Raw genomic sequence first — 223455 nt, 5'->3', positions numbered from 1 at the left:
GGCACGATTCCGACCGCGCCGCCGCTCGGCGGCAAGCTCGCCATGGTCCAGATCCCGGCGGGCGAGAAGCTGCCCGATGCGATCGGTGGTCCGGCGCTGCGCAGCGCCGCGATCAAGGGCGATGCGGCCGCGGCCTATGAAGTCGGCGTCCGCTTTGCCGAGGGCAAGGGCGTGACCACCAATGTCGACGAAGCCGCCAAATGGTATGCCCGCGCAGCGCAGGCCGGCGTGGTGCCCGCGATGTTCCGGCTCGGCACCTTCTACGAGAAGGGCCTCAGCGTGAAGCGCGACTTCGATGTGGCACGACGCTACTACGTGCAGGCCGCCGAGCGCGGCAACGCCAAGGCGATGCACAATCTCGCCGTGCTCGACGCCGATGGCGGCGGCAAGGGCGCCGACTACAAGAGCGCCGCGCAATGGTTCCGCAAGGCGGCCGATCGCGGCGTTGCCGACAGCCAGGTCAATCTCGGCATCCTCTATGCCCGCGGCATCGGTGTCGAACAGAACCTCGCCGAGTCCTTCAAGTGGTTCAGCCTCGCGGCCGCGCAGGGCGACGCCGACGCCGGCCACAAGCGCGACGATATTGCCAAGCGGCTCGACCCGCAGTCGCTGGCCGCAGCGAAGCTGGCGATCCAGACCTTCACCGCCGAGCCGCAGCCGAGCGATGCGGTCAACGTGCCGGCGCCCGCCGGCGGCTGGGACGGCGCGGCCGCGCAGCCCGCCGCGGCGAAGCCGGTCAAGCAGCCCTCGAAGCGGACCGCGGCGCTCGCCGCTCCAGCTCACTAGGTTCGAGACGGCTGCGGCGCCCTGACGGCGCCGCTGTCCTATACCTCAGGCCTTCGGCCGTGTAGACAGGCGCGCAGTTCCGCGCCGTCGGGGCGCGCGTTCCGGAGGGTCAGGCTTGTCTGTCGACGATCGCCAGGATGATGGAACGGGCCACCGTTCGTCGCCGACCGGTCCCCGCGTTGCGCCGCCGCGGCAGGCGCCGTCTCCATTCGCTCCGCGCCCTTCGGCCTCGCCTCCGCCGACGCCGCAAGGGAACGTGGCATCGCCGCCCCGCGCGTTCCGGTTCTCGCTCTGGTCCATCATCATCTTCGTGCTGCTGCTGTCGAGCGTCGCCATCCAGGCTTACCGGGACCTGTCGACGCCGGGCGCCTGGGATTTCTGGCGCGAGACCTACATCGCGGCCAGCATGACGTCCGCGGTGATTCCCGACGTCGACATCGACGGATCGGGCCGCGGCCGGCGGGCGCTTGCGATCAGCGGCAAGATCGGCTCGGCCAGCGCGAGCTGGTTCCGCGACCGGCTCAGCGAGGCGCGTCTCGCACCGGGCGACGTCGTGCTGCTGTCGTCGCCGGGCGGCGCGCTGAACCAGGCCGCGATCATGGGCGAGGTCATCCGCACGCGCGGGCTCGTCACCGCGGTCGCCACATCAGATGCCTCGGGCAAGCTACGCCCCGCGTCCTGCGCCAGCGCTTGCGTCCTGGTCTATGCCGGCGGCCAGACCCGCTATGGCATCGCGGGCTCGCGGCTCGGCGTGCATCGCTTCACGACGAGCACGCCCGTCAGCGATCCCCTCGCCGAGGCCCAACGCATCCAGGGCATGGTGCTGGGCTACGTGACCAAGATGGGCGTCTCTTCCGGGATCGTCGAGGCGATGTCGCAAACCTCCGATATCCGCTGGCTGAACCCGAAAGAAGCGCTCGCGCTGAACCTGATCACCAAGCCGGTCGATCGACCGTGAGGCGACACCGGCGTCATTAATCTGAATTATCAACCACGTCCGCAGACGGCGGCCAGGTGCGGCGAAAAATGCCCCCGGGAGCGGATTCTTTAGTCCCTCCCCCCGCCGATTTCAGTTATGCAAGAACGCGGCAATCGACCCGCGTTCGCCTGCGTCCTGCGCGCCGACCGGATTCGTTCAGCCGGAGAATGCCCGACCAGAACGACATCACGCCGTGATGCGGCCTTGTGCCGAGTTCGCGGCGAACCGACAAGAAGCGACGCGCGTGCAGCTCTATCTCCCGATCGCCGACATTCCGGTCAATGTCTTCCTCATCCTGGCGATGGGTGCGGCGGTTGGATTCGTCTCCGGCATGTTCGGCATAGGCGGCGGCTTCCTGATGACGCCGCTGCTGATCTTCGTCGGCATCGCGCCCGCGGTCGCGGTTGCCTCCGTCGCCAGCCACATCGCGGCCTCCTCGTTCTCCGGTGCCATTTCCTATTGGCGCAGACGCGCGATCGATCCGCTGCTGGCGGCGGTGCTCCTGGTCGGAGGCACTCTCGGCACCACGTTCGGGGTGTGGACCTTCACCTTCCTGCGCTCGCTCGGCCAGCTCGACCTGATGATTGCGCTGTCCTACGTCATCCTGCTGACGACGGTCGGCGGGCTGATGTTCTGGGAAGGTTTGCGCGCGATGCTGCGCGTCCGCCGCGGCGGTCCGATCGCGCTGCGCAAGCCCGGCAGCCATGGCTGGATCCACGGCCTGCCCCTGAAGCTGCGCTTCAAGCGCTCCAAGATCTATCTCTCCGTCATCCCGGTCGTCGTGGTCGGACTCGCGATCGGCTTCATCGGCGCGGTGATGGGAATCGGCGGCGGCTTCATCCTGGTGCCGCTGATGATCTATGTGCTGCGGGTGCCGACCTCGACCGTGATCGGCACCTCGATGGTGCTCACCCTCGTCACCATGGTGTTCGCAACCATGCTGCACGCGGTGACCAACCATCTGGTCGACGCCGTGCTGGCGCTGATCCTGATGGTCGGCGGCGTCACCGGCGCGCAGTTCGGCGCCCGCGCCGGCCAGAAGATCCGCGGCGAGCATCTGCGCCTGCTGCTCGGCCTGCTGGTGCTCGCGGTCGGCATCCGCTTTGCGGTGGAGCTGGTGATCCGGCCGCAGGACCTCTACAGCATCCGCGAAACCGGCGGAGCCCCGCCATGAGGCTGCGCGCGGCGCTCGCGATCATCGGTCTCGCCGCCGCCAGCCTGGCGGCCGCGCCCGCTCATGCCGAGCGGCTGATCGTGTCGGTCTCCAACCACCGCGTCACAGTGACGCCGAACTATTCCGGCGGCGAGCTCGTGCTGTTCGGCTCGGTCGAGAAGGACGACAAGACGCCGGCCAATCGCAACAATTACGATCTCGTCGTCACGGTGTCCGGCCCGCGCGCCGACATGGTGACGCGGCGCAAGGAGCGCAAATTCGGCATCTGGATCAACACCGACTCGCGCCAATTCCTGCAGGTGCCGGGCTATCTCGCGCTGTTCTCGAATCGCCCGTTCGACCAGATCGCCTCGCCCGAGGTGCAGCGGCGGCAGCAGCTCGGGCTCAACAACGTGCTGCTGATGCAGCGGGTCGGGCCCGACTATGCCGACGTGGTGCCAAACGACCCGTTCCGCAGCGCCTTCGTGCGGCTGCGCTCCGAGCACGGGCTGTACCGTGAGGCGACCTCGGCGGTGACCTTCCTGACCCCGACCCTGTTCCGCACCGGCATTCCGCTGCCGGCGGAGGTGCCGATCGGCACCTATAATGTCGAGATCAAGCTGTTTTCCGACGGCGCGCTGGTGACCAAGGCCGAGACCGCGTTCGAGATCGTCAAGGTCGGCTTCGAGCAATTCGTCGCCACCACCGCGCGGCATAACGGCCTTGTCTACGGCCTGATCACCGCGTTCATGGCGCTGATGACCGGCTGGATGGCCTCGATCATGTTCCGCAAGGATTGATCTAGCCAGCCCTGCTTTGCAATGCGCTTTCGAACGCGTCGCTGAGGATCGAGAGGCCAAGATCGATCTCGTCGTCGCTGATCGTCAGCGGCGGTGCAATGCGGAATACGCTGCCCATGCCGGGCAACTGAACGATGTTGGTGCTCAGTCCAAGCTGCATGCAGCGCTGAGAGACACGCGTTCCGAGCGCTTCGTCAGGCTCCTTGCTGTAACGGTCGCGCACGATCTCGATGCCCTGCATCAGCCCCCTGCCGCGCACGTCACCGATGCATTCGAACCGGTTCTGAAGTGCGAGGAGCCCGTCCCTCAGCCGCGCGCCCGCTATCCTGGCGCGCTCGACCAATCTGTCGCGAAGGATGATCTCGATGACCTTCAGCCCGACCGCGGCCGGCATCGGGTCCGACACATGCGTCGTGTAGAACAGGAAACCGCGTTCGTGACACCGCTCTTCGATCTCGCCGGTGGTGATGACCGCAGCCAGAGGCAGCCCGGCACCGAGCGTCTTCGACAAGGTCAGGATATCAGGCACGACGCCGTCGCGCTCGAAAGCGAACATGGCGCCGGTTCTGCCGAGGCCGGTCTGCGCCTCGTCGATGATCAGCAGCATGCCGCGTGCCCGGCACAGCTCCTTCAACTCAGCAAGGTAGCCTTCAGGCAGATCGATCAGCCCGCCGGAGCTGAGGATCGGCTCGGCGATCATGCAGGCAAGCGAGCCGGTCGATTGGCGATCGATCAGATCGAAGGCGTAGGCCAGCTCGGCCCGCCAGTCGGCCGCGTTGCCGAAGCGCGGGCGATAGGGGTTCGGCGTCGGGATCGCGAGCGAGCCGACCGGCGCCGGACCATAGCCTTTGCGGCCGGCCGAATAGGTCGTTCCGGCCGCGCCAGACGTCATTCCGTGCCAGGACTGTGCGAACGCGACGGTCTCGAAGCCGCCGGTGGCGAGCTTGGCCATCTTGATCGCAGCTTCATTCGACTCGCCGCCGGTGCTCAGCAGCATGACGCGATCAAGCCCCGGCGGCAGCAGGCCCGCGAGCTGCTCGGCCAGCGCGACGACCGGGCGCGTCAGCATGCCGCTGAAGAGATGGTCGAGCCGTTCGGCATGCTCGCTGATGGTCTGGACGATCTCCGGGTGACCGTGACCGAGCACGGCGCTCATCTGCCCGGACGTGAAATCCAGGATGGCCCGGCCGTCGGCGTCATAGACGAAGGACCCGGAGGCGCGCTCGATGATGACGGGAGCGAACGTCCCGCCATAGCGAATGAGGTGCCGCCGCGCGCGATCCCAAAAGGATTTGTCGTCATTTCCGGCCATGCCCGCTCCTTGCTGCTCGGTTGCAGCGATCAAAGAACCCTCGCACCACATCTTATGCGCGCGCGAGGGCAATGACATTGCGATTTGAGATGCATTTCAGCCCTTCTTCTGCAAACAATTGCGCAAAAGATGGAGAATGCGAAAGAAATGGGAACCGCGATCGTGATTGACGAGATCGACCGAAAAATCCTCGACGTGCTGCAGGTCGAGGGGCGCATCACGAATCTCGAGCTGGCCGAGCGGATCGGCCTCTCGTCCGCCCCCTGCCTGCGACGCGTCCGCACGCTCGAAGAGGCCGGCGTCATCAATTCCTATGTGGCGCTGGTGGACCCGACGCGGGTTAGACTCGGATTCGACGTGATCGTCGAGGTCCGTCTCAAGCAACAGAACAGGGAATCCTTCACGCGCTTCGAGCGGAAGGTAATCGACCTTCCGGAGGTCGTCGAATGTTGCATGATTGCCGGCGATTGGGATTACTCGCTACGGATCGTGTCCTCGGACCTCGCGCGCTATCAATCCTTCATCCTCGACCGCCTTATGCATCCGGATAGCGACGTCGCGAGCTACCGCACGACGATCATCCTGCGAAAGGTCAAATCGACGACCAAGATCGATAGCTCGCTGTTCGGCGAGGGTTGAGGAGTTCGAACAAGCTACAGCAGGAAGCCGATCCCCATCGCGATCACGCTGAGCGCCATCGCGCCGGTCGAGAGCCAGCCGAGCCAGTACAGCCATCCGCGGACCACAAAGCGGTCCATGACGTCCCGGCGGCGGGCCATGAACATCAGCAGCACCATCACGGGCACCGCGAGCACGCCGTTGACGACCGCACTCCAGTACAACGCCGCGATCGGATCGATCGGCGTGAAGTTGAGCGCGATGCCGATGCCGCCCGACAGCGCCAGCACCGAATAGAACGCGATCGCCTCCTTCGGCCTGCGCGTCAGCCCGACCCGCCATCGCCGGCCCTCGCCGACCGCATAAGCCGTCGCACCCGCGAGCACCGGAATCGCCAGAAGGCCGGTGCCGACGATGCCGAGCGCGAAGATCACCTCGGCAAACGGCCCGGCGATCGGGCGCAGCGCCTCGGCGGCCTGCGCCGAGGTCTGGATGTCGGTCTTGCCGGTGGCGTGCAGCGATGCGGCGGCGGTGACGATGATCGACAATGCGATCAGGTTCGAAAACGCCATGCCGGTGATGGTATCGGCGCGGATGCGCGAGAATTCGTGCTGGGCGCCGTAATGCCGTTCGATCAGCGGATGCTTGGTGGCGTCGACCCGCTGCTCCTCCGCCTCCTGCGAGGCCTGCCAGAAGAACAGATAGGGCGAGATCGTGGTGCCGAGGATCGCAACGATGGTCGTGAAATAGTCGGCGCTCCAGCTGATGCGCGGCAGCAGCACGCCGGCCAGGGCCTCCATCCACGACACCTTGGCAAAGGCGAGCGCCGCGACATAGGCGAACAGGCTGAGCGTCAGCCATTTCAGGATCGTGACGTAGCGCCGGTAGTTCATGAAGATCTGCGCGGCCACCGAGGTCACGCCGAACAGCACCACATAGAGAATGGCCGGACCGCCGATCAGAAGCTTTGTGGCATCGGCCATGGCCGAGAGGTCGGCCGCGATATTGATGGTGTTGGCCATCGACAGCAGCGTCACCACGACGGCGAGCAGCCAGCCTGGATAATGCCGGCATACATTGCCCGCGATGCCATGCCCGGTGACGCGGCCGACCCGCGCCGAGATCTCCTGGATCGCGCTCATCAGCGGAAACGTCAGCAGCATGGTCCAGCCAATGCCGTAGCCGAGTTGCGCGCCGGCCTGGCTGTAGGTGCCGATCCCCGAAGGGTCGTCGTCGGAAGCGCCGGTGATCAGCCCGGGTCCGAGCGTCTTCAGGACACGGCTGAAACTGAACGGCTGGCGCCGAGGCTTCGCCGCCGGCGCATCGTCATGTTTGTCGTGTGGTGGGATCGTCCCTTGCCGCGTCATGTCCGGTTCCAGCCGTCTGACAACGAGCCGGATACCGGCAAGGTTCCTGAGGCGAACCTACGGCTCGATGACCGTGGCGACGCCGGGCTCGAGGATGCGTAGACGGCGGCCGAAGCCGAGCGTATCGAAGCTCGCGCGCAGGTCGTTCGCGCTTTGCCGGAAATGCGCCCAGCCGTCGGTATGAACCGGCACGATCACCGCGTCCGCAAAGGCGTGCGCGGTTTCGATCGCGTCATTGGTGTCCATGGTGAGATGGAAGGGGCCGCGGGTTTGCGCCGCGCCTGCGAACGGCAGCACCACGCCGCAGTCGAAGCGCCGCGCGACCTCGGCGACGCCGTCGAACCAGGTGGTGTCGCCGCTGACATAGACCGGACGGCCGGGCTTCGCCGGCTCGACCACGAAACCGATGACGTCGCCGGACAATGGCTCGATCCCCGCCGGCCCGTGCCGCGCCGGCGTCGCAGTGATGGTGAGCGTCCTACCGCCTTTCGTCAGTGTGGTCCTTGCCCAGGGCGCAAAGCCCTCGGCGTTGCCGCCGAGCCGCCCGGCGCCGGCCTCCGTCGTCAGCACACGCTTCGCGCCTTTAAGAAAATCCCGGCCGGAATGATCGAGATTGTCGGAATGCTGGTCGTGGCTCAGCAGCACCGCATCGATCGCGCCGACATCGCGCGCGCCGAGCGCGGGACCCGTCAGCTTCTCCAGTTTCACATGCGGCAATTGATACTCGCCGGGCGCATCAAAGGTCGGATCGGTGAGCAGGCGGAACCCGTCGATCTCGATCAGGGCGGTAGGACCTCCGATCAGCGTGATGGTGATGCTCACGTCATACTCCTGTTGGCCGCGGCGGCTGCGGGGCGGGTCACCAGGTAAATGCCGAGCGCCACCGGAACGATCCCGAGCAGGTCGCGAAATTCGACATGCTCGCCGAGCACGAAATAGGCGAACAGCATGCCGAGCGGCGGCATCAGGAAGTGATAGGCGCTTGCGGCGGTCGCACCACACACTTTCAGGAGATGAAACCAGAGCAGATAGGCAAGGATCGAGCCGCCGAGTACGAGGAAGGCGAAGGCGCCGGCAAGCCGCATGCTGGGCACGATGTCGCTGACGCTGGAGAGCGTGAAGGCAAACGGCATCACCGCAAGGCCGCCGGCGATGTTCTGGATGCCGTTGCCGATCCACAGGCTGCCCTTCGGCGCCAGCAGCTTGAACAGCACGGTGCCGGCGACGATCGAGGCGAGCGAGGCCAGCGTGAACAGGATGCCATGCGGGCTGTCCGATCCGACCGACATGCGATGCCAGACGATGAAGGCGACGCCGACGATGCCGAGCACGAGACCAATCACCTTGCGCAAGGTCATGCTCTCGCCGAGGAACAGCGCTGCCAGCATGGCGGTGAACACCGGATTGGCCGAGACGATCAGCGCGCCAAGTCCGGCGGAGACCGTCTTCAGGCCGGTATAGCCGAGGCCGAGATAGAGCGCGTTGTTGGCGACGCCGAGCACGGCGAACACCGCCGCATCGCGCCAGGCGAGATCCCATTGGTCGCGGCGCAGCCAGGAGATGGCGAGGATCAAGACCCCGGCGAGCGAAAACCGCGCGGCGAGCAGGATCAGCGGCGGGCAGTCGGTGACGCCGATCTTGCCGGCCACGAACGCGTAGCTCCAGAGCAGGCAGAACAGGGCGATCAGCAGCGGCAGGGTGTTGAAGCGGGCGCGCGGGGCGGCCATCGAGGTTGCGGCGGACATGGGCGAATTCTCCTTCGGCCATGATCTAGGCCCGCGCCTTGATATTTGGAAATTAAATGATAAACTGGCATGCAGTGGATTTATAAATGGAGGCTGCGATGCTCGACCTGGAGCTGTTGCGCAGTTTCGTCTCGGTGGTCGATGCCGGCGGCTTCACCCGCGCCGGAGAGCGCGTCCACCGCACGCAGTCGACGGTGAGCCAGCAGATCAAGCGCCTGGAGGAGGATGTCGGCCAGCCGCTGTTGATCCGCAGCGGCAAGGACGTCACCCCGACGGAAGCCGGCGAGCGGCTGTTGACCTATGCGCGGCGGCTATTGTCGCTCGCCGAAGAGGCCCGTGACGTGCTCTCGCGCCCCGGCAGCGAAGGCGCGATCCGGATCGGCATCACCGAGGATTTTGCCGCCTACCGGCTGACAAAGCTGCTCGCCACCTTCGCGCGCAGCCATCCGAATCTGCGGCTCGATGTGCGCTCCGGGCAGAGCCTGTTCCTGTACCGCGATCTCGAACGCGGCGATCTCGATCTGGCGCTGATCAAGCGCGCCGCCAATGAGAAGGGCGGCATCGCGGTCTGGCCTGAACGGGTGCACTGGGTCACCAGCAAGGGCCACCCGCGCGATACGACGGCCGGCTCGGTTCCGCTGATCGGTTTCGCCTCGGGCTGTCTCTACCGCGCCCGCGCCATCCATGCGCTGGAGAGCGCCGGCCGCAACTGGCACATGGCCTACACCTCCTCCAGCCTCGCCGGCATCCAGGCCGCGGTCGCCGCGGGCCTCGGGCTCAGCATTTTGTCTGAGATGTCGATCCAGCCCGAGCATCGCGTGCTGACCGCAAAGGACGGCTTTGCGCCGATCGACCGCACCGAGGTCGCCCTCGTCGCCGCCCCCGAGGCCAGCCCGGCGACATTGCGGCTGGCGGATCGGCTCGCGGAGTATTGCGAGAGCGTGCAGGCGAAGGCGGCTTAGGCGAGGTCGCGCAACAATCTCTGCTGTCGTCCCTGCGAAATCAGGGACCCATAACCACAGGGCTGTGTTGCTGAAGCAAGCTGTGGCCCAATCGTCGCACAACAACGACGATCGGTGGTTATGGGTCCCGGGTCGCGCTTCGCTTGCCCGGGACGACACCGAGAATGATGGCAGCTTGGAATAAGCTGGTCGGCGATCGCTAATAACACCGCGACGCCACGAACGCGTGGACGCGGTTGTCGCCGAGCACATGGGCCATGAAGCCGGGCGATCCGAAAATCCGTGTGAACGCGGCGTCGCGGATGCTCAAGCCGCCGGTGTAGGCGCCGAACGCCGGCATCACCGCGCGCTCGCCGTCACAGGCGAAGCAGCGGCGCTCGATCGAGCGGCCGCGGGTCGGCACCCGCGCCTTGGGGTGCAGGTGTCCGGCGATCTCGCCGGCGGCGCCGGTCGGCTCATGGCGGAACACGATCGGACCGATCGCGACTTCGGTCGCGACCACGCCGCCGAGATCGGACGGCAGCGCCGGATCGTGATTGCCCGAGATCCAGATCCAGTTGCGCCGCAGCTGCAACGCCGCGAGCGCCTCGCGGTCCGGATTCGACAGGCGTTCATGCGCATCGCGATCGTGAAAGCTGTCGCCGAGCGCGATCACCTGCCGCGGATCGTGCCGCGCGATGACAGCAGCGAGCCGGCTCAGTGTCGCGACCGTGTCGTAGGGCGGCAGCAGCACGCCGCGGCTGGCGAAGCTCGAGCCTTTTTCCAGATGCAGGTCGGAGACCACGAGCAGGCGCTGCGCTTCCCAGAACAGCGCGCCGGAGAAATCCGCCACGAAGCCGACATCCGCCACCGTGACCCTCGAAACGCGCATGTCGTCACCGTCTCGCAAAGCTAGCGCGCTTGCCGTCACGTCCTGTTCCCCAGAGTAGCAGCGTTACGTCGTCGCCTCCCGCACGAGTTCCTCGGCCGCCTCGGCCAGGAGCTCGTCGGATGCTTCGCCATAAACTGACTCGCGGCCGATTTCCAGCAGCGCGGGGACGGCAAGCGGAGAAACGTGGTCGAGGTCCTTGTGGGTGATTCGGCCGTGGATGCGCGAAAGCATGTCGCTGAGACGGCGAAGATCGAGCAATCCCGTGGCGGCATCGCCGCGCGCGGCGCGCAGCAGCACATGATCGGCCTGGTGCTTGCGCAGCACGTCGTAGATCAGGTCGGTCGAGAACAGCACCTGGCGGCGCGACTTCTCCTCGTCGGTGAAGCGTCGCGCAATCAGGCCGGAGATGATGGCGCAGTTGCGAAAGGTGCGCTTCATCAGCGCCGATTCCGCAAGCCACGCCTCGAGGTCATCGCCGAGCATGTCGGGATCGAACAGCGCGTTGAGATCGAGCTTGCCGTGCCGGATCATGAAGGAGAGATCGCCGACGCCCCAGACCGCGAGCGCGTATTCATTGGCGACGAAGCCGAGCGGACGGGCGCGGGCGCGCTCCAGCCGGCGGGTCAGCAGCATGCCGAGCGTCTGATGCGCGAGCCGGCCCTCGAAGGGATAGCAGACCAGATAATGGCTGCCGCCGCGCGGAAAGGTCTCGACCAATAGCTCGCGCACCGCCGGCACACGCGAGAATTTCCGCTGCAGCGACAGCCAGTCGTGCACCTGGTCCGGCAACGCGTTCCAGGCGCGGCTGTTGTCCAACAGCTTGCGGACGCGTTCGGCAAGATAGGTCGACAGCGGAAACTTGCCGCCCATATAGGACGGCACTTTTGCATCTTTATCATTGGTGCGGGAGACATAGACCTGGTCTTCAACCAAGGCCTCGTAGCGCACCACCTCGCCGCCAAAGACAAAAGTGTCGCCGGGCACCAGGCCCTCGATGAAGACCTCCTCGATCTCGCCGAGCATCCGGCCGCCGCGCGCGATCGCGCCGGTCGATCCGCTACCGCCGGCGCGCGAGCGCACCAGCCGCACCTTCAGCATGGTCTCCTCGACGATGGTGCCGACGTTGAGGCGATAGCTCTGCCGCACCTTGGGATTGGTGACGCGCCAGCGGCCCTGCTTGTCCTGCTTGATGCGCGCGAAACGCTCATAGGTCTTCAGTGCGTAGCCGCCGGTGGCGACGAAATCGACGACATCGTCGAAATCGGTGCGTGCGAGCGATGCATAGGGCGCTGCGGTCCGGACCTCATCATAGAGTTCATCGGACAGAAACGGCTTGCCGCAGGCGCAGCCGAGCACGTGCTGGGCCAGCACGTCGAGTGCGCCCGAGCGCAGCGGCGGCGTGTCCTGCGCATTCTCGGCGATCGCGTCGATCGCGACACGGCATTCCAGCACCTCGAAGCGGTTGGCCGGCACCAGCACGGCACGCGAGGCCTCGTCGAAGCGATGGTTGGCGCGGCCGATCCGCTGCATCAACCGCGACGAACCTTTCGGCGCGCCGATATTGATCACGAGGTCGACATCGCCCCAATCGACGCCGAGATCGAGCGAGGAGGTGCAGACCACGCCGCGCAGCTTTCCGGCGGCCATCGCGTCCTCGACCTTGCGGCGCTGCGCGACGTCGAGCGAGCCGTGATGCAGCGCGATCGCCAGCCCATCGTCATTCATGCGCCAGAGATCCTGGAACAGCATCTCGGCCTGGCTGCGGGTGTTGACGAACACCAGCGTGGTCTTGTTGCGCTTGATCAGCTCGTAGACCTCGGGCAGCGCGTGGCGCGCGCTGTGGCCGGACCACGGCAACCGTTCTCTGGTGTCGAGCATCTCGACCACCGGCGGTGCGGCGCCGCTGGCGGTGACGACGTCGGCGGATGCATTCTGGCCACCGGGCTGCGGCACCAGGAAGCGCGCGAGCTGCTCCGGCTCGGCGACCGTCGCCGAGAGGCCAATAGCGCGTGTCTGCGGCGCGATGGTCCAGAGCCGCGCAAGTCCGAGCGACAGCAGATCGCCGCGCTTGGAGGTGACGAGCGCATGCAGTTCGTCGAGCACGATGCGCTTCAGCGAAGAGAACAGGAACGGCGCGTCGTCGGACGCCAGCAGCAGCGCCAGCTGCTCCGGCGTGGTGAGCAGGATGTCCGGCGGATAGCGCCGCTGCCGCTGCCGCCGCGACACCGGCGTGTCGCCGGTGCGGGTCTCGATCCTGATCGGCAGCCCCATCTCGGCGACCGGCGTCTCCAGATTGCGCGCGATATCGACCGCGAGCGCTTTCAGCGGCGAGATGTAAAGCGTGTGCAGCCCGCCGCTGCGGCGAACGCTGCGGCCGGTGGAGACGAAGGCTGGGCGAACGTTCTCCGATCCAGCGTCATCGTCGCTTGCGCGCTCGTCGGACTCCCTCCCCCTGAAAAGGGGAGGGTTGGGGTGGGGGTCAGCCGCTTGCTCCGTGCCCGCGGCTGACCCCCACCCGTCCCGCTCGGTTGCGCTAGTGCGCCCCCGAGCGTGCCGACCTCCCCCTTTCAGGGGGAGGTAAGAGTTCTTGCCCTGCCCCTCTCCACTCAACTCCACCAGTGTCGGCAAGAACCCCGCCAGCGTCTTGCCCGCTCCCGTGGGCGCGATCAGCAGCGCCGAGCGCTGCTCGCGCGCTTTCGCCAGCAGCGCGAGCTGATGCTCGCGCGGCGACCAGCCGCGTGAGGCAAACCAGTCGCGAAACCGGCGCGGCAGGAGATCGGCCGTTTCCGACGGCGGAACGGAGAAGAGATCGAGCGTCGACACGCCCAAGAGGTAGGTTGTTCAGGCGGCTTCGTCGAGGGCGGAGCGGAAATGGCGGCAGGTGGCAGGACTACCAGCGCGCTCCGTGCGCTGCGAAGCGCTTGGATGTCACCTCGCCCCGCATGCGGGGAGAGGCATAGGCCGCCCTTGGCGGCCGTTCAAAGAAACGCCGAAGCGAAGCTTCGGCTATGTCGCATCGCCAGATGCGATCCGGGTGAGGGGGTACAGGTCTTACAACTCGCACCGCCTCGCGGAGGGAAGCCCCTCACCCCGCCCTCTCCCCGCAAGAGCGGGGCGAGGGGGACGAGAGAGCGAGGCTTACCCAACTACTCCGTCATCGGCTGGCCGGAGAGGTCCCAATCCTTGCCGTTGAAGATCGAGACATAGAGCGTCTTCATCGGCGTGTAGTCGTCGGGCGTGTAGCTGTAATTGATGCCGTCGAGGAAATAGGGCGAGTGGAAACCGGCGAGGGTGGTGGCGTGCTTCAGCACGTTGGCGCGGGTCAGATCGTCGCCGCAGCGGCGCAGGATTTCGCCCATCGTTGCCGCCTGGCCGTAGCCGGCGAAGGCGATGGTGTTGTCGGGGTCGATGTTCGGCAGGTACTTCTTGCGCAGCTCCTCGAACGCGATCACGTCCGGATCCTTCTCGTAGCGAGGTACGCCGACTTCCTTGTTGTAGCGAATCGCGACGATGTCCTTGGCGTTCTCGAGGCCCGCAGCGCTCAGGATCGAGCGACCGGTCGAGCCCGCCGACAGCAATTGCAGCGGCTTCCAGCCGAGTTCGGTCACCTTGCGGATCGACTGCGACGTCGCCTTGCCGGTGGTGATGTTGTAGAAGACGTCGGCGCCCGACTTCGAGAGATTGATGAGCTGCGAATCGACCGTCGGATCGGTGAGATCATAGGTCTGCTCCATGATCACCTGTGCCTTGCCGCCGGCATCGGCCAGCACCTTCTTGAACGGCCCGAGGAAGTCGCGGCCGAAATCATCGTTCTGGTAGAGGATGCCGACCTTGGCGTTCGGCTTCACGCTGACGACGTGCTTGGCGAGAACGCGTGCCTCGGTCGGATAGAGCGGCAGGCCCGCCATGGTCCATTTGAAATTCTTCGGGTCGTTCCACTTCGAGGCGCCGGTGTTCAACAGCAGTTGGGGAACGCCCTTGGAATTGAGGTATTTATGCACGGAGGTCTGCGGCGCGGTGCCGAGCGAGCCATACAGCGCCAGCACCTCCTCCTGCTCGACCAGGCGGCGCGTCGCCTCGACGCATTTCGGCGCGCTGTAGGCGTCGTCCATGGTGAGGAATTTCACCTTGCGGCCGTTGATGCCGCCCTTGTCGTTCAGCATCTGGAAATAGGCTTCGCCGACGCGGCCGAGCACACCATAGAGCGAGCCGGGGCCGGAATGCGGCACGGTCTGGCCGAGCTTGATCTCGGTGTCGCTCGCACCCGGATCGTACTTCTTGTCGGCGGCCCGGACGAAAGGCGCGGGCAGCACGGACGCGGCGATCACAGACAATGCGGTGGCGCCGAACTCGCGCCGTGTATGCTTTTTCATTATTTCTCTCCCTGAGGCGAAAAGCTCTCGCATTCCGCCCTGCGCCGGGCAAGCGCGAAGTCATGACTTTGCAGCGCAATGCCGCGTCACGGCAAATGCGTAGCGTGTAGACTCAAGTTTGAGTGTGAGGCGGTGCTCTCTTCCCTTCTCCCCTTGTGGGAGAAGGTGGCTCGCATCGAAGATGCGAGCCGGATGAGGGATCTCTATCCCCGGAGAGAGACCCCTCACCCCGCTTCGCTGCGCGAAGCGACCCTCTCCCACAGGGGGAGAGGGTGAAAAGCGTCACGGCTTCACGGCCACGGCGACGAGTCCGGGTGCCGGGATATTGTCTTCATTGCGCGCCGAGAGATCGTCGAGCTGGGCCAGCGTCAGCCCCGCGGCAGCGACGGAGTCGCGCACGTAAGCTGCACTGTGGGCGTAGCGCAGTCCCTCGCCGATGATGACGCCTTCGCCGTCATGGGTCTCGGCCGTGAAGGCGAGCACGCCGCCTGCCACCAGCACACGGCTGGCCTCGGCGAGCACCGGCGCGAGATCGGCGACATAGACCATTGCATCCGCGGCCAGGATCAATTCGGCGCTGGCCTCGCGCCTGGCCGAAATGGCCTTCAACATGTCGTCGACCTCGAGCTCGGCATAAAGGCCGGTGGCGCGCGCCTTGTCGATCATGCGTGGCGACAGGTCGATGCCGATGAAGCGATCGACATGCCGGGCGAATGCACCGGCCGCCAGCCCGGTGCCGCAGCCGAGATCGATCGCGCGCTTGAAGAAGGCCGGCTTCTTTGCGCCCGCACGCACCGACAGCACCGCCTTGAACAGCAGTGCCGGGCCGCGATAGCCGAGATCGCCGACCAGCGCGGCCTCGAAGCGCGGCGCATATTGATCGAACAGCGTCTGGACATAGCCCGGCGGCATCGCGCTGACGGCCTCGACGCCGAGCTGCATCAGGCGAAGGCCGGCGCCATGCCGGTCTTCGGGATCGGCGTCGCGCGCGCCGCGGAACGCTGCGATCGCGGCCTCGCGCTGACCGAGCTCCAGGCGGATCTTGCCCAGCGTGTACCAGGCCGACGGGAATTTCGGCACAAGCTCGATTGCCTGTTCGAGCAGCTCGGCGGCAGCCGGCAGATCGCCCTTCAATTGCAGGTCGCGCGCGAACTCGTAGCGGCGGTCGGCGACGAGATCGCCGGAGGACAGAAACAGGCGGGGGGCCATTCGCTTTAAGGAACCAATCTCGGCCGGGTCCGGCCATCCATCAAAGCACGGACTTTTTCCGGAGATGGATGCACGGGTCAAGCCCGCGGATCCGGCTAAACATCGCGGATCGAGCGCCTATATAGGGGCGATGCGCCCGCAAGACATCCTGATGCCCGTCCCGGCCGGGCTTTGCTGCAAGCCCGGCGGCTTCCACATCGATCCTGTCAGGCCGGTCGAGCGGGCACTGATCACCCATGGCCATTCCGACCATGCGCGGGCGGGCCACGGCGCTGTGCTCGCGACCCGGGAAACGCTCGACATGATGCGGCTGCGCTACGGCGAGAACTTCGCCGGCTCTGTGCAGGCGATCGCCTATGGCGAGGAGATCAGGCTCGGCGACGTCACGGTGACGTTTCATCCCGCTGGCCACGTGCTGGGCTCCGCCCAGATATCGGTGACCTGCAAGGACACCCGAATCGTCGCCTCCGGCGACTACAAGGATGCGCGCGATCCGACCTGCGCGCCGTTCGAGCTGGTGCCCTGCGACGTCTTCATATCGGAGGCGACGTTTGGATTGCCGGTGTTCCGCCATGGCGATGCCGCCGGCGAAGTAAACAAGCTGCTGGCCTCGGTCAAACTGTTCCCGGAGCGCGCGCATCTGGTCGGCGCCTATTCGCTCGGCAAGGCACAGCGCGTGATCGCGCTGCTGCGCGAGGCCGGTTACGACGCGCCGATCTATCTGCACGGCGCGATGGAGAAGATCACCTATTACTATCAGGAGCGCGGCATTGCGCTCGGCGAGCTCCGGCCCGCGCGCGGCATGAAGAAGGCTGAGCTTGCTGGCACCATCACGCTGGCACCGCCAAGCGCGACATCCGATGTCTGGACGCGCCGCTTTCCCGATCCAGTCACCGCATTCGCCTCGGGCTGGATGCGCGTGCGCGCCCGGGCCAGGCAAGGCGGCGTCGAGCTGCCGCTGGTGATCTCGGATCATGCCGATTGGGACGGGCTGACGGCGACGATCGCCGCCACTGGTGCAGGCGAGATCTGGGTCACCCACGGCCAGGAAGATGCGCTGGTGCATTGGTGCAAGACCAGGGGCCTTGCCGCGCGGCCGCTCGATCTGGTCGGCTATGGCGACGAGGATGAAGGCGAGACGGCCGCACTGACCGGCGAGGCCCAGCCCGCCGGCGAGGCGGAAACATGAACCGTTTTGCCGAGCTGCTCGACCGCCTCGCCTACGAGCCCGGCCGCAACAACAAGATCAAGCTGCTGGTCGCCTATTTCCGCGAGACCGAGGACCCCGACCGCGGCTACGCGCTGGCGGCGCTGACCGGCGCGCTGTCGTTCAAGCACGCCAAGCCGGGCCTGATCCGCGACCTGATCACCGAACGCGCCGATCCGGTGCTGTTCGGCTACTCCTATGATTACGTCGGCGACCTCTCGGAGACGGTCGCGCTAATGTGGCCGAAGGCGGAGCTGCCGGGCCACAACAACCCGCCTCCCCCGACGCTGACTGATGTCGTCATCACGCTGCGCACGCTCGGCAAGGCCGAGCTGCCGGCGCAGCTGGCGCGCTGGCTGGACGAGCTCGACGAGACCGGGCGCTGGGCGCTCTTGAAACTCGTCACCGGCGCGATGCGGATCGGGATCTCGGCGCGGCTGGCGAAGACCGCGGCGGCGGCGCTCGGCGACAAAGACCCGCACGAGATCGAGCTGCTGTGGCCGGGCCTGTCGCCGCCCTATCTCGACCTGTTCGCCTGGCTCGAGGGCCGCGGAGACAAACCGGTCAACCGCGACCCTGCGCCGTTCCGCCCGGTGATGCTGGCGCACGCGATCGAGAATAGCGATTTCGCCAATCTCGACGCCGCCGATTTCAGCGCGGAATGGAAATGGGACGGCATCCGGGTGCAGGCGGTGTCCGGCCGCGATGCGCGCGGCCACGTCCAGGCGCGGCTCTATTCGCGCACCGGCGAGGATATCACCGGCAGCTTTCCGGATCTGGTGCCGTCGCTGCATCTGCCCGGCGCGATCGACGGCGAGTTGCTTGTGCTGCGCGACCGCCGCGTGCAGACCTTCAACGTCCTGCAGCAGCGGCTGAACCGGAAGGTCGTTTCGCCGAAGCTGATCAAGGAATTTCCGATCCACCTGCGCGCCTACGACCTGCTCGGCGACGACGAGAACGATCTGCGCGAGCTGCCCTTCACCGAACGCCGCGCGCATCTCGAAGCCTTCGTGGCCAAGCTGAACGATCCGCGCATCGATCTGTCGCCAACCGTCCCGTTCGCGAGCTGGGAAGAGCTGGCCGCGGCGCGCGCCGATCCCAAGAGTGCGGGCGCCGGCGACGATGCCGGCGCGGTCGAAGGCGTGATGCTGAAGCGGCGCGACGCGCCCTATCTGCCCGGACGGCCGAAAGGTCCGTGGTGGAAGTGGAAGCGCGATCCGCACATCATCGACGCCGTGCTGATGTATGCCCAGCGCGGCCACGGCAAGCGCTCCTCCTATTACTCCGACTATACGTTCGGGGTCTGGACCCATGGCGAGGCCGGCGACGAGCTGGTGCCGGTCGGCAAGGCCTATTTCGGCTTCACCGACGAGGAGCTGTTGCAGATCGACCGCTTCGTCCGCCGCAACACCACCGAGAAGTTCGGCCCGGTGCGGCATGTCGTGCACGAGCCGGATCAGGGGCTGGTGCTGGAGGTCGCCTTCGAGGGCTTGCAGCGCTCGCCGCGTCACAAGTCCGGCGTCGCAATGCGCTTCCCCCGGATCAGCCGCCTCCGCTGGGACAAGCCGCCGCGCGAAGCCGACCGGCTGGAGACGCTTGAACGGATGTTAATCTCCATGACAGGAAGTTAAATCCCAAGCGCGCATGACAGCCATTGATCGCGGTGCGCGGGTTTCCCATGTGCACCGCCGTGACCTATAATGCGGGCGATTCCGTTAGACCTCGGTTCTGATGGGATCAGAATCGAGGTCTAGGTTTTGTTTTGACGCGTTTTCTTCACGCGAACCGGTGCCCACTTCGCGCGAAAACGCTATTGGAGACAGCAATGCCAAACGACATCCGGGACTTGCCGGCCGGCCGGAGTGACGGCCTGTACCGCTTTCTCGGCGGATCGCCGCTCTCTGTGGCGTTCCGGTTGATTTTGCTGTCGATTCTGGTCGGTGTCGTGCTCGCCGCGATCGGCCTCGATCCATGGAACATCCTCAACAGCATCCGCAGGCTGTTCCAGAGCATCTGGGATTTCGGCTTCGATGCGATCAACTGGGCCTGGCGCTACTTCCTGCTCGGCGCCGTCATCGTGATTCCGATCTGGCTGTTGTCGCGGCTGTTCGGCGCGCCGCGCGGCCGCTGATCTCAGGGAGTTCGCAGCCGATGCAATTGCGATTTGTCGGCTGCGGCGATGCATTCGGCTCCGGCGGCCGCTTCAACACCTGTTTCCACGTCAGCGGTGCGCGCAGCAATTTCCTGATCGATTGCGGTGCCTCATCGCTGCCGGCGATGAAGCGGCTCGAGATCGACCGCGACGCGATCGACCTGATCCTGATCACGCATTTCCATGGCGACCATTTTGCCGGCCTCCCGTTCTTCCTGCTCGACGCGCAGTTCTCCCGCCGCACCCGGCCGCTGGTGATCGCAGGGCCCGAAGGCATCGAAACGAAACTGCCTGCGGTGATGGAGGTGATGTTCGAGCATTCCTCCAAAACCAAACAACGCTTCGATCTGTCCGTCGTTACGCTGGCGCCGCGCGAAACGCGCAGCTTCGGCGAGGTGACCGTGACGCCCTACCCTGTCGTGCATGGCGAGTCCGGCGGGCCGTTCCTCGCGTACCGCGTCGAGGCGGAAGGCCGCATCATCAGCTACAGCGCCGACACCGAATGGACCGACGCACTGATCCCGGCGGCGCAGGACGCCGACCTCTTCATCGCCGAAGCCTACATGTACGACAAAATGGTCAAGAACCATCTCAGCCTGAAGACGCTGGAAGCGCATTTGCCCGCCATCAACGCCAGGCGCGTGGTGCTGACCCATATGAGCGACGACATGCTCGGCCGCATCGACCACCTGCCCTACACGGCGGCGAGCGACGGCATGGTCGTGGCGCTCTGACCAAGCAATGCCTTGCCCGCCGATCTTCCGCCATCGCATTGCTCTGAGAACAATTCCGGCATGGTCGCGCGACGGATGTCGCGATAGAAACGGATATTCCTTGCAATTGTAGCCATGCACGCACCCATCCACCCGAAGATCACGACGCGTCAGGTGTTCGCCATCGCCGGCCCCGCGATGGTCGCCAACCTGACCACGCCGCTGATCGGCATCGTCTCGACCACCGCGATCGGCCGCCTCGACGACGCCGCGCTGCTCGGCGGCGTGGCGATGGCCTCGGTGATCTTCGACTGCCTGTTCTGGCTGTTCGCCTTCCTGCGCATGAGCACGCTGGCCTTCACCGCACAGGCGCAGGGCGCCGGCGAGATCAAGGAATATGCCGCCATCCTGGTGCGCGGCTTCATCGTCGCCGGCCTGATCGGCGCGGCGCTGATCGCGCTGCAGGTGCCGCTCGCCGCGGTCACGTTCCAGCTGATGGGCGGCAGCGAAGGCGTCACGCGCGCGGCCAAAGCCTATTTCATGATCCGGATCTGGTCGGCGCCGCTGGCGCTCGCCAATTACGTCATCCTCGGCTGGCTGGTCGGCCAGGCCCGCGCCAATCTGGCGCTGGCGCTGCAGATCGTGATCAATTTGATCAACATGGCCGCGACCGTGCTGCTGGTGCAGGTCTACGGCGCCGGCATTGCCGGTGCCGCGATCGCCGCCGTGCTCGCCGAGACCGCCGGTTTCGCCGCCGGCATCGTGGTGGCGTGGCAGATCTCGCAAGGCGGCTTCGCCGTTCCCGCGGCGACGCTGTTCGACCGCGCCAAGCTGATGCGCATGCTGACGGTCAATCGCGACATCATGGTCCGCACCGCGGCGCTGATCGTCGTGTTCCTGTTCTTCACCGCCAAGGGCGCGCGCGAAGGCGACGTGACGCTGGCGGCGAATTCGGTGCTGAACAATTTCCTGCTGGTCAGCGCCTTCTTCCTCGACGGCCTCGCCAATGCCGCCCAGCAGCTGTGCGGCCGCGCCTTCGGCGCACGCGATGTACGCGGCTTTTCCGATTCGACCCGGCTGGTGCTGCTGTGGGGCATCGGCTTTGCGCTGGTCGTATCGGTGCTGTTCGCGCTGTTCGGACCGGCGCTGATCAATTTGATGACGACCAGCGACGACGTGCGCCGCTATGCGCGCGCGTTCCTGCCGTTCGTGATCCTGGCACCCCTGCCTGGCGTGTTCGCGTTCGGCTTCGACGGCATCTATGTCGGCGCGACCTGGGCGCGCGAGATGCGTAATCTGATGCTGGCCTCGCTCGCGATCTTCCTCGCCACCTGGTGGGCGCTCAGCTCGTTCGGCAACACCGGCCTGTGGATCGCGCTGCTCGGCTTCTACGTCGCGCGCGGCGGCCTGCAGGGCCTGCGCTATCCGGCGCTGCTGCGGAAGACGTTCAAGACGGCGTAAGTCCGTAGCCCGGATGGAGCGAAGCGCAATCCGGGCTACGAAGTTCTCTTCCCCTTCCCCCTGAAAGGGGGAAGGTCGGGATGGGGGTCAGCCACAGGCGACGCAGCTCATGGAGAGAGCTGATCCCCACCCGCTTTGCTCTGGCGAGCAAAGCGACCTCCCCTTTTCAAGGGGAGGTTAGGGCGCGGCCGGATTTCGCTTCATCCGGGCTACCCGCACACTACCTCACCGGCCACTCCTCGGCTGTAATCGTCGCCGCATCGGCGCCGACGATTTCCGACAGCGAGTCGCGGCCGGTGCGCAGCAGGGTCGAGGACAGATCGCGCTTGATGTCGTCGACGAGGCCAAGGCCCTTGTAGACCAGCGAGGAATAGAGCTGGATCAGGCTGGCCCCGGCACGGATCTTGGTCAGTGCGGCGCCGCCGCTATCGATGCCGCCGACGCCGATCAGCGGAAACGCGCCTTCGACACGGACATAGGTCTCGGCCACCATCCGCGTCGACAGCCGGAACAGCGGACGGCCCGACAGGCCGCCCTGCTCCTTGGCGCGATTCTCCTCGCGCAAGGTCGAGGGCCGCGCCAGCGTGGTGTTGGCGACGATCATGCCGTCGACGCGGCGCGAGCGGGCGATGTGCACGACGTCGTCGAGCTCGGCGAGGCTGAGGTCGGGCGCGATCTTGAGCAGGACCGGCGAATCGCCGGCGTTCTTGCGCACGCGCTCGCGGGTATCGATGACCCGCGCCAGCAGATCGTCGAGCGCCGCCGATTGCTGCAGATTGCGCAGGCCGGGCGTGTTCGGCGAGGAGACATTGACGGTGAAATAGCTCGCGACCGGCGCAAACGTCTCGATCAGCTTCACATAATCGGCTGCGCGGTCGGGCGAATCCTTGTTGGCCCCGACATTGACCCCGACAATGCCGCCGGCGCTGGCGCGCGCGGCGAGCCGCCGCAGCACGGCCTCCGCACCGTCATTGTTGAAGCCCATGCGGTTGATGACGGCCTCGTCGCGCTCCAGGCGAAACAGCCGCGGCCGCGGGTTGCCGCCTTGCGGCTTCGGCGTCACCGAGCCGATCTCGACAAAGCCGAAGCCGAGCCGCAGCAGCGCGTCGGGCGCCTCCGCACTCTTGTCGAAACCCGCCGCCATGCCGATCGGGTTTGGAAAGTTGAGTCCGAAGGCGCGCACCGCGAGCTTGGGGTCATCCGGCCGCTGCCGGATCGGCGGCAGCAGCTTCAGGCCCTGGATCGCCATGCGATGGGCATCCTCGGGATCGAACCAACGCAGCAGCGGCAGCGAGAAGGCGTCGAAGGCACGGATCACGGCTTGAGCTCCGGAACGTCGTGGCCACCGTCGGAGCGCGCGCGCAGGTCGAGGATCTCGGTGACGGCGCCTAGGTCGAGCTCGCCATAGAGATGCGGGAACAGCTCGTCATTGCGCGACCGCTCCCAGCGCAGGGCATCGCCCAGCGCATCGGCATCGACGGCGACCAGGAACAGGCCGGTTTGCCCGTGGTAGTGCTTGCGCGCGGTCTCGGCCACCTGGGAGGCGGTGGAAAAATGGATGAAGCCGTCGCGTTTGTCGTCGGCACTGCCCCGGTACACGCCCTGCCGTTCGGCCTCGCGCCAGGCCGAAGCGGGGGTGATTTTGTAGATCATCGGCACGGGCCGGCCTTCCCTTTTGTCCTTGAGTCCCTTGGGGTTTTATCCGGATTTGAGGGGAAATGCCCCAGACGCCATCTGGCGAGCGAGGGACCGTATCGGCGGCGGCGGCGCAACTCAAGCGGTGCCGGGACACATCGGCCGACAGATTTGCGAAAACGCCAAGTTTCAGGCAATAATTCCTACCATCCGGGATACCCTCGATGGCCAAACAGCCCAAAGCCACCCGACCGCTGACCCACGCGCAGGTCTGGGCCGCGCTCGACCGGCTCGCCGAACGCGCCGGGCTGTCGCCGTCCGGCCTTGCCAAGCAGTCCGGACTCGACCCCACCACCTTCAACAAATCCAAGCGCGTGACCGGCGACGGGCGCGAGCGCTGGCCCTCGACCGAATCGCTCTCCAAGGCGCTGGCCGCGAGCAATGCCAGCATGGAGACCTTCGTGCAGTTGCTCGGCGATGGCGCGCGCGGCGGACAGTCGGTGCCGCTGATCGGCTTCGCGCAGGCCGGCGCCGGCGGCTATTTCGACGACAGCGGCTTTCCCGCCCGGCAAGGGCTGGGACGAAGTGGCGCTACCGGCGACATCAGACGAACACGCCTATGCGCTGGAGATCGAGGGCGACTCGATGAAACCGGCCTATCGCGAAGGTGACATCATCGTGGTGTCACCCGCGACCGCGATCCGCCGCGGCGACCGCGTGGTGGTGCGCACGACCGGCGGCGAGGTGATGGTGAAGGAATTGAGACGCCGCACCGCCAAGATGCTGGAACTCGCATCGCTCAATCCGGAGCACCCCGACCGCATGCTCGACGTCGAGGAAGTCGCGTGGATCGCACGCGTGGTGTGGGCGAGCCAGTGATTGGGCAGGTAAACGCCGGCGTCGTCCCGGGCAAGCGAAGCGCGAGCCGGGACCCATAACCACCACTCATTGTGCTTGAGCGATCTGGGGCCACAGCTGGCTTCGACAACATGACCCTGTGGTTATGGGTCCCGGCTTTCGCCGGGACGACGGCGGAGGTTGCGGCGCGCTCCCTGCCAGCCTTACGCCGCGTAGTCCGGCTCCTTGCGATCCAGCATCCGCTTCAGCGCATCGAAATGCCGCTGCGCCGGGGACGGGCCGTTGTAGAGATGGTCGTCGCGGAAATCGCGTTTGGTCTTCTCCACCACATGCTGCGGCAATTGCTTGAGCGGCTGCTGGGTCCACATCGCGTAGATCTGCACCTGTGCGGCGCGCTCGATGTAATAGAGCCGGTCATAGGCATCGGCGACCGTCTCGCCGACGGTCGAGATGCCGTGATTGGCCATGAACAGGATGGTCTTGTTGCCGATCACCTTGGCGAGCCGCGCGCCTTCCTCGGGATCGAGCGCGGGGCCGGTGTAGAGGTCGTCATAGGCAATCGCCTCCGACAGCCCGACCTCGGTCTGGCCGATCTCCTTGATCCGCGGATCCTCGAGCCGCGTCAGCGCGCTCGCATAGGGCATGTGGGTGTGGAACACGGCCTTGGCCTGCGGCAGCGCCTTGTGGATCGGCGCATGGATGCAAAAGCAGGAGCGCTCGACCTCACCCTCGCCGCGCTTCACCTCGGCATCGTCGATGCCGACCTCCATGAAGGAGGATGCTGTCACTTCCGACCAGTGCATGCCGAACGGGATCTGGTAGTAGCGGTCGGTGCGGCCGGGCACCACCAAGGTGAGATGGTTGAAAATACCTTCCGAAAAGCCGTGGATGTAGGCGAGCCGATGCGCCGCCGCGAGATCGACCCGCGCTTGCCATTCCTCGGCGCTCGAACTGTCCTGCAGCGATGTCGGCGAAACCCTGAACTGCATGCGCATGCTCCCGTCTGTGCCGGCCTCTCGGCGGAGGCCCTGCTGATTTTATGGATGCGAGTGTAGCGCAATCCGGCGCCAGGCTCCGGTGAAATTGCCGATGGCCTGCTATCCGAATTTTGCGGGCTTGGCGTCATTATGTGATGATGCGCTGCGAAGACGGCGGATCGGCGGCTTCGTTGGCTGCGGCGGAAAGCCACATGAGCGGCCTGACTTTCCAACCCAACGCAACCCACTCCGCAAAGCCCGGAGTTACGCAATGACAGGACCATCCGACCGCAAGACCATCGCCATCGTCGGTCTCGGCAGCATCGGCGGCATCATCGCCGGCCTGCTGCGCGCGGTCGACAAGCATGACGTGATCGCCTGTGTCCGGCGGCCGCTCGATCGGCTCACGGTCGAGCGGGCGGAAGGCACGGTGGAAGTGCCGCTGCGCGCCCTCACCGATCCGGCAGCGGCTACGCCGGTCGACTGGGTGTTGTTGTCGACCAAGGCGCAGGACACGGAATCGAGCGCGCCCTGGCTGCAAAGGCTGTGCGGGCCGCGGACGCGCGTCGCGGTGCTGCAGAATGGCATCGGCCACGCGGAGCGGCTGGCGTCATTGGTCGGCGCCGCCACGGTCGTTCCGACCATCGTCTATTACAACGGCGAGCGGCTGGCGCCGGATCGCGTCCGTTTCCGCCGCGCCGGCGAGCATGAATTCGCGGTTGCCGATGACACAGACGGACGCGCGTTCGAAGCGCTGCTGGATGGCACGGCGATGCGCGTGCGGCGCTCCGCCGATTTCACCACGCTGGCGTGGCGCAAGCTTCTGCTCAATGCGGTCGCCAATCCGATCACCGCGCTCACCTTGCAGCGGCAGGCGGTGTTCCGCCGCGCGGACGTCAAGGCGCTGTGCCGCGCCATCCTCGAGGAGGCCGCGAATGTCGGCCGCGCCGACGGCGCCCAGCTCGCGCCCGACGAGGCCGAGCTGATGCTGGCGACGTTGTTGACCTATCCGCCGGACGCCGGCACCTCGATGTATTTCGATCGTGTCGCGGGACGCCCGTTCGAAGCCGACGCTCTCACCGGCGCGATCGTCGCGGCCGGCGAACGGCACGGCGTGCCGACGCCGCTCAACGGCCTGCTGCTGACGCTGTTGCGCGCCACCAGCGACGGCCTGCGCGACGCGGCGCAGGCCGAGCGGCGATGAGCGGCGCGATCCCTACGACGACCGCGCCAGCGCGCCGTCGATCATGTTGACCGCGTTCTGCACGCCGTAGACCGCGACGAAGGAGCCGAAGCGCGGGCCCTTCTCCTGGCCGAGCAGCACCTGGTAGAGCATGTTGAACCAGTCGAGCGAGACGCCGGGACGGCCGTCCTTGCCCTTCTTGACCATGTCGAGGAACGGCTCGCGGCGGCCGATCTCATAGACCACGTTCTGGATGTCTTCCGCGCTCGCGTTCGCCGGCATGTTGGCGAGCGCATCGCGCAGATCCTGCAGCGCGGCGCGCTCTCCGTCGGTCGGCTCGCGGAACTGCTTGGTCGGCGCCACGAAGTCGCGATAGTAGTTGATGGCGTAGCCGACCATCGCATCTAACTTCGGATGGGTCTGCGGCGTCACGCCCGGACGATAACGGCCGATGAAACCCCACAGCGTCTCGGCATTCTCCGCGTTCGACGACGACACCAGCGTCAGCAGCAGCTGGAAGGTGACCGGCATGTCGGCCTGCGGCGGCTTGCCGGAATGGATGTGCCAGACCGGATTCTGCAGCTGCTGCCGCGCTTCCTGCCGCGTGAAGCCGTCGAGGAATTGCTGGTAATCGTCGACATTGCGCGGGATGACGTCGAAATAGAGCCGCTTCGCCGCCTTGGGCTCGCGATACATGAACAGCGACAGCGATTCCGGCGAGGCATAGCGCAGCCACTCGTCGATCGTCAGGCCGTTGCCCTTCGACTTCGAGATCTTCTGGCCCTTCTCGTCGAGGAACAGTTCGTAGTTGAAACCTTCCGGCGGCGTGCCGCCGAGCGCCGAGCAGATCTTGCCCGACAGCTTCACCGAGTCGATCAGGTCCTTGCCGGCCATTTCATAGTCGACACCGAGCGCGTACCAGCGCATCGCCCAGTCCGGCTTCCATTGCAGCTTGCAGCGGCCGCCGGTGACAGGAACCGTGACGCTCTCCTTGGTATCGGGATCCTCGTAGGAGATCGTGCCGGCTTTGGCGTCGTGCGCCGTCACCGGCACGTAGAGCACGAGGCCGGTGCGCGGGCAGATCGGCAGGAACGGCGAGTAGCTCGCCGCGCGCTCCTCGCGCAGCGACGGCAGCATGATCGCCATCACCTTCTCGATCCGCTCCAGCATGCGTAGCAGCGCGGCGTCGAAGCGGCCGGAGGTGTAGTACTCGGTCGAACTCGCGAACTCGTAGTCGAAGCCGAACTGGTCGAGAAAGGCGCGCAGCCGCGCATTGTTGTGCTGGCCAAAGCTCGGATGGGTGCCGAACGGATCGGGCACCTTGGTCAGCGGCTTGCCTAGATGCTGCTCCAGCAGCTCCTTGTTCGGCACGTTGTCCGGCACCTTGCGCAGGCCGTCCATGTCGTCGGAGAAGGCGAGCAGGCGCGTCTTGATCTTGTCCTCGGTGAGCACGCGGAAGGCGTGGCGCACCATCGTGGTGCGCGCGACCTCGCCGAACGTGCCGATATGCGGCAGGCCCGACGGGCCGTAGCCGGTCTCGAACAGCACCTCGTCCTTGGGATTTTTCTTCAGCCGCGCCACAATCGCTTTCGCCTGCTCGAACGGCCAGGCGTTGGATTGTTCGGCGAGCGCCCGCAGGTCGCTCGGGCTGGCAGAAGGATCAATCACGGACATTCCTCAGGTTCTCTCCAAAAAGGCCGCGAAAACTAACGCTTTCGCGGCAAAATGCAAAACGACGGGACGTTTGTCGTCATTCCGGGGCGATGCGCAGCATCGGACCCGGAATCTCGAGATTCCCCGGGGTGCAATTGCACCCCTGAGGTCTGGTCCTACGGACCATCCCGGAATGACGAACTCAGAACGGGCTGACCGAGAAATAGCGCAGCCACAGATCGGTGAAGCGGCCTTTTTCCCAGATCCGGAACAGTGCCCAGTTCAGCGACTGCCGGAGCAGGTCGTTGCCCTTGCGGACGGCGATGCCGACGCCCTCGCCGAAATAGCGGCTCTCGACAAAGGGGCCGCCGGCAAAGGCGCAGCATTCGGCGGAATCGGTGCCGTTGATCCAGAACGCGAGCGAGATCGCATCGCCGAAGATGAAGTCGACCTCGCCGCGGCGCAGCGCCGCGCGCAGCGCGTCGTTATCCGGATAGGAATGGATCTCGGCGTCGGTGAACATCGCCTTGAGGTAGGCCTCGTGCGAGGTCCCGGCGATGACGCCGACCTTCTTGCTCTCGAGATATTCCGGGCGGATTTCCGGCATCGCGTTGTCACGGCGCGACACGAAGCGGGCCGGCGCGCGGTAATAGGGATCGGTGAAATCGACCTTGGCGCGCAGCTGCGGCGTCACGGCCATCGACGCGATGATGGCGTCGCCCCGGTTGGTCGCCAGGGCATCGATCAGGGTCTCGAAGCGGCGCATCTGGATGGTGCAGGTGACCTTGATCTCGTCGCAGAGCGCGCGCGCCAGGTCGACGTTGAAACCGGCCGGATTGCCGTCGGGACCGGTGAAATTGAACGGCGGATAGTCGGTCTCGGTCAGAAAGCGGATCACGGTGAGGCGCGACAGGTCCGGGCGGTCCGGCCGGCGCCGCGGGTCCCAGAAACCCGGCACCGCCTGCGGCGCGGCCTCGGCGGCGGCCTTGGGCGGCAGGGTCGGGGCCGCCTGGGTTGCCGCGGGGGCCGCAGGCGCTGCCTGCGGTGCAGCCGGCGCCGAAGGTGTCGCTTGTGCGGGGGCCGCCTTGGTGGGCGGAGCCGGAGCAGGAGCCGTCTTGGCTGCCGGCGCCTGTGCGGGGGGTGTCTGTGCAATTGCAGGGTACGCCAAGGCCAGCAAGGCAGCCGCGATCATGCCCGCGGCCAGGCGAAGCTGGTGCGAACGGACGGCAAAGGGCTGGACAGGCGGATTTGGCATAACCGGCAATTTCAGGAAATTGAACGGCTTATAGCCGAATCGGCGCCTGAAGCGAGCGCCGATTGGGTTAATTCTGAACCGGAAATGGCGATCAGAGGTACCGTTTGAGATCGGCCGCCGCTTCTTCCGGCGTCCGTTTCAGATTGAACGGCGCGACGAAATGACCGTCGCGGTCCATCAGATAGATCAGCGCGGTGTGGTCCATCGTGTAGTCGCCATCCTTCAGCGGCACTTTCTTGGCGTAGACACGATAGCTCGACAGGACCTTGGCGATCGCGGCGGGATCGCCGGTCAGGCCCTTGAGGTGCGGATCGAAGCTCGACAGGTAATCCTTCATTGCGGTGGCGGTGTCGCGTTCCGGATCGACCGAGACGAAATAGGCATTCACGCGATCGGCGTCCTTGCCCATCGCCTTCAGGACCTCCGAGATCTCGAACAGCGAGGTCGGGCAGATATCCGGGCAATGGGTGAATCCGAAGAAAATCAGGGTCGGCTTGCCCTGGAGGTTCTTGTCGGTAACGGTCTGGCCGGACTGGTCGGTGAGCTGGAACGCCCCGCCGATCGCGGCCGGCGCGGCAACGGTGCGCAAGCCGCCGATCGCCCACAGCATGAGGAACAGGCCGACCGCCAGACTGCCCGCGAAGGCAGCGAAGATCACCAATGGGCGCGTGGTCCGGGGCATGATGCGAGGGCGTCCTTGTCAGAAGCAGGCGGAGATGCCGGCCGTGATCATTTCGAAAAACACCGCGGTCCCGTAGTGGAACCAGAGCGCGGCAGCGGCAAGCAGGGCCAATCCGCCGATGCCGGCCGCACCCCACAGGATCGCAGACGCCACCCGGGTCTGTGGAGCCGTTACGAGCTCGGATCGGGTGGAGATCGGCTGAACCATGAGGCTGAGATAAGCCGGGTTCCGGCAGGCAGCAAGCGCAATGGCGGTCGCAGGCCGTCAAATGATGGCGAGCTAATCCGGTGCCGGCGCGTTCATGCCCCGGCGTCTGCCGAGGCCAATGGCCGACGAGGGTCAAACAGAGAAGCAGCCGGAGCTTAGTGCGCGGGCTTCGGCGCCGAGGCCTGGGCGTTGAGATAGCACGGCTTGTACAGCGCCTGCAGTTGCTTGCCGCGCAGGAAGATCATGCGCCGGGTCAGGCCACCACGCCCCGAAATCCATCTGCGTACCGCCGGCGGATACATCAGGTACAGCATATGGGTGGCTTCGGGATTGGGGACCGGACGGCCGTTATCGCCGTAATCCCAGGCTGCGTGGAAGCCGAGGCTGGCGTGCGAGGTCACACAGATCCGGTCGTGAGGAACCTTGCCGAGCACGATGGTGCAGGCCGAGGCACACAGCCCGTCGATGATGACCGTCTCGCCCGAAGTCCGCAGGTCCTGATACCTGTCGACATAGACGCCGATCTTGCCGCCGCGATCGTCGGCGATCCTGACTACAGCTTGAGACACCCCCATTCCCGCCAGCAGGAGAACCGCAGCGAGCAACCCCGTCATCAACTTCATTTTGGCCAGCCCCAGTCGAAACCGAATCTGTTTGGTCTGTGATGCAAGACAATCGTGAGCGTGTTGCGCGCGCGGATTTTTGTCCAGACGAGCGAAGCCGGTCAAAACAAATTCAAATTGGGTGTTGCGCGCACGCTGCAGTGGGACTGGGGAAAGGTCCCAAACTGGAACAACGCGGCGCACGCGGTTGGTGCTCCGCCGCCACAGGCAAGGTCCATTCGGCGTTGACCGCACGCAATGAGGCGGTCTTGAATCTCGGCGGGACGGGGGACCTGAACATGGCTGACGATGCAGATGTGATCGTGATTGGCGCGGGGCTTGCCGGTCTCGTGGCCGCAACCGAGATCGCCGACGCAGGCAAGCGCGTCATTGTGCTCGACCAGGAAGGGGAACAGAGCATCGGCGGCCAGGCCTTCTGGTCGTTTGGCGGCCTGTTCCTGGTCGATTCGCCGGAGCAGCGCCGGCTCGGCATCAAGGATTCGGTCGAGCTCGCATTACAGGACTGGATGGGCACCGCCGGTTTCGATCGCGAAGAGGATTACTGGCCGCGCAAATGGGCCGAGGCCTATGTCGCATTCGCGGCCGGCGAGAAACGCGACTGGCTGCGCGCGATGGGCCATCGCATCTTCCCTGTGGTCGGCTGGGCCGAGCGCGGCGGTTACGACGCGATGGGCCATGGCAATTCGGTGCCGCGCTTCCACGTCACCTGGGGCACCGGCCCCGGCATCGTCGAGCCGTTCGAGCGCCGCGCGCGCGAGGCCGCGAAAAGCGGACGGCTGGTGTTCAAGTTCCGCCACCGCGTCGATGCGCTCAGCGTCACCAACGGTGTGGTCAACGGCGTCAGCGGCGCGATCCTGGAACCGACCTCAGTCCAGCGCGGCAAGAGTTCCTCGCGCAACGCCGTCGGCGATTTTTCCTTCCGCGCGCCTGCGGTAATCGTCGCGTCCGGCGGCATCGGCGGCAATCATGATCTGGTGCGGCAGAACTGGCCGAAGCGGCTCGGCGAGCCGCCCAAATTCATGATCTCCGGCGTGCCCGAACATGTCGACGGCCGCATGATCGGCATCACCGAGGCGGCGGGCGGCCGGCTGATCAACCGCGACCGCATGTGGCACTATGTCGAGGGCATCCGGAACTGGAACCCGATCTGGCCGCGTCACGGCATCCGGATCCTGCCGGGTCCGTCGTCGCTGTGGTTCGACGCGACGGGCAAGCGGCTGCCGGCACCGCTGTTCCCGGGCTCCGACACGCTCGGGCAACTGCACTACATCATGGGCACCGGCTACGATTATTCGTGGTTCATCCTGACCCAGAGCATCATCAAGAAGGAGTTCGCGCTGTCGGGCTCGGAGCAGAACCCGGACCTTACCGGCAAGAGCTGGCGCATGACGATCAAGCGCGCCACCAACAAGGGCGCGCCGGGGCCGGTGGAGGCGTTCAAGCAGCACGGCGCCGACTTCATCGTGCGCGACAATCTCGCCGAGCTCGTCGGCGCCATGAACAAGCTCGCCGGCAACGACCTGTTGCAGCTCGACGCCATCAAAACCCAGATCGAGGCGCGCGATCGCGAGATCACCAACCCCTACGTCAAGGATGCGCAGGTCATGAACCTGCACAATGCGCGGCGCTATATCGGCGACAAATTGATCCGCACCGCGAAGCCGCACCGGATCCTCGATCCCGAGCACGGCCCGCTGATCGCGGTGAAGCTCAACATCCTCACCCGCAAGACGCTCGGCGGGTTCGAGACCGATCTCGATTCGCGCGTATTCGGCAACGATCACCAGATCATCCGCGGGCTCTACGCGGCCGGCGAAGCCGCCGGCTTCGGCGGCGGCGGCGTGCACGGCTATCGCTCGCTGGAAGGCACGTTCCTCGGCGGTTGCCTGTTCTCGGGCCGCAACGCGGGACATGCGGCGGCGAAGGCGGTGAACTGAGGCGTGCTACTCCGAGATCCAGTCGTTGGCCCGCCGGCGTGAACCGGCGGGCTTTTCAGCGGAAGTTCCCCGAGCCGTGTTGCGATCAGGCCGTCTTGGTGAAAAGCGTCAGGATGCCGTTGGTGAGATTGACCGCGACAACTTGTGCCGAGCTGAGGCCCTTCGCCTTCAGCGCGGATACCGCTTCTTCAGACGCGTCGATGGAACCGCGAAGGTTCCGCAGGTCGTCTTCGCTTGCCTTTGCCACGACAGCCTCGACCTTCGACCGGGCGTCGGGCTTGAGTTCCTTGATGTCCACGACCTGTATGCTCCGGATGGCATTGGGCTGGTCAGATTGAGCCTGCGGCATCGCCTTCGGTTGCGTTCCCTGCACCTGCGCCCAGGCAGGTGTTCCAAGCGAGAGCGCCGCAACGATGACGGATGCCGTAGAGATACGGATGTGCATGAGCATTCCTTGTGTTGATTGCCCCCAACATCCCGCGAGAACGCACTCTCCTCGCTTAAGGTTCCGGCCGGAAATCCGTTCGTCGCAGGGGCGCTGCCAAAATATCGAAAACAACCCCATGCAAAGTAGCCGGCGGTGGCCGGCGTTCGACCAGACAACTTGACACGTCGGGCAACTCAGGGGTATTATTCTAATATTCCGAAATTGCGCATTCCTGCTCTAGTCCGCCTCCGCGCTGAGGAAGCGGACGCCGAACGTATCGGCGTTGGCTTCGCCCCAATCGTAGAGTGCCTGCAGCATCGGCTTCAGCATCTCGCCGCGCTTGGTCAGGCAATAGCGCGAGGAGCCGCCGCCGCGCTCCTGCCTGACGAAGCCTGAATTGCAGAGATCGCGCAGGCGCTCGGTCAACACCTTGTCGCTGAGCTGCGGGATGTCGTGGCGCAATTCGCCGTAGCGCATCGGCCGGACCTTGAGCCGGCTCAGGATCACGGTCTTCCATTTGCCGCTGAGCTGATCGATCGAGAACTCGACCGGGCAACCATATTTGCGCTTGGTCTTGCGGATCATTGCAACTCTCCCGCGGCACTTTCCATCTGGTTCGTTGAGAGCCGCCATCGATCCATCTAAGCACGCATTGCACGGGTTGGGCGAGTTCAGGGATCATTGCAAGGCATGACGGACGACAATTCCGCCCAAGGTCCAAGCGACAAGCAACAGCCGCGCAAACGCATCGTCGTCAGACGCAACGGGCCCTACGAACCGGAGCCCGGCATTCCGATCGTCGATCATCTCGGCGTGCCCATCGCAGCCGAGGCGCCAATGCGGCTGTGCCGCTGCGGACAATCGCAGACCAGGCCGTTCTGCGACGACAGCCACGTCGCGCGCGGCTTCACCGACGCGAGGGATCCGCGGCGCGCGCCGGACAGGCTCGAGGTCTATGCCGGGCAGCAGGCGTTCGTGTTCGACAATCGCGGCACCTGTGCGCATTCCGGCTTCTGCACCGACCGTCTCACCTCCGTGTTTCGTCTCGGCGAGCAGCCTTTCATCGCACCCAGCGGGGCGCGCCTCGACGACCTCCTCAACGCGGTGCGCAGATGCCCCTCGGGCGCGCTTGGCATCGGTATCGGCCCCAAGCGTGACGCCAGCCTGTCCGACGTCAGCCGGCCGCCGCAGATCGAAGTGTCGAAGGACGGCCCTTATCGCGTCACCGGCGATGTCGAACTGGTCGATGAGGATGGCGCGCCGATCACACAGAACGCGGGCGCGTCGCAAGAGCATGCCAGCCTGTGCCGCTGCGGCGCGTCGCTGAACAAGCCGTTTTGCAGCGGCATGCACTGGAGCGTCGCATTTCGCGATCCCGTTCCCGATCCGATGCGCGAGCCGACGCTGTTCGAATGGGCCGGCGGCTATCCGGCGCTGCTCGACATGACGCGCATCTTCTACAGTCGTTACGTGCCGGAAGATCCGCTGCTCGGGCCGCTGTTCGCCGAGATGTCGCCGGACCATCCGGAGCGGGTGGCGGCGTGGCTCAGCGAGGTGTTCGGCGGTCCGCTCTTCTACACCGAGCGCTATGGCGGCTATCGGCGGATGGTGTCGCAGCACATCGGCAAGGAGATCCGGCCGGAGCAGCGCGCATTGTGGGCGACCTACATGGTGCAGAGTGCCGACGATGCCGGCCTGCCGAGCGATCCGGAATTCCGCGCCGCCTTCGTCGCCTATATCGAATGGGGCTCGCGCATCGCGGTGGAGAATTCCGGCGCCGGCGCGACACCGCCGCCGAACATGCCGGTGCCGCGATGGTGGTGGGTCTGCAACGCAACGCCCGCTGCGCGGCCGTCCGCAACGGCGAGCGATGCGCAGGCCGCGAACGAGATCAGCGTGGCACTCCCCGGTCCCGACGAGGCCGTGCAGTTCGAGCAGCACATCCGGCCGTTGTTCCGGCCGATGGACCGCAGTTCGATGCTGTTCGCCTTCGATCTCTGGAACGAGGCGGATGTCGCCAGGCACTGCCAACAAATCCTGGCACGGCTCAAGGCCGGGACCATGCCCTGCGATGGCGCCTGGCCGGCCGAGCGAGTGGCACTGTTCGCGCGCTGGGCGAATGGGCAGAATCCGCCGACCTGATTGCGCCGAGCCGATCTCGGAGCAATTTCGAGCGATTTCTGTGAACGGCGCTGCAAATTGTGCAGTGGCGGCGCTCGCTCCGGCAGGTTAGACAGTGCCCGCCATTCAGTGGAGACCCAAATGAGCATTCAGCGTTTCGAAACCGGCCCGCGCATGAGCCAGGCCGTCGTGCACGGCAACACCGTCTATCTCGCCGGCGTCGTCGCCGGCAAGGCCGCGGGCGGCAGCGTCACCGACCAGACCAAGGACATCCTGGCGATCATCGACGGCCACCTCGCCAAGGCCGGCACCGACAAGTCGAAGCTGCTCAGCGCGACGATCTACATCACCGACATGAAGACGTTCCCGGAAATGAACGCGGTGTGGGACGGCTGGGTCTCGCAGGGCAACACCCCGGCCCGCGCCACCGTCGAGGCCAAGCTGGCGGCGCCGCAGTACAATGTCGAGATCATGGTTGTCGCGGCGAAATAGACGCGACGCACGTCATCCAAAGGATACCGGATGCCCCGGATTGCAAAGCGCAATTCGGGGCATTTTCATCTAGCACTCACGCGCTGATCCGCGCTCGCTCGCCCGCAGCCTCACCGAGATCGGACTGAAGCCAGCGGGCAATCCGGCGCCATGAACCGGCGAGAGCCTTGCAGCCCATGAACAGTCCGAGGTGACCACACGGCTCGGTATGGCATTGCAGCCACGCGGGCGGCGTGGCCAAGAGCCGCGCTGTCGCAAATGCCTGGTCGGGCGGAACAACGATGTCGTTCTCTGCGGCGAGCAGGAAGACGGGCTGCTTCACGGCAGCGAGATCGACCTTGCAGCCAAGCGCAACGAAGTCTCCAGCCGCGATCCGGTTCTGGCGAAAGATCCAGTCGGTCACTTCGAGGTAGTAGGTGCCCGGCAGATCGAGCGTCTCGTCATTCCAGCGCGTGAAGCGATCGAGCAACGCCCGCGCATCCTCCGAATTGCGGTCGAGCCGCCTCTGCAGCGCCGCTTCCGCGTCACGCATGGTGAACGGGATGCTCCAGGCCTGCAGCATGTGCTTGCCGCTGATGATCCCATCCCCCTGACGGACCAGCGCCTCGAAGCCTTGCGATGGAAGCGAGGCGACCATCCGGGAAAGCTCCGACGGTACCGAGACGTCGACCGGGCTGCCGGCAAGCACAAGCCGCCGTACCTTGCCGGGAAAGCGCGCCGCATAGAGCAACGACAGCCAGCCGCCCTGACAGAGACCTGCAAGGTCGACCGGCGGCCCGATCGTGTCGACGGCCACGTTGAGATCGGACAGAAAGGTGTCGATCGAGAAATATCGCATCTCCGGTGCCGCCGAGCGCCAATCCGTGAGATAGAGACGCGCAACGCCGGCCTTCTGCAACGCCTCCATCAGGCTGTGGCCGGGGGCAAGATCCGCAATCTGCGCGCGATGCAGCGCATAGGGCGCGCAGACCAGCAGCGGCCGGCCTTCGGCCGCTCTCGAGAAATCCAGCAGGCACATCGACGGCAGCTGAAGCGCGACCGAATGGGCTGTCGTCCAGGGCAGCGCCGCCGCTTCGCCCGGCGAATCCGTGGGCTCGGGCGGACGGTTAGGGTACCACTGCGAGTATATGTCCAGCGCCAATCGCGCGGCTTCAAACGGCCATAGCCAGGCGTCCTGCGCCCAGCTGGTGCTCGCACTTCGATCCGATCGATCCGTCTTTTCGGGCAAGCTCATTCACCGATTGATCGCTACCGGGATGGTCTGGCCAACGCGGGTCACCTTCACGCCGACAAATTCAGGTCGGATCAGTTTACGCCAAACCGGCTGGCGCGGCAGCCACGCCGGGATGTCACGATCTCGCGACCCCGGCGCCGCTTGCTGCCAAGCAGCAAAAGTCCGTCGTTTCAGCGGACCAAAGCGCGATGAGATTGGGTTGAATCATCATCGCGCTTTAGCTCCTTGTTTGAGCATGATCTTTTCGGAAAACCGCTCCACACTTTTCCGGATCATGCTCTAGGCGGCGCGCGCCGTGCCCTTCTCCGCCTCGAGCTTGCGCGCGAACAGCCAGCGGAAATAGGTCAGCGGCGCATCAGCGCCGATCGCGAGCAGCTGATAGTCCGGATCGGCGTCGAACACGCGCTGCTGCGCCTCGATGATATCCTTGTCCTCGTTGAACCCTTCCTCGAGGCTGTGCCGCAGCGACAGCGCGATGTTCGGATTGTCGATGTCGAAATCGTGCAGATAGTTCCAGAAGAAGTGCGTGGTCGAGCGCGTCTCCGGCGTCATGAACTGCGCGTTGCGGTACGACCGCGTGCCCGGAACCTGGACGCCCTTCTCGACGCCCTGCCCCGCCGGCGCAAACGTCGTGTCGAGCGTGAAGATGCCGGGCACGATCATGCGGCCGATATTGCGGCGGTCGATCTTGTCGGTTTTGTTCGGGATCACCTTCTTGTGGTAGGGCGGCGGCTCGGCGCCCATGTGCCAGCGCTCGACACGGAAACCGTCGTCCAGCTTCTCGATCGCGACCGGCTTGGTCTTGTAGGCGTATTCCTCGGAGCCGCCGAGCGTGTTGGTGTGCACGAAGGCGAGATGCGCGAAGTCGCTGAGGTTGTCGACAATCAGGAGCCAATTGGCCTTGTAGTGCATGTAACCCGGCAGGCCGCGCCATCTGGGATCCTCGAGCGGCGGATAGTCGAGGATCAGTTTCGGATCGGCCTTCTCGGGATCGCCGGTCCAGATGAAGATCAGATTGTAGCGCTCGACCACGGGATAGCTGCGCACGCCGAGCTTGGCGGGGATCGTGTCCTGGCCGGGAATCTGGATGCATTTGCCGTCGGCAGCGAACTTCATGCCGTGGTACATGCACCTGATGTCGTCGCCCTCGATGCGTCCCATCGAAAGCGGCGCGGCGCGATGACAGCAGCGGTCGTCCAGCGCGACGACTTTGCCGCTCGACCCGCGATAGAGCACGATCGGCCGTTCCAGGATGGTGCGCGCGACCATCTTGCCGTCGATCAGTTCGTGATTCCACGCCGCCACGTACCAGGTGTTGCGCAGGAAAATTCCGTCGTCAGCCATCTCACCCTCCCGATGCAAGATTTGGTTGCGACGAGGCTAGGTGATTGCGGTCACCGGGATAATCCGATTTGGCTGGACACACTGTACCGGTGGATGGACAATCGGCCATGGAGTGGCGCGACTGGGAGCTGTTTTGCGAGGTTGTTGAGCATGGCGGCTTCACCGCGGCCGCGCGCGTGCTCGGCCATCCCAAATCGAGTCTCAGTGCTGCGGTGCAGCGTCTCGAAGCCAATCTCGGGCTGCGGCTGATCGAGCGCACCACCCGGCACCTGCGGCTGACCGATTCCGGCGAGACCATCTATCGCAAGGTGCGCCCGCTGTTCACCGCGCTGCACGACACCCACAGCGAGGCGTTGGCGATGTCGAGCGCGGTTGCGGGCACGCTGCGCATCAAGGCGCCTTATGAATTCGGCGCGCATCATGCGGGACCGGTCGCCTGCGCGGTGATGGGCCGCTATCCGGAACTCGCGATCAGGATCGATGTCGAGCATGACATCGTTAGTCCGATCGCCGAGAACTACGACATCGTATTTGCGATGCTGGAGGCACCGCTGCCGTCGGCCGGCATCGTGATCCGCCGCGTCTTCACGCTCGAGCGCGGCCTGTTCGCGGCACCCGCGCTGCTGGAGAAATTCGGCGAGCCGCGCACGCTGGATGATCTACGAAAGCTGCCGCTGCTGACCGGCCCCAGCGATCCGCCATGGGCGATCACCGCTCCCGGCGGCGCGGTCGAGCATCTCGCGGTCGATCGCGCACGCCTGACCAGCTCGAATGCCCATGTCCGGCTGCAGGCGGCGCTCGCGGGCCATGGCGTGCTGCGGGTCACCGCCAGCTACACCCGCGCCGCCGTCGCGGCCGGCCAGTTGCGGCGGCTGCTGCCCGATCATGTTTGCGAGCCGCTCAACGTACATGCGCTGTTGCCGGCGCGGCAATTTGTCCCGGCGAAGGTGCGCTGCTTCCTCGATGCGATGGAGGCGCATGCGCGCGGGGATCCGGAGGCCTATATCAGGCCGTAGCGGTCTTTTTTGGCCGATTACCATTTTCCCGGGAACCTGCACGGCCGGTCGGCATCCAATGATATTATTCCGCCAACAGTGAGGGCGACCCGCCATGCGCCAGGCCCATGTAACGTCCCTGCCGCCGACCAGCTCGGGCGATGCCGAGCTGGTGCAACGCGCGCTCGCCCGCGACGAGGCCGCAATCCGCGCCATCATGCAGGCGAATAATCGCCGGCTGTTCCGGCTGGCGCGCGGCATCCTGCGCAACGACCACGAGGCCGAGGACGTGGTTCAGGACGCCTATGTGCGCGCCTTTACCCATCTCGACCAGTTCCGCGGCGACTCCAGCCTCTCGACCTGGCTGTCGCGGATCGCGATGAACGAGGCGCTCGGCCGCCTGCGCCGCAGGCACAGCAGCGTCGAATGGTCCGATCTGCCGAAAGGTGCTCCTGAAGCCCAGATCATCCAGTTCCCCCTGTCGTCAACGGACGATCCGGAAAAATCCATGGCCCAGCGTGAGATCCAGCGCGTCGTCGAGCACGCGATCGACGAGCTGCCCGAGGCGTTCCGCCTCGTCTTCATCACCCGCGTGATCGAGGGCATGAATGTCGAGGAGACCGCTGAGATCCTCGGCCTCAAGCCGGAAACCGTGAAGACCCGCCTGCACCGCGCCCGCACCATGCTGCGCGACAATGTCGAGCGGAAGATCGGCCCCGTCGTCATGGAGGCCTTTCCCTTCGCGGGCAAGCGCTGCGAGCGATTGACCGAGGCGGTTCTGAAACGGCTGCGCGCCACGGCCTGAATTTTTCGGGAACCTCTGCTCGTCCGCACCATCCAACTCCTGTGCAAGCAACGACGCGCCGCGCGCTACGCCCGGCTCAACAGGAGTGTCAAACCATGTTCGTTCGATTGGGTATCGCGGTCGCCGCGCTCAGCCTCCTCAACTGCGCTGCGCTGGCGCAGGGCGCAAAGCCGACCGATCCGCAGATCGCGCACATCGCCTATACGGCCGGCGTGATCGACATCAATGCCGCCAAGCAGGCGGAAGAGAAGGCCTCCAACAAGGAGGTCAAGGCGTTCGCCAAGGACATGGCGCGCGACCACGAGGCGGTGAACAAGCAGGCGCTCGACCTCGTCAAGAAATTGAAGGTGACGCCGGAGGACAACGACACCAGCAAGGCGCTGTCGAAACAGGCGGCCGACAAGCTCGCCGAACTCGGCAAGCTGAAGGGCGCCGCCTATGACAAGGCCTATATCGACAACGAGGTCGCCTACCACAAGGCCGTCAACACCGCGCTGGAGACGCAGCTGATCCCCTCGGCCAGCAATCCCGAGCTGAAGGGCCTGCTGCAGACCGGCCTGAAGATCTTCCAGGGCCACCAGCAGCATGCCGAACACGTCGCGGCCGGCCTGAAGTAAGGAGGCGCGCGATGTTGCCAGGACGCTGTCTCGCAACGCTGGCTTTGCTCGCGCTCGGCGCGATGGCCGTCCCGGCGCATGCGGCCACCATCCAGATCGTGATGGAGAATCTGGTGATCTCCCCGGCCGAGGTGTCGGCCAGGGTCGGCGACACCATCGAATGGGTCAACAAGGACGTGCTGGCGCACACCGCCACCGCAAAGAACGGCGACTTCGACGTGACGATCGCGCCGAAGAAGACGGTCAAGTCGGTCCTGACCAAGGCCGGCACGGTCGACTATTACTGCCGCTACCATCCCAACATGAAGGCGGTGCTGACCATCGCACCATAGCCCGCGCGATGACCTCAGAGGTAATCGATCGGCGCACGCGAACCTTCGATAGTCCGGACCGCCGCACAGTCCGGCACTATCGAAGGAGAGCACCATGACCGACCATGCCACCATCGCCCGCCGCTATATCGATCTCTGGAACGAGCGGACGCCGAGCCGGCGTCGCGAGATGCTGAGCGAGAACTGGACCGCCGATGCGCGCTATATCGATCCGCTGATGAACGGCGACGGCCATGAGGGCGTCGACGCGCTGATCGCCGGCGTGCAGCAGAAGTTTCCGGACTTCCGCTTCAAGCTGATCGGGGAGCCGAACGGCTTCGGCGACCATGTCCGGTTCTCCTGGGGCCTTGGCCCTGACGGCGTCGACAGCCCGATCAAGGGCACCGACTTCGCCATGTTGAAGGACGGCCGGATCAGGAGCATCACCGGCTTCCTCGACCAGGTGCCGGGCGCCTGAGGCGCCGCTTCCACGCCGGCGACGTCGCTGCCAGAGCGTTTTCGAGCGAAGTGGATCCCGGTTCGCGTCAAGAAAAACGCGTCAAAACAAAGAATAGAGAGCCCCGTTCCGATTCCATCGGAACGGAAAAGGCTCTAGTCTTCCCGAAACACAGGGAGGACGCCATGAAGGCAGATTACGCCTTCGAGACTTCTGTCGTCAGCGACATCACGCCGGCGCTGCTGGCGATCGGCCGCGACATCTTTCCGCAGGCCCTGATCGGCGCGCTGCGCCGCGTCGCCGGGGTCGGCCATTGCATGGTGTTCTCGTTCACCGGTCCGCGGACCGCCGCGTGCCTGCTCGATGTCGGCAACATCCCGACCGGGCGCGACCTCGGGATCGCCTATTCCGAGCATTTCCATCAGGCCGACCCGAACCGCGATGCGGTGTTCGAGGGACGGGCGCAGCCCGCACCGATCGTGCTGCCGACCTTCGCCCGCCGCATGTACAGCGACGGCTACCGCAAGATCTTCTTCGACGACTCCGACATCGTCGACAAGTTCGCGTCCGCGATCTGGACCGGCGACACCTGCTTCTATGTCAACTTCTACCAGATCACCGCGCAAGGCCGCTTCAGCCGCGAGCAGATCGCGCGCCTGGCCGCGGTCGCGCCGGCGTTGACGGCGGCCGTGGCGCGGCATTTCCAGCGCGACCCGGCAGCGGATGTTGATCCGATCGAGCGGTTGAAGACCCTGTTTGCGACCGCCGAACCGCTCGCCAGGCTGACCGGGCGTGAGCAGGAGGTCTGCCTGCGCATCCTCTCCGGCCTCAGCTCGGAAGCGATCGCCGCCGAGCTCGGCATCGGGCTGCACTCCGCCCTCACCTATCGCAAGCGCGCCTATGACAAGCTCGGCATCTCCTCGCAGAACGAGCTGTTCGCGATCGCGCTGCGCCTGATGGCCTCGGCGCGCCAGTTGAACTGAGCGTGCTCCAGGCGATGGTCTCCCGCTGTCCCCAGCGGTGGGGACAGACGGGCCGCGCCGCCCGGCCTATGCTCGGTCCGAAAACCCGAGGCCAAACCGAGATCACGTCGTGAGCACCGCGCCCCATTTCAATATCGACGTCCCCGCCTTCTGGCAGGATCCCTACCCGGCGCTGGCGCGTATGCGCAAGGAGGCGCCGATCGCCTTCGTGCCGCAACTCGGCAGCACGCTGCTGTGCAGCCGCGACGACATCTTCATCTCCGAGAAGCAGATCGACGTGTTCTCGTCGCACCAGCCCGAGGGGCTGATGAACAAGCTGATGGGCCACAACATGATGCGCAAGGACGGCGATGCGCACATGAACGAGCGCAAGGCGATCTTTCCGGCGATCTCGCCCAAAACGGTCAGATCGCACTGGACGGCGCAGTTCGAAGCCCACGCGACGCGCATCCTCGACGAACTGAAGCCGGATGGCGTGGTCGATTTCGTGCAGGCGTTCGCGCTGCCGTTCTCGGCCGAATGCCTGAAGTCGATCACCGGCCTCACCAACATGCGCTTCCAGGACATGAACGCGTGGTCGCAGGGTATGATCGACGGCATCGCCAATTATGTCGGCGATCCCGCGATCGAGGCGCGCTGCCATGCGGCGACCTCCGGGATCGATGCCGCGATCGACGACATGGTCCCCAGGCTGCGCAAGACGCCCGACCTCAGCCTGCTCGGCGTGATGCTGCAGACCGACATGCCGATGGAGAGCGTGCGCGCCAATATCAAGCTTGCGATCTCGGGCGGCCAGAACGAGCCGCGCGATGCGATCGCCGGCACGGTATGGGCGCTGCTGACCCATCCCGACCAGCTTGCGCTGGCGACCAGCGGCACGATCCCGTGGCTGCAGGTGTTCGAGGAATATGCGCGCTGGATCTCGCCGATCGGGATGTCGCCGCGGCGGATCGCAAAGCCCTGGACGATCAGGGACGTCGCCTTCGAGACCAATGAGCGCGTGTTCCTGATGTTCGGCTCGGCGAACCGCGACGAGAAACACTTCGACAAGCCCGACGCGTTCGACGTGCGCCGCGACGCCAGCAAGAGCATCGCGTTCGGTGCCGGTCCACATTTCTGCGCCGGCGCCTGGGCCTCGCGCGCCATGGTCGCCGACGTCGCGCTGCCCGCGATCTTCAAGCGGCTGAAGAATCTGCGCCTGATCGAGCACCAGCCGGCGCGGATCGGCGGCTGGGCGTTCCGCGGCCTGCTGGATTTGCCGGTGACGTGGGACGCATAGCCCCCGTTACCGTCCCCAGCGCAGCACGACCGGATCGAGTGTCCGCGCGATCTCGATCAGCCCCGCGCGCGTCGCCGGATGCAGCGGTTGCAGCGGGTGGCGCACTGCATCGGACTTGATGACGCCGCCCTCGCGCATCAGCACCTTGCAGGCCTGCAGCCCGCATTGCCGGTTCTCGTAATTGATCAGCGGCAGCCAGCGCGCATAGGCCTGCACCGCCTCGTCGCGCCGGCCGGCGAAGAACGGATCCATGATCTGGCGGATGCCGTCGGGATAGCCGCCGCCGGTCATCGCGCCGGCGGCGCCGGCATCGAGATCGGCCATCAGCGTGATCGCCTCCTCGCCGTCCCACGGCCCCTCGATCTCGGCGCCGCCCTTCTCGATCAGGCCGCGCAGCTTGTTCGCCGCCATCGGCACCTCGATCTTGAAGTACCTGATATTGGCGAGCTCCTTCGCCATCCGCGCCAGGAAATCGACCGAGAGCGGCGTGCCCGCGACCGGCGCGTCCTGGATCATGATCGGGATGTTGATGGCATCCGACACGATCCGATAAAACTCATAGATGGCTGGCTCGCCGACGCGGAAGGTCGCGCCGTGATAGGGCGGCATGATCATCACCATCGCAGCCCCGGCGGCTTCCGCCTCGCGGCTGCGCGCGGCGCAGACCGCCGAGGAGAAATGCGTGGTGGTGACGATGACGGGAATGCGGCCGGCGACATGCTCGAGCACCGTATGCATCACGGTCTCGCGCTCGGCGTCGGTCAGCACGAACTGCTCGGAGAAATTGGCGAGGATGCAGATGCCGTGGGAGCCGGCGTCGATCATGAAGTCGACGCAGCGCCGCTGGCCATCGAGGTCGAGATTGCCGTTGGCGTCGAAGATGGTCGGCGCCACGGGGAAGACGCCGCGATAGGGGCGCTTTGCGACTGATGTCATGATAACGACCTCCCAGGTTGTTGTCGGATTTTCTTGTCAGCTCTGGCGGAACGGCAGCGGCGGGCCATCGAGCCGGCGCAGGCCCGGCTCGCGGCGCTCCAGCCACCAACCATACTGCTTCGGCCAGGACGCAAACACCTCGCCGCCTGCACCGCCGAGCGCGAGCTCGGCGTGCAGCGGCCAGTTCGGATCGAACAGCGCCTCGCGGCCGATCGCGACCAGGTCGGCCTGGCCGTTGGCCAGGACATCTTCTGCCTGCTGCGGATGCAGGATGAGGCCGACCGCGATGGTCGCAATGTCGGCGGCGCGGCGGATCTCATCGGCATAGGGCACCTGAAAGCCGTAGCCGCGCGGAATCCGCGCCGCGGTCGCCGAGCCGAGCAGGCCGCCCGACGAGCAATCGATCAAATCGACACCGCGCGCCCTGGCTTCGCGGGCGAACGCGACCTGGTCCTCGAGCGTCAGGCCGCCGTCGATACCGTCGACCGAGGAAATCCGCACCGACAGCGGCCGCTCCGCCGGCCAGGCCGCGCGCACGGTCTCGATGATCTCGAGCGGATAGCGCATCCGCCCGGCGCGATCGCCGCCATAGGCATCGGTGCGGCGGTTCGACAATGGCGAGAGGAATTCATGCAGCAGATAGCCATGCGCGCAATGCACCTCGACGAATTCGAAGCCGGCCTCCACCGCGCGCAAGGTGGCGCGCCGCCATTGCTCACGCAGCGCGGCGAGTTCGGCCGCGTCGAGCGCGTGCGGCATCAGCCAGCCGTCTTCCATCGGGATCGCGCTCGGCGCCACCGTCCGCCACGGCAGATCGCCGCGGCCGCGGTCGGCCTCATCGAGGGCGGCATTGCCGTACCAGGGACGCTGCATGCTGGCCTTGCGGCCGGCATGCGCGAGCTGGATCGAGGGCACTGCGCCATTGTCCTTGAGGAAGGCGGCGATCCGTTCGAGCGGCGCGATCTGCTCGTCGTTCCAGATGCCGACGTCGCCATGGGTGATGCGGCCCTCCGCGGTCACCGCCGCAGCCTCGACCGTCACGAGCCCGGCGCCGCCCTGGGCAAATTTACCAAGATGGACAAGGTGCCAGTCATTGGCCAAGCCGTCGGTTGCCGAATACTGGCACATCGGCGAGATCAGGATGCGGTTTCGGGAGGTCACGCCGCGAAGCGTGATCGGCTGAAACAGAAGCGGCTGCGACATCGGGACCTGCGGGACGGTGTTGGCGGGAGAAATCGTGGCGGAAAGCTAGGCGGCGCGCCCCGGGATCGCAAGTCATGCCGCGGCGCAGGCGGCAAGACCTGCACGCATGCAGCACTTGCGGAGCGGCGCGATCTGCAAAACCGGCAACATCTGCCGCAGAAAATTTCCCGGCGGGTAGACACTTTCGGTCATCCCCGGGTCACGTCACGGATCGCAATTCGTCGCGGACATCCCTACATTGTCGGCATGAAGAAAATCGGATTCCTTTCGTTCGGGCACTGGACGCCCTCGCCGCAGTCGCAGGCCCGCTCGGCCGCGGATGTGCTGCTGCAATCCATCGACCTTGCGGTCGCGGCCGAAGAGCTCGGCGCGGACGGTGCGTATTTTCGCGTCCATCACTTCGCCCGCCAACTGGCCTCGCCGTTCCCGCTGCTGGCGGCCGTCGGCGCCAGGACCAGCCGGATCGAAATCGGCACCGCCGTGATCGACATGCGCTACGAAAATCCGCTCTACATGATCGAGGACGCCGGCGCGGCCGACCTGATCGCGAGGGGACGCCTGCAACTCGGCATCAGCCGCGGCTCACCCGAGCAGGTGATCGATGGCTGGCGCTATTTCGGCTATCAGCCGGGCGAGGGCGAAACCGATGCCGACATGGGCCGGCGTCATGCCGAGATCTTCCTCGACATGCTGCGCGGCCAGGGATTTGCGCAGCCCAATCCACGGCCGATGTTTCCCAATCCTCCCGGCCTGCTGCGGCTCGAACCACTCTCGGAAGGCCTGCGCGAGCGCATCTGGTGGGGCGCCGGCTCGAACGCCACCGCGGTGTGGGCGGCGAAGCTCGGGATGAACCTGCAAAGCTCGACGCTGAAGAACGACGAGACCGGAGAGGCTTTCCACGTCCAGCAGGCCGCCCAGATCCGGGCCTATCGTGCCGCCTGGAAGGAAGCCGGGCACACGCGCGAGCCGCGGGTCTCGGTGAGCCGCAGCATCTTCGCGCTGGTCGACGATCGCGACCGCGCCTATTTCGGCAACGGCCAGGAGGAAGACCAGATCGGCTTCATCGACGAGAGGACGCGCGCAATCTTCGGCCGCGGCTACGCCGCCGAGCCGGACAGGCTGATCGAGCAGCTCAAGACGGATGAGGCGATCGCAGAGGCCGATACCTTGCTTCTGACCGTCCCCAATCAGCTCGGCGTCGATTACAACGCGCATGTGATCGAGACGATCTTGACCCAGATCGCGCCCGCTTTGGGCTGGCGCTGAATCCATCGCGAACGTCAGCGATACTCGCCCGGCGCGCAGCCTCGTCACATCGAGCAGGACCGGGATAAGGACCCGCGCCGGCCGTCTTCTAGGGGGCTGTTGAGAGGGAACGGCCAGGCGCGGGCTTGAACCGACCGTTCTCGCCGGAGGTCGGTCGGCTCTACTCGACCAATGCCGGAACCCGCGACATCGTTCCGGCGGAACTTCGTTCTCAAACGCGGAGAACTACGGAAACATAACTGCGCGTTGTGAGAAGAACAGGTCGAGTACGGTGCGTTAGGCGCGCACGTTGCGTGAACAGATCGCCGTAATATCCCGGGATAATAACGAAAGGCCGTCTGCGGATCCACTGGGTCAGGAATCCCTGTCGCGATTGCGCCGGGTGAGGTCGAGCCGATCGACGCGCTCATCGATCCGCCGGTTCAGCTCCTCGTCTTCTCGCGTATTGCTGCCGCGACGGGCGCGAACCACCAATGCACAACATCCGAGCAGAACGATCGCGAAGAACGCGTAGTACCACCATGCCATGCACTGATCTCAAATGAACGCTCGCGATACCGCCGGAAAAGTCATCGTTCAAGCCGATGAGGACGCGCCGACCTTGGCGCATAATAAGGGTTCACCAGACAGGTCGCCGGCATGCCCACAGCGCTGGCCTGGCACTGATCTATCGACGTGAAGATGCAGTCCATGCGCTCGCCGACCAACTCACCGTAAACATGCATGCAGACGGGATAGCGCGGATCATACATTTGCGCGGATGCCGGCCTCGTCATCCAAAGCGCGCCCAGCGCAAGCAGCAGCGCTCCAAGCAACCTCACGTCACGTCTCCTGCTGTCGCCAAATACATTGCCATGCCGACAAACTGTCCCGCGACATTTGCCTGAAGGCTGGAGCGGGCGAAGGGAATCGAACCCTCGTATGCAGCTTGGGAAGCTGCCGTTCTACCATTGAACTACGCCCGCGATCTCAATGCTTGAGGTCGCACCTCACGGGTGCGACCCGGCCGGACCATAGCCCGGGCGGAGGCAGCGGATCAAGCGCGCATTGGAGCCGATCGCCGCACCGCCCCCGCTAGTGGCCCATCCTCACGAGCACGTCATTGATGACAAAAGCCGCGGCGGCGGATGCGTCGCAGGTGCCGCTTCGTGCATAGATGCAGGCATCGGCGATGCCGACGCGGGCACAGCTTTGCCTTGAATAATCCGCCGGCAGATCACCGGCGGCCGCGGGCCGCGCGAGGATGCGATTGAAGGCCGGCTTGGTCGCCTGCAACAGCGGCGGCAGGATCAGCTCGGCGAGCGGATCGGCGGGCTCCAGCGCATAGAGCGGTACTGGGCCGACCAATCGTTCCCGCCCCGGCAACAGCTGGAAACGGACATTGTAAAGTGCGAGGCCGCACAGCTGCGGATCGCTGCGCAGTTCGGCGGCGAGCCGCGCTGCGCCGACACCGCGCGTCCAGTAGTCGCGCATCCCTTCGCTGGCGCCGGCGAGCGTCACCGAGAGCAAGGCCCAGCCGCCGGTGACGATCGGCAATGCCCAGCGGCGCCACCCGGGTTTTGCGCGCAGCCATTGCACCCAATCGGCCGATCCGAGCGCCGCGACGATGATGAACAGCGCCACCGACAGGAAGACGAAGCGGTATTCCTTGTGCGCGATCAGGCTGTGGAAGACGAGGTTGACCAGCGCCACGGCCAGCAACAGCGGCGCATGCCGCGCGCCGCGCCAGATCGCGGCGAGCGGCAACACGATCGCCGCCGACCACACGATCAGGAAGTTGGCGAGATAGGCCGAAGGGGGCGTCACGCCGAACTCGGTCGCGCGATCGTGCAGCAGGTTTTCCTTGATGTTGCCGATCAGCCAGGCGAACGGCACGGCGCCATGCGCAAGGTCGATCGCGGCGGTGAGCACCAGCGCGGCGAGACCGCCCGCGATCAGGGGAATCAGGTTTCGCCAACGCATCCAGCAGGCGCCGAGCGCAAGCACGGCGATGGCCGGCGCGTACTGAAAGCGGCAGACAAAGGCAAAAGCGAGCAACGCGCCGCCGATCGCCAGATGCCGCTGCGACGGACGGCCGGTCACCAGCAGCGCCGCCGGCACGACCAGCGCCGTCGCCAACGGCTCGCCCAATGTGTGCGGCGAGAGCAGGATCAACTCGAACCAGACTGCCGCCGCGAACGCCGCGACGATGGCATGGGTTCGCGAAATCCGTGCACCAAAGAACCAGGCGCTGACCACGATCGACAGTGACGCAGATGCGGCGACCAGGCGCGGCACCAGGAAAGCGCCCTCGCCCCCCGGCGCAATCAAGCCGCCCACCGCGACCGGCCCGGCCAGCAATGTCGGCAGGAACCAGCCGCGAATGCGTTCGCGCCACTCCCACGTCAAAATGCCGTCATGGCCGAGCATCCGCCACGCCGGCTCGAGATACTGAAAGATCTCGTCCGGATACATCACGTTGGGCCAGAGCGCGGCCGCAAGGCGCAGGACCAATGCCAGCAACAGCAATGCGAACAGCGGATGAAGACGCCCGGTCGATGTCCCGGCCACGGCTGTGCTGCCGCGCGCCCCATCCGCGCCGGTGCTGGTCATCGTTCCGCCGATCGTACCGTGGAGCAGCATGCTGACGACCAGATAGCGGGCAAAGCCTTTAAGATGCGTGACTGATAAATTGGCGGGGTCACACAGAAGGGGCCGCGACATGGTTAGCTAAACGTCAAGATTCCGGATGCGCGCGCCGGCGACAATGTTAGGATCGCGCGCTGCGAGCGCCTTGCGCGCGTCCGGCGCGGTCTATTCGGTGGCACAGGCGCTCGGCCGCAATCCCTTCATGGTCATGGTGCCCTGCCACCGCGTGCTCGAGGCGGGCAATTATGCCGACCGGATCTCGCCGAACGGCGGCAGCATCTCGAAACGGCGGCTGCTCTCGATCGAGGGCGCCCAGCCGACCACCAGCAAGACCCTTTTTGATGTGCTGCTGCCCGTTGCACGACTCCGGCCGCAAGCTTAAATCCGGGGTATGGTCCGAACCACGCTCCTGCAGCGCGATCGCATCACGGTGAACGAGTTCCGCTGCACGGCGGAACCCGGCGACAAGCCGTTCGCCGAGCAGTTCGCCTCCCACTCGGTGTCCTATGTGCGCAGCGGCAGCTTCGGCTGCCATTGCCGCGGCCGTTTCCATGAGCTGGTGGCAGGCTCGATCCTGGTCGGCCATCCCGGCGACGAATACACCTGCACGCACGACCACGTGGTCGGCGACGAATGCCTGTCGTTCTTCCTCGACCCGGTGCTGGTCGAGACCATCGGCGACCGCGCGGCGGTCTGGCAGGTCGGGTCGGTGCCGCCGCTGCCGGAACTGATGGTGATCGGCGAGCTCGCGCAAACGGCGGCAGCTGGCAACAGCGACGTCGGTCTCGACGAGATCGGCCACCTCCTCACCAGCCGCCTTGTCGAGCTGGTGTCCGACCGCAAGACAAAGCCGCTCACCGCAGGCTTGCGCGATCGCCGCCGCGCCGTCGAGGCCGCGCTGTGGATCGACGCCAATTCACACCATCAGATCGACCTCGACGAGGCCGCCGAACAGGCCGGCTTGAGCACCTTCCATTTCCTGCGGCTGTTTTCCGCCGTGCTCGGCGTCACCCCGCATCAATATCTCGTGCGCTCGCGGCTGCGCCATGCGGCGCGGCGGCTCGCGGATGACGACAGCCCGGTCACCGACATCGCCTATGACGTCGGTTTCGGCGATCTGTCCAATTTCGTGCGCAGCTTCCACCGCGCCGCCGGTGCCTCGCCGCTCAAGTTCCGCCAGGCCTCGCGCGGCGACCGCAAGATTTTCCAAGAACGTCTCGCGCTGCAATAGCTAGGCTGCTCCCGTCCGCGCGTCTTTCGATGCGCTTAGCGACTGGAGATTCCTCATGTACGACCATATCGGATTGCGCGTTGCCGACCTCGACGCCAGCGTGCGCTTCTACACCGCAGTGCTGGCGCCACTCGGCTTCGTGCTCTGCTCGCGCGACGACAGCGGCGCCGGTTTCGGCCCGAAGGGCGAGCCCGCGCTCTGGCTGCATTTGCACAAGGGCAAGGCCCAAGGCGGCGCGCACGTTGCGTTCCGTGCCCCGAGCCATGACGCGATCAAGACATTCCATACCGAAGGCCTGAAGGCCGGCGGCAAGGACAACGGCGCGGCGGGCCATCGCAAGGATTACAGCCCGACCTATTACGCGGCGTTCCTGCTCGACCCCGACGGCAACAATGTCGAGGCGGTGTCGACCTAGCACACCACAGCTCCGCCGTCATTGCGAGCGGAGCGAAGCAATCCATCTTTCCGCCTGCTGCGGTGTGGATTGCTTCGTCGCTTCGCTCCTCGCAATGACGACACATCTGAAACCAACGAGGATTGAACAATGGCTTCCATTCACAAGGATATCCCGATCGACGCGCCGGCAGATCATGTCTGGGACGCGTTGCGCGATTTCGGCGCACTGCATACGCGGCTAGTGCCGGGCTTCGTGACTGACACGCAACTGGACGGCGACGTCCGCACCGTCAGCTTCTCCAACGGCACCGTGGCGCGCGAGACGCTGGTCGATTGCGACGACCAGCGAAAGCGGCTGGTCTATGCGATCAGCAGCGAGCGGTTGAAGCAGCATTCCGCCTCGGTGCAGGTGTTCGCCGAGGGCGACACGCGCTGCCGCGTGGTGTGGATCGCCGACGTGCTGCCGCACGAGGTCGCGCCATACATGGACGCGCAGATGGATCTCGGCGCGGCGGCGATGCAAGCCGCGATGGCCAAATCGGCCAGGGAGAAGAGCGCGGCGTGATCCGCTAGGTCATGCGACTGGCCGCGCATTTCGAACTATGACCGTCACCCTGAGGAGGTCGCGAAGCGACCGTCTCGAAGGGCGACAGTCCCGCTGTTTCTACGAGCGCACGCCGAAACACCTGGGCCGTCGATCCTTCGAGACGCCGCTTCGCGGCTCCTCAGGATGACGGATTTAATATCTACGACAGCGCCGGCTGCACTTCTGCGACCGGTGCCGACTTGCCCCAGCGCGTCAGGATCACGCTGAGGCAGGACAGCACGCCGAGCACGCCCATCGAGGCGGCGGCGAGTGCGAAGAAGTTCTGCGCGCTCGCCTCATGCGTCGACAGCCACCAGCCGCCGGTGCCGATGAAGATCAGCCGCGCTGTCTGCGCCAGCACCGGACCCAGCACCTTCGCGGCACCCTGCGAGGAGAAATACATCGACATCGCAAGGCCGATGAACGCGTACATCGGCGCGGCGGTCGAGAGATATTGATGGCTGGTCGCCCGCACGTGCGGATCATTGGTGAACAGATTGACCCAGAGGTCGGGGAAGACGGCGATGAAGCTGCCGACCACGCCGACCGCAAGGAACGACACCGTGCCCGCGGTCCAGGCGATGCGCCGGGCGCGCGCGACGCGCTCGGCGCCGACCGCCATGCCGATCATCGGCACCGAGGCGATGCCGACCGCGAAGGCGACGGAGGTCAGCATGAATTCGAGCCGCGCGCCGATGCCGTAGCCGGCGAGCACCGCGGTGCCGAACTGCGCCAGCATGTGGGTGAAGATCGAGATCGTCAGAACCGACTGCAACGGCGAGAAGCAGGACACCGCGCCGACCTTGAGGATGTCGATGAACATCGCCCATTGCACGCGCAGCCCCTTGAGTTTCGGCTTCACGCGGGCACGGCCCGAGAACAGATACCAGCCCATCACGCTGATGCTGATCGAATAGGCGATCAGCGACCCCGCGGCGACGCCGCGCATGCCGAATTGCGGCACCGGACCGAGACCGAGCCCGAGCGTGCCGCCGAGAATGATCTGCCACACCGCCGAGGACAGGATCATGGTCGACGGCAGCTTCATGTTGCCGGTGCCGCGCAGGATGCCGGCCATGGTGTTCATCAGCCAGGGCAGGATCGCGCCGCCGAAGAACACCTGCGAATAGGCGATCGCCTGCGCCAGCACATTGCCCCGGCCGCCGAGCAGTTCGAGCAGGCGCGGGCCGAAGATCAGCATGCCCAGCATGAACGTCAAACCAAAGGTCAGGCCGATCAGCAGCGCATGCATCGCCAGCGTCGAGGCGCGCTCGATCTCGCCGGCACCGAGCGCACGCGCGATCGCGGATGCGACGCCGCCGCCCATCGCGCCGCCGGACATCGTCATGGTCAGGATCACGCAGGGAAACACCAGCGCCATCGCCGCGAGCGACTCGACGCCGAGCCGGCCGATATACGAAGTCTCCGCGATCACGACGCAGGTGCCGGCGGAGAGCGCGATCACGTTCGGCCACGCCAGCCATAGCAGCGTGCGCAGGATCGGCCCGTCGAGCAGCGCATTGCGCGCCGGCTTGGTCACCGGCGGCGGCAGCGGCCGCTCTTGTTCGTCGACAGGAATTTCGGCGAGGCCGAGATCGGACATTTCTACTCCCACGCGCGATCTGGGGAGCCGCGCCATGGTGTTTCCCTACCATGGCGGCGGCGGAATCCACGTGCGCGGGGCGCAAGGGGGGCCTGCGCGATTGCAGGTGAACCCGGATGAACCTTGGGGCTAGCCGATCGACCAGACGAACGGCGCGCCGGCGGCGCTGTTCGGCTTCAGATGCACCGGAATATGCCGCCCGCAGCCGGCGGCCAGCCCTTCGAACAGGCCGGTCAATACGCTGGCGCAGGCCGGATGATAGTCGGCCACGTCGGCCATCAGCTTCCAGCCCTGCTGGCGGATTTCGAACTGGCCCTCGGATTCGGTGATGTCAGCAATATCGTCCTGCGACTCGAAGAGAGTGCGCAGGAATGCGGCAAATTCCGTGGCACGGCCACGGCGGCCGCCGAGCGCCTGCGCGACCTCGTCGTAATACTGCATGCCGATCAGTCTGCCGGTGAGATGCAGCAGATAGCTCGCATCCTCCGGGCCGAACACCTGCACGATGACCGGCGCGGCCGTCTTCACATATTCCATCGCGTAGTTGCGATAGGCCTTTTCCAGCCGCAGCTTCGGCCAGCTGTCGACCGGCAGCGCCGGCGCGGAGTTCGGATCGAACAGCGGCGCCTCGATATGGCGCGCGAACACCAGGCGCTGGTCGAGCTCGAGCGGATGATCGTACTCGCAGTAATAGCCTTCGAGGCCGTCCTGGCCGTCGACACTCTGCTTGGTGCAGACGAAGCCGAGCCGCAAGTCCCCGAGCGCGACACCGTTGTTGGCGTGCCAGCCGCGCAGCATCGCGCGCGAGACCTCACCGGGCACGCCGCAGATCGCCGTGCCCTTCCAGATCCAGCGCGGCGGCGGATAGCGGATCCAGGCCTTGCGGTCGGTCTCGTACATGTATTCGACATGCACGCCGCCGATCCAGTTGGAAAGATAATGATACTGCGCGGCCGCGACCGCCGGCGGCAGGCTGTCGAGGCCGAGCTTCTTCAAGCCGGGCAGGAAGCGCTCCTGCTGCTGGCGACGAAACACGCGGAAGACGAACTCGGCGGCATCAGCCGTGCCGCGCCGCGTGACGACGGTGAGGATCAGCCCGGTGAAGAAGGCGTGATAGAGATCGGCGACGCTGCGCCACTTCCGCCATTGCGTTTCGCGCGCGTCCTGCTCTCCGGTCATGTCTGCTCCCGCTGTTCTTGTTGGCGAGATAAAGCCTCGCGCGCGCAATCGTAGCCCGGATGCAGCGAAGCGCAATCCGGGGCGGCTCAATGCGCGTATGCAGCGCCCCGGATTTCGCTAGCGCTTCATCCGGGCTACGGAATTACACGCGCGCGAAACGGAATTACACGCGAAAATGCTTGGAGAGCTTCAGGCCCTGCGCCTGATAGTTCGAGCCGATGCGCTGGCCGTACAGCGCGTCGGGGCGCTCGAGCATCCGCTCATAGACGAGGCGGCCGACGATCTGGCCATGCTCGAGGATGAACGGCACCTCGCGCGAGCGCACCTCCAGCACGGCGCGCGCCCCCTTTCCGCCGGCGCCGGCATAGCCGAAGCCGGGATCGAAGAAGCCGGCATAATGGACGCGGAATTCGCCGACCAGCGGATCGAACGGCACCATCTCCGCGGCGTAGTCCGGCGGCACCTGCACCGCCTCTTTCGACGCCAGGATGTAGAACTCGCCGGGATCGAGGATGAGACTGCCGTCGGGCCGGGCCTTGATCGGCTCCCAGAAGTCGTCGACAGCATAGCCGCCGCGGCGATCGACATCGACCACGCCGGTATGGCGCTTGGCGCGATAGCCGACGAAGCCGCCCGAGCTCTCGCCGGAGAGATCGACCGAGAGCGCGACGCCATGGGTGAGATCGGCATTGGCGGCGTCGACCAGCCGCTCGGCGGCATGCAGCGCATCGAGCTCGTCGGCGGTCAGCGTCGCCTCGCCGATCCGGAAGCGGACCTGGCTGAGCCGCGAACCCTCGCGCAGCAGCACGGGAAACGTCTTCGGGCTGATCTCGGCATAGAGCGGGCCGTGATAGCCGGCGCCGATCATGTCGAAGCGGCGGGTGCCGTCGGCGATCACGCGGGTGAAGACGTCGAGCCGTCCGGTCGAGCTCTTCGGGTTGGCCGCGGCCACGATCTCCGGCGGCAGCGCCAGGCTCTCCAACAGCGGCACGATGTAGACGCAGTTGGTCTCCAGCACCGCGCCGTCGGACAGATCGATCTCGTGCAGCTTCAGCTCGTCGATCCGCTCGGCGACGGTGGCATCGGGCCCCGGCAGGAAGCTGGCGCGGACGCGGTAGGCGATGTCGCCGAGGCGGAGATCGAGGCTGGCCGGCTGGATCTGGCTCTCGACGAAGTCATAGGCGGGCAGAATGAGGCCGGCCTCCGCCATCTCCGCGATCATGCGGTCGGGCAGGATTCCGTTGGATTCATCTTCCAGCGTGAACGACACGATGCGGTCCCTCGGCGATCCCTCGAGATGGCCCAAAAATCATACTCCAGGCGGCCATCAAGCCCCAAAATATGGGCTTTTACGGGTTATCCGATGACCGTCTTGACGGAAAGGGCGCGAGGGAATATCAGCTGCACTTATCCCGTGGTGATTTGAGCCGGCCGGCTTGCAGCCACGTTAAATAAGTCGCTAAACAGGCCGGGGACAGTGTGATCCCGGCTTGTGGAGGTTGCTCCAGGCCGGTTTTTTTGTGGCCATTCTCCAGGGGAAATGGCCACCTCGGAGGTCACATGTCTGAATCTGAAACCACGGCCCGCTTTCGTCCCGAAACCCGTCTCGTCCATGGCGGTACGCTGCGCTCGCAATTCGGGGAGACGTCGGAAGGGCTGTTTCTCACCCAGGGCTACGTCTACGACACCGCCGAGCAATGCGAGGCGCGCTTCAAGGGCCAGGACCCCGGCTTCATCTATTCGCGCTATTCCAACCCGACCATTGCGATGTTCGAGCGCCGCATGATCGAGCTCGAGGGCGCGGAAGCCGCGCGCTCGACCGCGACCGGCATGGCCGCGGTGACCACCGCGATCCTCGCCCCGCTGAAGGCCGGCGATCATGTGGTGGCCTCGAAGGCCCTGTTCGGCTCCTGCCTCTACGTGGTGCAGGACCTGTTGCCGCGCTACGGCATCGAGACGACGCTGGTCGACGGCCTCGACCTCGACCAGTGGCAGCGCGCGTTGCGGCCGCACACCAAGACCTTCTTCCTGGAGAGCCCGACCAATCCGACGCTCGACGTGCTCGACATCGGCGCGATCGCAGAGATCGCGCATAGCGGCGGCGCCCGGCTGATCGTCGACAACGTGTTTGCGACGCCGATCTGGCAGAGCCCGCTGTCGCTCGGCGCCGACGTCGTGGTCTATTCCGCAACCAAGCATATCGACGGCCAGGGCCGCTGCCTCGGCGGCGTCATCCTGTCGTCGGAGGCCTTCATCGCCGAGCACATCCACAATTTCATGCGCCAGACCGGGCCGTCGCTGTCGCCGTTCAACGCCTGGGTGCTGCTGAAGGGGCTGGAGACGCTCGGCGTGCGCGTCCGCGCCCAGACCGAGAACGCGGCGAAGATCGCCGAGGCGCTGGCCAAGCATCCGAAGATCACGCGGCTGGTCTATCCGGGCCGCCCCGACCATCCGCAGGCCGAGACGGTGAAGAAGCAGATGGGCGCCGGCTCGACACTGGTCGGCTTCGAGGTGAAGGACGGCAAGGCTGGCGCCTTCCGCTGCCTCAACGCGCTGAAGATCTCGCGCATCTCCAACAATCTCGGCGACGCCAAGAGCCTCGTCACGCATCCCGCGACCACGACGCATCAGCGCCTGGCGCCGGAGGCCCGCGCCGAACTTGGTATCAGCGAAGGTTTCATTCGCTTCTCGGCCGGGCTCGAGCATCCCGACGACCTGATCGAGGATTTTGAGCGCGCGCTGGAGCAGGTTTGAAGCAACGCGTCATGGCCGGGCTTGCCCGGCCATGACGGCTTCTCTTGAAGATTAAGTCGCAGCCGTCGTGACGCCGCCGTCGACCACGATGGTCTGGCCGGTCATGAACGTCGAGGCATCGGAGGCGAGATAGGCCACGGCGCCGGCGATCTCGTCGGGCTCGCCGATGCGGCGGAGCGGCGTCGATGCGGTGCGGCGCTTCAGATTGTCCGGGTCCTCCCATAGCGCGCGGGCGAAATCGGTCTTCACCAGGCCCGGCGCCACGCAATTGACGCGCACGCCCTTCGGGCCCCACTCGCCGGCAAGGCTGCGGCACAGCGCGAAGTCGGCGGCCTTGGAGATGCCGTAGGCGCCGATCACCGTAGAACCCCGAAGTCCGCCGATCGAGGAGATGATCACGACCGAACCCTTGCCGCGTTCGGCCATCTGCGGGATCGCCAGCGCGGACAGCCAGATGTTGCTCTTGACGTTGGAGCCCATGATCTTGTCGAAGGCCTCGTCGGTGATGTCGAGCAGCGGGCCGTAATAGGGATTGACCGCGGCGTTGCAGACCAGGATGTCGATCTTGCCGTAATGCTTGATCGTCCCCGAGACCAGCGCCTCGACCTCGCTGCGGCGCGCGATGTTGCAGGGGATGACGAGCGCATCGCCGCCCGCCTTCTTGATGCCGTCGGCGACTTCCTGGCAAGCATCCGCCTTGCGCGAGGAGATCACGACCTTGGCGCCGAGTTTTGCCAAAAGCTCCGCCGATGCGCGGCCGATGCCGCGGCTCGAGCCGGTGATGACCGCGACCTGGCCGGTGAGATCGAACGGGGTGTTTTTCATTGTTGTTGTTTCCCTGTTAGTTGCACGTCATTCCGGGGCGCGACGCAGTCGCGAACCCGGAATCCAGAGGTTACGGCGCGAGATTCCGGGTTCTCGCTTCGCGAGCCCCGGAATGACGCCTGTGTGGTTACGCCAGCAGCCCGCCGCCCTCGCTGACGCGACGGAGGTGATAGTCGGTGTCGCCGAGCGTGTTTTCGATCATGGTCAGCCGCTTGAAGTAGTGACCGATCTTGGCTTCCATGGTCATGCCGATGCCGCCGTGAAGCTGGATCGACTGCTGGCCGACGAACTTCAGGGACTTGCCGACCTGCACCTTGGCGGCGGCAACCGCCGACGCACGCTCCTTGGCATCGTCGAAGTCCGACGCCATGGTGGCGAACATCGACATGCTGCGGGCCTGCTCCAGCGCCACGAACATATCGGCGGCACGGTGCTGCAGGCTCTGGAACGAGCCGATCGCAACGCCGAACTGCTTGCGGGTCTTGATGTACTCGACCGTCTCCTTCAGCGACTCGTCCATCGCGCCGACCGCTTCCGCGCACAGCGCAATGCGGGCTTCGTCGGCGACGCGCTCGATCAGGGGCAGGCCGTTCTCGGGATCGCCGATCGCAGCGTCAGCACCGACCTCGACATTGGTGAAGGTGATGTCGGCGGCGTGCAGGCCGTCCTGGGTCGGATAGCCCTTCCTGGTGACGCCCTTGGCATCCGCCGGAACCAGGAACACGCCGATGCCGGTCTTGTCGCGCTGGCCGCCCTTGGTGCGCGCGGTCACGATCAAGGTCTGGGCGTTCTCGCCGTTGAGCACGACGAACTTCTCGCCGTCGATCACCCAGCCGTCGCCTTTCTTCTTCGCCGTGGTCACGACATCAAACAGGTCGTAGCGCGAGTTCTTCTCGAGCTGGGCAAAGCCGAAGGTCTTGCTGCCGTCGATGATGCCGGGAATGTGCTTGGCCTTCTGCTCGGCCGAGCCGCCATGGCGCAGGAAGCCGCCGGCGACCACGACGGTGGCGAGATAAGGCTCGACCACCAGCGCCTTGCCGAGCGCTTCCATCACGATCATGGTCTCGACCGCGCCGGCGCCGAAGCCGCCATCGGTCTCCGCAAAGGGCAGACCGAGCAGGCCCTGCTCGGCGAGCTTGCCCCAGAGCGCTTTGCTCCAGCCGCCCTTCTCCTTCATGTACTTCTTGCGCGCATCGAAGTCGTAGGCATCCGCCAGCAACCCGTCGACGCTTTCCTTGAGAAGCCGCTGCTCCTCGGACAGATCAAAATCCATGTTCGTTCCCTTAACTAACTGATCGTTGTTCAAGCCGGGGCCTCTTCACCTCGCCCCGCTTGCGGGGAGAGGTCGGATCGCGAAGCGATCCGGGTGAGGGGGTACAGGTCTCTCGGCAGTCGTTGCTCGGAGAGATGCCCCTCACCCCAACCCTCTCCCCGCGAAGAGCGGGGAGAGGGAGAGGATCAAAGCCCCAGCACCGCCTTGCTGATGATGTTGCGCTGGATCTCGTTGGAGCCGCCGTAGATCGAAACCTTGCGGTTGTTGAAGTAGCTCGGCGCGATCTGCGCGGTCCAATCCATGCTCTCGTTCGAGCCGGCATCGCCGTGCTCGTCATAGGGCGCGGCGAACGGACCGATGATCTCCATCAGCAGCTCGGTGGTGGTCTGCTGGATCTCCGAGCCCTTGATCTTGAGCACCGAGGAGGCCGGATTGGGTTTGCCCTTGCCGTGCTTGCCCTCGTCGGCGACGACGCGGAGCTGGGTGAGTTCGAGCGCCTTCAGCTCGATCTCGCAGGCCGTGAGCTTCTCGCGGAACGCCGGATCCTCGATCACCGGACGGCCGCCGGACTCGACCTTGGAGGCCAGCGCGCGGATGCGGCGCAGCCGCTCCTTCGACACGCCGACCCGGGCGATGCCGGTGCGCTCATTGCCGAGCAGGAATTTTGCGTAATCCCAGCCCTTGTTCTCCTCGCCGATCAGGTTCTCGTAGGGCACCTCGACGTCGTCGAAGAACACCTCGTTGACCTCGTGTCCGCCGTCGATGGTCTGGATCGGACGCACGGTGACGCCCTTCGACTTCATGCTGAACACGATGAAGGAGATGCCCATCTGCTTCTTCGCGGCCGGATCGGTGCGGCAGAGGCAGAAGATCATGTCGGCGTGCTGGGCGAGCGTGGTCCAGGTCTTCTGGCCGTTGATGATCCACTTGTCGCCACGGCGCTCGGCCTTGGTCTTCAGCGACGCGAGGTCCGAACCCGAGCCCGGCTCCGAGAAGCCCTGGCACCACCAGTCGTCGACATTGGCGATGCGCGGCAGATATTCCTTCTTCTGCTTCTCGTTGCCGAAGGTGTAGATCACCGGGCCGACCATGCTGACGCCGAAGGCGAGCGGCTGCGGCGCCGGATAGGACTGCAGCTCCTCGTTGAAGATGTAGTGCTGCACGGTGCTCCAGCCGGTGCCGCCATATTCCTTCGGCCAGTGGGTGACGCCCCAGCCCTTCTTGTTGAGGATGCGCCACCAGGTGACCATCTCGTCCTTCGACAGATGGCGGCCTTCCTGCAGCTTGCGCCGGGTCTCCGGCGGCACGTTGTTCTTGAAGAACTCCCGCACCTCCTCGCGAAACGCTATCTCTTCCTTGGTGAAAGCGAGATCCATCAGATCCTCCTTTTGAAATTCAACTGCTTCTTTCCTGGTCGTCCCGGCGAAGGCCGGGACCCATAACCACCGGCTTTCGTGTTTGACAACGCCGGCTGCCGCATGTGCCCAAAGAGAAGCCGCGGCGTATGGGTCCCGGCCTTCGCCGGGACGACAATCCTACTGCAGCACCTCGAACAGGCCGGCCGCGCCCATGCCGCCACCGACGCACATGGTGACGACGGCGTACTTGGCCTTGCGGCGGCGGCCCTCGATCAGCGCGTGGCCGGTGAGCCGCGCACCCGACATGCCGTAGGGATGGCCGACCGAAATCGCGCCGCCATTGACGTTGATCTTCTCCGGATCGATGCCGAGCTTGTCGCGGCAATAGAGCACCTGCACCGCGAAGGCCTCGTTGAGCTCCCAGAGATCGATGTCGTCGACCTTGAGGCCGTGGCGCTTCAGCAGCCGCGGCACCGCGAACACCGGGCCGATGCCCATCTCGTCCGGCTCGCAGCCGGCGGAGACGAAGCCGCGGAAGATCCCGAGCGGCTTCAGCCCGCGCTTGGCGGCTTCCTTGTCGCTCATGATCACGGAGGCGCTGGCGCCGTCCGAGAGCTGGCTGGCATTGCCGGCGGTGATGGTGAAACCGTCGCCGCGCACCGGCTTGAGGCTGGCAAGCCCTTCGGCCGTGGTCTCCGGCCGCGGACCTTCGTCCTGCGACAGCGTCACCTCTTTCATCGTGACGGCACCGGTCGCCTTGTCGGTGACCGCCATCATGGTGGTGATCGGCGCGAGCTCTTCCTTGAACTTGCCGCCCTGCTGCGCGGCCGCGGTGCGGCGCTGGCTTTCGAGCCCATACTCGTCCTGCTTCTCGCGCGAGATGTTGTAGCGCTTGGCGACGATCTCGGCGGTGTCGATCATGGGCATGTAGACCTCGCCCTTGATCTTGAGCAGCGCCGGATCCTGGGCATGGAAGGAATTCATCTTGTCGTTCTGCACCAGCGAGATCGACTCGCCGCCGCCGCCGACCGCGATCTCGACGCCGTCGAAGATCACCGAGCGTGCGGCGAGCGCAATCGCCTGCAGGCCGGAGGCGCATTGGCGGTCGATCGTGGTGCCGGCAACGGTCACCGGCAACCCGGCGCGGAGCAGTGCCTTGCGCGCGATGTTGCCGCCGGTCGCGCCCTGCTGCATCGCCGCGCCCATCACCACGTCCTCGATCTCCTTCGGATCGACCTTGGCGCGCGCCACCGCTTCGCCGATCGCGTGCCCGAGCAAGGTCGCGCCCTCGGTGACGTTGAGCGCGCCGCGATAGGCCTTGCCGATCGGCGTGCGGGCGGTGGAGACGATAACGGCGTCGGTCATGAGCGAGATCCTGATGCAGTCTGTTGTTGCGTGGATTGAGATGTCTCGGTTTGAGCAGTCTTGGGCTGCTGCTGGCGCAATTCGTGACGCGACAGCTTGCCGACCGGGGTGCGCGGCAATTCGTCGACGAACTCGACGGCCGCCGGCAGTTCGTGCTTACCGACCTTGCCGGTGAGGAATGCACGCAGCTCGTCGATCGAGAAGGTCTTCTCGCCGTCGCGCAGCTTGATGAAGGCCTTTGCCGCCTCACCGCGGTAATCGTCGGGAATGCCGATCACGATCACCTCCTGCACGGCAGGATGGGTGTAGATCGCCTGCTCGATCATCTGCGGATAGACGTTGAAGCCGCCGGAGATGATCATGTCCTTCTTGCGGTCGACCAGATAGAAATAGCCGTCGGCGTCCATGTAGCCGATGTCGCCGGTGAGGAAGCGGTCGCCGACGAAAGCCTCCGCGGTCTCCGCCGGCCTGTTCCAGTAGCCCTTGGTGACGTTCGGGCCGCGGATGCGGATCTCGCCGACCTCGCCGACCGGCATCACCCTGGTGGAATCCTCCAGCGACACGACGTCCATCTCGATGCCGGGCAGCATCAGCCCGATCGAGCCTGGTTTCTCCGGTCCCTCCTTGGGATGGCCGGTGCCGGGCGAGCAGGTCTCGGTCATGCCCCAGCCGCTCTTCAGCTTCATGCCGACGCGGCGCTCGAAGATCTTGGCGACCTCCACCGGCAGCGGCGCGCCGCCGGAGCCGGCGACCACCAGCGAAGAGAGATCGCGCTTGTCGAGATCGGGCAGCGAGGCGATCGCGATCCACATCGTCGGCACGCCGGGAAACACCGTTGCGCGCTTGACCTCGATGTCGCGCATCACGGCCTCGACGTCGAAGCGCTGGTGCAGCGAGATCAAATGGCCGCGCCGGATCGCCGACAGCAGCACGACGGTCAGTGCGTAGATGTGAAACAGCGGCAGCACGCAGATCACGCGCTCGATCGCATTGCGTTCGAGCCGCCCGGGCTTGCCCCAGACGTCGTAGATCGACACCGCCGCGGTGAGATTGCCGTGGCTGAGCATTGCGCCCTTGGGCAGGCCCGTGGTGCCGCCGGTGTATTGCAGCAGCGCGACGTCCTCGACGTCGACCGCCGGCCATTGCGACGGCCTGGTCGCGCCGTCGATGAACTCGCGGTGGGTGATGATCGCGGGATTGTCGGGCAGCGCGGTTTGCGGCGTGCCGACCTTGCCCCAATTGTCGTCCTCGCAGACGATCAGACGGTCGAGCAGACCCTTGGCGAGGAATTTCAGCGCGGTCGGTAACAGCGCCGACAAATTGCTGGTGACCAGCACCCGCGCGCCTGAATCGGACAGCTTGTGCGACAGCGCGATCTCGCCGTCGAGCGGCGACAGATGCACGACGCGGGCGCCGGCCTTCAGCGCACCGAAGAAATTGATCGGATGGTCAGGCGAATTGCCGAGGAACAGCGCGACCGACGTTCCCTTGCCGTAGCCGGCCCGCATGAAGGAAGCGGCGGCGGTCTCGACCAGGGCCTCCAGCTCGGCGTAGCTGATCGGCCGGTCGCGGAATTCGAGCACCGGGCGCGCGCCGAACTCGGCGGCGGCGCTCGACAGCAGGTCCGGCAGCGTGCCGCGCGTGATCTCGTCGCTCCACTGCACGCCCTTGGGATAATATTGTTCGCCGGGATAGGTCATGAAAACCAGACTCTGGAAACTGTCATTCCGTGGCACGCGCAGCGTGAACCTAAGATGCGCAATTTGCGCATCGGGGAATCTCGAGATTCCGGGTCTGCGCCTTACGGCGCATCCCGGAATGACACGTGGTTACAGTCGGCCAATCACGCCGCCTTCGACGGCGCGGCGAGCGAGGCGAAGGTCTTGCCCTCGTCGGCGAGCTTCTTGAGCAGCGGCGCCGGCTCGAGCGAGGGATCGTTGGTCTCCTTGGCGTAGAAGGCCAGGCGATCGGCGATGTGCTTGAGGCCGACGGTGTCGGCCCAGAACATCGGACCGCCGCGATAGATCGGCCAGCCATAGCCATAGAGCCAGACCACGTCGATATCCGACGGACGCGCCGCGATGCCCTCGGCGAGGATCTTCGCGCCTTCGTTGATCATCGGGTACATCATGCGCTCGAGGATCTCGTCGTCACTGACGACGCGCTTCTTGCGGCCGAGGCGCGCCAGCGTCTCGTCGATCAGCTTCTCGACCTCCGGATCGGGCAGCGCCGCGCGCGAGCCCTGCTCGTACTTGTAGTAGCCCTTGCCGGTCTTCTGGCCGAAGCGGCCGGCTTCGCACAGCGCGTCGGCGATCTCCGACTTGATGCCGCGGTCCTTGCGCGAGCGCCAGCCGATATCGAGACCGGCGAGATCGCCCATCGCGAACGGGCCCATCGGCATGCCGAACTTGGTCACCACGGCGTCGACCTGCTGCGGCAGGGCGCCTTCGAACAACAGCTTCTCGGACTGCTTGCCGCGCTGCGCCAGCATGCGGTTGCCGACGAAGCCGTCGCAGACGCCGACCACTGCCGGCACCTTGGCGATCTTGCGGGCGATCGAGACGGCCGTGACCAGCGCGTCCGGCGCGGTCTTGTCGGCGCGCACGATCTCGCACAGCTTCATGACGTTGGCCGGCGAGAAGAAGTGCATGCCGAGCACGTCCTGCGGACGCTTGGTCGACTTCGCGATCTCGTCGATGTTGAGATAGGAGGTGTTGGAGGCCAGCACCGCGCCCGGCTTGGCGTACTGGTCGAGCTTGCCGAACACTTCCTTCTTGACCGCCATGGTCTCGAACACCGCCTCGATCACGAGATCGGCGTCGCCGACGTTCTCGATGCCGACGACGCCGTTGATCAGCGCCATCCGCTTGGCGGGCGCGTCCGCCGGGATGCCGCCGCGGGCGGCGGTTGCCTCGTAGTTCTTCTGCATGATGCCCATGCCGCGCTTGAGCTGCTCCTCGCCGGTCTCGATCAGGGTGACCGGGATGCCGGCATTGGCGAACGACATCGCGATGCCGCCGCCCATGGTGCCGGCGCCGAGGATGGCGACGCGCGCCACGTTGCGGCCCTTGGTGCCGTCGGGGACACCGGAGATCTTGGCGGCCTCGCGCTCGGCGAAGAAGGCGTAGCGCTGTGCCTTGGACTGGTCGCCGTTCATCAGCTTGAGGAAGCCCTCGCGCTCCTTCTTCAGGCCCTCGTCGAACGGCAGGTCGATCGCGGCGCCGACGGCGTCGGCAGCGGCGAACGGCGCCTCGAGGCCGCGCGACTTCTTGGTCAGCGCAGCGACCGCATTGGTGAAGATCGAACGATCGGCCTTGGCCGCGGCGAGCTTGCTGTCGTCGTCGCGCAGCTTGCGCAGCGGACGCTTCTCGGCGACCACCTTGCGCGCAAATGCCTCACCGCCCGAAGCCGGTCCCTCGACGATCTCCTCGATCAGGCCGGCCTTCAGCGCCGCGTCCGCGCCGATCGGATCGCCGCCGACGATCATCTTGACCGCGAGCTCGGGACCGACCGCGCGCGGCAGGCGCTGGGTGCCGCCGGCGCCGGGCAGCAGGCCGAGCTTCACCTCGGGCAGACCGAGCTTGGCGTCCTTGGTGGCGACACGGTAGTGGCAGGCCAGCGCGACCTCGAGGCCGCCGCCGAGCGCGGTGCCGTGGATGGCGGCAACGATCGGCTTCGGCGAACTCTCCATCAGGCTCAGCACTTCGGCGAGCCCGGGCGGCTTCGGCGGCTTGCCGAATTCGGTGATGTCGGCGCCGGCGATGAAGGTGCGGCCGGCGCAGGTCAGCACGATGCCCTGGACCTGCGCATCATCGATCGCGCTCTTGATGCACTCGAAGATGCCGCCGCGCACCGCGGCGCTCAGCGCATTCACAGGCGGACTGTTAACCGTGACGACGGCAATATTGTCATGACGTTCGAGCTTGACGACTTCACTCACCGGGACTCTCCCTGGATGCTTGTTCTTGGACTTGTGTTGAGTAGCTGCACGACTTGCGTTGAGCCGCTACGATTAGACCAATTTCGCACTGCGAAATTTAATTCCACATCTTGACATGGAGGGTTATTTTGAAGCACGTGCCTTGTCAACGAGCATGACAAGGGCAGGGCAAGGATAGGGATGAAGCGCGCTAGCAAGAAAGCCGCGACCGATCGCAATTTCGTCGTCGCCCTTTCCCGCGGACTGGACGTCCTGCGCGCATTCCAACCCAATGACGGGCTGCTCGGCAATCAGGAGATTGCGGCCCGCACCAAGTTACCGAAGCCAACCATTTCCCGGCTGACCTACACGCTGACTAAGCTGGGATACCTTACACCTGTACCGAAGTTCGAGAAGTACCAACTCGCGCCGTCGGCGATGGCACTCGGCTACGCCGCGCTCGCCAATCTCGGCGTTCGGCATTTGTCCGAGCCCTATCGAGAAGAAGTGATGCGCGCGACCGGCGGAGCGGTCGCCGTCGGCGGCCGCGACCGCCACAGCATGATTTATTTCGGCCAGAGCCGGAACGGCCTGGCGCTCGGCGTACAACTCGACGTCGGCTCGCGGGTGCCGATCGCAACCACCGCGATGGGGCGTGCTTATATTTGGGCATTGCCGCCCGACGAGCGCGCGGCTTTACTGCGTGAGCTGCGGGATCACTACGGCAGCCGCTGGGCCAAGATGCGCGACGGCATCGAGCGCTCCGGCGAGACGGTCGCGAAGCACGGCTTCACGATGTCCGCAGGCGACTGGCAGAACGACGTCGCCGCAGTCGGCGTTGCATTGAGATTGAACGACGGAACCGGTCCTTACGCCTTCAATTGCGGCGCGCCGGCATTCCGCTTCACGGAAGACAGATTGCTCAACGACATTGGACCTCGTCTTGTCGCGATGGTAAGGAACATCGAGCAGGCGCTCGGTGGAATGGCGCCGCAATCCAAAAAAGAAGAACGCAAAAAGACCAGAGTAGGAGGGAAAGTTGCACGTTTGGCCGAGGGGATCAGATAGCCTCCATCACGTCCAGCGAAACGCATCGCAGGGCCGCTCGCACCGCTCGAAGACGGCGGGCGAGACGAGATGACGCAGGCACAGCTCGCGCAGGGGAATGATCCCCTGCTCGCGGTTCGCGACGTCAGCGTCGTGTTCGGCGGCATCATCGCACTGAACGGCGTGTCGTTCGACATGCGCCATGGACAGATCCTCGGGCTGATCGGGCCGAACGGCGCCGGCAAGACGACGCTGTTCAATTGCCTGTCGCGGCTCTATCAGCCGTCGTCGGGCGACATCCTGATGGAAGGCAAGAGCATCCTGTCGCGCCCGCCGCACCGGATCGCCGAGATCGGCATCGGCCGCACCTTCCAGAACGTCGCGCTGTTCCCCAACCTGTCCGTGATCGACAATGTGCGCGTCGGCGCGCATGCGCGCACCTCGAGCGACATCGTCAGCGACTCGCTGCGCCTCGCCTGGGTCCGCCGCGGCGAGACCGACATGAACAAGAAGGTGCACGACATCCTAGGCTATCTCGATCTCGAGGACGTCGCCCACACCGTGGTCTCGGGACTTCCGTTCGGCACCCAGAAGCGCGTCGAACTGGCGCGCGCCCTGGCCGCGGATCCGAAGATCCTGCTGCTCGACGAGCCGGCCGGCGGCCTCAATCACGAAGAAGTCTATGTGCTCGGCGACCTGATCCGCAAAATCCGCGACGACCGCAAGATCACCGTGCTGCTGGTCGAGCATCACATGGGTCTCGTGATGTCGATCGCCGACCACGTCGTCGCGCTCAATTTCGGCCGCAAGCTTGCCGAAGGCACGCCGGCCCAGGTCCAGGCCGACCCTGATGTCATCAAGGCCTATCTGGGGAGCAAGGACCAATGACCACGATGCTCAACGTCAAGGACCTGCGCGCCTATTACGGCCAGGTCCAGGCCCTGCACGGCCTCTCCTTTTCGCTCAACGAGGGTTCGCTGACCACGCTGCTCGGCGCCAACGGCGCCGGCAAGACCACCACACTGCGGGCGATCTGCAACATGGTGCGCTCCACCGGCGCGATCGAGTTCGAGGGCAAGCCGATCGGCACGCGCTCGACCGAAAACGTGGTCCGCCTCGGCATCGCCCACGTGCCGCAGGGCCGCGGCACCTTCACCAACATGACGGTGGAGGAAAACCTGCAGCTCGGCGCCATCAGCCGCCCGGACAAGAAGGCGATCGGCGCCGACATCGAACGGATGTACGAGCATTTCCCGGTGCTGAAGCAGCGCTACACCCAGCAGGCCGGCACGCTGTCCGGCGGCGAGCAGCAGATGCTCGCGGTGGCGCGCGCGCTGATGCTGCGGCCGCGCCTGATGCTGCTCGACGAGCCGTCGTTCGGCCTCGCGCCGCTGATCGTGCGCGACCTGTTCCGCATCCTCGGAAAGATCAATCGCGAGGAAAAGGTGACCATCCTGGTGGTCGAGCAGAATGCGCAGCTCGCGCTCGAGCTCGCCGACCAGGCCTACGTGATCGAAACCGGACGGATCGTGATGTCGGGCAATGCCAAGGACATCGCGAACAACGAAGACGTCCGCAAATCCTATCTCGGCTACTGAGGGAGCTGGCACAATGGAGCTTTTTGCCAACCAGGTCCTGGCCGGCATCGCCACCGGCGCGATCTATGCCTGCATGGCGCTCGCGGTGGTCATGATCTACCAGGCCATCGACCATCTGAATTTCGCCCAGGGCGAAATGGCGATGTTCTCGACCTTCGTGTCCTGGCAGCTGATGCAATGGGGCGTGCCATATTGGGGCGCCTTCGTGCTCACCGTCGCCTTTTCGTTCGCCGCCGGCATCGTCATCGAGCGGTTGCTGTTCAAGCCGCTGGCGAAGGCGCCGATCCTGACCAACGTCGCCGGCTTCATCGCGCTCTACGCGATCATCAACTCGGTCGCCGGCCTGATCTGGGACTTCACCATCAAGCAGTATCCGACGCCGTTCGGTTCCTCACCGTTCCTCGGCAGCCAGCTGATCTCGACCCACCAGGCCGGCATGATCGGCATCACGCTGTTGATGCTGCTCCTGCTGTTCTTCTTCTTCCGCTTCACCCGGGTCGGTCTTGCGATGCGCGCCGCCGCATCGCTGCCAGAATCGGCCCGGCTGGTCGGCATCAACACCTCGTGGATGATCGCGCTGGGCTGGGGCATGGCCGCCTCGATCGGCTCGATCGCCGGCATGATGATCGCACCTGTGGTGTTCCTCGAGCCGAACATGATGCTCGGCGTGCTGATCTATGGATTTGCCGCAGCCGTGCTCGGCGGCCTGTCGAGCCCGTTCGGCGCCGTCATGGGCGGCTTCCTGGTCGGCGTCTTCGAGAACCTCGTCGGCACCTACATCCCCGGCGTCGGCAATGAACTGAAACTTCCGATCGCGCTTGCGCTGATCATCGTCGTCCTGGTCGTGAAACCGGCAGGCCTGTTCGGCCGCGCCATCGTGAAGCGAGTTTGATCATGAGCGCCGCTGAAGAAGTCGAAGTCGTCACCGAAGGCCAGGCCGTCGAGGCCGTTCCCAAGCGCGCCATGACGCTGGGCTACGGCACCTCGCTCGTCGTGCTCGCCGCGCTGATCCTGATCCCGCTGTTCGTCAAGAACTTCATCATCTTCCAGATGACGATGCTTCTGATCTACGGCCTCGCGGTGCTGGCGCTCAACATCCTGACCGGCGGAAGCGGCCAGTTCTCGCTCGGCCAGAGCGCGTTCTATGCCGTCGGCGCCTATACCTCGGCGATCCTGATGGAGCATGTGGGCATGAACTATGCCCTCACGCTGCCGATCGCCGGCATCGTCTGCTTCGCCTTCGGCTTCCTGTTCGGCCAGCCGGCGCTGCGGCTATCCGGCGTCTATCTGGCGCTCGCGACCTTTGCGCTAGCCACCGCGATGCCTCAGCTTCTGAAGCTGGGCTATTTCGAGCACTGGACCGGCGGCGTGCAGGGTCTCGTGGTCACCAAGCCGGATGCGCCGTTCGGCCTGCCGATGGGGCAGGACATGTGGCTGTATTACTTCACGCTGGTGGTCACGATCGCGATCTATATCGCTTCGGTGAACCTGCTGCGCTCGCGCTCCGGCCGCGCCTTCATGGCGATCCGCGACAACGAGATCGCGGCTTCCGCGATGGGCGTCGACGTCGCGCTGTACAAGACGCTGGCGTTCGGCGTCTCGGCCGGCATCACCGGCGTTGCCGGCGGTCTCGGCGCCATCGCGGTGCAGTTCGTGGCGCCCGACGGCTACACCATCCAGCTCGCGATCTCGCTGTTCCTCGGCATGGTGGTCGGCGGCGTCGGCTGGTTGCCCGGCTCGATCGTCGGCTCCGCCTTCATCATCTTCGTGCCCAACATCGCCGAAGGTATTTCGAAGGGCCTTTCGGGCGCGGTGTTCGGCGTGCTGCTGTTCCTCGTCATCTTCCTCGTGCCGCACGGCGCCAGGCAGGTTGCGATCGTTGCCCAGCAACTGGCCGCAAAGTTCAAGAAAAACTGACAGCCTATAGAAGCAAACCAGGAGATATTATGCTTTCTACCGTTCGGATCGCCGCGATTTCCGCGGCGATCGTCGCTGTTGCCGCGACGTCCACTGCCGCATTCGCCCAAAAGAAATACGACACCGGCGCAAGCGATACCGAGATCAAGGTCGGCAACATCATCCCCTATTCGGGACCAGCCTCCGCCTACGGCGTGATCGGCAAGACCGAAGAAGCCTACTTCAAGATGATCAACGATCGCGGCGGCATCAACGGCCGCAAGGTCAATTTCGTCAGCTATGACGACGCCTACTCGCCGCCGAAGGCGGTCGAGCAGGTGCGCAAGCTGGTCGAGAGCGACGAGGTATTGCTCGTCTTCAACCCGCTCGGCACCCCGTCCAACACCGCGATCCAGAAATACCTGAATTCCAAGAAGATCCCGCAGCTGTTCGTCGCGACAGGCGCCACCAAGTGGAACGACCCGAAGAACTTCCCGTGGACCATGGGCTGGCAGCCGAGCTACCAGAGCGAAGCGCAGATCTACGCCAAGTGGCTGATGAAGGAGAAGCCCGACGCCAAGATCGCGATCCTCTATCAGAACGACGATTTCGGCAAAGACTACCTCAAGGGCACCAAGGACGGCTTTGGCGCCAAGGCGGCCTCCAGCATCATCATGGAGGAGAGCTATGAGATTTCGGAGCCGTCGATCGACGGCCACATCGTCAAGATCAAGGCCGCCAATCCCGACGTGCTGCTGATCTACACCACGCCGAAGTTCGGCGCGCAGACCATCAAGAAGACCGCCGAGCTCGGCTGGAAGCCGCTGCAGATCATCACCAACGTGTCGGCCTCGGTCGGCAGCGTGATGCAGCCGGCGGGCTTCGACAACGCGCAGGGCGTGCTGTCGGCGGCCTACGCCAAGGACGGCGCCGACACACAGTGGAACAACGACCCCGGCATGAAGAAGTGGGCCGAGTTTCTCGACAAGTACATGCCGGGCGCCGACAAGACCGACGGCGGCTATGTGTACGGCTATGGCGCCGCACAGACGCTCGCCAAGGTGCTCGAAATGTGCGGCGACGATCTCACCCGCGCCAACGTCATGAAGCAGGCGGCGAGCCTGAAGGACTTTACGCCCGACACCCTGCTGCCCGGCGTCAAGATCAACACCTCGGCCACCGACTTCGCCCCGATCGCCCAGCTGCAGATGCAGCGTTTCAAGGGGCAGAAGTGGGAGCTGTTCGGTGACATCATTTCCGGCGACGTCCCCTCCGAGTGACGTTGCACTGCGGGAATAAAACAACAGCCTCCGCGATATCCGTCGCGGGGGCTTTTTGTTGACGCCCCGCGCCGATGGTATTGAATACTCCAAACAAAGAACCCGAGGTGGGGAAACCATGACTGCCGCACGTCCGTCCCTGACGGCGCTGTTGTCCGCATTCGCTCTGATCCTGACGAGCTGCAATGTCGCGCTGGCGCAGAAGAAATACGACACCGGGGCCAGCGACACCGAGATCAAGATCGGCAACACCATGCCCTACAGCGGCCCCGCCTCGGCCTATGGCACGATCGGCAAGACCGAGGCCGCCTACTTCAGGATGATCAACGATGCCGGCGGCATCCACGGCCGCAAGATCAAGTTCATCTCCTACGATGACGGCTACTCGCCGCCCAAGACGGTGGAGCAGGCGCGCAAGCTGGTCGAGAACGACGAAGTGCTGCTGCTGTTCGGCTCGGTCGGGACCGCGACCAATGCGGCGATCCGGAAATACATGAACGAGAAGCAGGTGCCGCAGCTGTTCATCGCCTCCGGCGCCTCGAAGTGGAACGACCCGAAAGATTATCCGTGGACCATGGGCTGGCAGCCGTCCTACCAGGACGAGGCGCGGGTCTACGCAAAATACATCATGAAGCACAAGCCCGACGCCAAGGTCGCCGTGCTCTACCAGAACGACGATTTCGGCAAGGACTACCTCAAGGGCTTGAAGGACGCCTTCGGCGACAAGGCATCGATGATCGTCGCCGAGGAGGCCTACGAGACATCCGAGCCCACGATCGACAGCCACATCGTCAAGCTGAAGGCCACCGGTGCCGACACCTTCGTCAGCATCACGACGCCGAAATTCGCGGCACAGGCGATCAAGAAGGCTGCCGAGATCGCGTGGACGCCGTTGCAGATCGTCGCCAATGTCTCGGCGTCGGTCGGCGGCGTGATGCAGCCGGCGGGCTTCGAGAATTCGCAGGGTATCCTATCGGCATCCTATCTCAAGGACGGCGCCGATCCGCAGTGGGACAAGGATCCCGGCATGGAGAAATTCCTCGCCTTCCTCAAGAAGAATTATCCCGACGCCAACAAGCTCGACGGCGCCACCTCGTTCGGCTACGCCGCCGCACAGACCATGGTGAAGGTGCTGGAGATGTGCGGTGACGACCTCACCCGCGCCAATGTCATGAAGCAGGCCGCAAGCCTGAAGGATTTCGTCCCCGGCACGCTGCTGCCGGGCATCAGCATCAACACCTCGGCCACCGATTTCGCACCGATCAAGCAACTGCGCTTGATGCGGTTCAAGGGCGAAAGGTGGGAGCTGTTCGGGGACATCATTTCGAGCAATCTGAGCAACTGATCGCCACGTCGGTCTGTTCGATCCGCTCGCTCAACTCAACGGCGTCGCTTTACTCGTCCGCAATCTCTGCGGTTGACTCCACGCACACGCGAACGCGTTGGCGGATTTTTGAGCAGCGGCCCGCCTTGAGGGTGGTCGACCAAAGACGCAGCCCCTGCGGCAACGCCGCAGGGGCTTTTCATTGAGACACCCCAGGTAAGATGATAGGTTTTTACGACCAATAATGAGCCCTCGAAACAGGGGGCCGCGGCACATCATCGGCAATCAGGGAGAGAAACGGCATGTCTGCAATACGACAATTGACGGCATTTGCTGCTGCGCTTGCGCTCGTCGCCGCATCTGGCAGCGCTGCGCTTGCCCAGAAGAAATACGACACCGGCGCCTCCGACACCGAGATCAAGATCGGCAACATCATGCCCTATAGCGGAGCGGCCTCAGCCTATGGCGTGATCGGCAAGACCGAGGAGGCCTATTTCCGCAAGATCAACGCCGAGGGCGGCATCAACGGCCGCAAGATCACCTTCATCAGCTACGACGACGCTTACACTCCGCCGAAGACGGTCGAGCAGGCGCGCAAGCTGGTCGAGAGCGACGAGGTACTGCTGATCTTCAATTCGCTCGGCACGCCACCGAACTCGGCGATCCAAAAATACATGAACCAGAAGAAGGTGCCGCAACTGTTCGTCGCCACCGGCGCCACCAAGTGGAACGACCCGCAGAATTTCCCCTGGACGATGGGCTGGCAGCCCAACTACCAGAGCGAGTCCATCATCTATGCGAAGTACATCCTGAAGAACAAGCCGGACGCCAAAATCGCGGTGCTCTACCAGAACGACGACTACGGCAAGGACTATCTGAAGGGATTCAAGGACGGGCTCGGCGCCAAGGCCGCGTCGATGATCGTCGCCGAGGACAGCTATGAGGTGACGGAGCCGACCATCGACTCCCACATCGTCAGGCTCAAGGCCTCCGGCGCCGACGTATTCTTCAACATCACGACGCCGAAGTTCGCCGCGCAGGCGATCAAGAAGAATGCCGAGCTCGGCTGGAAGCCGCTGCACTTCCTCAACAACGTCTCCGGATCGATCGGCAGCGTGATCAAGCCCGCGGGCTTCGAGAACGCCCAGGACATCGTCTCGTCGCAATATTTCAAGGATCCGACCGACGCGCAGTGGAAGACCGACAAGGCGATGATTGCCTGGAACGAATTCCTCGATAAGTACTATCCGGAAGCGAACCGGGCCGATGCCTCCGTGATGTACGCCTATATCGTCTCGCAGGGCCTGGTCCACGTGCTCAAGGCCTGCGGTGACAATCTGACCCGCGAGAACATCATGAAGCAGGCGGCCAGCATTCGCGATTACGAGCCCGGCGGCCTGCTGCCCGGCGTCAAGGTCAACACCTCGGCGACCGATTTCGCGCCGCTTTCGCAACTGCAATTGATCCGCTTCAAGGGCGAGACCTGGGAGCGCTTTGGCGAAGTCTTGAGCGCCGACGTCGGCGGTTAGGCCGGGAAGGTCGACCAAAGATACCGCCCCTGCGGCGTTTGCCGCAGGGGCTTCTCATTGAGACGAACCGCCTAAAATGATAATCACTGCAGCCAAACAAAGAGCTCTCCAAGCAAGAGGGCCGAGACACATGACAAACAGGGAGAGAGACATAGATGTCCGCTACCAAAAAACTTGCGGTCCTCGGGGCCGCGCTCGCGCTCCTCGCGACATCCGGCAGCGCTGCGCTTGCCCAGAAGAAATACGACACCGGCGCCAGCGATACCGAGATCAAGATCGGCAACATCATGCCCTACAGCGGCCCGGCGTCCGCCTATGGCGTCATCGGCCGCACCGAGGCCGCCTATTTCAAGAAGGTCAACGACGCCGGCGGCATCAATGGCCGCAAGATCAACTTCATCTCCTACGATGACGCCTACTCGCCGCCGAAGGCCGTGGAACAGGCCCGCAAGCTGGTCGAGAGCGACGAGGTGCTGCTGATCTTCAACTCGCTCGGCACGCCGTCGAACTCGGCGATCCAGAAATACATGAACTCCAAGAAGGTGCCGCAGCTGTTCGTCGCCACCGGCGCCACCAAGTGGAACGACCCGAAGGACTTTCCCTGGACGATGGGCTGGCAGCCCAACTACCAGAGCGAGACCCAGATCTACGCAAAATACATCCTGAAGAACATGCCGAACGCCAAGATCGCGGTGCTCTACCAGAATGACGATTACGGCAAGGATTATCTGAAGGGCCTGAAGGACGGGCTCGGCCAGAAGGCCGCCAGCATGATCGTCGCGGAAGAAAGCTTCGAGACCTCCCAGCCGACCATCGACAGCAACATCGTCAAGCTGAAGGCGAGCAACGCCGACGTCTTCATCGACATCGCGACGCCGAAATTCGCGGCCCAGGCGATCAAGAAGGTCGCCGAGATCGGCTGGAAGCCGACCCACTTCCTCAACAACGTGTCGGCATCGGTCGGCAGCGTGATCAAACCGGCCGGCTTCGAGAACGCACAGGATATCATCTCCGCCGCCTACCTGAAGGACGCTTCCGACAAGCAATGGGACAATGACCCGGGCATGAAGGAGTTCTACGCCTTCATGGCCAAGGACTTCCCCGAAGGCGACAAGCTCGACGGCGGCACCGTGGTCGGCTTCGGCGTGGCGCAGACGCTGGTCCAGGTGCTGAAGCAGTGCGGCGACAACCTCACCCGCGAGAACATCATGAAGCAGGCCGCAAGCCTGAAGGACTTCCGCACCGAGGTGCTGCTGCCTGGCGTCAAGATCAACACCGCGGCGAACGATTTCGCGCCGATCAGCCAGCTGCAGCTGATGAAGTTCAAGGGCGAGAAATGGGAACTGTTCGGCGAGGTCATCAGCGCCGACGTCGGCGGCTGATTTCCCGCCGCCTCCCGACCGGGAATGGCCCCCTGCGATACCGTCGCAGGGGGCTTTTTGTTGGCGCGTTTTCGAACGAAGCGGGTACCGGTTCGCGCGAAGAGAACGCGTCGGAAACCGGAATTTAAGGCCATGGCCCTGCTCGCAGGCCGGCCCGGGCAATGCCTGCTTACACTTTACCCGGCAATACGCTAGGTAAACCGGCAAGACCCCCGACAAGAAACCGGCGCCCTTGCGCGGCGGCAACAACAAGGAGATCTCGGGAAATGCCGATGCCGATCCGACACCGTGTCGCAACCGCCCTGCTCGGCCTCGCCGTCGCCGCCGCGACCGGCAATGCCGCATGGGCGCAGAAGAAATACGACACCGGTGCGAGCGACACCGAGATCAAGATCGGCAACATCGTGCCCTATAGCGGCCCGGCGTCGGCCTATGGCGTGGTCGGCAAGGCGATGGCCGCGGTGTTCAAGAAGGTCAACGACGACGGCGGCATCAACGGGCGCAAGATCACTTTCGTCTCCTATGACGACGCCTACTCGCCGCCGAAGGCCGTCGAGCAGGCCCGCAAGCTGGTCGAGAGCGACGAGGTGCTGTTCCTGTTCGGCACGCTCGGCACCGCCTCCAACACCGCGATCCAGAAATATCTCAACGCCAAGAAGGTACCGCAGCTGTTCGTCGCCACCGGCGCGACCAAGTGGAACGATCCGAAGGCCTTCCCTTGGACCATGGGCTGGCTGCCCAGCTACCAGAGCGAGTCGCGGATCTACGCGAAATATCTGCTCAAGGAAAAGCCCGCCACCAAGGTCGCGGTGCTCTACCAGAACGACGACATGGGCAAGGACTACCTCAAGGGCCTGGAAGACGGCTTCGCCAGCGATCCCGCGCGCGTCGTCGCCAAGGAGAGCTATGAAGTCGCCGAGCCGACGATCGATTCCCATGTGGTGCGGCTGAAATCCTCCAATCCCGACGTCATCGTCTTCTTCACCACGCCGAAATTCGGCGCCCAGGCGATCAAGAAGCTCGGCGAGATGAACTGGAAGCCGGTGACCATCGTCTCCAACGTCTCGGCCTCCACCGCGACCGTGATGCGTCCGGCCGGCCTCGACAATGCGCAGGGCGTGATCTCGGCCGCCTACGCCAAGGACGCCAGCGATCCGCAATGGAAGGACGACGCCGGCATGAAGGCGTTCGACGAACTGCTCGCCAAATACATGCCCGACACCAACCGCGTCGATGCCTCGGCGATGACCGGCTACAACATGGCGACCACGATGGTCGAGGTGCTGCGCCGCTGCGGTGACGACCTCACCCGCGCCAATGTGATGAAGCAGGCGGCGAGCCTGAAGCAATTCGCGCAGGGCGGCCTGCTGCCCGGCGTGACGCTGTCGACCGGGCCTGCCGACTTCCAGCCGATCGAACAGCTCCAGCTGATGCAGTTCAAGGGCGAGCGCTGGCAATTGTTCGGCGACGTCATCAGCGGCGAAGTCGGCGGACACTGACCGCGTTACATAAGGCACAACCATGACCGACCGTCGTCCTTTCCTGCGTTCGATCTTCGATGCCGCTGTGGCGGCTGCGCATCCCGACGTCGTGCTGGCGTCGCGGCTGCGGCCGGTGCCGAAGGGACGGGTGATCTGTCTCTGCGCAGGCAAGGGCGCCGCGGCGATGGCCGCGGCGGCCGAGCGGCATTATCTCGACGCGCTCGAGCTCGATCCGTCGCGGCTGGTCGGCATCGCCACCACCCGCCACGGCCATGGCGTGCCGACCCGCCGCATCAAGGTGGTCGAGGCCGGCCACCCGGTGCCCGACGAGGCCGGGCTCAAGGCGGCGGACGACACGCTGCGGCTCGCCGCGACCGCGACCCCGGACGATCTCCTGCTGGTGCTGCTGACCGGCGGCGGTTCGGCGAACTGGATCGCGCCGGTCGACGGCGTGAGCTTTACCCAGAAGCAGCAGGTCAACCGCGCACTGCTGCGCTCCGGCGCGCCGATCGGCGAGATGAACACCGTGCGCAAGCATCTCTCGCGCATCAAGGGCGGACGGCTGGCGCGCGCCGGCCAGCACGCGGCCGAGATCGTCACGCTGGCGATATCGGACGTGCCGCATGACGATCCCTCCGCGATCGCCTCCGGGCCGACGGTGCCGGATCCGACCACGCTGGCGGACGCCCGCGCACTGGTCGCCAAATACAATCTCTCCATCGACGACGCGGTCCGCCGCGCGCTCGACGATCCCGCGAACGAAAGCTGCAAGCCCGGCGATGCCGCCTTCGCGCGGGCGACATTCGAACTGCTGGCAAAGCCGAAGGCCTCGATCGACGCCGCGGTGAAGGTCGCGCGGGACGCCGGCTACGAGACCATCGCGCTCGGCGCCGATCTCGAAGGCGAGGCCCGCGAGATCGCGGCCGAGCATGCGCGGCTGGCGCTGAAGGCGCGCAGCGAAGGCAAGCGCGTTGCGATCATCTCCGGCGGCGAGCTGACGGTGACGGTGCGCGGCGATGGCCGCGGCGGCCCCAACCAGGAATACGCGCTGGCGCTGGCCGGCCTGCTGAAGGATACACCCGACGTCTCGGCACTGGCCGCCGATACCGACGGCGCCGACGGCGGCGCTGGCAGCGCGACCGACCCGGCCGGCGCCGTGATCGACCAGGCGACATTCGCGAAGATGAAATCGATCGGCCTCGATCCGAAGGCCTATCTCGAGAACAACGATGCGACGGGGTTCTTCGCCCAGACCGGGGATTTGCTCCTGACCGGCCCGACGCTGACCAACGTCAATGACGTGCGGGTGATTTTGGTGGATTAGGCCGTATCCTCGACGGACCCAAGGCCAGTCTCGGGCTGCGCCCAAAGCTCCTGATAGTTACGAAACTTCGCAAGCGTCTCGTCATATCGCATCGGCTCGAGCACCGGCAAAATGCGCTTCAACACTGAGTTGATCGGCGCGGAGGTGTGCCGAACGTATAAGTCGATCGGATCAAGCAAGTGCCTCAGGTGCAGCTTTGGATCATAGTTCAGCCCGCTGCTGCGAAACCATTTGTACCCGTTGGCGATTGCCCAGCTCACCATGTCGCGAAACACATAATGATAGAGGTGCAGGTCTAAGGCGACATCGTAGTCAAGATCTATGTACTCCGCATAGATCGCGTCACCATGTACCATGCATGCGGCAAACGCGACGATCCGCTCGTTCTGACGCCAGAGGAAGAAGCGGACCTTGTCCCCCATCCGCCGCCCCAAGTCGCAGAAGTATTGTTCCGTCAGCTTCTCGAAGTGCAGTTTCGAACGCTGATAGACTTGGAAATACAATGGATAGATCTGCGCGATCACCGGCGTCGCGTCGTTGACGACGTTCATCTCGACGGATGGAGAGGCCCGCGCTGTCGCCTCAAACTTCTTGCGAAGTTTCTTGCGGGTTGCGCTGTTGAGCGCATGATTCATATAGTCATCGAAATTGGCGTAATCGATGCAAAGCCTGGTCATGGGCAGGCTAGGGATGCGGGTGAAGCCGTGAGCGATCAAGCAGTCGAGGATTGGTCGGTATCGCGCCGGAAACTCCTTGAGCACGATCAGCCGCGCCCCGAGCCTGCGAGCATGTATTGCAATCGTAGAGGCCAGCAGTTCCGCGCAGCCTCGATGGCAGGCCTCGTCCCCGTCAAGATGACCTTCCCCTGCGACGCACCCGACCATGAGCGCACGGGCGCGCATCAAACCTGGCCACATCCGGCGAATGGCGTCGATGAGTACGCCAAACCGCGGCCTCGCACCGGCCAGCAAATCCAGGTCCATTAGGAAGAATGGCTGTACAGCACAAACCTGATCAACCGCATCTTGATGAGGAAATACCGGTAATCGAACTCGGGATGAAGGGTATCCTCGACCAACTCATAGTATCGATGACCCTTGCGCTCGCTCGCGAAGGCGAACTGCCAGCGCGGACAACGCTCCAAATCGTTCCGCACGATGACTTGGAGACGCGGCGGACATTGCATCGGCACGCGTCTCGTGAGGTCGCCGATTTGGCTCGTCAAGTGCGCTGTTGCAGCTTCCGGCACGATCTCACGCTCGCCACGGATCCCGGCCCTAGGCAGCATTTATCACGGCGCCAAAACAAAGCAGCTAACATATCCGTCAGAAACTAACTCGTTAGTCATTTGCGATTTGGCGTTGGAGCAGAACACTCCTGATACGACCCGCATGCGCGGACACTCGCCGTCCAGCGCGGCATCCGGGGAGCGGACTCATGGCAGCGGTGATTGGAGTCACGGGACTTGCATTTGAGGCGCGGATCGCTGCAGACCTGCATACGCAGGCGATCTGCAGTGGCGATGGCAGCACGCTCGCGGAGTCTCTCGCGTCGGCAATTGCTGAGGATTGCTACGGTCTTATCAGCTTTGGCGTCGCGGGCGGCCTTTCGGCCGACCTCCCGGCAGGCGCATGCGTCGTAGCATCGACGATCGTTTCGGAAACGATTCAGCTCTTCACTGATCGGGACTGGTCGCAAGCCTTGCTTCGACTCATCCCCGGTTCGATTTATGGCCCTATTGCTGGTGTGACCACGGTCGCCATGCATCCAGAAGCGAAGCGCTCGCTGCATATGAGTACAGGCGCGCTGGCGGTCGATAACGAATCCCATGTGGCGGCGAGTGTCGCTGCAGCGCGCGGCCTCCCTATGACTGCCGTCCGCGTGATCATGGATCCGGCCGGTCGGCAGCTTCCTGCCGCCGCCCTGTCCGCAGTGCGTGCAAACGGGACGATCGATCTCGCCGCGCTGGTCCGTGCGACAATGAAACAGCCGAGCGAGTTACCGATGCTGCTTCGGACCAGTCTCGACGCACTGTCCGGATTTGCGGCACTGCTTCGCTGCCGTCAATTGCTTGGCCCTGGATTAGGGTTGCCTTCCTTGCAAGCAGAAGAGTCGGAGCCAAGTTCAAGTATCGTAGCGGACGATCGTATGATCGCCCTCTAGTCGCTTTTTTAGCCGAACGGGCCGCTATACCTGCCGACTACGTGCGTGACCTCAACGCGCACTGAAAGTGAGGCCGGCGCGCTCCTTTAGACGCTTGCGCAAGGCCGGCCCCATCAGCGCGCCCGGCGTCCAGATGCCGCCCTCACCCTGCACGTCACGCACGACGCAGAGAGCGCTTTCGGTGATCATCTTGCTTGTCGAGCCATAGCCCGGATCGCGGTCGCCGGTGACAACGGCTTCGACCCGTCCGCCATCCGGCACCTCGCCCAGAAAGAAGATGTCGTAGAAGCCCCTCTCGCGCGCTTCCCGGGTCGGGCCTGCGCCGCGTTTGAGACCGCCGGTCCCGAACAAGGACGCCACCGTGGCGAACGTCTCCGTCGTCACGCTCGCGATGTCCCCAAGTCCCGGCGCCACCATCATCTCGTCATAAACGAAGTCCCTGCCGTAGGGATGGCCCAACAGGAAGTTCGTGCGGTGCACGTTCTTGGTGTTGATCGGCGCCATCGGGAACGGCACGAGCCACGCGTGCATGCTTGTGTCATATTCGGGGACGAGGCCCGACGGCTGAGACGGCCCAGTGAAGCCCGGCGTCAACGCGAAGGGATCGGTCAGCAGCCGGATCAGGGCCGGGTCGCGCGCCGCGGCGGCCAGCGTCGCCTGAGCGCTCGCCGCGGTGCCGCCAGACATGCCACCCCTCACCTTGCGCAGACGGGCCTTCACCCGCCGCGCCGGGCGTCCGAATTTCTCGCGCGCCTTCTCCTGCAACGTGAGCACACCGAGATCGAACGGGATGGAATCGAAGCCACAGGAGAAGACGATGCGCGCGCCGGTCCGTTTTGCCTCTTCGTGATAGGCGTCGATCATAGCCCGCATCCAGCCCGGTTCGCCGCAAAGATCAACATAGGCCGTGCCGGTGGCCGCGCATGCCGCCACTAGCTCGGGACCGTGAAGCTGATAGGGCCCGACCGTGGTGACGACCACGGTCGCGCGCTCGCACATCGAACGCAGGCTGGCCGGCTCGGCGGCATCCGCCTTCACCAACGGCAAATCGTCCGGTGCGCCGATGTCGGCACGCACTTTCTGGAGTTTGTCGGTTGAGCGTCCCGCAATTGCCCAGGACGGAGCATCGTCGCCGCGATAGGATGTCGCCAGATATTCGGCGATGAGACCCCCGGTGTAACCCGTCGCGCCATAGACGATGAGGTCGAAGTCCCGCTTCACGGCGTTGATCCTCCTCGAGCCCCCGGAAGCGCTCCCTTCAGATCCGTTAGCAACGCTCGGTACGCTTCGCGGCCATTTGCGAGGGGCCGGGCAACATACGGGCCATCGCGCTTGACGGAGGATACCACAATTGCCGCCCTTCGGCGCGCAACCTCCCGGCGATTTCCGGTCCCCCTTGAGAGCCGTCGTGAGTACGGACGCTGGTCGGCGTGAGCCGAAGCAACAGCCGGCACATTTGAGCGCCTGTGGCCGCTTGCAAACGCCCTCCGACGGCCTACCATGGATTGGGGAGTTCGCGTGCAGGAGCGAAGCCATGGAACTCACCGTGGTGCCCATCGTCAAGCCGGATGAGACCAACTTCATCTTCGGCCAGTCGCATTTCATCAAGACCGTGGAAGACCTTCACGAAGCGCTGGTGGGCACGGTTCCGCGCATCCGCTTCGGGTTGGCTTTCTGCGAGGCCTCCGGCAAGCGGTTGGTGCGCTGCTCCGGTAACGACGACGCCTCGCTCGCCCTGGCACGCGACAACGCATTGGCGATCGGCGCCGGTCACACCTTCCTGATTTTCCTCGGCGACGGGTTCTTTCCCGTCAATGTGCTCCCGGCGGTGCGCGCAGTGCCGGAGGTCTGCCGCATCTATTGCTCGACGGCCAATCCAACACAGGTGATCGTCGCGCAGACGGAGCTCGGGCGCGGCGTGCTCGGCGTGGTGGATGGCGCCTCGCCGCTGGGTGTCGAAACCGACGCCGACATTGCGTGGCGGAAGGATTTGCTGCGGAACATCGGCTACAAGCTTTAGACCGCGATGGTTCGCCGCCTGGCGGCGCCCGCATGCTGGATATGTATCAACCCAACGCGTCATTGCGAGCGGACGGGCCGTCGCGCTCTCTCAAAACTCCTGCGCGAGCTTCGCCAGCATCTCCAGCAGCGCGGCGTGGTTGGCCGGACCGAGCACCTCGATCAGCCGCGCCTCGTGTTTGTTGGCGACCAGCTTCTTGGCGCGCGCCAGCACGGCGCGGCCCTTGTCGGTCAGGACGAGGATGTGGGAACGGCGGTCGTTGGTGGAGCGCATCCGCGCGCAAAGGTCGCGGCTCTCCAGCGCGTCGAGCATCGCGACGAAATTCGGCCTGAGGATCCCGAGCGTGTTGGCGATCTCGGTCTGGTTGCGGCCCGGATTCTTGTCGAGCAGAAGCAGCACCGAGAACTGCGCCGGCGTCAGCTGCAGCGGCGCGACGCAGCGCAGGAAGTCCTCGAATACCCTGAGCTGCGCGCGCTTCAACGAATAGCCGAGCAATCCGGACAGTTCGCCCAGTTGCAGCATGCTGTCGTCCCCGGCAGAATCGGCCGGTTCCCTGCGCAGGGCCCGCGACGAACGGAGGGCATCGGTGGCGGTCTTGGAAACAGTCATCGCTCCAGGCTCGCAATCCCGCTACAAGAATCCCGCACGACACTCGGGGACCTTGAGATTATATCTAATAATTGTTATGGACTATATCAAATGTCGGCAGCTTTCAACAGCCGATATCGGCCGACCTGACCGGCACGACCGGTTGAGGCGGTCCGACGCTTGAGGGGGAGCGCTCGGCCTTGAACACAACGATCATGCTGTTCCTGCTGCAGGACGGCATCACCAATGGCGCGATCTACGCACTGCTGGGGCTGGCCCTGGTGCTGGTGTTCGCGGTCACGCGGGTGATCCTGATCCCGCAGGGCGAATTCGTCACCTACGGCGCGCTGAGCTACGCCATGCTGGCGACCGGCCAGGTGCCCGGCACAGCGCGGCTTGCGGTCGCGATGGGCCTCGTCGCCTTCGCCCTCGACCTGTTCTTCGCCCGTAACGCGCTGCATGCGCGGCTGGTGATCCGCTCGGTCGCGCTCAACATCGCCTTTCCCGTCGCGCTGCTCGGTCTGATTTACGCGCTGGTCGGTCCCGGCACGCCGATCGCCGTCAACATCGCGCTCGCGCTCCTGATCGTGGCGGCGATCGGTTTGTTCCTCTACCGCATCGCGTTCCAGCCGATCGCGCACACTTCTGTGCTGGTGCTGCTGATCGCCTCGGTCGGCTGCCATCTGGCGCTACAGGGCCTCGGCCTGGTGTTCTTCGGCGCCGAAGGCCTGCGCGCGCCTGCGCTGTCGAATGCCGCAGTGACCGCCGGCCCGCTGCGCTTCACCGGGCAGAGTCTTGCGGTCTACGGCCTGACGATCGGCTTCATCGTCGCCCTGTGGCTGTTCTTCGGCTACACCAAGACCGGCAAGGCGCTGCGCGCCACCGCGGTCAACCGCCTCGGCGCCCGCCTGGTCGGCATCCGCACCACGCTGTCCGGCCAGATCGCGTTCCTGCTCGCCTCCGTCATCGGCGCGATCTCCGGCATCCTGATCGTGCCGATCACGACGCTCTATTACGACACCGGTTTCCTGATCGGCCTGAAGGGCTTCATCGCCGCCATCATCGGCGGCCTGGTCAGCTATCCCCTGACCGCGGTCGCCGCCATCGTGGTCGGCATCGTCGAAGCCTTCTCGTCGTTCTACGCCAGCAATTTCAAGGAAGTCATCGTGTTCACGCTGATCCTCCCCGTGCTCGTGTTGCGCTCGCTCGCGGCGCCCGAGGTCGAAGAAGAGAAGGATTGAGCGCGATGACGCAGCGCCTTCCCCTCATCATCTTCGCGCTCGTGATGGCGGTGATTCCGCTTGTCCCGGGCATCCCGCCGTTCTGGATCGTGCTGCTCGACAATATCGGCCTCGCCGCGCTGGTCGCGATGGGCCTCGTGCTGCTCACCGGCGTCGGCGGCCTGACCTCGTTCGGCCAGGCCGCGTTCTGCGGCTTCGGCGCCTACACCACGGCGGTGCTGACCACTGCCTACGGCGTCTCGCCCTGGCTGACGCTGCCGGCTTCGCTCTTGGTCAGCGGCATCGCCGCCGTGCTGCTCGGCATCGTCACGGTGCGGCTATCCGGCCATTATCTGCCGCTCGGCACCATCGCCTGGGGCATCGGGCTGTTCTATCTGTTCAGCAAGCTCGAATTCCTCGGCCGCAACGACGGCATCTCCGGCATTCCGCCGCTGTCGATCGGCTCGTTCAAGATGCTGAGCCCGGATGCGATCTACTACGCGATCTGGGTCGCGGTGCTGCTGTCCGCGCTGCTGACCATGAACCTCTTGGACTCCCGCACCGGGCGCGCGATCCGCGCCTTGCGGCGCGGCCATGTTGCGGCGGAAGCGTTCGGCGTGCAGACGCCCCGCGCCAAGCTGTTGGTGTTCATCTATGCCGCGGTGCTGGCCGGCCTGTCCGGCTGGCTGTATGCGCATTTCCAGCGCGCCGCCAACCCAACGCCGTTCGGCGCGCAGGCCGGCATCGAGTATCTGTTCATCGCCGTGGTCGGCGGCGCGGGCTACGTCTGGGGCGGCGTGCTCGGCGCCGGCATCGTCGTGATCCTCAAGGAGGTGCTGCAGAGCTACCTGCCCTACATCTTCGGCGGCCAGAGCCAGCTCGAGACCATCGTGTTCGGCATCATGCTGGTGCTGCTGCTGCAGCTCGCGCCTCAGGGCGTCTGGCCCTGGCTGATGTCGCGGCTGCCGTTCAAGCCCGCCCGCAAGACCCCGGACACGTCCGTGAAACTGGAGCACCGCGAACGAGCGCCAGGAACGTCTCCGATCCTTCTGCACATCGACAAGGCGCGCAAGCAGTTCGGCGGCGTGCTCGCGGTCAACGACGTCTCGTTCGACGTCAACGCCCGCGAGATCGTCGCGCTGATCGGCCCGAACGGCGCCGGCAAGAGCACGACCTTCAATTTGATCACCGGCGTCCTGACCGCAACCAGCGGCAAGATCTCAGTGCTCGGCAACGAGGTCGCGAATGCTCCGCCGCAGGAGGTGGTCAAGCTCGGCGTTTCCAGGACTTTTCAGCACGTCAAGCTGGTGCCCGACATGACCGTGCTGGAGAATGTCGCGATCGGCGCGCATCTGCGCGGCAATTCCGGCGCGATCTCCAGCATGCTGCGGCTCGACCGCGCTGATGAGGCGAGGCTGCTGGCGGAAGCCGCGCGGCAGATCGCGCGCGTCGGCCTGTCGGACCAGATCGACCAGCTCGCGGGCTCGCTGTCGCTCGGACAGCAGCGCATTGTCGAGATCGCCCGCGCGCTGTGCGTCGATCCGATGCTGCTGCTGCTCGATGAGCCGGCCGCCGGCCTGCGCCACATGGAGAAGCAGCGGCTGGCCGCGCTGCTCCGGCAATTGCGCGACGGCGGCATGTCGGTGCTGCTGGTCGAGCACGACATGGGGTTCGTGATGGATCTCGCCGACCGCATCGTGGTGCTGGATTTCGGCACCAAGATCGCCGAGGGCACGCCGGCCGCGATCAAGCGCAATCCCGCCGTGATCAAGGCCTATCTCGGAGCCGCCGCATGAGTGCGCTGCTATCGGTGACCGACGTTCACATCTCCTACGGCAAGGTCGAGGCGGTGCGCGGCGTTTCGCTCGACGTCGCCCAGAACGAGATCGTCACCATCATCGGTGCCAACGGCGCCGGCAAGACCACCTTGCTCAACGCCATCATGGGCGTGCTGCCGCTGAAGGGGCGCACCAGCTTCGCCGGCGTCGACATGGCGCCGCTCGATATCGAGGACCGCGTCGCCACCGGCCTCAGCCTGGTGCCCGAGCATCGCGAATTGTTCGGCACCATGAATGTCGAGGACAATCTCGAGCTCGGCGCCTTCCGGATTGCGAAGGCCGTCGCGGCCGCCTCGCTGGAGCGGGTCTACACGCTGTTTCCGCGGCTCAAGGAGCGGCGCAAGCAGCTTGCCGGCACGCTGTCCGGCGGCGAGCAGCAGATGCTGGCGATGGGCCGCGCGCTGATGGGCGCGCCGAAGCTCTTGATGCTGGACGAGCCGAGCCTCGGCCTCGCTCCGATCATCGTCGCCGACATCTTCCGCATCGTCGGCGAGCTCCGCGCAGCCGGCGTCTCGGTGCTCCTGGTCGAGCAGAATGCCCAGGCCGCATTGCAGATCGCCGACCGCGCCTATGTCATGGAGCTCGGCGAATTCGTGCTGTCAGGCCCCGCGACGGAAATCGCCGCCAACAAGGGCGTCGCCGCGAGCTATCTCGGCTTCCAGCACGAAGGCGAGAGTGCGATTTAGGACGCGCAACTCCATCGCGGAGAGACCGTCACCCCACCTCGCCGCGCATTACATGCGCGGCGATCCTCCCCCTCCAGGGAAGGATGAAGGCAGGTGCGCCTTCCGGGAAATGATTTCTGACCGCGCTTGCATTCGCGCAAGGATTGCGCTCCACTTCACCCTCCCCTGGAGGGGGAGGGTCGATTGCGCGCGCGAAGCGCAGCATCGCGGGTGCGATCGGGGTGGGGTGAAGCCACACAAATGGTCTCAACATCAATCCGCAGAGCTGCGCGCCAACACGACGCCGCATGAACGAATCCTGTGGCGCGCGCTGAGAGAGCTGCCAACGGACGGAACGCATTTTCGAAGGCAGGCACCGATTGGCCCTTACGTCGTCGATTTCTTCTGCCCGGCCAAGCGACTCATCGTCGAGTCGGACGGTGGACACCACAACGACGATGAAGTGGCGAAGCGCGATCGTGCGCGACAAGAGTGGCTGGAGCGGGAAGGATATCGCGTCGTCAGGTTCTGGAATTCGGAGGTCAGTGAGGATTTGAATGCCGTGCTCGAACGGATCTATGTCGAGCTCTATGGCGCTCGCGAAGCGGAAGCTGTGCCGCTGAAGCACTACCGACGGCGATAGACCACCACCCCACCCCGCTTCACATCGCTACTTGCGATGCGAAGCGACCCTCCCCCTCCAGGGGAGGGTAAGAAAAAGCCGGCCCCATCGGGACCGGCTTCTTCGTTTCAGAGATTGCGTCCAGCTCACATCGCCGGGACGTATTTGCCGTCCTTGACCGTCAGCAGGATGCGCGAACGGTCGTCGAGGCCGTAGCGATCCTTTTCGGTCCAGTTGTAGACGCCCTGGGTCGCGACGATCTCCTTCTCGGAGATGAAGGCCTTGCGGATCGCCTCGCGGAATTCCGGCGTGCCGGGCTTGGCGGTCTTCAGCGCCACCGGGATGATGCGCTTCATCACCTCGAAGGCATCGTACGAGTGGCCGGCGAACTGGCTGCGGCTGTTGGCGCCGTACTTGGCTTCATAGGCCGTGTTCAGCGCGAGGCCGGGCTTCTTGGTCAGCGCGCTGTCGGGCTGGGTTTCCGGCGACATGATCGGGCCGGCCGACATGATGACGCCTTCCGCGGCCGCACCGGCGATGCGGATGAAGTCCATGCTGGCGGCGCCGTGGGTCTGGTAGATCAGACCCTTGTAGCCGCGCTCGCGCAGCGCGGTCTGCGGCAGCGCCGCAGCGGTGCCGGAAGCACCGACCAAGATGGCGTCGGGATTGGCGGCGACGAGCTTCAGCACCTGGCCGGCGACCGAGGTATCCGGACGCGCGAAGCGCTCCTCGTCGGTCATGGTCAGGCCCATCGGCACGGCCTGCGCCTTGAAGTCGTTGACCCAGAGATCGCCGTAGGAATCCGAATAGCCGATATAGCCGACGGTCTTGATGTTGTGCGCCTTCATGTGCTCGTAGAGCACCTTGCCCATGATCGGAATCGACTGCGGCAGGTCGACCGACCACTTCATGCGCGCCTCGTTGATCGGGAACGGCGCGAGGCCGAAATGCGGGATGCCGGCCTCGTTGGCGACCGTCGACACCGCGATCGACGGCGGCGTGGTGCAGGAGCCCATGATGATGTCGGCCTTGGACTCGGTGACGAAGCGCCGCGCGTTGGTGGTCGCGGCCGTCGGATCGCCACCGTCGTCGAGCACGATCAGCTTCAGCGGTACGCCGCCGATCTCCTTCGGCACGAAATCGAGCGCATTGCGCTCGGGAATGCCGAGCGCCGCGGCGGGCCCCGTGGTCGAGATCGAGATGCCGATGGTGATTTCATTGGTCTGCGCCAGTGCGGGCGCGCCCGGCAGCGCGATGGCTGCTGCGAGCGCCGCGGCGAGAGTGGCCTTCCTCATTCATTCCTCCCTGCAGTTAAGTTTTTTGGGTTTAAACCGGTTTTGCGGGCCAATTCAGCCCCTTCTTTAGAGCATGATCCGGAAAAGTGGAAACCGGTTTTCCGAGAGGATCATGCTCCGAAAGTCGAGTCATGAGGGGGTGCGAGTCAGCACTTCATGAAGCGGTCAATGATCTCCTGCGGAAACGGCGCCGATTTCAGCTTGGCGGGATCGTCCGGGTGGCGGCCGACCAGCACCCTGGTCTCGAACGCCTCGATCGCCAACGCCTCGTCCTTGAACACGCGGTGCACCACCTCGAAGCTCGAGCGCTTGATGCTCTCGATCCGGCTCTCGATGGTAATCCAGTCGCCATGGGTCGACGGGATGTGAAATTTCGCCCGCGTGTCGACCATGGGAATGCCGACCAGGCCGTATTTGTGGACGAGGTCCTGCTTCGAGCAACCGGCGGCCTCGAACATGATCGAGGTCGAGTCGTCGAACATCGCGAAGTAGCGCGGGTAATAGACGATGTTGGCGGGGTCGCAATCGCCCCACTGGATCTGCACGTCGCGCCGATTGACGAACATGGTTTATCCTCGATCGAGCATGAGCGATCCGGAAGGGCGTTCGTGCTCTTCCGGATCATGCTTCAGCGCGGCGCCATCCGGAGCGCGGCATCGAGCCGCACCACTTCGCCGTTCAGATAGGGGTTGTCGATCATGTGCAGCGCCAGCGAGGCGAACTCGTCGGCCTGGCCGAGCCGGCGCGGGAACGGGATCGCGGCGGCGAGCGAATCCTGCGCTTCCTGCGGCAGGCCGGCCAGCAGGGGCGTCATGAACAGGCCGGGCGCGATGGTCAGAACGCGGATGCCGAATTGCGCGAGCTCGCGCGCGATCGGCAGCGTCATCGCGACGATGCCGCCCTTCGATGCCGAATAGGCCGCCTGCCCGATCTGGCCGTCATAGGCCGCGACCGAGGCCGTTGAGATCACGACGCCGCGCTCGCCGGTTGCGAGCGGCTCGAGCTTGGCCATGTCAGCGGTCGCAAGCCGCAGCATGTTGAACGAGCCGATCAGATTGACCTTGATCACCTTGTCGAAGTCGCCGAGCGCCATCGGCCCCTCGCGACCGATCACGCGTTTTGCCACCCCAATGCCGGCACAGTTCACCAGCACGCGCGCGGGGCCGTGCGCCTTGGCGGCGGCGGCCACCGCGGCCTCGGCCGCCGCAGCATCGGCGACGTCGCAGACGACGGGAATGCCGCCGATCTCCGCCGCGACGCTCTCGGCGAGCTTGGCGTTGAGGTCGCAGACCGCGACCTTGGCGCCCTGCGCGGCGAGACCGCGCGCGGTCGCAGCGCCCAATCCCGATGCGCCGCCGGTGACGATGGCGGCCTGGTCCTTCAACTGCATGGCTTTCTCCTGTTCGAGAACTAGACTGACGTGATCACCGATGCCGGCGGCACCGGCGCATAGAGCGCTTCGATGATGTCCGTGCGATGCTCCAGCACCGCGCGCTGGTTGATCGAGCCCTTGTCGGTGACCTCGCCGCGATCGATCGACAGCGGCGTATCGAGCAGGATCGCGCGCGCGATCCGGTTCGACGAGCCGGTGGCGCCGGCCAGCACGCGCGCGAAGCGCTCGCTGAAGGCCGCCCGCACCAGCGGATCATTGGCCGCGGCCGCGATATCGCCAGAGGCGAGCTGCGGATTGATCAGGCGGCAGCCATCGAGATCGAGGATCACGATCGCGGCGAGCTCGTCGCGGTTGAGCCCCGCGATCACGACGTCGCGCACCAGCGGCGCGCAGTTGCCGACGAAGCGCGCCCGCAACGGGCCGACGCTGACCCAGGTGCCGCTCGCCAGCTTGAAATCCTCTGCGATGCGGCCGTCGAAATCGAACCCGGCATCGAGATCACCAGCGTCGGCGGGCTTCAGCGCGTCGCCAAATTTGTAAAAGCCTTCCTCGTCGAACGCCTTGGCGGTCAGCTCGGGCTGCCGCCAATAGCCCGGGGTCACGTTCGGGCCCTTGGCGCGGACCTCGAGCTTGCCGTTGTTCGGAACGAGCTTCGCGTCATTGCCCGACACCGGAAGCCCGACATGGCCGGAGCGGCTGGTATCCGGGCGCACCGACATGAAGAACGGCGAAGTCTCGGTGGCGCCGAGGCCGGTCAGCATGGGCACGCGATAGCCCTTCTCCTGCACGGCGAGCGCATCGAGGCTGTTCCAGATGAACGGCGACAGCGCGGCGCCCGAGAAGAACATCGCATGCAGTCGGGCGAAGAATTTTGCCCGCAGACCGGCGTCATCGCGCAGATAGGGCAGCAGCGATTCATAGCCCTTGGGCACGTTGAAATAGACCGTCGGCGAGATCTCGCGCAGGTTTCGCACCGTCTCCTCGATGCCGCCGGGCATCGGCTTGCCCTCATCGAGATACATCGAGCCGCCGTTATAGAGCGTCAGCCCGACATTGTGGTTGCCGCCAAAGGTGTGATTCCACGGCAACCAGTCGACGATCACAGGCGGCTCATCCTTGAGGAACGCCAGCGTCTCGCGCAGCATCACCTGGTTGGCACAGATCATGCGCTGGGTATTGATGACGGCCTTGGGATTGCCGGTCGACCCCGACGTCAGCAGAAATTTCGCGATCGTGTTCGGACCGATTGCCGCATGGGTCGCATCGAGGCGCGGGTCTTCCGGCGTCGCCAGGAGACCGGCAAGGCGCGTCACCTCACGGCCGGGCACGGTGCCGCGGCTCGCGGCGATCTCGACATCGGGTCCGATATTGGCACGCAGTGCGTCGGCGAACTTGTCGGCATCGTCGACAAAGATGAGGCCCGGCGTCAGGAGCTTGATGACGAAGCTGAGCTTGCCATAGTCGCGCGACACCAGCGAATAGGCCGGCGACACCGGGCAGAACGGAACGCCGGCATAGAGCGCGCCGAGCCCCATCAGGGCATGATCGATCGAATTGCCCGACAGGATCACGATCGGCCGCTCGGCCGACAATCCGCGCGCGATCAATGCGGAGGCGATGCGCCTGATAGCCTCGAGCAGTTGCGCGTAGGTGATTTGCCGCCAGCCGCCACCGGCGGCGCGCTCGGCCATGAACACGCGGTTCGGCCCGGCCTTTACCCAGTGGTGCAGGCGATCGGTGAGGCGAACCGGAAAATCGGCGAGGCTAAGCTTCGGTCGGAGATAGATGGTGCCGTCGTCGCGGCGCTCGACGGTAACGTCGGGATTACCGAACGAGATCGGGCGCAGCGGATGCGCGCTCGCAGTGTTCGCAGACGGCGCGGCGCTCATGTCGGCTTTACCTTGGCGGTCTTGCGATCAAGAAACGCGCGGATGCGCTTCTTGGCTTCCTTGTCGCTCTGCGCCACCGTCGCCATCAGCGATTCCATCAACAGGCCGGTCTGCGGATTGGCCTCGGCGATCATCGGCAGCGCCTGCAACACGGCGAAGTTGGTCAGCGGCGCATTGGCGGCGACGCGCTCGGCAAGCTCCAGCGCTTTCGGCAGCGCGCCGTCGGCCTCGGTGAGGTATTGCGAGAAGCCGTAGGCGGCGCCCTCGGTCGCCGAATAGACCCGCCCGGTCAGCATCATGTCCGCCATCCTGGGCACGCCGATCAGGCGCGGCAGCCGCACCGATCCGCCGCCGCCGACGAAGATGCCGCGCTGGCCCTCGGGCAGCGCGAAATAGGCCGACGGCTCGGCGACGCGGATATGCGCGGCGCAAGCCAGCTCCAGTCCGCCGCCGATCACCGCGCCCTTCAGTGCGGCGATGACAGGCACGCGGCAATACTGGATGCGGTCGAACACGCGGTGCCACATCTGGGAATGCACCAGGCCCTCGGTGGCGTCGCGCTCGGTCAGTTCGGAGAGGTCGAGGCCGGACGAGAAGTGATCGCCGATGCCATGGATGACGACGGCGCCGACCGCATCCGGTATCGCGGAGAAGCAATCCCGCAGCGCCAGGATGATGCCGTCGTTCAGCGCATTGCGCTTGGCGGGACGGTTCAGCCCGACCGTCAGCACCGTCCCTCGCGTCTCGATCCTGAGCAGCGAAGCGTCTCCCTCGCCGGCAGCGTTTCCCATGGCGTTATTGTTTCCCGTTCAGAATAGTTATGCTTTATAACAATTAGCGGGAGAGTCAATATGGGCGCGGACGGCTGGTGGCCATCGCCCCTTCGAGACGGCCGCTGCGCGGCCTCCTCAGGGTGACGGTGATGGAGTTGATACGCGCGGCTCCCTCCACCCGTCGTCCCTGCGAAAAGCGGGGACCCATAACCACAAACGGTTATTGCTGCGCGACGGCGGAACGACGAGTCCCGTTCACGGCACAGACCGCGGAGTATGGGTCCTGCTTCGCAGGGACGACACCGAATGTGTGGCGGATCCCGGCGGGTGAGACGGCAAGTGTGCGAAGCTACAGCACCTGATGCACGTCGATCACGACGCGGTCGGCGTGGCGGGCGGCGGAGCCGACGAAGATGTGCTGCATCAGCCAGCGGTAGTTTTCGGCGCCGGTTTCGAATTTCGGCACGGTGCGGAAATAGATCAGCTTCGGGTCGACCGGCTCGCCGCGCTTCAGCTTCTGCAACAGCTCGACCGGCCCGAAGCGGATGCCCTTGTTCTCGACATAGACGACGGCGCCGTCGTCGGTCTCGAACGCATATTTCGCCTCCAGCTCGATCAGCTCATTGGGCCGGATGATCTGGAAGTCCGCACCGAACGCCAGCACCTTGCCGTTGACCTTCTCGCCCTTCACCTCGCCGCCGATGATCGGAATGATGCGGCGGACGCCGGTGCCGATGTCGCCGGCGGACGTCACCTCCGCGATCCGGGCGGTGATGGTGAAGACGTATCTGGTCTCAAGCTCGGGATTCATAGGCCTAACCAATCATGCGCTGCGGCAGCCAGGTCGCAAGCAGCGGGAACAGGATCAGGATCACCAGCCGGATCAGGTCGGTGATGACGAACGGCAGCACCCCGACAAAGATCGTCGACATGTTGACGTCCTTGATGACGCTCTTGATCACGAACACGTTCATACCGACCGGCGGATGGATCAGGCCGAGCTCGACCGTCATGACGATGATGATGCCGAACCAGATCGGATCGAAGCCGAGCGCGGTCACCACCGGAAACACGATCGGGACGGTGAGGATCACCATCGCCATCGCGTCCATCAGGCAGCCGAGCACCAGATACATCAGGAGGATCAGCGCCAGCACGCCATAGGGGCCGATGCCAAGCCCGGTGAGGAATTCGGTGACGTGCTGCGGCGTCTGGGTGATGGTGAGGAAATAGCCGAAGCAGAGCGCGCCGATCAGCACCGTGAACACGGCGGCCGCGGTGCGCGTCGCCTGCAGCAGCGATTGCAGGATGCCGTCCCTGGTCAGCTTGCCGCGGAGGATACCGATGATGAAGGCGCCCACCGCGCCGACCGCGCCGGCTTCGGTCGGGACAAAGAAGCCGCCATAGAGCCCGCCGATCACGAACAGGAACAGCAGCAGCGGCGACCAGACGTCGCGCAGCGCAACGAAGCGCTCGTGCCACGACGCCTTCTTTCCCGCCGGCAGGAAAGCGGGCCGCGTCACGCCGATGATGCCGATCGTGATCATATGCATCAGGATCGCGAGCAGGCCCGGCACCACGCCCGCGATGAACAGCTTGCCGATGTCCTGCTGGGTGATGATGCCGTAGACCGCGAGCACGGTGGACGGCGGCAGCATCGCTCCGAGCGTGCCGCCGACCGCGATCACGCCGGCGGCGAAGGATTGCGGATAGCCGAAGCGACGCATCTCGGGATAGGCGACGGCCGAGAAGGTCGCGGCGGTCGCGACCGACGAGCCGGAGATCGCGGCAAAGCCGCCGCAGGCGGCGATCGTCGCAATGCCGAGCCCGCCCTTCCAATGGCCGACGAAGGTGTTGGCGGCGCGGAACAGCTCGCGGCTGATGCCCGAGACGGACACGAAGGCGCCCATCAACAGGAACATCGGGATCACGCCGAAGGAATAATCCGTCACCGTACGCATCGTGGTCTGGCCGACCAGCTTGAGCGCCGGCGCGAAGCCGGTGAGATAGCCAAAGCCGGTGATGCCGACGAGGCCCATCGCCATGCCGACGGGGACACGGAGCAGCATCAGCACGAACAGGCTGACAAAGCCGATGACGGCGACGGTCTCGGGACTGAGGTCGAGACTCATGGCCGTCTACTCCGCGGTCTTGATCTTGGCATCATGGATATCTTCCGGATGGAAGATCAGGCGGTAGGTGCGGATCGCGATCAGCAGCACCGCGGAGACGTCGCCGATCCACGACACCAGGAAGAACGGCCAGACCGGCACGCCGAGATCCATGGTGACGATATGGCTGTTCCTGGTGTCGATCACCTTGTCGACCAGCGTGTAGGTCTGCACGCTCACCACGAACAGCAGCACCAGCGTCGCGAAGATGTCGATCCAGCGCTGGTAGCGCGGCGAGGCATTGGCCCAGACCAGATCCACGGTAATGTGGGTACCGCGATAGCTCGTCGCCGCAATTCCCCAGAAGATCAGGATGCCGAGCAGGAACTGGCCGAAATTGTAGTAGTCGGGGATCGTCACCGCGAAGAATTTGCGCATGAACACCGCGGTGAAGGTGTTGAGCGCGACGACGCCAACGAAGAAGGCCGCGACCCATTCGATCGAATCGATGAAGCGATCCATGAAATTCTTGCGCGCCGGCTCGGGTGGGCCGGTGATCGCGCCGTCTTGGGAAACTTCGGCAGATTGCGTCATGCGTTGCTTCGATGAGCTCCCTCTCCCCCGCTCTTGCGGGGAGAGGGTTGGGGTGAGGGGCTGCTTCCACGAGTCGTGAATGCGGTGAGACCTGTACCCCCTCACCCGGATCGCATCTGGCGATGCGATCCGACCTCTCCCCGCAATCGGGGAGAGGTGAAGGGGAGCGGGATCAGATCCCCGCCTCGAACTTCTTCAGCGTGGCCTGCAGATCGGCATCGATCTTTGCCGCATCGCCGCCGGCCTTTTTCACCGCCTCGGCCCAGCTGTCGCGCAGCGGCTTGACTGCCTTCTTCCACTCGGCGAGCTGATCCGAAGTCAGCGGATAGACCTCGTGGCCTTCCAGCGCCTTCATCTTGGTGCGACCATTGGCTTCGAAATCGGTCCAGGGGTCGGTGACCTTGGAGGCCCATTCCGGCGTGCAGTGATCGTCGATCACCTTCTTCTGGGCAGCCGACATCGAATTATATTTGGCGAGGTTCATGTTGTAGGTGAACACCGTCGAATAGAGCGGCACGTCCATGTGGTACTTCACCACCTTGTCGATGCCGAACAGGAAGATCGAGCCCCAGGGGAAGGTGATCTCGTCGGCCACGCCGCGCTCGATCGCGTCGCGCGATTCCGGCGCGGAGGCCTGCACATTGGTGCCGCCGAACATCTTCACCATCTCGCCGATGGTGCTCTGCGCGGGACGCACCTTGACGCCGGAGAGGTCGCTCGGCAGCACGATCTTCTTCTTGCCGTGCAGCGCGCCCGGATCGTGGATGAAGGCGAAGCACAGCTTGGTGTCCTTCATCTCGGTCGGCGCATATTTGTGATACCACTCGTTCAGCGCCAGCGTGCCCTTCTTGCCGTCGGAGAAGGTGAACGGAAGCTGGCCTGCGGCCGCGATCGGGAAACGGCCGGGCTGATAGCCAGGATTGACATAGGTGACGTCGGCGATGCCGTCGCGCGCCATGTCGTAATGGTCGAACGCCTTGCCGAGTTGCTCGGACGGAAACACGGTGACCTTGATGGTGCCGCCCGATGCCTTCTCGATGTCGGCGGCCCAGGCCTGGGTCGCGGGCACCAGCGGATGCGCCGGCGGCACCCATAGCGACACCTTGAGATTGACGGTCTTGTCCTGCGCGACGGCAGGTCCCGCGGCCGGCACGATGGCGGCGGCCATCAACACCGCCAACATTGTCTTCCTCATCACGTCTCCTCCTCTCCAGGACGGGCTTCGTGCCCGGCTCATTACTTAACATGTTATCTAATTCGCGCGGATATTCAAGATGAAATCCGGCGGGCGGACGCCTCGTCGCACCCTCCGCCCGGTCCCGCGCCACCGCATCTTGCGCTGCGGCGAACGCGCGGGTCCCGCGCAAATCCGCCTTGCCAAAATCGTTATATGATATAGTTGCCTTGGCAAGTTGCCGGCGCGGGCACCGGCTAAAAGCCTATCCGATCGGGAGGACAAGGTATTGCGGACAAAAGTAGCAATCATTGGTGCAGGTCCGGCCGGACTGTTGCTTGGGCAACTACTTCATACTTTCGGCGTAGACAACATCATTCTTGAGCGGCAGACCCCGGACTATGTGCTGGGGCGGATTCGCGCCGGGCTGCTCGAGGAAGGCACCGTGTCGCTGCTCGAGAGCGTCGGCGCCGCTGCCCGGCTGCACCAGGAGGGCCTCGTCCATCACGGTCTCGAACTGGCGTTCGGCGGCGCACGGCACCGCATCGACCTGCATGGTTCGACCGGCAAGACCGTGACCATCTACGGCCAGACCGAGGTCACGCTCGACCTGATGAATGCCCGCAAGGCGGCCGGCCTGACCTCGATCTACTCGGCGGCCGACGTCAAGCCGCTTGATTTCGATACCGATCATCCGCGCGTCAGCTACGTCAAGGACGGCGTCACCCACGAGATCGCCTGCGACTTCATCGCCGGCTGCGACGGCTTCCACGGCATCAGCCGCGCCAGCATGCCGGCGTCGGCGATCACCAGCTACGAACGGGTGTATCCGTTCGGCTGGCTCGGCATCCTCTCGGAGACGCCGCCGGTCTCGCCGGAGCTGATCTACAACAACCACGAGCGCGGCTTTGCGCTGTGCACGATGCGCTCGTCCCACCGCAGCCGCTATTACGTGCAGTGCCCGCTCGACGATCATGTCGACCAATGGTCGGACGAGCGGTTCTGGGATGAATTGAAGCGGCGCCTCGACCAGAAGGCCGCCGACGAGATCGTCACCGGCCCCTCGATCGAAAAGAGCATCGCGCCGCTGCGCAGCTTCGTCGCCGAGCCGATGCGGTTCGGCCGCATGTTTCTGGCGGGCGACGCCTCGCACATCGTGCCGCCGACCGGTGCCAAGGGCCTCAACCTTGCCGCCAGCGACGTGCATTATCTGTCGCAGGCGCTGCGCGAATACTACGACGAGAAATCCTCCGCCGGCATCGATGCCTATTCGGGACGCGCGCTGGCGCGGGTCTGGAAGGCGGTGCGCTTCTCCTGGTGGATGACCTCGATGCTGCACAAATTCCCCGACGAGGGCGAATTCGCCGCGCGCATCCAGATCGCCGAGCTCGACTACCTCGTCAGCTCGAAGGCGGCCTCGACCTCGCTGGCGGAGAATTATGTGGGGCTGCCGTTCTAGATAAGTCGCGGATGCTTTTGTCGAGCAGCATCCTCTTCGCAATCTCCGTCGTCATACCCCGCGCATGCGGGGTATCCAGTACGCCGCGGCTTCTCGATTCATGCGGTGCGGTCTCTGGAATACTGGATCACCCGCTTTCGCGGGTGATGACGAGCCGGGCCGCTTCAAACAGCCGTGCAAATCCCGTTTAAAACTTTGTAGGCGGTGAAACCGTCATCGACATCGCGTTCAATGGCGTCAACCCAACGTCATATGCGAGCTTCAGATGACCACCGATACGCAAGTCGTGCCCGACAATCCCCAAGACGTCCCTCAAGGCTTCGAGCCGCTGTTCCGCAAGAGCCCGCTCACCGAGCCCTGGGAGCCGCTTTACCAGAAGAAGACCGAGCGTGCCGTCATCATCGGCCTGCGGCTGGCGAGGCCGCATACCAACGGCCGCGGCCTGATCCATGGCGGCCTGATCGCAGCCCTTGCCGACAACGCGATGGGCTATAGCTGCGGCCAGGCGACCGGCTGGACCACCTCGTTCGTGACGATCTCGCTCGCGGTCGATTTCGTAGGCTCCGCCAATGTCGGGCAATGGCTCGCGATCGAGAGCGACGTGATCAAGACCGGCAGCACGATCTGCTTCGCGCAGAGCCTGATCAAGGCCGACGGGGTGACCATCGCGCGCGCCAACGGCACCTTCCGCGTGGTGCCGAAGAAGCCGCCGGTGAGCTAGTCGAAATACCAGTCGGTGACCTCGGTCACGAGATCGATGAAGGTCCGCACCTTGGCCGACAACAGCCGCGTCGTCGGATAGACGACGTGGATCGGCACAGCCGGCTGCTCGAACTCGGCGAGCACGATCTGGAGCCGCCGCGCCTTCAGCGATTCGGCCGCCTGGTAGGCCATCACCCGGGTCAGTCCGCCGTCCTGCTCGGCGTACTGGATGGCGGCGTCCGAGCTGTTGCTGGTGAAGCGCGGCGTAGGGGTGATGCGGACTTCGCGGCCATCCTCCATGAAGCGCCAATCCGGCGTCGCGGTCATGGCGCCGAACTGGATCGTGTCGTGGGCGGTGAGGTCCGCCGGCCGGTTCGGCCTGCCGCGAAGCTTGAGATAGCCGGCCGACGCCACCACGATGCGGCGCATCCGGCCGACATGCCGCGCCACCAGCGTCGAATCCGGCAGGTGCCCGAGCCTGACCGCGAGGTCGACGCCGTCCTCGACCAGATTGATCCTGCGGTCCGACAGCCGCAGGTCAACGCCGACGCCGGGATAGCGCTTCAGATAGGTGCTCACCACCGGGCTGACATGGAGCCGCCCGAAGCCGAACGGTGCCGAGATCACCAGCCGCCCCCCGGGGCGGGTGCGCTCGTTCTCCACCGCGTCCTCGGCCTCCTCGACATCGGCGAGGATCCGGCGCGCCCGCTCCAGATAGCGCGAGCCGGCGTCCGTCAGCGTCACCTGCCGCGTGGTCCGCTGCAGCAGCCGCGCGCCGAGCCGCTCCTCCAGCGCCGCGATCAGCCGCGTGATGGCGGACGGCGACAGGCCGAGCTTGCGGGCGGCGGGGGCGAACCCCTCGAGGTCCGCCACCGCGACGAAGGCCTGCATGGCGTCGATCCGGTCCATGGCACTATTGCATAATCGGCAACAGTGAAGTGTCAATGCACAAGATTGCTTACGATCTTGGAATGTCCATCTTTAAGCGGCGAGGACAACCACTCAGGCGCCCGTCACGGGAGGCTCCGATGTCAGATGGTCACAGCTATGCGAGCGACGTCGCATTCAGTCCGGCGGTGAAGGCGATCCAGACCCGCAAGGGCTCACGCGCCACCTACGCCGAAGTCGAGGCACATGGCGGCTGGCGCAGCGAGATCGACGAGAACCTCGCCGGCTTCCTCGGCGAGGTGAACAGCTTCTATCTCGCGACCGCCTCGGCCGACGGCCAGCCCTACATCCAGCATCGCGGCGGACCGAAGGGTTTTATCAAGGTGCTCGACAAGCACACCATCGCGTTCGCCGACTACAGCGGCAATCGCCAGTTCATCACCCAGGGCAATCTCTCGGAGAATGCCAAGGCCTATATCTTCGTCATGGATTACGCGCACCGCCGCCGCGTCAAGCTGTGGGGCGAGGCGAAGGTGGTGGAGGACGATCCGGCGCTGACCCGCACGCTGATGCCGCAGGGCTACCGGGCGCGGCCCGAGCAGGTGATCCTGTTCAAGGTCACGGCGTGGGACACCAACTGCCCGCAGCACATTCCGCAAAAGTTCGACGCGGCCGATGTGGCGGCAGCGCTGGCCTCGCGCGACCAGCGCATCGCCGAGCTCGAGGCGGAGCTGGCCGCATTGAAGGGCCAGCCCGCTCCTGCCGCGCCGGCTTAGGCATGATCCGGAAAAGTGCGAAGCGGTTTTCCGAAAGGATCATGCCCCGAACTAAACCTAAAGCGCGATCGCGCTTTAGGCCGCCTGCTGCTGCAGCGGCGCCCAGGCGAATTCCGGATAGTATTGCCGCATCATCCGGCCGACATAGGCGGTGAGATTGTCGAACTTCTCGGTGCGCTCGCGCAGCGGCGAATCGAAGAACGGGGTGAGGATTCCCGCCAGCGCGCCGAACGCGGTGGCATCGGTGCCGCACGGCGCATCGCCCATCAGATACGGCTTGTCGCCGAGTTGCACAGACAGCGCGAACAGCGAGCGGATCGCGAGATCGACGTCTTCGTCCGGTCCGTGACGGCCAAGCCCGCTCAGCAGATAGTTCTCGGCAACGCGGAACTGGGCGTCCTCGCGCATCTTGTCGCGCATATGGTCGGGCGCGCCGTCGAAGAAATGCGCGGGCCCCTTGGCGAAATTGGTGTCGTCGACCCAGCGCGCGCCGACCAGCGCCCAGTAGACGTGATGCTCGATCATGCGCTCGAAGGCCCAGGCCTGGGCGCGCGCCTGCAGGCTGAGCGGCGCGTCGAAATCGAAGCCGTATTTGCCCTCGATATGGGCGCGGATGAAGGTCGAATCGGCGATCGTCTCGCCGTCGTCGACGATGAACGGCAGCTGGCCCTTGGGAGAGGCCGGCGGCATCGCCTTCTCCTTGCGATAGTCGAGCCCGGCCATCTTGAGCTGGACCTCGGTTTTGGTCACGAAGGGGCTGATTTCCGGCAAGCCGAAGCCCGTGCCAAAGCCAAAAAGCGTAATCATGTGAAGCTCCCGATCGCCTGTGGTCGTGAATTGAAGCTAGCCGTCCCCTGCTGCCAGCATGGTGTCAGCAGTAGTGGCATTCACTGTCGAACGGGCCGGCGGGTGCGAGGCGGCGAACCGCCCCGCGAACGCGCTTGACCAGCCGTGCCCGCCCGTAGGACCAGACCGTGCTGATCGACTGTGCGATCAGCGCGACCAGGGCCCAGCGCAGGTCGCCGGAGGTGGAGTAGACCGTGACCAGCTGTTCCAGCGCAAAGCCTTGCGCCTGCCGGAAACCGAGTTCGTCAAGATTCGTCATGGACAAATTCCCTTCACTTGAGGTGTTGTCCTGATATAGCCCCCACCTGCTGCCAACATGCTGTCAGCAGCAGCCGGACGGGACCCAGAAAAGCCTGCGCACCGAGAGACGACGAGACCCGTCAAGACACTCGTCAAGACGGCTGCCAAAACCGCTACCGAGACACTCGACAAGACACGTGCCAAGAGAGCGATCGAGAGAGTTGCCATGAGACGCGCCGACCGGCTGTTTCAGATCATCCAGGTGCTCCGACGCACCCGTAAGCCTTTGACTGCCGATGCAATCGCCGCCGAGCTCGAGACATCGAAGCGGACGATCTATCGCGACATCGCCAGCCTGATCGAGCAGCGGGTGCCGATCCGCGGCGAGGCCGGCATGGGCTACATCCTGGAGAAGGGATTCGACCTGCCGCCCTTGATGCTGACACCCGACGAGATCGAGGCCTGCGTGCTCGGCGCGCAATGGGTGGTCGGCCACGCCGATCCCGCGCTGGCGCGCGCGGCCGAGGACCTGATGGCCAAGATCGCCGAGACCGTGCCCGACCGGCTGCGGCCGTTCGTGCTGGAGCCGGCGAGCCGGGCCCGCTCGGCCTGGAACCGGGAGCCCGACCGCATCGACATGGTCAGGACCCGCAGCCAGATCCATGAGGGCAAGAAGATCACGCTGAACTATCGCGACGAGCATGGCCGCGATAGCGAGCGCACGATCTGGCCGATCGCGGTCGGCTATCACGAGGCGGTGCGGCTGCTCGCCGCCTGGTGCGAGCTGCGCAAGGATTTCCGCAGCTTCCGCACCGACCGCGTGGTCACGGCGGTCTATCACGACGAGAAGTATCCGGAGCGGCGCGACCTGCTCAGGGCGCGCTGGCGGCGCAGCCTGGTCTGGGAAGCGCCGAGGGACACCTGATGGCCGACAACGCGACCGACACAAGCCCCTGCCAGTCCTGCGGCGCCTGCTGCAGCTATTCGGAGAACTGGCCGCGCTTCACCATCGAGGACGACGCGCAGCTCGATCTGATCCCACCGCAATTCGTCAATGCGCGACAATCAGGCATGCGCTGCGAGGGCGATCGCTGCTCGGCGCTAGCGGGCCGGGTCGGAGAAGCAACGCGCTGCGAGGTCTATCCGGTGCGGCCGGAAGTATGCCGGACCTGCCAGCCGGGCGACGCGGAATGCGCGATGGCGCGGCGCCGGCACGGGCTGCCGCTCATCGCGAGCGCGCAGCCGATCTAGCCAGACGTTACGCCGTGACCCTGTCGCTGACGTCCTCGTCGTCGAGTTCGTCATCGACGATCGGCGCGAAGGTCGTCAGCGGCTTGGTCGACAGCGTGATCGGCTTGCGGCCACCATGCGAAACGGTGGCGGCGCGGGCCGGCTCGCGCGACAGCGCGTAGAGCGTCGAGCCGACACGGCCGCCTGAATTCGCCAGCTCCCACTCGCTGCAGCTCGACGCGATCGCGACCGCGAGCGCGTGCAGATGGCTGCGGCGATAGCAGAACAGCGCGAGCCTCGCCCTGACATCGGGCGCGACATTGGCAACCAGCAACGAGAGCCCGTTCGGATTGGCGCGATACATCTGGCCGAGCAGATCGTCGGCCACCGGGCAGGCATCGTTCTCGAAGGCGTCGCGGCTTGAAAACATTTGCAAATCCCCCTCGATCGGGAAGATGCCGCGTAATCCTCTAACGAAAGGTTAACCACGGCCTCCGGTCGCTTCCGGAGGGTCTTGCCCGTTGCGCGCGAATCACATCCGCCCGCCGCAACCCGGCTGGATTCGTGGTTCAGGACGGGAGGAAAGGTGCGCGCGAGCCGCTCAGTTCGCGGCCATGTAGATCGACAGCGCGAAGCCGGTGAGGTGGTGCAGCGCCTGGTCGACCCCGATCAGGGTCCAGAACCAGGGGTGGCCGGATTCCAGCGTCACGCCGAAATGCGAGGCGCAGATGCCCTTGGCCCGATCGACGATGATGTGGATCACGAAGTCGATGAAGGCGACATACCAGAACCGCGGCGCCACCACCAGGATCAGCGCCAGCGCGACCGCGAGATGGACCAGGCAGTGCGCCAGCAGCGGCAGCGCCCAGCCGGTCTTCTGGTCCTTTCCGATCGCCATCCAGGCGTTCTGCAGCATGAAGTCGGCGATGATGTGCTTTGCGGTGAGAAGCGACATCCATCCCACCAGGGCACCAACCGACACCGACGATGACATGGAGGGAAACAACAAGCTGACGCCCTTTTACTTCGATGAATGTGATTGCAAGAAATCCGGGTCAGGCCGTCAGCACAATTCCGCAAACCGAAGCGTGTCTCATTTATGACATCTCCGGCGCCGGAATGCACCTGCGCCTCCTCGAAAATCACATCTCGCTCCGACCGTCGATAGTGGCAATGGTCATGTGGCATCGCGGCGCAGGCCGGCCGAGATTAAGGTTACGGCCGGCGGCCGGTTTGCATTCCCCCCGGGGAGGTATATCGTCGGCAACATAGGAAATTTTCTTTCTTTTATAGCCATTTACGGATTCACCGGGCAGCGCCGCGCCGATCGGGTCGCGGCAACGGGCCGTCCCGGACGGGTGATGAGCCAGGTAATCAGCCATGAGTGCCGAAGCCCCCTCGCCTGCGCCGCTGCCGCCGCCGAGCCCTCCGGTCGCCAAACCGGTCGTCAAGACCAACCGCGCGCAGATCATCGTCTTCACCCTGCTGACGCTGCTCCTGAGCGCGGTCACCGTGATCGGCGGCCGGCTCTGGCTGCGCAATTCCGAATTGCTGGTGTTCGCGGTCGGCGATGCCAAGGGCCCGGAGGCGAAATTCGCCGCCAAGCTCGCCACCGTGCTGAAGAACAATTCGTCGCGGCTGCGGCTGAAGATCGCGCCGAACCCCGACAACGCCAGGGCGCTGGCGCAATTCGATCGCCGCGACGCCTCGCTTGCCATCCTGCGTACCGACGCAAGGGTGCCGCCGCGTGCCCGCGCCATCGCGATCCTCGAGCATGACGTGGTGCTGGTGCTCAGCCCCGGCGGCAAGAAGATCAAATCGCTGAGCGAGCTCAAGAAGAAGCGGATCGCGGTCGTCGGCGACGGCGAGAACAGCGTCAATTTCGTCCGCAGCGCGCTTGAGATTGCGGACAGCCCCGACGCGGCGCAGCGGGTACAGCAGGCGCCGCCGAACACACCTTTCGACAAGCTGTTCGCCTCCGGCTTTGCCGCCGTGATCGCGATCGAGCATGCTTCGAAGATCGTGAAGGACAAGACCTACGAGCAATATGCCAAGCGCCCCGGCGGCTTCACGCTGAATGCGATCGACGCGGCCAAGGCGCTGGCGCGCAAATACCCGGCGATTTCGGAGGAGACGGTCTCGACCGGCATGCTGTCGTCCTCGCCGGCGATCCCCGATGACGAGGTCGACACCATCGGGCTGGAATGGCTGCTGGTCGCGCAATCCTCGATGTCCACGACGACAGCCGCCGAGCTCGCGCGCATCATCTATGAGAACAAGTCGGAGCTCGCGCTCGACGACGGCTTTGCCTCCAAGATCGAGCCGGCGGCGACCGACAAGGACGCCTTCATCGTCGCCCATCAGGGCGCCGCCGAATACATCAACGACGATACCAAGTCGTTCATGGATCGCTACAGCGACGTGATGTATCTCGGCGCCGCCGCCCTCAGCATCATCGGCTCGATCTTCGCCGCGATCTACACCAAGATCACCCGCGTCGCACCGGAGAAGGCCAGCGAGCTGGCGGGCAGGATCCTCGACATCGGCGAGCGCGTCGAGCACGCCACTTGCGCCGAGCATCTCGACGAATTGCAGGATGAGCTCGAGGCGATCCTGCGCGGCGCGGTGACCGGCCTGCGCGACGGCACCGTTTCCGGCGACGGAATGGACACGTTCAAGCTCGGCTACGAATTGGTCCGCGACGAGATCGCACTGCGCCGCGATCACCTCAAGCGCCACCCGGCGACGCCGGACGAGAACCTCGTGGTGGTGAAGGCGGCCAATGGGTGAACCAAGCCGTTGGTCACGCCACAGATACAACTGTCGTCCCTGCGATCGCGCCGCATGCACCACTGTCGTCCTGGCGAAAGCCAGGACCCATTACCACCGCTTTCGCTGATGAACGGGATCGCGGCCCCAGCATCGCGCAACAATTGAGACTTGGGGTAATGGGTCCTGGCTTTCCCCAGGACGACACCGCGTATGTTGAACGGCCGGTGAACCATACATCGGCACGCTCTCGACATGCACCGGAGCGCAGCGCTTACTACCCGACCGCCGCGTCCGTCGGCGTCGCAGCGGCGTCGAGCTGCCGTCCCTCGTGATCCATATGCAGGTAGTTCGGGTTGAACAGGCCGGCGTGCATCAGCCGCTCGAGATTGGGGACGACCAGGGTCTTTCCCTTGAGTACGATCAGGCCGCCGGCGCGCAATTCCTGCAGCGTTCGGTTGACGTGAACCTTGGAGAGCCCGGTGGCATCGGCGAGATCGCCCTGGGTCAGCGGGAAATCGCAGCTGTCGCCCTGGGTCAGGCCTGCGGCCCGCAGCCGGAGCCAGATCTCGCACAGCAGATGGGCCATCCGCTCCAGCGCCGTTCGCTGGCCGAGGCTCATGGTCCATTCGCGCTGGATCGCCGCGTTGACCAGGGTTTCCCACCAGAACGCGGTCACGATGCGCGGATGTCCGGCTGCGACCTTGTCGAAGAATTCGCGGGAGAGGTCGGCGATCGACACTGCGGTGACGGTACCGATCGAATGATCCATCTCGCGCAGGATGAAGACGTTCACATCGCAAATGTCGCCGGGCAAGAAGAAGGCCACGATCTGACGCCGGCCGTCCTCGAGCTGCTTGTAGCGATAGGCCCAGCCGGACAGGATCAGATGGACGTCCTTCGGCTTCTCGCCCTCGCGGACGATGTCGACCCGCGGACCAAAATGGCGGACGCGCTCGGTAGACGCGCGATTGAGAAGAACCTGGTCTACCGGCGAAAGCCGTGCAAACTGCTCCAATTTCCGGACTAGCGACGCCAACGATTGGTCTCCCGCATGTTTAATCGGGCAACTGCAGGACCGACTTCAATTACGTATGTTACCTTGCACAGTTATTGAGGTATGTTCACTAGTGTACAGACGTCCCAAGGATGCGACGGTTACATCCCCGAGCATCACGCACACCTCGACGCCCGGTGGTACCACCGGTGAAATACGGGTCCCCCGGCTCAGGGGGACGTCTAAGGGACGTTCAGACGAACGGCACGCCGTAGTAGTCGTTCACCGCGCGCGTGGTGCCGATATCGGACCAATTCCACTCGCGCTCGCTGCCGTATTTCGGCGCGCCGCGCAGCTGGCTCTCGGTGACGCCGGTGATATAGCCGCCCAGCCTCGTGTCGTATTTGAGCGACTGCCAGGGCAGCGGATAATGGTCGTTGCCGAGACCGAGAATGCCGCCGAAACCGAGCACGGCGTAAGACACCCGCCCGCTCTTCTTGTCGATCATCACCCGTTCGATCGAGCCGATCTTGCGCTCGTCGGAGCCATAGACCGCGGTGCCCTCGACCTTGTCGCTGCCGATCAGGTTTCCGACCTCCTTCTCGTCCATCGCCATGTCGATTCTCCATTGATCCCTCGACGCCAACGGTCAACCCGGGTCATCGTTCCTGCCGCATTGCCGCGATTGCTGCAAAAGCGGAACGCCGTTCAGCCCGTTGGAGGATCGCCGCGGTCGTCTGATGTCATGCCGGATCCCGGTGTCTTGTCGGCATCGTTCAATTTCGGATCACGCGTCGCTTCGCGCGCATTCGACTTTCGCGGGTCGGTCTTGTGCGCGGCCTGCGCGCGCTGCTTGTCGGCCGGCTGCTCCTGCCCCTTGTCGTCTTTGACGATACCCTGATTGGAATGTGCCACTGCTTATGTCCTTCTTGTTGCCTTGGCTGCCTTGCTTGAAGACATGCGGGCCCCGGCGATCAAATTCGCCGAGGCCCGTCACCGGAGTGGTCCACCGCCTTTCGGGGAGCAAAGCAGCGAACGCACGGGTGTTACGCAGAGCGCCGAAGATCGTTCCTGCGATCTTCGCGATCCCGGGTCGCGATCTCAGGTCCCGATTTTGGGTCGCAATTTCCGGCGCGCGTTTTTTCAATTCGACCGATGTCATGGGTTAACGACGGCATCCGGGGAACAAGCCTAGTATTGCTGGTTCCAGCTCGGAGACGGCATGATCAAGAAGAAGCGCAACAGGTCGCGGCCTCCCGGATCGTTCGAAAACCGCTTGCAAAAATTCGCCGAAGATTCGCGCATTGCGGCACGCAAGCTGCCGCCGGGACGGGAACGCGAAATGCTGATGAAGAAGGCCAGACAGACCGAGACTGTGATGGAAGTCAGCGAATGGCTGACGTTCCGCAAGTAGCCGCGAGTCTCAAAGGAGAGCTGCGATGATCGAGGAACGGTTTGACTCACGCACGCTCTTCGCCATGAACGTTGCGCTCGATCGCGTTTGCGCAGACGCACCTCACGGCGAGGAACATGACACCCGCCGCCGCGTTGCCCGATACATCATCAAATGCGCCAAGAGCGGCAGGACGACGCTTTCCGAGCTGACCGAAGCCGGACGGCAGGCGTTGGCCAAGGCCACCGCCGCGGCGTGAAAACCGGCGTAAGTGCCTGTTGCCCTCGGCCCTCAGCAGAGGCAGCTACGCATGCGCATTGCAATCAGTATCGGCCTGCTGGCCTTTTTGGCCGCCGTCGGCGCCTACGCCTATGAAGGCCTGACCGTGGATGCTCCGGTGCCGACCTACGGCATCGTGGTGTTTACGATCGGCATTGCGCTTCTGGCCGCGGTCTGCATCGGCCTGATGGGCCTGTTGTTTTATTCCAGCCGTCGCGGCTACGACGAGCCGCCGCACATCAAGCAGTAGATGGCTTCGGCAGATTCCCGCTGCATTGCGAGCGAAGCGAAGCAATCCACAGCGCCGCAAGCGGGGAACTGGATTGCTTCGTCGCTTCGCTCCTCGCAATGACGGCGAAGGTTCTTACGACACCGCCGGCGCCCGAGCGCGGATCTCCGCGATCTTGCGCTTCAGCGCTGCCTGCCGCGGATCGGGCATGGTGGCAGCGCGCGCTTCCGCAATGGCGCCGGCAAGGTCGGGGAGCACGAGCACGCCGTCGAAGGTCGGCTTGGCGAGCCCGTCGATGATCACGTGCCAGTCCGCGATGCCCTGGCGGTAGGGATCGCCGTAACCCTGGATCATGGTCGCGGTCTGCACGACCGCCGGGGCGGCGCTCGGCTGCTTGGTCAGGCTGCGGTCGATCATGTGCAGCCAGCGCTCGACCCAGACGCGCTCCCTGGCATAGCGTCCCGAGAACAGCCGCCAGCGCTTCAGGCCCGCTTCGATCCTGAGCCGGCGAACGCTGAAGCGGTTGTTCGCGCTGAAGCGGATCGAGACCCGGCGACGCCGCCAGCCGAACTGATCCAGCACGCCGAGCACCGGATCGGCGACCACCGCCGGCAGGGCGTCGATCAACTCGTCAAGGCGAAACTTCTTGACGTCGTCGGCCGAGCGCGCCGCAAGGCCGCCCACCGCACTGACTTCGCCAAGCTTGAGCTGCGCGATGCGGATCGCGTCCTCATAGGCCATGCGCTCCGCCATCAGGCGGGCGATCTCGGCAAGCAGGGCGTCGTCAACGCCGCGGCGGCCGACGAAGCGCTTGAGCCGGTCGATATAGAGCTGGGCGTAGCTCGTGCTCTGATAGGCGATCAACAGATCGATGGCCTTGGTGACGGCCGGCCCGAGATGGTCCGGGCAGGCGTCGGGCAGCACCGGCGGCCCCTCGTCCTCATCGCCGATGATATCGGCAAAGAGGTAACGGAGCGAAGCCAGGAGACCGTCGTCATCCGCCACTGCGGCGCCTCCAGAACTCGTCACGGGGCTCATGCAGGTTTGGGCTCCGCGACCTGTGGGGTGGCGTGCTGCGCGAGCTGCTGCTCGAGCGTCGAGATATTCTGGAACAGGCGGGCGCTGGCGAGGCGCAGGAAGTAGAAGCCGAACGCCGGGTTCTGGACGTAGAGCTGCTCGACCTGGTCATAGGTCACCGACAGCACCATGCCGGTCTCGACGCACTCCAGCGTCTGGGTTCGCGTGTTCGACGGCGACAGCATGCCGAACTCGCCGACGAGGGCGCCGACCGGCAGCTCGATGCCGGATTCGACCAGGCGGAAGCGGCCACTGACAATGTAGAACATGCTGTCGGCCTTCTCGTCCTTGTAGAACAGGACTTCGCCCGCGGTGCATTTGCGTTCCGTCGTGAACGGCTTCAGCCATTCCATCGACAGATCGCTGTTGACCGATTTCTTCACGTTGCGGACCAGTTGCAGCATCTGGTGCAGCCGATAGGTGTTCACCGGCAGCAGCACGGCATGCAGGATCAGCGTCGCGTAATTGTGGGTCGGGACGGCGGTCGCGATCAGGATGATGTTGGTCAGGATGGCGAAGACGCGCAACGGGATCATGGTCCGCATCGACAGCGTGGCAACCACGAAGATCGATGCGAAGAAACTGCCGGCGGCGCCGGCGTGCTCCGCGAGATGTGAGGTATCCATCGGAAACCAACCAATTTCTCAAGAAGTGAATAAGATCGCCTTATTAGTCGCTTCATTCCGGCCAAGGTCGCATCGGCGACCAGCATCCCTGATATACGGGGAAAAAGCGACGTTTTGTCCGATTTCTCACATTCGCGGGCGCAAAATCGGGCCAACATGGTTAGGCCTTTCGTCCAACTGATGGGTCTTCCGCCGCGAGCATCCCGCCATGGCCTGCGCGTTGACGGCCTCAACCGGGAGAGGCACGTTGTGACATCGGCTCTGCCGTTCGCAGGGCCTCAATTCCAGCAATTCATCGACAGGCAAGCTCCGTTCCGATGTCCAAGCGGCTCGTCCTTCCGGCCTTGACGCGCTTCGTTTCCGCCACCGCCGGCCGCAACATGACCACGGCGGCCTATGTCGCCGTCGCGGCCGGTGTCGCCATGATGACGCTGCTGACGGTCGCGCCGGCCCATGACGCGGCGCCGCGCTGGGTGGATGCGCTGCTGTGGGCCTGCCTTGCCTATTTCGTATTCGAATGGCTGGTGCGGCTGCGCCACATGGGCCGGCAGGGCAAATTCTGGTTCTACGCGCTGTCCAGCGCCGGCGTGGTCGACGCGATCGGCGCGCTGGCCGTGCCGGTGGCCTTGCTGTCCGGAGTCGAGCCGAAAACCGCCTGGCTGCTCGGCGTGCTCTGGGTGCTCAAGGTGGTGCCGGGCATTCCCGGCCTGCGCCAGCTCCGGCGCGTGCTGGTGGTGGAATCCGGGCCGCTGCTCAGCGTGCTCGTGATCTTCCTGATGGTGGTGTTCCTGGCCTCCGTTGCGGAATATTTCCTGGAGCGGGACGTCCAGCCGCAAACCTTCGGCAGCGTGCCGGCGGCGCTGTGGTGGGCGGTGGTGACGCTGACCACGACCGGCTACGGCGACGTGGTGCCGATCACCCCGCTCGGCCGCGTGGTCGCCGCCATGGTGATGATCTCGGGCCTCGGCGTGTTCGGGCTGTGGACCGGTATCCTGGCGACCGGTTTTGCCGCCGAAACCCGCCGCGACAATTTCTTGAGAACCTGGGAGACCGTCAGCAAGGTGCCGTTCTTCGCGCATCTCGGCCCGGCCGCGATCGCCGACGTCACCCAAATGCTGCGGACCATGGACCTGCCGCCGCGCACCATGATCATCCGCAAGGACACCAATGGCGACTGCATGTATTTCGTCGCCGCCGGCGAGGTCGAGGTCGACCTGCCCGGGCGCAAGGTGAAGCTTGGCGAAGGCGAGTTCTTCGGCGAGATGGCGTTGCTAGGCAACACCAAGCGCGGCGCCAGCGTCTCGACCAGCAAGGTGACCAGGCTGTTGGTGCTTGACCTGGTCGATTTCCGCCTGTTGATGGCAAGGCATCCCGATCTCGCCGAGACCATCGACGCCGAGGCCAAGCGGCGCGAACGTGAGAATCAATAATGATGGAGACCAAGATGGCTGACGCGGCCGACACCGCCAGCGGACCCGTGCTCGAAATCGCGGGCGCACGCGCAACGATCCGCCTCAACCGGCCGAAGCATCTCAACCGCCTGCAGGCCGAGGACCTCGGCGAGCTGCTGACATTGTTCGACCGGATCGAGGCCGATCCCGCGATCCGCGTGCTGGTGCTGACCGGAACCGGCCGCGCATTCTCCGCCGGCTACGACCTCAACTCCGTCGCCGAGCGCGCGGTGAGCGCCAGCGAACAACAGAGCGCGGGTTCGGCGTTCGAGGTCGTGGTCAACCGCCTCGAGGATCTCAGCGTGCCGACGATCTGCCGGCTCAATGGCGGGGTCTATGGCGGCTCGACCGACCTCGCGCTCGCCTGCGACTTCCGCATCGGCGTCGATACCGCCGAGATGTTCATGCCGGCGGCGCGGCTCGGGCTGCACTATTACAAGAGCGGCATCCAGCGCTACGTCACGCGGCTCGGCGTCGACAACGCCAGGATGCTGTTCCTGACCGCGCAGAAAATATCGGCGCCGGAGATGCTGCGGATCGGCTATCTCACCGCGATGGTATCGCTCGATCTGCTCGACGAGGAAGTCGACAAGCTCGCGACGATTTTGGCGGGCAACGCGCCCAAGGCGATGGCCGGCATGAAGCGCGCAATCAACGAATTCGCCCGCGGCGCACTGGATGAAGCCGCCGCCGACGCCCGCCACCGCGACAGCATGCGCGGCGACGAGATCAAGGAAGGCATCAAGGCCTTCGCCGAGAAGCGGGCGCCGCGGTTTTAGCGATTGGTCGCACGGCACACTCCCTTCACCCTCCCCTGGAGGGGGAGGGTCGGGTCACATGGAGCGCAGCGGAATGTGAGACGGGGTGGGGTGATCTCTCAGCACGAACGGTGCCCGAGTGGAGAGATCACCCCACCTCGGTTCGCATTGCATGCGAACCGATGCTCCCCCTCCAGGGGAGGATGAGAGCAGTGCCTCTTCACGCCCGCTTCGACCGCATCGCGCGGACCTGCGCGATGTCAGGATCCGCGGCGAGTGCCTGGTAGCGCTTGCTGTCGACGGCGTAGAGCGCGATGCGGCCCTCGGCGTCGGCATGGACACCCCAGCCGAAACGCTTGCCGAGCGGCGAGGCGCGCATGCAGGCCTGGCCGCGCGAGAAGAACGTCTCGCGGGCGAGGCTGCGCGCCTTCTTCGCTGCTTTCGCATCGAGCACGCGGCCGGCCGCCGACGTCGCGAACACCACATCGTCGGAGGTGTACTTGTAGGGCGCGCCCGCGATCATCCGGTATTGCAGCACGGCAACCGTCGGCTGGCCGCCGCGCAACTGCGGCTCCTCGCCGCGCTGCGCCGGGCAGTCCTCCGCGACGCGGATCAGGGTGTTGAAACAGTTGGTGCTGTGCAGGACTTTCGCCATCGGCCCGATCCGTATCACACCCCGGCGGCCGCGGCATGCTGCGCCGCCATCTTGTCGTCGGCCTTCGATATCCGCTGGAAGGCCGGGCGCGCGGCGATGCGCTCGGCATGGCGGACGAACACGTCCCTTTTCGGCACGATGCCGAACATCATGGTCCAAGAGAGCGCGATGCCCCAGAGGATGTCGGCCGCCGTGATCTCTTCGCCGAGCAGATAGGGCCCCTTTGCCAGCTGCGATTCCAGCGCGCCCAGCATGGTGTCGTAATCGGCATAGGGCGACTGCGTGATCGGCGCGGGCTCGCGCTTCATGAAATGGTCGATCACGGCCGGCTCGAACGATGCGCCGTAATAGGCGATCCAGCGCAGATACGGGCCGCGGCGCGGATCGTTCAGCGCCGGCGTCAGGCCGGCCTGCGGAAACAGATCGGCGAGATAGATGAAGATCGCGACCTGCTCGGTGACCAGCGCGTCACCATGGCGGATCGCCGGCACCTTGCCGAGCGGATTGATGGCGAGATAGGCGTCCTTGCGCTGCTCGCCGGCCTTCATGTTCAGGACGTGCAGGTTATACGGCGCGCCGAGTTCCTCCAGCAGCACGCGGGTGCCGGTGGCGCGGCTTTGCGGCGAATAATACAGCGTGACGCGGTCGGTAGTGGTGGTCATGGCGGGTCTCCTTGCGCCGTCGGGGGCATGGCCTCCTTATGTCCGCCTATACCTGACATCTTGTGTCAGGTATGATCCAGCCATGCGCGCGAGCCGGCTGTTTTCCATCCTCACCACCCTGCAGGCGCGGGGGCAGGTCACCGCGCCTGAGCTTGCGGAGGCCTGCGAGGTTTCGGTGCGCACGATCTACCGCGACATCGACGCGCTCGCCGCCGCCGGCGTTCCCGTCTATGCCGACCGCGGTGCCGAGGGCGGCTATCGCCTGCTCGACGGCTATCGCGTCCGGCTCAACGGCCTGTCGCAGGGCGAGGCCGAGGCGCTGTTCATGGCCGGTCTCCCGGGGCCCGCCGCCGCGCTCGGCCTCGATGCCGCGATGGTGGCGGCGCAGACCAAGCTGATGGCGGCGCTGCCGGAGAACCTGCGGCCCAACGCGCGAGGGATGCAGCAGCGCTTCCATCTCGACGCGCCCGGCTGGTTCGGCGAGACCGAGGAGCCGGAGCATCTGCGCGCCATCGCCGGCGCCGTGCTGCGCGAGACCATGCTCGAGATCCGCTACCAGAGCTGGAAAGCCGAGAAGCGGCGGCGCGTGGCGCCGCTCGGCCTCGTGCTAAAGGGCGGCAGCTGGTATCTCGCCGGCCTCGTCGACGGCAATGTGCGCACCTACCGCGTCGCGCGCGTGCTGGATTGCACCGTGCTGGAGACGCCGTTCGCGCGGCCGGCGGAGTTCGACCTCGCCGCCTATTGGGGCGCCTCGATCGAGCGGCTGGAGGCCGAGCTGCATCCGAACGAGGCCACGGTGCGGCTGTCGCCGCTCGGGCTGAAACTGTTCGATGCGCTTGCGCATCCTTACGTGAAGGCGCGGATGCGGCTCACTGATGGCACCGACGCCGACGGCTGGCGGCTCGCCACCATGCCGGTCGGCAAGACGGTGTGGCATGCGGCGACCGAGCTGCTGCGGCTCGGCGCCGAGGCCGAAGTGGTCGCGCCGTTAGAGTTGCGCGAGAAGATGGCCGAGCTGACGGACGCGATGGCCGCGCGCTATGCCGACGCGCCAGCCCGCCGCGCGGTGGCGGGACGCTGAAGCGTAATGAGATTGGGTTGAATGGAGCCGCAGGAGCAGTGCGCTCCCTCGCCCCGTTCTTACGGGGAGAGGGTTGGGGTGAGGGGCTGTCTCCGCGCATACGGTGATAGCTGCGCTTGCTGAGCCCCCTCACCCGGAACGCATCTAACGATGCGTTCCGACCTCTCCCCGCGCGCGGGGCGAGGTGGAGCAGAGTCTGCGGTTCGCTGCTTGCTAGTAGCGGCTGTCGGAGCTGATCACGAAGCGGTCGAAAAAATTGACCGGCAGGATCTCGAACCGCTCCAGCGTCAGCGTAATCCCGGTCACGAAGTCGACGCCCTTGATCGTGCCCTCAAGATCGATCCGCCGGCCGCGACGCAGGCCGCGGGTTTCCGGATGTTGCTCGATGTCGATATAGGCATAGATCGGATTGTCGAGCCGCGAATGGCGATGCCAGCCGCGTTGCAGGAAGCTGAATTGCAGCACCGAGCCCGCGCCCCAGTCGATCGCGTCGAAGAAGCGGGTCTTCCAGGCAACGCCCTGTCCCAGGTAATGCGCGGCGATGAACGCGTCGCGATCGAGTGCAGGCAGACGGTGCAGCTGCCAGCTGATCTCAGCCGGCGTCAGGGAGGCGTTATTCGCCATTTTTGTTCTTGTCGTTTCTTTGTAGCTTTTCTTGTCCTCGGCGGGGAGTGAACCGACCTTCCCGCCTTGAGGAAATTATACATCGACGAATGTGACGGTGTCTTCCACGGTCGCGCGCGACGTGCGGTAGCTGTTCACCTTTTGCGCGTGATCCGCATAGCCGAACGAGATACCGCAGACAACCCGGCGATCGTCGGCCAGGTTGAAATGACGACGGATCAGCCCGGAATGGCGCGCGATCGCCGCCTGCGGGATGGAGCCGAGCCCGAGCGCCTGCGCCGCTAGCATGAAGTTCGAGACATAGCCGCCGCAGTCGATCGCACCATAGATGCCGAGCGGCTCATTGGTGTGGATCACGGCAATGTGCGGCGCGCCGAAGAAATTGTAGTTCTCCAGCGCCTGTTTTGCATAGGCCGGCTTGTCGCCGCGCGCGATGCCGAGCGTGTTGTAGAGCTGGAAACCGCTTTCGCGGCGGCGCTCCAAATAGACCCCGACATATTCGCGCGGCGGCGTGAAGTCGTAATCCTCGCCGAGGCCGCGCGACGCCTCGGCATAGATCGCCTTGCGAAACCGCTCCTTGGCCTCGCCGGAGACGATCAGCACCTGCCAAGGCTGGCTGTTGCACCAGGATGCGGTGCGCTGCGCGGTCGACACAATGTGCTCGATGACCTCGCGCGGCACCTCGCGCGGCTGGAACGCGCGCACCGAGTAGCGCTCGTTGAGCAATTCCTCGAGCGCGCCGATACGGTCCTCGGTCGCGTAGCGCGGGTTCGGTGTCTTCGCGTCCATGATATATATCCTCTTTTTTCGTCATTCCGGGGCATGCGAAGCGTGAACCCGGAATCTCGAGATTCCGGGTTCGATGCTTCGCATCGCCCCGGAATGACGACTAACCACCCCGCCCCTTGGTCGGGATCTTGTTGTAGGGCACATCCTTGTCGACGCGAATGTCGCCGGGCAGGCCCAGCACGCGCTCGGCGATGATGTTGCGCAGGATCTCGTCGGTGCCGCCGGCGATGCGCATCGAGGGCGACGACAGCAGCATCTGCTGGAACTGGCCGTTGGCCTGCTCCTCATCGGTGCCTGTGAGGCTGCCCGCCGCGCCTTCAAGGTCCATCGCATAGGTCGCGATATCCTGCAGCATCAGGCCGGAGACGAGCTTGCCGATGGAGTTTTCCGGGCCCGGTCGCTCGCCCTTCGACAGCGCCGAGATGGCGCGGTAGCTGGTGTATTTCAGCCCGCTCGCCTTCACCGCCCAGCTCGCAAGTCTGGAGCGCACCGCCGGATCGTCGATCGCAAGACCGTCCTCCAGCATCAAATTGGAGCAGAACTCGAACATCTCGGGCACGCCGGTGGCGAGCCGCGCGCCGATCGACATGCGCTCGTTCATCAGCGTGGTCAGCGACACGCTCCAGCCCTCGCCGACCGCCCCTAACCGCTGGCTGTCCGGGATTACGACGTCGGTGAAATAGACCTCGTTGAACTCCTGCATGCCGTTGGCCTGCTTGATCGGCCGCACCTCGACGCCGGGGCTCTTCATGTCGAGGAAGAACATCGTGAGGCCCTTGTGCTTCGGGACATTCGGATCGGTGCGCGCGATCAGGAGGCCGTAGTCGGAGTAATGCGCGCCTGACGTCCAGATCTTCTGGCCGTTGACGACCCAATTGTCGCCTTTCTTCTCGGCGCGGGTGCGCAGCCCCGCGACGTCGGAGCCGGCCGACGGCTCGGAGAACAGCTGGCACCAGATCTCCTCGCCGGAGGCCAGCTTCGGCAGATAGCGGCGCTTGGCATCCTCGCTGCCCCAGGCCATCACGGTCGGGCCGCACATGCCCTCGCCAATCTGGAACGGCTGGGTCAATTTGCCGTAGACGCCCTCTTCCTGCTGCCAGATCACGCGCTCGATCGGGGTGGCGCCGCGGCCGCCATATTCCTTCGGCCAGTGCAAGCAGGCCCAGCCGCCCTCGGCCTTCTTCTTCTGCCAAGCCTTGCCGACCTCGACCATGTCGTGCCTGGCGAGCCTGATACGGCCGAGCGACGACTTCGAGAGCTCCTCTTCGAACTCCTTCGGCGCATTGGCCGCGATCCAGTTGCGGGCGATGGCGCGGAACTCGGCTTCCTGCGGCGTGTCATCGAAATTCATGGCGGCTCCTTTTCTTTGTCATTCCGGGGCGCGCGCAGCGCGAACCTCAGATGCGCGGTTGCGCATCGGGGAATCTAGAAGTTATGTCGCTCGAGTTCCGGGTTCGCCGCTTCGCGCCGCCCCGGAACGACGGTTAAGCTCTTCCCTTGGTCGGGATCTTGTTGAAGGGGACGTCCTTGTCGACCCTGATGTCGCCGGGCAGGCCCAGCACGCGTTCGGCGATGATGTTGCGCATGATCTCGTCGGTGCCACCCTCGACGCGGGTGCCCGGCGCGCGCAGCAGCATCGCCTGGAATTTGCCGGCGACCTCGGCATCCTCAATCCCGTTCAGCGCGCCGGCCGCGCCCTGCAGATCGAGCGCATAGGTCGCGACGTCCTGAATCATCGAGCCGGCGACCAGCTTGCCGATCGAATTCTCCGGTCCCGGACGCTCGCCCTTCGACAGCGCCGAGATCGCGCGCATGCTGGTGTATTTCAGCCCGCTCGCCTTCACGGCCCAGTTGGCGAGCTTGGAGCGCACCGCGCGGTTCTCGATCGCGGGGCCGTCCTCCAGCATCAGGCTGTTGCAGAAGTCGAACAGCTCGGGAAAGCCGGTGGCGACACCGGCGCCGATCGACATCCGCTCGTTCATCAGCGTGGTCAGCGACACGTTCCAGCCGTCATTGACATTGCCGAGCCGCTGCGAGTCCGGAATGCGCACGTCGGTGAAATAGACCTCGTTGAAGTCGGAGGCGCCGCTCGCCTGCTTGATCGGCCTGACCTCGACGCCCGGGCTCTTCATGTCCAGGAAGAACATGGTGAGGCCCTTGTGCTTGGGCACGGTCGGGTCGGTGCGGGTGAGCAAGATGCCGTAGTCGGAATAATGCGCGCCCGAGGTCCAGATCTTCTGGCCGTTGATCACCCACTCGTCGCCATGCTTCTCGGCGCGGGTGCGCAGGCCGGCGACGTCGGAGCCGCCGGCCGGCTCGGAGAACAGTTGGCACCAGATCTTCTCGCCGGAGGCAAGCGGCGGCAGATATTTGCGCTTCTGCTCCTCGCCGGCGAACGCCATCATGGTCGGGCCGCACATGCCGTGGCCGATGATGAACATCGAGCTAAGGCGGCCGAACGGGCCCTCCTCCTGCTGCCAGATCACGCGCTCGATCGGCGACGAGCCGCGGCCGCCATACTCCTTCGGCCAGTGCAGGCAGGCCCAGCCGGCATCGGCCTTCTTCTTCTGCCAGGCCTTCGCGACCTCGAGAATGTTGGCGCCCTTGAGCGCAACACGGCCGAGCGAGGCCTTGCGCAGCTCGTCCTCATGTTGCTTCGGTGCATTGGCCGCGATCCAGGCTTTCGCCTCGGCGCGGAATGCGGCCTCCTGCGGGGTGTCATCGAAATTCATGGTGGCTTTCTTTCCGTCATTCCGGGGCGATGCGCAGCATCGAACCCGGAATCTCGATTCCCAACCTCTGGATTCCGGGTTCGCGCTACGCGCGCCCCGGAATGACGAATCGTATCGTTACGCCGCGTTCTTCTTGCGCATGCGGTCGATCAGCGCGTCTTCCCAATAGGACAGGCTGCCGAGACCGAGCGCCACCGCATTGGCGCGGCGGTAGTACATGTGGCAGTCGAACTCCCAGGTGAAGCCCATGCCGCCATGAACCTGGATGTTGTTTTTGGCGCAGTGCTGGAACGCCTGCGTCGCGCTGATGCGCGCGGCGGCGGCGGCTTCCGGCAATTCGCCGGCATTGGTCGAGAGCGCCCAAGCGCCGTAGTAGCAATTTGAGCGCGCCAGCGTCGCCGACACATACATGTCGGCCAGCATGTGCTTGACCGCCTGGAACGAGCCGATCGGACGGCCAAAGGCAATACGATCAAGCGCATAGTCGCGGCCCATCTCCAGCGCGCGGTCGGCGCCGCCGACCTGCTCGAATGCCGTCAACACGGCCGCGCGATCCAGCACCTGGGAGATGACGCTCCAGCCCTCGCCGGTAGCGCCGAGCGGCTCGGCCTTCGCATCCTTGAAGGTGAATTCGGCCTGGCCGCGGGTCAGGTCGATGTTGGTGAGCGACTTGACCTCGACGCCGCCGGCCTTGAGATCGACGATGAACAGGGAAATATCGGACTCGCGTCCGCTCGAGCCGGTGCGCGCGGCGACAACGGCGAAATCGGCGATCGCGCCATCCGGCACCGGCTTCTTGACGCCGTTGAGCACGCCGCCATTGGCCGTGAGCTTGATCGCTTTCGGCGACGGGTTGCCCTTGCCTTCGAACAGCGCCAGCGTGCCGATGGCTTCGCCCGCGGCGATCTTCGGCAGCCACTTCTGCTTCTGCGCGTCGCTGCCTGCGATCAGGATCGCTTCGGCGGCGAGATAGACGGTGGAGGAAAACGGCACCGGCGCCAGCGCGCGGCCCATTTCCTCCGCGATCACGCAGAGCTCGAGATGGCCGGCGCCCGCACCGCCGAACTGTTCCGGGATCGCAACGCCAAGGAAGCCCATCTCGGCGAGGCCCTTCCACAGCGCCTTGTCGTAAGGCGCCTTGCCGTCGAGCACCTCGCGCACGGCTTTCGGCGGGCACTGTTCGCTGAGGAATTTCCGCGCCTCGTCGCGCATCTGCTTCTGTTCGTCGGAGAAATCGAAATTCATGGCGCTTACCTTTTCTTGCTGTCATTCCGGGGCGATGCGCAGCATCGAACCCGGAATCTCGACGTAAGGAACCTCTGGATTCCGGGTTCACGCTTCGCGCGCCCCGAAATGACGCGTTTGCTTTCGTAGGATCAGTTCAAGATGATCACGTCGTCGCCGGGATTGCCGGCATACAGCTTCTCGACCAGTGCGGCGCGGCGTTCGAGGCCGGCGCGTTGGTTGATGTAGCCCTTGTCGGTGAGCTCGTTGCCGTCGATCGACGGCGGCTCGACCATCAGCATCGCACGCGCGATACGCATGCTGCTGCCGGTGGTGGACGCATTGTGCGCCTGCAAACCCTTCTTCAGGCAGGCAAGCACTTCGGGATGCCGGATCACGTCCTCGTAGCTGGCATCGGCATTGCCGACGAGCTGGCGGCAGGCGTGCAGGTTCGGCCAGCACAGCAGGCCGATGAACTCACGGTCCTGCCCCGCAACCAGCGCGTCATGCACGACCGGCGTCGCGGCTGATATCGCATCGGTGCGCAACGAGCCGACATGCACGAACGTGCCGGTGGTCAGCTTGAAATCCTCGACCACCCGGCCGGCAAAGATGATGCCCTGCAGCGGGTCTTCGGGGTTCACGAACACGCCGGCGTCGCCGATGCAGTAGAAGCCCTCCTCGTCGAACATCTTGGCCGTGAGGTCCGGCTGGCCGAAATAGCCTGGCGTGACGTTGACGCCGCGCAGCCGCAATTCATATTTCGAGCCGCACGGCACCATCTTCAGCTCGACGCCAGGGAACGGCAGGCCGATCAGGCCGACGCGCTCGGTGTCCCAATAGGTGCCGGTCGAGGTCGGCGCGGTCTCGGTCGAGCCCCAACCGGTGTAGAACACGATGCGCTCGCCCGTGGTCTTCACCGCCAGCGCCTGCATGCGGTCATAGAGATCGTCGGGCAGCCGGGCGCCGCCATAGGCCATGATCGAGAGGTTCTTGAAGAAGCTCGCGCACAGCGCCTCGTCCTTCTCCATCGCGGCGGCGAGCGCCGCATAGCCGGCCGGCACGTTGGCGTAATAGGTCGGCGACACCTCGCGCAGGTTCCTGATGGTCTCCTCGAGCTGGCCCGGCATCGGCCGGCCGTCGTCGATATAGAGCGTGCCGCCATCGACCAGCACCGGATTGAACGCGGCGTTGCCGCCCATGGTGTGATTCCACGGCATCCAGTCGAGCACCGTCGCGATCGGTCCCTCCGTTTCACGCGGGCGCACCTGCATCATCATCGCCGCGTTGGCACACATCATCTCCTGGGTGTTGATGACGGCCTTGGGCATGCCGGTCGAGCCCGAGGTGAACAGCAGCTTGCCGACGGTCCTGGGCGTGATCTTCGCGATGGACTCGCCGACCGCAGCCGTCACCGGCGTTGCCGCGAGGTCGGCAAAGGCCGCGCTCCTGATGCCCTCGCAGGGACGCAGGACGTGGACGACCGTGATGCCGGTGAGATCGATCGCCTTCAGCGCCTTCTCGAAGGTCGGGCCGTCCTGCACCATCACGACGGCCGGCTTGATCAGGTTGAACAGGTATTTAAGCTTGAGATGATCCTGGCTCATCAGCGAATAGGCCGGCGACACCGGCGCGGCCGGCAGCCGCGCCTGCATCGCGGCCTGCGTCATCAGCGCGTGCTCGATCGAATTGCCTGACAGGATCGCGACGGGCCGGCCGTCGCCGACGCCGAGATCGAGCAGGCCTTGCGTCAGCGCATCGACGGTGCGCTTGGCTTCGCCATAGGAGACCTTGCGCCATTGGCGGTCGGGACCACCGCGTTGCGCGAGCCAGATCCGCTCCGGCGCCTGCGCCGCCCATTTGGCGAGATAGGCCGGAATATGCGTCTCGTAGGCCTGGAGCGGAATCCGCGACTTCAGGACGACGGTGCCGTCACCGCGCCGCTCGACCGCGATGTCACGTGCGAGCCAATCCACCTTGCGAAAGGCAGGTTTCGTCAGCATCGCCGCGTCTCCATCCATTTTGCGTCTCCCGGAATTCTTGTCCTTTTGAGGATCTGTTCTCAGCGCCTGATATAGACAGGCTTTCGTTTCTCGAGAAAGGCCCTGATGCCTTCCTGGAAATCTTCCGAGCGGCTGCACAGCACCTGGTTGCGATCTTCCATCGCGATCACGGCCTCGATCGAGCCGGCATCGACGCTCATGTTGATGCATTCCTTCGAGAGGCGGAGACCGACCGGCGAGGCCGTCATCATTGCCTCGACATAAGGATTGGCCGCCGCATCAAGATCGGTGGCCTCGACCACCTCGGACACCAGGCCGACCGCAAGCGCGCGGTCGGCATGGATGAAGCGCCCGGTGAGGATCAATTCGGAAGCAACCGACACGCCGACGAGGCGCGGCAGGAAATAGCTGGTGCCGATATCGCAGCCGCCGAGACCGAGCTTGATGAAGGCGCAATTCATCCGCGCGTTCTTCGCCGCGATGCGGATGTCGGCGGCAAGCGCCAGCGCGAAGCCGCCGCCGGCGGCCGCGCCCTGCACCAGCGCGATGATCGGCTGCGGAGCGCGCCGCATCAGCATCACGATGTCGGCGATGCGCCGCTGCGAGTCCAGCGACTCCGTGACGCCGGGCGGCTCGGTCTGTCCACCACGGCGCGCCATCGCGTGCTTGAGATCGAGCCCGGCGCAGAAATTCGCACCGGCGCCCTTCAGCACCACGACGCGGGTGTCGCGATTGCGCTGCAGGCCCTGGAAATAGACGTTGAGCGCGTCGATCAGCGAAGGGTCGAGTGCGTTGAGGCTCTCGGGACGATTGAGCGTGACCCAATCGACCCCGTCGTGATGTTCGATCAGCAGCGGCTGAGACACGCGCATGGTCCTCCCGACCGTCGTCCCGGCCAAGCGAAGCGCGAGCCGGGACCCATAACCACAGGCTTTTGTTGTTTTGCGCGGTGTCTGCCAGCTTGCCTGTTACAGACGCCGCGGAGTATGGGTCCCGGCTCCAGCGCGCAATTGCGCGCAAGGCCGGGACGACAGCGGAATTCGCCGTTAGCGCGGCGCCATGCGGATGGCGCCGTCGAGGCGGATGGTTTCGCCGTTGAGCATCGGGTTCTCGACGATGTGGACCGCGAGATTGCCGTATTCCGAGGCATCGCCGAGGCGGGCCGGATGCGGCACCTGGGCGCCGAGGCTCTTGCGCGCTTCCTCATTGAGACCCATCAGCAGCGGCGTCAGGAACAGGCCGGGCGCGATGGTGTTGACGCGGATCTTCAGGCTGGCGAGGTCGCGCGCGGCCGGCAGCGTGAGGCCGACGACGCCGCCCTTCGAGGCGGAATAGGCGATCTGGCCGATCTGGCCTTCATAGGCCGCGACCGATGCGGTGTTGATCGCGACGCCGCGCTCCTCGCCGATCGGGGCTTCGGTCGCCAGCCGCTCGGCGAACAGGCGCAGCACGTTGAAGGTGCCGATCAAATTGACGTTGATGATGCGGACGAACTTCGCCAGCGGATAGACGCCGTCCTTGCCGACGATGCGCTGCGAGCCGCCGATGCCGGCGCAGTTCATCAGCACGCGCGCGATGCCGTGCGCGGCCTCGGCCTTGGCGATCGCAGCCTTGATCGCGTCCTCGTCGGTGACGTCGGCATGCAGCGCGACGCCCTTCACCTCGGCGGCGACTTTCTCAGCGTTTTCCTTGTTCTGGTCGATCACGCCGATCTTGGCGCCCTTGGCGGCCATGGCGCGCGCGGTTGCGGCACCAAGGCCGGAGCCACCGCCGGTGATGAGAACGGCAACGTCTTTCAACTGCATGGATACAACCTTTCCTTGGGCGTTTCTTCTCTAGACTCGAACCTTGTTATCCGGCGGCGACTGCTGCCGTTTCCTTATCGGGATTGAGCACGCCGCCGAAGATCAAGGCTTCCATGTGCTTGATGTAATCGCGGCAGACCTCGTCGGTGACCGGACCGACGCCGACCGCGCGCGACATCGCGTGGCGGCCGAAGAACAGATGATCGCAGGCGCCGATCAGGCTGGTGTAGAACAGCACCGGATCGATCTTGCGGAATTCACCGGCCTTGATGCCTTCTGCGAGCAGCCGGCGGTGAAAATCCAAAAGCGGCGCGACGAAGAATTTCGACACCTCGTTCGCAGCGGCAGGCGAGCTCTCGTGCAGGAGATAATGGATCAGCCGGTTCATATAGGGGAACTGGTGATAGGCGCGGATGATGCCGCCGATATGCAGCCGCAATTTTGCGGACGGCGTGATCGGTTGGCTGATGAGATATTCGAGTTGCGATATCTCGGTGGCGGCGTCGCGCGCCAGCAGCGCCAGCAACAACCCGTCCTTGTTGCCGAAATGATATTTCACCAGCGCGGCGTTGACGCCCGACTTCTGCGCGATGTCGGACAACGACACCTCGATCGAGGCGCGCTCGATCATCAGCTCACTGGCCGCAACCAAAAGCTTGTCGGCGGTGGCATTTTTGCCGGCCGGAAGTTTCGTCGGTACGCTGGTATTCAACTGCGCTCTGGTCCCGCTCTGTGTCAGGGGTCGACGGTAAATCGAGGCCGCACATAAGCCCATGGCGGGGCCGCACTCAAGAGTTAATTGATTGATTGACTAAATGCTGAGCCACCCCTTAAATCCGGCCCAACTTTCAGACCGCCCAATCCGGAAACATCAGGGAGATCAGACATGGCCGAGGCATATATCGTCGCCGCCGCTCGCACCGCGGGCGGCCGCAAGGGAGGACGCCTCGCCGGCTGGCATCCGGCCGATCTGGCCGCGACCGTGCTCGATGCGCTGGTCGAGCGCACCGGCGCCGACCCCGCGCAGGTCGAGGACGTGATCATGGGCTGCGTGATGCAGACCGGCGAGCAGTCCACCAACATCGCGCGCAACGCTGTCATGGCCTCGAAGCTGCCGGAGAGCGTGCCGGCGACCTCGATCGACCGCCAGTGCGGTTCCTCGCAGCAGGCGCTGCACTTCGCGGCGCAGGCGGTGATGTCTGGCACGATGGACTGCGTGATCGCCGCCGGCGTGGAATCGATGACCCGCGTGCCGATGGGCCTCGCCTCCTCGCTGCCCGCCAAGAACGGCTTCGGCCACTACAAGAGCCCGGGCATCGAGGCGAAGTATCCCAACATCGTGTTCAGCCAGTTCACCGGCGCGGAGATGATGGCCGAGAAGTACGGCCTGTCGAAGGACGAGCTCGACGAATACTCCTATAACAGCCATCAGCGCGCGATCGCGGCCACGCAAGCCGGCCACTTCAAGGACGAGATCGTGCCGGTCAAGATCACCCGCGCCGACGGCTCGACCGACACCCATCACATCGACGAAGGCATCCGCTTCGACGCCAGCCTCGACGGCATCAAGGGCGTCAAGCTGATCGCCGAGAACGGCAAGCTCACCGCGGCGAGCGCCAGCCAGATCTGCGACGGCGCCTCCGGCGTCATGGTCGTCAACGAGAAGGGCCTGAAGGCGCTCGGCGTCAAGCCGATGGCGCGCATCCATCACCTCACCATGATGGGCGGCGACCCCGTGATCATGCTGGAAGCGCCGCTGCCGGCAACCCAGCGCGCGCTGCAGAAGGCCGGCATGAAGATTGACGACATTGATCTCTTCGAGGTCAACGAGGCCTTCGCCTCGGTGCCGACCGCTTGGCTGAAGACCACCGGCGCCGATCCGGCCCGGCTCAACGTCAACGGCGGCGCGATCGCGCTCGGCCATCCGCTCGGCGGCAGCGGCACCAAGCTGATGACGACGCTGCTGCATGCCCTCAAGCAGCGCAACAAGCGCTACGGCCTGCAGACCATGTGCGAAGGCGGCGGCATGGCCAATGTGACGATTGTCGAGCGGCTGTAAGAAAAGTCCGCATCAGCGGCCACAACAATGATGTCGTCCCGGCGTAGGCCGGGACCCATAACCACAGCCGTTTGTGGTTAGGCGCGGCTGGGGCCACAACTCAGTCCAACAAGAAAAATTGGTGGTTATGGGTCCCCGCGTTCGCGGGGACGACCACTATTGATGCTCCGAGGAAACACAATGACCCATCCGTCGATCCACGCGCGCACCCATCCGAACAAGATCGCCTATCAGATGGCGGCGTCCGGCAAGGCCATCACCTATCGCGAGCTCGACGAGCTTTCGAACCAGGGCGCGCATCTGTTCCGCTCGCTCGGCCTGAAGGCCGGTGACCACATCGCGCTGCTGATGGAAAACCGGCTCGCATTCATGGAGATCTGCTGGGCAGCGCAGCGCTCGGGTCTCTATTACACGGCGATCAGCCGCTATCTGACGGAAGAAGAGATCGCCTACATCATCAAGGACTGCGGCGCGAAGGTGTTCATCACCACCCCGCAGTGCGCCGACAAGGTGAAGGGCCTGATCAAGGGCGAAGCGGGCGAGCCGCTGTTCTACATGATGGACGAGCCCTCGCCGGGCTTCCGCTCCTACGACAAGGAAGCCGGCGCGCAGCCGACCACGCCGGTTGCCGACGAGGTCGCCGGCTACGACATGCTGTATTCCTCCGGCACCACCGGCCGACCCAAGGGCATCAAGAAGCAGTTCGAGGGCAACCGGATCGACGTGCCGAACCCGTTCCTGCGCATTCTCACCGCCGACATGTGCGGCATGAATGCCGACAGCATCTATCTGTCGCCGGCGCCGCTCTATCACGCGGCCCCGCTGCGCTTCAACATGATGGCCACCGTGCTCGGAGGCACCTCCGTCATCATGGAGCATTTCGACGCCGAGGAATTTCTGAAGCAGGTCGAGAAGCACAAGGTGACGCAGTCGCAGCTGGTGCCGACCATGTTCGTGCGCATGCTGAAGCTGCCCGACGAAGTGCGCACACGCTACAAGGTCTCGTCGCTGAAAGGCGCGATCCATGCCGCGGCGCCCTGCCCGGTCGACGTCAAGGCCAAGATGATCGAATGGTGGGGACCGATCCTGATCGAGTATTACGCCGGCTCCGAAGGCAATGGCGTCACGGTCTCGACCTCGCAGCAATGGCTGACCCACCGCGGCACGGTCGGCCGCGCGGTGGTCGGCAAGGTCAAGATCCTCGACGAGAACGACGAGGAAGCGCCGACCGGCCAGATCGGTCAGGTCTTTTTCGCCGACGCGCCGGCGTTCTCCTATCACAACGATCCGGAGAAGACGAAGAAGGCCTACAACACCAAGGGCTGGTCGACGCTCGGCGATGTCGGCTACCTCGACGAAGAGGGCTTCCTCTATCTGACCGACCGCAAGAGCTACATGATCATCTCCGGCGGCGTGAACATCTATCCGCAGGAGACCGAGGACGTCCTGATCACGCATCCGGCGGTGTCCGACGTCGCGGTGTTCGGCGTGCCGAACGAGGAGATGGGCGAAGAGGTCAAGGCCGTGGTGCAGCCGCACGACATCACCAGGGCCGGCAAGGAGCTCGAGGCCGAGCTGATCGCGTTCTGCCGGCAGCACTTGTCGCCGATCAAATGCCCCAAGAGCATCGACTTCGAGCAAGAGCTGCCGCGCACGCCGACCGGCAAACTGGTGAAGCGCCATCTGCGCGACCGCTATTGGCCGAAGGTGCCTGCCAGGCCGTGACCGCGGTTCGCCGCTCCCCGGAGGGGCCGTCGTCGCGCCGCGGCCAAAATATCGAAAACAACCCCATGCAAAGGAGCTGGCGGCTGCCCGCGTTCGACAAGGCAGCTTGACACGTCGGGCAACTCAGAGATAGATTTCCAATATTCCGAAATAGTGCAAACGGTCCGGGGGAGGATGAAGAGCGCACGCGGGACGCCGCTTGCGCGCACCCCGCCGACCTACAACTCCGCCGCCGGTTCGCACGCGGCAGACGCCGCGGCGCGCAGATGCAGTTGGCCGTGCTTGCCATTTGCCGTGGTGGTCCACTGCGCATCGATCTGCTGAAAATCCTCCGACAGCTTGCCGCGGTGGCTGCCCTCGGTCTCGAACGATCCACTGTCGTCGGGCGACCGCTCAAACAGCTCGACCTCGAGATCGGACAGCCGGATGAACATCTGCACGCCGATCTTGGTTACGTGACCGCCGACCTCGTATGACCCGCAGCCGCGCGCTTCCGCGTTCTGCTCGTTCAGCGCTTGCACCTTGTCGAAGGTGATGACGAGGTGCTGCACCGTCGTGTCACCGTCCCACAGGAATTCGCCGATATAGGCGTGCGGCAGTCTTTCGGTCAGTTGCTTGATGTCGGCGGCACGCACGGCCGATGCCAGCATCAAGCTTGCGGCCACGACCGTCAGACCGAGGCGCGACATCGAGCCGGTCAGCTCTGCAATCCCGGCGTGGCGCATGCGGTATGCATCCCCTGGGCAAAGTTGCTATCGTGAAACAATGGCCGCCAGCATACAGCGAAATGCGCTGGTTGTGCGGCGATGCCAAACAGGTGATCTCCGATGCCAGCCCTCCCCGACATCCCGCTGCCCTCCACCATCCGCTCGCGTTATGTCGACGGGATCAACGGCCTGCGCATGCATGTGCTGGAAGCGGGCTTCGAAACATCCGGCCGGCCCTGCCTGTTGCTGCTGCACGGCTTTCCGGAGCTGGCGTTCTCCTGGCGCAAGGTGATGCCGAAGCTCGCCGCCGCCGGCTATCATGTGATCGCGCCGGACCAGCGCGGCTATGGCCGCACATCAGGGTGGAGTGCGGAGTATGACGGCGATCTTGCGTCATTCCGCCTGCCCAATCTGGTGCGCGATGCGCTCGGGCTGGTCGCTGCGTTCGGCTACAAGCACGTCGATGCGGTGATCGGGCACGATTTCGGCTCGTCGGTTGCGGCGTGGTGCGCACTGATCCGGCCCGACGTGTTCCGCGCGGTGGTGATGATGAGCGCGCCGTTTTCGGGGCCGCCGTCGCTGCCGTTCAACACCGCGAGCGCGCCGACAAAGCCAGCGACCGACGACCCCGTGCATCGCGAGCTCGCCGCGCTGCCGCGGCCGCGCAAGCACTACCAATGGTACTATTCGACGCGCCCGGCCAGTGACGACATGCATCGCGCGCCGCAGGGCGTGCACGACTTCCTGCGTGCCTATTACCACCACAAAAGCGCGGACTGGAAAGACAACAAGCCGTATCCGCTGCAATCCTGGTCGGCAGGCGAACTGGCAAAACTGCCGACCTATTACGTGATGGATTTCGCCAAGGACATGGCCGCCACCGTCGCCGAGGAGATGCCGTCGCGCGAGGCGATCGCCGCCAACACGTGGCTGCCGGATAGCGAGCTCGCATATTACAGCGCCGAATATCAGCGGACCGGATTCCAGGGCGGGCTGCAATGGTATCGCTGCGGCACCTCGGGGGCGTTCGTCCCGGAGCTACAGACCTGGAGCGGCCGCACGATCGACCAGCCGTCGGCCTTCATTTCGGGCAAACAGGATTGGGGCACCTATCAGCGGCCTGGCGTGTTCGAGGCGATGCAGACGAAAGCCTGCACCAACATGATCGGCTGTCATCTGGTCGACGGTGCCGGCCACTGGGTGCAGCAGGAGCAGCCCGATGAGGTGAGCCGGCTGCTGCTCACATTCCTGCGAGACGCCGGCGCACAGCGCTAGATTCCCGTTCGGCCGTCGCGTCGCATCCCGTTGATCTCAGGCGTTTTCTTCGCTCAACCCGCGCGGCTTGCCGGTGCTGCAACAGCGAATCCGGGCCGATCCGGATTTGACCCGGCACCGGTGCAACCCTATAGTTTAGAACTATTCTAATTTTAAACTCTGTGAACAAGGCGTTGCCGTGAAGAACTTTGCCGATCTGACCGAGCGCGAGGTGCTGGCGGTCGCGATCGCCTCCGAGGAGGAGGACAGCCGCATCTACATGACGTTCGCGGAGGATCTCGCCGGGCGCTATCCCGATACCGCCAAGATTTTCGAGGAGATGGCCGAGGAGGAGCGCGGCCATCGCCACCGACTGCTGGAAACCTACGAGCAGCGCTTCGGGGCGCATCTGCCGCCGATCCGGCGCGAGGACGTCAAAGGCTTCCTGCGCCGCCGCCCGATCTGGCTCACCAAGAACCTGCCGCTCGACACCATCCGCAAGGAAGTCGAGACCATGGAGTTGGAAGCCGAGCGCTTCTATGCCAAAGCCGCCGAGAAGGCCGAGGATGTCGGCGTGCGGCGGCTGCTCGGCGATCTCGCCGAGGAGGAGAAGGGCCACGAGAAGCTCGCGGTGAAGCTGACCGGCGAGATCCTCAAGCCGGACGTGCGCGCCGAGGAAGACCGCACGCGGCGGCGGATGTTCGTGCTGCAATATGTGCAGCCGGGTCTCGCCGGATTGATGGACGGCTCGGTCTCGACCCTGGCGCCGCTGTTCGCCGCCGCCTTCGCAACGCATCACAACTGGCAAACCTTCCTGGTCGGGCTTGCCGCCTCGATCGGCGCCGGCATCAGCATGGGCTTTGCCGAGGCGCTGTCCGACGACGGCTCGCTGACCGGCCGCGGCTCGCCCTGGCTGCGCGGCCTGACCTGCGGCTTGATGACGACGCTCGGCGGGCTCGGCCACACCATTCCCTATCTGGTGCCCGATGCCTGGCCGAACGCATTCTGGATCGCGACCGCGATCGCCGGGATCGTGGTGTTCTTCGAATTGTGGGCGATCGCCTTCATCCGCGCGCGCTACATGGACACGCCGTTCCTGCAGGCGGTATTCCAGATCGTGCTCGGCGGCGCGATCGTGCTCGCGGTCGGCATCCTGATCGGCGCGGCGTAGCAACGGTTCGATTCTCCCTCTCCCCGTTCTTACGGGGAGGGTTGGGGTGAGGGGCCATATCCACACGTGACGCAAGTCGACGTACCTGTACCCCCTCACCCGCCGCGCAAGCGCGCGGCGACCTCTCCCCGCAAGCGGGGCGAGGTAGAGCAGAGCAATTCCGATCAAACACGGCGACAACGTCACGGCTACAGCGCTTGCGGGCGGCAGCCAAACTGCCCATCATCGCGCCAACAACAAACCGGGAGCACGCCGTGGCCAAATCGCAATACAGCTTCAAGACCGCCGTCGAATTGTCGAAGGCGCTGCGCAACAAGCAGGTCTCGGCAGTTGAGCTCGCACAGGACGCGATCGGCCGCATCGAGCGCCACGACGGCAAGGTCAACGCGGTCTGCGTGCGCGACTTCGAGCGCGGCCTCGCCGCTGCGCGCGCTGCGGATGCCGCGATCGCGCGCGGCGAGCACAGGCCGCTGCTCGGCATCCCCATGACGGTGAAGGAATCCTTCAACGTCGCCGGCTTGCCGACGACCTGGGGCTTCCTGCCGCAAAAGGATTTTGTCCCGACCGAGGACGCGCTGTCGATTCAGCGCGTGAAGGACGCCGGCGGCGTCATCCTCGGCAAGACCAACGTGCCGGTCGGGCTCGCCGACTGGCAGAGCTACAACGAGATCTACGGCACCACCAACAATCCCTACGACCTCGGCCGCACGCCGGGCGGCTCCTCCGGCGGATCGTCGGCGGCGCTCGCCGCGGGCTATGGCGCGCTGTCGCTCGGCTCGGACATCGGCGGCTCGCTGCGCGTGCCGGCGTTTCATTGCGGCGTCTATGCGCACAAGCCGACCTTCGCGCTGCTGCCGTCGCGCGGCCACACCGCGCCGCCGGCACCGCCCATCATCTATGAGCGCGACCTTGCGGTAACCGGCCCGATGGCGCGCGGCGCGGCCGACCTGTCGCTGCTGCTCGACGTGATGGCCGCTCCCGATCCGCTCGATGCCGGCAAGGCCTATCGCCTCGACCTGCCGGCGGCGCGCCACGCCAGCCTGAAGGATTTCCGGATCCTCGTGATCGACACCGATTCGGTGTTGCCGACCGACAAGGCGGTTCGCGGCAGCATCGACAAGCTCGCGAGCCACCTCGACAAGGCCGGCGCCAAGATATCGCGGTCGAGCCCGCTGCTGCCGGATTTCGCGGCGTCCTCGCGGCTCTATATGCGGATGTTGCTGTCGTTCCTCGCCGCGACCTTCCCGCCGGAGGTCTATGCCGGCGCCTGCGCGGCAGCGGCCGCGCTGCCCGCCGGCGACAACAGCCTGCAGGCCGAACGGCTGCGCGGCATCGCGCTCAGCCACCGCGACTGGGTACAGGCGACAGTCGCCCGCTCGCGGCTGCGCGCGCAATGGCGCGAGCTGTTCAAATCGTTCGACGCGGTGATCTGCCCGATCATGCCGACGCCGGCCTATCCGCACGATCATGAGCCCGACCAGGAGCAGCGGCGGATATTGATCGACGGCGAGCCCTACATCTACACCGACCAGCTCGCCTGGCCCGGCATCGCGACCCTGCCCGGCCTGCCTTCGACTGCGATCCCGACCGGCTTTGCGCCCGACGGATTGCCGGTCGGCGTGCAGATCGTCGGCCCATGGCTCGAGGACCGCACGCCGCTCAAGCTCGCCGAGCTGATCGAGCACGAATTCGGCGGCTTCGTGCCGCCGAAGATGTTCGATGATTAGGTGCTGGAAAAAACCGTCATTGCGAGGAGCGAAGCGACGAAGCAATCCATATCTCAACGAGCGGCGAGATGGATTGCTTCGCTGCGCTCGCAATGACGGACAACAAAACCAGGGAGAAGGCCAATGAGCAACGATCTCGAGGAGCTGACAAAGCTCAACAAGGACTACGTTGACTCCGTTCAGAACTGCGACGTCAAGCGCTTCGACGAAATTCTGGCGCAGGACTTCTACTGCACCAATCCCGACAAGAGCCTGGTCGACCGCGCTGCCTTCCTGAAGCAGACCGCGATCCCGGTGAAGATCAAGGGCCTGAAGGCCGAGGACGTCAAAATCCGCATCCTCGGCGATTTCGCCATCATCCACGCCCAGACCAGCTACACCAACGCGGACGGTGAGCCGGCGCACGGCCGCTATACCGATTGCTGGGCGCGGCAGAACGGAAAATGGCGCGCGGTATCCGCGCATGTCGCGCGGTGAGCGATTCAGGTGTCGTCCCGGCGCAGGCCGGGACCCATAACCACCGCAGCTTGTGGTGAGTAAAGAAAGTCGTCCACCCACGTGCCCAAAGCGAGGCCGCGGCGTATGGGTCCCTGGCCTACGCCGGGACGACACACGCTCAGCTATCAAACATGATCACGCTGCGCAGCGTCTTGCCGGCTTTCATGTTGGCAAAGCCCTCGTTGATCTCGGAGAGCTTCAGCTTGGCCGAGATCCAGTCTTCCAGATGCAGCTTGCCGCGCATGTAGAAGTCGACGAGGCGCGGCATGTCGACGCGGAAGTGGTTGGAGCCCATCGACGAGCCCTGGATGCGGCGCTCGCGCAGGAAGTCGAAGCCGTGCAGCTCGATCTTCTGGCCGAACGGGATCATGCCGACGATGGTCGCGGTGCCGCCCGCCGCCAGCATGGCGAAGGCCTGCTCGGCGGTGTCCTTGCGGCCGAGCACCTCGAAGGAGTGCTGCACGCCGCCGCCGGTGAGCTCGCGCACCTGCTGGACCACGTCGCCGCGGGCCGGATCGACGATATCGGTGGCGCCGAGCTTGGTCGCAAGCTGCAACTTGGCCGGATTGGTATCGATCGCGATGATGCGGCCGGCGCCGGCGATCTGCGCACCGTTGATCGCGGCCATGCCGACGCCGCCGCAACCGATCACAGCCACCGTCTCGCCGGCGGTCACCTTCGCGGTGTTCACCACCGCGCCATAACCGGTGATGACGCCGCAGCCGATCAGCGCGGCGAGATCGAGCGGCATCTCCTTCTTGATCTTCACGATGGCGTTCTCGTGCACCAGCATCTGCTCGGCGAACGACGACAGATTGAGGAACTGGTTGAGCTTCTCCTTCCTGCCCCATGACAGGCGGTTGGAGGCGCCGGGCAGCATCTTCACCGTGGTGTCGGTGCACAGCACGGTGCGGCCGGTGGTGCAGTTGTCGCAGGTGCCGCAGAACACCGACAGGCAGGTGACGACGTGATCGCCGGGCTTCACGTAATTGACGTCGGAGCCGACCTTCTCGACCACGCCGGCCGATTCATGGCCGAGCACCGCCGGCAGCGGATGCGGATAGAGGCCTTCCATGAAGTGCAGATCGGAATGGCAGAGGCCCGCGACCGCGGTGCGGATCAGGACCTCGCGCGGCCCCGGATTGGGCACGCTGACGTCCTCGATCACCAGCGGCTGATTGACTTCATGCAGGACGGCGGCCTTCATCGGGGTCTCCCTTGACGTTTTTGATTGTTTGAAAAGTTCGCTCGCGCAGCAGCCTACGCTGCGTCAAGCAATTCGCCAACCTCGGCCATGCCGACCGCGCGATCGCCGAGCAGGTGCTCGGTCATCCTGCGCTGAACGGTATTTTCCGTTAGCCGGAACGGATCGCCCGGCAGCACGCGGTGGTCGATCACCATCCGCGACAGCAACAGCCGACGCGCATCGCCGCGCATCTGGTGGATGCGCCCGCCCTCCCACGCCAGCGCGACCGCGCTTGCGACATGATAGAGCAGGCTGGTGGCGCGGCGCGCATCGCCCTCATTGTCGATGCGGTTCGCCACCTCGCGCGCAAACGCGACCGCACGGTCGCTAAGATCGCGCAGCCGGTTGCGCCAGGCTTGCGGAACATTCGCGCTATCATCGAGCCGCGCATGCAGATCGGCGGCGAGCGCATTGTCGGCGCCATGGCGGCCGACCGCACGCTTCAGCGCATCGATCGCGACGATATTGCCGGTGCCCTCCCAGATCGAGCCGAGATGCGCGTCGCGCAGCAGCCGCGGCGTGACGAATTCCTCGATGTAGCCGATGCCGCCGCGCATCTCCATCGCATCGCCGCAGACCTTTCGGGCGTCGCGAGTGGCGCGGAATTTCAGCGTCGGCGTCAGGATGCGAAGCAGCGCCGCGGCGTCCTGACTGCCTGCCTCGGCGCGGTCGAGCGCGTCAGCGGTCAAAAAGCTCATCGACAGCGCCTGCTCGGTCGGCAGCATGATCTTCATCAGCTGCCGCCGCGCCAGCGGCAGGTCGATGATGCGCTGGCCGAACACCACGCGGCCCTTCGCCACGGTGATCGCGTCGTGCCAGGCGCGGCGCATCAGCGCGGTCGACTTCACGCCGTTGGAGAGCCGCGACGAGTTCACCATCTCGGCCATCTGCACGAAGCCGCGGTCGAGCTTGCCGACGGCGTAGGCGATCGCGCCGTCGAACTTGATCTCGCCCGAGGCCATCGAGCGGGTGCCGAGCTTGTCCTTCAACCGCACGATCCGGTAATGGTTCTGCGAACCGTCGTCGAGGAAACGCGGCATCAGGAACAGGCCGACGCCGCGGGTGCCCGGCCCGGCGCCTTCCGGCCGCGCCAGCAGCATCACCACCTTGGCATCGGCGTTGGAGCAGAACCACTTCTCGCCATAGAGCCGCCAGTGGTCGCCCTCCTGCACGGCGCGCGTGGTCAGCGTGCCGACATCGGAGCCGCCCTCCTTCTCGGTCATGAACTGGCCGCCCTGCGTCAGCTTGCTCATGTCGGTCTGGGTCAGGCCGTCGAGATATTTCGCCTTCAATGCCTCGCTGCCGAAATTTGCCAGCAGCTTGGCGCACCCGTCGGTGACGTTGATCGGGCAGCCCATGCCGAATTCGGTCTGGTTGAACAGGAAGGTGAAGGCGTGCTTGGCGACGACAGGATACTTGTCGGGCCAGCCCATGATGCCCTTGCGGAGCGACAGCGCGTGAATGCCGAACTCGCCGAACGCGGCCTTCTCGATCTCGCGATAGGCCGGATGATATTCGATGTGCTGCACGTCGCGGCCGAACTTGTCGCGCTGGTGCAACACCGGCGTATGCCGGTCGGCAAGCCGCGCGCATTCGTCGAGATAGCCTCCGGCCAATCCACCGAGGCGGTCGAGATGCGACTCGATATGGCGGAACAATGCATCGGGCAAATGCAGCTTCAGAAGGTCGGTCAGCGCCGGATCGGCCCGGTAGAAATTCATTCCCGTCGTGTCGGGCGCCAGCAGGCCCGGCTGGCTGGCGGCTGACGTTTTCGGATCCTGCTTGTGCGGCTGCATTGAATTCCCGGCTTCGGTGCTCATTTGTTTGGGCACGACTATCCTCCTCCGGCCGAGCAAAGGAAAGCCCAATGGATATTCCAAAATACAAGATCGCCCTGATCGTCGGCGCCGGCGAGGGCCTCAGCGCCTCGCTGACGCGGCTATTTTCGCGGGAGGGAATTCGTGTGGCACTCGGCGCCCGCAGCATCGAGAAGCTCGGCGCGCTCTGCACCGAAACAGGCGCGCGGGCCTATGCCTGCGACGCCACCAAGGCCGAGGATGTCGAACGTCTTTTTGGTCTGGTCGAGCGCGAGATCGGAACGCCTGATCTCGTGGTCTACAACGCCTCCGGCCGCTCGCGCGGGCCCTTCGTCGAACTGGTCCCTTCAGAGGTCGAACAGGCGATCGCGGTCTCGGCGTTCGGCGGATTCCTGGTGGCGCAGGAGGCGGCGAAGCGCATGCTGCCCAACAAGAAGGGCGCAATCCTGTTCACCGGCGCCTCCGCCAGCGTGAAGGGCTATGCGCAATCGGCGCCGTTCGCGATGGGCAAGTTCGCCTTGCGCGGCCTCGCGCAGAGCATGGCGCGCGAACTGTCGCCGCAGGGTATTCACGTCGCGCATTTCGTGATCGACGGTGGCATCCGCAGCGCTGCCCGCGCCGAGCCCGCCGACCGGCCGGACTCGATGCTCGATCCCGACGCGATTGCATTGAGCTACTGGAACGTGCTGCAGCAGCCGCGCAGCGCCTGGACCTGGGAGCTGGAATTGCGGCCCTGGGTTGAGAAGTTTTGAGATGACGGAGATCATGCAAGCGGCGTAGGCTGAACGCAAACGCCAACGTGATCAAGATCGCGAGCAAGCTGTGAGGCGGTGCGCACGAGGCTTGGCGCCTTTTGCTTACCGCGTGAAGTAACTTTCACCGTCATTCCGGGATGGTGCGCTAGCACCAGACCCGGAATCTCGAGATTCCGGGCTCGATGCTTCGCATCGCCCCGGAATGACGAAACAAACAGACATGGGGAGCGACGACATGACCGCTGAAATCAAGATCGAGACCGGCACCGACGAACTGCTCTGCGTAATCCGCGATCGCGTCGCCGTCATCACGCTGAACCGCCCGGATGCCCGCAACTCGCTGTCGGACACGCTGACGCCGGCGCTGCGCACGATGATCAGGACCTGCGGCGAGAACCCCGAGGTCGGCGTGCTGCTCGTCACCGGCGCCGGCAAGGCGTTCTGCGCCGGCGGCAACGTCAAGGGCATGGGCGCGCATCGCGACAAGAAGAAGCTCGAAATGTCCTATGAGGACAAGGTCGCGGATTTGCAGGAGCGCCAGCGCCTGCTCACCGGCTCGCTGGCCTCGGTGCGCAAGCCGACCATTGCTGCCCTTCCCGGTCCCGCGGTCGGCGCCGGCCTTGCGATCGCGATGGCCTGCGACATCCGGATCGCGGCGCAATCCGCCTTCATCTCGACCGGTTACTTGCGCGTGGCGCTGAGCGGCGATTACGGCATGGCATGGCTGTTGACGCGGCTGGTCGGCACCTCGCGCGCCCGCGAGCTGATGTTCACCTCGGAGAAGGTCGACGCCGCGAGATGCGAGCAGATCGGTCTCGTCAATCGCGTGGTGCCGGACGAAACGCTGCAGGACGAGGCCTTTGCGCTGGCGAAGTCGATGGCCGAAGGCCCGACCCTCGCGCTGCGCTACATGAAGGACAATCTCGACGAGGCGCTGCAGTTCGACTTCGCCACCGCGCGCGACCACGAGGCCGAGCGGCTGATCCGGCTCACCACGACGGCCGATCACAAGGAGGCGGTGCAGGCCTTCATCGAGAAGCGCAAGCCGGTGTTTCGGGGGAGTTGATCCTAGTTCGATGTCCGTCATTGCCGGGCTTGACCCGGCAATGCATCGAAAGAAACGCTTTCGCTCAATGGATGCGCGGGTCAAGCCCGCGCATGACGAGTAGCAGTCGCGGCACCGGTTGGGAAAAGAAAAGGGCCCGGTTCTGGAGGGGCCAGAACCGGGCCTAGTCAGTCAAACCGCAAGCGAGGACATCGCGGCCAAGCGGGAAGTGGCGGCAAGCCGCCAGCTGGCACAGGGAATGTCTTGCGGTTCGACGTGGATCTCTTTCACGAAGCGCACCAGCTTCCAGTCGCCGGGGCTCTGGGTGAAGGCGTAGCCCGACTTGCGGGCGAGGCCGATCATCGTCGCATTGGAACGCAGCGTGTCGCCGAAGATGCGTTCGGCTCCGAAGGACGCCGCACGGCATTCGAGATTCCTGAGCAGCGCCTTGCCAATGCCGTGGCCCTGCCACCGGTCATCGATCGACAGGCCGAACTCGACGCTCGACGTATCGGCATGGAAGGCGTAGCGGGCTTCGCCGACGATGGTCTCAAAGCCATCGACCAGCATCGTCGCGACCACCGTGAACCGGTCAGCCTCGCCGACATGGATGAAACGTTCGAGCTCCGTCTTCGGCAGCTCGCTCAACGCGCCCAGGAAGCGGTTGTAACGGGACCCCGCGGAGAGCGAGCGGATGTAGCTCTGCAGCTCTTCGCGGTCGCGCGGCTCGACGAAGCGCACCTTGACCTCGCTGCCGTTCTTGGCGCGCAGCACGTCAGAGTATTGCTTGAGATCGTCGAGATGCAGCGCAACCATGACACGCTCCTCGGGTGAAGAAATTAGCCGGCGTCCCTCGATCGAGGCGACGCCAGCGGTGGCGTCCTTCTCAGGCCCGCCAGAACGGCTTCTCGGTCTCGAACACGATGTCGCTGCGGGACATGCCGATGTCGTGCAGGTCGCGCTCGGTCCACTGCGACAGCTCGCGGCGGCGCTCGTAGCGCTCCCACCAGACATGCAGCGTCTCGCCGACCTGGTTCAGCAATCCGGGGGTATGATGATTTGTCATCGGTTCATGGGTGAAAATGGACATCTGCGGCTCCTGTCGGTAACCTGTTGGCGGTAATATCGGGGCTATTCGGCCCGCTCACAAACGACACTTTGTACCGTTTCGCATGAATCAAAGTCATGTATTTGGAGACGCCCCAGAGATGACCAGCCGCCTGCCTTCGCTGAATGGCCTGAGGGCGTTCGAGGCCGCCGCGCGGCATATGAGCTTCACGCTGGCGGCGTCCGAACTGAACGTGACGCAGACCGCGATCAGCCATCAGATCCGGCGGCTTGAGGAGGAGCTCGGCGCCCGCCTGTTCGTCCGCCAAAACCGCTCGCTGAGCCTGACGCCGGAGGCTGCCGAATACCTTCCCGGCGTCCGGGCCGCCTTCAACGACCTCAGGCTCGCCACCGATCGCCTGTTGCGCCGGGACGACGATCACGTGCTGACGGTCTCGACGCTGGCATCGCTTGCCGCCAAATGGCTACTGCCGCGGCTGTCGGCCTTCCAAGAGGCGCATTCCGGCATCGACGTTCGCATCACCACCTCGACCAGCCTGGTCGACTTCCAGCGCGACAAGGTCGACGCGGCGATCCGCTATGGCCGCGGCCAATGGGCGGGCCTGCGTGCCGATTGGTTGATGGCGGATGAGCTGTTTCCGGTGTGCAGCCCGTCGCTGCTGCAGGGAACCAGGCCGCTGAAATGCCCTGAAGACCTCAGGGATCACACGCTCCTGCACACCAGCAACGCCAACAGCGACGACTGGCGGCTGTGGCTGACCGCGGCGGGGCTGCCGACCGATATTTCCAAGCAGCCCGGCGTCACCTTCGACCTGCTGTTCGTGACGATCCAGGCCGCGATCGACGGCATCGGCATCGCGATGGGCCGCACCTCCTATGTGCAGGACGACATCGCCAAGGGTCGCCTCGTGGTTCCCTTCAAGATCGCGCTACCGGCCGACGCCGGCTTCTACCTGGTTTCGCCGCAGGGACGCGCCGATACGCCAAAGCTCTCCGCGTTCCGGAGCTGGCTCGGCACAACGGCGCACGCGGCGCCTTGATGCGCCGCACGCGCCGGCCGGAGCTTCGGTTCTGATTGGACCTGGGCCGAAGCGCCAGATCGTTGTTTTGACGAGGTTTCTTCGCGCGAACCAATATCCCCTTCGCTCGAAAGGCTCCCTGCGATTTCCACCTACGGCTTTTTTCCCATAGCCCCCCGCGTGATTCCGGGTTGGTCGCGCCGGACAGCCGTGCCAAATTGCCGCACATGGCAGTTAACTGCTTTGGCCGGCGAGACAATTTGCGCCGGCCGTTTTTGTCACGGGGAGGAAAGGGCGTTATGTCGCAGTCGAGTTCATCGCAAGTCCCGCAGATCAAATCGCGTCTTGGCGCCATCCTTCGCGCGACCAGCGGCAATTTCCTCGAGCAGTTCGACTTCTTCCTGTTCGGCTTCTACGCCCAGGCGATTGCGAAGGCCTTCTTCCCCTCCGAGAACGAGACCGCGGCGCTGCTCAACGCGTTCGGCGTTTTCTGGCTCGGCGCCCTGATGCGCCCGGTCGGCGCCGTCGTGCTCGGCGCGTATATCGACCGCATCGGCCGCCGCAAGGGCCTGATCGTGACGCTGTCGATCATGGCTATCGGCACCGTGGTGATCGCGCTCTGCCCGAGCTATTCGACCATCGGCATTGCGGCGCCGATCATCGTGCTGATCGCGCGCCTGCTGCAGGGCTTCTCCGCCGGCGTCGAGCTCGGCGGCGTCTCGGTCTATCTCGCGGAGATCGCCACGCCCGGCAATCGCGGCTTCTACACCTCGTTCCAGTCGGCGAGCCAGCAGGTCGCGATCTTCGTCGCCTCGATCCTCGGCTTCGTCCTCAGCGAGAGCATGCCGGCCGCGACCGTGGCCTCCTGGGGCTGGCGCATCCCGTTCTTCGTCGGCTGCCTGATCATCCCGGTGATCTTCTTCCTGCGCCGGACGCTGGAGGAGACCCCGGCGTTCCTCGCGATGAAGAAGCATCCGACCGCAAGCGAGGTGTTCGCCTCGGCGATCGCGAACTGGCGCATCGTCGTGCTCGGCATGATGATCGCGGTGCTGACCACCACCACCTTTTACTTCGTCACCGTCTATACGCCGACCTTCGGCAAGACCGTGCTGAAGCTCTCGACCCAGGATGCGCTGCTGGTGACGCTGCTGGTTGCGGTGACCAATTTCATCTGGAATCCGGTCGGCGGCGCGGTGTCCGACCGGATCGGCCGCAAGCCGGTGCTGCTGGCGATCGCCGGCCTGTCCCTCATCACGGCCTATCCGGCGTTGCACTGGCTGGTGACCAATCCCTCGTTCGGCAAGATGCTGGCGGTCGAGATGATGTTCTCGTTCTATTTCGGCGTCTACAGCGGCACCATGCTGGGCTGCTTGGTCGAGATCGTGCCGGCGCATGTCCGCACCACCTGCTTCTCGCTGGCCTTTGCATTGGCGGCCGGGCTGTTCGGCACCTTCACGCCGTTCGCCTCGACCTGGCTGATCCAGCAAACTGGCGACAAGGCTTCGCCCGGCTACTGGCTGATGTGCGCCGCAGCTCTCGGCATCGTCGCCGCGCTGATCGTCTATCGTGGCGGCCAGACCATCGAGCAGCGCGAGACGGTTGCGGCCTGATATTCCACTTCGCGGCCGGGTGGGCTCGCTGGGCATGACTTCTCCGGAAAATCGCGACACGCTTTTCCGGATCATGCTCATGCGCCCGGCCGTGTTGCTTTCCATGCCAACAACGATAACAAGAGCGCATGGTTGATCTGACGCGCAGGTTCGACGTGCTGGTGATCGGCGGCGGCAACGCCGCGCTGTGCGCTGCGATCAGCGCACGGCGCGCCGGCGCTTCCGTCCTGGTGCTGGAAGGCGCCCCGAAATTCTATCGCGGCGGCAACACCCGCCACACCCGCAACATGCGCTGCGCCCATGACGCGGCGACCGAGATCCTCACCGGTCCCTACACCGAGGAGGAGTTCTGGAAGGATTTGCTGCTGGTGACCGGCGGCCAGACCGACGAGGAACTGGCCCGCTTCATGATCCACGAGTCCAAGGACATCCTGAACTGGATCGTCGAGCAGGGCGTGCGCTGGCAGCCGTCGCTCGGCGGCACGCTGAGCCTTGGCCGCACCAACTCGTTCTTCCTCGGCGGCGGCCGCGCGATGCTGAACGCGCTCTATCGCACCGCCGAGGAGCTCGGCGTCGACATCCTCTACGATGCCGAGGTCATCGATCTCACGGTCGAGGACGGCATGTTCCTTTCGGCGCAGCTGAAGCAGCCGGTCGGCGGCAAGACCGAGGTCCGCGCCTCGACCCTGGTTGCGGCCGCCGGCGGCTTCGAGGCCAACATCGAATGGCTGAAGGAATCCTGGGGCGATGCGGCCGACAATTTCCTGATCCGCGGCACGCCCTATAATCGCGGCGCGATCCTCAAGATGCTGCTCGCCAAGGGCGTGCAGGAGATCGGCGATCCGACGCAATGCCATGCCGTGGCGATCGACGCCCGCGCGCCGAAATTCGACGGCGGCATCATCACGCGTCACGATTCGGTCGTGTTCGGCATCGTCGTCAACAAGCATGCCGAGCGCTTCTACGACGAGGGCGAGGACATCTGGCCCAAGCGCTATGCGATCTGGGGCCGGCTGGTCGCCGCGCAGCCGGACCAGATCGCCTACATCATCTTCGACTCGACCGTGGTGACGAGCTTCATGCCGACGCTGTTTCCGCCGATCGCGGGTGCGACGATTGCCGAGCTCGCCGGCAAGCTCGAGCTCGACGCGGCCGCGCTGGAAAAGACCATCACCGAGTTCAACGCCGCGGTGCAGCCCGGCACCTTCGACCACACCATCCTCGACGACTGCGCTACCCAAGGCATCACGCCGCCGAAGACGCATTGGGCGCGCCGGATCGAGACGCCGCCCTATCTCGCCTATCCGGTGCGGCCCGGCATCACCTTCACCTATCTCGGCACCCGCGTGAACAGGGAGGCGCGGATACTGATGAAGGACGGCAAGCCGTCCGCCAACATGTTCGCCGCCGGCGAGATCATGGCCGGCAACGTGCTCGGCAAGGGCTATGCCGCCGGCATCGGCATGACCATCGGCAGCGTGTTCGGCCGCGTCGCCGGCCGGGAAGCAGCCAAGAATGCGCGGAACTGAAGGCGGGACTGACGCGATGCACGGGACGAGTATCTTGCAGGAAGCCGACCGTCTGATGACGGTGTGCAATTCCTGCCGCTATTGCGAGGGCCTGTGCGCGGTGTTTCCCGCGATGGAGATGCGCCGCGCCTTCTCCGACGGCGATCTCAACTACCTCGCCAACCTCTGCCATAGCTGCGGCGCCTGCTACACCGACTGCCAGTTCTCGCCGCCGCACGAATTCAACGTCAATGTACCGAAGACGCTCGCGGTCGCGCGCGCCGAATCCTATGCCGCCTATGCTTGGCCGCGCGCCTTTGCCGGCGCGTTCGCGCACAACGGCCTCGTCATCAGCCTGATCGCAGCGCTCAGCGTCGCCGCCTTTATCTTCGGCTTCGCCGCGGTCAGTGATCGCGGCGTGCTCACCGGCATCCACACCGGTCCCGGCGCGTTCTACAAACTGATGCCGCACAATGCGATGGCGCTGCTGTTCGGCTTAGCCCTGCTCTACGCGATCCTGGCGCTGGTAATGGGCGTGCGCGCCTTCTGGCGCGACATCGGCGAGCCGGTCGGCATGACGACGGATGCGAAGGCGCTGTTGCAGGCGGTCCGCGACGCCGGCGAGCTGCGCTACCTCGACGGCGGCGGTGTCGGCTGCTTCAACGAGGACGACCAGCCGACCGACCGCCGCAAGCTGTATCACCACTTCACCTTCTATGGCTTCGCGCTGTGCTTCGCCGCGACCTGCGTCGGCACGCTGTATCACTACCTCCTGGCGCGCGAGGCACCCTATGCGTGGTGGGACCTGCCCGTCGTGCTCGGCACGCTCGGCGGCATCGGGCTCGTGGTCGGCCCGCTCGGCCTGCTCGGCGAGAAATGGAAGCGCGACCGCGTGCTGGTCGACGAGCAGCGCATGGGCATGGACACCGCGTTCATCCTGATGCTGTTCCTGACCAGCATCACCGGCCTCGCCTTGCTGCTGTGGCGCGAGACCGCCGCGATGGGCCCGCTGCTGGCGCTGCATCTCGGCGTGGTGTTCGCGCTGTTCATCACCATGCCCTACGGCAAATTCGTGCACGGTATCTACCGCTTTGTCGCGCTGGTGCGCTATGCGCGCGAACGGCAGATGATGGCGGAATGAATGGTGGTGGGTTAGCGCAGCGTAGCCCGGCTTACGAACTCATCTTGCATCGGGCTTTGTCGCCAGCGCACAGAACCACTCATTTGTCTCGACCAGCTGAGCCTGCGTGAAGCCGGCCGCTGCCAGCTTTTCCGTCACCCCTTCCTTGGGCTGTCCGGAGTAGCGCGTAAAGCCGAGTGCGATCCTGCCGCTCGGCTTCATCACGCGACGGACCTCACGTAGCCCGGCGACGGCATCCGGCCAGACCTGCATCGAGTTGATCGCCAGCGCCGCATCGAAGCTGTCCGCATCGAATGGCATGCGCTCACGGAGCCAAGCCGAAGCTCGACACGACCATCCTCGATCGCGGCCGCGTTCCGGGCGCGAGCTTGCCCGACCATCTCCTGCGACGGATCAATGCCCGCGACGCGTCCGGCCGATACCAATGTCGACAGACGATGAATGACGGCGCCCGGACCAAACCCAACTTCGAGCACGCTGTCGTCAGGTCCGATCTCGAGGCGATCTGCGACCCACGCGCCGCAATCTGCATTGGTGCGCGACATGATCATGCCGCCGAGCCTCCCCAGGAGGCCCCGAGGACGGCCAAACGCACGCAAGAGGATGCTTTGCATGACGCTCACCGACTGCCATCTCCGGTGAACAGGATTTCGGGACGGTCGCGGCTACAAATCCACCACCACGTAGTCACTCTCCACCGCGACCTTGATGGTCTCGGCGACATACGGTCCCTTCACCACATTGGTGCCCGGCTCGACGCTGACCGGATAGGCGCGCACGCGGAAGCGGCGCGGGTCGCAATAGGACTGGCCGGTGCGGATGTCGAACTCCCAGCCGTGCCAGGGGCAGCGCAGGATCTCGCCGAGCTTGGTGTATTCGATTTCGCCGGGGTCCGACGACGACGCGAGCCCGATCAGCGGCCCCTCACACAGCGCCGCGCCCTGATGCGGGCAGCGGTTCAGCAGGCCGAAGAACTCGCCCTTGACGTTGAAGACCGCGATCGGCCGTCCGTCGATCTCGAGAAATTTTCGCGAACCCGGCGGCAGCTCGTCCACCGGGGCTATCACATGCCGCGTCATCAATCGTTCTCACGCATGATCTGATTCGAAAAACCGGTTCCCACTTTTTCGGATCATGCGATACCGTACAACTGCTTGGCGTTGTCGAGATAGAACGCCTGGCGATTGGCATCGCTGACGCCGGCCGGCAGCACGCGCGACGGCTCGTCGTAATCCCAATGCGGGTAATCGGTCGCGAACAGCAGCCTGTCCCAGCCGATCCACTCGATGGTCTGGAACAGATGGTCGCGGCTCTCCGGATCCTCCATCGGCTGCGTCGTCCACCAGATGTGGTCGCGGATATATTCCGACGGCTTGCGCTTCAGATGCGGCACCTCGGCATGCAGCCGCGAAAACACCTTGTCGAGCCGCCAGGCCAGCGACGGCGCCCAACCGAAGCCGGCCTCGACCATCACCATCTTCAGTTTCGGGAAGCGCTCGAACACGCCCTCGAGCACGAGGCTCGCCAGCGCGGTCTGCTGGCACTGCGAATGCCCGACCATCTCCTCGATATAGTAGCTCGGCCAGCCCGACGCGGTGATCGGGTTGCCGCCGAAGCCGAATGCGTGCACCCCGATCGGAAGGCCGGCTTCCTGTGCCGCCTCATAGATCGGCCAGTAGCGGCGCTGGCCGAGCGGCTCGACATTGCGGCTCAGCAGCAGCACCTGGACGAAATTTGTGTCGCCTGCGCGCTTGCGGATTTCGGCGGCGGCCGACATGCCATCCTCATTGGCGACGACGACCGAGCCTTTCAGCCGGGTATCCTTGCTGGTCCATTTCTCGATTTGCCAGTCGTTGATTGCCGAACAGATCGCGCCGGCGAGATCCTGATTGCGGGTACCTTGCCCGGTGTTGAGCGGGTTGAGCACGCCGAGCGCGACATTGTTGGGATCGAGATGCTGCCTCTGCATGAAGGACAGCGACGAGCCCTGCGGGCCGCCTTCCGGCGGATAGGCATCGCGGCGCGACGCATTCGGCTGCGCCTTCGGATAGGGCGGGCCTCCCATCATGCCCTGATAGGCATGGACGCCGAAGGTCTCGAGATGCGCATGCCAGCGCTTTTCGAGATAAGGATACAATTCATCCTTGGTGGCGCGGGCCGGATGGATGTCGCAGTCGGCGATCGCGGTCTTGATGCTGGTCGGCGATGCGGTTTTGGGACGCTCGCGGAGCTGGATGTTCATGGCGTCTTCTCCTTCACCTTGAGCCGGCCATAGGTCGCATGCGGATTATCGATCATGATCTTGCGTACCAGATCCTGCGACAACCCGTGCGGCAGCACCTCGTCACCGTCGAACTGCCAATGCGGATAATCTGACGAGAATAGGATCAATTCGTCCGACTGCATATGGTCGAACAGGCGGTTCAGCGTGTCTCCGTCCGGCGGCGCATCGACCGGCTGCAGCGAGAAGCGGATGTTGCTGCGCACAATCTCCAGCGGCGCGCGGTCGACCCACGGGGTCTCCATGCGCACGCCGCGCCAGAACTTGTGCAGCCGCCACAGGAATGGCGGCAGCCAGGTGAAGCCGGACTCCAGCATCACCATTTTCAGGTTCGGATGGCGCGCGAACACGCCCTCGACGATCAGGCTGGTGAGCTGGGTCTGGAACGCCTGCGCCTGCGCAACATAATCCTCGATGTGATAGGAGCCCCAGCCGACCGAGGTCGGCGGATTGTGATAGGCGCTGCCGGCATGGATGCCGACCGGCAGGCCGAGCCGTTCCGCCGCGGCGTAGATCGGCCAGTAGTGCCGCTTGCCAAGCGGCATGTCGCCCATCACCAGCATCAACACCTGCACGAAGCGCTTGTCCTGCGCACAGCGCTCGATCTCGGCGACCGCCTTCTCGATGCTCTGCACCGGGATCACGATCGAGCCGCGCAGGCGATCGTCCTTGTCGAGCCATTCCTTGACCAGCCAGTCGTTCAGCGCGCGGCAGAACGCATCGGCCATGTCCTCGGAGAACACCATCTGCACGCCGTAGAGCGGATTGCAGATGCCGTAGGCCGTGCCGAACTGGTCGAGCGCCTGCCGCTGCATGTCCGCAAGGCTCGAGCCCGGCTTGCCTTGCGCTGGACGCCAGTCCGGCCGCGACGAGATCGGCGAATTGGTCGGATAGGATTGCGAGATCAGGTCGGTCATGCCGCGCGTCGTCACCTGGTCGCGCCAGTAGTCGTTCATGTACGGCAGCAGGCTGGTGAGGTGAGGCACGGCGGGATGCAGATCGCAATCCACGCCGCCCGCGATCGGCGACGTCATGATGTTTCCTCCGCGCACGCTCTCACGACAAGCTTGTCGGGCGGCGCCTGGTTCTTGTCTTGCATTCAATCAGGCCATGCCGCGGCCTGCAACTCGGCAAAGGGCTGCGTGGTGTGCTAGGAGGGCAGGACGCCCCACGGGATTTTCATGGCAAGCAACGAGAAAGAAGGCCGATGAACGCGCTCACATCCATCGCCGAACAGGTCGCCGCAAAACTGATCGCGAACAAGCAGACGATTGCGGTCGCGGAATCCTCAACCGGCGGACTGATCTCCGCATCGCTGCTCGCGGTTCCCGGCGCGTCGGCCTATTTCCTCGGCGGCGGCGTGATCTACACCCGCGACGCGCGGCGCGCGCTGATGGACATTCCCGACGACGCCATGCGCGGCATCCGCTCGGCGTCGGAACCTTACGCGCAATTGCTGGCGCGGCAGATCCGCGAGCGCCTCGCGACCGACTGGGGATTGTCGGAGACCGGTGCCGCCGGCCCGACCGGCAACCGCTACGGCGATGCCGCCGGCCACAGCTGCATGGCTGTCGCAGGCCCCCACCAGCAGGTGATCACGCTGGAGACCGCGAGCGGCGACCGGCAGGCGAACATGCAGGCATTTGCGAAGGCGGCGCTGGAGCTGTTGTTGAAGAATCTGGAACGGTAATTTTTCCCTGTCGTCCCGGGCAAGCTACTTGTCTCACCGAGGCTCGAAGAGCGGAGGCGGAAGCGCGACCCGGGACCCATAATCACCGATGGCAATTGACGATGGTCCGCTGGAGCCACAGCCTGCTTCAACAACTCGATCCTGTGGTTATGGGTCCCTGGTTTCGCAGGGACGACTTGGGGAAAGAGCCTGCAATCTAACGAGGACTGCGTAGACCGGATGAAGCGAAGCGCAATCCGGGACGACTTCATCCGCTGAGCGACTGTTCCCGGATTTCGCTGCGCTTCATCCGGGCTACAAGAGCAGCGCGCGGCTCACTTCTCGCGGAACGAGCGCATGAACTGGTCGCTCATCGGCTTCATCAGATAGGACAGCATGGTGCGGTCGCCGGTCTGGACGAAGGCTTCCACCGGCATGCCCGGGATGATCTTCACCTCGCTGCCGAGGCGCGCCACTTCTTCCGGCGGCATCGAGACGCGGATGGTGTAATAGCTCTGCCCGGTGCGCTGGTCGGTGGTGACGTCGGCGGAGACGCGGGTGACGACGCCGTTCAGCTCCGGCGTGGTGCGCTGGTTGAAGGCGGAGAGCCGCAGCACTGTCTTCTGTCCGACCTGCAGCTTGTCGATGTCCTGCGGATTGACCTTGGCCTCGACCGACAGATCGTCGGCCTTCGGCACGATCATCATGATGGCATCGCCCGCGGTAATGACGCCGCCGACGGTGTGCACGGTCGATTGCAGCACGACGCCGTCCTGCGGCGCGCGGATGTCGATGCGGCGGAGCTGGTCCTCTGCGGTGACCTTGCGCTCGACGAACTCGCCGATCTTGTCGTTGGTCTCGCGCAGGTCCTTCGAGACCTCCGCCAGCATGTCCTTGTCGACCTGGATGATCTGCAGCTCGGTCTCGGTGATCTTGCCCTTGGCCTGCGCGCGCGAGGCGATGTACTGCGCGCGCTCGCCGGAGAGCCGCGCCGCGTCGCGCTCGAGCGTGGTCAGGCGCGTCAGCTGCACCAGATGCTGCTCATAGAGCTGGCGGACGCCGACCAGCTCCTGCTGCACCAGCGCGATCTCCTTGTCCTTGGCGCTCTCCTGCGCCTGCAGGCCGGAGATCTCCTCGTTGAGCTGGGTGACGCGCTCGCGCAGCTGCGCCTTCTGGCCGGTGCGGCCGTTGACGCGAACCTCGAACAGCTTGGTTTCGCTCGCCATGATGTCGCGAACGTCCGGATCCTTGGCCTGCTCGAGCAGCTGCGGCGGGAAGGTGATCTTGTCGCGGCCCTGCTGCTCGGCCTCGAGCCGGGCCGCGCGCGCATAAAGACCGTTCAGCGTCTTGACCACGATCGCAAGGCTGGCCTTCACGACGGTCTCGTCGAGGCGCACGACGATGTCGCCCGCCTTGACCACGTCGCCGTCGCGCACCCGCACCTCGCCGACCACGCCGCCGGTCGGATGCTGCACCTTCTTGACGTTGGATTCGACCACCACCGAGCCCGGCGCGATCAGCGCACCCGAGATCGGCACCGTTGCGGCCCAGCCGCCGACGCCCCCGCCGAGAACCAGAACCACGGCGAGGCCGACGATCAGATGCTTGCGGATCGAGCGATGTGCGTTGCGCGGTTGATCGGTCATGACTTTGCGGCTCCCGCATCCGCGACGATCTTGATCGGCGTCGGCACCGGCGGCGCGGCACGCTGCAGCACCTGCGCGAGCACAGCCTCCTTCGGCCCGAAGGTCTGCATGCGGCCGTCCTTCAGCACCAGCAGATGGTCGACGCCCTCGATGCCGATCGGCCGGTGCGCAACCACGATGACGACCGCGCCGCGCTCGCGGGCGCCGCGCACCGCGCGGGTCAGCGCCTCGTCGCCTTCGCTGTCGAGATTGGAGTTCGGCTCATCCAGCACGATCAGGAACGGGTTGCCGTACAGCGCCCGCGCCAGCGCCACGCGCTGCGCCTGGCCCGCGGAGAGCGCGGTGCCCTGCTCGCCGACCTGGGTGTCGTAGCCCTCGCGCATCTTGATGATCATCTCATGCACGCCGGCCTCCTTGGCCGCCGCGATGATGCCGTCGGACTTGGCGTCGGGATCGAACCGGCAGATGTTCTGGGCGACCGTACCGGCAAACAGTTCGACGTCCTGCGGCAAATAGCCGACGTGGCGCCCCAGTTGGTCGGACGACCATTGGTCGAGCGCGGCGCCGTCGAGCCGTACCTTGCCCCGCGCCGGCATCCAGACGCCGACCAGCGCCCGGATCAGCGACGACTTGCCGGAGCCGCTCGGGCCGATCACGCCGACGCCGCTGCCGGCTTCGACGGCGAAGGTGATGTCCTGCACGATGGCGCGCTGGTCGCCCGGCGCGACCATGGTCACGGCCTCGACCGAAAGCTTCTTCTCCGGCGCCTGCAACAGCGTCTGCTCGGGCCGCGCCGGAATTTGCTGCAGCAGGCGGTTGAGCCGCTGCCAGCTCTGCCGCGCGGCGACGAAGCCCTTCCAATGCGCGATCGCGAGATCGACCGGCGCCAGTGCCCGCGCGCTCAGGATCGAGCCGGCGATGATGATGCCGCCGGTGGCCTCCTGATGGATCACGAGATAGGCGCCGACCGCGAGCACGGCGGACTGCAGCATCATGCGCAGCACCTTGGCGACCGCGCCGAGCCCGCCGGTGACGTCGCTCGCACGCTGGTTGCCGGACAGATATTCCTCGTTGGCCTCGTTCCAGCGCCTGTTCATGCGGCCGGCCATGCCCATCGCCACCAGCACCTCGGCGTTGCGGCGGCTGGAGGCGGCAAGATCGTTGCGCCGCGCCGCGAGCGTCATCGCTTCCTTGGCCGGCGTGCGCGACAAGTATTCGGTGATCAGCGTCAGCGTCACCAGGATGATCGCGCCGACCAGCGCCGTGACGCCAAGCAGCCAATGGAAGGCAAAGCAGATCACCATGTAGAACGGCAGCCATGGCAGATCGAAGAACGCGCCGGGACCCATGCTGCCGAGGAAAGAGCGCACATTGTCGAGGTCGCGCAGCGGCTGCAGGCCTTCGCTGCGATTGCCGGCCATCAGCGGCAGCCGCACGACAGTGTCGAACACCCGCGCATTGAGCGCTTCGTCGAGCGAGGTGCCGACGCGGCCGAGGATCCGTCCGCGCAGCAGGTCGAGCACGCCCTGAGCCATGTAGAGGACCGCGGCGATGACCACGAGGCCGACCAGGGTCGGAACGCTGCGGCTCGGCAGCACCCGGTCGTAGACTTGCAGCATGAACATCGAACCTGTCAGGTAGAGCAGGTTGATCATGCAACTGATGAGGCCGACGCCGATAAAGGCGCTGCGGCAAGCGCGCAGCGCCTCAGCCAGTTCGGAACGCCGGACAGCGGGCGCGGCTGCCATAAAAACTGATCTCTGCAAAACAAAAGAGTTACGTGATCGCCACGTTGTATAGACGTTTGCGACCACCGTCCATTTTAAGTCGCGTGAACCAAAGCATGGTTCGCGGCCTCATTTTGTGATCGCACCGACAGTTGACGGAATAAATTAGGGTTAACCGGCGGCGGAACCCTGGCCTCGCGCGGGCGCGCTTCCCGGAAGCGGCACGAGAATGACCGACATCGAGACCCGGCCGATCTCGCCATCCACATCGAGCAACACCCCGCTGCCGACGCCGAGCCCCGCCTCCGGGCGCCAGCGCGCATCGGCGCGAACGCCGATCCAGGCGCCCCGCGGCGACCGGAACAGCTGCACCGCAAGGTTCGGATTGGGGTCTGCCACCACGTTCTGGACCGGCCGCGCGATGCCGTGGGTCCAGTCAGCCGGGCCGAGCACCCGCGCCAACGGGCCGGCGTCCGCGATGACGGCGTGATGCAAGCGAAACCAGGCGGTATCGCCGCCGGCACGGGCTTCCATCGCATCCATGAACCAGCTGCGGCCATGGACCGCGTGTGGGCTGCGCAACGGAAACACCGTGGGATCCACCGGATCGGCTGCGCTCCCGTAAAATCCCGGGACCTCGACGGCACGCTCGCGCGACAGCGTCACGCGTACCGTCGCGCAGGGTTGCTCCTCGCCGGCCGGCCAGAGCGTGTTGTCGACGACACTGACCCGGCCGCCTTCGGTCACCACGGTGACGTGCGTGCGCAGTTCCGCCATTGGCGTCGGCCGCAGGAACCAGGCCGCCGCCGAGATCGCGGTGCCCCAATTGCGCGCGCCGGCCATGGCCTCGACCTCGCCGGTCAGCAGGCTTGCGACCGCGCCGCCCTGAAGGCCTGTGAACGGCCCGGCCGCCAGCGCCGCCGGCTTCCAGTGATGGGACGTGGCGAGCGGTTCGAAGATGGCCAAGGCGAATGATCCCCTGAGATGAGCAGGATTGAGCGTTTGGCCAATCTGATCCAAGAATAGCGGCCATGACAAAAGGCCATTCATCACTTCAGGTGAGCAAGATTCATCCATTGGATGCCCCCGATCCGCGGGTGATCCCGCCGCTGCCGGCGCTGCTCGCCTTCGAGCGCGCGGCCACTCAACTCAGCTTCCGGCGTGCCGCGCGAGACCTGTCGCTGAGCCCGTCGGCGATCAGCCACCAGATCCGCGGGCTGGAAGAGCAGTTCGGCACCAAACTGTTCGTCCGCGGCGCGCGCCAGGTGCGGTTGACCGACGACGGCGAGCGCTACCTTGCAAAAGTGTCGGCCGCGCTGGCGACGCTGCAGGAGGCGAGCCGTGACATGCTGCGGCGACGCGGCGAGGCCAGCGGCGAGCTCTGGATCAGCTCATTGCCGTTCTTCACCAGTGCCGTGCTGCTGCCGGCGCTGCCGGAGTTCAAGCGGCGCCATCCGCAACTGACGCTGCGGATCGAGGCCACCCACCAATATGCCGACTTCAACGGATCGCGCGTCGATGTCGCGATCCGCTACGGGCGGGAACATGCCACCGGGCTGAAGGTCGAGCCGCTGGTACAGGTCAAAGGATTGCCAGTCTGCACGCCGGCGCTGGTCAAGGCTGGTCTTCGGACCCCTGCGGACCTGTCGCGCGAGGTGCTGATCCATGTCACGACGCAGCCGCGGGCGTGGCCGGCCTGGCTGAGGGAGGCCGGGCTGCCGAATCTCGCTCCGCGCGGACATCTGTGGCTCGACAGCGTGCCGGCGATGCTGGAGGCCGCCGAACACGGGCTCGGCGTCGCGATTGCGATCGCGCCGCTGATCAAGGCGCGGCCGGGCTTCGGCAAGCGGCTGGTGGCGCCGTTTGCGTTCGAGGCGGCGCACAGTGAGACGATTTACCTGGTCTCCCGCACCGAGCAGGCGCGGGACCGCCGCATCGCGGCGGTGCGGCGCTGGATCACGGACGCCGTCGCGCGGGCGAGCTAGGCCGTGGCGGGCGCCGGCTCGGCCAGGATGCACCGTGCCAAACGGCCGGGAGCGACCTGCACGACCGGCGGCAAGCGCTCGCTGCAGCGCGGCTCGGCGAACTTGCAACGCGGTGCAAAGGAGCAACTGGCCGGCGCATGATCGAGCGAGGGCGGGGTGCCCGGAATGGTTTCCAGCCGCTGGCCGCGCATCGCGCCGTGAATGGTCGAGGCCAGCAGGCCCTTGGCATAGGGATGCACCGGTGAGCGCACGATATCGCGCAAGGCGCCCTGCTCCACGATCTGGCCGGCATACATCACCGCAACGCGGTCGCAGATCTCGATCGCGACACCGATGTCGTGAGTGACGAAGATCACCGACATGCCGAACTCGCGCTGCAATTCGCGCAGCAGCAGCAGGATCTGGATCTGCACGGTGGCATCGAGCGCCGTGGTCGGCTCGTCGGCGAGCAGGATCTTCGGCTTGCAAGCCAGCGCCAGCGCGATCATCGCACGCTGGCGCATCCCGCCCGACATTTCGTGCGGATAGGAGTCCAGCCGCCGCTTCGCGGAGGGGATCCGCACCACCTCGAGCATTTCGAGCGCGCGGGCCGTGGCCTCGCGCTCGCTCTTACCCTCGTGGCGCATCACCGTCTCCGCGATCTGGCGGCCGATGGTGTAGACCGGATCGAGCGCCAGCGCCGGCTCCTGGAAGATCATCGAGACGGTCTGGCCGCGAAATCCGGACAGCGCCTCATCGTCCATCGCCAGCACCTCTTGTCCCAGCACCTTGACGCTGCCGGAGATCTGCGTGCGTTTCTTCGGCAACAGCCGCATCAACGCGCGCAGCGTCACGCTCTTGCCCGAGCCGGACTCGCCGAGCAGCCCCAACACCTCGCCCTCGCCGAGCTGCAGGCTGAGATCGTTCACGGCATGGACCGTGCGATCGCCGGTGAAGCGGATATTGAGGTTGTTGATCTCGACGAGGTTGGTCATGCGAGCTTGGGCACCCTGGCGTGGAAATCAGTGGCGCGCTGGAACGCGGCGCCGATCCGGAGCAGAACCGCTTCCTCGAAGGAGCGACCAATCAGTTGCATGCCGACCGGCAGACCCGTCTTGGTGAAGCCGGAGGGAATCGAGAGCGACGGCAGGCCGAGATAGTTGACCGGGCGGGTGAACCGCGTCAGCCGCTGCAGCACCGCGTCGGCGCCCGGACCATTGCCGACATCGCTCTCCGCGATCGTCGGCGCCGGCACCGGCGACGACGGCGCGATCACCGCATCGACCCCGTTGACCGCCGCGTTGTGCGCGGCGAGCGCGGGTCCGCGCCAGCGCATCGCCTCGAGATAGGTGACCGCCGGAATGGTCAGGCCGTTCTGCAGCCGCATCAGGACCTGCGCACCGTAATCCTGCGGCCGCTCGATCATCCAGCGCTTGTGGAAGGCGGCAGCCTCGACCGCGAGCACCAGTTGCGATGCCGAAGAGAGCTGGCGCTGATCGGGCAGCTCGACCTTGACGATCTCGGCGCCCTCTTTCTTCAAGGTGGCGATAGTCTCGTCGAGGATACGCGCCACCTCAGGGTCGAGGTCGTCGACATAGAACGCCGTCGGGACGCCGATCTTCAGACCCTCCAGCGACTGCTTGGTCGCGGCCATATAGTCCGGCACCGGCTGTGTCGACGCTGTCAGGTCCTCCGGGTCCGCCCCGGCCATCAGGCCGAGCAGCAGCGCGCAGTCCTCCGCGGTCTGCGCCAGCGGACCGACGGTATCGAGCGACTGCGACAGCGGCATCGCACCGGCGCGGCTGACGCGGCCGACCGTCGTCTTCAGGCCGGTGACGCCACAGAAATGCGCCGGCATGCGCACCGAGCCGCCGGTGTCGGAGCCGAGCGCCGCGAAGGTGAGCCGCGCGGCGACCGCCGAGCCCGAGCCCGACGACGAGCCGCCGGTGATGTGCTCGGTGTTCCAGGGATTGCGCACCGCGCCGTAATGCACGTTGTGGCCGGTCGGCCCATAGGCGAACTCGACCATTTGCAACGAGCCGAGGCGGACCTGTCCGGCATCCTTCAGCCGCTGCAGGGCGGTCGCGGTCGTCTTCGGCGCGAAGTCGCGGCGAATCAGCGAGCCGCAGGTCACGACCTTGCCGGCATCATAATACATGTCCTTGTGCGCCAGCGGCACGCCGTGCAGCGCACCGCGACTATTGCCCCTGGCAAGCGCGGTATCGGCCTCGGTGGCGGCGGCCAGCGCCTGCTCGGATTCGACCGCCATATAGGCGTTGAGGCGCGGCTGCCATTCCGCAACGCGATGCAGCACGGCGCGCGTCACCTCATGCGAGGAAACTTTCTTGTCGGCAATCGCCTTGGCGACCGCGGTCAGCGTCATCAGGGCCGGATCAGAGCTCATTTAGACACCTTCTCGATCTTCTGCGCGATCTGCGCCAGCAGGAAGCTCGCGGGTTCGAGATCGAAGGGCAGCGTACCGGAGATCGGTGCAAAGCCGTCGAATGCCGGCCCGATCGAATTGGCGATCCGGGTGGCGACTTCGTCGTCGGCGGGCACGTCGGCGACGTGCGCGATCACCTTGACATCCTTGGGTGTGGGTCTAGTCATGCCGCGTTTTCTCCTTTTGCTTTTGCCGGCGCGCGGCTGTGCCCCGAGCCAGGAATGGCCATGTAGCACGCCGCTTGATGGCCCATTGTATCGAGATCGCTGAGTTTTGGCGTGTCGTTTGCGCAGAGCGGCTCCGCAAACGGACAACGGGTGTGAAACCGGCAGCCCGATGGCGGATCGATCGGATTGGGCGGATCGCCCGAGATCGGCGGCACCTCGGTGCGCTTGTCGGGATCGGATGACGGCATCGCCGCCAGCAGCGCGCGGGTATAGGGATGCGCCGGCGCATCCCAGACCGCATCGACCGGGCCGAGTTCGACGACCTCGCCGAGATACATCACCAGCACGCGGTCGGAGATGTAGCGGACGACGTTGAGGTCGTGGCTGATGAACAGGTAGGTCAGGCCGAATTCCCGCTTCAGGTCGGCGAGCAGATTGAGCACCTGCGCCTCGACCGATTTGTCGAGTGCGGACACCGCTTCATCGAGGATCACGAGCCGCGGCGACAGCGCGAGCGCACGCGCGATATTGACGCGCTGACGCTGGCCGCCGGACACCTCGTGCGGATAGCGGTTGGCGAAAATCTCCGGCCGCAAGCCGACCTTACCGAGCAATTCGCGCGCCAGCGTCCGCGCCGTGTCGTCGGCCATGCCGTGGACCTTTGGCCCGAAGGCGATCGATTCCTCGATGGTGAGGCGCGGATTGAGCGAGGCGTAGCTGTCCTGGAACACCATCTGCACGCCGCGCCGCAAATCGCGCAGCGAGAGCGACGGGCCGACCTGCCTTCCGTCATAGATGATATCGCCGGCATCGCGTGCCATCAGGTGCATCAACAGCCGCGCGGTGGTCGATTTGCCGCAGCCGGATTCGCCGACAATGCCGACGGTCTCGCCCTTCATGACCGCGAAGGTGACGTCGTCGACGGCGCGCACGGTCTTGCGCGGACTGAACAGGCCGCCGCGCACCGGGAAGTGCTTGGTCAGTCCCTTGACCTGCAGCAGCGGCTGCGCGGCGCCGCCGATGTCGGCGACCGGCTCCAGCATATCGACGGAGAGATTGGCGTCGCTCATGCTCTAATTCCTGATGTCCATGGCGCTGCGCATGCCGTCGCTCAGCAGATTGAAGCAGATCGAGACCGCGAAGATCATCGCGCCCGGCAGCGCCGCGACCCACGGATTGACGTAGATCGCGGTGCGCAGCGTATTCAGCATCAAGCCCCACTCCGGCTCCGGCGGCTTGGTGCCGAGCCCGAGGAACGACAGACCGGCGGCGAGGATCATCGACACCGAGATCAGGCCAGTGGCGTAGACGAAGATCGGGCCGAGCACATTGCCGAGCATGTGGACGCGCATGATGGTGAAGGGCCCGGCGCCGGACGCGCGCGCCGCCTCGACGAAATCCATGTTGCGCACGCCGGTGGTGACGCTTTCGGCGACGCGCGTGATCTGCGGCACGAACACGATGGTCAGCGACACGATCGAATTGGTGATGCCGGCGCCGAGCGCTCCCGAGATCGCGATCGCCAGCAGCACCGACGGGAAGGCGTAGAACACGTCGACCGTGCGCATGATCGCGGTGTTGAGCTTGCCGCCGACATAGCCGGCGACGAGGCCGAGCGAGGTGCCGATCACGAAGGCGAAGATCACCGGCAGAATGCCGATGACCAGCGACAGCCGTCCGCCATAGATCAGCCGCGCCAGCATGTCGCGGCCGAGCTCGTCGGTGCCGAGCGGATAGCCCGGCGCGCCGATATGGCGGAGACGGCGGATCATCGAGCCCTGATAGGGATCGGCAAGATGCAGCCATGGTGCCAGCAGCGCCGAGGCAAAGATCAGCACCAGGATGATGGCGCAAGCCATGCTGACCTTGTCGCGCCTGATGCGGCGGCCAACCGTCGCCCAATAGCCACGCGCCTTGGTCGCGGGGACGGCCTGCAATGCGGTATCCAACATCGCACTCATGGCTAGCTCCGCTTGATGCGCGGATCGATCGCGGCCTGCGCGATGTCGACCAGGAGGTTGAGCAGCACGAAGAACAGCGCCAGCACCAGGATCGTGCCCTGCAGCAGCGGCAGATCGCGCTGGAAGATCGCCGAGTTCAACAGCAGGCCCGAACCCGGCCAGGAGAACACGGTCTCGATCAGGATCGAGCCGCCCAGCATGTAGCCGAGCTGCAGGCCCATCACCGCGAGCGCGGTCGGCGCCGCATTCTTGATGACGTGGCGAAACACCTCGGTCTCGCGCAGGCCTTTTGCGCGCAGCGCCTCGACGAAATCCTGGCTCAGGATGTCGCCGGTCAGCGCGCGCACCGTGCGGGTGACGATGCCCATCGGGATCACCGAGGTGGTGATCGCCGGCAGCACCAGATAACGCAGATGCTCCCAGTCCCACGCCCAGGCGCCGGAGCCGCCCGGCCCGGCGCCGACCGCGGGCAGCCAGTTGAGCTGCACCGAGAAGATGATGACCAGCACCATGCCGAGCCAGTAATGCGGCAGCGACACGCCGGCTATCGCAACCGAGGTCGCGACCTTGTCGACCCAGGTGTCGCGGAAATAGCCGGCGATCAGGCCGAACAGCAGGCCGAGCGTAAAGCCGATCATCGCGGCCGCGATCGCCAGCATCACGGTGTTGCCGACGGCGCGCATCACCTCGGTCAGGACGGGCCGCCCGGTCGCGATCGAATTGCCGAGATCGCCATGGATCGCGCGCCACAGCCACAGGCCGAATTGCACCGGCAATGGGCGATCGAAGCCGTAGGCCGTGCGCAATTGCGCGGCGAGCTCCTGCGAGGCATCGGCGGGCAGCACCGCGACCAAGGGGTCGCCGGGCGTGATGTGCACCAAGAGGAAGCACACCAGCGCCACGCTGAGCACGATCGGAATGACGTAGACGATCCGTCTGGACGTATAGGCGAACACGTTGCGTTCTTTCTTCCTTCTCACTTTGTGGGAGAAGGTGGCGCGCCGAGCGCGCCGGATGAGGGGTTTCTATCCGCGGATACAGTCATTTCCGATCGAGAAAGGAGCGTCCGCGGAGACAACCCCTCACCCGGCTTCGCTTTGCGAAGCCACCCTCTCCCACAAGGGGAGAGGGTGTACCTATTGCGCGGCTAGCGCCTCACGGCGCGACCGTGACCGGCGAGAAGTCGACGAACCAGCTCTTCGGCTGCACAAATCCCTTGATCTTCGGGCTCATCGCGCGCGGTGCGACGTCGTGGGCGACATAGAGGAAGGCCGCGTCGTCGACCGAGGCCGCATGCAGCTCGGCCAGCGCGGCGTCGCGCGCCGCCGGCTCGAAGGTCTGGCGGGCCTTCTTGACCAGCTCGTCGAACTTCGGGTTGTTGTTGAAGCCCCAATTGTTCGATACCGGCGGCGCCATGCCCGACTGCAGGAAGCGCACCAGCGCGAAGAACGGATCCATCGCCGCATAAGTGACGTTGATGGCGTTCGAGCCGTTGGCGGTCGGATCCTTGGTGCCGCGCCGCCAATTGGTGAACAGCGTGTTCCACTCGATGACGTCGAGCTGCACATCGAAGTAGCATTCGGCCAACGCCTGTTGCAGATACTCGTTCATCGGCAGCGGCAGCATCTGGCCCGAGCCCGATGCCGAGGTCTGGATCTTGACCGTCAGCTTCTTGTTCGGACCGAAGCCCGCCTCCTGCATCAGCTTCTGCGCGGCCGGCTTGTCGTACTTGATCTGGAAGGTCGGGTTGCCGCGCCAGGGATGGCCGGGCTCGAACGTGCCGGTCGCCGGCACCATCAGGCCGGCAAGCAGGCCGTCACGCAGCCCTTCGCGATCGATGCAGAGATTGGCCGCCTTGCGGACGCGGATGTCATTCCACGGCGAGCCCTCGACGCGCGAGAACTGCCACGGCCAGACATGTGGCTCCTCGTTGGAATAGAGGTTGAAACCACGCTGCTTGATCTCGGGCAGCGCGTCCGGGGCCGGCGCCTCGATCCAGTTGACCTGTCCCGACAGCAGCGCCGCCGTCCGGGCATTGGCCTCCGGCATCGGCAACAGCACCATCTTGTCAGCCTTCGGCACCCGTGCCTTGTCCCAGTAATTCTCGTTCTTCACCAACTCGAGCCGCTCGCGCGGGGTGAAGCTCGACATCTTCCAGGGGCCGGTGCCCGACGCGTCCTTGGCGAACGCGGCCCACGCGGCCTGCGACTTCGCCTTGGCGTCGGCGCCTTCGGCCTTGTCGTAGAATTTCTGCCACTTGGCCGGGCTCGCCATGAACAAATTGGTGAGGTTGATCGGCAGGAAGCTGTCCGGCTCCTTGGTGGTCAGCTCCACCGTCATGTCGTCGATCTTGCGCGCCGAGACCAGCGTCGGCATGCGCGAGGCGGTGACGCCGACCTGGCTCGCATCGTATTGCGGCGCGTCCTGCTTCAAGACCTTGTCGACGTTCCAGACCACGGCGTCGGCATTGAACGGCGAGCCGTCATGAAAGGTGACGCCGGAGCGCAGCTTGAAAATCCACTTGGTCTTGTCGGCATCGTCGACCTTCCACTCTGTCGCAAGGCCGGGGATCATCGCGCTCGCCTTGTCCGACGACGACAGGTCCCACATCGTCAGCGCGTCATACATCGTAAGCCCAGTGAAGCGATTGCCCTCAAAGCCCTGGTCGGGCTGACCGAGCGTGCGCGGAATATCGGCAGCGGTCATGCCAATGCGCAGCACAGTCTCGGCGCTGGCGATCGCCGGCACGCCTGTGGCTATCGCAAGCGCCAGCATGATCGCCGTCGCATTGGTTTTCCTGTTACGCATCTGAGCAGCCCCTTCGAGTCTGGTGACGTTTTGGTGATTATTTCTTGGGCAAGCGTATGCAATGCCTGTGCCAAGGGGAATAGTTCATCAGCAAATAACCGCCGGGCGCGTCATTTCTTCCCACCTCGGGCCTGAACGGAGCGAAGATGCCTATTCTGGCATCATGCTTGCAGGATTTGGCTCCAACGTCTTTCCAACGGAGCCTTCATATGCGTGCGCGCAATTCGATCCTGATGGCGGCAATGGCGCTTGCCTTGACCGCGGGCTGGCCGGCCATGTCGGCGCAAGCCGAGTCCATTGTGCGCTACGGCATTTCGATGGCCGACATTCCGCTGACCACCGGCCAGCCCGATCGCGGCGCGGGCGCCTATCAGTTCACCGCCTACACGATCTACGATCCGCTGGTTGCCTGGGAGATGGATGTTGCCGACCGGCCGGGCAAGCTGGTGCCCGGGCTTGCGACCGAATGGAAGGTCGACGACAACGACAAGACCAAATGGCGCTTCACGCTGCGCAAGGGCGTCAAATTCCACGACGGCAGCGACTTCAATGCCGACGCGGTGATCTGGAATCTCGACAAGGTGCTGAACGACAAGGCACCGCAATTCGACAAGCGGCAGAGCGCGCAGGTCAAGACCCGCCTGCCTTCGGTTGCGAGCTACGCCAAGGTCGACGATTTCACCATCGAGATCACCACCAAGACGGTCGACTCCTTCTTCCCCTATCAGATGCTCTGGTTCCTGGTCTCCAGCCCCGCGCAATATGAAAAGCTCGGCAAGGACTGGGACAAGTTCGCCAGTCAGCCCTCCGGCACCGGTCCGTTCAAGTTGACCAAGCTGGTGCCGCGCGAGCTCGCCGAACTGACGAAGAACCCGGACTATTGGGACAAGAAGCGGCTTGCGAAGGTCGACAAGATGATCCTGATTCCGATGCCGGAGGCGCTGACCCGGACCAACGCGCTGCTGGCCGGCCAGGTCGACCTGATCGAAACGCCGGCGCCCGACGCCGTGCCGCAGCTCAAGGCCGCCGGCATGCGGATCGTCGACAACGTGACGCCGCATGTCTGGAACTATCACTTGAGCGTGCTGCCGGGCTCCCCATGGACCGACATCCGCCTGCGCAAGGCGCTCAACCTCGCGATCGACCGCGACGCGGTGGTTGGACTGATGAACGGCCTCGCCAAGCCCGCCAAGGGCCAGGTCGATCCGTCGAGCCCGTGGTTCGGCAAGCCGACGTTCGAACTGAAATACGACCTCGCGGCCGCGAAGAAGCTGGTGGAGGAAGCCGGCTATTCGAAGGATAAGCCGCTGAAGACGACGTTCATCATTGCCCAGGGCGGCACCGGGCAGATGCTGTCGCTGCCGATGAACGAGTTCCTGCAGCAGAGCTTCAAGGAGATCGGCATCGACATCGACTTCAAGGTGGTCGAGCTCGAGACATTATATACGCACTGGCGCAAGGGCGCGGCGGACGAGATGAATGCCGGCATCACCGCCAACAACATCGCCTATGTCACGTCGGATCCGCTCTACGCCATCGTGCGGTTCTTCCACTCCGGCCAGGTGGCGCCGGTCGGCGTCAACTGGGGCGGCTACAAGAACCCGAAGGTCGATGCGCTGATCGACGAGGCCAAGCAGACCTTCGATTCCGCCAAACAGGATGCGCTGCTGGCGCAGGCGCACGCGCTGATCGTCGACGATGCCGCGCTGGTGTGGGTGGTGCACGACACCAATCCGCACGCGCTGTCGCCGAAGGTGAAGACCTTCGTGCAGGCGCAGCACTGGTTCCAGGATCTGACCCAAATCGGGCTGGAATAGACATTCCATCGTCGTCCCGGCCTGGTGCGCAATTGCGCACCCATACGCCGCGGCCGCCGCAATGGGCACGCGGCGAGACGATCTTCCGTCAACGACCATTCGTGGTTGGGTCCCGGCCTTCGCCGGGACGACAGCGGGCTTGCGTCGGCTATTTCGTCGTCAACGCGAATGCGCCGTTCCAGTCGTCGGGCGGCGGCTCCTTCTGGAAGGCGTGGATGCGCGCCTCGTAGAGGCGGTAGAGATGTTGCAGCGTCTGCGCCTCGTCGGTCTTGCGGCCGCGTTCGATCGCGCCGAGCGCGCCGTCCCAATCGCGGCCGCGGTAGCAGGCGAGCATCTCGATGGTCAGGTTGCGCAGCCGCTGGAAACGGCCGGAGCTCGCGACATCCTCGCGGCCGGCAATCGCATAGATCACCTCGGGCTCCTTCTTGCCCTTGACCATGATGAAATCGAGCTCGAGGATCGCAAACTTCTCCTTCACCGCAAGCGCAGTCTTCGATCCCACGATGATCGGGAAGCCGTACTCTTTGGACTGTCCCTCAAGTCGCGAGGCCAGATTGACGCTGTCGCCGAACACCGAATAGTCGAAGCGCACATCGGAGCCCATATTGCCGACCACGCAGGAGCCGGTGTTGAGACCGACACCGATGTTGAGCGGCACATAGACGTGGCCGCCGTCCTTCGCCTCCTGCTCGCGCTCACGGTTGAGGTCGTCGACGCGCTCCAGCATGTCGAGCGCCGCATCGCAGGCGTTGAGCTGGTGCTGCTTGTCATCGAGCGGCGCGTTCCAGAACGCCATGATGGCGTCGCCCATATATTTGTCGATGGTTCCCTTGCGGGCGAGAATCGCGTTGGAAAGCGGAGTAAGGAAGCGGTTCATCAGCGCCGTAAGGCCCTGCGGATTGCTCTTGTAGGTTTCCGAGATCGAGGTGAAGCCGCGCATGTCCGAGAACATGATGGTCATCTCGCGTTCCTCGCCGCCGAGCACCAGCCGCTCCGGCGACTGTGCCAGCTGCTCGACCAGCGCGGGCGACATGTACTGCACGAATTGCGACCTGATCTGTCGACGCTGCTGCTGCTCGCGCACGAAGGCGGAGAAGATCAGCGTGAGATAGATCGCCGTGGTCGACATCAGCGGATAGGTGAAGTCGATCAGCAGCCGGTGCTGGGAATAGAAATACCAGGAGGTGCCGATCAGCACCGAGGCAAACATTCCGCCGACGGCGACCAACGTGATCGGACCGAACTTCGGCGCGAAGGCGATGACAAGGAGCCCCATGATCAGCGCGGCGAAGAACTCGATGCCGATGCCGTAGTTCGGCTGCGAAACGACATCGCCGGTCAGCGCGCTCTCCAGCACCTGGGCGTGAACCTCGACACCAGGCATCGCCGGCGTCACCGGCGTCGTCTTGATGTCGTTCAGCCCGGTTGCTGAGGTGCCGATCACGATCAGCTTGCCGGCAATTCGGTCCGGTGAGACGCGCCCGTCCAGCACATCGACCGCCGAGACATAGATCGAGGGATCGCGGCGGGCGTAGTGGATCCAGAGTTGGCCGTGGAGATCGGTCGGGATCGCAAAGCCCTTGAGACCCAGGCTCTTGATACCGGCCTTGTCGGCCTTGATCAGGATCGTGCCGGAGCCGCTCGCCACCCGCAGCATCTCGAAGCTCAGCGACGGCATGGTGATGCCCTGCGCCACCATGATCATCGGCACGCGCCTGACGATGCCGTCGCGCTCCGGCCTGATCGTGAACAGGCCGCGCCCGGCAGCCGCCTCCTCGAGCACCGGCACGTTGCGCAGCAACCCCGGGAACATGTACATGAAAGGCTGCGGCTCCTCACCGAGCATCGCAAGTCCGGTGACCGGAAGCTTTTCGTTGAGGTCGGCGCGCACGTTGGGCCCGCCGGATTCGCCGAGCACCACGCGCGAGTTCTTGATGGCCTCGGCCATGATGCTGTCGTTGCTCGGCAGCTGCCGCAGCCTCGCGCGCATCTCCTCATCGAGGCTGCTGAACGTATCGGCGGCGATATCGGGGTTGAGACGATCCGGCTCGGAGAACACCGCGTCGAACGCGATCACCACGGCGCCGAGCCGGGTGAGATTGGTGACGATGTCGGCGAGCCGGGTCCGCGGCCACGGCCACTGTCCGAGCCGGGGATCGGCGAGGCTCTTTTCGTCGATGTCGACAATGGTGACCGGCCGCGCGGTCTTCTGGCGCGGTTGCAGCGCCTGGAATGTGTCAAACGTCCTGACGCGAAGCTCCTGGACCGGAGCCGGATCCACGATCCGCAGCGCAGCAATGCCGATCAACAGCGCCACGCAGACCAGCCGCGCATAGCCGAAGCGCCGTGCGAACCACCTGCGTATCGCCTTCAGCCGTTTCATGCCATCTGGATATCACGCGCGCAGAATTGTTCCAATCGAGCAAGCATGCGCAGTGCACAATCAGCCGGGCCAGCCCCCCGGCGGCGCGGCCGCGCGCCCGTCACGCAAAATGAATAATGAAGTCGTTCTGGGACAGGCTCGCCTTCGCGACATTGTGCAATGTGATCGTGTCTGCGCTGTCGATCGTGATCAGCGTATCCGCCGAATTGGTCGGCGATATCGCAACATGCTGATCGAACCAGGTGCTGAAGGTGCTTATCGAGACGACCGTGGACAGATCGATCTGGTCCTCGCCTGGCGTGAAGTTCAGGATCGTGTCGTGGTTGAAGTTCGGCGCAAACACGAACTTGTCCTGGTAACCCGACCCGAAAAACACGTCCTTGTCGCTGGTCCCGGTCAGAATCACGGGCTCGGGCCGATCCTGTTGGACGTTGAAGATCAGGTTGACCGTATCGGTTGCGCCATGGCCATCGGTCACGGAAAGCGCGATCGTGTCGGTCGCCGGAGCCGTCTGGCCGGGGTTGTAAACGAGACCCGACGATCCAAGCGCGGTGTTGATGCCGGAGAGAAGCCCCTCCTGCGACGAAGGCGCAACGCTGCTGCCCGCACCGGGCGTCGTCGCCGCGGCCATGTTGAAGGTCTCGTCGGCCGTCGCATCGGCGTCCGTCACGGTCAGGCCGGAGATCGTCTCGGTCCCGTTGGGATGTTCGGTGATACTGACGTTGTCGGTGTGGATCACGGGCGCGTCGTTGGCGCCGATCACGTCGATCGTCAGCTTCGCGGTCCCGACGGCGCCATGCGCGTCGATCGTCTCCACATCGAACGTGTCGGCATAGGTGCCCCTGCCCAACGCGTTGATCGCGGCAGCATCGGGAACATAGCTGTAGGTGCCGTCCGGGTTGACGGTCAGCGAGCCGTAGAGGCCCGCGATCTGCGTGACCGCAGTGTGGTCCGAATTGAGCGCGGCATAAGTCAGCGTCGCGGTTTCGCCATGGTCGACGTCGTTGCCATGGAGCGTGCCGGTCAGCGTGCCGAACGTGTCGTTATCGGCGGTATCGGTGAGCGTGCCGGCATTGACGTCGGCGAGTGTCGGCGCGTCGTTGGCGCCGTTGATCGTGATCGTCACGGGCTCGTTGACGACGCCGCCATGGTGGTCGTCGATCTGGATCGTGTAGGTCAGCGTCAGCGTCTCGCCGAGGGCGAGATAGTCGAAATTCTGGTCCGCGGCCGAGAACGTCCAGGTCGACGATCCGGTTGAACCGCCGGTCGCGTCCGTCAACGTCCCCAGCGACAGCCAGTTCAGGATCGTGGCCTCGTCGGGCAGGCCCGTGGTCGCCCCGGATTCGGCGACGCCGGTGATGGTCATGGTGTGGGTGTCGCTGAGATCCACATCGGTGAAGGTCACGGTGCCGGATGCGCTGTCCAGCGTCGATGAACCGGTCGTATCGGGTTGTTCGGGGATGATGGCCGCCTGAGGCGCCGACGTGACGATCGGCGCGTCATTGCTGCCGGTAATCGTGATCGTCACCGGTTGGCTGATCACGCCGCCATGATGGTCATTGACCTCGACCGTATAGGTCAGCGTCAGTGTCTCACCGTCGGCAAGATAATCGAAATTGCGGTCGGCGGCCGAGAAGGTCCAGGCCTGGGATCCGGCGACCCCGCCGGTCGAATCGGTCAGCGTCCCCAGCGAGAGCCAGTTCAGAATCGTGGACTCGTCCTCAGGCAGGCCTGTGGTCGTTCCGGATTCCGCGACGCCGGTGATGGACACGATGTGGGTGTCGCCGAGATCGACGTCGGCAAATGTCACCGCGCCCTGGGCCACGTCGAGCTTGATCGATCCGGTCTCGCCGATCATCTCGGGGACCGTGGCGGTCGGCGGCTCCGACGTGAACGTCGGCACGTCGTTGGTGCCCGTGATGGTGATGGTGACGGGCTGGGTGACGACACCGCCGTGGTGGTCGTCGACCTGGATCAGGTAAGTCAGCGTCAACGTCTCGCCGACAGCGAGATAGTCGAAATTCCTGTCGGCGGCCGAGAAAGTCCAGGCGCGCGATCCGGTTACGCCGCCGGTCGAATCCGTCAGCGTGCCGAGCGACATCCAGCCCAGTATCGTCGCCTGATCGGGAAGCCCCGTGGTCACGCCCGTTTCGGTGACGCCGGCAACGGTGACGCTGTGGGTGTCGCTGAGATCGACATCGACGAAGGTCACGGTACCGGATGCGGTATCCGGCACGACCGAGCCGGTCGTCTCCTCGGCTTCAGTGATGGCGGCCGCCTGGGTCGGCGAGGTGATCACCGGCCTGTCGTCGGTGCCGACGATCGTGATGGTGACCGGCAGCGTGACGACGCCGCCCTGATGGTCGTCGATCTCGACCGTGTAGGTCAGCGTCAGCGTCTCGCCGGTGGCGAGATAGTCGAAGCTCCTGTCGGCGGCCGAGAACGTCCAGGAGCGCAATCCCGTCACGCCATCGGTCGAATCCGTCAGCGCGCCCAACGACAGCCAGCTCAGCACGGTGGCATGGCTGGCAAGTCCGGTGGTGACGCCGGCCTCGGTGACGCCGGTGATGGTGACCGTATGCGTGTCGGTCAGATCCGCATCGGTAAATGTCAGCGTGCCGTGCGCCGTATCAGGCTGGGCGGAATTCGTCGTTGCTGGGAGTTCGGTGATCGAACCGGCCTGCGCCGAGGACGTCACCACCGGGGAGTCGTTGGTGCCGGTGATCGTGATCGTGAAGGTCTTGAACGTGGTCTCGTTGTTCGGTGCGAAATTGTTATCGACGCGCGCGACATAGGCCAGCGTCAGCGTTTCTCCGGCAGCCAGGAAGTCGAACGCGCTGTCGGCAAGGTTGTAGGTCCAGGTCGCCGAACCGGCATTCTTGTTGTTCGGATCGGGCTCGAGCAGCAACGGGATCTCGACGGTCTTGATGGCCGCAAGCTGCGCTGCCGTCAGCGATGAGGTCACGTCGCTGCCGTCGGCGTCCCGGTAGCTGAACGCGGAATAGTCGACCTTCGCACTCGGTATGTCACCGACATTGAGGTCCAGCCATTTGATCTGGCCCGTCGCGGTGTCGAACAGCCCGCTTTGGGTCAGCCCCGGCCGCTCGGTAAACGCCGCGTCCTGGGTCACGACCTGCGGCGGCCCCGGGATGTGCTCGATCCTGCTGTTGGGAACGCCGCCGGCCTGAGGGCCGGTCGTGTTGACGAAGGTCAGCAGAATGATGATCGGCGCGCCACTGTCGCTGCTGGTGAGCTTGAAGCTGCTCGAGACCGGGACGACGCTGTCCGTGAAGTTGGTGGTGAGCTTGGTGTTGGGATTGTTGTTGTCCGTGAACTTCAGCGCAAAGACGTCGGAGATCAGCTTCTGCGCATCGGTCGACAGTTGCGCCGACGAGACGAAGCTGACGCTGCCCTGGCCGTTGACAATGGTCTGGGTGCCGGCCTGATCGACGGTCGCGATCGGATTGAGCGTCGTCTTGTCGAACAGGATGTAGGAGCCGGTGCTGCCATCGGGCTCGACCAGCACCTGGAATTTGGCCGGCGGCACGCCGCCGGTGCCCTGCACGTCGAAATCGATCTCGACCAGCACCGCGGTGCCGCGGATGCCCATGGTCGCGACCGGCGTATCGACCTTCATGTCGCCGTGCTTGGCGGTCGCGCCGGCCACGAAGGAGATCGTGCCCGAGACCAGACTCATCAGCGACGTATTGCTCGACCCGTTCGGGTCGTAGATCATTTCGTTCAGCACCATCTTGGCGTTCGGGCCGAGACCGAACACGGTGCCGTCGATGAAGGTGATGCCGAGCGTCGAGTCGCCGCCGGATTGCACCACGTCACCCTTGTTGACGTTATCGCCCTGGTTCAGGACGATCGCGACGCCGTTGCGGATGGCCGTCGCGTTCCCGGTCAGCTTGGTGACATGGCCGATGACCTTGGCCGGCTCCGCCGCGCCGCCGGCCTGGGCATATTGAGTATAGCCGGTGAGTGCGCTGACGAGATCGCCGGTGAGATGCGCGCCGTCAGGCGACGCCAGCGGCGCGCGCTTCTCGCCCTTGAAATAGTCGTGCAGGACGAGTTCCCGATCGTCCTTCGCGATGACGAGGTCGAGCCCGGCCCGCTTGAGGTCGCCGGTGAACAGCAATTGCCCGTCGTCGACGATGATCGCGCCGGGCGGAGCATGCGTGGAAACGCTGTCGACGTGCACGTATCCACGGGCATAAGCGTCCGTGTTCGGCAACAGGCCGTCGAATTTCTCGACAAAGTTCACTGCGGATCACCGCACGAGAGTTAATATTGTTAGAATATCCGAATGATTATGCCTGCATATCATCGGATAAAGCTTGGCGAAACCACTCTGTGCTTGCGCAAGGTGGCCCTGTTGTGCGGTTTGACTGGATGTGACTTGGCTCACGCTGTGAAGAGCCGTGTAGTTCGGATTCGTTTGACGGTACCATAAGGTGGGATTCAAGCCAAGATACGTACTGAGCCACGTATTCGTGGTATTGATTGGCATTTCTGTACTTGCCTCTATTTCCCCTTAGCCCAGAGCGGGCATTTGACCCCAATTTCCCGGCCAAAGCTGTGACTTAGCTTACAAATCACAGCAGTCCCGTGCGCGGACCGGCCGGGTTAACCAGAGGGCAAGGATGAGTTGCAAAGCAGTGGAAAAAGGTTCGCCGCTTCCTTTCACAAACCGGTAAAGTTTTCGGGACCCCAAGCAGGCGCCCTTTAGCCTCTTCCCCTGATTCCCCACATCTTAAGTCGATTCGAAGGGATCGTTCGCCATGCTGCCCGGCATGAAACGATCCGATCGCGTGCGCGGTGCAATTTCCACCCGCCGAAGAGCGGACAGGGGGTGTCGGATGAGATTCTCGCTTCGCCCGCTTGCGCTGCGCGCCGCCATGCTGGGCTTCGGCCTGGCCCTGGCCGCGCCGGTTGCCGAGCTCAATGCCGCTTCGCTGCTTTCGCCCGGTCCGGCGACGCTGATCAGAAAATCGACCGAGCCGTTCGGCCTGACGACCAGCCTGCTTGCCGACGGCGGCCTGCACGACAAATGGCTCGGCGTGCAGCGCCAGCTCGCCGATGAATTGGAGCAACTGGCAGCCTGCGAGAGCGACCGCGCCGGCTGCGCGTCGCCGGCGGCGCTGCGATTCCTGGCGATCGTCGAAGCCGGACGGGCGCGTCAGGGTCGCGCCCGGCTCGGCGAGATCAACCGCGCGATCAACCTTGCGATCCGTCCGGGCAGCGATCTTGCGGCCTATGGCGAGCCCGACGTCTGGGCGACGCCGCTCGCCACCTTCGCCCGCGGCAGCGGCGACTGCGAGGACTATGCGATCGCGAAACTCGTGGCGCTGCGCAAGGCCGGCGTGGCGCCGGAAGATCTGCGGATCGTCGTCCTGCATGACCTCGTCGGCGGCGAAGACCATGCGGTGCTCGCCGCGCGGCTCGACGGCCGCTGGCTGACGCTCGACAACCGCCGCATGGCGATGATCGAGGACAGCGACATCAGGAGTTTTCGGCCGACCTTCGTGATCGACCAGCACGGCGTCAGCCGCTATGTCGATGCCCCGCTCGTCGCCGAGGCCGCTTGGCGGCCGGCGGCGCGTACGAACTAAGAGCCGGCCAGAAATACTTTCCGTGATTGCGAGCGAAGCGAAGCAATCCATCCCTCCGCGGAAAGATGGATTGCTTCGTCGCTCGCTCCTCGCAATGACGAGTGAATCCAGATGAGCGACTGCCCGTCAGAACATCAGATTATCCTTCACCAGCACCCAGCGGCCGCCCTTGACCTGCTGCACCTGGGTGATGGTGTTGGCGAGATGATCCGTCTTGGAGAACTTGGTCGGCGGCGAGCTGAAGATGTCGAGGAATTTGTCGCCTGACTCCAGCGAGTCCAGCATCTTCTGGCCGGAGAGATCCTTGCCCGCCTTCTGGGCGTAGAAGGCAAAGGTCATCACCGCGTTGTAGCCGATGATCGCCTGGGTATTGGCGTCGGTGTTGAACATCTTCTTGTAGTTCACCAGCCAGTCCTTCACCTTGCCCTTGGCCGTGTCCTCGTAGGGAATCTCGAAGCCCGAGGCCGCATAGAGCCCTTCGACGGCTTCCTTGCCGAGCGCCGGCACTTCGAGCACGTTGGTCGGGGTGGCGCCGAGGAAGGTCACGTCCCAGCCGAGCTTCTTGGCCTCGTTCATCGCGCCGATGGTCTCGCGGATCACGGTGCCGAGCACCACGAGGTCGCAGCCGTCGGCCTTCATCTTGGCGACCTGCGCTGAGAAGTCGGAGGCGCCGCGCTTGTAGCTCGTGACCGATGCCGGCTGCACCTTCATCGCGCCAAGCTGCTGGGTAAAGCCGTCGAGCACGTTTTTGCCGTACTCGTCATCCTGATGCATGATGCAGGGCTTCTTGAAGTTCTTCCACTCCATCATGTATTTGAGCGCGGCGCGCGTGCTCTCGACATAGGGCAGGAGGTTGTTGAACTTCAGCCGCTCCTGCGGCTTGGCGGGATCGAACTTGAAGGTGAATTCGGCGGCCGTCAGCGGGAACAGCTGCAACACGCCCGCATCGAACAGGATGTCCTGCGCGGCGAGCACGGTCGGCGAGCCCATCGGGCCGATCATCGCGAACACCTTGTCGCGCTCGACCATCTTCTGCGAGGCCAGCACCGCCTTCTTCGGATCGTAGCCGTTGTCCTCCAGGATCATCTTGATCTTGCGGCCGTTGATGCCGCCGCCGGCGTTGATCTCCTCAACCGCCATCTTCATGCCGTTGGACACCGGAACGCCCCAGACCTTGATCGGGCCGGACAAGTCCTGATGCGTTCCGATCACGATCTCGGTCGGCGAGATGCCTTCATTGGTGACCTTGGTCTGGGCTGCGGCCGGCAGACAGGTCAGCGCCAGCGCACTCACCGCAAGGCCCAGCGCCTTCAGCGATTTCGACATTGCAGTCTCCTCCTTACATGGCCCATGTTAAGCGAAGGGTCGGGCCTGCTCGCTCCTTCGCCAATTTCTTTCTCCTCGGCTATGCCACCGCGCGTTCGCCATACATGGCGGCGATCTCGGCCGCGTAGCGCTTGTTCACGAAGCTGCGCTTCAGCTTCATGGTCGGCGTCAGCTCCTCGTCCTCGGGCGTGAGCTGGCGCTCGATCAGATAGAATTTCTTGACGGTCTCGACGCGCGCGAACTTGACGTTGACCGCCTCGACCTCGCGCTGGATCAGATCCTGGATTTCGCGTGCGCGGCACAGGCTCGCGTAATTGGTGAAGGGGATGTCGTGGTCCTGGGCGTATTTCTCGACATTCTCCTGGTCGATCATGATCAGGCAGGTGAGATACGGCCGCTTGTCACCGATCACGACCGCATCCGAGACATAGGGTGAGAACTTGAGCTGGTTCTCGATCTCGGACGGCGTGATGTTCTTGCCGCCGGAGGTGATGATGATGTCCTTCATCCGGTCGGTGATCTTGACATAGCCTTCATTGTCGATCGTCCCCACGTCGCCGGTGTGCAGCCAGCCTTTGGCGTCGATCGTCTCGGCGGTCCTCTCCGGCTGGTTGAGATAGCCCACGAACAGGAAATCGCCCTTGATCAGGATCTCACCCTTCGGGCAGATCATCACCTCGCCCCAGGGCGCGGCCTTGCCGACCGAGCCGAGCTTGATGCGATCCGCCGGCATCATGGTCGCGACGCCGCAATTCTCGGTCTGGCCGTAGACCTCGCGCATGTCGATGCCGAGCGCGAGATACCAGCGGATCAGATCCGGCGAGATCGGCGCGGCGCCGGTCAGCGCAATCCGGCAGCGGTCGAGCCCGAGCATGCGGCGGATGTTGCGGAACACCAGCCAATAGGCCGCGCGGTTGGCGAGCCGCAGCGACAAAGGCGGCGTCTCGCCCTGCAGCCGACACTCGGTCATCCGGTTGCCGATCGCGAGCGCGCGGGCATACATCCAGTTCTGGAACGGGGTCGCATCCTTCAGCGCGATGGTGATGCCGGAATAGAACTTCTCCCAGATCCGGGGCACCGCGAGGAATGCGGTCGGCTGCACCTCGCGAAGATTGTCCGGTACCGTCTCCGGGCTCTCGGCGAAATTCATCACCGATCCCAGCGCGAGCGAGAGGTAGTAGCCGCCGACCCGCTCGGCGACGTGGCAGAGCGGCAGAAACACCAGCCGCTCCTCGCTGTCGGTCGAGGGGTAGAGATCGTTGGCGTGGCGCATCTGGTGCGTCACGCTGCGGTTGGAGTGCATCGCGCCCTTGGGCGGGCCCGTGGTGCCGGAGGTGTAAACCAGGATCGCGAGATCGGAGGCGGTGCGGCTGCCGGTCATCTCGTCCCACAGCGCCGGATTGCCCCAGGCATGATTGCGGCCGAGCGACGTGAATTCCGCGAGCGACAGCACCATCGGATCGGAGAAGCCGGAGAGGCCCTCCATGTCGAACACGACGATCCTCTCCAGCGTCGGACAGCGCGACCGGCAGGTCAGCACCTTGTCGAGCTGCTCCTCATCCTCGACGAAGATCACCCGCGTGCGGGAATCATTGATGAGGTATTCGACCTGCGCGGCCGAATCGGTCGGATAGATGCCGGACGAGACGCCGCCGGCGCACAGGATGCCCATGTCGGCGTAGACCCATTCCGGCACCGCGTTGGCGATGATCGAGCCAACGTCGCCGGGACGGAAGCCTGTGGCATGCAGGCCGTAGGAGATGTCCTTGGAGATCTGCAGCCATTCGCGCCAGCTGGTCGGTTGCCAGATGCCGAACTTCTTCTCGCGGATCGCGGGCCTGTCGCCACGCGTTTGAACCGCGAGCAGAAAGCTCCTCGCGATCGTGTCGGCAACCGTCAGCACCGCTGGTCCGGCCATGCGCGCTCCCTCCTCTGCCGCCCGTCTCACGCGCCGGCTTGTGTTGCCGGTCTTGTTGGCGAAGCGGGCCTGAAATCTAGCTCCAACTCTCGTTCAGTGCCAAACCTTCCTCGGCGCCATTGCCAGCGCCCAGTCATTCTCAACGCCACGTCTTCTTCTTTTTCCAGCGCCGCTCGCCGCGCGCACCGGCTTCCTTGGCGCCGAGGTAGAACTCCTGGATATCGGGTGAATTCATCAGCCGCTCGCAGCTGTCGTTCATGACGACGCGGCCGATCTCCAGCACATAGCCGTAATGCGCCGTCTCCAGCGCGATCTTGGCATTCTGCTCGACCAGCAGGATCGACATGCCCTGCTCCTCATTGACGCGGCGGATGATGGTGAAGATCTCCTTCACCAGGATCGGCGACAGCCCGAGCGACGGCTCATCGAGCAACAGCAGCGTCGGCCGGTTCATCAGCGCCCGCCCGATCGCCAGCATCTGCTGCTCGCCGCCCGAAAGCTGCCCGGCCGGCTGGCCGAGCCGCTCCCTTAACCGCGGAAAATAGCCGTAGACGCGCTCGAGGTCCTGCGCCACACCGTCGCGGTCCTTGCGCAGATAGGCGCCCATCATCAGGTTTTCGCGCACCGACAGGAACGGAAACACCTCGCGCCCCTCCGGCACGTGGCTCAGCCCGAGCCTCACGATCCGGTCGGCCTCCATGCGCTGGATCGGCTTGCCGAGGAATTCGATCGAGCCCTTCTGCGGGTCGAGGATGCCGGAGATCGTCTTCAGGACCGTGGTCTTGCCGGCGCCGTTGGCGCCGAGCAGCGTCACGATCCGGCCGCGCGGCACCTCGAGGCTGATGCCGCGGATCGCCATGATCGGCCCGTAATAGCTTTCGATGTTGGAGAGTTTCAGGATGATGTCCGCTGTGCTCATGGCATCATCCTCATGCGCCGAGATACGCTGCGACGACGTCGGGATGGTGCTGCACCTCGGACGGCGAGCCCATCGCCAGCACGCGGCCGTAGTTCAGCGCGATGACGCGGTCGGAGACGCGGTTGACCAGCGTCATGTCGTGCTCGACCATCAGCACGGTGATGCCGAGCTCGCTCTTCATGTCGCGGATCCAGAACGACATGTCGTCGGTCTCCTCGACATTGAGGCCGGAGGACGGTTCGTCGAGCAGGATCAGCTTCGGCTCCGAGCACAGCGCCCGCGCCAGCTCGATCACCTTGCGCACGCCGTAAGGCAGTCCCGAGATCAGCTTGTCGCGGTAGGGCTCGAGATCGAGGAACTCGATCACCTGCTCGACGCGGCGGCGATGCGCCTTCTCGCCGGCGCGAACGCTCGGCAGGAACAATAGCTCCCGCCACAGCCGCGTGGTGGAATGGCGATGGCGGCCAACCAGCAGATTGCTCAGCACGGTCGCGTTCTCGAACAGCTCGATGTTCTGGAAGGTGCGGGCGATGCCGAGTTTCGCGATGTCGTAGGCCGGCTCCTGGGTGATGTCCTGATCCTCGAAGAAGATCTTGCCGGAGGTCGGCGGATAGATCCGCGAGATCAGGTTGAAGATCGAGCTCTTGCCGGCGCCGTTGGGCCCGATGATCGAGAGGATCTCGCCCTTCTCGACCGCGAAGCTGACCGCATCGACCGCCTTGAGGCCACCGAAGTGCAGCGACAGGTTCTCGGCGCGGAAATAGCTCATCTGTTCCGCTCCGATTTCACGTAGATCTTCTGCCGCTTGAAGGTTGCGCGTTTGTAGAGCGGGAACAGCTGGAAGAAGAGCTTGATCTTGAGCCAGCGGCCGTAGAGTCCGAGCGGTTCAAACAGCACGAACAGCACGATGATGATGCCGTAGATCGCGCCTTTCAGTCCGTTGGCGGAGGCGAAGGCTGCGACCGCGTCCTGGATATGGCCCGCGCGCTCGGTGCCGGCGCCGAGGGTCGCAGCAATGCCGCCGATCACGCCCGGCATATCGTCCTTCAGATAGGTCAGGAACGGATCGATCATGACCAGGAAGATCGCGCCCAGTACCGCGCCGTGCAGGCTGAACGTGCCGCCGATCAGGATCACGATGATGAACTCGATCGAAAGCTGCAGCGTGAACATCTCGGGCGAGATGAAGGAGAGCTTGTGCGCGAACAGCACGCCGGCAAAGCCGGTGATCGCCGCCGAGATCGCGAACGACTTCACCTTGTAGAGTGCGACATTGATGCCCATGCTGCGCGCCGCGGTTTCGCTGTCGCGGATCGCGACGAAGGCGCGCCCGGTCGGCGAGCGCAGCAGATTGAGCGTGCCGACGATGGTCAGCACCAGCACCGCAAGGCAGAGGTAATAGAAGGTCGGGCCGTCGCGCGACACCGTCGTGCCGAGCAGCTGCATGGTCTTGACCCGCATGCCCTCATTGCCGTTGGTGACGCTTTCCCAGCGCGCCAGGATCTCCTCGACGATGAACGCAAAGGAGATCGTCGCGATCACCAGATAGATGCCCTGCAGCCGCAGCGCCGGAAACCCGACCAGCGCGCCGACCACGCCGGTCAACAACCCCGCGGCGAGGAAGTAGACCAGAAACGGCACATTGAACTGCTGCAGATAGGCCGCGGTGTAGGCGCCGATCGCAAGAAACGCGGCATGGCCGAGCGAGGCCTGTCCGGTGAAGCCGGTCAGGATCAAGAGCCCGACGCCGACGGTCGCGTAGATGCAGACGAAGACCAGCTGGCTCATCAGATAGCTTGAGAGCACGTAAGGCGCGATCAGCAGCACCGCCAGCAACAGGCCGTAGGAATAGATGTAGCCCGAATGCGGGAACAGCTTGATGTCGTCTTCGTAATCGGTCTTGAAGAGAAACCGCATCCGTTGCTCCTCAGACTTTCTTCCGGACGTGAAGGCCGAACAGGCCCTCGGGCTTGAGCAGCAGCACCGCGAGCAGCACGATGTAGGGCGCGACGTCCTTCCATCCCTGCGGCAGATAGAAGCCGGCCATGCTCTCGATCACGCCGATCAGGACGCCGCCGACCACGGCGCCCGGGATCGAGCCGAAGCCGCCGAGCACCGCAGCCGGAAACGCCTTCAGCCCCAGAACCAGGCCGACATTGGAATGAATGAAGGTGATCGGCGCCAGCAGCACGCCGGCGCAGGTCGCGACCGCGGCCGAGATCGCCCAGACGATCGAGACCACCCGCTTGACCGGAATGCCCATGTAATAGGCAGCCAGCATGTTCTCGGAGCTGGCGCGCATCGCGGTGCCGAGCGTGGTCCGGTTGAAGAACAGATAGAGCAGCGCGCACAGGATGATGGTCGCCGCGATCACCGACAGCTTGTCGTAGGCAAGCACCAGGCTGCCGATCCGAAGCACGCCCTGGCTGAACGGCGTCTCGATCTTGAAGTCGTCGGTGCCCCAGATCATGCCGGAGACCGAGCGCAGGAAATAGCCGAGCCCGATCGTCGCCATGATGATGGAGAATTGCGGGTAACCGAGGATCGGCCGCACCACGAGCCGCTCGGCCAGCATGCCGAACAGCGCCATGCAGATCACCGCGCCGGCGAACCCGACCCAGTAATTCAGCCCGAGCATGCCGATGAAGGTGAAGGCGAAAAAACCGCCCAGCATCATCAAATCGCCTTGCGCGAAATTGACGACCTCGGTTGCCTTGTAGACCAGCACGAAGCCGAGCGCGATCAGGCCGTAAACGCAGCCGAGCGCGATGCCGCTGACGAGCTGCTGAACAAAGTCCAGCATCGTTCCCTCCCCGATGCCCGGCGATTCTTATCCGATCGCTCGTTGCATCCCGCCTTCACGCCCTTGTGTCTGGAGCGCCGAAAGCCGCCTATGTCCGCCCCGATTGAGCCAAAAGGCCCGATCCCTGTCAACAAACCGCTGTTGTCGCTGTATCATCACATTTGCGGAGATTTGCCGCAGCACGGACTAATACGGATATCACCTTTGATTTGCCCCGTGCGATTCACTGCACCGAAACGGTTTTTGTCCAAGCTTTGCGCAACCGACGAGCGAAATTCCGGATCGCCACCCCGCCATGACACCTGAACTGTCCGCACTCGCCGTGCGAGGGTTAACCAAGCGTTTTGACCGCCCGGCGGTCGACGCGCTCGATCTCACGATCCGTGTCGGTGAGTTCTATGCGCTGCTCGGACCGAACGGCGCCGGCAAGACCACGACGCTGCGCATGGTGGCGGGGCTATTGCGGCCCGATGCCGGCTCGGTGTCGATCCTCGGCATCGACGCGCTGGCCGATCCGGTCGCCGCCAAGCAGATCATGGCCTGGGTGTCCGACGAGCCGATGATCTACGACAAGCTGACGCCGCTGGAATATCTCGAATTCGTCGCCGGCCTGTGGGGCATCGATCCGCGCACGTCGGAGAGCTCGGCGCGCGATCTCCTGATGTCGCTCGGGCTCGAGCCGCATCTCAACGAGCGCTGCGAAGGCTTCTCCAAGGGCATGCGCCAGAAGGTGGCGCTGGCCGGCGCGCTGGTGCACGATCCCCGCCTGATCATTCTCGACGAACCGCTGACCGGCCTCGACGCGCTGTCGGCGCGTCACGTCAAGGGACTGCTGCAGAAGCGCGTCCGCGCCGGCTGCACCGTGATCATGACGACCCACATTCTCGAAGTCGCCGAGCGGATGGCCGACCGGATCGGCGTGATCGCGGCCGGCAGGCTGATCGCCGAGGGCACGCTGGCCGAGCTGCGCGCGCAGAACGGCCGCAACGACACCACCCTCGAGGACATGTTCATCGCGCTGGTCGATACCGAAGCGGCGGCCGCGTGAGCTCGGTCGCCCACCTCACCTGGTTCGCGCGGCACGAATTCCGCCTGGCGTGGCGCGAATGGCTGGCGATGATGACCGGCGGCCGTCGCCGGCGCAATCGCGCCGTGATCGGCCTTCTGATCTTCGCGGCGATCCTGCATCTGCCGGCTTATGCCGTGGTCAACCGCTATGCCGACCTGCGGTTTCCGCTCGACCCGTCGTCGCTGATCGTGCTGACCGCGACGATCTTCCTGGCCTGGGCGCTGATGCTCTCGCAGGCGATCGAGTCGGTGACGCGCGTGTTCTACGCCCGCGCCGATCTCGATCTGATCATGTCGTCGCCGGCAAAACTCACCAACATCTTCTCGATCCGGATCGCCGCGATCGCGCTGACGGTGAGCAGCATGGCGCTGTTGCTGTCGACGCCGTTCATCGACGTGCTGATCTATCTCGGCGGCCCGCGCTGGCTCGCCGGCTTCGGCGTCGTCCTTGCGATCGGGCTGTCGGCGGCAGCCGCCGCGATCGCCGTCACCGCGTTCCTGTTCCGCCTGATCGGGCCGAGCCGGACGCGGCTGGTAGCGCAGGTCGTCTCCGCCGTGATCGGCGCCGGCTTCGTCATCGCGCTGCAGGTCGTGGCCGTGCTGTCCTACGGCACGCTGTCGCGCTTTGCCTTTCTGACCTCGGAAACCGCGGCGCGAATTGCCCCCGCCCCCGACAGCCTGCTGTGGTGGCCGGCGCGGGCATCGCTCGGCGACCTCGAAATCATGCTGCTGCTGCTCGCCGCGGCGCTGGTGATGCTCGGCGGCGTGATGGCGCTATTCGCACCGCGGTTTGCCGATACGGTCGCCAGCGTCGCGGCCAATCCGGCTGCGGTGACGCGGGGACGCGCCCGCGCCTTCCGGGCCGGCTCGCGGCAGCAGGCGCTGCGGCGCAAGGAATTCTTGCTGCTGCGCCGCGATCCGTGGCTGCTGTCGCAGACCCTGATGCAGATGCTCTATCTGCTGCCGCCGGCGCTGATGCTGTGGCGCAGCTTCTCCGGTACGTCGACCGCGATCGTGCTGATTACGCCCGTCATCGTGATGGCCGCAGGCCAGCTCGCCGGCGGGCTCGCCTGGCTGACCATCTCCGGCGAGGACGCGCCCGATCTGGTGGCGACCGCGCCGCTGCCGCCGTCACGCGTGACCCGCGCCAAGGTCGAGGTGGTCCTGATCGCGATCGCCGCAATCTTCGCCCCGCTGGTGGCCGCGCTGGCGTTTGCCTCGCCAGGGCAGGCCGCGGTCACGGCGATCGCAATCCTCATCGCGACCGCATCCGCCGCCGCGGTCCAGCTCTGGTTCCGCGCACAGGCCAAGCGCAGCCAATTCCGCCGGCGCCAAACCTCCTCCCGCATCGCCACCTTCGCGGAAGCCTTTTCCTCGATCGGCTGGGCCGCAACCGCGGCGTTGGCCCTGACAATCCCGACGGCCGCGCTGGTCAGCGGCATTCTGACGCTGCTGACGCTTGCCATCGCCTGGAAGATCAGCCCGCGGCGCTAGCCTTCATCACCTCGATCACCGCCGAGGCAAACGCCTCGGGCGCTTCCTGCGGCAGATTGTGGCCGGCATGCGGAATCAGGCGATGGGCAAGGCGGCCGGTGTACTTTGCCGCGGTGCGACTGCCGTCGGTCGCGAACGTCACGCCGTCGTCGGCGCCGTCGAGCGAGATGGCGGGGACCCTGATGACAGGCAATGTGTCGAGCCGCCGCTGCAAATCCGCATATTGCGGATCCCCGTCGACAACGCCGTAACGGTGCCGATAACTGTGGATCACGACGTCGACATAATCAGGATTGTCGAACGCAACCGCGGTCCGCTCGAAGCAGGCGTCGTCGAACGCCCAGCTCGGCGACCATTGCGACCACAGGATTTTGGCGATGCCGCGCCGGTTGGCGGCGAGCCCCGCCCGCCCCCGCTCGAGCTGGAAGTAGTACTGATACCAAAGCGGCACCTCGCGATCAGGCGGCGCCGGCACCATCGCATGCGCGATGTCCTGGATCATGTAGCCGTAGGTGCAGACGAGTCCGATGCATCGTTCCGGCCACAGCGCCGCACCGATCGATGCGGCGCGGCCGCCCCAGTCATAGCCGGCGAACACCGCGCGCGCGATGCCGAGCGCGTCCATCAGCGCGATCAAGTCGGCGCCGACCGCCGCCTGCTCGCCCGAGCGCGGCGTCGCCTTGTCGCGGAACGCCGTCGGTCCGTAGCCGCGCAGATAGGGCACGATGACCCGACAGCCTTGCGCCGCCAGCATGGGCGCGACGTCCACATAGGAATGGATGTCGTAGGGGAAGCCATGCATCAGCAGCACGGCCGGCCCAATGGAGGGGCCCGCTTCGTAATAGGCGATGTTGAGCACACCGGCGTCGACATGGCGCAATGGCTCGAGCCGTTTGGTCGAAGGCGCGCGCTGCGAAGAGACGGTATCAGTCACGCAGAACTCCCTGATCTCGATCGTTTGCGCGGCATCCTAGCGTGTCCCGACGCAATAATCGCCCGGCTCGTGTTGCAGCCCGCGCCATGGAGCGATGCACGGGCCTCATCATGACGGCGCGCCAATTGCGCGCTACTCTTCCGTCCGCGGATGCCGCCGCAGACGGAACAGGTCATGCTGAGATTGCTCGCCGCGCTCGTCTTGCTGGGATCATTGACCGGTCACGCCTTCGCGCAGGACGCCCGGCGCAGCGAATGCCTGGCGATGGCAAATGCGCCGCCGCGCGCCGTTCCCGTGAGCTACCGCCGCGTCGCGGACAAGAACGCGACCAAGTCCGACGAAGTCGCGATCACCTATGCCGGCCATTCGACCTACTATATCGACACGCCCGGCGGCATCCGGATCGCGACCGACTACAACGGCGTCTATCGGACCGGGCGGCTGCCCGACGTCGCGACCATGAACCGGGCCCACGCGACCCATTACACGCTGTTTCCCGACCCCAAGATTCCCCACGTGCTGCATGGCTGGGGCGAGAACGGCCAGGCCGCGCATTACGCGATGCGCATCGGCGACGTCTATATCCGCAACGTCACCACCGACATTCGCCGCTACTGGGGCGAAGACCCCGGCGGCGAGATGATCAAGGACGGCAATTCGATCTTCATCTTCGAGGTCGCCGGCCTCTGCATCGGCCATCTCGGCCACCTCCACGTCAAACTCGACGACAGCCATTTCGCCGCGATCGGCCGGCTCGACATCGTGATGGTGCCGATCGACGGCACCTATACGATGTCGCTCGACGGCATCTCCGAGATCACCAGGCGATTGCGCGCCGCCGTCGTGCTGCCGATGCACCGCTTCGCCACCCCGCTCGACGAGTTCATGCGCCTGATCGGCCAGCAGTTCGAGATCGATCGCCGCGGCGGCGAGCGCACTTTGCGGATTTCGCGCGACACCCTGCCGGCGACGCCGACGGTGATCATCCTCGATGGGGTGTGAGGCTCAACGCACTCATTCCTCCGCCGCCTGGCTGCGCCGGTAGTGCCGCCGCGATTTGGCAAGATTGCCGCAATCGCCCATCGAGCACCACCGCCGGTTCTGAGTACGGCTCTCGTCAACGAACAACCAACCGCAACCCCGCTCATCCTGGCACTGCTTCACCCTCAGCGCACGGGGCCCGGTCAGAAGGCTCACCGCCGACCATGCGATCGGCTTGAGCAGCGTCTCGGGCGCAACTTTCCCGGCTGTCGGCAGCCACCGCAGGGTGTCGCCGACAGGTGCGAGCGCAACACCGCCCAACGCGGCTTCAAGGTATCGGTTGATATCGGCCAGCGCCGTCGGATCGATCCGGCCGCCTCCGATGCGGGCGATAAAGATCCTGTAGAGCGCCTCGCGCAGACCATGCGCCGCATTCAGAAAGGCATCGGCCTCGTGCGGTGAGGCTTTCCATCGCGCCCTGAGCTGCGCGGCGATCCGGCTATCCGCCAGTTCGGCATCGACCAGCCATTTCAGAATGGAATCCGAGGTCGCGATCCGATCCTCAACCAGGTCGCGGAGACGCCATGCGACCGTATTGACGAACTTGATGCTGAGCTCTTCCCGGGACGACGCCTCAGGCGAAGGAACGCGCGGCATGGTCCAGCAACTCCTCCGGAACGCATAACCCCTTAATGGGTTGGATTTGATAACCCATTAAGGGGTTAGAATCTAGCTCGGGAGCCCCGTATGCCCAAGCGCCTTTTGATTGTCGGCGCGTTCGCCGCCATCTATCTGCTTTGGGGTTCCACCTACTTCGCGATCGCGCTCGGCTTGAAGTCGATCCCGCCGTTCCTGCTGATGGGCCTTCGCTCGCTTGGCGGCGGCCTGATCCTGATCGCGCTGAACGGGGCTGACGTCACGCGCGTTTCGCGGTGGAACTGGCTGACCGCAGCACTCTGCGGCGTGCTGTTCTTCGTCGGCTGCCATGGTGTTCTCGCTTATGCCCAGCAATCGGTTCCGTCCGGCATCGCCGCGATCATGCTGGCTACGATCCCGTTCTGGGTGTTGCTCATCGATTTCCTGTATCCGCAAACCCGGCGTCCCGCGACCATGACGCTGGCCGCATTGCTGCCCGGCCTTGCTGGTGTGGCAATCGTGGGCTGGCAATCGGCCGAACAGGGCCATTTCAGTATCCTTCCCATTCTGCTGCTGCTCGCTGCGGCGTTCTCCTGGGCGGTGGGCACGGTGCTGTCGCGTCGGACTTCGGATCATGGTTCGCCAACATTGTCGTCAGGCATGCAACTGTCGATCGGCGGCGCGGTCCTGTTTGCAATCAGTCTTGCGTCGGGTGAACTGGAAGGCTTCTCGCCGCGCGACGTTTCGGCGCCCTCGCTCGCGGCCGTGATCTATCTCGCCATCGCCGGCAGCGTCATCGGCTTCACGGCATTTCGCTGGCTGCTCGACAATGTGTCGACGTTCATGGTCTCGACCTACATCTTCGTCAACCCGATCATCGCCGTGCTGCTCGGCACGCTGATTCTGGGCGAGCCGTTTTCCGTCACGATGTTGTTTGGAGCGCTTCTTGTCATCGCCTCGGTCATCATCACCTGGCGCACCGAGCAGGCATCGCCGGCGTCGGCGAGGCAAGCTCAGTCGATGACATGGTCGCGACCGGCAATACGGTCGGGGTGACCGGCACGCGCAGACGTACGCATGCCTCCTCAGGCAGAGGCCCGGTTTGACGCGCTCCTGCGCGGCTCGTTATCCTCCCCAAAGCCGACATCGTATCGGCGGCCGACAAGAGCAAGAACAGGGAGCATCATCCATGGCCAGCACTCTGCCCGCCTCCGCCAGCGGGCTCTATGCCAATCCGCGCGAAGACTGGCTCGCCCAATACACCGAGGAGATCATCGATCCGGCCCGTCCGATCGTCGATCCGCATCACCATCTCTGGGACCGCGGGGGCTTGCGCTATCTGATCGAGGAGATGCGCGACGACATCGCGTCCGGCCACAACATCGTGGCCACCGTCTATGTCGATTGCCGGTCGATGTACCGCGCCGACGGTCCGGAGGCGTTCCGTCCGGTCGGCGAGGTCGAGTTCGCCAACGGCGTCGCGGCGATGGCGGCGAGCGGCGGCTACGGCAAGGCGGCGATCTGCGCCGGCATCGTCAGCCACGTTAACCTTCTGATCGGCGATCAGGCCAAGGCGGTGCTGGAGGCGGAGATTGCCGCCGGCAACGGCCGGTTCCGCGGCATCCGCCACTCCTCGGCCTGGGATGAAGACCCCAACGTCGCGCATATGTACGCGAACCGTCCGAAGGGCATTCTGCTGGACTCCACCTTTCGTAGGGGGTTCGCCTGCCTGGCACCGCTCGGCCTCAGCTTCGATGCCTGGTTGTTCCACCCGCAGATCGGCGAGCTGACCGACCTCGCCCGCACCTTCCCCGACACTCGGATCGTGCTCGATCATTGCGGCGGGCCGGTCGGCACCGGCCGTTTCGCCGGCAAGCGCACGGAGACCTTTCCGGTCTGGCAGGCGTCGATCCAGGAGATCGCCAAATGCCCGAACGTCGTGGTCAAGCTCGGCGGGCTGGCGATGTGCCTGCTCGGCTACGACTTCCACCTCCGCCCCAGGCCGCCCTCGTCGGAGGAACTTGCTGCCGCCTGGCGGCCTTATGTCGACACCTGCATCGAGGCGTTCGGTCCGGACCGTTGCATGTTCGAGAGCAACTTCCCACCTGATAAGGGGCAATGCAGCTACCAGGTCATCTTCAACACCTTTAAACGGCTTGCATCACAATATAGCGAAGCCGAAAAGACGGCGTTGTTCTTGAAGACGGCAAAGGATGTCTATCGGCTCGATATCGGGTAAGCTCTCGACTCATGGATGACGGCATCACCATCCGGCCGCTTCGAGAGGCTGATGCGGAAGCGGTGGTCGAACTTTACGCAAAGGCAGCCGCGGTGGAACCGCGGCTAGGCCCTGTCACGCTGCCGCAATGGGACCAGTTCCTGAAGCTGCCGCAGAACCGCGGCGGGCGCGACTTTCGCGTAGCCGAGCGCGATGGCGTGCTCGTCGGCCTCGCCGAGTCGTCGTTGCGCGACCAGGGCGCGCATCACACCCGATTCCTCAAGATCGTCGTGGCGCCCGAGATGCGCCGCCGCCGGATTGGCCTCGCGCTGTTCGACGAGGTGCTTGCGATCGACGCCGACGCCGATCTCACCGTTCAGACGCTGGTGAGCAGCGACTGGCCGGCCGGAATGGCCTTCGTGGCCGCCTTCGGCTTTGTTCATGTCGAGTCCGAGATCGGGATGAAGTGCGTCGAGCCGTTGCAGCCGGCGCGCACGCTCGCGGCCGCGCGCGCCACCATCGAGCAGGTCAGCGACGTCACCGCCTGCGCGGGCGAGGTCGCGCGCATCCATAACGCCGCCTATGCGTCGGACGCCGCCTTCCGCCTGTACTCGCGGGAAGAGATGGCGCAGGTCCTGACCGAGAGCGAAGTCTGGATCGCGTCGGAGGATGGACAGATGTCGGGCTTCTGCCTGACTGAACTGGAGCGGAACTCGATGTGGATCGAGTCGGTCGCCGTCGACCCGGTGCGGCAGGGACGCGGGCTCGGCCAGCTGCTGGTTTATCGCGTGCTGGCCGCACACGACGTATCGGTCGAGCACCCGTGCTGGCTCAACGTCTCGAGCCGCAACGCTCCCGCGCTGAAGATCTATCGCCGGCTCGGCTTCCGGCCGCAGCACGAGACCTGCCGCTTCAGCGCGCCACGCGGCGACCTGCTCGCCGCGCGGGGGCGGAGGTTTCAGTAGAGCGCGATGAGATTGGGTCGGTAGCGACGGCGACGGGATTGCGCTCCCTCGCCCCGTTCTTACGGGGAGAGGGTTGGGGTGAGGGGCCTCTCCACATATTCGGTGACAGCTGCATTCGCGGAGGCGCCCCCTCACCCGGATCGCATCTGAAGATGCGATCCGACCTCTCCCCGCACGCGGGGCGAGGTGAAGAGCGTCGGCCCCCTTACGCCCACTCGCCCTTGCGGAACACCGGCACGCTGCGACCGTCGGCATGGATGCCGTCGATATCGGTGTGGGCGGAGCCGATCATCCAGTCGATATGGATCAGGCTCTTGTTGCCGCCCAGCTCGGCGATCTGCTGCGGCGTCAGCTTGTCGCCATTAACGAAGCATTTCGAGTAGCACTGGCCGAGCGCGATGTGCGAGGCGGCGTTCTCGTCGAACAGCGTGTTGAAGAACAGCAGCCCGCTCTTCGAGATCGGTGAGGAATGCGGCACCAGCGCGACCTCGCCGAGGCGGCGCGCGCCCTCGTCGGTGTCGAGCACCTTCTTCAGCACTTCCTCGCCGCGCGAGGCCTTGGCCTCGACGATGCGGCCTTCCTCGAACTTGACCGAGATATTGTCGATCAGCGTGCCCTGATAGGACAGCGGCTTGGAGCTGACGACGTGGCCGCTGACGCGGCGGCAGTGCGGGGTGGTGAAGACTTCCTCGGTCGGGATGTTGGCATTGCAGACGATGCCGTTCTTGGCAGTCGACGCACCGCCCTCCCATTCATGACCGTCGGCGAGGCCGATCGTGAGGTCCATGCCGGGTCCGGAATATTTCAGCGCGTGGAAGCGCTGGCCGTTCAGCCATTCGGTGCGCTCGCGGAGCTTCGCATTGTGCTGTGCCCAGGCGGCGACGGCGCCATCCTGATCGACGCGGGAGGCGGAGAAGATCGCATCGGCAAGCTTGGCCACCGCGACGTCCTCGGCATCGTCGGGGAACACCTGCTTGGCCCAGGACGTGCTCGGATAGGCGATGATGTTCCAGTTGGTGTCGAAATTGACGATCTTCTCCAGTGCCGGCTGGTAGGCGATCGAATTGGCCTTGCTGGCGCGCGCCACCTTGACCGGGTCTTCGCCCGACAGCAGCATCGGATTGTCGCCGACGATCGCAAGCCGCGCGGTGTTGGCGCCGAACGCCTTCGCCATGCCCTCATAGAGCCAGCTTGCGGCGCGATCGAAACTCGCATCGTTGGCGTAGCGGTAGCGCGCCAGCGTGAGCTCCTCGTCCGAGAAGAATGGCGTCACGAGACCCGCACCGGCCTTGTAGGCATGCTCCACCACCCGCCGCACCAGCGGCATCGCTCCGGCGGGCGCCGTGAGCAGGAGATCCTGCCCCGGCTGCAGCTGCAGGCCGACCTTGATCGCGACTTCGGCGAGCCGGTCGAGCTTCACGGGATCGATCGATGCGGAAAGGTTGCGTTGATGTGCGGTCATGAAGCGCCGTGTCGTTTGAGGAACCCTCGGGATTCGTAGTCCAATTCGATCCGCATCCGCAAGGTTCCTGCCCGCCGCGCCCGATCACGCGACGGCGAGCAATTGCCTCGAATTTTACCGCTTCACCGAGGCCAGCACCCGGTCGACCATCTGCGGCGCCAGGCCGAGATAGTTTTTCGGCGCGGTGAGGCGGTCGATCGTCGCCCGATCGATCCGGCTGGCAACGCGATCATCCGCCGCCAGCGCCTCGGCCAGCGTCAGGCCCTCGTCGTTGGCGCGGCGGCAGGCGTCATAAACCACGTCATGCGCCTCCTGCCGGCCGATCGCGGGCGCGAGGCCCATCATCACGGCTTCGGCCACGATCAGCCCGCGGCTGATGTCGAGATTGTCGGCCATCCGCTGCTCGTCGACGATCAGACCGCCAAGCGCGAACCTCGCCTGGTGCAGCGCGCCCGCGGTCAGCACGAAGCTCTCCGGGATCGCCATCCATTCGGCGTGCCACGGACCGGTGGCGCGCTCGAAATCCTGCACCATCGCATCCAGCATCAGGCCGGCATGCTGGCGCACCGCCTTGGCGGCGGCGAGCATCAGCTCCGACGAGATCGGGTTGCGCTTCTGCGGCATGGTCGAGGACGCGCCGCGCCCCTTCACGAACGGCTCGTAGACCTCGGCGAACTCGGTCGACGCCATGATCATGATGTCGAGCGCGATCTTGCCGAGCGTTCCCGTGACCAGCGCGAGGAAATTCACCGCTTCGGCCAGACCGTCGCGCGCGACATGCCAGGTCGCGACGGGCACGCCGAGCCCGAGTTCCTCGCACAGCGCCCGCTGAACCTCGAATCCCTTGTCGCCGAGCGAGGCCAGCGTGCCGGCGGCGCCGGCGAACTGGCCGACCAGCACGCGCGGCTTCAGCTCCACAAGCCGCGCGGCGTGGCGATCGAACGCGGCTAGCCAGATCGCGGTCTTGTAGCCGAACGTCACCGGCAGCGCCTGCTGCAGATGGGTGCGGCCGGCCATCGGCGTGTCGCGGTATTTTTTCGAGAGATCGGCGAGGATGCCGCGCAGCGCACCGATGTCGTCCTCGATGATCTTCAATCCATCGCGCAGTTGCAGCACGACGGCGGTGTCCATGACGTCCTGCGTGGTCGCGCCCCAATGAACGTAGCGGCCGGCCTCGCCGCACTGCTTGGCCATCTGATGCACCAGCGGCAGGATCGGGTAGCCGACGACGTCGGTCTCCTGCCGCAGCAGATCGAAATCGAGCGCGGCAACATCGGTACGTTTTGCGATCTCCGCGGCGGCTTCAGCGGGAATCACGCCGCAGCGCGCTTCGGCCTTGGCCAGCGCTACTTCGACCTCGGCATAGCGCTCGATCAGCCGCAGGTCGGAAAACACCTCGCGCATCTCGCGCGTGCCGAAGGCATCGCGAAACAATACGGAATCAAGCACGGTGGTCGAGGTCGGGAAGGCGGACATGGGCAGATCCTGTTGCCGGTCGCGGTCGGCAACGTCCCTATCACGGCAGAGGCCGGTGCCCTACCCCTCCGGCGGCGCCTCGCCGAACACCTCGGCTGCGATCTTGCTGGTCTCGATCGCGGCCGGAATGCCGCAATACATCGCCACCAGCAGCAGCACGTCCTGCACCTGCGCGGCGGTGCAGCCATTGGCCAGCGCGCCCTTGGCATGGACGCGGAACTCGGCGGGCTTGCTGCTCGCCGCGGTGATGCCGAGCATCACGAGGCTGCGGATCTGGTCGGACAGCCCGCTACGCTCCCAGACGTCGCCGTAGACATAGGCATTGATGATGTTCTGCAGCGGCGTGCCGAAGTCACCCGCAGCCGCCATCCGCTTGGCGACATCGACCTCGCCGAACATCTTCTGGCGCCGGCGCAGTCCGCGCGCATGGAGATCGCTGATGTCCACCATCGTCGTCGGGCTCCCTGAATGGGCTATTTATACGGATAAATATGACACACCTCAACATTCCAGCGGGCATAACGCTTGCCTTTCTGATGTATTTGTCCGTATAAATCTGCAAAAGCAGACACGGGAGGAGACCGAGATGAAGTTACGGCTGGGGCTGCTCGCAGTCCTGCTTGCGACGCTTTCCATCCTGCCGGCTTTCGCCGCGGACGATTTCCCGCAACGGCCGCTCAAGATCATCGTGCCGTTCCCGGCCGGCGCCGGCCCCGACAACGTTGCGCGGCTGGTCGGCCAGCATCTGCAGGACGCGTTGGGCCAGACCGTGCTGATCGAGAACCGCGCCGGCGCGCTCGGCAGCATCGGCGCCCAGGAGGTCGCCCGCAGCGCGCCCGACGGCTACACGCTGTTGATGGGCACCAACACCACCCATGCCAGCAACGTCGCGACGCTGAAGAGCCTGCCCTACGACCCGGTGAAGGATTTCGCACCTGTCATCCGCACCACCACCACGGCGATGGTGCTGCTGGTCAATCCCAAGCTCGCGGCCAGGGACCTGCCGCAGTTCCTCAGCTACGCCAAGGCCAATCCCAACCTGACCGCGGGCTACGGTTCCGGCGCATCGCAGATCTCGATCGCCCAGCTGCAATCGCGCGGCGGCCTGTCGCTGGTCGCGGCGTCGTATCGCGGCGTCCCGCAGGCGATGACCGACGTGATGGCGGGGGTGATCGATCTCACCTTCGGCGACTTCTCGGTCGCGATCCCGCAGATGCAGGGCGGCACCTTGCGCGGCATCGCCGTGACGTCGGCGACCCGCAACGAGCTGACGCCCGGCCTGCCCGCGCTCGCCGAAGCGATGCCGGGCTTCGAGGCCACGATCTGGTACGGCCTGTTCGCGCCCGCGGGCACGCCGGAACCCGTGGTCAGCAAGCTCTACGCCGAGTGTGCGAAGTACCTCGCGATGCCGGAGACGCGGAAGAAGCTCGCCGATGTCGGCGTGATGGTGGCGCCGCTCGCGCCGGCCGAGTTCGGCGCCTTCGTCAGGAGCGAGGTCGTGCGCTGGTCGGCGGAGGTCAAGGCGGCCGGCATCCAGCCGCAATAAAGCGAGGCGGCGTCGCATCATGGCTTGCGAGACACCCGTTGGCATGATTGGCCTGGGGCTGATGGGATCGGCGCTTTCCGCGCGGCTGATCGACGCCGGCATCGGGGTGATCGGCTTCGACATCGACGCGGCGAAGACAGATGGCCTGAGAGCCAGCGGCGCCGAGTTCGCAGCGTTCGCCGCCGACGTCGCGGCGCGCTGCCGGACCATCGTCATCGCGGTGTATGACGCGGCCCAGGTCAGGACGCTGCTGCCGGACCTCGCCAACGCGACGCCGCCGCCGCGCGTCATCTGCACCACCACCTGCGCGCCGGGTGAGATCGTGGCAATCGCCGAATTCGCCTCCCGCTCGCGCCTCGCCTTCATCGAAGCGCCGATCTCGGGCACCAGTGCCGAGGTCCGGGCGGGCGCGGCCACCGCGCTGGTCGCCGGCGATGCCGACATCATCGACGCCGCCGCGACGACGCTCGATATTCTCTGCCCGCAGCGGGTCAATGTCGGCGCGATCGGCAATGCCAGCCGCACCAAGCTCGCCATCAATCTGATCCTGCAGAACAACCGCGCCGCGCTGGCCGAGGGCATCGCCTTTGCCGAAAGCCTCGGCCTCGACGGCGCGGCGTTCCTCGCGACCGCGCGGCAATCGGCGGCATATTCCAAGGCGATGGACAGCAAGGGGCCGAAGATGCTGGCGCGGGATTTCTCGCCGCAATCGCATATCGCGCAGACCTTGAAGGATGCCGAACTGATCCTGCAGGAGGCCGGTCGGCACGGCCTGCCCTTACCGCTAACCTCGGTGCAGGCCGAACTGCTGCGCGCGGCGATCGCACTTCAAGGCCCTGACAACGACAGCGCCGCGGTCATCGAGGCGATCCGGGCCGGCCGCGGCCACGGTGAGGGACAATCATGATCAACTGTGCGATCGCAGGCCTCGGTCGATGGGGCCGCGCACTGGTCCGGGCCGCGCGCAACGAGCCGCGGCTCAGGATCGTCCGAGCGGTGGAACCCGACGCCAACGGCGCCGCCGGCTTTTGCGAGGCGCACGGCCTCTCCATCGCGGCGAGCCTGGACGATGTCCTCGCCGACCCTCGCATCGATGCCGTGCTGCTGGCGACGCCGCATTCGCTGCACAAGGGCCAGGTGATCGCGGCAGCCGGCGCCGGTAAGCAGGTGTTTTGCGAGAAGCCGCTGGCGCTTCGGCGCGCCGATGCCGCAGAGATGTTCGCGGCGTGCCGCAGCGCCGGCGTGGTGCTCGCGGTCGGGCATAACCGCCGGTTCTGGCCGTCGATGCAGGCGCTGCGCGCGATCACAGCCAGTGGCGAGCTCGGCACCATCCTGCATGTCGAGGGTCACAATAGCAACGAGAACTCGCGGAGCATCACGCAAGGCTGGCGGCTGTCGCCCGAGGAATCGCCGGGCGGCGGCCTGACCGGCGCGGGGCTGCATGTGCTCCACGGCTTCGTCAACCTGCTTGGTCCCGCGCGCCAGGTCTATGCCCGGTTGAGTGCGCGCGAGGCCGGACCGCCGCCGCTCGACACTGCAACCTTGGCGATTGAATTTGTGAATGGCGTGAGCGCAACCCTTGCGACAATTCGCGCAACACCGTTCTATTGGCGCGTGCATGTGTTCGGAACGAAGGGATCCGCCGAGGTGCTCGACGAACAGACGATGGTACTGCGGAAATCCGGCGAGGCGCCTGCGACGACGCGCTATCCGGCAATCGACACCCTCACCGCGGAACTATCGGCCTTTGCCGACGCCGTCGAAGGCAAGCAGCCGTTCCCGGTGCTCGAGGCAGACGTGCTGGCGACGCTCGCCGCGTTCGAGGCTGCGCTGCAGTCGATGCAATCGGGACATCCGGTCGTCTGCCATACGGCATACCAGTGATCCGCCATGTCTGAACAACCGGACCGAGCGCGATCGTCCCGTTACCGCGACATCGCCACCGGACTGCAGAAGGACATCCGGCTCGGCACCTATGCGGTCGGCAATCTGCTGCCGACCGAGACCGAGCTGATGGCGAGCTATCAGGCCAGCCGGCAGACCGTGCGCGAGGCGCTGCGCATCCTGATCGACCAGGGCCTGATCGTGCGCCGCGCCGGCCTCGGCTCGGTGGTGATCGCATCCGAGCCGCCGGTGCTGTTCACCCACAGCGTCAAGTCGCTCGGCGAGTGGCTGCGTTATTCCAACGAAACCTACCGCGAGGTCGTTGCGAGCAGCGACATCGTCGCCGACCGCAAGCTGGCCGGGCTCTTGAAATGCGAGCCCGGCAAGAGCTGGTTCCTGATCGAGGCGGTGCGCCGCTCCGACCAGTTCGCAGCCCCGCTCGGCTGGGCCGAGATCTACGTGCTGCGCAGGTTCGCCGATGTCGTGACCCGGCCCGACCACGGCCGCACCCCGGTGCATGAGCAGATTGCCAGGATGTACGGCCAGGTCACCGAGCGCGCGCAGATGGAAATCTTCGTGCGGGGCATGCCGGCGCCGATCGCCAGGGCGCTCGGCGTCAAGACCGGCTCGCCGGCGCTCACCGTGGTACGTCGCTACTACGGCCAGCGCGAGGAACTGTTCGAGGTCACCATCACCACGCACCCCGAGGGGCGCTACACCTACACGATGGATATGCAGCGCTCGCTGCGGCCGAAGCTCTAGCGCACCCGGGCCAGATGGGTGCTGGCGGAGGTGTGTGCCGTCTGCGGGGTGCCGCTCACGCCCCAGATCGCGACCGCAATCAGCGCGGCCGCCCAGACATAAGGCACAGCATTCAACTTCTTCATTTCCGGGATCATCCCCAACGTCTCAGCAGGACCGACCAACCTCTCGACCCAGGTCGTGAATCTCACCACCGCAGTCCTCAGCGTCTCACCAGGCAGCCGTCCTTCACAACGCTACTAAGGTTAGACCTTGTCGGTTTCAGGACGCCTTCGTGCGAATCCGGAAATGATTTCGTCGGAACCGGGCTCTCTTATCCGAATTGATGAGACGGCGGGCCGAAGGGGTCCGGCTCCATTCGAGACAACACTTAAGAGAATTTTCTGCCCAAATTTGAATCAGACGCACAGCAAACCTTCCAAAGATGCACCCACTGAATTCTTTTTGATTGTCGCCCCGACTCCCGCCGTGCCATCAGGGCCTGTGACACTGTGATGACAAGGGTTTCTCCCGTGACTGCCGAACCGGCCAAACCGCAAGGCGACTCCCGTCGCCGCTCCAAGGAAACCCAGGACGAGGTGGCGCGGTCGCTGGAACGGGAATTGAAGCTGCTGACGGAAGAGCGCCAGGAGCGCGCGCTCCGGTTCGGCCTCGACATTGCGGGCAAGACGCCGAAGGTGGACCAATAAGGTCGCCGCCGCGCTGAGAGCCTCGGGCGCATAGTTTCCTTAGCATTGTCGATTCGCGCGGCCGTCTGCCATGGCGGTGTGCGTGTTGGCGTGCGCCGGTCGTGATTTCCTGCGATCATGCCGCCAAGGTCGCTGCGCGGGCACGACGCCTTCTGCACTATTGCAACGACCAGTCCCAGCTACAACGTCCGCCGCGGCGTATGGGTCCCGGCCTTCGCCGGGACGACGCGAAGGAAGCCGAGCTTCACGTGCCCGAAATGGACAGGGACGCGGCCCGCGCTCGAGCTATTGCGCGCCCGGCGCTTCAGCGTCGGCCTTAACGTCGCGGCCGAAGCGATCCTTGCCGCTGAGCCGGGCCTTGCCGCCATCGAATGACAGCAGCCATCGGCGGTCGGTATCGCCGCCGACCAGACGCAGGTCGATCGCGAATGTCTCGTTGTCCTGCCACGTCCCCTTCAGCGCCATCACGCCGAGCGCCGTTGGCTGACCGAGACGGTAGGCACCGTCGAGCCCGATCGGTCCTGCCAGGGTCGTCACCGGCCTCGCCGGATCCGGCGTCGACGTTTCGAGTTCGTAGTGCGCGGGCTGATCCGTCAGATGCAGCGTTAGTGCCCGCAAATTGAAGCCATTGGCCGGGAAGCGCCAGGTCTTGCCGGAGATGGCGGCGGCCGTCTCGGGCACGGCACCAACCGTCGACGGCTTTTCGGTTGCGATATCGCGCAACGCGCCCGCGAGCTGATTGCCGCCGACGGAGTTCACCGGCAGCGCCGTGTCGGATTTGACCGCGCCCGAAATCTCGTCGGCCATTCTGCCGAACGAGCAATAGTCGCGCGCGGTCACGACCGTGACGATGTCGAGCGCGGGAAACAGCATGAGGAGCTGGCAGCGGTCGCCGACCGCCATGACAACCTGCCGCTGCGACATGACCCAGAAGAAATTGGCGTAGCGCAACGATGAGTCGAACGAGGCGTGCATCTCCGTCGTCGCATGCCTGATGCGGTCGACCCAGCCGGTCGGCAGCAAGCGCTGCCCGTCCCATTCACCGTCATGCAGATAGAGCAGACCGATCCTGGCCGCGTCGCGCGGCGCGAGCTGAAGCCCGCCGCCGCCCTGCGTCAGTCCGGGACCGATGCTGTGCCAGTACGGCGCGGCTATCCCGAGCGGGCGAAACAGTTTGGTCACCGCGTAGTCCCGCGCGCTCATGCCGGTGAGCTTGTTGATGATCGCAGCCAACAGCTGCGCATTGCCGGTGTTATAATCAAACGCCTCGCCCGGCGCCTTCGCCATCGGGCGGTCGAGGATGAACTGGATCGCATCAGGGCTGCGCCCCCACTCGATCAGCGAGTCCGGTCGGCCACCCTCAACGCCTTCGGTCCAGGCCATTCCCGAGGTCATGTCCAGCATGGTCTGGACCGTGATCGCCCGCTTGCGGTCGTCGAGATTGGCGATGCTGCGATCGCCGAAGAAATCCACCATACGATGGTCGAGGCTGTCGAGCACGCCATCCCTGAGCAGCATCGCGACCAGCGTGCCGGTCACCGCCTTGGTGACGGAATTGAACAGATGCGGGATCTCCGGCGTGTAGGGCGCATAATAGGCGTCGAGCACGATCCGGCCGTGCCGCGCGATCAGAAGGTTATCGAGACTGTGGTCCGCGCCAAAATTGACGAGCCGCGCCAGCGCGGCGGAATCCATCCCCTGCTCTTCCGGCGTCGAGGTCTGCCACTGCCAGGTCTGCCACTGCGAGGTCTGCGGCATCGGCTCGGCGGCGCCTTGCGCCCGGGCTGCGCCCGACAAAGCCGAAGCTGCAAGCACGAGCCCTGCAAGCATCGGCAGCGCCAAACGTTGAACTTGCATCGGCGTCTCATTGCGACACGGCGGAGAGCCGCACCATCCGCGATCCCTCGCTTGCTTGTCAATCGCCGCCGCGACCGCGCGCCAATCAGGACGGGCAAGACGTCTAGCGCTGCCGCTGCGCGAGATAGAATCCGGCCAACACGGCGGCCAATCCGGCCGCCTGCAGCGTGGTTGGTGGCTCGCCGATCAGGAGCCATCCCAACAGCAGGGTCAGCACCGGCACTGTCGCAGGAAATACGGCTGCGCGGGCAACGCCCAGGCGCTGGATCGACACCGCGAACAAATACATCGCCGCGGGCCCGGCCAGGATGCCCTGGGCGATGGCCTGCAGCGTGTTTTCATGCAGGCCGATGGCCGCATCGCGAGCGAGCCCACCCGAGACGGCATAGAGTGGAAACAGCGAGAGCGACAGCACGCTGATGACGCTGGCCACGGAGAACGCCGAGACACGCCAATAGCGCACCAGCGTGGCGAAGCCCGCGAACATCAAGCCGGTCGCAACGAAGATCAAATCGCCGATCACGGCGCTCGGCCCCATATGGCCGATCGACTCGCTGCCGATCACGGCAAGGCCGACGACGATGACGACAGCGCCGGCTGCCCGCGAGAGCGAGACCGCTTCCTTCAGCAAGACGACCGCGAGAAACAATCCACCCAGCGTCGCGCAGGACGGCTGGATCACGCTGCCATGCCCCAGCGGCACGAACATGAAGCCGGCATAGCTGATCAGCGACATCACCGGCCCGCCCAGCAGCATCAGCGCCATGCCGCGGCCCCAGCCGATGCCGCAGAGATCGCGGAGGCCGGCGCGCACAACGAGCGGCAGGAAGACGATGCCCGACCACAGGAAGCGATGCATCAGCAGGTCGACCGGTGTGAAACCGACCTTCAGGCCGTGTCGGGTCGCCACGAAGCCGAGCGCCCAGCACAGCGCCGCACCGAGGCCGCATGCGACCCCGAGCAGGATGGCTTTCGTATCCGGAAGAGCTGCAGCCTTGGCGATGGCCGAACGTTCGTTCATCGCGAACGACTACGTTAGTGCCGGAAGCGGATCAACCCATCGATACGCACGGCTGGTTGGCGCAAGCCTGCCAGGGTCCGCTTGGATCAAGCTCTGACGTCATTCCGCGCTGCCGCGATGTCCGCTTGCTGCAAAGGGCGAGCTCGAGGGCCGGTTCACCCTAAGGGAAGCTGGCCTTTCACAGACAAGACGTGGGACTTACTTCCGCGGTTCAACCACGGTTTTTGTCGATCCGTCCGGCGCTCCCTGCATTCCCGGCGGGCTTTGACCTTGCGGGCTTTCCGGCGGCGCACCACCTGATTTTGTTTCAAGTGGCCCGGTCCAACCTTGTGGCTGCAATTGACCTTTTTCTTCCGGTGCCGAGCGCCCCGTTGCCGTGTTCACGTCCTTGTTGGGATCGGCCTGGGCTAGCGCGAATCCACACGACAACGCCCAGCCAATCGTCGTCATCAGAATGATCCTCATTCCGACCTCCCTTGGCTAATCGTACCAAACAGGCTGCACCGGCTTCGGTTCCGTTTGCCGAAGGAGGCGACCAAAACCGGCGTCAAACGATACCCGCTATGGGTCCAGCAGCGGACGTTCGGATGTGGAGCATCAGTCTTAAGCCGCGGGCGAGCCGCTGCGTTGAGGAAACAGCCGAGGTGCCCCCTCAGGAAGTAACTCGCAAGCCTGGAGCACGCCGTAGACGAGCGCTGCTAAAATGATGAAACCGACAATGCGATTGAGTTTGAACACCAAATCTCGAAGCTCTTCGTTGCCAAGCGCCATATTGCCCGAGATGCATCACTCGCAGCAAGAGCACCGAGGCCACGAAGATCAACGCCGCCATCATGCCGCGATGATCGAATGCTTGTACAACCGGGCCACCAACGTAAACAAAGGCCCTTCGGAAGATCAGGCGGCGCTGTAGCCGCCGTCGACCACGTGCGATGCGCCGGTCATGAACGACGCCTTGTCCGAGCACATCCAGACCACGGCTTCGGCGATTTCCTCGGGCACGCCCAGGCGACGGACCGGCACCTTGGCGATGATCTCGTCGTAGCGTTCATCCATCGTCTCCTTTGTCATCGGCGTCTTGATGTATCCGGGATTGACGCAATTCACGCGGATGCCGTCCTGGGCATATTCGATCGCGGCGGACTTGGTCAGCCCGACGACACCGTGCTTGGTCGCGACATAGTGGCCGGACGTCGCGAGGCCGACCAGGCCTGCGATCGAGGCCGTATTGACGATGGCGCCGCCACCGCCCTGTTTGAGCATTTGCGCGACCTCGTATTTCAGGCACAGGAACACGCCCATCAGGTTCACCGAAAACATCTTGGCCACCGAGGCTTGCGTGAGTTCATGAATGCGCTGGCCGGGCGGGCCGACGGAGCGCCCGGCAACGCCGGCATTGTTGAACGCACAATCGATGCGCCCGAACGCCGAAACCGTGCGGGCCACCATGTTCGCGACGTCGGCCTCGTCGGTGACGTCGCCCTGGATCGCGATCGACTGGCCGCCGGCGGCATTGATCAGCGCGACCGTCTCCTCGATGCCGTCCTTCGAGAGGTCCGACACCGCCACGCGCGCGCCTTCACGCGCCATGGCAATTGCCGTCGCCCGGCCGATGCCGGAGCCGCCGCCCGTCACCAATGCGGCCTTGCCGTCCAGAATGCCTGCCATGAGAAACTCCTCGAGCGCGATGAGAGTACGATGAAATTGGGCTGAATCATTAATGCGCATGAGCTCTTTGTTTGAGCATGTTCTTGTCGGAAAACCGCTTCGCACTTTTCCGGATCATGCTCTAGCGCTTGCCTTCGATTGCGATCTCGACGAGGTACGGCCGCTGCGCCGCGACAGCCTTTGCGACGGCACCGGCAATGTCGTCGGCCTTCTCGACCCTGACCGCCTCGACGCCCATGCCGGCCGCGAGATGCACGAAGTCGAGCGCGGGGCCGGTGATGTCCATGTTCTGATAGGGATGCTGGGTACCGGCCTCAAAGTTCTGGCGCCAGACGTCCACATTGTGCTTGAGGATGCGGTACTCGCGGTTGGCCAGCACCACGAACACGATCGCAAGCCTGTGGTGCGCGGCGGTCCACAGCGCCTGGATCGCGTACATCGCCGAGCCGTCGCCGGAGATCGCGACCACCGGACGATCCGGCATCGCGACCTTGACGCCGATCGCCCCGGCGAGGCCCTGGCCGATGCCGCCGCCGCGGCCGCCGAAATAATCGCCGAAGCCGCGATAGTCGAAGGCGCGCGCGAGATCGAGGCTCGCCGTGATGCTTTCATCAACGATGACGACATCATCGGGCAGGCCGCGACGAAGCTCCGCGGTGACACGCGGCATCGCGGTCGGCTGCCGGTCCCGGCTTTTCTCGACCCGCGCGCGATAAGCCTCCTTCTCCTTCGCCTGCAATTCGGCCAGCGCGGCATTGCGGTTCTGCGCGGCCTGCCTGAAGTCCGCGCTGGCCTTTGCACGCACCGCCTCCGTCAAGGCACCGACGCTGACGGCGATGTCGCCGACGATGCCGGCATCGAGCCGGTTGTTGAGCGCGAGACGCTCGGCCGAGGCTTCGATCTGCAGCACGGACGCGCCGTCAGGGATGTGGCCGCCAGGCGCAAACCAGATGTCCTCAAAGAACGGGCCGCCGACCAGCAGCACGAGATCGGCATCGCCGAGCGCCTTGCGCACCTGCCTTGCGTCGCCCGGAAGCGACTGACGATAGCTCGGATGGCTGGTCGGGAACGGCGCGTGATGGCGGAGCCCCTCGAACCACACGGTGGCGCCGATCGCTTCCGTGAGCACCACCAGCGCCTGCTCGCCGCCCGATCGTGCCACGTCGTCGCCAGCGATGATGGCCGGCTTTTTCGACTTCAGAAGCAGCGCGACAAACGCTTCGATGCCGGCCGGATCGGGGCGCGGCGAGCGCCACAAATTGTCCGGCGCCAGAGCATCGACCGCGGTCTCCTGTTCCATGACGTCGATCGGCAGCGACACGAACACCGGCCCCTGCGGCGCATCGGTCGCCACCTTGAACGCGCGGCGCATGATCGGCGCGATCTCGTCGGCGCGCTCGATCTGCACGCTCCACTTGGTCACCGGCGCCGCCATCGCGACGAGGTCATGGCCGAGCAGCGGATTCTTCAGCCGCATTCGCGTATCCTGCTGGCCGGCCGTCACGACCACGGGCGAACCCGCCTTCAGCGCGCCGTACAGCGAGCCGATGCCGTTGCCGAGGCCGGGCGTGCAGGTTGGCGACCGTGACACGCCCCGACGCCTGCGCGTAGAAGCTGGCGGCGCTGACCGCGACACCTTCATGCAGCGCCATGATGTATTCGAGTTGCGGAAATGCGGGCAGGCTGTCGAGCAGTGGCGTTTCGGTCGTGCCAGGATTGCCGAAGATATGACGCACGCCGTGCGACACGAACGATTCCATCAGCACACGGCGCCCGCGCATTCGCTCCCTCTCGATTGTTCTGATCCGTTTTGCGCATCATCGGCCGGGGAGCGCCCCGTGGCAACCGTGCGAGACGGCCAGCATCCGCGCGCCCGGCTGCGTCTTCCGCATGGCTTCAAGGCGCAGCCGCGCCAGCGAGACCACGGCCCTGCCACTTCCGCGGCCGAACCAGCCAAAGAAAAGGGCCACCGTTTAGGTGGCCCTTTTGCTTATTTCTTGAGGTTGGCGGCAAACAGCTTTGCGGCTTCGGCCTTGGATTCCTGATCGGCCTTGGCGTCGTATCTGAGCGGCAAATTGAACTTCTTGCCGAGCTCGGTGGCTTCGGGGTTGGTGAACGCGTGAACCGCGCCGGGATACTCGACGATGCGGTAATCGGCCTTCGCGGCGTCGAAATCCTTCTTCAGCGCATCATACTGCTCGCGCTTCACGAACGGGTCGTCCGCGCCGTTCAGGATCAGGATTTTCGCCTTGATGGTGCCCGGCGCCGGTGCGGGGGTATTGAGACCGAGCGAGGCGTGGAAGCCCGCGACGGCGGCAAGATCGGCGCCAGTGCGCGCCATGTTCAGCACCACCGCGCCGCCGAAGCAGTAACCGACGGCGCCGATCCGCTGCGGATTGACCGAGGCCTGCTTGGCGAGTTGCTCGCGCGCGGCATTGAAGCGCTGCTCCATCACCTTCGGGTTCTTCATCACCGAGCCCGAGAGCGCGCCGGCATCCTTCGGGTTGTCGGCAGTCTTGGCGTCGCCGTACATATCCGCGATGAAGGCCACGTAGCCCTGCTCCGCGAACTTCCGCGCCTCGTTATGGATATGCGGGGTGATGCCCCACCATTCGTGCACCATGACGATGCCGGGCCGCTTGGCCTGGGTCGCGTCGTCATAGACGACGAAGCCCTTCATCGTGGTCTCGCCGTCGGTATAGGTGACCGGCTCTTCCTTGACCGCTGCGTGTGCGCTCGCGACCATCGCGATGGCGCAGAGTGCTCCCACTATGTTCGTTATGATCGTTCGCATGCTGACCTCCTGCGGGTTTGGCACGACGCGACATTGGCATACCAGCGAATCCTGCGCTAGGCTTGGAAAGCGGAGCCGCTTCGCTCGCCGGCTGCGCATCATCTCCCGAGCGCGCGGGCGTCTGGCCCGCGGCCGAGCGCGCCAACATTTCTGTCGGTTGCTGATCTGTGAACGATGTTGCGTCAAGGTCAGCGCGTCGCCGTTGCTGAGCTTGTCGCGCTATCGATGAACGCAACCGGGGTGCCCTTCGCGACACCGGCCGCGACGCGCTGCGCGTCCCAGTTGGTGAGCCGGACGCAGCCGTGGGACTCCGCCTTGGAGACCTTGCCGGGATCGGGCGTGCCGTGAATGCCATAGCCTTCGCCCGAGAGGTTGATCCAGACCACACCGACCGGGTTGTTCGGACCGGGCCTGATCGTGAACGGCGTCTTCGATCTGACGCCCTTGAACGCGTATTTCGGATTGTAGCGATAGGTCGGGTTCTTGTTGATCGCCGTCACCTTGAGCGTTCCGCTCGGCGTCGGCTTCTCCGCGCTGCCGACGGTCGCAGGATAGAAGCCGAGCAGCTTACCTGCTGCATCGAACGTGCTGAGCGCCTGCCGCGTCTTGTCGACCTCGACGCGCGCGACCTGCGGCGGTTTTCCGGCGTCGACGACGTTGGCAACCGCAATGGTCTCGCCGGCCTTGTCGAACTTCTGTCCCGGATTGAGCGCCTGAAGCAGTGCCTCGCTCATGTGGAATTTTTCGGCGAGCGCTTCGCGCGGACTGGTATAGCCCAGCGCCGGCAGGCTCTTCATGCTCTCCATCCTCGCGGGAATCCTCTTCGCGAACGGCCCCTTCACGTCGGCGTCGACGATCGTGTAGCTGACGATCGCAGGCCCCTCGCTGGCGGTTGTGAGCCCGCTCCAGAGCTCCGGCGTCACCGCCTTGTCGAAGGACAATCCATTCGCGTCGGCAAACGCCCGGAGCGCCTTCTGCGCGTTGTCGCCCAGCTTGCCGTCGATCTCGCCGGGAGAAAAATGCGCGCGGTCGAGCAGGATCTCGAGCCTGGCAACGAAGGCGTTGAGCTGACCACGGTCCGGCAATTTTGCCGGCGGCGCCGCCACGTCGTTGATCGCGGCCGCATCAAGACCCGCGGCCACCGCCGGCGCGGCCGACACAAGCAAAAGTGCAATCGCAAAACGTGCAACGGAAAACGGTCGGAACATCGTGCATCCCAACGTGATCATCTTCCGTAAAGCTACGGAAAGCGTCGAAGTTCCAATGCGAACAGCGGCGAAGTTCCACGGCGGAACAGCTGATTTCGCGGCTTCGCCGCAATCGACCCGCTAAAAAGTCGTGATCCGAAGTGCATTTGCGCGCAACTCACATCACAATTCAGGTCTCTGGAAGCAAATGCGATTTGTCATCGCGGCGCTTGCCGCGTTTCTTGTCTTGATGCTCGATTTCGATCGTTCGCCCGGCTCGATCAACGCCTCAACCCAAGCCCCGACATTCTCGCGCGACGCGACATCCGACGCCGTTCCGTTTGCCGCGCGCTTTATCGAAAGCGCTGATGCCAGTGAGGCGCCCGCTGCGACGGACGCGGACAAGACGCCCGCGCCTGCGGCGCAGCCGAGCGATGCCGCGGCCGAGCCGCAGCTGTCCGCGATCGACAAATTCTGCCACAGCCTGAAGGACGCGGCGCAGGCGAGCGAAATCCCCGTTGCGTTCTTTGCGCGGCTGATCTGGCAGGAGAGCCGCTTTCGCTCGAACGAAATCAGCCATGCCGGTGCGCAGGGCGTTGCGCAGTTCATGCCGGAGACGGCGGCCGAAGTCGGGCTCGACGATCCCTTCGATCCGCTGCAGGCCTTGCCGGCATCCGCAAGACTGCTGCGCAAGCTGCGCGACGATTTCGGCAATCTCGGCCTGGCGGCGGCCGCCTACAATGCCGGCAGCGGCCGCGTCCAGAAATGGCTCGCCCGGCAGAGCGAGCTGCCGCGCGAGACCCGCGACTATGTCCGGATCATCACCGGCACCAAGGCGGAGGACTGGATCGAGCGTGCCGAGACGCTCGCCATCCGCATCGACTTGCCGGGCGAAGCGCCGTGCGAAGGCATAGGCGGCCTCTCGAAGGCGAAGGATGTCGCCTTCGTCGCGGCGTCGCCGACGTCCGCGGTGACGACGATCATCCGCAAGGCCGAGGCCGCGCGAGAGACGGCAAGGTCGGTCGCCGGCCGCACACGCAAGCGGCTCGCGCTGCTGCTCAGAAGGAGCTCGCCGGGCGCGGCCCGGCTCGGCAAGGCGCGCCCGACCGTCGTCGCCGCCAAAACGAAATCCGGCAAGACCCGCGCCATTCACGTCGCCTCGCGCGCGCGTTCGTCGAGCTGAGGCAGCGTCACGACGCGTGCACCGCCGCAAGCGTGGGCCGGCGATATTTCCGCTCAGGAAACTGAGCGCACTGGTGTATGTTGCCGGTCGTTTTCAGATCGGTTTGCTTGCAATTTTCGTTTCCCAGTGGGCGTTGTCATGACGTTGATCGATGGTTTGGGTTATCTGGCGTCGGCGCTTGTGTTGCTGACGTTCTGCATGAGTACGATGTTGAGCCTGCGCGCTGTCGCGATATTCAGCAATCTGGCATTCATCAGCTATGGATTGGGCGACCGGATCTACCCGGTGCTCATCCTGCATATCATTCTGCTGCCCCTGAACGTGGTGTTGCTGTTCCAGATGGTTCGGCTGCTTCGGAAAGCGAAGCGTGCTGCAGCGACGGACCTTTCTCCGAACTGGCTGCAGCCGTTCATGCAGCCGAAGCATCTCAAGGCGGGAGAAACGATCTTCCGGAAGGGCGACGACGCCGACCTGCTGTACATGGTCGTGTCCGGCGAGGTCAGGTTTCCCGAGATCGATCGCGGGGTATCGGCGGGTGAACTGTTCGGCGAGATCGGGCTGTTTTCGCTCGAGCGCCGCCGCACGCAAACCGCTCAAGCCGCGACCGATGTAGATCTGCTCTGGATCAGCGACAGCGCACTGAGGAAGCTGTGCGAGCGCAACCCGGGACTGTCGCTGTATTTCCTGCGCCTGACGGCGACGAGGATGACGGAAAACGCGGCTCGCGCGATCGGGGTCGGCGAGGTGGCGCCCAGTCCGGCGTAAGGTGCGCCGCCTCGCTTGCCGGCGCTACGGCGCGGACGACGCCGCAAGGCTCGGCAGCGGCGCAAACTGCATCTCCGCAACGGCCGAGCCGGCGTATGCACTGGCGATCAGGATCATGACTCGAATGGCGACGAACATGGTGCCTCCTCAGTCTTGTTGTTGGTCTTTCAATGCCAGAGACTTCTTTCCCGCCGGTGAGGAAAGCTGGTTGCCGCAACCTTGAAGGCATTGGTAAGCGGGCCGTTTACGCAAGCCCATTCATGAGTTGGGAACCGTATCGGCTGATCGGCCGCAGCGCTAAACGCGCGGTTCACCGTCACCGGGCATTGTTCGCCTCAATCAAGAAGGCGCAAGCACAATGCCGATTTTCAGGACGATCCTTGTTGTCGTATCGATTTTTCTTGCCGGTTTGTACGTCTACGACAGCAGCCGCAGCGATGGGCTCGCCATGCCGGTTTCGGTAAACGAAATCCTTGCACGGCGCTGGCCGGAACCGGACGCGTTTCATCTGACGGCAGCCCCTGTTTCCGCGACCGCCGGCACCGTGACGCCGGCCGCGCGCGTTAGGGAAACGTTTGCGATGTTCATCCCCAAGGATGCGCGACGCCATCCGATGCAGCGCAGCCTTTAGAGCATGATCCGGAAAAGTGGAAACCGGTTTTCCGAAAAGATCATGCTCAAACAAGGAGATGAGATCATGATGCGATTCTGTGGAAACGCATCATGATCTAGCGGCCTCGAGTCAGCCCAGCGACGCGCCGGCCTTGGCGCGGCTTATTCCGAGCGTCACGATGCGCTGCAGGAGATCCGGATAGTCCAGCCCGTCATGCCCGGCGGCCGTCGCGAACTCCTGGCTCTTGGCGATTTCGGGGTTGGGATTGGCTTCGATGAAATACGGAACGCCATTGGTGGACAGGCGGAAGTCGATGCGCGCATAGCCATCGAGCCCCAGGGTCCGGTAGATGCGCTTCGCCAGCCGTTGGATATGGGCGGATAGTTCCGGCGTGAGATCCTCGGCCGGGCCGTCGACAATCCCGACGCGCTCCTGATAGCTGGTATCGTGCTTGACCTTTTCGGTGGCGATCTGGCGCGCGGCAGGGCCGCCCATGCTGCCGAATTTCAGTTCCCACACCGGCAGCACCCGCAGCCGGTTGTTGCCGAGCACGCCGACATAGAGCTCGCGTCCCTCGATGAACTGCTCGGCGATCGCGGCCGTTCCGATCCGCTCATGGATGAAGGCGACGCGCTCGGCGAGCTTCTCGTCGGTATCGACGATCGACGCCTGCGAGATACCCAGCGATCCATCGCTGCTCAGGCTCTTGACGATCAGCGGCAGCTCGAGACGCGGCGGCCGCTTGACCTTGCGGCGCATCGGAAACACGGCGAAGGCCGGCACCGGGATCCGGCGATGGTGCACCAGCGTCTTGGACAGATCCTTGCCGCGCGCCAGGATCAGGCCGCGCGGGTTGCACCCGGTATAGGCGATCTTCATCAGCTCGAGATAGCTCGCGATGTGCTGGTCGTACACGACGTCGTAGTGAAACTCCTCCAGCAGCGTGAACACGACGTGCGGCTTGAAGCCCTCGATCTCGTCGCGCACCGGCTTGATTTCCTCCTGCACGCCGAGCGGACGTACCTCATGGCCGGCCGCGCGCAGGGTGCTGACGACGTCGTATTCCGTCTTCCACTCGTTGATCTCCCGCGCGCTGTATCCATCGCTGGAGTCGGGCGGCACACAATCCGGGTGCATCAGCACCAGAATGCGAAGCTGTTTCATAGCGCGATCCATTTCCGGCGCGACGGGCCGAACAGCGCGTGCATGGTCTTGGCGGTCAGCAGAATGGTGAAGTTTGTCACGAGCTTCTGCTCGGGGCCGACGGCACGCAGATTGAGCTCGCGGCAGCGCGAGATCATATCATCGAGCACGGCATCGAGCGTCAACTGGTTCTCGCCGGTCCACCGCGCCACCAGCTGCCTGATCTGGGCGCGGTGCCGCCTGATGAAGGCCGCGGCCGGCGGACGCCGATAATGCCGCGGATCGGCGGAGAACAGCTTGGAGAGATCGCGGTCGTAGGTCTTCGGCGGCGTGAAGGCGTAGAATGCCTGCTTCTTCCTGTAGTGCTCGGCGAGCGTTTGCTTGAGCGTATGCAGCGGATCGACCCGCTCGCGCGTCGGGAGCAGCGGCCGCTTGCCGGCGATCTCGCCCATCAGCTCGTCGACATATTCGAGCTTCTTCAGCGCGGGCCAGCCGGCATAGCGCGTCCGCCAGTTCGAGCGCGGCCGCAGCCACACCGCGAAGGTCTCGGCGAAGTCCTCATCCGGATGGCTCTGCGCGTACCAGAGCCGAAGATGCTGGACATAATTGCGGCTGGCCGGATTGGGCCGGTAGTAGCGCGGATAGTGCTGCGACGACGGGCCGAACAGCTGCTGCCAGCGCCGGCGGCGCTGCAGCTGGTAGCCGTGCTGCACGGCGTGCCCCGCCTCGTGGCGGAGAATGGCCATGCATTCGGACCACGAGGCGCCCTCGACGTCGAGCATCATCTTCTTCTCGAGCTTCATCAGGCGGGGATGGGCGAGGTAGAACGGGATCGCGATGCCGGGCACATCTGCCGGGCTGAACCATTCGCTCGAGATCCACGTGTGCGGCCGCAACCGGATGCCGCGCTCCTCGAGCTCCTCATAGAGAGTATTCACACAATCGGCGAGCCAGGTGCCCTCGACGGCAACCCTCAGACGATTGAGCGGTTGCGCGAGCAACTGCTCGTCCGTCAGCTTTTCCCAGGCAAATTTGCGGCGCGGCATAGGCTTCCAAAGTCTAAAGCAAATCGGACTCTGGATGGTGTCATAGGTTGCCGCCGGCAACAACCGCCGGGCCTTCGCGGCGAGCCTCGGGCCAATGCCGGCATCGGGCCGGCCCGAGTGTCCGCCTTGGGCGGCGGGCAGCGCGCCGAGCCCGATCGCCGGCGCAAGGCGACGCCCATCTGGCGTCCTACGGCCTGACCCAGCGTTGCACGGCCGCGGCGGTGTCGGCCGGCCTGGTGTTGAAGCAGATGGCGGCATCGGGGGCGAGCCGGTGCACCAGATTCAGGATCGTCTCGAACAGCAAGAGCCGCTCCGGCGGCTCGCGCAGCCCGGCACCGATCACGACGCAGTCGTAGCGGCGCGCGTTGAGGGCCGCCGCCGTCACGGCTTCCGCCGTATCGCCGAGGTCGATCAGGCAGCTCTCGACGTCGTAGCCGAGCGTCCGCAGGCCGTCGATCTGCGCGTCGAGATAGCTGCGCACCAGCTCGGGCGTGAACTGCGGCATGACGGACAGATCGACGAAGGTCGGGTCGAGGCCGATCGCCAGCACGGATGGCTTCGTCATGGTGGCAGTTCCCGGTCCGAGAGAATTTCGTCCGAGCATGCCGCAGGTTTGAGTCGAAATCGCGGACACGACGACCCGCAGCAACCTTGTGAAGCCCGGGTGAGCGAAGCGACACCCGGGGTCGCTCGTGGCAAAGACCCGCATGTCGCTTCGCTCATGCGGGCTACATGGTTTCGCTCCGCCGGAATCGCGGAGCCGTCAGCGGCAGCCATGATCCTGCGCGGCACGCGCAGCGATTGCGGCGCGCCGCTTGAGGAACTCGCGCTCGCGCGAATTGCCGGCTAATGCGGCGGCGGCCTCGAACGCGGCATGCGCCTCCGCGAAACGGCTCAGCTTATTCAGCAGATCGCCGCGCACGCTCGGCAGCAGATGATAGGATTTCAGCGCCGGCTCATCGGTGAGGCCGTCGACGATCGCGAGCGCGGCAAGCGGCCCCTCGGCCATGCCGATCGCAACTGCGCGGTTGAGCTCGATCACGGGTGAATCCAAGAGCGCGGCGAGATCGCCGTACAGCGCGGCGATGCGGCGCCAGTCGGTCGCGTCCGGTGTTCCGGCTTCGGCGTGGCAGGCGGCGATCGCGGCCTGCAGCACATAGAAGCCGCCGGCGCCGCCGAGCTCGCGGGCACGCGCCAGCGCGAGCTGCCCGCGGCGGATCTGCAGGCGATCCCACCGCGCACGGTTCTGGTCCATCAGCAGGATCGGCTCACCGGACGCATCGGTGCGCGCCGCCATCCGCGAGGCGTTGAACTCCATCAGCGCCAGCAGGCCGTGCGCCTCCGGCTCCGATGGTGCGATCGAGGTCAGCACGCGGCCCATGCGCAGCGCCTCGTTGCAGAGCTGCGGCCGCAGCCATTCGTCGCCGCTTGCCGCGGTATAGCCCTCGTTGAAGATGAGGTAGACGACCTCGAGCACGGAGGCGAGCCGCTCGGACAGCTCCTCGCCACGCGGCGTCTCGTAGGCAAGGCCTGACTCCGACAACGTGCGCTTGGCGCGCACGATGCGCTGGGCGATGGTCGCCTCCGTCTGCAGGAAGGCGCGCGCGATCTCCTCGGTGGTGAGGCCGCAGATCATCCTGAGCGCCAGCGCGGCGCGCGCCTCCCGCGACAGGCGCGGATGGCAGGCGGTGAAGATCAGCCGGAGCAATTCGTCGCCGATATCGTCGTCGAGCGCGGCATCGAAGTCGGGCATGGTCTCCTGCTCCCGCGCCAGGTCGTGCGCGATCACGCCGTGCTTTTCGGCCAGCATGCGGTTGCGGCGCAGATGATCGAGCGCGCGGCGCTTGGCCGTCGCCATCAGCCAGGCACCGGGCTTTTCCGGCACGCCATCGGCCGGCCAATGCTCAAGCGCGGCGACCAGCGCTTCCTGGGTCAGGTCCTCGGCGAGCGGCACGTCACGCAGCATCCGCGACAGGCTGGTGATCAGCCGCGGCTGCTCGATGCGCCACACCGCAAGAATCGTGGCCTGGATGTCGGCGGCCGTCATCGCCGCCGACCTGGATTCTCGTCCTGACGCGTTTTCTTCACGCGAACCGGCGTCCACTTCGCTTGCGAACGCCCTGTTCGCGCGGCGCATCAGGCGCAGGCGGACACATCGACCTGACAACCGCCGTCGGCGCCCGGGGTGGCGAATGGGCGAACCTCACAGGTTCCCTCCCAACCCGGCATATGCTCCTTGTGCAGCTGCATGAACTCCACGGCGGCGGCGACCGCCTCTTCCTTGTTGCGGAGCTCGAAGATCGCATAGCCGCCGATCATCTCCTTGGTCTCGACGAAGGGCCCGTCGACGACGTTGAGCTTGCCGTCGGTGATGCGGACCTGGGCGCCCATCGCGACCGGCAACAGCCCGCCGGTGTCGATCATGCGGCCCGCCTTGATTTCCCGCTCGGCAAGCCTGCCCATCGCCTCCATCAGAGCCGGCGTCGGCGGGCCCGGGGGCTGGGGCGAGGTGACGATATACATGAAGCGCATCGGAAAACTCCTGTTGGGCGAGACGCGGCGATGATCGCCGCAAGACCGGCTCGCTATGGGGAACGACGATCCGGGAGGGGGTGAATCGACATGGGAAAGGGAATTTTTTTCGGGCAGAAGCAAATCCTTGTCGTCCCTGCGAAAGCAGGGACCCATAACCACCGGGTTGAGTTGCTGAAGCGAGCCATGGCCACAGCCGCGCAAAACCAACCGGCATCGTGGCTATGGGTCCCTGCTCCCGTGCGCAATTGCGCACTAGGCACGGACGACACGGAGCTTGTGGCAATCGCGTAGCCCGGGTGAGCGAAGCGATACCCGGGGAATGCATCGGCGAAATCCCGCATATCGCTTGCGCTCATGCGGGCTACGAGGCCAGCACCCGACCTACTGCTCCCGCAGCATGATCAGCGGATCGGCGCTGTCCGGGACGCGGCGCCATTGGGCGTTGTCGTCGGCCTCGAACTGCCAGGTCTCGCCCTTGGCCGACATCAGGATCATCTGGCCGTGGTCGAGCCGCCACATGGTCGGGTTGAAGGCCGCAACCGCGGGATCGCATTTGCCTTTCAGGAACACCTGGAAATTGTCGTTGCCGGCGTCGGTGTTGGTCAGCACCAGCGTGCAGATCGCCTGGCCGTTGCCGCGCACCATCGACCAGTCGCCGATCATCTGGTCCATCGATTTGGCGAGCGAGCGCGCCGCGGCAAGGTTTTGCAGGATGTAGACGCCCTCGTTGGTGCGCATCCCTTCGAAGATGCCGGTCTCGACCTCGGTGAAATCGATCATGGTCTCGCCGGCGGCATTGTGCAGCCGCACGATGTCGCCGAGGCCCTTGATGCTCCAGCCGGTGATGTCCTTGGTGAAGGGCAGCGCGGCGGCGCAAGCGGGCTCGAGCTCGAGCTTGAAGCCTTGCGGCGCCGCATCGCTCTTCAGCGTCACGACGCAGGTCTTGCTGCGCTCGGTGGTGGCGAGCTCCCACTGCCCGATCATGTCCTTCTTCAACGTCGTGACGTCCTGCGCCGCTGCCGGACCGCACGCGGCCAGCAGCAGACACAGCACGGCGTTGAAGCGGGACAACGACATCAGCGATCCTTGACCGGCGTTTCGGCAACCGGCGTCAGCGGCGGCTTGCCGGCGAACCAGTTCTTGATATTGTCGACCACGAGCTGGTCCATCGCGTTGCGCGTCACCACCGAGGCCGAGCCGATATGCGGCAGCAGCACGACGTTCTGCATCGCCTTCAATTCGTCGGGCACGTTCGGTTCGGCCGCGAACACGTCGAGACCGGCGGCCAGGATGGTGCCGGACTTCAGCGCCGCGACCAGCGCCGGCTCGTCAACCACCGAGCCGCGCGCGACATTGATCAGCACGCCGCGGGGACCGAGCGCCTTCAAGACGTCGGCATTGATCATCTTCGCCGTCGAGGCGCCGCCCGGCACGATGACGATCAAGGTGTCGACCGCCTTCGCCATCTCGATCAGATCGGGATAGTGCTTGTAGGAGACGTCCTTGGACGGATTGCGCGAGTGATAGGACACCGGCACCCGTGACGCATCGAGCCGGCGTCCGATCGCTTGGCCGATCCGGCCCATGCCGACGATGCCGATCTTGCGGTCGCGCAGCGAGCCGACGCTGAGCGGATAATTCTGGGTCTGCCACAGCCCGGAGCGCACATAGCGGTCGGCCTTGACGAACTCGCGCAACGTCGCGATCAACAAGCCCATCGCGACATCGGCGACCTCCTCGGTCAGCACGTCGGGCGTATTGGTGACCACGATATTGTGATCGCGCGCATAGGCGGAATCGACGTGGTCGTAGCCGACGCCGAAGCTGCCGACGATCTCGAGCTTCGGAAACATCGCCAGCGCGGTCTTGTCGGTCGCCATCGTGTGATAAGTGACGGCGATGCCGCGGATCTTGGCCATCGTATCGGGCGTCAGCCGCTCGAGGTCGCCGCGGCTCTCAGCGCGGTGCAGCACGTATTGATCGGGAAAGCCGTTTTCGAGGATTGGCCGGATCGGTCCATAGATCAACAGATCGATCTTTTCGGAAGAAATCGGGGCCATCAACTGTCCTTTCCTAACGCGCTTTCATGCCAACGCCGCAACAACAGGTGCGAAACTAGCGCCAGCAACCCATAAATGACAATCCCGGCCAGCGATAGCAGCAGAAGTGCCGCGAACATGCGGGGAATATTCAGCCGGTAGCCCGATTCAGCGATCCGGAAGGCGAGGCCCGAGCCGGCGCCGGCGCTGCCCGCCGCGATCTCCGCGACCACGGCGCCGATCAGCGACAGCCCGCCGGCGATGCGCAGACCGCCGAGGATATAGGGCAGCGCCGCGGGCAGCTTCAGGAACAGCAGCGTCTGCAGCTGCGAGGCGCCATAAAGTTGAAACAATCCGGCGAGGTTGCGATCCACCGAATTGAGGCCGAGCGTCGTGTTCGACAGCACCGGAAAGAACGCCACGATCCAGGCGCAGACGATCACCGCGGTCTGCTGCTGCAGATAGATCAGGAGCAGCGGCGCGATCGCGATGACGGGCGTGACCTGCAGCACCACGGCATAGGGAAACAGCGAATACTCCAGCCATTTCGACTGGTTGAACAATAGCGCCAGCACGATGCCGCCGACTGCCGCGGCAACGAAGCCTTCGAGCGTGGTCAGGAGCGTGACGCCGAGCGATTGCGACAGGATGGGCCAGTCCGCAACCAGCGTCTTCAGCACCAACAGCGGGCTCGGCAGCACGTAAGGTTGGATGCCATAGCCGCGGACGATGGCTTCCCAGAGCAGGAGGCCAGCGGCGAACACCGCAAGCGGCAGCAGAAAACGGACGAGGTCTTGCGGAGATTTCATGCGCCCGCCTGCCCTGCATAGGATGGCGCCAACGCGCTGGAGACCTCGCGGCAGAACGCGGCGTATTCGGCCGACGTGCGGAACTCCTCGCCGCGCGGTTCCGGCGAGGTGATGCGAAACTCGGCGCCGATCCGGCCCGGGCGCGCGGTCATCACGATCACGCGCTCGGAAAGATAGACCGACTCGAACACGGAGTGCGTCACGAAGATGACGGTCTTGTGCAGGGTGCGCCACAGCGACAGCAGGTCGTTGTTGAGGCGAAACCGCGTGATCTCGTCGAGCGCCGCGAACGGCTCGTCCATCAAGAGGACATCCGGATCGGTGACCAACGCGCGCGCCAGCGACACCCGCATCTTCATGCCGCCGGACAATTCGCGCGGATAGGCCCTCGCGAACTCCGCGAGCCCGACCTGATCCAGCGCCGCATCGATGCGCGCATCGGCGTCGGTCGCAGGCAGCCGGGCAAGCTTCAGCGGCAGGCGGACATTGTCGCGCACGGTAGCCCACGGCATCAGGGTCGGCTCCTGAAATACGAAGCCGATGCGGTGGCTGCCGCGCTGCTCCGCGCCATGATGCGAGACCTCGACCGTGCCGGCGCTTGGCGTGGCGAGACCTGCAATCAGCCGCAGCGCGGTGGATTTGCCGCAACCGGAGGGCCCGAGCAGCGAGACGAACTCGCCGCGCCTCACGTCGAGGTCGAGCGGCCCGAGTGCCCTCACGCCGCTGTCATAGGTCTTGCTGACGCCGCGCAGGCGCACAGCCGACGCTGCATCAGATCCAGACAACGCAGGCTCCGCCATCGCCCGTCCGCACCCGTCAGTTCTTCGGCCGGAGCTCGGCGCCGACCGCCTTGTTGACGAAGCGCAGCGTGTAGCCCTGGCGATAGTCGATGGCGCTCTTGACCACGCCGGCCCGCACCATCTTGTCGAAGAAGCTCGCCATCCGCTCGTCGGTCATGGCGCCGATGCCGTTCTTGATGGAATCGCCGGAATCGACGATGCCGTGCTCGCGCATCTTGGCGACGCAATAGGCGAGCAGCTCGTCGTTCATGTCGGGATTGAGCTTCTTGATCATCGCATTGCCGGCCGAGTTGTCGCCGTAGACGTAGTGGTACCAGCCGACGATCGAGGCATCGACGAAGCGCTGCACGAGGTCAGGCTTCTTGTCGACCAGGTCGCGGCGGGTCTCGATCAGCGTCGAGTAGGAGTTGAAGCCGTAATCGGCGAGCAGCAGCACGTTCGGCTTGAAGCCGGCGGCTTTCTCGACCGCGAAAGGCTCCGAGGTGACGTAGCCCTGCATCGCGGTCTGCTTGTTCACGATGAAAGGCTGCGGATTGAAGGTGTAGGGCTTCACCTTGTTCTCGTCGAAGCCGTATTCGGACTTCAGCCACTGGAAGTAGCTGGTGATGCCCTCCTTCGAAATCAAAAGCGTGAGCGGCTTCAGATCCTCGATCTTCGTGGCCTTGACCTCGGGATGGGTCAGGAAGACCTGGGGGTCCTTTTGGAACATGGCGGCGACAGCGACCAGCGGCACGTTGTTGGTGACGGCGTCGAAGGTCTGCAGCGAGTTCGCGCTCATGAAGAAGTCGAGCTTGCCCGCGATCAGCAGCATCCGGTTGTTCTCGTTGGGACCGCCCGGCACGATGGTGACGTCGAGGCCGTATTTCTTGTAGGTGCCGTCGGCGAGCGCCTGGAAGAAACCGCCATGCTCTCCCTCGGCGACCCAATTGGTGCCGAACGAGACTTTGTCCAAGATCTTGTCTGAGGTCTGCGCCTGCGCCGGGGCAAGCGTCGCGGCAACGCAAAGCGCGGCGGTCAGAAGGCTTGTGGTTAACGCTCGCAGCAAAAAGGCCGGGATCATGGTTGGACTCCGTCGATCATTATGGCCCATGATGGAAGGCGGGAAGACGTGGACCGCGCCCGGAGACGCGAACCCGTTATGATGTTAAACAAACTAGCCTGCAAATCCATCCCGTGAAACGCTTGTATTGAAACGACCGGCTTGATGACTTCTCAGCTTCCGCCCCGCGACTGGACCGCCATCCACTGGCCCGATATCGCCAGGGATACGGCCGCGCGCTGGATTGCGGTGCTGCCGCTGGCCGCGACCGAGCAGCACGGGCCGCATCTGCCGCTCGGAACCGACGTCATGATCGGCGAGGCCTATCTTTCGCGGGTGCGAGAGTTGCTGCCGGCGCCCACTCCCGCCACGTTCCTGCCGTTGCAGCCGGTCGGCATCTCAACCGAGCACATCGATTTTCCGGGTACCTTGACCTTGCCGACCAACGTGGCGCTGAAGAGCTGGATGGCGCTCGGCGAGAGCGTGGCGCGCGCAGGCGTCAGGAAGCTCGTGATCGTGACCAGCCATGGCGGCAATTCCGCCGCGATGCAGCTGGTGGCGCAGGATCTGCGCGCGCACCATCAGATGCTGGTGGTGACCACGAGCTGGTCGCGCTTCGGCGCGCCCGACGGGCTGTTCGACGCCGGCGAACTGCGCCACGGCATCCATGGCGGCGCGGTCGAGACCTCGATCATGCTGGCGAAATATCCGCACGCCGTGCGCAAGGATGCGATCGCGGACTTCAAGCCGGCCAGCGTGCGGATCGAGAAGGATTATCGCTTTCTGTCGACGCAGCGGCCGGCGCCGTTCGCCTGGCAGGCGCAGGACCTCAATCCGAGCGGCGCGATCGGCGATGCGACCAAGGCCTCGGCCGAGAAGGGCGAGAAGCTGATCGAGCACGGCGCGCGCGCGTTCTGCGAGCTGCTCGCCGATGTCGACAGGTTCGATCCCGGCGTATTTCGCGGCAAATGACCGCGATTGCTTCGTCCTGACAAGCGCGACGAAACAATTCGCGAAACCATATTTCCGCCCCGATCTTCGAACCGGAACCGGACAGCCTCCGTCCAACGGGCATGCGGACCACACCGGCGCCGCCCACACAGGATGGAGTATTCCATGTCGATCAAGACCAAGTTCGCCGCCCTCGCCCTGACCGCGCTCGCCGTGACCGGCACCATCGCGTCCACGACGTCGCAGGCTGAAGCGAAGCCCTATGGCTGGGGCTGGGGCGTTGGCGCAGGTCTCGTCGGCGCCGCCGTTGTCGGCAGCGCAATCGCGGCCAGCGACGGCTATTACTACGGCGGTGGCTATCGGCGCTGCGGCTGGGTGCGCCAGTTCGACGCCTACGGCAATTACATCGGCCGCGTGCGCAGCTGCTCCTACTGATCGACGCAATTCCCAGGGTTGCGGATCCTGCGTTCGGCACGGGTCCTCATCCACCCCGTGTCGCAACCGACCCGTCCGGCGATCCCCCCGGGCGGGTCAATTCTTGAACGCAGCGATCACAGATACTTCGCGACCAGCCTGAAATCGCGCAGCACGGCTCGCCCTTTCGGCCCTGATGCCTTCAGCGTCTCCTCCAGGCTGTGCCCGATGTGATCGTGGATCAGCGCCTTCTTGGCGCTCTCGATCGCGCTCTCCACCGCCTGCAATTGCTGGGCGATCTGCGCACAGGGCCGGCCCTGCTCGATCATCTCGACGATGGTGTCGAGATGGCCGTTGGCGCGCTTCAGGCGCCTGGCGATCGCCGCGTGCGGATGGTCGTGGGACATCTGGCTCTCCTATCCTCCGGGGAGGATAGCTATGATCCTCCCCGGAGGATAGCCGAATCGACTTGACAGGCCATTGTCGCGGGCGTAGTGCCCGATGGCAGGAACGTTCGTTCCGCCCCGGGGTTCTGGCCCCGGAGACAAGTCGATCCACGAGCCAGCACAGAAGGCACATGGGCAGTAGCAACTCAGGCGACAGTAGTCCGGCGATGCCGGGACTGGTGACGCCGCAACACGGCAAGACTGATCGCGCAGATCTCGCCTGCGTGGACGGGTGGTCGCGCCCAAGCTGACCACTGCTCCTCACCGGCCTGCCGCGACCAGCGGAAGTGGAGGTGAGCGATGTTCGAAAAGCTCGCAAAATTCCGGCAAGCAAGCCCGCGGCGCGTTGTCGAGCCGCGGCGCATGCCGCCGCCGGCCGCCATTCATTGCAATGACAACCTGCCGGGCTTTCGCCGCCTGGCGGGCCGCCACCGGCGTCCAACCCCGGCCTGTCATTGGGTCCTGATCGACGGCCGCCTGGAATGCCGTTGGATCGTCGACGACAGCGGCGGTGATCTCGATCAGCAGCGACGCGCCGCAGCGAAGCCACGGCTGTGCGCTTAGGCCGACCGTGAGGGCGGGCTTGATAACGACAGTGCTGGCCGCTCCCTCTCCCCGTTCTTGCGGGGAGAGGGTTGGGGTGAGGGGCCGCCTCCGCGCACACGGTAATAGCTGAGTTCGCGAAAACTCCCCTCACCCGGATCGCATCTGATGATGCGATCCGACCTCTCCCCGCACGCGGGGCGAGGTGAAGCGGCGCCCGCTGCTCGGTCGGAAGTAGTTGTCTTGGTTTAGGAGGCCGACATGGACGAAGGACCTAGTTGCCCCGTTGCGCGGCATTCAGGCGCGGCAACGGGATTCTCGATCTGCATCACATCTGGAAATGCCGCTGCTCACGGCAGCGGAGACGTGCGCGCCTGACGACGCCTGCGTCCCTCCCGCCGTGCCGAAAGGCGGCGAGGAGACGCGAAATGACCGAAAGCAAGACCACACAAACCGCCATTCTCGACAGCGCGCATGCCGGCGACATCCACGGCGCGCTCGGCAGCATCGCTCGCGACGACACCGCGCCGCGCGCGACCTTGCTGGCCCGGCTGAAGACATTGCTGGCGATCGTCGGCCCCGGCCTGATCGTGATGGTCGGCGACAACGACGCCGGCGCGTTCGGCACCTATACCCAGGCCGGACAGAATTACGGCACCACGCTGCTGTGGACGCTTCTGCTGCTGATCCCGGTGCTCTACGTCAACCAGGAGATGGTGGTGCGGCTCGGCGCCGTCACCGGGGTCGGCCATGCGCGGCTGATCTTCGAGCGCTTCGGCAAGTTCTGGGGTGCCTTCAGCGTCATCGACCTCCTGGTATTGAACGCGCTGACCATTGTCACCGAGTTCATCGGCATCACGTTTGCACTTCATTTTCTCGGCGTCTCGCAGTTCTGGGGCGTGTTGGCCTCGGCTGTTATCGTGATGCTGGCGGTCTCGACTGGCGACTTCCGCCGCTTCGAACGCTTCGGCATCGCGCTGGTCGCAGGCAGCCTGCTGCTGGTACCCGTGATCCTGATGGTGCATCCGCCGGTCGGGCAGATCGCCTCCGACTTCTTCGTGCCGAAGATGCCGCAGGACGCCAAGCTCAGTGAGGTGATGCTGCTGATCGTCGCCATCGTCGGTACCACGGTGGCGCCGTGGCAATTGTTCTTCCAGCAGAGCTACATCATCGACAAGCGGATCACGCCGCGTTTCATCCGCTATGAACGGATGGATCTATGCATCGGCATCGTGCTGGTCGTGGTCGGCGCGGTGGCGATGATCTCGTTCTGCGCGGCAGTGTTCGCAGGAAAGCCCGAATTCGGCAATTACACGGACGCGCTGGGGACCGCGGTCGGCCTCGAGACATATGCCGGCCGGCTGCCGGCGGTGCTGTTCGCCCTTGCGCTGCTCGATGCCTGCATCATCGGTGCTGCGGCAGTCTCCCTCGCGACCGCTTATGCGATCGGCGACGTGTTCGCGGTCAAGCACTCGCTGCACCGCAAGCCGTGCGACGCGAAGGGCTTCTACAGCGTCTATTGCGGCCTGATCGTGCTCGCGGCGGTGCTGGTGCTGACGCCGGGCACGCCGCTCGGACTATTGACCAACGCGGTGCAGACGCTGGCCGGCGTGCTGTTGCCGAGCGCGACCGTGTTCCTGCTGCTGCTGTGCAACGATCGCCACATCCTCGGGCCCTGGGTCAATTCGACCAAACTCAACCTGTTCACCGGCGCGGTGGTCGCGGGGCTGGTGATGCTGTCGGTGATCCTGACCGCCGCGGTGCTGTTCCCCCATCTCGGCGAGACGTGGATCATCGGCATCCTCGTCGGCGGCAGCGTGCTTGCGCTCGCGATCACGGCAGCCGTCAAGTTCTACGGGACGTCGTCGCGCCGCAACGCGTCCTTCCGCTTCAAGCGCAAGCCCTCGCTGGTCGACCGCGACAGCTGGCGGATGCCGCCGCTCGACCGGCTGCCGCCGGCGCGGCTCAGCCCGCTGAGCCGGATCTGGATGATCGTGCTGCGCGGCTATCTCGTCGTCGCCGCCGGCCTCGTGCTGCTGCGGATCGTCCAGCTCGCCACGGTGGGAGCGTGACCGCGCTCAGTCGCGGCCGGCGATGGGGCGCGATCGTGCTGCTCAGGCTGGCGAGCGCCATCCTGCGCGGCGCGGCCGCGCTCCACCGGAAACGCACAATCTCAAACGCCGGGCTGCGGACGGCGCTGTCGCTGGCGCGATGTATCGAACGGGCCGGCGCGCGGGTCGTGCTCGGCAGGGCATCGCAGCCGGCACTCATCAACACATAGGACGAGGACAATGGCGGCATCGATTGAACGGTCGGGTCGCGACCGGTTTGCCACCGACACGCGGCTGATCGCCGCCGATGTGGCCCTGCCGCCTCGCGCTGTTACGTGACTGTCACGGTGGCGTGCAAATCGGAACGGTATTGGGTGCGCCTCAGTTGCTATTGCGAATTATTTGCAATAAGTAACAGGGGATGCTAGGTGCTGATCTGGCTTTGGATGGGACGACACAGATCGGACCGGGGACGGCGGGCGATGATTTCAAATCTCGGGTGGCAAGCGGCCACCAAATCTGCAGTGATGCCGGGCGAAACCGCCACTCGTTCGCGGAAAGCCGCGTCATGACCTGCGTCCGCCTCTTCCGGGTCCAGATCGCCGCCGGCGCAGCGCTCGGTGCGGCAACCTTCGGCGCGCCGGCGACCGCGGCCGATCTGGCCCTCAAATCCCCCGCCGCCAGGGCGGTCTACAGCTGGACCGGATTCTATGTCGGCGCCCATGTCGGCTATGGCGACGGCACGCTGGGCCCCGGCACCAATCCGATCCTGGAACAGGGCGTGTTCTTTCCGCCCACCATCACCGGCGGGATCGGCGGCTTCCAGGTCGGATACAACAGGGAGTTCGCCAACCGCTTCGTGCTCGGCATCGAGGCGGATGCGACCTTCACCGGCCCGACCGACCTGCCGCGGCGGGTGCTCGGCCCCTTCAATTCGTCGATCGACTATGTCGGCACGCTGCGCGGCCGCGCCGGCTACTCCTTCGGCACCTGGATGCCTTACGTGACCGGCGGTTTCGCCTGGGGCCACAGCCAGGTTCGGGTCAACGATGCCGCGGGCGAGGTGATCTCGGAGCCCGGGCAGTACCAGACCGGCTGGACCGTCGGCGCCGGCGCCGAATTCGCGGTGAGCGGCAATTGGACCGCCAAGGTCGAATACGACTATGTCGACCTGTCGCGCCGCACGCTCGGCCTCAATGATTTCGGCCTGCCCGGCGTCAGCATCGACCCGCGCATCCATTTGCTGAAATTCGGCCTCAACTATCAGCTTGGCGATTCGCCGTGGTCGGCAACGCCGACGCGCACCGCGCTGCCCGAATCGAGCGACTGGAGCGTGCACGGCCAGACGACGCTGCTGCCGCAGACCTATCCGTCCTTCCGCTCGCCCTATGCCGGCACCAACAGCCTTCCCGGCGCGGGGCAGTTGCAGCAGACCTGGACCACGACGGCGTTTCTCGGCGTGCGGCTCTGGGAAGGCGGCGAGTTCTACTTCAACCCGGAAACCGCGCAGGGCTTTGGCCTCAACGGCACGCTCGGCCTTGCCGGCTTCTCGAACGGCGAAGCCCAGAAGGCCGGCGCGCCGTTCCCGAAAATCCGGCCGCAGCGCTACTACTTCAAGCAGACCTTCGGCTTCGGCGGCGAGCAGGAAGACGTCGCCGACGGCCCGAACCAGATCGCCGGTAAGCGTGACATCGATCGACTCACGCTCGTGGTCGGGCGCTTTGCGGTCGGCGATTTCTTTGACGGCAATTCCTACGCCAAGGACCCGCGCGCCGATTTCATGAACTGGGCGATGTGGGCGTCCGCCGCCTACGACTTCCCGGCCGACTTGCCCGGCTACACCCGCGGCGCCGTGGTCGAGCTCAACCGCAAGGATTGGGCGGTGCGCGCCGGCGTGTTCCAGGTGCCGAACGCACCGAACAGCGACGTTCTGGTGTTCAACACCGGCGGCGCCGTGGTGGAATTCGAGGGCCGCTATTCGATCTTCGACCAGCCCGGCAAGCTGCGCGTCGGCGTGTTCGGCAACCGCGGCAACACCGGCAACTACGCCCGGGCGCTCGCGATCGAGGACGCCAATCCGGGGCTCGACATCAACGACGTGATGGCCGGCATCCGCAAGGACAATCTGAAATACGGCTTCTATCTGAACGGCGAGCAGCAGATCGCAAAGGATGTCGGCCTGTTCGGCCGCCTCAGCTGGAACGACGGCCGGACCGAGATCCTGTCGTTCACCGATGTCGATCGCAGCGTGTCGGGCGGCCTGTCGATCAAGGGCAGCAGGTGGGGACGGGCGAACGACACGATCGGCATCGGCGGCGCGATCAACGGGCTGTCATCAGCGCATCGCGACTACCTTGCCGCCGGCGGCCTCGGCCTGCTGATCGGCGACGGCGCGCTGAACTACAGCCCGGAGCGGATCTTCGAGACCTACTACGCCTATCAGGTGAACAAGAACCTGACGCTGACCGCGGACTACCAGTTCATCACCAACCCCGCCTACAACGCCGACCGCGGCCCGGTGCACATCTTCTCCGGCCGCATCCACGGCGAGTTCTGAACGCGCCATCTCTGGGTCCCAGCCTGCGCCGGGACGACAGCAAACTTGCCGCGCCGTTCTTGTCAATGATGTCTCGGAATTGGTTCGATAGGGCAAACGCCCTCTCCCCACTCAGATATATGTAGACCCCCCGGGCTTGCCGCAAGCCCGGGGTCATCCCGTAGAACGCGCGCCCAATCGAACGGAGGGAGTGCGGGATGCGGGAACATGCTGTCGTGATTGCCGGCGGAGGTCCGACCGGGCTGATGCTGGCGGGCGAGTTGACGCTGGCGGGAATAGATGTTGCGATTGTCGAGCGGCGTGCGGGGGAGGACCTGATCGGCGCTCGGGCCGGCGGCCTGCACGCGCGCACCATCGAGGTGCTCGATCAGCGCGGCATCGGCGACCGCTTCGTCGCGCTGGGAACGCGCCATCCGGCGGTGCTGTTCCATTCGCACCTGGTTCCGCTTGAGATCACCGACTTTCCGACCCGGCGCAATTTCACGCTGGGGCTCCGGCAGAACCATATCGAGCGCCTGCTCGGCGAATGGGTCGGCGAACTGGCGGTGCCGATTATCCGCGCGCGCGACGTGACCGGCTTCACGCAGGACGACGCCGGCGTCGACGTCGAACTGTCGGATGGCCAATTGCTCCGGGCACAGTATCTCGTCGGCTGCGACGGCGGCCGGAGCCTCGTCCGCAAAGCGGCCGGCATCGAATTCGCCGGGTGGGATCCGACCACAAGCTGGCTGATTGCCGAGGCCGAGATGGCGGGCGAGCCGGAATGGGGCTTTCGCCAGCACGACACCGGCACCTCGGCGATCGGCAAGGCGGACGCTGGCGGGCGGGTGCGGCTGGTGCTGGCCGAGCGGCAACTCGGCACCGACCGGGAGCCGACCCTGCGCGACGTCAGCGAGGCGCTGGTCGCCGCGTACGGCACCGATTTCGGCATCCACAGTCCGGGCTGGATCTCGCGCTTCACAGACATGACCCGGCAGGCCGTGACCTACCGCAAACAGCGCGTGCTGCTGGCCGGCGATGCCGCCCATGTGCATCCACCGATGGGCGGCCAGGGCCTCAATATCGGCGTGCAGGACGCGGTGAACCTGGGCTGGAAGCTGGCCCAGGTGGTCAAGCAGATCGCGTCGGACAGCCTGCTCGACACCTACGAAGCCGAACGGCATCCGGTGGCGGCCCGCGTGCTGCGCAACACCATGGCGCATGTCGCGCTCAACCGCACCGATCCGCGCACCAAGGCGTTGAACGAGATCGTCTCCGACCTTCTGCGCATGGACGT

General features: G+C 65.0%; 211 protein-coding genes, 1 tRNA gene, 4 pseudogenes and 1 riboswitch (2 of these 217 running past the window's edge). Of the genes and pseudogenes, 95 read left to right on the top strand and 121 right to left on the bottom strand.

The annotated features are described in order from the left end of the window. The 4 genes from ACVMB1_RS37525 to ACVMB1_RS37510 form a co-directional block, all read left to right on the top strand. Positions 1-786, top strand: partial view of an SEL1-like repeat protein gene (locus ACVMB1_RS37525; protein ID WP_076832371.1) — the final stretch only. It extends 2772 nt beyond the left edge of the window; 786 of the gene's 3558 nt are visible here — the last part of the coding sequence; its start codon lies off the left edge, out of view; it ends in the stop codon at positions 784-786. A gap of 115 nt (positions 787-901) precedes the next feature. After that, positions 902-1744: a COG3904 family protein gene (locus tag ACVMB1_RS37520; RefSeq protein ID WP_076832373.1), complete on the top strand. Its 843-nt coding sequence runs from the start codon at positions 902-904 to the stop codon at positions 1742-1744. A gap of 265 nt (positions 1745-2009) precedes the next feature. Continuing rightward, on the top strand, positions 2010-2939 hold the full coding sequence (locus ACVMB1_RS37515; RefSeq protein WP_076832838.1) for a sulfite exporter TauE/SafE family protein: 930 nt from the start codon (positions 2010-2012) through the stop codon (positions 2937-2939). Further along, positions 2936-3718, top strand: coding sequence for a TIGR02186 family protein (locus ACVMB1_RS37510; protein WP_076832376.1), 783 nt, complete (start codon positions 2936-2938; stop codon positions 3716-3718). Before ACVMB1_RS37515 ends, ACVMB1_RS37510 begins: the two co-directional genes overlap by 4 nt. A gap of 1 nt (position 3719) precedes the next feature. Here the strand turns inward: ACVMB1_RS37510 and ACVMB1_RS37505 are convergent, their stop codons facing one another. After that, positions 3720-5030: an aspartate aminotransferase family protein gene (locus ACVMB1_RS37505; protein ID WP_076832840.1), complete on the bottom strand. Its 1311-nt coding sequence runs from the start codon at positions 5028-5030 to the stop codon at positions 3720-3722. 147 nt (positions 5031-5177) lie between these two features. Between ACVMB1_RS37505 and ACVMB1_RS37500 the strand changes: the two genes are divergently transcribed. Further along, positions 5178-5669, top strand: a complete 492-nt coding sequence (locus ACVMB1_RS37500) for an Lrp/AsnC family transcriptional regulator (RefSeq protein ID WP_076832842.1) — start codon at positions 5178-5180, stop codon at positions 5667-5669. Between the two features lie 14 nt (positions 5670-5683). Here ACVMB1_RS37500 and ACVMB1_RS37495 read toward each other — a convergent pair whose 3' ends face one another. The 3 genes from ACVMB1_RS37495 to ACVMB1_RS37485 are packed head-to-tail and all read right to left on the bottom strand — an operon-like array spanning position 5684 to position 8760. Continuing rightward, positions 5684-7015 (bottom strand): NRAMP family divalent metal transporter, encoded by a 1332-nt coding sequence (locus tag ACVMB1_RS37495; RefSeq protein ID WP_076832379.1) that lies wholly within the window; start codon positions 7013-7015, stop codon positions 5684-5686. A gap of 57 nt (positions 7016-7072) precedes the next feature. Then, positions 7073-7837, bottom strand: coding sequence for an MBL fold metallo-hydrolase (locus ACVMB1_RS37490; protein WP_076832382.1), 765 nt, complete (start codon positions 7835-7837; stop codon positions 7073-7075). Continuing rightward, complete coding sequence (locus ACVMB1_RS37485; RefSeq protein ID WP_076832385.1) at positions 7834-8760, bottom strand: DMT family transporter; 927 nt, start codon at positions 8758-8760, stop codon at positions 7834-7836. Before ACVMB1_RS37485 ends, ACVMB1_RS37490 begins: the two co-directional genes overlap by 4 nt. Positions 8761-8858: 98 nt before the next feature. Between ACVMB1_RS37485 and ACVMB1_RS37480 the strand changes: the two genes are divergently transcribed. Further along, a complete protein-coding gene (locus ACVMB1_RS37480) occupies positions 8859-9722 on the top strand; it encodes a LysR family transcriptional regulator (RefSeq protein WP_076832845.1) in 864 nt (287 codons plus the stop codon). A 199-nt stretch (positions 9723-9921) separates the two neighbouring features. Here the strand turns inward: ACVMB1_RS37480 and pdeM are convergent, their stop codons facing one another. The 4 genes from pdeM to ACVMB1_RS37460 all read right to left on the bottom strand — a co-directional run bounded on the left by pdeM (position 9922) and on the right by ACVMB1_RS37460 (position 16175). Then, complete coding sequence (gene pdeM, locus ACVMB1_RS37475) at positions 9922-10593, bottom strand: ligase-associated DNA damage response endonuclease PdeM (protein WP_076832388.1); 672 nt, start codon at positions 10591-10593, stop codon at positions 9922-9924. Between the two features lie 63 nt (positions 10594-10656). Further along, positions 10657-13416, bottom strand: coding sequence for a ligase-associated DNA damage response DEXH box helicase (locus ACVMB1_RS37470; RefSeq protein ID WP_141340828.1), 2760 nt, complete (start codon positions 13414-13416; stop codon positions 10657-10659). 323 nt (positions 13417-13739) lie between these two features. Beyond that, positions 13740-14966: an ABC transporter substrate-binding protein gene (locus ACVMB1_RS37465; protein ID WP_076832391.1), complete on the bottom strand. Its 1227-nt coding sequence runs from the start codon at positions 14964-14966 to the stop codon at positions 13740-13742. A gap of 282 nt (positions 14967-15248) precedes the next feature. Continuing rightward, a complete protein-coding gene (locus ACVMB1_RS37460; protein ID WP_076832394.1) occupies positions 15249-16175 on the bottom strand; it encodes a class I SAM-dependent DNA methyltransferase in 927 nt (308 codons plus the stop codon). A 130-nt stretch (positions 16176-16305) separates the two neighbouring features. Between ACVMB1_RS37460 and ACVMB1_RS37455 the strand changes: the two genes are divergently transcribed. The 5 genes from ACVMB1_RS37455 (at position 16306) to ACVMB1_RS37435 (ending at position 21708) form a co-directional block, all read left to right on the top strand. Next, positions 16306-17364: a ligase-associated DNA damage response exonuclease gene (locus ACVMB1_RS37455; protein ID WP_076832397.1), complete on the top strand. Its 1059-nt coding sequence runs from the start codon at positions 16306-16308 to the stop codon at positions 17362-17364. Next, complete coding sequence (locus tag ACVMB1_RS37450; protein ID WP_076832400.1) at positions 17361-19013, top strand: cisplatin damage response ATP-dependent DNA ligase; 1653 nt, start codon at positions 17361-17363, stop codon at positions 19011-19013. Before ACVMB1_RS37455 ends, ACVMB1_RS37450 begins: the two co-directional genes overlap by 4 nt. 194 nt (positions 19014-19207) lie before the next feature. Next, complete coding sequence (locus tag ACVMB1_RS37445; RefSeq protein WP_028334595.1) at positions 19208-19513, top strand: DUF6460 domain-containing protein; 306 nt, start codon at positions 19208-19210, stop codon at positions 19511-19513. Between the two features lie 20 nt (positions 19514-19533). After that, a complete protein-coding gene (locus tag ACVMB1_RS37440) occupies positions 19534-20268 on the top strand; it encodes an MBL fold metallo-hydrolase (RefSeq protein ID WP_076832403.1) in 735 nt (244 codons plus the stop codon). Between the two features lie 114 nt (positions 20269-20382). Then, a complete protein-coding gene (locus tag ACVMB1_RS37435) occupies positions 20383-21708 on the top strand; it encodes an MATE family efflux transporter (protein WP_141340825.1) in 1326 nt (441 codons plus the stop codon). A 220-nt stretch (positions 21709-21928) separates the two neighbouring features. Here the strand turns inward: ACVMB1_RS37435 and ACVMB1_RS37430 are convergent, their stop codons facing one another. Both ACVMB1_RS37430 and ACVMB1_RS37425 read right to left on the bottom strand, forming a co-directional pair. Continuing rightward, entirely contained in the window at positions 21929-23026 is a 1098-nt protein-coding gene (locus tag ACVMB1_RS37430; protein WP_076832406.1) for a quinone-dependent dihydroorotate dehydrogenase, read from the bottom strand. After that, positions 23023-23367 (bottom strand): DUF952 domain-containing protein, encoded by a 345-nt coding sequence (locus ACVMB1_RS37425; protein WP_028334591.1) that lies wholly within the window; start codon positions 23365-23367, stop codon positions 23023-23025. Before ACVMB1_RS37425 ends, ACVMB1_RS37430 begins: the two co-directional genes overlap by 4 nt. 200 nt (positions 23368-23567) lie before the next feature. Between ACVMB1_RS37425 and ACVMB1_RS37420 the strand changes: the two are divergent. Next, a pseudogene (locus ACVMB1_RS37420) lies at positions 23568-24222 on the top strand (S24 family peptidase). 182 nt (positions 24223-24404) lie between these two features. Here ACVMB1_RS37420 and ACVMB1_RS37415 read toward each other — a convergent pair. Beyond that, the gene (locus tag ACVMB1_RS37415) at positions 24405-25190 is read right to left on the bottom strand and encodes a class II aldolase/adducin family protein (protein WP_244558948.1); all 786 of its coding nucleotides are present in this window, start codon (positions 25188-25190) and stop codon (positions 24405-24407) included. Between the two features lie 259 nt (positions 25191-25449). On the opposite strand from ACVMB1_RS37415, the gene ACVMB1_RS37410 reads away from it, so the two are divergent. Then, on the top strand, positions 25450-26382 hold the full coding sequence (locus tag ACVMB1_RS37410; protein WP_076832414.1) for a 2-dehydropantoate 2-reductase: 933 nt from the start codon (positions 25450-25452) through the stop codon (positions 26380-26382). Positions 26383-26394: 12 nt separating this feature from the next. On the opposite strand, the gene ACVMB1_RS37405 is transcribed toward ACVMB1_RS37410, so the two are convergent. The 5 genes from ACVMB1_RS37405 to ACVMB1_RS37385 all read right to left on the bottom strand — a co-directional run bounded on the left by ACVMB1_RS37405 (position 26395) and on the right by ACVMB1_RS37385 (position 30781). Continuing rightward, positions 26395-28035 carry a lysine--tRNA ligase gene (locus ACVMB1_RS37405; RefSeq protein ID WP_076832417.1) on the bottom strand — a complete coding sequence of 547 codons (1641 nt, stop codon included), beginning with the start codon at positions 28033-28035 and terminating at the stop codon, positions 26395-26397. 181 nt (positions 28036-28216) lie between these two features. Further along, a complete protein-coding gene (locus ACVMB1_RS37400; RefSeq protein WP_141340826.1) occupies positions 28217-29269 on the bottom strand; it encodes a transporter substrate-binding domain-containing protein in 1053 nt (350 codons plus the stop codon). A gap of 91 nt (positions 29270-29360) precedes the next feature. Then, positions 29361-29951 carry an SCO family protein gene (locus ACVMB1_RS37395; protein WP_057016042.1) on the bottom strand — a complete coding sequence of 197 codons (591 nt, stop codon included), beginning with the start codon at positions 29949-29951 and terminating at the stop codon, positions 29361-29363. 18 nt (positions 29952-29969) lie between these two features. Beyond that, positions 29970-30104, bottom strand: coding sequence for a hypothetical protein (locus tag ACVMB1_RS37390; protein ID WP_276486903.1), 135 nt, complete (start codon positions 30102-30104; stop codon positions 29970-29972). A 209-nt stretch (positions 30105-30313) separates the two neighbouring features. Next, positions 30314-30781, bottom strand: a complete 468-nt coding sequence (locus tag ACVMB1_RS37385; RefSeq protein WP_057016040.1) for a hypothetical protein — start codon at positions 30779-30781, stop codon at positions 30314-30316. 278 nt (positions 30782-31059) lie between these two features. On the opposite strand from ACVMB1_RS37385, the gene ACVMB1_RS37380 reads away from it, so the two are divergent. Then, complete coding sequence (locus tag ACVMB1_RS37380; RefSeq protein ID WP_076832852.1) at positions 31060-32718, top strand: FAD-binding dehydrogenase; 1659 nt, start codon at positions 31060-31062, stop codon at positions 32716-32718. 85 nt (positions 32719-32803) lie between these two features. On the opposite strand, the gene ACVMB1_RS37375 is transcribed toward ACVMB1_RS37380, so the two are convergent. Continuing rightward, the gene (locus ACVMB1_RS37375) at positions 32804-33163 is read right to left on the bottom strand and encodes a hypothetical protein (RefSeq protein WP_076832857.1); all 360 of its coding nucleotides are present in this window, start codon (positions 33161-33163) and stop codon (positions 32804-32806) included. Positions 33164-33382: 219 nt separating this feature from the next. After that, complete coding sequence (locus ACVMB1_RS37370; RefSeq protein WP_057016039.1) at positions 33383-33730, bottom strand: winged helix-turn-helix transcriptional regulator; 348 nt, start codon at positions 33728-33730, stop codon at positions 33383-33385. A 105-nt stretch (positions 33731-33835) separates the two neighbouring features. On the opposite strand from ACVMB1_RS37370, the gene ACVMB1_RS37365 reads away from it, so the two are divergent. Further along, positions 33836-35287, top strand: coding sequence for a CDGSH iron-sulfur domain-containing protein (locus ACVMB1_RS37365; RefSeq protein ID WP_076832420.1), 1452 nt, complete (start codon positions 33836-33838; stop codon positions 35285-35287). 120 nt (positions 35288-35407) lie between these two features. Continuing rightward, positions 35408-35758 (top strand): RidA family protein, encoded by a 351-nt coding sequence (locus ACVMB1_RS37360; protein WP_076832423.1) that lies wholly within the window; start codon positions 35408-35410, stop codon positions 35756-35758. A gap of 76 nt (positions 35759-35834) precedes the next feature. Here the strand turns inward: ACVMB1_RS37360 and ACVMB1_RS37355 are convergent, their stop codons facing one another. Further along, on the bottom strand, positions 35835-36992 hold the full coding sequence (locus ACVMB1_RS37355; RefSeq protein ID WP_083715161.1) for an alpha/beta fold hydrolase: 1158 nt from the start codon (positions 36990-36992) through the stop codon (positions 35835-35837). 279 nt (positions 36993-37271) lie between these two features. Continuing rightward, complete coding sequence (locus ACVMB1_RS37350) at positions 37272-38336, bottom strand: aromatic ring-hydroxylating dioxygenase subunit alpha (protein WP_076832425.1); 1065 nt, start codon at positions 38334-38336, stop codon at positions 37272-37274. Between the two features lie 68 nt (positions 38337-38404). Here ACVMB1_RS37350 and ACVMB1_RS37345 point away from each other — a divergent pair, with 68 nt between their 5' ends. The 7 genes from ACVMB1_RS37345 to ACVMB1_RS37315 all read left to right on the top strand — a co-directional run bounded on the left by ACVMB1_RS37345 (position 38405) and on the right by ACVMB1_RS37315 (position 43783). Next, on the top strand, positions 38405-39352 hold the full coding sequence (locus ACVMB1_RS37345; RefSeq protein WP_244558949.1) for a LysR family transcriptional regulator: 948 nt from the start codon (positions 38405-38407) through the stop codon (positions 39350-39352). A gap of 94 nt (positions 39353-39446) precedes the next feature. Beyond that, complete coding sequence (locus tag ACVMB1_RS37340; RefSeq protein ID WP_076832431.1) at positions 39447-40136, top strand: RNA polymerase sigma factor; 690 nt, start codon at positions 39447-39449, stop codon at positions 40134-40136. A gap of 95 nt (positions 40137-40231) precedes the next feature. Next, positions 40232-40753: a DUF4142 domain-containing protein gene (locus ACVMB1_RS37335; protein WP_057016034.1), complete on the top strand. Its 522-nt coding sequence runs from the start codon at positions 40232-40234 to the stop codon at positions 40751-40753. A gap of 11 nt (positions 40754-40764) precedes the next feature. After that, positions 40765-41085 (top strand): cupredoxin domain-containing protein, encoded by a 321-nt coding sequence (locus ACVMB1_RS37330; RefSeq protein ID WP_194295405.1) that lies wholly within the window; start codon positions 40765-40767, stop codon positions 41083-41085. A 94-nt stretch (positions 41086-41179) separates the two neighbouring features. After that, the gene (locus ACVMB1_RS37325) at positions 41180-41542 is read left to right on the top strand and encodes a nuclear transport factor 2 family protein (RefSeq protein WP_076832433.1); all 363 of its coding nucleotides are present in this window, start codon (positions 41180-41182) and stop codon (positions 41540-41542) included. A 164-nt stretch (positions 41543-41706) separates the two neighbouring features. Continuing rightward, positions 41707-42504, top strand: a complete 798-nt coding sequence (locus ACVMB1_RS37320) for a helix-turn-helix transcriptional regulator (protein ID WP_076832436.1) — start codon at positions 41707-41709, stop codon at positions 42502-42504. A gap of 109 nt (positions 42505-42613) precedes the next feature. Continuing rightward, positions 42614-43783 carry a cytochrome P450 gene (locus ACVMB1_RS37315; RefSeq protein ID WP_076832438.1) on the top strand — a complete coding sequence of 390 codons (1170 nt, stop codon included), beginning with the start codon at positions 42614-42616 and terminating at the stop codon, positions 43781-43783. A gap of 6 nt (positions 43784-43789) precedes the next feature. Here ACVMB1_RS37315 and ACVMB1_RS37310 read toward each other — a convergent pair whose 3' ends face one another. Then, complete coding sequence (locus tag ACVMB1_RS37310; protein ID WP_076832441.1) at positions 43790-44719, bottom strand: dihydrodipicolinate synthase family protein; 930 nt, start codon at positions 44717-44719, stop codon at positions 43790-43792. A 36-nt stretch (positions 44720-44755) separates the two neighbouring features. Beyond that, the gene (locus tag ACVMB1_RS37305; RefSeq protein WP_076832443.1) at positions 44756-45922 is read right to left on the bottom strand and encodes an NADH:flavin oxidoreductase/NADH oxidase; all 1167 of its coding nucleotides are present in this window, start codon (positions 45920-45922) and stop codon (positions 44756-44758) included. 246 nt (positions 45923-46168) lie between these two features. Between ACVMB1_RS37305 and ACVMB1_RS37300 the strand changes: the two genes are divergently transcribed. Beyond that, positions 46169-47188 carry an LLM class flavin-dependent oxidoreductase gene (locus ACVMB1_RS37300; protein ID WP_057016030.1) on the top strand — a complete coding sequence of 340 codons (1020 nt, stop codon included), beginning with the start codon at positions 46169-46171 and terminating at the stop codon, positions 47186-47188. 354 nt (positions 47189-47542) lie between these two features. Here the strand turns inward: ACVMB1_RS37300 and ACVMB1_RS37295 are convergent, their stop codons facing one another. The 4 genes from ACVMB1_RS37295 to ACVMB1_RS37280 all read right to left on the bottom strand — a co-directional run bounded on the left by ACVMB1_RS37295 (position 47543) and on the right by ACVMB1_RS37280 (position 49891). Next, positions 47543-47716: a hypothetical protein gene (locus ACVMB1_RS37295; protein WP_194295406.1), complete on the bottom strand. Its 174-nt coding sequence runs from the start codon at positions 47714-47716 to the stop codon at positions 47543-47545. Positions 47717-47757: 41 nt separating this feature from the next. Continuing rightward, complete coding sequence (locus tag ACVMB1_RS37290; RefSeq protein ID WP_456849707.1) at positions 47758-48009, bottom strand: DUF3551 domain-containing protein; 252 nt, start codon at positions 48007-48009, stop codon at positions 47758-47760. Positions 48010-48079: 70 nt separating this feature from the next. Continuing rightward, positions 48080-48153, bottom strand: a tRNA-Gly gene (locus tag ACVMB1_RS37285). A 109-nt stretch (positions 48154-48262) separates the two neighbouring features. After that, positions 48263-49891 carry a glycosyltransferase family protein gene (locus ACVMB1_RS37280; RefSeq protein WP_246786731.1) on the bottom strand — a complete coding sequence of 543 codons (1629 nt, stop codon included), beginning with the start codon at positions 49889-49891 and terminating at the stop codon, positions 48263-48265. A gap of 61 nt (positions 49892-49952) precedes the next feature. On the opposite strand from ACVMB1_RS37280, the pseudogene ACVMB1_RS37275 reads away from it, so the two are divergent. The 4 genes and pseudogenes from ACVMB1_RS37275 to ACVMB1_RS37260 form a co-directional block, all read left to right on the top strand. After that, positions 49953-50198 (top strand): annotated as a pseudogene (locus ACVMB1_RS37275) (MGMT family protein); the annotation flags it as partial. 9 nt (positions 50199-50207) lie between these two features. After that, entirely contained in the window at positions 50208-51047 is an 840-nt protein-coding gene (locus ACVMB1_RS37270) for a helix-turn-helix domain-containing protein (protein WP_076832452.1), read from the top strand. A gap of 55 nt (positions 51048-51102) precedes the next feature. Continuing rightward, complete coding sequence (locus ACVMB1_RS37265) at positions 51103-51462, top strand: VOC family protein (protein WP_016843721.1); 360 nt, start codon at positions 51103-51105, stop codon at positions 51460-51462. Between the two features lie 129 nt (positions 51463-51591). Continuing rightward, a complete protein-coding gene (locus ACVMB1_RS37260) occupies positions 51592-52008 on the top strand; it encodes an SRPBCC family protein (RefSeq protein WP_076832454.1) in 417 nt (138 codons plus the stop codon). Positions 52009-52189: 181 nt separating this feature from the next. On the opposite strand, the gene ACVMB1_RS37255 is transcribed toward ACVMB1_RS37260, so the two are convergent. From ACVMB1_RS37255 to ACVMB1_RS37245, 3 genes are all read right to left on the bottom strand, one after another. Beyond that, the gene (locus tag ACVMB1_RS37255; RefSeq protein ID WP_057016023.1) at positions 52190-53632 is read right to left on the bottom strand and encodes an MATE family efflux transporter; all 1443 of its coding nucleotides are present in this window, start codon (positions 53630-53632) and stop codon (positions 52190-52192) included. Between the two features lie 129 nt (positions 53633-53761). Then, positions 53762-54811, bottom strand: coding sequence for a hypothetical protein (locus tag ACVMB1_RS37250; protein ID WP_076832455.1), 1050 nt, complete (start codon positions 54809-54811; stop codon positions 53762-53764). A 163-nt stretch (positions 54812-54974) separates the two neighbouring features. Continuing rightward, the gene (locus ACVMB1_RS37245) at positions 54975-56081 is read right to left on the bottom strand and encodes a 2'-deoxycytidine 5'-triphosphate deaminase (RefSeq protein WP_057016021.1); all 1107 of its coding nucleotides are present in this window, start codon (positions 56079-56081) and stop codon (positions 54975-54977) included. A 134-nt stretch (positions 56082-56215) separates the two neighbouring features. Beyond that, a riboswitch (SAM riboswitch) is annotated at positions 56216-56295 on the top strand. Positions 56296-56371: 76 nt separating this feature from the next. Here ACVMB1_RS37245 and ACVMB1_RS37240 point away from each other — a divergent pair. Then, on the top strand, positions 56372-57565 hold the full coding sequence (locus tag ACVMB1_RS37240) for an O-succinylhomoserine sulfhydrylase (protein ID WP_076832458.1): 1194 nt from the start codon (positions 56372-56374) through the stop codon (positions 57563-57565). Between the two features lie 51 nt (positions 57566-57616). Here the strand turns inward: ACVMB1_RS37240 and ACVMB1_RS37235 are convergent, their stop codons facing one another. The 6 genes from ACVMB1_RS37235 to ACVMB1_RS37210 all read right to left on the bottom strand — a co-directional run bounded on the left by ACVMB1_RS37235 (position 57617) and on the right by ACVMB1_RS37210 (position 66326). Further along, the gene (locus ACVMB1_RS37235; protein ID WP_076832461.1) at positions 57617-58390 is read right to left on the bottom strand and encodes an SDR family NAD(P)-dependent oxidoreductase; all 774 of its coding nucleotides are present in this window, start codon (positions 58388-58390) and stop codon (positions 57617-57619) included. A gap of 127 nt (positions 58391-58517) precedes the next feature. After that, positions 58518-59663, bottom strand: a complete 1146-nt coding sequence (pimD, locus tag ACVMB1_RS37230) for a pimeloyl-CoA dehydrogenase small subunit (RefSeq protein WP_076832464.1) — start codon at positions 59661-59663, stop codon at positions 58518-58520. Between the two features lie 185 nt (positions 59664-59848). Next, complete coding sequence (gene pimC, locus ACVMB1_RS37225; RefSeq protein WP_018269091.1) at positions 59849-61039, bottom strand: pimeloyl-CoA dehydrogenase large subunit; 1191 nt, start codon at positions 61037-61039, stop codon at positions 59849-59851. A 159-nt stretch (positions 61040-61198) separates the two neighbouring features. Then, a complete protein-coding gene (locus tag ACVMB1_RS37220; RefSeq protein WP_076832466.1) occupies positions 61199-62386 on the bottom strand; it encodes an acetyl-CoA C-acyltransferase in 1188 nt (395 codons plus the stop codon). Then, positions 62383-64086, bottom strand: coding sequence for a dicarboxylate--CoA ligase PimA (gene pimA, locus ACVMB1_RS37215; protein WP_076832469.1), 1704 nt, complete (start codon positions 64084-64086; stop codon positions 62383-62385). The genes ACVMB1_RS37220 and pimA overlap by 4 nt, the downstream gene beginning before the upstream one ends. A 143-nt stretch (positions 64087-64229) precedes the next feature. Next, positions 64230-66326, bottom strand: a complete 2097-nt coding sequence (locus tag ACVMB1_RS37210) for a 3-hydroxyacyl-CoA dehydrogenase NAD-binding domain-containing protein (RefSeq protein WP_076832472.1) — start codon at positions 66324-66326, stop codon at positions 64230-64232. A gap of 180 nt (positions 66327-66506) precedes the next feature. Between ACVMB1_RS37210 and ACVMB1_RS37205 the strand changes: the two genes are divergently transcribed. The 11 genes from ACVMB1_RS37205 (at position 66507) to ACVMB1_RS37155 (ending at position 79166) form a co-directional block, all read left to right on the top strand. Further along, complete coding sequence (locus ACVMB1_RS37205) at positions 66507-67373, top strand: IclR family transcriptional regulator (RefSeq protein ID WP_018269093.1); 867 nt, start codon at positions 66507-66509, stop codon at positions 67371-67373. Positions 67374-67442: 69 nt separating this feature from the next. After that, a complete protein-coding gene (locus tag ACVMB1_RS37200; protein ID WP_016847575.1) occupies positions 67443-68240 on the top strand; it encodes an ABC transporter ATP-binding protein in 798 nt (265 codons plus the stop codon). Then, on the top strand, positions 68237-68950 hold the full coding sequence (locus ACVMB1_RS37195) for an ABC transporter ATP-binding protein (protein WP_038384532.1): 714 nt from the start codon (positions 68237-68239) through the stop codon (positions 68948-68950). The genes ACVMB1_RS37200 and ACVMB1_RS37195 overlap by 4 nt, the downstream gene beginning before the upstream one ends. A 13-nt stretch (positions 68951-68963) precedes the next feature. Further along, positions 68964-69842, top strand: coding sequence for a branched-chain amino acid ABC transporter permease (locus ACVMB1_RS37190; protein WP_028339071.1), 879 nt, complete (start codon positions 68964-68966; stop codon positions 69840-69842). A gap of 2 nt (positions 69843-69844) precedes the next feature. Beyond that, positions 69845-70867: a branched-chain amino acid ABC transporter permease gene (locus tag ACVMB1_RS37185; protein WP_076832475.1), complete on the top strand. Its 1023-nt coding sequence runs from the start codon at positions 69845-69847 to the stop codon at positions 70865-70867. A gap of 29 nt (positions 70868-70896) precedes the next feature. Further along, the gene (locus ACVMB1_RS37180; protein WP_028338101.1) at positions 70897-72126 is read left to right on the top strand and encodes an ABC transporter substrate-binding protein; all 1230 of its coding nucleotides are present in this window, start codon (positions 70897-70899) and stop codon (positions 72124-72126) included. A gap of 118 nt (positions 72127-72244) precedes the next feature. Next, positions 72245-73471: an ABC transporter substrate-binding protein gene (locus ACVMB1_RS37175; protein ID WP_057016012.1), complete on the top strand. Its 1227-nt coding sequence runs from the start codon at positions 72245-72247 to the stop codon at positions 73469-73471. Positions 73472-73752: 281 nt separating this feature from the next. After that, the gene (locus ACVMB1_RS37170; RefSeq protein WP_076832477.1) at positions 73753-74979 is read left to right on the top strand and encodes an ABC transporter substrate-binding protein; all 1227 of its coding nucleotides are present in this window, start codon (positions 73753-73755) and stop codon (positions 74977-74979) included. A gap of 155 nt (positions 74980-75134) precedes the next feature. After that, positions 75135-76361 carry an ABC transporter substrate-binding protein gene (locus ACVMB1_RS37165; protein WP_076832480.1) on the top strand — a complete coding sequence of 409 codons (1227 nt, stop codon included), beginning with the start codon at positions 75135-75137 and terminating at the stop codon, positions 76359-76361. Positions 76362-76627: 266 nt separating this feature from the next. After that, positions 76628-77860 (top strand): ABC transporter substrate-binding protein, encoded by a 1233-nt coding sequence (locus tag ACVMB1_RS37160; RefSeq protein WP_028338255.1) that lies wholly within the window; start codon positions 76628-76630, stop codon positions 77858-77860. Between the two features lie 22 nt (positions 77861-77882). Further along, positions 77883-79166 carry a glycerate kinase type-2 family protein gene (locus ACVMB1_RS37155; protein WP_076832483.1) on the top strand — a complete coding sequence of 428 codons (1284 nt, stop codon included), beginning with the start codon at positions 77883-77885 and terminating at the stop codon, positions 79164-79166. Here the strand turns inward: ACVMB1_RS37155 and ACVMB1_RS37150 are convergent. Further along, positions 79163-80149 carry a GNAT family N-acetyltransferase gene (locus ACVMB1_RS37150; RefSeq protein ID WP_244558950.1) on the bottom strand — a complete coding sequence of 329 codons (987 nt, stop codon included), beginning with the start codon at positions 80147-80149 and terminating at the stop codon, positions 79163-79165. The two genes, ACVMB1_RS37155 and ACVMB1_RS37150, sit on opposite strands and share 4 nt — an antisense overlap. A 454-nt stretch (positions 80150-80603) precedes the next feature. Here ACVMB1_RS37150 and ACVMB1_RS37145 point away from each other — a divergent pair, with 454 nt between their 5' ends. Beyond that, positions 80604-81329, top strand: coding sequence for a phosphorylase family protein (locus ACVMB1_RS37145; protein WP_076832486.1), 726 nt, complete (start codon positions 80604-80606; stop codon positions 81327-81329). 51 nt (positions 81330-81380) lie between these two features. Here the strand turns inward: ACVMB1_RS37145 and ACVMB1_RS37140 are convergent, their stop codons facing one another. Further along, on the bottom strand, positions 81381-82550 hold the full coding sequence (locus ACVMB1_RS37140) for a saccharopine dehydrogenase family protein (RefSeq protein WP_076832488.1): 1170 nt from the start codon (positions 82548-82550) through the stop codon (positions 81381-81383). A 313-nt stretch (positions 82551-82863) separates the two neighbouring features. On the opposite strand from ACVMB1_RS37140, the gene ACVMB1_RS37135 reads away from it, so the two are divergent. Further along, complete coding sequence (locus ACVMB1_RS37135; protein ID WP_076832491.1) at positions 82864-83349, top strand: adenosine-specific kinase; 486 nt, start codon at positions 82864-82866, stop codon at positions 83347-83349. 90 nt (positions 83350-83439) lie between these two features. Here the strand turns inward: ACVMB1_RS37135 and ACVMB1_RS37130 are convergent, their stop codons facing one another. Further along, a complete protein-coding gene (locus tag ACVMB1_RS37130; RefSeq protein ID WP_028336531.1) occupies positions 83440-83958 on the bottom strand; it encodes a MarR family winged helix-turn-helix transcriptional regulator in 519 nt (172 codons plus the stop codon). 179 nt (positions 83959-84137) lie between these two features. Here ACVMB1_RS37130 and ACVMB1_RS37125 point away from each other — a divergent pair, with 179 nt between their 5' ends. The 4 genes from ACVMB1_RS37125 (at position 84138) to ACVMB1_RS37110 (ending at position 88303) form a co-directional block, all read left to right on the top strand. After that, positions 84138-85178, top strand: a complete 1041-nt coding sequence (locus ACVMB1_RS37125) for a branched-chain amino acid ABC transporter permease (protein ID WP_028336532.1) — start codon at positions 84138-84140, stop codon at positions 85176-85178. A 5-nt stretch (positions 85179-85183) separates the two neighbouring features. Continuing rightward, positions 85184-86953, top strand: a complete 1770-nt coding sequence (locus ACVMB1_RS37120) for a branched-chain amino acid ABC transporter ATP-binding protein/permease (protein ID WP_076832494.1) — start codon at positions 85184-85186, stop codon at positions 86951-86953. After that, positions 86950-87681: an ABC transporter ATP-binding protein gene (locus ACVMB1_RS37115; RefSeq protein ID WP_057016004.1), complete on the top strand. Its 732-nt coding sequence runs from the start codon at positions 86950-86952 to the stop codon at positions 87679-87681. The genes ACVMB1_RS37120 and ACVMB1_RS37115 overlap by 4 nt, the downstream gene beginning before the upstream one ends. 226 nt (positions 87682-87907) lie before the next feature. Continuing rightward, positions 87908-88303 (top strand): endonuclease domain-containing protein, encoded by a 396-nt coding sequence (locus tag ACVMB1_RS37110; protein WP_141342403.1) that lies wholly within the window; start codon positions 87908-87910, stop codon positions 88301-88303. A gap of 125 nt (positions 88304-88428) precedes the next feature. Here the strand turns inward: ACVMB1_RS37110 and ACVMB1_RS37105 are convergent, their stop codons facing one another. From ACVMB1_RS37105 to ACVMB1_RS37065, 9 genes are all read right to left on the bottom strand, one after another. After that, positions 88429-89577, bottom strand: a complete 1149-nt coding sequence (locus tag ACVMB1_RS37105; protein ID WP_076832497.1) for an ABC transporter substrate-binding protein — start codon at positions 89575-89577, stop codon at positions 88429-88431. Positions 89578-89723: 146 nt separating this feature from the next. After that, a complete protein-coding gene (locus ACVMB1_RS37100) occupies positions 89724-90143 on the bottom strand; it encodes an acyl-CoA thioesterase (RefSeq protein ID WP_057016002.1) in 420 nt (139 codons plus the stop codon). A 62-nt stretch (positions 90144-90205) separates the two neighbouring features. Further along, positions 90206-90967, bottom strand: a complete 762-nt coding sequence (locus ACVMB1_RS37095; protein ID WP_057016001.1) for an SDR family NAD(P)-dependent oxidoreductase — start codon at positions 90965-90967, stop codon at positions 90206-90208. A 20-nt stretch (positions 90968-90987) separates the two neighbouring features. Then, on the bottom strand, positions 90988-92859 hold the full coding sequence (locus tag ACVMB1_RS37090; RefSeq protein ID WP_076832499.1) for a feruloyl-CoA synthase: 1872 nt from the start codon (positions 92857-92859) through the stop codon (positions 90988-90990). Beyond that, on the bottom strand, positions 92856-93650 hold the full coding sequence (locus ACVMB1_RS37085) for a crotonase/enoyl-CoA hydratase family protein (RefSeq protein ID WP_076832502.1): 795 nt from the start codon (positions 93648-93650) through the stop codon (positions 92856-92858). The genes ACVMB1_RS37090 and ACVMB1_RS37085 overlap by 4 nt, the downstream gene beginning before the upstream one ends. A 331-nt stretch (positions 93651-93981) precedes the next feature. After that, positions 93982-94443, bottom strand: a complete 462-nt coding sequence (locus ACVMB1_RS37080) for a DUF3237 domain-containing protein (protein WP_076832505.1) — start codon at positions 94441-94443, stop codon at positions 93982-93984. 4 nt (positions 94444-94447) lie between these two features. Beyond that, the gene (locus ACVMB1_RS37075) at positions 94448-95764 is read right to left on the bottom strand and encodes a TRAP transporter large permease (protein ID WP_057015997.1); all 1317 of its coding nucleotides are present in this window, start codon (positions 95762-95764) and stop codon (positions 94448-94450) included. 6 nt (positions 95765-95770) lie between these two features. Beyond that, positions 95771-96337, bottom strand: coding sequence for a TRAP transporter small permease (locus ACVMB1_RS37070; RefSeq protein WP_057015996.1), 567 nt, complete (start codon positions 96335-96337; stop codon positions 95771-95773). 172 nt (positions 96338-96509) lie between these two features. Further along, positions 96510-97532, bottom strand: a complete 1023-nt coding sequence (locus ACVMB1_RS37065) for a TRAP transporter substrate-binding protein (protein ID WP_076832508.1) — start codon at positions 97530-97532, stop codon at positions 96510-96512. A 268-nt stretch (positions 97533-97800) separates the two neighbouring features. Between ACVMB1_RS37065 and pobA the strand changes: the two genes are divergently transcribed. Together pobA and ACVMB1_RS37055 are read left to right on the top strand one after the other, a co-directional pair. Then, a complete protein-coding gene (pobA, locus tag ACVMB1_RS37060; RefSeq protein WP_057015994.1) occupies positions 97801-98970 on the top strand; it encodes a 4-hydroxybenzoate 3-monooxygenase in 1170 nt (389 codons plus the stop codon). 265 nt (positions 98971-99235) lie between these two features. After that, positions 99236-99691, top strand: coding sequence for a PaaI family thioesterase (locus tag ACVMB1_RS37055; RefSeq protein ID WP_076832511.1), 456 nt, complete (start codon positions 99236-99238; stop codon positions 99689-99691). Here ACVMB1_RS37055 and ACVMB1_RS37050 read toward each other — a convergent pair. Beyond that, complete coding sequence (locus ACVMB1_RS37050) at positions 99688-100581, bottom strand: LysR family transcriptional regulator (RefSeq protein WP_076832514.1); 894 nt, start codon at positions 100579-100581, stop codon at positions 99688-99690. The two genes, ACVMB1_RS37055 and ACVMB1_RS37050, sit on opposite strands and share 4 nt — an antisense overlap. Positions 100582-100700: 119 nt before the next feature. Here ACVMB1_RS37050 and ACVMB1_RS37045 point away from each other — a divergent pair, with 119 nt between their 5' ends. Next, a complete protein-coding gene (locus ACVMB1_RS37045) occupies positions 100701-101336 on the top strand; it encodes a pyridoxamine 5'-phosphate oxidase family protein (RefSeq protein ID WP_057015991.1) in 636 nt (211 codons plus the stop codon). 75 nt (positions 101337-101411) lie between these two features. Here the strand turns inward: ACVMB1_RS37045 and ACVMB1_RS37040 are convergent, their stop codons facing one another. Both ACVMB1_RS37040 and ACVMB1_RS37035 read right to left on the bottom strand, forming a co-directional pair. Next, positions 101412-102143 carry a glutathione S-transferase family protein gene (locus ACVMB1_RS37040; RefSeq protein WP_057015990.1) on the bottom strand — a complete coding sequence of 244 codons (732 nt, stop codon included), beginning with the start codon at positions 102141-102143 and terminating at the stop codon, positions 101412-101414. Between the two features lie 64 nt (positions 102144-102207). After that, the gene (locus ACVMB1_RS37035; protein WP_057015989.1) at positions 102208-102441 is read right to left on the bottom strand and encodes a hypothetical protein; all 234 of its coding nucleotides are present in this window, start codon (positions 102439-102441) and stop codon (positions 102208-102210) included. 207 nt (positions 102442-102648) lie between these two features. On the opposite strand from ACVMB1_RS37035, the gene ACVMB1_RS37030 reads away from it, so the two are divergent. Beyond that, positions 102649-103347 carry a helix-turn-helix transcriptional regulator gene (locus tag ACVMB1_RS37030; protein ID WP_028336549.1) on the top strand — a complete coding sequence of 233 codons (699 nt, stop codon included), beginning with the start codon at positions 102649-102651 and terminating at the stop codon, positions 103345-103347. Further along, the gene (locus tag ACVMB1_RS37025) at positions 103347-103673 is read left to right on the top strand and encodes a YkgJ family cysteine cluster protein (RefSeq protein WP_076832520.1); all 327 of its coding nucleotides are present in this window, start codon (positions 103347-103349) and stop codon (positions 103671-103673) included. Before ACVMB1_RS37030 ends, ACVMB1_RS37025 begins: the two co-directional genes overlap by 1 nt. Before the next feature lie 7 nt (positions 103674-103680). Here ACVMB1_RS37025 and ACVMB1_RS37020 read toward each other — a convergent pair whose 3' ends face one another. The 3 genes from ACVMB1_RS37020 to ACVMB1_RS37010 all read right to left on the bottom strand — a co-directional run bounded on the left by ACVMB1_RS37020 (position 103681) and on the right by ACVMB1_RS37010 (position 105034). After that, positions 103681-104082: a hypothetical protein gene (locus tag ACVMB1_RS37020; RefSeq protein ID WP_016847470.1), complete on the bottom strand. Its 402-nt coding sequence runs from the start codon at positions 104080-104082 to the stop codon at positions 103681-103683. A 171-nt stretch (positions 104083-104253) separates the two neighbouring features. After that, positions 104254-104607 carry a DUF3307 domain-containing protein gene (locus ACVMB1_RS37015; protein ID WP_082653700.1) on the bottom strand — a complete coding sequence of 118 codons (354 nt, stop codon included), beginning with the start codon at positions 104605-104607 and terminating at the stop codon, positions 104254-104256. Positions 104608-104794: 187 nt separating this feature from the next. Next, positions 104795-105034: a hypothetical protein gene (locus tag ACVMB1_RS37010; protein WP_141342405.1), complete on the bottom strand. Its 240-nt coding sequence runs from the start codon at positions 105032-105034 to the stop codon at positions 104795-104797. On the opposite strand from ACVMB1_RS37010, the gene ACVMB1_RS37005 reads away from it, so the two are divergent. Then, positions 105033-106442 (top strand): TAXI family TRAP transporter solute-binding subunit, encoded by a 1410-nt coding sequence (locus ACVMB1_RS37005; RefSeq protein WP_076832523.1) that lies wholly within the window; start codon positions 105033-105035, stop codon positions 106440-106442. The two genes, ACVMB1_RS37010 and ACVMB1_RS37005, sit on opposite strands and share 2 nt — an antisense overlap. A gap of 256 nt (positions 106443-106698) precedes the next feature. Here the strand turns inward: ACVMB1_RS37005 and ACVMB1_RS37000 are convergent, their stop codons facing one another. From ACVMB1_RS37000 to ACVMB1_RS36990, 3 genes are all read right to left on the bottom strand, one after another. Continuing rightward, a complete protein-coding gene (locus ACVMB1_RS37000; RefSeq protein WP_076832525.1) occupies positions 106699-107460 on the bottom strand; it encodes a Crp/Fnr family transcriptional regulator in 762 nt (253 codons plus the stop codon). Positions 107461-107671: 211 nt separating this feature from the next. Then, positions 107672-108034: a PRC-barrel domain-containing protein gene (locus ACVMB1_RS36995; protein ID WP_076832528.1), complete on the bottom strand. Its 363-nt coding sequence runs from the start codon at positions 108032-108034 to the stop codon at positions 107672-107674. Positions 108035-108126: 92 nt separating this feature from the next. Then, positions 108127-108333, bottom strand: a complete 207-nt coding sequence (locus ACVMB1_RS36990) for a hypothetical protein (RefSeq protein WP_057016269.1) — start codon at positions 108331-108333, stop codon at positions 108127-108129. A 307-nt stretch (positions 108334-108640) separates the two neighbouring features. Here ACVMB1_RS36990 and ACVMB1_RS36985 point away from each other — a divergent pair, with 307 nt between their 5' ends. Genes ACVMB1_RS36985 through ACVMB1_RS36975 form a run of 3 tightly spaced genes read left to right on the top strand, consistent with a single transcriptional unit; the run spans position 108641 to position 109340 of the window. After that, positions 108641-108832, top strand: a complete 192-nt coding sequence (locus tag ACVMB1_RS36985; RefSeq protein ID WP_016847464.1) for a hypothetical protein — start codon at positions 108641-108643, stop codon at positions 108830-108832. Positions 108833-108857: 25 nt separating this feature from the next. Then, a complete protein-coding gene (locus tag ACVMB1_RS36980; RefSeq protein WP_016847463.1) occupies positions 108858-109070 on the top strand; it encodes a hypothetical protein in 213 nt (70 codons plus the stop codon). A gap of 51 nt (positions 109071-109121) precedes the next feature. Beyond that, positions 109122-109340 carry a hypothetical protein gene (locus ACVMB1_RS36975; RefSeq protein WP_057016270.1) on the top strand — a complete coding sequence of 73 codons (219 nt, stop codon included), beginning with the start codon at positions 109122-109124 and terminating at the stop codon, positions 109338-109340. A gap of 114 nt (positions 109341-109454) precedes the next feature. Here the strand turns inward: ACVMB1_RS36975 and ACVMB1_RS36970 are convergent, their stop codons facing one another. Then, positions 109455-110324, bottom strand: a complete 870-nt coding sequence (locus tag ACVMB1_RS36970; protein WP_082653713.1) for a DUF6537 domain-containing protein — start codon at positions 110322-110324, stop codon at positions 109455-109457. Positions 110325-110353: 29 nt separating this feature from the next. Then, a complete protein-coding gene (locus ACVMB1_RS36965) occupies positions 110354-111022 on the bottom strand; it encodes a Crp/Fnr family transcriptional regulator (RefSeq protein ID WP_016847460.1) in 669 nt (222 codons plus the stop codon). A 317-nt stretch (positions 111023-111339) separates the two neighbouring features. Between ACVMB1_RS36965 and ACVMB1_RS36960 the strand changes: the two genes are divergently transcribed. Next, entirely contained in the window at positions 111340-112452 is a 1113-nt protein-coding gene (locus ACVMB1_RS36960; protein ID WP_057016272.1) for a cyclic nucleotide-gated ion channel, read from the top strand. Positions 112453-112466: 14 nt separating this feature from the next. Then, complete coding sequence (locus tag ACVMB1_RS36955; RefSeq protein ID WP_076832869.1) at positions 112467-113252, top strand: enoyl-CoA hydratase/isomerase family protein; 786 nt, start codon at positions 112467-112469, stop codon at positions 113250-113252. A gap of 199 nt (positions 113253-113451) precedes the next feature. Here the strand turns inward: ACVMB1_RS36955 and ACVMB1_RS36950 are convergent, their stop codons facing one another. Both ACVMB1_RS36950 and ACVMB1_RS36945 read right to left on the bottom strand, forming a co-directional pair. Continuing rightward, positions 113452-113886: a DUF6157 family protein gene (locus ACVMB1_RS36950; protein WP_057016273.1), complete on the bottom strand. Its 435-nt coding sequence runs from the start codon at positions 113884-113886 to the stop codon at positions 113452-113454. A gap of 14 nt (positions 113887-113900) precedes the next feature. Beyond that, positions 113901-114548 (bottom strand): glutathione S-transferase family protein, encoded by a 648-nt coding sequence (locus ACVMB1_RS36945; RefSeq protein WP_253588185.1) that lies wholly within the window; start codon positions 114546-114548, stop codon positions 113901-113903. An 82-nt stretch (positions 114549-114630) separates the two neighbouring features. On the opposite strand from ACVMB1_RS36945, the gene ACVMB1_RS36940 reads away from it, so the two are divergent. Next, complete coding sequence (locus tag ACVMB1_RS36940) at positions 114631-115629, top strand: helix-turn-helix transcriptional regulator (protein WP_076832533.1); 999 nt, start codon at positions 114631-114633, stop codon at positions 115627-115629. A 213-nt stretch (positions 115630-115842) separates the two neighbouring features. On the opposite strand, the gene ACVMB1_RS36935 is transcribed toward ACVMB1_RS36940, so the two are convergent. The 9 genes from ACVMB1_RS36935 to ACVMB1_RS36895 form a co-directional block, all read right to left on the bottom strand. Further along, positions 115843-116253, bottom strand: a complete 411-nt coding sequence (locus tag ACVMB1_RS36935) for a hypothetical protein (RefSeq protein ID WP_076832536.1) — start codon at positions 116251-116253, stop codon at positions 115843-115845. A gap of 75 nt (positions 116254-116328) precedes the next feature. Further along, positions 116329-117042 carry a nitroreductase gene (locus tag ACVMB1_RS36930; protein ID WP_076832539.1) on the bottom strand — a complete coding sequence of 238 codons (714 nt, stop codon included), beginning with the start codon at positions 117040-117042 and terminating at the stop codon, positions 116329-116331. A 100-nt stretch (positions 117043-117142) separates the two neighbouring features. Then, complete coding sequence (locus ACVMB1_RS36925; RefSeq protein ID WP_057016278.1) at positions 117143-118393, bottom strand: acyl-CoA dehydrogenase; 1251 nt, start codon at positions 118391-118393, stop codon at positions 117143-117145. A gap of 133 nt (positions 118394-118526) precedes the next feature. Next, on the bottom strand, positions 118527-119774 hold the full coding sequence (locus ACVMB1_RS36920) for an acyl-CoA dehydrogenase (protein WP_076832542.1): 1248 nt from the start codon (positions 119772-119774) through the stop codon (positions 118527-118529). Positions 119775-119891: 117 nt separating this feature from the next. Continuing rightward, positions 119892-121019, bottom strand: coding sequence for an acyl-CoA dehydrogenase family protein (locus tag ACVMB1_RS36915; protein ID WP_076832544.1), 1128 nt, complete (start codon positions 121017-121019; stop codon positions 119892-119894). 131 nt (positions 121020-121150) lie between these two features. Next, complete coding sequence (locus ACVMB1_RS36910; RefSeq protein ID WP_141342522.1) at positions 121151-123019, bottom strand: AMP-binding protein; 1869 nt, start codon at positions 123017-123019, stop codon at positions 121151-121153. A 41-nt stretch (positions 123020-123060) separates the two neighbouring features. Then, positions 123061-123867 (bottom strand): enoyl-CoA hydratase/isomerase family protein, encoded by an 807-nt coding sequence (locus tag ACVMB1_RS36905; protein ID WP_076832872.1) that lies wholly within the window; start codon positions 123865-123867, stop codon positions 123061-123063. A gap of 180 nt (positions 123868-124047) precedes the next feature. Then, positions 124048-124806 carry an SDR family NAD(P)-dependent oxidoreductase gene (locus ACVMB1_RS36900; protein ID WP_016847447.1) on the bottom strand — a complete coding sequence of 253 codons (759 nt, stop codon included), beginning with the start codon at positions 124804-124806 and terminating at the stop codon, positions 124048-124050. Between the two features lie 46 nt (positions 124807-124852). Further along, positions 124853-125581, bottom strand: coding sequence for a TetR family transcriptional regulator (locus ACVMB1_RS36895; RefSeq protein ID WP_076832549.1), 729 nt, complete (start codon positions 125579-125581; stop codon positions 124853-124855). Between the two features lie 111 nt (positions 125582-125692). On the opposite strand from ACVMB1_RS36895, the gene ACVMB1_RS36890 reads away from it, so the two are divergent. Both ACVMB1_RS36890 and ACVMB1_RS36885 read left to right on the top strand, forming a co-directional pair. Beyond that, positions 125693-126865: an acetyl-CoA C-acetyltransferase gene (locus tag ACVMB1_RS36890; RefSeq protein WP_057016283.1), complete on the top strand. Its 1173-nt coding sequence runs from the start codon at positions 125693-125695 to the stop codon at positions 126863-126865. Between the two features lie 180 nt (positions 126866-127045). Then, positions 127046-128590, top strand: a complete 1545-nt coding sequence (locus tag ACVMB1_RS36885) for an acyl-CoA synthetase (RefSeq protein ID WP_057016284.1) — start codon at positions 127046-127048, stop codon at positions 128588-128590. A gap of 218 nt (positions 128591-128808) precedes the next feature. Here ACVMB1_RS36885 and ACVMB1_RS36880 read toward each other — a convergent pair whose 3' ends face one another. Beyond that, positions 128809-129315, bottom strand: a complete 507-nt coding sequence (locus ACVMB1_RS36880) for a hypothetical protein (RefSeq protein WP_076832552.1) — start codon at positions 129313-129315, stop codon at positions 128809-128811. Between the two features lie 102 nt (positions 129316-129417). Here ACVMB1_RS36880 and ACVMB1_RS36875 point away from each other — a divergent pair, with 102 nt between their 5' ends. The 4 genes from ACVMB1_RS36875 (at position 129418) to ACVMB1_RS36860 (ending at position 133926) form a co-directional block, all read left to right on the top strand. Then, positions 129418-130572 (top strand): alpha/beta hydrolase, encoded by a 1155-nt coding sequence (locus tag ACVMB1_RS36875; protein WP_076832554.1) that lies wholly within the window; start codon positions 129418-129420, stop codon positions 130570-130572. A 178-nt stretch (positions 130573-130750) separates the two neighbouring features. Then, the gene (mbfA, locus tag ACVMB1_RS36870) at positions 130751-131722 is read left to right on the top strand and encodes an iron exporter MbfA (protein ID WP_057016287.1); all 972 of its coding nucleotides are present in this window, start codon (positions 130751-130753) and stop codon (positions 131720-131722) included. A gap of 254 nt (positions 131723-131976) precedes the next feature. Further along, entirely contained in the window at positions 131977-133449 is a 1473-nt protein-coding gene (locus ACVMB1_RS36865) for an amidase (RefSeq protein WP_076832557.1), read from the top strand. A 123-nt stretch (positions 133450-133572) separates the two neighbouring features. After that, on the top strand, positions 133573-133926 hold the full coding sequence (locus ACVMB1_RS36860) for a nuclear transport factor 2 family protein (RefSeq protein WP_057020071.1): 354 nt from the start codon (positions 133573-133575) through the stop codon (positions 133924-133926). A 139-nt stretch (positions 133927-134065) separates the two neighbouring features. Here the strand turns inward: ACVMB1_RS36860 and ACVMB1_RS36855 are convergent, their stop codons facing one another. Then, positions 134066-135154 (bottom strand): Zn-dependent alcohol dehydrogenase, encoded by a 1089-nt coding sequence (locus tag ACVMB1_RS36855; protein ID WP_018269116.1) that lies wholly within the window; start codon positions 135152-135154, stop codon positions 134066-134068. Positions 135155-135207: 53 nt separating this feature from the next. Next, positions 135208-136989, bottom strand: a complete 1782-nt coding sequence (locus tag ACVMB1_RS36850) for an acyl-CoA dehydrogenase family protein (RefSeq protein WP_456849944.1) — start codon at positions 136987-136989, stop codon at positions 135208-135210. Between the two features lie 71 nt (positions 136990-137060). Between ACVMB1_RS36850 and ACVMB1_RS36845 the strand changes: the two genes are divergently transcribed. Next, positions 137061-137762, top strand: coding sequence for an SDR family NAD(P)-dependent oxidoreductase (locus ACVMB1_RS36845; protein ID WP_076832562.1), 702 nt, complete (start codon positions 137061-137063; stop codon positions 137760-137762). A 238-nt stretch (positions 137763-138000) separates the two neighbouring features. Next, on the top strand, positions 138001-138831 hold the full coding sequence (locus tag ACVMB1_RS36840; protein WP_076832874.1) for an enoyl-CoA hydratase: 831 nt from the start codon (positions 138001-138003) through the stop codon (positions 138829-138831). A 171-nt stretch (positions 138832-139002) separates the two neighbouring features. Here the strand turns inward: ACVMB1_RS36840 and ACVMB1_RS36835 are convergent, their stop codons facing one another. Both ACVMB1_RS36835 and ACVMB1_RS36830 read right to left on the bottom strand, forming a co-directional pair. Next, positions 139003-139626: a GNAT family N-acetyltransferase gene (locus tag ACVMB1_RS36835; protein WP_076832564.1), complete on the bottom strand. Its 624-nt coding sequence runs from the start codon at positions 139624-139626 to the stop codon at positions 139003-139005. Positions 139627-139696: 70 nt separating this feature from the next. After that, positions 139697-139900 carry a DUF1127 domain-containing protein gene (locus tag ACVMB1_RS36830; protein ID WP_076832566.1) on the bottom strand — a complete coding sequence of 68 codons (204 nt, stop codon included), beginning with the start codon at positions 139898-139900 and terminating at the stop codon, positions 139697-139699. 118 nt (positions 139901-140018) lie between these two features. Between ACVMB1_RS36830 and ACVMB1_RS36825 the strand changes: the two genes are divergently transcribed. The 4 genes from ACVMB1_RS36825 (at position 140019) to tcuB (ending at position 145156) form a co-directional block, all read left to right on the top strand. Further along, on the top strand, positions 140019-140918 hold the full coding sequence (locus ACVMB1_RS36825) for a transcriptional regulator GcvA (RefSeq protein WP_076832569.1): 900 nt from the start codon (positions 140019-140021) through the stop codon (positions 140916-140918). Between the two features lie 278 nt (positions 140919-141196). Next, a complete protein-coding gene (tcuC, locus tag ACVMB1_RS36820; RefSeq protein WP_076832572.1) occupies positions 141197-142507 on the top strand; it encodes an MFS transporter in 1311 nt (436 codons plus the stop codon). Positions 142508-142635: 128 nt separating this feature from the next. Beyond that, positions 142636-144036, top strand: a complete 1401-nt coding sequence (tcuA, locus tag ACVMB1_RS36815; RefSeq protein WP_200844559.1) for an FAD-dependent tricarballylate dehydrogenase TcuA — start codon at positions 142636-142638, stop codon at positions 144034-144036. Between the two features lie 16 nt (positions 144037-144052). Then, complete coding sequence (gene tcuB / locus ACVMB1_RS36810; protein ID WP_076832575.1) at positions 144053-145156, top strand: tricarballylate utilization 4Fe-4S protein TcuB; 1104 nt, start codon at positions 144053-144055, stop codon at positions 145154-145156. Positions 145157-145195: 39 nt separating this feature from the next. Here tcuB and ACVMB1_RS36805 read toward each other — a convergent pair. From ACVMB1_RS36805 to ACVMB1_RS36790, 4 genes and pseudogenes are all read right to left on the bottom strand, one after another. Then, a pseudogene (locus ACVMB1_RS36805) lies at positions 145196-145701 on the bottom strand (class I SAM-dependent methyltransferase). Positions 145702-145821: 120 nt separating this feature from the next. Next, on the bottom strand, positions 145822-146235 hold the full coding sequence (locus ACVMB1_RS36800; protein WP_076832577.1) for a Rieske (2Fe-2S) protein: 414 nt from the start codon (positions 146233-146235) through the stop codon (positions 145822-145824). A gap of 53 nt (positions 146236-146288) precedes the next feature. Then, positions 146289-147398: an amidohydrolase family protein gene (locus ACVMB1_RS36795; RefSeq protein ID WP_076832580.1), complete on the bottom strand. Its 1110-nt coding sequence runs from the start codon at positions 147396-147398 to the stop codon at positions 146289-146291. After that, a complete protein-coding gene (locus tag ACVMB1_RS36790; RefSeq protein WP_076832583.1) occupies positions 147395-148471 on the bottom strand; it encodes an amidohydrolase family protein in 1077 nt (358 codons plus the stop codon). The genes ACVMB1_RS36795 and ACVMB1_RS36790 overlap by 4 nt, the downstream gene beginning before the upstream one ends. A 173-nt stretch (positions 148472-148644) precedes the next feature. Between ACVMB1_RS36790 and ACVMB1_RS36785 the strand changes: the two genes are divergently transcribed. Next, the gene (locus ACVMB1_RS36785) at positions 148645-149127 is read left to right on the top strand and encodes a CinA family protein (RefSeq protein WP_076832586.1); all 483 of its coding nucleotides are present in this window, start codon (positions 148645-148647) and stop codon (positions 149125-149127) included. A gap of 314 nt (positions 149128-149441) precedes the next feature. Here ACVMB1_RS36785 and ACVMB1_RS36780 read toward each other — a convergent pair whose 3' ends face one another. The 3 genes from ACVMB1_RS36780 to ACVMB1_RS36770 form a co-directional block, all read right to left on the bottom strand. Further along, the gene (locus ACVMB1_RS36780; protein ID WP_076832588.1) at positions 149442-150752 is read right to left on the bottom strand and encodes an HlyD family type I secretion periplasmic adaptor subunit; all 1311 of its coding nucleotides are present in this window, start codon (positions 150750-150752) and stop codon (positions 149442-149444) included. Further along, a complete protein-coding gene (locus ACVMB1_RS36775; protein ID WP_076832591.1) occupies positions 150749-152500 on the bottom strand; it encodes a type I secretion system permease/ATPase in 1752 nt (583 codons plus the stop codon). The genes ACVMB1_RS36780 and ACVMB1_RS36775 overlap by 4 nt, the downstream gene beginning before the upstream one ends. A gap of 150 nt (positions 152501-152650) precedes the next feature. After that, positions 152651-153445: an acyl-CoA thioesterase domain-containing protein gene (locus tag ACVMB1_RS36770; RefSeq protein WP_076832593.1), complete on the bottom strand. Its 795-nt coding sequence runs from the start codon at positions 153443-153445 to the stop codon at positions 152651-152653. Positions 153446-153555: 110 nt separating this feature from the next. On the opposite strand from ACVMB1_RS36770, the gene ACVMB1_RS36765 reads away from it, so the two are divergent. Beyond that, positions 153556-154464 carry a LysR substrate-binding domain-containing protein gene (locus tag ACVMB1_RS36765; protein WP_076832596.1) on the top strand — a complete coding sequence of 303 codons (909 nt, stop codon included), beginning with the start codon at positions 153556-153558 and terminating at the stop codon, positions 154462-154464. Here the strand turns inward: ACVMB1_RS36765 and ACVMB1_RS36760 are convergent. From ACVMB1_RS36760 to ACVMB1_RS36730, 7 genes are all read right to left on the bottom strand, one after another. Continuing rightward, the gene (locus ACVMB1_RS36760) at positions 154461-155438 is read right to left on the bottom strand and encodes an ABC transporter ATP-binding protein (protein WP_076832598.1); all 978 of its coding nucleotides are present in this window, start codon (positions 155436-155438) and stop codon (positions 154461-154463) included. The genes ACVMB1_RS36765 and ACVMB1_RS36760 overlap by 4 nt on opposite strands. Continuing rightward, positions 155435-156847 (bottom strand): Asp-tRNA(Asn)/Glu-tRNA(Gln) amidotransferase GatCAB subunit A, encoded by a 1413-nt coding sequence (locus tag ACVMB1_RS36755; protein ID WP_076832601.1) that lies wholly within the window; start codon positions 156845-156847, stop codon positions 155435-155437. Before ACVMB1_RS36755 ends, ACVMB1_RS36760 begins: the two co-directional genes overlap by 4 nt. Beyond that, complete coding sequence (locus ACVMB1_RS36750; RefSeq protein ID WP_076832604.1) at positions 156844-157053, bottom strand: hypothetical protein; 210 nt, start codon at positions 157051-157053, stop codon at positions 156844-156846. Before ACVMB1_RS36750 ends, ACVMB1_RS36755 begins: the two co-directional genes overlap by 4 nt. After that, on the bottom strand, positions 157050-158123 hold the full coding sequence (locus ACVMB1_RS36745; RefSeq protein WP_076832607.1) for an ABC transporter ATP-binding protein: 1074 nt from the start codon (positions 158121-158123) through the stop codon (positions 157050-157052). Before ACVMB1_RS36745 ends, ACVMB1_RS36750 begins: the two co-directional genes overlap by 4 nt. Positions 158124-158126: 3 nt before the next feature. Then, the gene (locus ACVMB1_RS36740) at positions 158127-159014 is read right to left on the bottom strand and encodes an ABC transporter permease (RefSeq protein WP_141340536.1); all 888 of its coding nucleotides are present in this window, start codon (positions 159012-159014) and stop codon (positions 158127-158129) included. A 2-nt stretch (positions 159015-159016) separates the two neighbouring features. Beyond that, the gene (locus ACVMB1_RS36735) at positions 159017-159970 is read right to left on the bottom strand and encodes an ABC transporter permease (protein ID WP_050382524.1); all 954 of its coding nucleotides are present in this window, start codon (positions 159968-159970) and stop codon (positions 159017-159019) included. Between the two features lie 199 nt (positions 159971-160169). After that, positions 160170-161822 (bottom strand): ABC transporter substrate-binding protein, encoded by a 1653-nt coding sequence (locus ACVMB1_RS36730; RefSeq protein ID WP_057020087.1) that lies wholly within the window; start codon positions 161820-161822, stop codon positions 160170-160172. Positions 161823-162031: 209 nt separating this feature from the next. On the opposite strand from ACVMB1_RS36730, the gene ACVMB1_RS36725 reads away from it, so the two are divergent. Beyond that, positions 162032-163639, top strand: a complete 1608-nt coding sequence (locus tag ACVMB1_RS36725) for an ABC transporter substrate-binding protein (RefSeq protein WP_057020088.1) — start codon at positions 162032-162034, stop codon at positions 163637-163639. Positions 163640-163787: 148 nt separating this feature from the next. On the opposite strand, the gene ACVMB1_RS36720 is transcribed toward ACVMB1_RS36725, so the two are convergent. Both ACVMB1_RS36720 and ACVMB1_RS36715 read right to left on the bottom strand, forming a co-directional pair. Further along, positions 163788-166022 (bottom strand): CHASE2 domain-containing protein, encoded by a 2235-nt coding sequence (locus ACVMB1_RS36720; protein WP_057020089.1) that lies wholly within the window; start codon positions 166020-166022, stop codon positions 163788-163790. Between the two features lie 100 nt (positions 166023-166122). Then, positions 166123-170289: a VCBS domain-containing protein gene (locus ACVMB1_RS36715; RefSeq protein WP_076832609.1), complete on the bottom strand. Its 4167-nt coding sequence runs from the start codon at positions 170287-170289 to the stop codon at positions 166123-166125. 595 nt (positions 170290-170884) lie between these two features. Between ACVMB1_RS36715 and ACVMB1_RS36710 the strand changes: the two genes are divergently transcribed. Beyond that, the gene (locus ACVMB1_RS36710; RefSeq protein ID WP_076832612.1) at positions 170885-171637 is read left to right on the top strand and encodes a transglutaminase-like cysteine peptidase; all 753 of its coding nucleotides are present in this window, start codon (positions 170885-170887) and stop codon (positions 171635-171637) included. Between the two features lie 126 nt (positions 171638-171763). Here ACVMB1_RS36710 and ACVMB1_RS36705 read toward each other — a convergent pair whose 3' ends face one another. The 6 genes from ACVMB1_RS36705 to ACVMB1_RS36680 all read right to left on the bottom strand — a co-directional run bounded on the left by ACVMB1_RS36705 (position 171764) and on the right by ACVMB1_RS36680 (position 178603). Next, on the bottom strand, positions 171764-172963 hold the full coding sequence (locus ACVMB1_RS36705; protein ID WP_050382511.1) for an ABC transporter substrate-binding protein: 1200 nt from the start codon (positions 172961-172963) through the stop codon (positions 171764-171766). A 79-nt stretch (positions 172964-173042) separates the two neighbouring features. Next, positions 173043-174881: an AMP-dependent synthetase/ligase gene (locus ACVMB1_RS36700; protein WP_076832613.1), complete on the bottom strand. Its 1839-nt coding sequence runs from the start codon at positions 174879-174881 to the stop codon at positions 173043-173045. A 139-nt stretch (positions 174882-175020) separates the two neighbouring features. Beyond that, positions 175021-175800 carry an ABC transporter ATP-binding protein gene (locus tag ACVMB1_RS36695; protein WP_076832616.1) on the bottom strand — a complete coding sequence of 260 codons (780 nt, stop codon included), beginning with the start codon at positions 175798-175800 and terminating at the stop codon, positions 175021-175023. A 10-nt stretch (positions 175801-175810) separates the two neighbouring features. Further along, a complete protein-coding gene (locus tag ACVMB1_RS36690) occupies positions 175811-176569 on the bottom strand; it encodes an ABC transporter ATP-binding protein (RefSeq protein WP_076832618.1) in 759 nt (252 codons plus the stop codon). Continuing rightward, a complete protein-coding gene (locus tag ACVMB1_RS36685) occupies positions 176566-177717 on the bottom strand; it encodes a branched-chain amino acid ABC transporter permease (protein ID WP_076832621.1) in 1152 nt (383 codons plus the stop codon). The genes ACVMB1_RS36690 and ACVMB1_RS36685 overlap by 4 nt, the downstream gene beginning before the upstream one ends. Before the next feature lie 10 nt (positions 177718-177727). Then, entirely contained in the window at positions 177728-178603 is an 876-nt protein-coding gene (locus ACVMB1_RS36680; RefSeq protein WP_028336612.1) for a branched-chain amino acid ABC transporter permease, read from the bottom strand. 295 nt (positions 178604-178898) lie between these two features. Here ACVMB1_RS36680 and ACVMB1_RS36675 point away from each other — a divergent pair, with 295 nt between their 5' ends. Together ACVMB1_RS36675 and ACVMB1_RS36670 are read left to right on the top strand one after the other, a co-directional pair. Beyond that, the gene (locus tag ACVMB1_RS36675; protein ID WP_076832624.1) at positions 178899-179651 is read left to right on the top strand and encodes an ABC transporter ATP-binding protein; all 753 of its coding nucleotides are present in this window, start codon (positions 178899-178901) and stop codon (positions 179649-179651) included. After that, positions 179648-181165: a permease gene (locus ACVMB1_RS36670; RefSeq protein ID WP_076832626.1), complete on the top strand. Its 1518-nt coding sequence runs from the start codon at positions 179648-179650 to the stop codon at positions 181163-181165. The genes ACVMB1_RS36675 and ACVMB1_RS36670 overlap by 4 nt, the downstream gene beginning before the upstream one ends. Here the strand turns inward: ACVMB1_RS36670 and ACVMB1_RS36665 are convergent. After that, the gene (locus ACVMB1_RS36665; protein WP_456849704.1) at positions 181149-182099 is read right to left on the bottom strand and encodes an alpha/beta fold hydrolase; all 951 of its coding nucleotides are present in this window, start codon (positions 182097-182099) and stop codon (positions 181149-181151) included. The two genes, ACVMB1_RS36670 and ACVMB1_RS36665, sit on opposite strands and share 17 nt — an antisense overlap. A gap of 174 nt (positions 182100-182273) precedes the next feature. Here ACVMB1_RS36665 and ACVMB1_RS36660 point away from each other — a divergent pair, with 174 nt between their 5' ends. Beyond that, positions 182274-183101, top strand: a complete 828-nt coding sequence (locus tag ACVMB1_RS36660; protein ID WP_076832882.1) for an MBL fold metallo-hydrolase — start codon at positions 182274-182276, stop codon at positions 183099-183101. A 12-nt stretch (positions 183102-183113) separates the two neighbouring features. Here ACVMB1_RS36660 and ACVMB1_RS36655 read toward each other — a convergent pair whose 3' ends face one another. Continuing rightward, positions 183114-183737 (bottom strand): CGNR zinc finger domain-containing protein, encoded by a 624-nt coding sequence (locus tag ACVMB1_RS36655; RefSeq protein WP_076832632.1) that lies wholly within the window; start codon positions 183735-183737, stop codon positions 183114-183116. A gap of 90 nt (positions 183738-183827) precedes the next feature. On the opposite strand from ACVMB1_RS36655, the gene ACVMB1_RS36650 reads away from it, so the two are divergent. The 3 genes from ACVMB1_RS36650 (at position 183828) to ACVMB1_RS36640 (ending at position 186899) form a co-directional block, all read left to right on the top strand. Beyond that, on the top strand, positions 183828-184772 hold the full coding sequence (locus tag ACVMB1_RS36650; RefSeq protein WP_141340537.1) for an EamA family transporter: 945 nt from the start codon (positions 183828-183830) through the stop codon (positions 184770-184772). Between the two features lie 133 nt (positions 184773-184905). Further along, on the top strand, positions 184906-185955 hold the full coding sequence (locus ACVMB1_RS36645; RefSeq protein WP_456849702.1) for an amidohydrolase family protein: 1050 nt from the start codon (positions 184906-184908) through the stop codon (positions 185953-185955). 11 nt (positions 185956-185966) lie between these two features. Next, positions 185967-186899, top strand: a complete 933-nt coding sequence (locus tag ACVMB1_RS36640) for a GNAT family N-acetyltransferase (RefSeq protein ID WP_076832641.1) — start codon at positions 185967-185969, stop codon at positions 186897-186899. A 205-nt stretch (positions 186900-187104) separates the two neighbouring features. Here the strand turns inward: ACVMB1_RS36640 and ACVMB1_RS36635 are convergent, their stop codons facing one another. The 3 genes from ACVMB1_RS36635 to ACVMB1_RS36625 all read right to left on the bottom strand — a co-directional run bounded on the left by ACVMB1_RS36635 (position 187105) and on the right by ACVMB1_RS36625 (position 190287). Next, positions 187105-188361 (bottom strand): aminopeptidase, encoded by a 1257-nt coding sequence (locus ACVMB1_RS36635; protein WP_076832644.1) that lies wholly within the window; start codon positions 188359-188361, stop codon positions 187105-187107. Positions 188362-188475: 114 nt separating this feature from the next. Beyond that, complete coding sequence (locus tag ACVMB1_RS36630) at positions 188476-189837, bottom strand: class-II fumarase/aspartase family protein (protein ID WP_076832646.1); 1362 nt, start codon at positions 189835-189837, stop codon at positions 188476-188478. A gap of 60 nt (positions 189838-189897) precedes the next feature. Further along, positions 189898-190287, bottom strand: a complete 390-nt coding sequence (locus ACVMB1_RS36625; protein ID WP_083715163.1) for a carboxymuconolactone decarboxylase family protein — start codon at positions 190285-190287, stop codon at positions 189898-189900. A gap of 136 nt (positions 190288-190423) precedes the next feature. Between ACVMB1_RS36625 and ACVMB1_RS36620 the strand changes: the two genes are divergently transcribed. Genes ACVMB1_RS36620 through ACVMB1_RS36605 form a run of 4 tightly spaced genes read left to right on the top strand, consistent with a single transcriptional unit; the run spans position 190424 to position 194029 of the window. After that, on the top strand, positions 190424-191383 hold the full coding sequence (locus ACVMB1_RS36620) for a Bug family tripartite tricarboxylate transporter substrate binding protein (RefSeq protein ID WP_076832649.1): 960 nt from the start codon (positions 190424-190426) through the stop codon (positions 191381-191383). A 43-nt stretch (positions 191384-191426) separates the two neighbouring features. Continuing rightward, positions 191427-192290 carry an NAD(P)-dependent oxidoreductase gene (locus tag ACVMB1_RS36615; protein ID WP_158074231.1) on the top strand — a complete coding sequence of 288 codons (864 nt, stop codon included), beginning with the start codon at positions 191427-191429 and terminating at the stop codon, positions 192288-192290. Further along, entirely contained in the window at positions 192287-193267 is a 981-nt protein-coding gene (locus ACVMB1_RS36610) for a Gfo/Idh/MocA family protein (RefSeq protein ID WP_076832654.1), read from the top strand. The genes ACVMB1_RS36615 and ACVMB1_RS36610 overlap by 4 nt, the downstream gene beginning before the upstream one ends. A 6-nt stretch (positions 193268-193273) precedes the next feature. Then, entirely contained in the window at positions 193274-194029 is a 756-nt protein-coding gene (locus ACVMB1_RS36605) for a GntR family transcriptional regulator (protein ID WP_028337580.1), read from the top strand. Here the strand turns inward: ACVMB1_RS36605 and ACVMB1_RS36600 are convergent. Then, complete coding sequence (locus tag ACVMB1_RS36600) at positions 194026-194154, bottom strand: hypothetical protein (RefSeq protein WP_016847287.1); 129 nt, start codon at positions 194152-194154, stop codon at positions 194026-194028. The two genes, ACVMB1_RS36605 and ACVMB1_RS36600, sit on opposite strands and share 4 nt — an antisense overlap. Positions 194155-194541: 387 nt before the next feature. On the opposite strand from ACVMB1_RS36600, the gene ACVMB1_RS36595 reads away from it, so the two are divergent. After that, the gene (locus ACVMB1_RS36595; protein WP_162832420.1) at positions 194542-194718 is read left to right on the top strand and encodes a hypothetical protein; all 177 of its coding nucleotides are present in this window, start codon (positions 194542-194544) and stop codon (positions 194716-194718) included. A gap of 285 nt (positions 194719-195003) precedes the next feature. On the opposite strand, the gene ACVMB1_RS36590 is transcribed toward ACVMB1_RS36595, so the two are convergent. From ACVMB1_RS36590 to ACVMB1_RS36555, 8 genes and pseudogenes are all read right to left on the bottom strand, one after another. Further along, positions 195004-196575 (bottom strand): serine hydrolase domain-containing protein, encoded by a 1572-nt coding sequence (locus tag ACVMB1_RS36590; RefSeq protein ID WP_076832657.1) that lies wholly within the window; start codon positions 196573-196575, stop codon positions 195004-195006. A gap of 103 nt (positions 196576-196678) precedes the next feature. Beyond that, positions 196679-197596: a DMT family transporter gene (locus tag ACVMB1_RS36585; protein ID WP_076832660.1), complete on the bottom strand. Its 918-nt coding sequence runs from the start codon at positions 197594-197596 to the stop codon at positions 196679-196681. Positions 197597-197794: 198 nt separating this feature from the next. Further along, a complete protein-coding gene (locus tag ACVMB1_RS36580; RefSeq protein WP_141340539.1) occupies positions 197795-198061 on the bottom strand; it encodes a hypothetical protein in 267 nt (88 codons plus the stop codon). A 432-nt stretch (positions 198062-198493) separates the two neighbouring features. Further along, the gene (locus ACVMB1_RS36575) at positions 198494-199264 is read right to left on the bottom strand and encodes an SDR family NAD(P)-dependent oxidoreductase (RefSeq protein WP_076832663.1); all 771 of its coding nucleotides are present in this window, start codon (positions 199262-199264) and stop codon (positions 198494-198496) included. A 121-nt stretch (positions 199265-199385) separates the two neighbouring features. Next, a complete protein-coding gene (locus ACVMB1_RS36570; protein WP_210254759.1) occupies positions 199386-200855 on the bottom strand; it encodes a thiamine pyrophosphate-binding protein in 1470 nt (489 codons plus the stop codon). 28 nt (positions 200856-200883) lie between these two features. Next, positions 200884-201024 (bottom strand): annotated as a pseudogene (locus tag ACVMB1_RS36565) (thiamine pyrophosphate-binding protein); the annotation flags it as partial. A 230-nt stretch (positions 201025-201254) separates the two neighbouring features. After that, positions 201255-202058, bottom strand: a complete 804-nt coding sequence (locus tag ACVMB1_RS36560) for a dienelactone hydrolase family protein (protein ID WP_244558952.1) — start codon at positions 202056-202058, stop codon at positions 201255-201257. Between the two features lie 188 nt (positions 202059-202246). Further along, positions 202247-203266 carry a L,D-transpeptidase family protein gene (locus tag ACVMB1_RS36555; RefSeq protein ID WP_076832888.1) on the bottom strand — a complete coding sequence of 340 codons (1020 nt, stop codon included), beginning with the start codon at positions 203264-203266 and terminating at the stop codon, positions 202247-202249. Between the two features lie 187 nt (positions 203267-203453). On the opposite strand from ACVMB1_RS36555, the gene ACVMB1_RS36550 reads away from it, so the two are divergent. From ACVMB1_RS36550 to ACVMB1_RS36540, 3 genes are all read left to right on the top strand, one after another. Next, positions 203454-204428, top strand: coding sequence for a lytic transglycosylase domain-containing protein (locus tag ACVMB1_RS36550; RefSeq protein WP_076832665.1), 975 nt, complete (start codon positions 203454-203456; stop codon positions 204426-204428). 138 nt (positions 204429-204566) lie between these two features. After that, positions 204567-205193 carry a Crp/Fnr family transcriptional regulator gene (locus ACVMB1_RS36545; RefSeq protein ID WP_076832668.1) on the top strand — a complete coding sequence of 209 codons (627 nt, stop codon included), beginning with the start codon at positions 204567-204569 and terminating at the stop codon, positions 205191-205193. A 358-nt stretch (positions 205194-205551) separates the two neighbouring features. Further along, complete coding sequence (locus ACVMB1_RS36540) at positions 205552-205824, top strand: hypothetical protein (RefSeq protein ID WP_076832671.1); 273 nt, start codon at positions 205552-205554, stop codon at positions 205822-205824. A gap of 111 nt (positions 205825-205935) precedes the next feature. On the opposite strand, the gene ACVMB1_RS36535 is transcribed toward ACVMB1_RS36540, so the two are convergent. The 10 genes from ACVMB1_RS36535 to ACVMB1_RS36490 form a co-directional block, all read right to left on the bottom strand. After that, the gene (locus ACVMB1_RS36535; protein ID WP_050382451.1) at positions 205936-206970 is read right to left on the bottom strand and encodes a D-alanine--D-alanine ligase family protein; all 1035 of its coding nucleotides are present in this window, start codon (positions 206968-206970) and stop codon (positions 205936-205938) included. After that, positions 206967-207995, bottom strand: a complete 1029-nt coding sequence (locus tag ACVMB1_RS36530) for a putative zinc-binding metallopeptidase (RefSeq protein ID WP_057020110.1) — start codon at positions 207993-207995, stop codon at positions 206967-206969. The genes ACVMB1_RS36535 and ACVMB1_RS36530 overlap by 4 nt, the downstream gene beginning before the upstream one ends. Before the next feature lie 187 nt (positions 207996-208182). Continuing rightward, positions 208183-208560: a type 1 glutamine amidotransferase family protein gene (locus tag ACVMB1_RS36525; protein WP_076832674.1), complete on the bottom strand. Its 378-nt coding sequence runs from the start codon at positions 208558-208560 to the stop codon at positions 208183-208185. Between the two features lie 198 nt (positions 208561-208758). Beyond that, on the bottom strand, positions 208759-210042 hold the full coding sequence (locus ACVMB1_RS36520) for an RNA polymerase sigma factor (protein WP_076832677.1): 1284 nt from the start codon (positions 210040-210042) through the stop codon (positions 208759-208761). Positions 210043-210131: 89 nt separating this feature from the next. Then, on the bottom strand, positions 210132-210527 hold the full coding sequence (locus ACVMB1_RS36515) for a YciI family protein (RefSeq protein WP_076832680.1): 396 nt from the start codon (positions 210525-210527) through the stop codon (positions 210132-210134). Between the two features lie 384 nt (positions 210528-210911). Then, positions 210912-211607 carry an AprI/Inh family metalloprotease inhibitor gene (locus tag ACVMB1_RS36510; RefSeq protein WP_076832685.1) on the bottom strand — a complete coding sequence of 232 codons (696 nt, stop codon included), beginning with the start codon at positions 211605-211607 and terminating at the stop codon, positions 210912-210914. Continuing rightward, on the bottom strand, positions 211607-212590 hold the full coding sequence (locus ACVMB1_RS36505) for a 2-hydroxyacid dehydrogenase (protein ID WP_076832688.1): 984 nt from the start codon (positions 212588-212590) through the stop codon (positions 211607-211609). Before ACVMB1_RS36505 ends, ACVMB1_RS36510 begins: the two co-directional genes overlap by 1 nt. Then, the gene (locus tag ACVMB1_RS36500) at positions 212590-213378 is read right to left on the bottom strand and encodes an ABC transporter permease (RefSeq protein WP_076832691.1); all 789 of its coding nucleotides are present in this window, start codon (positions 213376-213378) and stop codon (positions 212590-212592) included. Before ACVMB1_RS36500 ends, ACVMB1_RS36505 begins: the two co-directional genes overlap by 1 nt. Further along, positions 213375-214178: an ABC transporter ATP-binding protein gene (locus tag ACVMB1_RS36495; protein ID WP_076832693.1), complete on the bottom strand. Its 804-nt coding sequence runs from the start codon at positions 214176-214178 to the stop codon at positions 213375-213377. Before ACVMB1_RS36495 ends, ACVMB1_RS36500 begins: the two co-directional genes overlap by 4 nt. A gap of 16 nt (positions 214179-214194) precedes the next feature. After that, on the bottom strand, positions 214195-215238 hold the full coding sequence (locus ACVMB1_RS36490; protein WP_076832696.1) for an ABC transporter substrate-binding protein: 1044 nt from the start codon (positions 215236-215238) through the stop codon (positions 214195-214197). 144 nt (positions 215239-215382) lie between these two features. Here ACVMB1_RS36490 and ACVMB1_RS36485 point away from each other — a divergent pair, with 144 nt between their 5' ends. Further along, complete coding sequence (locus tag ACVMB1_RS36485; RefSeq protein WP_076832699.1) at positions 215383-216189, top strand: creatininase family protein; 807 nt, start codon at positions 215383-215385, stop codon at positions 216187-216189. A gap of 144 nt (positions 216190-216333) precedes the next feature. Beyond that, a complete protein-coding gene (locus ACVMB1_RS36480) occupies positions 216334-216603 on the top strand; it encodes a hypothetical protein (RefSeq protein ID WP_057020179.1) in 270 nt (89 codons plus the stop codon). Positions 216604-216719: 116 nt separating this feature from the next. Here ACVMB1_RS36480 and ACVMB1_RS36475 read toward each other — a convergent pair whose 3' ends face one another. Next, entirely contained in the window at positions 216720-216989 is a 270-nt protein-coding gene (locus ACVMB1_RS36475) for a metal-sensing transcriptional repressor (protein ID WP_076832702.1), read from the bottom strand. A gap of 339 nt (positions 216990-217328) precedes the next feature. Here ACVMB1_RS36475 and ACVMB1_RS36470 point away from each other — a divergent pair, with 339 nt between their 5' ends. From ACVMB1_RS36470 to ACVMB1_RS36450, 5 genes are all read left to right on the top strand, one after another. After that, entirely contained in the window at positions 217329-217592 is a 264-nt protein-coding gene (locus tag ACVMB1_RS36470) for a hypothetical protein (RefSeq protein ID WP_076832705.1), read from the top strand. A gap of 407 nt (positions 217593-217999) precedes the next feature. Further along, a complete protein-coding gene (locus ACVMB1_RS36465; protein WP_076832708.1) occupies positions 218000-219643 on the top strand; it encodes an NRAMP family divalent metal transporter in 1644 nt (547 codons plus the stop codon). Then, positions 219640-219852 (top strand): hypothetical protein, encoded by a 213-nt coding sequence (locus tag ACVMB1_RS36460; RefSeq protein ID WP_057020122.1) that lies wholly within the window; start codon positions 219640-219642, stop codon positions 219850-219852. Before ACVMB1_RS36465 ends, ACVMB1_RS36460 begins: the two co-directional genes overlap by 4 nt. Before the next feature lie 338 nt (positions 219853-220190). Continuing rightward, complete coding sequence (locus ACVMB1_RS36455; RefSeq protein ID WP_076832709.1) at positions 220191-222179, top strand: carbohydrate porin; 1989 nt, start codon at positions 220191-220193, stop codon at positions 222177-222179. Between the two features lie 197 nt (positions 222180-222376). Next, on the top strand, positions 222377-223455 hold the 5' portion of the coding sequence (locus ACVMB1_RS36450) for an FAD-dependent monooxygenase (RefSeq protein ID WP_076832712.1). The gene runs 394 nt beyond the window's last position; 1079 of the gene's 1473 nt are visible here — the first part of the coding sequence; it begins with the start codon at positions 222377-222379; the stop codon falls past the right edge of the window.

The organism is Bradyrhizobium sp. USDA 4504 (assembly GCF_054063995.1).
Note: the sequence above shows the minus strand (reverse complement) of the source record. Positions and strands in the feature narration are given on the sequence as shown.

What these genes read in the sequence shown, in the direction of transcription:
- ACVMB1_RS37020 (WP_016847470.1), bottom strand. Translation starts at nt 104,082, where the DNA reads ATGTTTTCAAGCCGCGACGCCTTCGAGAACGATGCCTGCCCGGTGGCC.
- ACVMB1_RS37045 (WP_057015991.1), top strand. Translation starts at nt 100,701, where the DNA reads ATGTCAGATGGTCACAGCTATGCGAGCGACGTCGCATTCAGTCCGGCG.
- ACVMB1_RS36795 (WP_076832580.1), bottom strand. Translation starts at nt 147,398, where the DNA reads ATGAACATCCAGCTCCGCGAGCGTCCCAAAACCGCATCGCCGACCAGC.
- ACVMB1_RS36920 (WP_076832542.1), bottom strand. Translation starts at nt 119,774, where the DNA reads ATGAATTTCGATGACACCCCGCAGGAGGCCGCATTCCGCGCCGAGGCG.
- ACVMB1_RS37075 (WP_057015997.1), bottom strand. Translation starts at nt 95,764, where the DNA reads ATGAGTCTCGACCTCAGTCCCGAGACCGTCGCCGTCATCGGCTTTGTC.
- ACVMB1_RS36890 (WP_057016283.1), top strand. Translation starts at nt 125,693, where the DNA reads ATGGCCGAGGCATATATCGTCGCCGCCGCTCGCACCGCGGGCGGCCGC.
- ACVMB1_RS37385 (WP_057016040.1), bottom strand. Translation starts at nt 30,781, where the DNA reads ATGAAGTTGATGACGGGGTTGCTCGCTGCGGTTCTCCTGCTGGCGGGA.
- ACVMB1_RS36560 (WP_244558952.1), bottom strand. Translation starts at nt 202,058, where the DNA reads ATGCGAACGATCATAACGAACATAGTGGGAGCACTCTGCGCCATCGCG.
- ACVMB1_RS36830 (WP_076832566.1), bottom strand. Translation starts at nt 139,900, where the DNA reads ATGTCCATTTTCACCCATGAACCGATGACAAATCATCATACCCCCGGA.
- ACVMB1_RS36575 (WP_076832663.1), bottom strand. Translation starts at nt 199,264, where the DNA reads ATGGCAGGCATTCTGGACGGCAAGGCCGCATTGGTGACGGGCGGCGGC.
- ACVMB1_RS36985 (WP_016847464.1), top strand. Translation starts at nt 108,641, where the DNA reads ATGATCAAGAAGAAGCGCAACAGGTCGCGGCCTCCCGGATCGTTCGAA.
- ACVMB1_RS36680 (WP_028336612.1), bottom strand. Translation starts at nt 178,603, where the DNA reads ATGCTGGACTTTGTTCAGCAGCTCGTCAGCGGCATCGCGCTCGGCTGC.
- ACVMB1_RS37085 (WP_076832502.1), bottom strand. Translation starts at nt 93,650, where the DNA reads ATGGGAAACGCTGCCGGCGAGGGAGACGCTTCGCTGCTCAGGATCGAG.
- ACVMB1_RS37465 (WP_076832391.1), bottom strand. Translation starts at nt 14,966, where the DNA reads ATGAAAAAGCATACACGGCGCGAGTTCGGCGCCACCGCATTGTCTGTG.
- ACVMB1_RS36965 (WP_016847460.1), bottom strand. Translation starts at nt 111,022, where the DNA reads ATGGATACCTCACATCTCGCGGAGCACGCCGGCGCCGCCGGCAGTTTC.
- tcuA (WP_200844559.1), top strand. Translation starts at nt 142,636, where the DNA reads ATGGTTGATCTGACGCGCAGGTTCGACGTGCTGGTGATCGGCGGCGGC.
- ACVMB1_RS36550 (WP_076832665.1), top strand. Translation starts at nt 203,454, where the DNA reads ATGCGATTTGTCATCGCGGCGCTTGCCGCGTTTCTTGTCTTGATGCTC.
- ACVMB1_RS36740 (WP_141340536.1), bottom strand. Translation starts at nt 159,014, where the DNA reads ATGAGTGCGATGTTGGATACCGCATTGCAGGCCGTCCCCGCGACCAAG.
- ACVMB1_RS37435 (WP_141340825.1), top strand. Translation starts at nt 20,383, where the DNA reads ATGCACGCACCCATCCACCCGAAGATCACGACGCGTCAGGTGTTCGCC.
- ACVMB1_RS36785 (WP_076832586.1), top strand. Translation starts at nt 148,645, where the DNA reads ATGAACGCGCTCACATCCATCGCCGAACAGGTCGCCGCAAAACTGATC.
- ACVMB1_RS36615 (WP_158074231.1), top strand. Translation starts at nt 191,427, where the DNA reads ATGATTGGCCTGGGGCTGATGGGATCGGCGCTTTCCGCGCGGCTGATC.
- ACVMB1_RS36540 (WP_076832671.1), top strand. Translation starts at nt 205,552, where the DNA reads ATGCCGATTTTCAGGACGATCCTTGTTGTCGTATCGATTTTTCTTGCC.
- ACVMB1_RS36725 (WP_057020088.1), top strand. Translation starts at nt 162,032, where the DNA reads ATGCGTGCGCGCAATTCGATCCTGATGGCGGCAATGGCGCTTGCCTTG.
- ACVMB1_RS37500 (WP_076832842.1), top strand. Translation starts at nt 5,178, where the DNA reads ATGGGAACCGCGATCGTGATTGACGAGATCGACCGAAAAATCCTCGAC.
- ACVMB1_RS37370 (WP_057016039.1), bottom strand. Translation starts at nt 33,730, where the DNA reads ATGATCCGCAAGACCAAGCGCAAATATGGTTGCCCGGTCGAGTTCTCG.
- ACVMB1_RS36600 (WP_016847287.1), bottom strand. Translation starts at nt 194,154, where the DNA reads ATGAAGAAGTTGAATGCTGTGCCTTATGTCTGGGCGGCCGCGCTGATT.
- ACVMB1_RS37030 (WP_028336549.1), top strand. Translation starts at nt 102,649, where the DNA reads ATGAGACGCGCCGACCGGCTGTTTCAGATCATCCAGGTGCTCCGACGC.
- ACVMB1_RS37280 (WP_246786731.1), bottom strand. Translation starts at nt 49,891, where the DNA reads ATGTCGCGGCCCCTTCTGTGTGACCCCGCCAATTTATCAGTCACGCAT.
- ACVMB1_RS36845 (WP_076832562.1), top strand. Translation starts at nt 137,061, where the DNA reads ATGGATATTCCAAAATACAAGATCGCCCTGATCGTCGGCGCCGGCGAG.
- ACVMB1_RS36580 (WP_141340539.1), bottom strand. Translation starts at nt 198,061, where the DNA reads ATGAGGATCATTCTGATGACGACGATTGGCTGGGCGTTGTCGTGTGGA.
- ACVMB1_RS37105 (WP_076832497.1), bottom strand. Translation starts at nt 89,577, where the DNA reads ATGAGGAAGGCCACTCTCGCCGCGGCGCTCGCAGCAGCCATCGCGCTG.
- ACVMB1_RS37165 (WP_076832480.1), top strand. Translation starts at nt 75,135, where the DNA reads ATGTCCGCTACCAAAAAACTTGCGGTCCTCGGGGCCGCGCTCGCGCTC.
- ACVMB1_RS37120 (WP_076832494.1), top strand. Translation starts at nt 85,184, where the DNA reads ATGACGCAGCGCCTTCCCCTCATCATCTTCGCGCTCGTGATGGCGGTG.
- ACVMB1_RS37455 (WP_076832397.1), top strand. Translation starts at nt 16,306, where the DNA reads ATGCGCCCGCAAGACATCCTGATGCCCGTCCCGGCCGGGCTTTGCTGC.
- ACVMB1_RS37135 (WP_076832491.1), top strand. Translation starts at nt 82,864, where the DNA reads ATGGAACTCACCGTGGTGCCCATCGTCAAGCCGGATGAGACCAACTTC.
- ACVMB1_RS36605 (WP_028337580.1), top strand. Translation starts at nt 193,274, where the DNA reads ATGTCTGAACAACCGGACCGAGCGCGATCGTCCCGTTACCGCGACATC.
- ACVMB1_RS36690 (WP_076832618.1), bottom strand. Translation starts at nt 176,569, where the DNA reads ATGAGCTATTTCCGCGCCGAGAACCTGTCGCTGCACTTCGGTGGCCTC.
- ACVMB1_RS37495 (WP_076832379.1), bottom strand. Translation starts at nt 7,015, where the DNA reads ATGACGCGGCAAGGGACGATCCCACCACACGACAAACATGACGATGCG.
- ACVMB1_RS37510 (WP_076832376.1), top strand. Translation starts at nt 2,936, where the DNA reads ATGAGGCTGCGCGCGGCGCTCGCGATCATCGGTCTCGCCGCCGCCAGC.
- ACVMB1_RS36720 (WP_057020089.1), bottom strand. Translation starts at nt 166,022, where the DNA reads ATGAAACGGCTGAAGGCGATACGCAGGTGGTTCGCACGGCGCTTCGGC.
- ACVMB1_RS36955 (WP_076832869.1), top strand. Translation starts at nt 112,467, where the DNA reads ATGGCTGACGCGGCCGACACCGCCAGCGGACCCGTGCTCGAAATCGCG.
- ACVMB1_RS37025 (WP_076832520.1), top strand. Translation starts at nt 103,347, where the DNA reads ATGGCCGACAACGCGACCGACACAAGCCCCTGCCAGTCCTGCGGCGCC.
- ACVMB1_RS36875 (WP_076832554.1), top strand. Translation starts at nt 129,418, where the DNA reads ATGCCAGCCCTCCCCGACATCCCGCTGCCCTCCACCATCCGCTCGCGT.
- ACVMB1_RS36480 (WP_057020179.1), top strand. Translation starts at nt 216,334, where the DNA reads ATGTCGATCAAGACCAAGTTCGCCGCCCTCGCCCTGACCGCGCTCGCC.
- ACVMB1_RS37130 (WP_028336531.1), bottom strand. Translation starts at nt 83,958, where the DNA reads ATGACTGTTTCCAAGACCGCCACCGATGCCCTCCGTTCGTCGCGGGCC.
- ACVMB1_RS37415 (WP_244558948.1), bottom strand. Translation starts at nt 25,190, where the DNA reads ATGCAGTTCAGGGTTTCGCCGACATCGCTGCAGGACAGTTCGAGCGCC.
- ACVMB1_RS36535 (WP_050382451.1), bottom strand. Translation starts at nt 206,970, where the DNA reads ATGAAACAGCTTCGCATTCTGGTGCTGATGCACCCGGATTGTGTGCCG.
- ACVMB1_RS37260 (WP_076832454.1), top strand. Translation starts at nt 51,592, where the DNA reads ATGGCTTCCATTCACAAGGATATCCCGATCGACGCGCCGGCAGATCAT.
- ACVMB1_RS37050 (WP_076832514.1), bottom strand. Translation starts at nt 100,581, where the DNA reads ATGGACCGGATCGACGCCATGCAGGCCTTCGTCGCGGTGGCGGACCTC.
- ACVMB1_RS36710 (WP_076832612.1), top strand. Translation starts at nt 170,885, where the DNA reads ATGAGATTCTCGCTTCGCCCGCTTGCGCTGCGCGCCGCCATGCTGGGC.
- ACVMB1_RS36910 (WP_141342522.1), bottom strand. Translation starts at nt 123,019, where the DNA reads ATGGATGGAGACGCGGCGATGCTGACGAAACCTGCCTTTCGCAAGGTG.
- ACVMB1_RS36455 (WP_076832709.1), top strand. Translation starts at nt 220,191, where the DNA reads ATGACCTGCGTCCGCCTCTTCCGGGTCCAGATCGCCGCCGGCGCAGCG.
- ACVMB1_RS37005 (WP_076832523.1), top strand. Translation starts at nt 105,033, where the DNA reads ATGAGTGCCGAAGCCCCCTCGCCTGCGCCGCTGCCGCCGCCGAGCCCT.
- ACVMB1_RS37015 (WP_082653700.1), bottom strand. Translation starts at nt 104,607, where the DNA reads ATGTCGCTTCTCACCGCAAAGCACATCATCGCCGACTTCATGCTGCAG.
- pdeM (WP_076832388.1), bottom strand. Translation starts at nt 10,593, where the DNA reads ATGCGCGTTTCGAGGGTCACGGTGGCGGATGTCGGCTTCGTGGCGGAT.
- ACVMB1_RS37305 (WP_076832443.1), bottom strand. Translation starts at nt 45,922, where the DNA reads ATGTCGCAGCCGCTTCTGTTTCAGCCGATCACGCTTCGCGGCGTGACC.
- ACVMB1_RS37445 (WP_028334595.1), top strand. Translation starts at nt 19,208, where the DNA reads ATGCCAAACGACATCCGGGACTTGCCGGCCGGCCGGAGTGACGGCCTG.
- ACVMB1_RS36935 (WP_076832536.1), bottom strand. Translation starts at nt 116,253, where the DNA reads ATGGCGAATAACGCCTCCCTGACGCCGGCTGAGATCAGCTGGCAGCTG.
- ACVMB1_RS37150 (WP_244558950.1), bottom strand. Translation starts at nt 80,149, where the DNA reads ATGGACCTGGATTTGCTGGCCGGTGCGAGGCCGCGGTTTGGCGTACTC.
- ACVMB1_RS36695 (WP_076832616.1), bottom strand. Translation starts at nt 175,800, where the DNA reads ATGAGCACAGCGGACATCATCCTGAAACTCTCCAACATCGAAAGCTAT.
- ACVMB1_RS36835 (WP_076832564.1), bottom strand. Translation starts at nt 139,626, where the DNA reads ATGGTTGCGCTGCATCTCGACGATCTCAAGCAATACTCTGACGTGCTG.
- ACVMB1_RS37375 (WP_076832857.1), bottom strand. Translation starts at nt 33,163, where the DNA reads ATGCACATCCGTATCTCTACGGCATCCGTCATCGTTGCGGCGCTCTCG.
- ACVMB1_RS36705 (WP_050382511.1), bottom strand. Translation starts at nt 172,963, where the DNA reads ATGTCGAAATCGCTGAAGGCGCTGGGCCTTGCGGTGAGTGCGCTGGCG.
- ACVMB1_RS36685 (WP_076832621.1), bottom strand. Translation starts at nt 177,717, where the DNA reads ATGCGGTTTCTCTTCAAGACCGATTACGAAGACGACATCAAGCTGTTC.
- ACVMB1_RS36485 (WP_076832699.1), top strand. Translation starts at nt 215,383, where the DNA reads ATGACTTCTCAGCTTCCGCCCCGCGACTGGACCGCCATCCACTGGCCC.
- ACVMB1_RS36975 (WP_057016270.1), top strand. Translation starts at nt 109,122, where the DNA reads ATGCGCATTGCAATCAGTATCGGCCTGCTGGCCTTTTTGGCCGCCGTC.
- ACVMB1_RS37240 (WP_076832458.1), top strand. Translation starts at nt 56,372, where the DNA reads ATGTCTGAATCTGAAACCACGGCCCGCTTTCGTCCCGAAACCCGTCTC.
- ACVMB1_RS37065 (WP_076832508.1), bottom strand. Translation starts at nt 97,532, where the DNA reads ATGAGGAAGACAATGTTGGCGGTGTTGATGGCCGCCGCCATCGTGCCG.
- ACVMB1_RS37070 (WP_057015996.1), bottom strand. Translation starts at nt 96,337, where the DNA reads ATGACGCAATCTGCCGAAGTTTCCCAAGACGGCGCGATCACCGGCCCA.
- tcuC (WP_076832572.1), top strand. Translation starts at nt 141,197, where the DNA reads ATGTCGCAGTCGAGTTCATCGCAAGTCCCGCAGATCAAATCGCGTCTT.
- ACVMB1_RS36635 (WP_076832644.1), bottom strand. Translation starts at nt 188,361, where the DNA reads ATGACCGCACATCAACGCAACCTTTCCGCATCGATCGATCCCGTGAAG.
- ACVMB1_RS36750 (WP_076832604.1), bottom strand. Translation starts at nt 157,053, where the DNA reads ATGACTAGACCCACACCCAAGGATGTCAAGGTGATCGCGCACGTCGCC.
- ACVMB1_RS37205 (WP_018269093.1), top strand. Translation starts at nt 66,507, where the DNA reads ATGAAGCGCGCTAGCAAGAAAGCCGCGACCGATCGCAATTTCGTCGTC.
- ACVMB1_RS36490 (WP_076832696.1), bottom strand. Translation starts at nt 215,238, where the DNA reads ATGATCCCGGCCTTTTTGCTGCGAGCGTTAACCACAAGCCTTCTGACC.
- ACVMB1_RS37095 (WP_057016001.1), bottom strand. Translation starts at nt 90,967, where the DNA reads ATGCAGTTGAAGGACCAGGCCGCCATCGTCACCGGCGGCGCATCGGGA.
- ACVMB1_RS37400 (WP_141340826.1), bottom strand. Translation starts at nt 29,269, where the DNA reads ATGCCAAATCCGCCTGTCCAGCCCTTTGCCGTCCGTTCGCACCAGCTT.
- ACVMB1_RS37185 (WP_076832475.1), top strand. Translation starts at nt 69,845, where the DNA reads ATGAGCGCCGCTGAAGAAGTCGAAGTCGTCACCGAAGGCCAGGCCGTC.
- ACVMB1_RS36545 (WP_076832668.1), top strand. Translation starts at nt 204,567, where the DNA reads ATGACGTTGATCGATGGTTTGGGTTATCTGGCGTCGGCGCTTGTGTTG.
- ACVMB1_RS36500 (WP_076832691.1), bottom strand. Translation starts at nt 213,378, where the DNA reads ATGAAATCTCCGCAAGACCTCGTCCGTTTTCTGCTGCCGCTTGCGGTG.
- ACVMB1_RS36475 (WP_076832702.1), bottom strand. Translation starts at nt 216,989, where the DNA reads ATGTCCCACGACCATCCGCACGCGGCGATCGCCAGGCGCCTGAAGCGC.
- ACVMB1_RS36700 (WP_076832613.1), bottom strand. Translation starts at nt 174,881, where the DNA reads ATGGCCGGACCAGCGGTGCTGACGGTTGCCGACACGATCGCGAGGAGC.
- ACVMB1_RS36840 (WP_076832874.1), top strand. Translation starts at nt 138,001, where the DNA reads ATGACCGCTGAAATCAAGATCGAGACCGGCACCGACGAACTGCTCTGC.
- ACVMB1_RS36590 (WP_076832657.1), bottom strand. Translation starts at nt 196,575, where the DNA reads ATGCAAGTTCAACGTTTGGCGCTGCCGATGCTTGCAGGGCTCGTGCTT.
- ACVMB1_RS37175 (WP_057016012.1), top strand. Translation starts at nt 72,245, where the DNA reads ATGACTGCCGCACGTCCGTCCCTGACGGCGCTGTTGTCCGCATTCGCT.
- ACVMB1_RS36655 (WP_076832632.1), bottom strand. Translation starts at nt 183,737, where the DNA reads ATGCCGCGCGTTCCTTCGCCTGAGGCGTCGTCCCGGGAAGAGCTCAGC.
- ACVMB1_RS36925 (WP_057016278.1), bottom strand. Translation starts at nt 118,393, where the DNA reads ATGAATTTCGATGACACGCCGCAGGAAGCCGAGTTCCGCGCCATCGCC.
- ACVMB1_RS37190 (WP_028339071.1), top strand. Translation starts at nt 68,964, where the DNA reads ATGGAGCTTTTTGCCAACCAGGTCCTGGCCGGCATCGCCACCGGCGCG.
- ACVMB1_RS36530 (WP_057020110.1), bottom strand. Translation starts at nt 207,995, where the DNA reads ATGCCGCGCCGCAAATTTGCCTGGGAAAAGCTGACGGACGAGCAGTTG.
- ACVMB1_RS36660 (WP_076832882.1), top strand. Translation starts at nt 182,274, where the DNA reads ATGCTGAGATTGCTCGCCGCGCTCGTCTTGCTGGGATCATTGACCGGT.
- ACVMB1_RS36825 (WP_076832569.1), top strand. Translation starts at nt 140,019, where the DNA reads ATGACCAGCCGCCTGCCTTCGCTGAATGGCCTGAGGGCGTTCGAGGCC.
- ACVMB1_RS36585 (WP_076832660.1), bottom strand. Translation starts at nt 197,596, where the DNA reads ATGAACGAACGTTCGGCCATCGCCAAGGCTGCAGCTCTTCCGGATACG.
- ACVMB1_RS36755 (WP_076832601.1), bottom strand. Translation starts at nt 156,847, where the DNA reads ATGAGCTCTGATCCGGCCCTGATGACGCTGACCGCGGTCGCCAAGGCG.
- ACVMB1_RS36940 (WP_076832533.1), top strand. Translation starts at nt 114,631, where the DNA reads ATGCGCGCGAGCCGGCTGTTTTCCATCCTCACCACCCTGCAGGCGCGG.
- ACVMB1_RS37310 (WP_076832441.1), bottom strand. Translation starts at nt 44,719, where the DNA reads ATGACATCAGTCGCAAAGCGCCCCTATCGCGGCGTCTTCCCCGTGGCG.
- ACVMB1_RS37395 (WP_057016042.1), bottom strand. Translation starts at nt 29,951, where the DNA reads ATGCCCCGGACCACGCGCCCATTGGTGATCTTCGCTGCCTTCGCGGGC.
- ACVMB1_RS36800 (WP_076832577.1), bottom strand. Translation starts at nt 146,235, where the DNA reads ATGACGCGGCATGTGATAGCCCCGGTGGACGAGCTGCCGCCGGGTTCG.
- ACVMB1_RS37450 (WP_076832400.1), top strand. Translation starts at nt 17,361, where the DNA reads ATGAACCGTTTTGCCGAGCTGCTCGACCGCCTCGCCTACGAGCCCGGC.
- ACVMB1_RS37350 (WP_076832425.1), bottom strand. Translation starts at nt 38,336, where the DNA reads ATGGCTGACGACGGAATTTTCCTGCGCAACACCTGGTACGTGGCGGCG.
- ACVMB1_RS36510 (WP_076832685.1), bottom strand. Translation starts at nt 211,607, where the DNA reads ATGTCGTTGTCCCGCTTCAACGCCGTGCTGTGTCTGCTGCTGGCCGCG.
- ACVMB1_RS36980 (WP_016847463.1), top strand. Translation starts at nt 108,858, where the DNA reads ATGATCGAGGAACGGTTTGACTCACGCACGCTCTTCGCCATGAACGTT.
- ACVMB1_RS37080 (WP_076832505.1), bottom strand. Translation starts at nt 94,443, where the DNA reads ATGAATCCCGAGCTTGAGACCAGATACGTCTTCACCATCACCGCCCGG.
- ACVMB1_RS37180 (WP_028338101.1), top strand. Translation starts at nt 70,897, where the DNA reads ATGCTTTCTACCGTTCGGATCGCCGCGATTTCCGCGGCGATCGTCGCT.
- ACVMB1_RS37250 (WP_076832455.1), bottom strand. Translation starts at nt 54,811, where the DNA reads ATGACCGGAGAGCAGGACGCGCGCGAAACGCAATGGCGGAAGTGGCGC.
- ACVMB1_RS37300 (WP_057016030.1), top strand. Translation starts at nt 46,169, where the DNA reads ATGAAGAAAATCGGATTCCTTTCGTTCGGGCACTGGACGCCCTCGCCG.
- pimD (WP_076832464.1), bottom strand. Translation starts at nt 59,663, where the DNA reads ATGGATTTTGATCTGTCCGAGGAGCAGCGGCTTCTCAAGGAAAGCGTC.
- ACVMB1_RS37360 (WP_076832423.1), top strand. Translation starts at nt 35,408, where the DNA reads ATGAGCATTCAGCGTTTCGAAACCGGCCCGCGCATGAGCCAGGCCGTC.
- ACVMB1_RS36620 (WP_076832649.1), top strand. Translation starts at nt 190,424, where the DNA reads ATGAAGTTACGGCTGGGGCTGCTCGCAGTCCTGCTTGCGACGCTTTCC.
- ACVMB1_RS37200 (WP_016847575.1), top strand. Translation starts at nt 67,443, where the DNA reads ATGACGCAGGCACAGCTCGCGCAGGGGAATGATCCCCTGCTCGCGGTT.
- ACVMB1_RS36610 (WP_076832654.1), top strand. Translation starts at nt 192,287, where the DNA reads ATGATCAACTGTGCGATCGCAGGCCTCGGTCGATGGGGCCGCGCACTG.
- ACVMB1_RS37255 (WP_057016023.1), bottom strand. Translation starts at nt 53,632, where the DNA reads ATGTCCGATCTCGGCCTCGCCGAAATTCCTGTCGACGAACAAGAGCGG.
- ACVMB1_RS36880 (WP_076832552.1), bottom strand. Translation starts at nt 129,315, where the DNA reads ATGCGCCACGCCGGGATTGCAGAGCTGACCGGCTCGATGTCGCGCCTC.
- tcuB (WP_076832575.1), top strand. Translation starts at nt 144,053, where the DNA reads ATGCACGGGACGAGTATCTTGCAGGAAGCCGACCGTCTGATGACGGTG.
- ACVMB1_RS36790 (WP_076832583.1), bottom strand. Translation starts at nt 148,471, where the DNA reads ATGACGTCGCCGATCGCGGGCGGCGTGGATTGCGATCTGCATCCCGCC.
- ACVMB1_RS37235 (WP_076832461.1), bottom strand. Translation starts at nt 58,390, where the DNA reads ATGAAAAACACCCCGTTCGATCTCACCGGCCAGGTCGCGGTCATCACC.
- ACVMB1_RS37505 (WP_076832840.1), bottom strand. Translation starts at nt 5,030, where the DNA reads ATGGCCGGAAATGACGACAAATCCTTTTGGGATCGCGCGCGGCGGCAC.
- ACVMB1_RS36895 (WP_076832549.1), bottom strand. Translation starts at nt 125,581, where the DNA reads ATGGGCTTATGTGCGGCCTCGATTTACCGTCGACCCCTGACACAGAGC.
- ACVMB1_RS36850 (WP_456849944.1), bottom strand. Translation starts at nt 136,989, where the DNA reads ATGCAGCCGCACAAGCAGGATCCGAAAACGTCAGCCGCCAGCCAGCCG.
- ACVMB1_RS37325 (WP_076832433.1), top strand. Translation starts at nt 41,180, where the DNA reads ATGACCGACCATGCCACCATCGCCCGCCGCTATATCGATCTCTGGAAC.
- ACVMB1_RS37100 (WP_057016002.1), bottom strand. Translation starts at nt 90,143, where the DNA reads ATGTTCGTCAATCGGCGCGACGTGCAGATCCAGTGGGGCGATTGCGAC.
- ACVMB1_RS36495 (WP_076832693.1), bottom strand. Translation starts at nt 214,178, where the DNA reads ATGGCGGAGCCTGCGTTGTCTGGATCTGATGCAGCGTCGGCTGTGCGC.
- ACVMB1_RS36900 (WP_016847447.1), bottom strand. Translation starts at nt 124,806, where the DNA reads ATGCAGTTGAAAGACGTTGCCGTTCTCATCACCGGCGGTGGCTCCGGC.
- ACVMB1_RS37405 (WP_076832417.1), bottom strand. Translation starts at nt 28,035, where the DNA reads ATGTCCGTGATTGATCCTTCTGCCAGCCCGAGCGACCTGCGGGCGCTC.
- ACVMB1_RS37055 (WP_076832511.1), top strand. Translation starts at nt 99,236, where the DNA reads ATGACCACCGATACGCAAGTCGTGCCCGACAATCCCCAAGACGTCCCT.
- ACVMB1_RS37160 (WP_028338255.1), top strand. Translation starts at nt 76,628, where the DNA reads ATGCCGATGCCGATCCGACACCGTGTCGCAACCGCCCTGCTCGGCCTC.
- ACVMB1_RS36675 (WP_076832624.1), top strand. Translation starts at nt 178,899, where the DNA reads ATGACACCTGAACTGTCCGCACTCGCCGTGCGAGGGTTAACCAAGCGT.
- ACVMB1_RS36730 (WP_057020087.1), bottom strand. Translation starts at nt 161,822, where the DNA reads ATGCGTAACAGGAAAACCAATGCGACGGCGATCATGCTGGCGCTTGCG.
- ACVMB1_RS36650 (WP_141340537.1), top strand. Translation starts at nt 183,828, where the DNA reads ATGCCCAAGCGCCTTTTGATTGTCGGCGCGTTCGCCGCCATCTATCTG.
- ACVMB1_RS36625 (WP_083715163.1), bottom strand. Translation starts at nt 190,287, where the DNA reads ATGGTGGACATCAGCGATCTCCATGCGCGCGGACTGCGCCGGCGCCAG.
- ACVMB1_RS37265 (WP_016843721.1), top strand. Translation starts at nt 51,103, where the DNA reads ATGTACGACCATATCGGATTGCGCGTTGCCGACCTCGACGCCAGCGTG.
- ACVMB1_RS36645 (WP_456849702.1), top strand. Translation starts at nt 184,906, where the DNA reads ATGGCCAGCACTCTGCCCGCCTCCGCCAGCGGGCTCTATGCCAATCCG.
- ACVMB1_RS37485 (WP_076832385.1), bottom strand. Translation starts at nt 8,760, where the DNA reads ATGTCCGCCGCAACCTCGATGGCCGCCCCGCGCGCCCGCTTCAACACC.
- ACVMB1_RS37155 (WP_076832483.1), top strand. Translation starts at nt 77,883, where the DNA reads ATGACCGACCGTCGTCCTTTCCTGCGTTCGATCTTCGATGCCGCTGTG.
- ACVMB1_RS37090 (WP_076832499.1), bottom strand. Translation starts at nt 92,859, where the DNA reads ATGAGCGCCGCGCCGTCTGCGAACACTGCGAGCGCGCATCCGCTGCGC.
- ACVMB1_RS37320 (WP_076832436.1), top strand. Translation starts at nt 41,707, where the DNA reads ATGAAGGCAGATTACGCCTTCGAGACTTCTGTCGTCAGCGACATCACG.
- ACVMB1_RS36860 (WP_057020071.1), top strand. Translation starts at nt 133,573, where the DNA reads ATGAGCAACGATCTCGAGGAGCTGACAAAGCTCAACAAGGACTACGTT.
- ACVMB1_RS36960 (WP_057016272.1), top strand. Translation starts at nt 111,340, where the DNA reads ATGTCCAAGCGGCTCGTCCTTCCGGCCTTGACGCGCTTCGTTTCCGCC.
- ACVMB1_RS37145 (WP_076832486.1), top strand. Translation starts at nt 80,604, where the DNA reads ATGGCAGCGGTGATTGGAGTCACGGGACTTGCATTTGAGGCGCGGATC.
- ACVMB1_RS36505 (WP_076832688.1), bottom strand. Translation starts at nt 212,590, where the DNA reads ATGGCCCCGATTTCTTCCGAAAAGATCGATCTGTTGATCTATGGACCG.
- ACVMB1_RS36915 (WP_076832544.1), bottom strand. Translation starts at nt 121,019, where the DNA reads ATGAATTTCGATTTCTCCGACGAACAGAAGCAGATGCGCGACGAGGCG.
- ACVMB1_RS36995 (WP_076832528.1), bottom strand. Translation starts at nt 108,034, where the DNA reads ATGGCGATGGACGAGAAGGAGGTCGGAAACCTGATCGGCAGCGACAAG.
- ACVMB1_RS37440 (WP_076832403.1), top strand. Translation starts at nt 19,534, where the DNA reads ATGCAATTGCGATTTGTCGGCTGCGGCGATGCATTCGGCTCCGGCGGC.
- pimC (WP_018269091.1), bottom strand. Translation starts at nt 61,039, where the DNA reads ATGGATCTCGCTTTCACCAAGGAAGAGATAGCGTTTCGCGAGGAGGTG.
- ACVMB1_RS37460 (WP_076832394.1), bottom strand. Translation starts at nt 16,175, where the DNA reads ATGGCCCCCCGCCTGTTTCTGTCCTCCGGCGATCTCGTCGCCGACCGC.
- ACVMB1_RS36525 (WP_076832674.1), bottom strand. Translation starts at nt 208,560, where the DNA reads ATGACGAAGCCATCCGTGCTGGCGATCGGCCTCGACCCGACCTTCGTC.
- ACVMB1_RS37035 (WP_057015989.1), bottom strand. Translation starts at nt 102,441, where the DNA reads ATGACGAATCTTGACGAACTCGGTTTCCGGCAGGCGCAAGGCTTTGCG.
- ACVMB1_RS36470 (WP_076832705.1), top strand. Translation starts at nt 217,329, where the DNA reads ATGTTCGAAAAGCTCGCAAAATTCCGGCAAGCAAGCCCGCGGCGCGTT.
- ACVMB1_RS37040 (WP_057015990.1), bottom strand. Translation starts at nt 102,143, where the DNA reads ATGATTACGCTTTTTGGCTTTGGCACGGGCTTCGGCTTGCCGGAAATC.
- pimA (WP_076832469.1), bottom strand. Translation starts at nt 64,086, where the DNA reads ATGACCTATCCCGGCGAACAATATTATCCCAAGGGCGTGCAGTGGAGC.
- ACVMB1_RS37380 (WP_076832852.1), top strand. Translation starts at nt 31,060, where the DNA reads ATGGCTGACGATGCAGATGTGATCGTGATTGGCGCGGGGCTTGCCGGT.
- ACVMB1_RS37340 (WP_076832431.1), top strand. Translation starts at nt 39,447, where the DNA reads ATGCGCCAGGCCCATGTAACGTCCCTGCCGCCGACCAGCTCGGGCGAT.
- ACVMB1_RS36515 (WP_076832680.1), bottom strand. Translation starts at nt 210,527, where the DNA reads ATGCGCTTCATGTATATCGTCACCTCGCCCCAGCCCCCGGGCCCGCCG.
- ACVMB1_RS36630 (WP_076832646.1), bottom strand. Translation starts at nt 189,837, where the DNA reads ATGTCCGCCTTCCCGACCTCGACCACCGTGCTTGATTCCGTATTGTTT.
- ACVMB1_RS36465 (WP_076832708.1), top strand. Translation starts at nt 218,000, where the DNA reads ATGACCGAAAGCAAGACCACACAAACCGCCATTCTCGACAGCGCGCAT.
- ACVMB1_RS36885 (WP_057016284.1), top strand. Translation starts at nt 127,046, where the DNA reads ATGACCCATCCGTCGATCCACGCGCGCACCCATCCGAACAAGATCGCC.
- ACVMB1_RS36855 (WP_018269116.1), bottom strand. Translation starts at nt 135,154, where the DNA reads ATGAAGGCCGCCGTCCTGCATGAAGTCAATCAGCCGCTGGTGATCGAG.
- ACVMB1_RS37195 (WP_038384532.1), top strand. Translation starts at nt 68,237, where the DNA reads ATGACCACGATGCTCAACGTCAAGGACCTGCGCGCCTATTACGGCCAG.
- ACVMB1_RS36775 (WP_076832591.1), bottom strand. Translation starts at nt 152,500, where the DNA reads ATGGCAGCCGCGCCCGCTGTCCGGCGTTCCGAACTGGCTGAGGCGCTG.
- ACVMB1_RS36760 (WP_076832598.1), bottom strand. Translation starts at nt 155,438, where the DNA reads ATGACCAACCTCGTCGAGATCAACAACCTCAATATCCGCTTCACCGGC.
- ACVMB1_RS37365 (WP_076832420.1), top strand. Translation starts at nt 33,836, where the DNA reads ATGACGGACGACAATTCCGCCCAAGGTCCAAGCGACAAGCAACAGCCG.
- ACVMB1_RS36950 (WP_057016273.1), bottom strand. Translation starts at nt 113,886, where the DNA reads ATGGCGAAAGTCCTGCACAGCACCAACTGTTTCAACACCCTGATCCGC.
- ACVMB1_RS36555 (WP_076832888.1), bottom strand. Translation starts at nt 203,266, where the DNA reads ATGTTCCGACCGTTTTCCGTTGCACGTTTTGCGATTGCACTTTTGCTT.
- ACVMB1_RS36640 (WP_076832641.1), top strand. Translation starts at nt 185,967, where the DNA reads ATGGATGACGGCATCACCATCCGGCCGCTTCGAGAGGCTGATGCGGAA.
- ACVMB1_RS36520 (WP_076832677.1), bottom strand. Translation starts at nt 210,042, where the DNA reads ATGACGGCCGCCGACATCCAGGCCACGATTCTTGCGGTGTGGCGCATC.
- ACVMB1_RS37480 (WP_076832845.1), top strand. Translation starts at nt 8,859, where the DNA reads ATGCTCGACCTGGAGCTGTTGCGCAGTTTCGTCTCGGTGGTCGATGCC.
- ACVMB1_RS37115 (WP_057016004.1), top strand. Translation starts at nt 86,950, where the DNA reads ATGAGTGCGCTGCTATCGGTGACCGACGTTCACATCTCCTACGGCAAG.
- ACVMB1_RS37295 (WP_194295406.1), bottom strand. Translation starts at nt 47,716, where the DNA reads ATGGCATGGTGGTACTACGCGTTCTTCGCGATCGTTCTGCTCGGATGT.
- ACVMB1_RS37220 (WP_076832466.1), bottom strand. Translation starts at nt 62,386, where the DNA reads ATGACCGACGCCGTTATCGTCTCCACCGCCCGCACGCCGATCGGCAAG.
- ACVMB1_RS37270 (WP_076832452.1), top strand. Translation starts at nt 50,208, where the DNA reads ATGGTCCGAACCACGCTCCTGCAGCGCGATCGCATCACGGTGAACGAG.
- ACVMB1_RS36745 (WP_076832607.1), bottom strand. Translation starts at nt 158,123, where the DNA reads ATGAGCGACGCCAATCTCTCCGTCGATATGCTGGAGCCGGTCGCCGAC.
- ACVMB1_RS37330 (WP_194295405.1), top strand. Translation starts at nt 40,765, where the DNA reads ATGTTGCCAGGACGCTGTCTCGCAACGCTGGCTTTGCTCGCGCTCGGC.
- ACVMB1_RS37410 (WP_076832414.1), top strand. Translation starts at nt 25,450, where the DNA reads ATGACAGGACCATCCGACCGCAAGACCATCGCCATCGTCGGTCTCGGC.
- ACVMB1_RS36780 (WP_076832588.1), bottom strand. Translation starts at nt 150,752, where the DNA reads ATGACCGATCAACCGCGCAACGCACATCGCTCGATCCGCAAGCATCTG.
- ACVMB1_RS36930 (WP_076832539.1), bottom strand. Translation starts at nt 117,042, where the DNA reads ATGGACGCGAAGACACCGAACCCGCGCTACGCGACCGAGGACCGTATC.
- ACVMB1_RS37335 (WP_057016034.1), top strand. Translation starts at nt 40,232, where the DNA reads ATGTTCGTTCGATTGGGTATCGCGGTCGCCGCGCTCAGCCTCCTCAAC.
- ACVMB1_RS36945 (WP_253588185.1), bottom strand. Translation starts at nt 114,548, where the DNA reads ATGACCACCACTACCGACCGCGTCACGCTGTATTATTCGCCGCAAAGC.
- ACVMB1_RS37010 (WP_141342405.1), bottom strand. Translation starts at nt 105,034, where the DNA reads ATGGCTGATTACCTGGCTCATCACCCGTCCGGGACGGCCCGTTGCCGC.
- ACVMB1_RS37170 (WP_076832477.1), top strand. Translation starts at nt 73,753, where the DNA reads ATGTCTGCAATACGACAATTGACGGCATTTGCTGCTGCGCTTGCGCTC.
- ACVMB1_RS37355 (WP_083715161.1), bottom strand. Translation starts at nt 36,992, where the DNA reads ATGAGCTTGCCCGAAAAGACGGATCGATCGGATCGAAGTGCGAGCACC.